At 56.6% G+C, this 223,733-nt stretch carries 230 protein-coding genes, 4 tRNA genes, 3 other RNA genes and 2 pseudogenes (1 of these 239 running past the window's edge); 137 read left to right on the top strand and 102 right to left on the bottom strand.

The genetic code is table 11. The features are described 5' to 3' along the window. On the bottom strand, nt 1-960 hold the 5' portion of the coding sequence (locus ACOI7D_RS03785) for a YcbX family protein (RefSeq protein WP_109546485.1). 150 nt of this gene lie to the left of the window's left edge; only the first 960 of its 1,110 coding nucleotides appear in the window; it begins with the start codon at nt 958-960; the stop codon falls past the left edge of the window. Between the two features lie 99 nt (nt 961-1,059). Here ACOI7D_RS03785 and rlmKL point away from each other — a divergent pair, with 99 nt between their 5' ends. The 6 genes from rlmKL to rmf all read left to right on the top strand — a co-directional run bounded on the left by rlmKL (nt 1,060) and on the right by rmf (nt 8,978). Beyond that, on the top strand, nt 1,060-3,165 hold the full coding sequence (gene rlmKL, locus ACOI7D_RS03780) for a bifunctional 23S rRNA (guanine(2069)-N(7))-methyltransferase RlmK/23S rRNA (guanine(2445)-N(2))-methyltransferase RlmL (protein ID WP_023289045.1): 2,106 nt from the start codon (nt 1,060-1,062) through the stop codon (nt 3,163-3,165). 12 nt (nt 3,166-3,177) lie between these two features. After that, nucleotides 3,178-5,085, top strand: coding sequence for an ABC transporter ATP-binding protein (locus ACOI7D_RS03775; protein WP_023289046.1), 1,908 nt, complete (start codon nt 3,178-3,180; stop codon nt 5,083-5,085). Nucleotides 5,086-5,099: 14 nt separating this feature from the next. Beyond that, nucleotides 5,100-6,368 (top strand): membrane integrity-associated transporter subunit PqiA, encoded by a 1,269-nt coding sequence (gene pqiA / locus ACOI7D_RS03770; RefSeq protein ID WP_023289047.1) that lies wholly within the window; start codon nt 5,100-5,102, stop codon nt 6,366-6,368. Further along, complete coding sequence (gene pqiB / locus ACOI7D_RS03765) at nt 6,358-7,995, top strand: intermembrane transport protein PqiB (RefSeq protein ID WP_032455284.1); 1,638 nt, start codon at nt 6,358-6,360, stop codon at nt 7,993-7,995. The genes pqiA and pqiB overlap by 11 nt, the downstream gene beginning before the upstream one ends. After that, complete coding sequence (gene pqiC, locus ACOI7D_RS03760) at nt 7,995-8,558, top strand: membrane integrity-associated transporter subunit PqiC (RefSeq protein ID WP_032455285.1); 564 nt, start codon at nt 7,995-7,997, stop codon at nt 8,556-8,558. Before pqiB ends, pqiC begins: the two co-directional genes overlap by 1 nt. Before the next feature lie 252 nt (nt 8,559-8,810). Beyond that, nucleotides 8,811-8,978, top strand: a complete 168-nt coding sequence (rmf, locus tag ACOI7D_RS03755; protein ID WP_002898396.1) for a ribosome modulation factor — start codon at nt 8,811-8,813, stop codon at nt 8,976-8,978. A gap of 68 nt (nt 8,979-9,046) precedes the next feature. Here rmf and fabA read toward each other — a convergent pair whose 3' ends face one another. Continuing rightward, nucleotides 9,047-9,565 (bottom strand): bifunctional 3-hydroxydecanoyl-ACP dehydratase/trans-2-decenoyl-ACP isomerase, encoded by a 519-nt coding sequence (gene fabA / locus ACOI7D_RS03750; protein ID WP_004201428.1) that lies wholly within the window; start codon nt 9,563-9,565, stop codon nt 9,047-9,049. 69 nt (nt 9,566-9,634) lie between these two features. Further along, on the bottom strand, nt 9,635-11,392 hold the full coding sequence (locus ACOI7D_RS03745) for an AAA family ATPase (protein WP_060592378.1): 1,758 nt from the start codon (nt 11,390-11,392) through the stop codon (nt 9,635-9,637). A 185-nt stretch (nt 11,393-11,577) separates the two neighbouring features. Between ACOI7D_RS03745 and matP the strand changes: the two genes are divergently transcribed. After that, the gene (gene matP, locus ACOI7D_RS03740; RefSeq protein WP_002898404.1) at nt 11,578-12,030 is read left to right on the top strand and encodes a macrodomain Ter protein MatP; all 453 of its coding nucleotides are present in this window, start codon (nt 11,578-11,580) and stop codon (nt 12,028-12,030) included. 146 nt (nt 12,031-12,176) lie between these two features. Here the strand turns inward: matP and ompA are convergent, their stop codons facing one another. Together ompA and sulA are read right to left on the bottom strand one after the other, a co-directional pair. Further along, the gene (gene ompA / locus ACOI7D_RS03735) at nt 12,177-13,247 is read right to left on the bottom strand and encodes a porin OmpA (RefSeq protein ID WP_023289051.1); all 1,071 of its coding nucleotides are present in this window, start codon (nt 13,245-13,247) and stop codon (nt 12,177-12,179) included. Nucleotides 13,248-13,599: 352 nt separating this feature from the next. Beyond that, nucleotides 13,600-14,109, bottom strand: a complete 510-nt coding sequence (gene sulA / locus ACOI7D_RS03730) for an SOS-induced cell division inhibitor SulA (RefSeq protein WP_023289052.1) — start codon at nt 14,107-14,109, stop codon at nt 13,600-13,602. A 25-nt stretch (nt 14,110-14,134) separates the two neighbouring features. Here sulA and ACOI7D_RS03725 point away from each other — a divergent pair, with 25 nt between their 5' ends. Further along, a complete protein-coding gene (locus tag ACOI7D_RS03725) occupies nt 14,135-14,440 on the top strand; it encodes a hypothetical protein (protein WP_156835198.1) in 306 nt (101 codons plus the stop codon). 17 nt (nt 14,441-14,457) lie between these two features. Next, entirely contained in the window at nt 14,458-15,054 is a 597-nt protein-coding gene (locus ACOI7D_RS03720; protein ID WP_023289053.1) for a TfoX/Sxy family DNA transformation protein, read from the top strand. A 10-nt stretch (nt 15,055-15,064) separates the two neighbouring features. On the opposite strand, the gene yccS is transcribed toward ACOI7D_RS03720, so the two are convergent. Further along, nucleotides 15,065-17,200 (bottom strand): YccS family putative transporter, encoded by a 2,136-nt coding sequence (gene yccS / locus ACOI7D_RS03715; protein ID WP_023289054.1) that lies wholly within the window; start codon nt 17,198-17,200, stop codon nt 15,065-15,067. Nucleotides 17,201-17,217: 17 nt separating this feature from the next. Then, nucleotides 17,218-17,664: a YccF domain-containing protein gene (locus tag ACOI7D_RS03710; RefSeq protein ID WP_004201437.1), complete on the bottom strand. Its 447-nt coding sequence runs from the start codon at nt 17,662-17,664 to the stop codon at nt 17,218-17,220. Between the two features lie 124 nt (nt 17,665-17,788). Between ACOI7D_RS03710 and helD the strand changes: the two genes are divergently transcribed. Next, complete coding sequence (helD, locus tag ACOI7D_RS03705; RefSeq protein WP_109546484.1) at nt 17,789-19,843, top strand: DNA helicase IV; 2,055 nt, start codon at nt 17,789-17,791, stop codon at nt 19,841-19,843. An 11-nt stretch (nt 19,844-19,854) separates the two neighbouring features. On the opposite strand, the gene mgsA is transcribed toward helD, so the two are convergent. Beyond that, nucleotides 19,855-20,313, bottom strand: a complete 459-nt coding sequence (gene mgsA / locus ACOI7D_RS03700) for a methylglyoxal synthase (RefSeq protein WP_004201439.1) — start codon at nt 20,311-20,313, stop codon at nt 19,855-19,857. Between the two features lie 154 nt (nt 20,314-20,467). On the opposite strand from mgsA, the gene ACOI7D_RS03695 reads away from it, so the two are divergent. Beyond that, the gene (locus ACOI7D_RS03695; RefSeq protein ID WP_023289057.1) at nt 20,468-20,881 is read left to right on the top strand and encodes a CoA-binding protein; all 414 of its coding nucleotides are present in this window, start codon (nt 20,468-20,470) and stop codon (nt 20,879-20,881) included. A 28-nt stretch (nt 20,882-20,909) separates the two neighbouring features. Here ACOI7D_RS03695 and hspQ read toward each other — a convergent pair whose 3' ends face one another. Together hspQ and rlmI are read right to left on the bottom strand one after the other, a co-directional pair. After that, entirely contained in the window at nt 20,910-21,227 is a 318-nt protein-coding gene (hspQ, locus tag ACOI7D_RS03690; protein ID WP_023289058.1) for a heat shock protein HspQ, read from the bottom strand. Nucleotides 21,228-21,286: 59 nt separating this feature from the next. Next, on the bottom strand, nt 21,287-22,489 hold the full coding sequence (gene rlmI, locus ACOI7D_RS03685; RefSeq protein WP_023289059.1) for a 23S rRNA (cytosine(1962)-C(5))-methyltransferase RlmI: 1,203 nt from the start codon (nt 22,487-22,489) through the stop codon (nt 21,287-21,289). A gap of 190 nt (nt 22,490-22,679) precedes the next feature. On the opposite strand from rlmI, the gene ACOI7D_RS03680 reads away from it, so the two are divergent. From ACOI7D_RS03680 to yccX, 3 genes are read left to right on the top strand one after another with little or no spacing between them, the layout of a single operon-like run. After that, nucleotides 22,680-23,234: a YbhB/YbcL family Raf kinase inhibitor-like protein gene (locus ACOI7D_RS03680; protein ID WP_109546483.1), complete on the top strand. Its 555-nt coding sequence runs from the start codon at nt 22,680-22,682 to the stop codon at nt 23,232-23,234. Nucleotides 23,235-23,251: 17 nt separating this feature from the next. Then, nucleotides 23,252-24,040 carry an AraC family transcriptional regulator gene (locus ACOI7D_RS03675; RefSeq protein ID WP_109546482.1) on the top strand — a complete coding sequence of 263 codons (789 nt, stop codon included), beginning with the start codon at nt 23,252-23,254 and terminating at the stop codon, nt 24,038-24,040. 48 nt (nt 24,041-24,088) lie between these two features. Beyond that, the gene (yccX, locus tag ACOI7D_RS03670; RefSeq protein ID WP_004201446.1) at nt 24,089-24,370 is read left to right on the top strand and encodes an acylphosphatase; all 282 of its coding nucleotides are present in this window, start codon (nt 24,089-24,091) and stop codon (nt 24,368-24,370) included. On the opposite strand, the gene tusE is transcribed toward yccX, so the two are convergent. Further along, complete coding sequence (gene tusE / locus ACOI7D_RS03665; RefSeq protein ID WP_050532900.1) at nt 24,367-24,696, bottom strand: sulfurtransferase TusE; 330 nt, start codon at nt 24,694-24,696, stop codon at nt 24,367-24,369. The genes yccX and tusE overlap by 4 nt on opposite strands. Nucleotides 24,697-24,783: 87 nt before the next feature. Further along, nucleotides 24,784-25,443, bottom strand: coding sequence for an FtsH protease modulator YccA (gene yccA / locus ACOI7D_RS03660; RefSeq protein WP_002898458.1), 660 nt, complete (start codon nt 25,441-25,443; stop codon nt 24,784-24,786). A 268-nt stretch (nt 25,444-25,711) separates the two neighbouring features. Between yccA and ACOI7D_RS03655 the strand changes: the two genes are divergently transcribed. Both ACOI7D_RS03655 and ACOI7D_RS03650 read left to right on the top strand, forming a co-directional pair. Continuing rightward, nucleotides 25,712-27,364, top strand: coding sequence for an ABC transporter substrate-binding protein (locus ACOI7D_RS03655; protein WP_117140814.1), 1,653 nt, complete (start codon nt 25,712-25,714; stop codon nt 27,362-27,364). 119 nt (nt 27,365-27,483) lie between these two features. Further along, nucleotides 27,484-27,571, top strand: a tRNA-Ser gene (locus tag ACOI7D_RS03650). Between the two features lie 68 nt (nt 27,572-27,639). Here the strand turns inward: ACOI7D_RS03650 and ACOI7D_RS03645 are convergent. The 8 genes from ACOI7D_RS03645 to ACOI7D_RS03610 all read right to left on the bottom strand — a co-directional run bounded on the left by ACOI7D_RS03645 (nt 27,640) and on the right by ACOI7D_RS03610 (nt 33,826). Further along, nucleotides 27,640-28,668: a tyrosine-type recombinase/integrase gene (locus tag ACOI7D_RS03645; protein ID WP_024623106.1), complete on the bottom strand. Its 1,029-nt coding sequence runs from the start codon at nt 28,666-28,668 to the stop codon at nt 27,640-27,642. 3 nt (nt 28,669-28,671) lie between these two features. Beyond that, nucleotides 28,672-28,896 (bottom strand): DUF4224 domain-containing protein, encoded by a 225-nt coding sequence (locus tag ACOI7D_RS03640; protein ID WP_004199480.1) that lies wholly within the window; start codon nt 28,894-28,896, stop codon nt 28,672-28,674. 209 nt (nt 28,897-29,105) lie between these two features. After that, nucleotides 29,106-29,291, bottom strand: coding sequence for a hypothetical protein (locus ACOI7D_RS03635; RefSeq protein WP_004141609.1), 186 nt, complete (start codon nt 29,289-29,291; stop codon nt 29,106-29,108). Between the two features lies 1 nt (nt 29,292). Next, nucleotides 29,293-29,859 (bottom strand): siphovirus Gp157 family protein, encoded by a 567-nt coding sequence (locus ACOI7D_RS03630; protein ID WP_022644592.1) that lies wholly within the window; start codon nt 29,857-29,859, stop codon nt 29,293-29,295. Then, a complete protein-coding gene (locus tag ACOI7D_RS03625; protein ID WP_117090044.1) occupies nt 29,859-31,988 on the bottom strand; it encodes a hypothetical protein in 2,130 nt (709 codons plus the stop codon). The genes ACOI7D_RS03630 and ACOI7D_RS03625 overlap by 1 nt, the downstream gene beginning before the upstream one ends. A 29-nt stretch (nt 31,989-32,017) precedes the next feature. Next, the gene (locus ACOI7D_RS03620) at nt 32,018-32,263 is read right to left on the bottom strand and encodes a hypothetical protein (RefSeq protein WP_022644594.1); all 246 of its coding nucleotides are present in this window, start codon (nt 32,261-32,263) and stop codon (nt 32,018-32,020) included. Nucleotides 32,264-32,270: 7 nt separating this feature from the next. Beyond that, the gene (locus ACOI7D_RS03615; RefSeq protein ID WP_259655190.1) at nt 32,271-32,594 is read right to left on the bottom strand and encodes a hypothetical protein; all 324 of its coding nucleotides are present in this window, start codon (nt 32,592-32,594) and stop codon (nt 32,271-32,273) included. Between the two features lie 851 nt (nt 32,595-33,445). Continuing rightward, a complete protein-coding gene (locus ACOI7D_RS03610) occupies nt 33,446-33,826 on the bottom strand; it encodes a helix-turn-helix domain-containing protein (RefSeq protein WP_004191081.1) in 381 nt (126 codons plus the stop codon). Nucleotides 33,827-33,912: 86 nt separating this feature from the next. Between ACOI7D_RS03610 and ACOI7D_RS03605 the strand changes: the two genes are divergently transcribed. The 36 genes from ACOI7D_RS03605 (at nt 33,913) to ACOI7D_RS03430 (ending at nt 61,776) form a co-directional block, all read left to right on the top strand. Continuing rightward, on the top strand, nt 33,913-34,107 hold the full coding sequence (locus ACOI7D_RS03605) for a Cro/CI family transcriptional regulator (protein WP_022644596.1): 195 nt from the start codon (nt 33,913-33,915) through the stop codon (nt 34,105-34,107). 60 nt (nt 34,108-34,167) lie between these two features. Next, nucleotides 34,168-34,614 carry a toxin YdaT family protein gene (locus ACOI7D_RS03600; RefSeq protein ID WP_022644597.1) on the top strand — a complete coding sequence of 149 codons (447 nt, stop codon included), beginning with the start codon at nt 34,168-34,170 and terminating at the stop codon, nt 34,612-34,614. Nucleotides 34,615-34,634: 20 nt separating this feature from the next. Further along, on the top strand, nt 34,635-34,856 hold the full coding sequence (locus ACOI7D_RS03595; RefSeq protein ID WP_004141593.1) for a hypothetical protein: 222 nt from the start codon (nt 34,635-34,637) through the stop codon (nt 34,854-34,856). 2 nt (nt 34,857-34,858) lie between these two features. Then, nucleotides 34,859-35,842, top strand: a complete 984-nt coding sequence (locus ACOI7D_RS03590; RefSeq protein ID WP_004191078.1) for a helix-turn-helix domain-containing protein — start codon at nt 34,859-34,861, stop codon at nt 35,840-35,842. Next, the gene (locus ACOI7D_RS03585; protein WP_087760699.1) at nt 35,839-37,227 is read left to right on the top strand and encodes a replicative DNA helicase; all 1,389 of its coding nucleotides are present in this window, start codon (nt 35,839-35,841) and stop codon (nt 37,225-37,227) included. Before ACOI7D_RS03590 ends, ACOI7D_RS03585 begins: the two co-directional genes overlap by 4 nt. 38 nt (nt 37,228-37,265) lie before the next feature. After that, nucleotides 37,266-37,916 carry a hypothetical protein gene (locus tag ACOI7D_RS03580; RefSeq protein ID WP_064172711.1) on the top strand — a complete coding sequence of 217 codons (651 nt, stop codon included), beginning with the start codon at nt 37,266-37,268 and terminating at the stop codon, nt 37,914-37,916. Nucleotides 37,917-37,919: 3 nt separating this feature from the next. Further along, nucleotides 37,920-38,153 carry a hypothetical protein gene (locus ACOI7D_RS03575; RefSeq protein ID WP_064172712.1) on the top strand — a complete coding sequence of 78 codons (234 nt, stop codon included), beginning with the start codon at nt 37,920-37,922 and terminating at the stop codon, nt 38,151-38,153. Between the two features lie 39 nt (nt 38,154-38,192). Then, nucleotides 38,193-38,978 (top strand): ParB/RepB/Spo0J family partition protein, encoded by a 786-nt coding sequence (locus ACOI7D_RS03570; protein ID WP_117090048.1) that lies wholly within the window; start codon nt 38,193-38,195, stop codon nt 38,976-38,978. Nucleotides 38,979-39,105: 127 nt separating this feature from the next. Next, nucleotides 39,106-39,696, top strand: coding sequence for an MT-A70 family methyltransferase (locus tag ACOI7D_RS03565; RefSeq protein WP_009308336.1), 591 nt, complete (start codon nt 39,106-39,108; stop codon nt 39,694-39,696). A gap of 2 nt (nt 39,697-39,698) precedes the next feature. Continuing rightward, a complete protein-coding gene (locus tag ACOI7D_RS03560) occupies nt 39,699-39,929 on the top strand; it encodes a hypothetical protein (protein WP_009308338.1) in 231 nt (76 codons plus the stop codon). Then, nucleotides 39,926-40,543, top strand: coding sequence for an HNH endonuclease (locus ACOI7D_RS03555; RefSeq protein ID WP_064172714.1), 618 nt, complete (start codon nt 39,926-39,928; stop codon nt 40,541-40,543). Before ACOI7D_RS03560 ends, ACOI7D_RS03555 begins: the two co-directional genes overlap by 4 nt. A gap of 12 nt (nt 40,544-40,555) precedes the next feature. Beyond that, nucleotides 40,556-40,894: a hypothetical protein gene (locus tag ACOI7D_RS03550; RefSeq protein WP_004141579.1), complete on the top strand. Its 339-nt coding sequence runs from the start codon at nt 40,556-40,558 to the stop codon at nt 40,892-40,894. A 180-nt stretch (nt 40,895-41,074) separates the two neighbouring features. Beyond that, nucleotides 41,075-41,266 carry a hypothetical protein gene (locus ACOI7D_RS03545; RefSeq protein WP_029499143.1) on the top strand — a complete coding sequence of 64 codons (192 nt, stop codon included), beginning with the start codon at nt 41,075-41,077 and terminating at the stop codon, nt 41,264-41,266. Between the two features lie 68 nt (nt 41,267-41,334). Then, nucleotides 41,335-41,928, top strand: a complete 594-nt coding sequence (locus tag ACOI7D_RS03540; RefSeq protein ID WP_221014689.1) for a DUF1367 family protein — start codon at nt 41,335-41,337, stop codon at nt 41,926-41,928. 10 nt (nt 41,929-41,938) lie between these two features. Continuing rightward, entirely contained in the window at nt 41,939-42,241 is a 303-nt protein-coding gene (locus tag ACOI7D_RS03535; protein WP_009308344.1) for a Ref family recombination enhancement nuclease, read from the top strand. Further along, nucleotides 42,229-42,585 (top strand): helix-turn-helix domain-containing protein, encoded by a 357-nt coding sequence (locus ACOI7D_RS03530; RefSeq protein WP_023316634.1) that lies wholly within the window; start codon nt 42,229-42,231, stop codon nt 42,583-42,585. Before ACOI7D_RS03535 ends, ACOI7D_RS03530 begins: the two co-directional genes overlap by 13 nt. Further along, on the top strand, nt 42,582-42,875 hold the full coding sequence (locus tag ACOI7D_RS03525) for a DUF7681 family protein (RefSeq protein WP_064186982.1): 294 nt from the start codon (nt 42,582-42,584) through the stop codon (nt 42,873-42,875). The genes ACOI7D_RS03530 and ACOI7D_RS03525 overlap by 4 nt, the downstream gene beginning before the upstream one ends. A 68-nt stretch (nt 42,876-42,943) precedes the next feature. Next, the gene (locus tag ACOI7D_RS03520; protein ID WP_048256716.1) at nt 42,944-43,177 is read left to right on the top strand and encodes a hypothetical protein; all 234 of its coding nucleotides are present in this window, start codon (nt 42,944-42,946) and stop codon (nt 43,175-43,177) included. Beyond that, a complete protein-coding gene (locus ACOI7D_RS03515; protein ID WP_009308351.1) occupies nt 43,161-43,421 on the top strand; it encodes a hypothetical protein in 261 nt (86 codons plus the stop codon). Before ACOI7D_RS03520 ends, ACOI7D_RS03515 begins: the two co-directional genes overlap by 17 nt. A gap of 6 nt (nt 43,422-43,427) precedes the next feature. Continuing rightward, on the top strand, nt 43,428-43,880 hold the full coding sequence (locus ACOI7D_RS03510; RefSeq protein WP_020947865.1) for a DNA-packaging protein: 453 nt from the start codon (nt 43,428-43,430) through the stop codon (nt 43,878-43,880). Nucleotides 43,881-43,964: 84 nt separating this feature from the next. Beyond that, nucleotides 43,965-45,359, top strand: a complete 1,395-nt coding sequence (locus tag ACOI7D_RS03505; RefSeq protein WP_064172717.1) for a hypothetical protein — start codon at nt 43,965-43,967, stop codon at nt 45,357-45,359. Further along, nucleotides 45,359-47,023 (top strand): portal protein, encoded by a 1,665-nt coding sequence (locus ACOI7D_RS03500; protein WP_024623096.1) that lies wholly within the window; start codon nt 45,359-45,361, stop codon nt 47,021-47,023. The genes ACOI7D_RS03505 and ACOI7D_RS03500 overlap by 1 nt, the downstream gene beginning before the upstream one ends. Nucleotides 47,024-47,025: 2 nt before the next feature. Further along, complete coding sequence (locus ACOI7D_RS03495) at nt 47,026-47,349, top strand: hypothetical protein (RefSeq protein ID WP_024623095.1); 324 nt, start codon at nt 47,026-47,028, stop codon at nt 47,347-47,349. Next, entirely contained in the window at nt 47,336-48,061 is a 726-nt protein-coding gene (locus ACOI7D_RS03490; protein WP_024623094.1) for a hypothetical protein, read from the top strand. The genes ACOI7D_RS03495 and ACOI7D_RS03490 overlap by 14 nt, the downstream gene beginning before the upstream one ends. Nucleotides 48,062-48,071: 10 nt before the next feature. Beyond that, entirely contained in the window at nt 48,072-49,067 is a 996-nt protein-coding gene (locus tag ACOI7D_RS03485) for a major capsid protein (RefSeq protein ID WP_024623093.1), read from the top strand. A 38-nt stretch (nt 49,068-49,105) separates the two neighbouring features. After that, nucleotides 49,106-49,579 carry a Bbp16 family capsid cement protein gene (locus ACOI7D_RS03480; RefSeq protein WP_004191050.1) on the top strand — a complete coding sequence of 158 codons (474 nt, stop codon included), beginning with the start codon at nt 49,106-49,108 and terminating at the stop codon, nt 49,577-49,579. A gap of 61 nt (nt 49,580-49,640) precedes the next feature. Then, nucleotides 49,641-50,246 carry a hypothetical protein gene (locus ACOI7D_RS03475; RefSeq protein ID WP_221014692.1) on the top strand — a complete coding sequence of 202 codons (606 nt, stop codon included), beginning with the start codon at nt 49,641-49,643 and terminating at the stop codon, nt 50,244-50,246. Continuing rightward, nucleotides 50,246-52,522 (top strand): hypothetical protein, encoded by a 2,277-nt coding sequence (locus tag ACOI7D_RS03470; protein ID WP_024623092.1) that lies wholly within the window; start codon nt 50,246-50,248, stop codon nt 52,520-52,522. The genes ACOI7D_RS03475 and ACOI7D_RS03470 overlap by 1 nt, the downstream gene beginning before the upstream one ends. Then, nucleotides 52,515-52,916, top strand: a complete 402-nt coding sequence (locus ACOI7D_RS03465) for a hypothetical protein (RefSeq protein ID WP_004199486.1) — start codon at nt 52,515-52,517, stop codon at nt 52,914-52,916. The genes ACOI7D_RS03470 and ACOI7D_RS03465 overlap by 8 nt, the downstream gene beginning before the upstream one ends. Nucleotides 52,917-52,918: 2 nt before the next feature. After that, the gene (locus ACOI7D_RS03460; protein ID WP_016197572.1) at nt 52,919-53,200 is read left to right on the top strand and encodes a hypothetical protein; all 282 of its coding nucleotides are present in this window, start codon (nt 52,919-52,921) and stop codon (nt 53,198-53,200) included. Beyond that, nucleotides 53,200-53,631: a hypothetical protein gene (locus ACOI7D_RS03455; protein ID WP_004199505.1), complete on the top strand. Its 432-nt coding sequence runs from the start codon at nt 53,200-53,202 to the stop codon at nt 53,629-53,631. The genes ACOI7D_RS03460 and ACOI7D_RS03455 overlap by 1 nt, the downstream gene beginning before the upstream one ends. Before the next feature lie 3 nt (nt 53,632-53,634). After that, nucleotides 53,635-54,129, top strand: coding sequence for a hypothetical protein (locus ACOI7D_RS03450; protein WP_117245799.1), 495 nt, complete (start codon nt 53,635-53,637; stop codon nt 54,127-54,129). A 9-nt stretch (nt 54,130-54,138) separates the two neighbouring features. Continuing rightward, on the top strand, nt 54,139-56,853 hold the full coding sequence (locus ACOI7D_RS03445; RefSeq protein WP_004199529.1) for a lytic transglycosylase domain-containing protein: 2,715 nt from the start codon (nt 54,139-54,141) through the stop codon (nt 56,851-56,853). After that, the gene (locus ACOI7D_RS03440) at nt 56,837-58,543 is read left to right on the top strand and encodes a hypothetical protein (RefSeq protein ID WP_223882076.1); all 1,707 of its coding nucleotides are present in this window, start codon (nt 56,837-56,839) and stop codon (nt 58,541-58,543) included. Before ACOI7D_RS03445 ends, ACOI7D_RS03440 begins: the two co-directional genes overlap by 17 nt. Then, nucleotides 58,543-61,467 (top strand): hypothetical protein, encoded by a 2,925-nt coding sequence (locus ACOI7D_RS03435; protein ID WP_221014690.1) that lies wholly within the window; start codon nt 58,543-58,545, stop codon nt 61,465-61,467. Before ACOI7D_RS03440 ends, ACOI7D_RS03435 begins: the two co-directional genes overlap by 1 nt. Nucleotides 61,468-61,488: 21 nt before the next feature. After that, on the top strand, nt 61,489-61,776 hold the full coding sequence (locus ACOI7D_RS03430) for a hypothetical protein (RefSeq protein WP_130239206.1): 288 nt from the start codon (nt 61,489-61,491) through the stop codon (nt 61,774-61,776). 447 nt (nt 61,777-62,223) lie between these two features. Here the strand turns inward: ACOI7D_RS03430 and ACOI7D_RS03425 are convergent, their stop codons facing one another. Then, a complete protein-coding gene (locus ACOI7D_RS03425; protein ID WP_022644619.1) occupies nt 62,224-63,474 on the bottom strand; it encodes a hypothetical protein in 1,251 nt (416 codons plus the stop codon). 212 nt (nt 63,475-63,686) lie between these two features. Between ACOI7D_RS03425 and ACOI7D_RS03420 the strand changes: the two genes are divergently transcribed. The 6 genes from ACOI7D_RS03420 to ACOI7D_RS03395 all read left to right on the top strand — a co-directional run bounded on the left by ACOI7D_RS03420 (nt 63,687) and on the right by ACOI7D_RS03395 (nt 67,829). Continuing rightward, nucleotides 63,687-63,902, top strand: coding sequence for a phage holin (locus tag ACOI7D_RS03420; RefSeq protein ID WP_029670479.1), 216 nt, complete (start codon nt 63,687-63,689; stop codon nt 63,900-63,902). Nucleotide 63,903: 1 nt separating this feature from the next. After that, nucleotides 63,904-64,443, top strand: coding sequence for a lysozyme (locus tag ACOI7D_RS03415; protein ID WP_087846632.1), 540 nt, complete (start codon nt 63,904-63,906; stop codon nt 64,441-64,443). Further along, nucleotides 64,440-64,970, top strand: a complete 531-nt coding sequence (locus ACOI7D_RS03410; RefSeq protein WP_024623087.1) for a hypothetical protein — start codon at nt 64,440-64,442, stop codon at nt 64,968-64,970. The genes ACOI7D_RS03415 and ACOI7D_RS03410 overlap by 4 nt, the downstream gene beginning before the upstream one ends. After that, nucleotides 64,967-65,119 (top strand): DUF1378 family protein, encoded by a 153-nt coding sequence (locus ACOI7D_RS03405; protein ID WP_072025665.1) that lies wholly within the window; start codon nt 64,967-64,969, stop codon nt 65,117-65,119. Before ACOI7D_RS03410 ends, ACOI7D_RS03405 begins: the two co-directional genes overlap by 4 nt. Nucleotides 65,120-65,210: 91 nt before the next feature. Then, complete coding sequence (locus tag ACOI7D_RS03400; protein WP_420667930.1) at nt 65,211-67,628, top strand: phage tail fiber protein; 2,418 nt, start codon at nt 65,211-65,213, stop codon at nt 67,626-67,628. A 9-nt stretch (nt 67,629-67,637) separates the two neighbouring features. Continuing rightward, a complete protein-coding gene (locus ACOI7D_RS03395; protein WP_032445141.1) occupies nt 67,638-67,829 on the top strand; it encodes a hypothetical protein in 192 nt (63 codons plus the stop codon). Between the two features lie 173 nt (nt 67,830-68,002). On the opposite strand, the gene ACOI7D_RS03390 is transcribed toward ACOI7D_RS03395, so the two are convergent. The 3 genes from ACOI7D_RS03390 to ACOI7D_RS03380 all read right to left on the bottom strand — a co-directional run bounded on the left by ACOI7D_RS03390 (nt 68,003) and on the right by ACOI7D_RS03380 (nt 70,163). Then, entirely contained in the window at nt 68,003-68,200 is a 198-nt protein-coding gene (locus ACOI7D_RS03390) for a hypothetical protein (protein WP_032445142.1), read from the bottom strand. Between the two features lie 93 nt (nt 68,201-68,293). Continuing rightward, nucleotides 68,294-68,536: a hypothetical protein gene (locus ACOI7D_RS03385; RefSeq protein WP_032445143.1), complete on the bottom strand. Its 243-nt coding sequence runs from the start codon at nt 68,534-68,536 to the stop codon at nt 68,294-68,296. 7 nt (nt 68,537-68,543) lie between these two features. Continuing rightward, nucleotides 68,544-70,163: a phage tail protein gene (locus tag ACOI7D_RS03380; protein WP_135729054.1), complete on the bottom strand. Its 1,620-nt coding sequence runs from the start codon at nt 70,161-70,163 to the stop codon at nt 68,544-68,546. Nucleotides 70,164-70,307: 144 nt separating this feature from the next. On the opposite strand from ACOI7D_RS03380, the gene ACOI7D_RS03375 reads away from it, so the two are divergent. Further along, nucleotides 70,308-70,877 (top strand): recombinase family protein, encoded by a 570-nt coding sequence (locus tag ACOI7D_RS03375; RefSeq protein WP_221014723.1) that lies wholly within the window; start codon nt 70,308-70,310, stop codon nt 70,875-70,877. Here the strand turns inward: ACOI7D_RS03375 and ACOI7D_RS03370 are convergent. Next, the gene (locus ACOI7D_RS03370) at nt 70,851-71,126 is read right to left on the bottom strand and encodes a hypothetical protein (RefSeq protein ID WP_221014724.1); all 276 of its coding nucleotides are present in this window, start codon (nt 71,124-71,126) and stop codon (nt 70,851-70,853) included. The genes ACOI7D_RS03375 and ACOI7D_RS03370 overlap by 27 nt on opposite strands. 574 nt (nt 71,127-71,700) lie before the next feature. On the opposite strand from ACOI7D_RS03370, the gene ACOI7D_RS03365 reads away from it, so the two are divergent. Next, nucleotides 71,701-74,127 carry a glycogen/starch/alpha-glucan phosphorylase gene (locus ACOI7D_RS03365; protein WP_109546480.1) on the top strand — a complete coding sequence of 809 codons (2,427 nt, stop codon included), beginning with the start codon at nt 71,701-71,703 and terminating at the stop codon, nt 74,125-74,127. Between the two features lie 63 nt (nt 74,128-74,190). Beyond that, nucleotides 74,191-74,532, top strand: a complete 342-nt coding sequence (locus tag ACOI7D_RS03360) for an STAS domain-containing protein (RefSeq protein ID WP_023289065.1) — start codon at nt 74,191-74,193, stop codon at nt 74,530-74,532. 44 nt (nt 74,533-74,576) lie between these two features. On the opposite strand, the pseudogene ACOI7D_RS03355 reads toward ACOI7D_RS03360, so the two are convergent. Both ACOI7D_RS03355 and ACOI7D_RS03350 read right to left on the bottom strand, forming a co-directional pair. Continuing rightward, a pseudogene (locus tag ACOI7D_RS03355) lies at nt 74,577-75,338 on the bottom strand (EAL domain-containing protein); the annotation flags it as partial. Between the two features lie 159 nt (nt 75,339-75,497). Further along, a pseudogene (locus tag ACOI7D_RS03350) lies at nt 75,498-76,112 on the bottom strand (CSS-motif domain-containing protein); the annotation flags it as partial. A gap of 402 nt (nt 76,113-76,514) precedes the next feature. On the opposite strand from ACOI7D_RS03350, the gene ACOI7D_RS03345 reads away from it, so the two are divergent. The 4 genes from ACOI7D_RS03345 to ACOI7D_RS03330 all read left to right on the top strand — a co-directional run bounded on the left by ACOI7D_RS03345 (nt 76,515) and on the right by ACOI7D_RS03330 (nt 81,301). Beyond that, nucleotides 76,515-77,531, top strand: a complete 1,017-nt coding sequence (locus tag ACOI7D_RS03345; RefSeq protein ID WP_032455292.1) for an iron ABC transporter substrate-binding protein — start codon at nt 76,515-76,517, stop codon at nt 77,529-77,531. Nucleotides 77,532-77,552: 21 nt separating this feature from the next. Further along, a complete protein-coding gene (locus tag ACOI7D_RS03340) occupies nt 77,553-79,127 on the top strand; it encodes an ABC transporter permease (RefSeq protein ID WP_044521979.1) in 1,575 nt (524 codons plus the stop codon). Nucleotide 79,128: 1 nt separating this feature from the next. Further along, complete coding sequence (locus ACOI7D_RS03335) at nt 79,129-80,157, top strand: ABC transporter ATP-binding protein (RefSeq protein ID WP_023289069.1); 1,029 nt, start codon at nt 79,129-79,131, stop codon at nt 80,155-80,157. Nucleotides 80,158-80,401: 244 nt separating this feature from the next. Then, the gene (locus tag ACOI7D_RS03330) at nt 80,402-81,301 is read left to right on the top strand and encodes a GGDEF domain-containing protein (RefSeq protein ID WP_085550664.1); all 900 of its coding nucleotides are present in this window, start codon (nt 80,402-80,404) and stop codon (nt 81,299-81,301) included. 17 nt (nt 81,302-81,318) lie between these two features. Here ACOI7D_RS03330 and ACOI7D_RS03325 read toward each other — a convergent pair whose 3' ends face one another. Next, nucleotides 81,319-82,152, bottom strand: coding sequence for a helix-turn-helix transcriptional regulator (locus ACOI7D_RS03325; protein ID WP_023289071.1), 834 nt, complete (start codon nt 82,150-82,152; stop codon nt 81,319-81,321). Nucleotides 82,153-82,413: 261 nt separating this feature from the next. Between ACOI7D_RS03325 and ACOI7D_RS03320 the strand changes: the two genes are divergently transcribed. After that, complete coding sequence (locus ACOI7D_RS03320) at nt 82,414-83,181, top strand: phytanoyl-CoA dioxygenase family protein (protein ID WP_109546478.1); 768 nt, start codon at nt 82,414-82,416, stop codon at nt 83,179-83,181. Between the two features lie 13 nt (nt 83,182-83,194). On the opposite strand, the gene ACOI7D_RS03315 is transcribed toward ACOI7D_RS03320, so the two are convergent. From ACOI7D_RS03315 to ACOI7D_RS03295, 5 genes are read right to left on the bottom strand one after another with little or no spacing between them, the layout of a single operon-like run. Next, entirely contained in the window at nt 83,195-83,536 is a 342-nt protein-coding gene (locus ACOI7D_RS03315) for a PTS fructose-like transporter subunit IIB (RefSeq protein WP_109546477.1), read from the bottom strand. 15 nt (nt 83,537-83,551) lie between these two features. Further along, nucleotides 83,552-84,427 (bottom strand): [formate-C-acetyltransferase]-activating enzyme, encoded by an 876-nt coding sequence (locus ACOI7D_RS03310; protein WP_109546476.1) that lies wholly within the window; start codon nt 84,425-84,427, stop codon nt 83,552-83,554. Then, the gene (locus ACOI7D_RS03305) at nt 84,393-86,690 is read right to left on the bottom strand and encodes a formate C-acetyltransferase (protein WP_109546475.1); all 2,298 of its coding nucleotides are present in this window, start codon (nt 86,688-86,690) and stop codon (nt 84,393-84,395) included. The genes ACOI7D_RS03310 and ACOI7D_RS03305 overlap by 35 nt, the downstream gene beginning before the upstream one ends. A gap of 50 nt (nt 86,691-86,740) precedes the next feature. Further along, complete coding sequence (locus tag ACOI7D_RS03300) at nt 86,741-87,061, bottom strand: PTS fructose-like transporter subunit IIB (RefSeq protein WP_023289076.1); 321 nt, start codon at nt 87,059-87,061, stop codon at nt 86,741-86,743. A gap of 20 nt (nt 87,062-87,081) precedes the next feature. After that, nucleotides 87,082-88,158 carry a PTS fructose transporter subunit EIIC gene (locus tag ACOI7D_RS03295; RefSeq protein ID WP_023289077.1) on the bottom strand — a complete coding sequence of 359 codons (1,077 nt, stop codon included), beginning with the start codon at nt 88,156-88,158 and terminating at the stop codon, nt 87,082-87,084. A 309-nt stretch (nt 88,159-88,467) separates the two neighbouring features. On the opposite strand from ACOI7D_RS03295, the gene ptsP reads away from it, so the two are divergent. Further along, nucleotides 88,468-90,969, top strand: a complete 2,502-nt coding sequence (ptsP, locus tag ACOI7D_RS03290; RefSeq protein WP_109546474.1) for a phosphoenolpyruvate--protein phosphotransferase — start codon at nt 88,468-88,470, stop codon at nt 90,967-90,969. A gap of 373 nt (nt 90,970-91,342) precedes the next feature. On the opposite strand, the gene ACOI7D_RS03285 is transcribed toward ptsP, so the two are convergent. Next, entirely contained in the window at nt 91,343-92,428 is a 1,086-nt protein-coding gene (locus ACOI7D_RS03285) for a tartrate dehydrogenase (protein ID WP_048297201.1), read from the bottom strand. Nucleotides 92,429-92,510: 82 nt separating this feature from the next. Between ACOI7D_RS03285 and ACOI7D_RS03280 the strand changes: the two genes are divergently transcribed. After that, nucleotides 92,511-93,473: a LysR substrate-binding domain-containing protein gene (locus tag ACOI7D_RS03280; RefSeq protein ID WP_162543084.1), complete on the top strand. Its 963-nt coding sequence runs from the start codon at nt 92,511-92,513 to the stop codon at nt 93,471-93,473. Here ACOI7D_RS03280 and ACOI7D_RS03275 read toward each other — a convergent pair. The 4 genes from ACOI7D_RS03275 to puuD all read right to left on the bottom strand — a co-directional run bounded on the left by ACOI7D_RS03275 (nt 93,470) and on the right by puuD (nt 97,896). Continuing rightward, nucleotides 93,470-94,750 (bottom strand): NAD(P)/FAD-dependent oxidoreductase, encoded by a 1,281-nt coding sequence (locus ACOI7D_RS03275; RefSeq protein ID WP_023289085.1) that lies wholly within the window; start codon nt 94,748-94,750, stop codon nt 93,470-93,472. The genes ACOI7D_RS03280 and ACOI7D_RS03275 overlap by 4 nt on opposite strands. A gap of 2 nt (nt 94,751-94,752) precedes the next feature. Continuing rightward, on the bottom strand, nt 94,753-96,240 hold the full coding sequence (puuC, locus tag ACOI7D_RS03270; protein WP_109546471.1) for an aldehyde dehydrogenase PuuC: 1,488 nt from the start codon (nt 96,238-96,240) through the stop codon (nt 94,753-94,755). Nucleotides 96,241-96,560: 320 nt separating this feature from the next. Further along, entirely contained in the window at nt 96,561-97,118 is a 558-nt protein-coding gene (puuR, locus tag ACOI7D_RS03265; RefSeq protein WP_002898590.1) for an HTH-type transcriptional regulator PuuR, read from the bottom strand. A 25-nt stretch (nt 97,119-97,143) separates the two neighbouring features. Next, nucleotides 97,144-97,896: a gamma-glutamyl-gamma-aminobutyrate hydrolase gene (puuD, locus tag ACOI7D_RS03260; protein WP_072199196.1), complete on the bottom strand. Its 753-nt coding sequence runs from the start codon at nt 97,894-97,896 to the stop codon at nt 97,144-97,146. A 225-nt stretch (nt 97,897-98,121) separates the two neighbouring features. Here puuD and ACOI7D_RS03255 point away from each other — a divergent pair, with 225 nt between their 5' ends. The 3 genes from ACOI7D_RS03255 to ACOI7D_RS03245 all read left to right on the top strand — a co-directional run bounded on the left by ACOI7D_RS03255 (nt 98,122) and on the right by ACOI7D_RS03245 (nt 101,288). Then, nucleotides 98,122-99,543 carry a glutamine synthetase family protein gene (locus tag ACOI7D_RS03255; RefSeq protein WP_002898595.1) on the top strand — a complete coding sequence of 474 codons (1,422 nt, stop codon included), beginning with the start codon at nt 98,122-98,124 and terminating at the stop codon, nt 99,541-99,543. Between the two features lie 172 nt (nt 99,544-99,715). Next, on the top strand, nt 99,716-99,907 hold the full coding sequence (locus tag ACOI7D_RS03250) for a hypothetical protein (RefSeq protein WP_071787205.1): 192 nt from the start codon (nt 99,716-99,718) through the stop codon (nt 99,905-99,907). Continuing rightward, complete coding sequence (locus tag ACOI7D_RS03245; protein WP_023289089.1) at nt 99,897-101,288, top strand: APC family permease; 1,392 nt, start codon at nt 99,897-99,899, stop codon at nt 101,286-101,288. Before ACOI7D_RS03250 ends, ACOI7D_RS03245 begins: the two co-directional genes overlap by 11 nt. A 118-nt stretch (nt 101,289-101,406) precedes the next feature. Here the strand turns inward: ACOI7D_RS03245 and ACOI7D_RS03240 are convergent, their stop codons facing one another. Further along, nucleotides 101,407-101,529: a small membrane protein gene (locus tag ACOI7D_RS03240; protein ID WP_002898600.1), complete on the bottom strand. Its 123-nt coding sequence runs from the start codon at nt 101,527-101,529 to the stop codon at nt 101,407-101,409. A gap of 255 nt (nt 101,530-101,784) precedes the next feature. Between ACOI7D_RS03240 and ACOI7D_RS03235 the strand changes: the two genes are divergently transcribed. Further along, nucleotides 101,785-102,006, top strand: coding sequence for a hypothetical protein (locus ACOI7D_RS03235; protein ID WP_023289090.1), 222 nt, complete (start codon nt 101,785-101,787; stop codon nt 102,004-102,006). 1 nt (nt 102,007) lies between these two features. Here ACOI7D_RS03235 and ACOI7D_RS03230 read toward each other — a convergent pair whose 3' ends face one another. Beyond that, nucleotides 102,008-102,796, bottom strand: a complete 789-nt coding sequence (locus ACOI7D_RS03230; protein ID WP_044522002.1) for an SDR family NAD(P)-dependent oxidoreductase — start codon at nt 102,794-102,796, stop codon at nt 102,008-102,010. A gap of 115 nt (nt 102,797-102,911) precedes the next feature. Next, nucleotides 102,912-103,361, bottom strand: a complete 450-nt coding sequence (locus tag ACOI7D_RS03225; protein ID WP_050532884.1) for a winged helix-turn-helix transcriptional regulator — start codon at nt 103,359-103,361, stop codon at nt 102,912-102,914. Between the two features lie 152 nt (nt 103,362-103,513). Here ACOI7D_RS03225 and agp point away from each other — a divergent pair, with 152 nt between their 5' ends. After that, nucleotides 103,514-104,761 carry a bifunctional glucose-1-phosphatase/inositol phosphatase gene (gene agp / locus ACOI7D_RS03220; RefSeq protein WP_048334649.1) on the top strand — a complete coding sequence of 416 codons (1,248 nt, stop codon included), beginning with the start codon at nt 103,514-103,516 and terminating at the stop codon, nt 104,759-104,761. 66 nt (nt 104,762-104,827) lie between these two features. Here agp and ACOI7D_RS03215 read toward each other — a convergent pair whose 3' ends face one another. Together ACOI7D_RS03215 and wrbA are read right to left on the bottom strand one after the other, a co-directional pair. Continuing rightward, a complete protein-coding gene (locus ACOI7D_RS03215; RefSeq protein WP_008805934.1) occupies nt 104,828-105,055 on the bottom strand; it encodes a YccJ family protein in 228 nt (75 codons plus the stop codon). A gap of 20 nt (nt 105,056-105,075) precedes the next feature. Next, complete coding sequence (wrbA, locus tag ACOI7D_RS03210) at nt 105,076-105,672, bottom strand: NAD(P)H:quinone oxidoreductase (protein WP_281166436.1); 597 nt, start codon at nt 105,670-105,672, stop codon at nt 105,076-105,078. A gap of 435 nt (nt 105,673-106,107) precedes the next feature. On the opposite strand from wrbA, the gene ACOI7D_RS03205 reads away from it, so the two are divergent. Together ACOI7D_RS03205 and ACOI7D_RS03200 are read left to right on the top strand one after the other, a co-directional pair. Further along, a complete protein-coding gene (locus ACOI7D_RS03205; RefSeq protein ID WP_002898708.1) occupies nt 106,108-106,281 on the top strand; it encodes a general stress protein in 174 nt (57 codons plus the stop codon). Between the two features lie 164 nt (nt 106,282-106,445). Then, nucleotides 106,446-107,384 (top strand): DMT family transporter, encoded by a 939-nt coding sequence (locus tag ACOI7D_RS03200; RefSeq protein WP_087824692.1) that lies wholly within the window; start codon nt 106,446-106,448, stop codon nt 107,382-107,384. Between the two features lie 1,284 nt (nt 107,385-108,668). Here the strand turns inward: ACOI7D_RS03200 and rutG are convergent. From rutG to rutA, 7 genes are read right to left on the bottom strand one after another with little or no spacing between them, the layout of a single operon-like run. Then, a complete protein-coding gene (gene rutG, locus ACOI7D_RS03195) occupies nt 108,669-109,991 on the bottom strand; it encodes a pyrimidine utilization transport protein G (protein ID WP_008805937.1) in 1,323 nt (440 codons plus the stop codon). 21 nt (nt 109,992-110,012) lie between these two features. Further along, on the bottom strand, nt 110,013-110,507 hold the full coding sequence (gene rutF, locus ACOI7D_RS03190; protein ID WP_109547554.1) for an NADH-dependent FMN reductase RutF: 495 nt from the start codon (nt 110,505-110,507) through the stop codon (nt 110,013-110,015). A gap of 10 nt (nt 110,508-110,517) precedes the next feature. Then, nucleotides 110,518-111,108 (bottom strand): malonic semialdehyde reductase, encoded by a 591-nt coding sequence (locus tag ACOI7D_RS03185; RefSeq protein WP_109547553.1) that lies wholly within the window; start codon nt 111,106-111,108, stop codon nt 110,518-110,520. Further along, a complete protein-coding gene (gene rutD / locus ACOI7D_RS03180) occupies nt 111,105-111,908 on the bottom strand; it encodes a pyrimidine utilization protein D (RefSeq protein WP_044522016.1) in 804 nt (267 codons plus the stop codon). The genes ACOI7D_RS03185 and rutD overlap by 4 nt, the downstream gene beginning before the upstream one ends. Continuing rightward, complete coding sequence (gene rutC, locus ACOI7D_RS03175; protein ID WP_032455320.1) at nt 111,905-112,297, bottom strand: pyrimidine utilization protein C; 393 nt, start codon at nt 112,295-112,297, stop codon at nt 111,905-111,907. Before rutC ends, rutD begins: the two co-directional genes overlap by 4 nt. After that, nucleotides 112,290-113,000, bottom strand: a complete 711-nt coding sequence (rutB, locus tag ACOI7D_RS03170; protein WP_044522018.1) for a pyrimidine utilization protein B — start codon at nt 112,998-113,000, stop codon at nt 112,290-112,292. The genes rutC and rutB overlap by 8 nt, the downstream gene beginning before the upstream one ends. Further along, complete coding sequence (rutA, locus tag ACOI7D_RS03165; RefSeq protein WP_109547552.1) at nt 113,000-114,091, bottom strand: pyrimidine utilization protein A; 1,092 nt, start codon at nt 114,089-114,091, stop codon at nt 113,000-113,002. The genes rutB and rutA overlap by 1 nt, the downstream gene beginning before the upstream one ends. Nucleotides 114,092-114,375: 284 nt before the next feature. On the opposite strand from rutA, the gene rutR reads away from it, so the two are divergent. Further along, complete coding sequence (gene rutR, locus ACOI7D_RS03160; RefSeq protein WP_004204508.1) at nt 114,376-115,014, top strand: HTH-type transcriptional regulator RutR; 639 nt, start codon at nt 114,376-114,378, stop codon at nt 115,012-115,014. On the opposite strand, the gene ACOI7D_RS03155 is transcribed toward rutR, so the two are convergent. Together ACOI7D_RS03155 and putA are read right to left on the bottom strand one after the other, a co-directional pair. After that, nucleotides 115,011-115,406 carry a lysozyme inhibitor LprI family protein gene (locus ACOI7D_RS03155; protein ID WP_023289101.1) on the bottom strand — a complete coding sequence of 132 codons (396 nt, stop codon included), beginning with the start codon at nt 115,404-115,406 and terminating at the stop codon, nt 115,011-115,013. The genes rutR and ACOI7D_RS03155 overlap by 4 nt on opposite strands. Before the next feature lie 129 nt (nt 115,407-115,535). Next, on the bottom strand, nt 115,536-119,498 hold the full coding sequence (putA, locus tag ACOI7D_RS03150) for a trifunctional transcriptional regulator/proline dehydrogenase/L-glutamate gamma-semialdehyde dehydrogenase (RefSeq protein WP_023289102.1): 3,963 nt from the start codon (nt 119,496-119,498) through the stop codon (nt 115,536-115,538). Between the two features lie 421 nt (nt 119,499-119,919). Between putA and putP the strand changes: the two genes are divergently transcribed. Both putP and ACOI7D_RS03140 read left to right on the top strand, forming a co-directional pair. Continuing rightward, on the top strand, nt 119,920-121,428 hold the full coding sequence (gene putP, locus ACOI7D_RS03145; RefSeq protein WP_049013716.1) for a sodium/proline symporter PutP: 1,509 nt from the start codon (nt 119,920-119,922) through the stop codon (nt 121,426-121,428). Between the two features lie 133 nt (nt 121,429-121,561). Next, nucleotides 121,562-121,996, top strand: coding sequence for a DUF3574 domain-containing protein (locus tag ACOI7D_RS03140; protein ID WP_109547551.1), 435 nt, complete (start codon nt 121,562-121,564; stop codon nt 121,994-121,996). 31 nt (nt 121,997-122,027) lie between these two features. Here ACOI7D_RS03140 and ACOI7D_RS03135 read toward each other — a convergent pair whose 3' ends face one another. Further along, the gene (locus ACOI7D_RS03135) at nt 122,028-123,212 is read right to left on the bottom strand and encodes a NupC/NupG family nucleoside CNT transporter (protein WP_002898911.1); all 1,185 of its coding nucleotides are present in this window, start codon (nt 123,210-123,212) and stop codon (nt 122,028-122,030) included. Between the two features lie 270 nt (nt 123,213-123,482). On the opposite strand from ACOI7D_RS03135, the gene efeU reads away from it, so the two are divergent. From efeU to ACOI7D_RS03110, 5 genes are all read left to right on the top strand, one after another. Next, nucleotides 123,483-124,313 carry an iron uptake transporter permease EfeU gene (gene efeU / locus ACOI7D_RS03130; RefSeq protein ID WP_032452417.1) on the top strand — a complete coding sequence of 277 codons (831 nt, stop codon included), beginning with the start codon at nt 123,483-123,485 and terminating at the stop codon, nt 124,311-124,313. Between the two features lie 51 nt (nt 124,314-124,364). After that, nucleotides 124,365-125,492: an iron uptake system protein EfeO gene (efeO, locus tag ACOI7D_RS03125; RefSeq protein ID WP_023289107.1), complete on the top strand. Its 1,128-nt coding sequence runs from the start codon at nt 124,365-124,367 to the stop codon at nt 125,490-125,492. A 4-nt stretch (nt 125,493-125,496) separates the two neighbouring features. After that, complete coding sequence (gene efeB, locus ACOI7D_RS03120; RefSeq protein ID WP_023289108.1) at nt 125,497-126,780, top strand: iron uptake transporter deferrochelatase/peroxidase subunit; 1,284 nt, start codon at nt 125,497-125,499, stop codon at nt 126,778-126,780. 504 nt (nt 126,781-127,284) lie between these two features. Next, nucleotides 127,285-128,073: a phosphate starvation-inducible protein PhoH gene (gene phoH, locus ACOI7D_RS03115; RefSeq protein WP_002898923.1), complete on the top strand. Its 789-nt coding sequence runs from the start codon at nt 127,285-127,287 to the stop codon at nt 128,071-128,073. A gap of 236 nt (nt 128,074-128,309) precedes the next feature. After that, nucleotides 128,310-128,954: a DsbA family protein gene (locus ACOI7D_RS03110; protein ID WP_023289109.1), complete on the top strand. Its 645-nt coding sequence runs from the start codon at nt 128,310-128,312 to the stop codon at nt 128,952-128,954. 153 nt (nt 128,955-129,107) lie between these two features. Here ACOI7D_RS03110 and ACOI7D_RS03105 read toward each other — a convergent pair. From ACOI7D_RS03105 to ACOI7D_RS03080, 6 genes are all read right to left on the bottom strand, one after another. Continuing rightward, nucleotides 129,108-129,245, bottom strand: a non-coding RNA gene (locus ACOI7D_RS03105) — RtT sRNA. A 43-nt stretch (nt 129,246-129,288) separates the two neighbouring features. After that, nucleotides 129,289-129,426: non-coding RNA, RtT sRNA (locus tag ACOI7D_RS03100), on the bottom strand. Between the two features lie 44 nt (nt 129,427-129,470). Beyond that, a non-coding RNA gene (locus ACOI7D_RS03095) (RtT sRNA) lies at nt 129,471-129,608 on the bottom strand. 43 nt (nt 129,609-129,651) lie between these two features. Next, nucleotides 129,652-129,739, bottom strand: a tRNA-Ser gene (locus tag ACOI7D_RS03090). A gap of 145 nt (nt 129,740-129,884) precedes the next feature. Further along, nucleotides 129,885-130,562, bottom strand: coding sequence for an isochorismatase family protein (locus ACOI7D_RS03085; RefSeq protein ID WP_002898927.1), 678 nt, complete (start codon nt 130,560-130,562; stop codon nt 129,885-129,887). An 18-nt stretch (nt 130,563-130,580) separates the two neighbouring features. Further along, the gene (locus ACOI7D_RS03080; protein ID WP_023289110.1) at nt 130,581-131,441 is read right to left on the bottom strand and encodes a pirin family protein; all 861 of its coding nucleotides are present in this window, start codon (nt 131,439-131,441) and stop codon (nt 130,581-130,583) included. Between the two features lie 114 nt (nt 131,442-131,555). On the opposite strand from ACOI7D_RS03080, the gene ACOI7D_RS03075 reads away from it, so the two are divergent. Beyond that, a complete protein-coding gene (locus tag ACOI7D_RS03075) occupies nt 131,556-132,461 on the top strand; it encodes a LysR family transcriptional regulator (protein WP_109547550.1) in 906 nt (301 codons plus the stop codon). A gap of 275 nt (nt 132,462-132,736) precedes the next feature. Here ACOI7D_RS03075 and ACOI7D_RS03070 read toward each other — a convergent pair. Continuing rightward, nucleotides 132,737-132,824 (bottom strand) — tRNA-Ser (locus ACOI7D_RS03070). Nucleotides 132,825-133,092: 268 nt separating this feature from the next. Between ACOI7D_RS03070 and ghrA the strand changes: the two genes are divergently transcribed. The 6 genes from ghrA (at nt 133,093) to ACOI7D_RS03040 (ending at nt 137,359) form a co-directional block, all read left to right on the top strand. Beyond that, nucleotides 133,093-134,031: a glyoxylate/hydroxypyruvate reductase GhrA gene (gene ghrA / locus ACOI7D_RS03065; RefSeq protein ID WP_109547549.1), complete on the top strand. Its 939-nt coding sequence runs from the start codon at nt 133,093-133,095 to the stop codon at nt 134,029-134,031. A gap of 88 nt (nt 134,032-134,119) precedes the next feature. Beyond that, a complete protein-coding gene (locus ACOI7D_RS03060) occupies nt 134,120-134,857 on the top strand; it encodes a phosphatase (RefSeq protein ID WP_048334661.1) in 738 nt (245 codons plus the stop codon). A 22-nt stretch (nt 134,858-134,879) separates the two neighbouring features. Then, nucleotides 134,880-135,434, top strand: coding sequence for a TorD/DmsD family molecular chaperone (locus ACOI7D_RS03055; protein ID WP_023289113.1), 555 nt, complete (start codon nt 134,880-134,882; stop codon nt 135,432-135,434). A gap of 103 nt (nt 135,435-135,537) precedes the next feature. Further along, on the top strand, nt 135,538-136,020 hold the full coding sequence (locus ACOI7D_RS03050; RefSeq protein WP_044522057.1) for a DUF1097 domain-containing protein: 483 nt from the start codon (nt 135,538-135,540) through the stop codon (nt 136,018-136,020). 152 nt (nt 136,021-136,172) lie between these two features. Beyond that, nucleotides 136,173-136,700 carry an O-acetyl-ADP-ribose deacetylase gene (ymdB, locus tag ACOI7D_RS03045; RefSeq protein ID WP_023289115.1) on the top strand — a complete coding sequence of 176 codons (528 nt, stop codon included), beginning with the start codon at nt 136,173-136,175 and terminating at the stop codon, nt 136,698-136,700. A gap of 65 nt (nt 136,701-136,765) precedes the next feature. Beyond that, the gene (locus tag ACOI7D_RS03040) at nt 136,766-137,359 is read left to right on the top strand and encodes a TetR/AcrR family transcriptional regulator (RefSeq protein ID WP_044522059.1); all 594 of its coding nucleotides are present in this window, start codon (nt 136,766-136,768) and stop codon (nt 137,357-137,359) included. 34 nt (nt 137,360-137,393) lie between these two features. Here the strand turns inward: ACOI7D_RS03040 and mdoC are convergent, their stop codons facing one another. After that, nucleotides 137,394-138,554 carry a glucans biosynthesis protein MdoC gene (gene mdoC / locus ACOI7D_RS03035; protein ID WP_023289117.1) on the bottom strand — a complete coding sequence of 387 codons (1,161 nt, stop codon included), beginning with the start codon at nt 138,552-138,554 and terminating at the stop codon, nt 137,394-137,396. A gap of 251 nt (nt 138,555-138,805) precedes the next feature. Between mdoC and mdoG the strand changes: the two genes are divergently transcribed. The 3 genes from mdoG to ACOI7D_RS03020 all read left to right on the top strand — a co-directional run bounded on the left by mdoG (nt 138,806) and on the right by ACOI7D_RS03020 (nt 143,174). Beyond that, nucleotides 138,806-140,359, top strand: a complete 1,554-nt coding sequence (gene mdoG, locus ACOI7D_RS03030) for a glucans biosynthesis protein MdoG (RefSeq protein WP_004140751.1) — start codon at nt 138,806-138,808, stop codon at nt 140,357-140,359. Next, nucleotides 140,352-142,880 (top strand): glucans biosynthesis glucosyltransferase MdoH, encoded by a 2,529-nt coding sequence (gene mdoH, locus ACOI7D_RS03025; protein WP_032452426.1) that lies wholly within the window; start codon nt 140,352-140,354, stop codon nt 142,878-142,880. Before mdoG ends, mdoH begins: the two co-directional genes overlap by 8 nt. A 66-nt stretch (nt 142,881-142,946) precedes the next feature. Further along, nucleotides 142,947-143,174, top strand: coding sequence for a YceK/YidQ family lipoprotein (locus tag ACOI7D_RS03020; protein WP_004204534.1), 228 nt, complete (start codon nt 142,947-142,949; stop codon nt 143,172-143,174). On the opposite strand, the gene ACOI7D_RS03015 is transcribed toward ACOI7D_RS03020, so the two are convergent. The 3 genes from ACOI7D_RS03015 to ACOI7D_RS03005 form a co-directional block, all read right to left on the bottom strand. Beyond that, entirely contained in the window at nt 143,175-143,561 is a 387-nt protein-coding gene (locus tag ACOI7D_RS03015) for a MysB family protein (protein ID WP_002898981.1), read from the bottom strand. Between the two features lie 91 nt (nt 143,562-143,652). Next, nucleotides 143,653-144,891, bottom strand: a complete 1,239-nt coding sequence (gene mdtG, locus ACOI7D_RS03010) for a multidrug efflux MFS transporter MdtG (RefSeq protein ID WP_244341707.1) — start codon at nt 144,889-144,891, stop codon at nt 143,653-143,655. A gap of 171 nt (nt 144,892-145,062) precedes the next feature. Continuing rightward, a complete protein-coding gene (locus ACOI7D_RS03005; RefSeq protein ID WP_044522065.1) occupies nt 145,063-145,983 on the bottom strand; it encodes a Kdo(2)-lipid IV(A) acyltransferase in 921 nt (306 codons plus the stop codon). 204 nt (nt 145,984-146,187) lie between these two features. On the opposite strand from ACOI7D_RS03005, the gene ACOI7D_RS03000 reads away from it, so the two are divergent. Beyond that, entirely contained in the window at nt 146,188-147,252 is a 1,065-nt protein-coding gene (locus ACOI7D_RS03000; protein WP_023289122.1) for a rhodanese-related sulfurtransferase, read from the top strand. Here the strand turns inward: ACOI7D_RS03000 and ACOI7D_RS02995 are convergent. The 7 genes from ACOI7D_RS02995 to mdtH form a co-directional block, all read right to left on the bottom strand. Then, on the bottom strand, nt 147,238-147,351 hold the full coding sequence (locus ACOI7D_RS02995; RefSeq protein ID WP_004204539.1) for a DUF2770 family protein: 114 nt from the start codon (nt 147,349-147,351) through the stop codon (nt 147,238-147,240). The two genes, ACOI7D_RS03000 and ACOI7D_RS02995, sit on opposite strands and share 15 nt — an antisense overlap. A gap of 71 nt (nt 147,352-147,422) precedes the next feature. Further along, entirely contained in the window at nt 147,423-148,541 is a 1,119-nt protein-coding gene (solA, locus tag ACOI7D_RS02990) for an N-methyl-L-tryptophan oxidase (RefSeq protein ID WP_109547547.1), read from the bottom strand. A gap of 126 nt (nt 148,542-148,667) precedes the next feature. Next, nucleotides 148,668-148,922, bottom strand: coding sequence for a biofilm formation regulator BssS (gene bssS, locus ACOI7D_RS02985; protein ID WP_023289124.1), 255 nt, complete (start codon nt 148,920-148,922; stop codon nt 148,668-148,670). A 303-nt stretch (nt 148,923-149,225) separates the two neighbouring features. Continuing rightward, entirely contained in the window at nt 149,226-149,477 is a 252-nt protein-coding gene (gene dinI / locus ACOI7D_RS02980) for a DNA damage-inducible protein I (protein WP_023289125.1), read from the bottom strand. A 73-nt stretch (nt 149,478-149,550) separates the two neighbouring features. Then, entirely contained in the window at nt 149,551-150,597 is a 1,047-nt protein-coding gene (pyrC, locus tag ACOI7D_RS02975) for a dihydroorotase (RefSeq protein WP_117140851.1), read from the bottom strand. A gap of 125 nt (nt 150,598-150,722) precedes the next feature. Continuing rightward, on the bottom strand, nt 150,723-151,283 hold the full coding sequence (locus ACOI7D_RS02970; RefSeq protein WP_004204546.1) for a lipoprotein: 561 nt from the start codon (nt 151,281-151,283) through the stop codon (nt 150,723-150,725). 113 nt (nt 151,284-151,396) lie between these two features. Further along, nucleotides 151,397-152,605 (bottom strand): multidrug efflux MFS transporter MdtH, encoded by a 1,209-nt coding sequence (gene mdtH / locus ACOI7D_RS02965; protein WP_023289127.1) that lies wholly within the window; start codon nt 152,603-152,605, stop codon nt 151,397-151,399. Between the two features lie 228 nt (nt 152,606-152,833). On the opposite strand from mdtH, the gene rimJ reads away from it, so the two are divergent. The 4 genes from rimJ (at nt 152,834) to murJ (ending at nt 156,655) form a co-directional block, all read left to right on the top strand. Continuing rightward, nucleotides 152,834-153,418, top strand: a complete 585-nt coding sequence (gene rimJ / locus ACOI7D_RS02960; RefSeq protein WP_017900738.1) for a ribosomal protein S5-alanine N-acetyltransferase — start codon at nt 152,834-152,836, stop codon at nt 153,416-153,418. A gap of 9 nt (nt 153,419-153,427) precedes the next feature. Next, nucleotides 153,428-154,081 carry a YceH family protein gene (locus ACOI7D_RS02955; protein WP_023289129.1) on the top strand — a complete coding sequence of 218 codons (654 nt, stop codon included), beginning with the start codon at nt 153,428-153,430 and terminating at the stop codon, nt 154,079-154,081. A gap of 15 nt (nt 154,082-154,096) precedes the next feature. Beyond that, the gene (locus tag ACOI7D_RS02950; RefSeq protein ID WP_072096704.1) at nt 154,097-155,008 is read left to right on the top strand and encodes a Gfo/Idh/MocA family protein; all 912 of its coding nucleotides are present in this window, start codon (nt 154,097-154,099) and stop codon (nt 155,006-155,008) included. A gap of 111 nt (nt 155,009-155,119) precedes the next feature. Then, nucleotides 155,120-156,655: a murein biosynthesis integral membrane protein MurJ gene (murJ, locus tag ACOI7D_RS02945; protein WP_023289131.1), complete on the top strand. Its 1,536-nt coding sequence runs from the start codon at nt 155,120-155,122 to the stop codon at nt 156,653-156,655. A 54-nt stretch (nt 156,656-156,709) separates the two neighbouring features. On the opposite strand, the gene ACOI7D_RS02940 is transcribed toward murJ, so the two are convergent. After that, nucleotides 156,710-157,924, bottom strand: coding sequence for an MFS transporter (locus ACOI7D_RS02940; protein WP_109547545.1), 1,215 nt, complete (start codon nt 157,922-157,924; stop codon nt 156,710-156,712). Nucleotides 157,925-157,940: 16 nt separating this feature from the next. Between ACOI7D_RS02940 and ACOI7D_RS02935 the strand changes: the two genes are divergently transcribed. Next, entirely contained in the window at nt 157,941-158,969 is a 1,029-nt protein-coding gene (locus tag ACOI7D_RS02935; RefSeq protein ID WP_072096710.1) for a LysR family transcriptional regulator, read from the top strand. A gap of 40 nt (nt 158,970-159,009) precedes the next feature. Here ACOI7D_RS02935 and rne read toward each other — a convergent pair whose 3' ends face one another. Next, nucleotides 159,010-162,252: a ribonuclease E gene (gene rne / locus ACOI7D_RS02930; RefSeq protein WP_109547544.1), complete on the bottom strand. Its 3,243-nt coding sequence runs from the start codon at nt 162,250-162,252 to the stop codon at nt 159,010-159,012. 699 nt (nt 162,253-162,951) lie between these two features. On the opposite strand from rne, the gene rluC reads away from it, so the two are divergent. Further along, a complete protein-coding gene (rluC, locus tag ACOI7D_RS02925) occupies nt 162,952-163,905 on the top strand; it encodes a 23S rRNA pseudouridine(955/2504/2580) synthase RluC (RefSeq protein ID WP_012542245.1) in 954 nt (317 codons plus the stop codon). Between the two features lie 37 nt (nt 163,906-163,942). On the opposite strand, the gene ACOI7D_RS02920 is transcribed toward rluC, so the two are convergent. After that, a complete protein-coding gene (locus ACOI7D_RS02920) occupies nt 163,943-164,527 on the bottom strand; it encodes a Maf family protein (protein ID WP_023289135.1) in 585 nt (194 codons plus the stop codon). Between the two features lie 141 nt (nt 164,528-164,668). On the opposite strand from ACOI7D_RS02920, the gene yceD reads away from it, so the two are divergent. The 22 genes from yceD to ACOI7D_RS02810 all read left to right on the top strand — a co-directional run bounded on the left by yceD (nt 164,669) and on the right by ACOI7D_RS02810 (nt 183,644). Further along, nucleotides 164,669-165,190 (top strand): 23S rRNA accumulation protein YceD, encoded by a 522-nt coding sequence (gene yceD / locus ACOI7D_RS02915; RefSeq protein WP_017900733.1) that lies wholly within the window; start codon nt 164,669-164,671, stop codon nt 165,188-165,190. 16 nt (nt 165,191-165,206) lie between these two features. Beyond that, nucleotides 165,207-165,380 (top strand): 50S ribosomal protein L32, encoded by a 174-nt coding sequence (gene rpmF, locus ACOI7D_RS02910; RefSeq protein WP_000290724.1) that lies wholly within the window; start codon nt 165,207-165,209, stop codon nt 165,378-165,380. A gap of 203 nt (nt 165,381-165,583) precedes the next feature. Next, entirely contained in the window at nt 165,584-166,681 is a 1,098-nt protein-coding gene (plsX, locus tag ACOI7D_RS02905; protein ID WP_201785712.1) for a phosphate acyltransferase PlsX, read from the top strand. A gap of 53 nt (nt 166,682-166,734) precedes the next feature. Further along, nucleotides 166,735-167,688, top strand: a complete 954-nt coding sequence (locus ACOI7D_RS02900; RefSeq protein ID WP_002899288.1) for a beta-ketoacyl-ACP synthase III — start codon at nt 166,735-166,737, stop codon at nt 167,686-167,688. 15 nt (nt 167,689-167,703) lie between these two features. Further along, on the top strand, nt 167,704-168,633 hold the full coding sequence (gene fabD, locus ACOI7D_RS02895) for an ACP S-malonyltransferase (RefSeq protein ID WP_032452435.1): 930 nt from the start codon (nt 167,704-167,706) through the stop codon (nt 168,631-168,633). 12 nt (nt 168,634-168,645) lie between these two features. Further along, nucleotides 168,646-169,380 carry a 3-oxoacyl-ACP reductase FabG gene (gene fabG / locus ACOI7D_RS02890; RefSeq protein WP_002899294.1) on the top strand — a complete coding sequence of 245 codons (735 nt, stop codon included), beginning with the start codon at nt 168,646-168,648 and terminating at the stop codon, nt 169,378-169,380. Nucleotides 169,381-169,590: 210 nt separating this feature from the next. Then, nucleotides 169,591-169,827 carry an acyl carrier protein gene (gene acpP / locus ACOI7D_RS02885; RefSeq protein ID WP_000103754.1) on the top strand — a complete coding sequence of 79 codons (237 nt, stop codon included), beginning with the start codon at nt 169,591-169,593 and terminating at the stop codon, nt 169,825-169,827. Between the two features lie 89 nt (nt 169,828-169,916). After that, complete coding sequence (gene fabF, locus ACOI7D_RS02880; RefSeq protein ID WP_002900666.1) at nt 169,917-171,158, top strand: beta-ketoacyl-ACP synthase II; 1,242 nt, start codon at nt 169,917-169,919, stop codon at nt 171,156-171,158. 125 nt (nt 171,159-171,283) lie between these two features. Next, nucleotides 171,284-172,093: an aminodeoxychorismate lyase gene (gene pabC / locus ACOI7D_RS02875; RefSeq protein WP_032452437.1), complete on the top strand. Its 810-nt coding sequence runs from the start codon at nt 171,284-171,286 to the stop codon at nt 172,091-172,093. Nucleotide 172,094: 1 nt separating this feature from the next. Next, nucleotides 172,095-173,117 carry a cell division protein YceG gene (gene yceG / locus ACOI7D_RS02870; protein WP_023289140.1) on the top strand — a complete coding sequence of 341 codons (1,023 nt, stop codon included), beginning with the start codon at nt 172,095-172,097 and terminating at the stop codon, nt 173,115-173,117. Continuing rightward, on the top strand, nt 173,107-173,748 hold the full coding sequence (gene tmk, locus ACOI7D_RS02865; RefSeq protein WP_023289141.1) for a dTMP kinase: 642 nt from the start codon (nt 173,107-173,109) through the stop codon (nt 173,746-173,748). Before yceG ends, tmk begins: the two co-directional genes overlap by 11 nt. Next, entirely contained in the window at nt 173,745-174,749 is a 1,005-nt protein-coding gene (gene holB, locus ACOI7D_RS02860; RefSeq protein ID WP_048297234.1) for a DNA polymerase III subunit delta', read from the top strand. The genes tmk and holB overlap by 4 nt, the downstream gene beginning before the upstream one ends. 10 nt (nt 174,750-174,759) lie before the next feature. Beyond that, complete coding sequence (locus ACOI7D_RS02855) at nt 174,760-175,554, top strand: metal-dependent hydrolase (RefSeq protein WP_109547543.1); 795 nt, start codon at nt 174,760-174,762, stop codon at nt 175,552-175,554. Nucleotides 175,555-175,850: 296 nt separating this feature from the next. Then, on the top strand, nt 175,851-177,284 hold the full coding sequence (gene ptsG, locus ACOI7D_RS02850) for a PTS glucose transporter subunit IIBC (RefSeq protein WP_002900680.1): 1,434 nt from the start codon (nt 175,851-175,853) through the stop codon (nt 177,282-177,284). 261 nt (nt 177,285-177,545) lie between these two features. Beyond that, complete coding sequence (hinT, locus tag ACOI7D_RS02845) at nt 177,546-177,902, top strand: purine nucleoside phosphoramidase (protein WP_032452442.1); 357 nt, start codon at nt 177,546-177,548, stop codon at nt 177,900-177,902. 4 nt (nt 177,903-177,906) lie between these two features. Then, on the top strand, nt 177,907-178,281 hold the full coding sequence (locus ACOI7D_RS02840) for a YcfL family protein (RefSeq protein ID WP_004204572.1): 375 nt from the start codon (nt 177,907-177,909) through the stop codon (nt 178,279-178,281). Between the two features lie 21 nt (nt 178,282-178,302). Beyond that, nucleotides 178,303-178,941 (top strand): penicillin-binding protein activator LpoB, encoded by a 639-nt coding sequence (gene lpoB, locus ACOI7D_RS02835; protein ID WP_072096711.1) that lies wholly within the window; start codon nt 178,303-178,305, stop codon nt 178,939-178,941. Then, on the top strand, nt 178,922-179,749 hold the full coding sequence (gene thiK, locus ACOI7D_RS02830; RefSeq protein ID WP_049014604.1) for a thiamine kinase: 828 nt from the start codon (nt 178,922-178,924) through the stop codon (nt 179,747-179,749). The genes lpoB and thiK overlap by 20 nt, the downstream gene beginning before the upstream one ends. 23 nt (nt 179,750-179,772) lie before the next feature. Beyond that, complete coding sequence (gene nagZ, locus ACOI7D_RS02825) at nt 179,773-180,783, top strand: beta-N-acetylhexosaminidase (protein ID WP_072199202.1); 1,011 nt, start codon at nt 179,773-179,775, stop codon at nt 180,781-180,783. 35 nt (nt 180,784-180,818) lie between these two features. Next, nucleotides 180,819-181,361 (top strand): alpha/beta hydrolase YcfP, encoded by a 543-nt coding sequence (gene ycfP / locus ACOI7D_RS02820; protein ID WP_002900775.1) that lies wholly within the window; start codon nt 180,819-180,821, stop codon nt 181,359-181,361. Nucleotides 181,362-181,606: 245 nt separating this feature from the next. Then, nucleotides 181,607-182,911, top strand: a complete 1,305-nt coding sequence (locus ACOI7D_RS02815; RefSeq protein ID WP_008805997.1) for an NAD(P)/FAD-dependent oxidoreductase — start codon at nt 181,607-181,609, stop codon at nt 182,909-182,911. A gap of 193 nt (nt 182,912-183,104) precedes the next feature. After that, complete coding sequence (locus ACOI7D_RS02810; protein WP_002900781.1) at nt 183,105-183,644, top strand: glycine zipper 2TM domain-containing protein; 540 nt, start codon at nt 183,105-183,107, stop codon at nt 183,642-183,644. Nucleotides 183,645-183,701: 57 nt separating this feature from the next. Here ACOI7D_RS02810 and ACOI7D_RS02805 read toward each other — a convergent pair whose 3' ends face one another. Next, complete coding sequence (locus tag ACOI7D_RS02805; protein WP_048297236.1) at nt 183,702-185,891, bottom strand: TonB-dependent siderophore receptor; 2,190 nt, start codon at nt 185,889-185,891, stop codon at nt 183,702-183,704. Between the two features lie 68 nt (nt 185,892-185,959). Between ACOI7D_RS02805 and ACOI7D_RS02800 the strand changes: the two genes are divergently transcribed. Continuing rightward, nucleotides 185,960-186,082, top strand: coding sequence for a hypothetical protein (locus ACOI7D_RS02800; RefSeq protein WP_004140642.1), 123 nt, complete (start codon nt 185,960-185,962; stop codon nt 186,080-186,082). Nucleotides 186,083-186,134: 52 nt separating this feature from the next. Here ACOI7D_RS02800 and ACOI7D_RS02795 read toward each other — a convergent pair whose 3' ends face one another. Continuing rightward, complete coding sequence (locus ACOI7D_RS02795; protein WP_023289148.1) at nt 186,135-186,770, bottom strand: TetR/AcrR family transcriptional regulator; 636 nt, start codon at nt 186,768-186,770, stop codon at nt 186,135-186,137. Beyond that, nucleotides 186,767-186,886, bottom strand: a complete 120-nt coding sequence (locus tag ACOI7D_RS02790; RefSeq protein ID WP_162543133.1) for a hypothetical protein — start codon at nt 186,884-186,886, stop codon at nt 186,767-186,769. Before ACOI7D_RS02790 ends, ACOI7D_RS02795 begins: the two co-directional genes overlap by 4 nt. 133 nt (nt 186,887-187,019) lie before the next feature. Here ACOI7D_RS02790 and bhsA point away from each other — a divergent pair, with 133 nt between their 5' ends. After that, nucleotides 187,020-187,277, top strand: a complete 258-nt coding sequence (gene bhsA / locus ACOI7D_RS02785; RefSeq protein ID WP_002900788.1) for a multiple stress resistance protein BhsA — start codon at nt 187,020-187,022, stop codon at nt 187,275-187,277. 128 nt (nt 187,278-187,405) lie between these two features. On the opposite strand, the gene ldtC is transcribed toward bhsA, so the two are convergent. Continuing rightward, complete coding sequence (gene ldtC / locus ACOI7D_RS02780; RefSeq protein ID WP_023289149.1) at nt 187,406-188,359, bottom strand: L,D-transpeptidase LdtC; 954 nt, start codon at nt 188,357-188,359, stop codon at nt 187,406-187,408. A 164-nt stretch (nt 188,360-188,523) separates the two neighbouring features. Continuing rightward, nucleotides 188,524-191,970, bottom strand: coding sequence for a transcription-repair coupling factor (gene mfd / locus ACOI7D_RS02775; protein ID WP_032452446.1), 3,447 nt, complete (start codon nt 191,968-191,970; stop codon nt 188,524-188,526). A 39-nt stretch (nt 191,971-192,009) separates the two neighbouring features. On the opposite strand from mfd, the gene ACOI7D_RS02770 reads away from it, so the two are divergent. From ACOI7D_RS02770 to ACOI7D_RS02730, 9 genes are all read left to right on the top strand, one after another. Then, complete coding sequence (locus tag ACOI7D_RS02770) at nt 192,010-192,141, top strand: hypothetical protein (protein WP_032428740.1); 132 nt, start codon at nt 192,010-192,012, stop codon at nt 192,139-192,141. A gap of 133 nt (nt 192,142-192,274) precedes the next feature. Next, nucleotides 192,275-193,474: a lipoprotein-releasing ABC transporter permease subunit LolC gene (lolC, locus tag ACOI7D_RS02765; protein WP_023289151.1), complete on the top strand. Its 1,200-nt coding sequence runs from the start codon at nt 192,275-192,277 to the stop codon at nt 193,472-193,474. Continuing rightward, a complete protein-coding gene (lolD, locus tag ACOI7D_RS02760) occupies nt 193,467-194,168 on the top strand; it encodes a lipoprotein-releasing ABC transporter ATP-binding protein LolD (RefSeq protein ID WP_032452447.1) in 702 nt (233 codons plus the stop codon). Before lolC ends, lolD begins: the two co-directional genes overlap by 8 nt. Beyond that, a complete protein-coding gene (gene lolE / locus ACOI7D_RS02755) occupies nt 194,168-195,412 on the top strand; it encodes a lipoprotein-releasing ABC transporter permease subunit LolE (RefSeq protein WP_023289152.1) in 1,245 nt (414 codons plus the stop codon). The genes lolD and lolE overlap by 1 nt, the downstream gene beginning before the upstream one ends. Nucleotides 195,413-195,460: 48 nt before the next feature. Then, nucleotides 195,461-196,372 carry an N-acetylglucosamine kinase gene (gene nagK / locus ACOI7D_RS02750; RefSeq protein ID WP_044522096.1) on the top strand — a complete coding sequence of 304 codons (912 nt, stop codon included), beginning with the start codon at nt 195,461-195,463 and terminating at the stop codon, nt 196,370-196,372. A 14-nt stretch (nt 196,373-196,386) separates the two neighbouring features. After that, nucleotides 196,387-197,217 carry a Sir2 family NAD+-dependent deacetylase gene (gene cobB / locus ACOI7D_RS02745; protein WP_017898959.1) on the top strand — a complete coding sequence of 277 codons (831 nt, stop codon included), beginning with the start codon at nt 196,387-196,389 and terminating at the stop codon, nt 197,215-197,217. A 90-nt stretch (nt 197,218-197,307) separates the two neighbouring features. Beyond that, entirely contained in the window at nt 197,308-197,652 is a 345-nt protein-coding gene (locus ACOI7D_RS02740) for a hypothetical protein (protein WP_050534260.1), read from the top strand. 283 nt (nt 197,653-197,935) lie between these two features. Continuing rightward, on the top strand, nt 197,936-199,564 hold the full coding sequence (locus tag ACOI7D_RS02735; protein WP_109547542.1) for a long-chain fatty acid--CoA ligase: 1,629 nt from the start codon (nt 197,936-197,938) through the stop codon (nt 199,562-199,564). Further along, nucleotides 199,561-201,285, top strand: coding sequence for an aldehyde dehydrogenase family protein (locus ACOI7D_RS02730; RefSeq protein WP_109547541.1), 1,725 nt, complete (start codon nt 199,561-199,563; stop codon nt 201,283-201,285). The genes ACOI7D_RS02735 and ACOI7D_RS02730 overlap by 4 nt, the downstream gene beginning before the upstream one ends. A gap of 45 nt (nt 201,286-201,330) precedes the next feature. Here the strand turns inward: ACOI7D_RS02730 and potD are convergent, their stop codons facing one another. Genes potD through potA form a run of 4 tightly spaced genes read right to left on the bottom strand, consistent with a single transcriptional unit; the run spans nt 201,331 to nt 205,133 of the window. Beyond that, the gene (potD, locus tag ACOI7D_RS02725; protein WP_023289157.1) at nt 201,331-202,377 is read right to left on the bottom strand and encodes a spermidine/putrescine ABC transporter substrate-binding protein PotD; all 1,047 of its coding nucleotides are present in this window, start codon (nt 202,375-202,377) and stop codon (nt 201,331-201,333) included. After that, nucleotides 202,374-203,159 carry a spermidine/putrescine ABC transporter permease PotC gene (gene potC / locus ACOI7D_RS02720; RefSeq protein ID WP_004150813.1) on the bottom strand — a complete coding sequence of 262 codons (786 nt, stop codon included), beginning with the start codon at nt 203,157-203,159 and terminating at the stop codon, nt 202,374-202,376. The genes potD and potC overlap by 4 nt, the downstream gene beginning before the upstream one ends. After that, nucleotides 203,156-204,013 (bottom strand): spermidine/putrescine ABC transporter permease PotB, encoded by an 858-nt coding sequence (gene potB / locus ACOI7D_RS02715; protein WP_004150812.1) that lies wholly within the window; start codon nt 204,011-204,013, stop codon nt 203,156-203,158. Before potB ends, potC begins: the two co-directional genes overlap by 4 nt. Next, a complete protein-coding gene (potA, locus tag ACOI7D_RS02710; RefSeq protein ID WP_032452454.1) occupies nt 203,997-205,133 on the bottom strand; it encodes a spermidine/putrescine ABC transporter ATP-binding protein PotA in 1,137 nt (378 codons plus the stop codon). The genes potB and potA overlap by 17 nt, the downstream gene beginning before the upstream one ends. Before the next feature lie 257 nt (nt 205,134-205,390). Here potA and pepT point away from each other — a divergent pair, with 257 nt between their 5' ends. Next, a complete protein-coding gene (gene pepT / locus ACOI7D_RS02705) occupies nt 205,391-206,623 on the top strand; it encodes a peptidase T (protein WP_023289160.1) in 1,233 nt (410 codons plus the stop codon). A 139-nt stretch (nt 206,624-206,762) separates the two neighbouring features. Here the strand turns inward: pepT and ACOI7D_RS02700 are convergent, their stop codons facing one another. The 3 genes from ACOI7D_RS02700 to phoP form a co-directional block, all read right to left on the bottom strand. Continuing rightward, nucleotides 206,763-207,884, bottom strand: a complete 1,122-nt coding sequence (locus tag ACOI7D_RS02700) for a cupin domain-containing protein (protein WP_004206634.1) — start codon at nt 207,882-207,884, stop codon at nt 206,763-206,765. Between the two features lie 85 nt (nt 207,885-207,969). After that, entirely contained in the window at nt 207,970-209,436 is a 1,467-nt protein-coding gene (gene phoQ, locus ACOI7D_RS02695; protein ID WP_004206635.1) for a two-component system sensor histidine kinase PhoQ, read from the bottom strand. Continuing rightward, nucleotides 209,436-210,107 carry a two-component system response regulator PhoP gene (gene phoP, locus ACOI7D_RS02690; protein WP_004206636.1) on the bottom strand — a complete coding sequence of 224 codons (672 nt, stop codon included), beginning with the start codon at nt 210,105-210,107 and terminating at the stop codon, nt 209,436-209,438. The genes phoQ and phoP overlap by 1 nt, the downstream gene beginning before the upstream one ends. Before the next feature lie 281 nt (nt 210,108-210,388). On the opposite strand from phoP, the gene ACOI7D_RS02685 reads away from it, so the two are divergent. Together ACOI7D_RS02685 and ACOI7D_RS02680 are read left to right on the top strand one after the other, a co-directional pair. After that, on the top strand, nt 210,389-211,195 hold the full coding sequence (locus ACOI7D_RS02685) for an AraC family transcriptional regulator (protein ID WP_109547540.1): 807 nt from the start codon (nt 210,389-210,391) through the stop codon (nt 211,193-211,195). Nucleotides 211,196-211,278: 83 nt separating this feature from the next. Then, nucleotides 211,279-211,641, top strand: coding sequence for a cupin domain-containing protein (locus ACOI7D_RS02680; RefSeq protein ID WP_109547539.1), 363 nt, complete (start codon nt 211,279-211,281; stop codon nt 211,639-211,641). A gap of 54 nt (nt 211,642-211,695) precedes the next feature. Here the strand turns inward: ACOI7D_RS02680 and purB are convergent, their stop codons facing one another. From purB to rluE, 5 genes are read right to left on the bottom strand one after another with little or no spacing between them, the layout of a single operon-like run. Further along, the gene (gene purB / locus ACOI7D_RS02675) at nt 211,696-213,066 is read right to left on the bottom strand and encodes an adenylosuccinate lyase (protein WP_048334714.1); all 1,371 of its coding nucleotides are present in this window, start codon (nt 213,064-213,066) and stop codon (nt 211,696-211,698) included. A 3-nt stretch (nt 213,067-213,069) separates the two neighbouring features. Continuing rightward, on the bottom strand, nt 213,070-213,711 hold the full coding sequence (gene hflD / locus ACOI7D_RS02670) for a high frequency lysogenization protein HflD (protein WP_004140557.1): 642 nt from the start codon (nt 213,709-213,711) through the stop codon (nt 213,070-213,072). 54 nt (nt 213,712-213,765) lie between these two features. Next, nucleotides 213,766-214,872 carry a tRNA 2-thiouridine(34) synthase MnmA gene (mnmA, locus tag ACOI7D_RS02665; RefSeq protein WP_012542211.1) on the bottom strand — a complete coding sequence of 369 codons (1,107 nt, stop codon included), beginning with the start codon at nt 214,870-214,872 and terminating at the stop codon, nt 213,766-213,768. A gap of 56 nt (nt 214,873-214,928) precedes the next feature. Further along, on the bottom strand, nt 214,929-215,387 hold the full coding sequence (locus ACOI7D_RS02660; RefSeq protein WP_004150802.1) for an NUDIX hydrolase: 459 nt from the start codon (nt 215,385-215,387) through the stop codon (nt 214,929-214,931). A gap of 16 nt (nt 215,388-215,403) precedes the next feature. Beyond that, nucleotides 215,404-216,054 (bottom strand): 23S rRNA pseudouridine(2457) synthase RluE, encoded by a 651-nt coding sequence (rluE, locus tag ACOI7D_RS02655; RefSeq protein ID WP_032452457.1) that lies wholly within the window; start codon nt 216,052-216,054, stop codon nt 215,404-215,406. A gap of 240 nt (nt 216,055-216,294) precedes the next feature. Between rluE and icd the strand changes: the two genes are divergently transcribed. Further along, nucleotides 216,295-217,545, top strand: coding sequence for an NADP-dependent isocitrate dehydrogenase (gene icd, locus ACOI7D_RS02650; RefSeq protein ID WP_023289166.1), 1,251 nt, complete (start codon nt 216,295-216,297; stop codon nt 217,543-217,545). 112 nt (nt 217,546-217,657) lie between these two features. Here icd and ACOI7D_RS02645 read toward each other — a convergent pair whose 3' ends face one another. From ACOI7D_RS02645 to ACOI7D_RS02595, 11 genes are all read right to left on the bottom strand, one after another. Beyond that, nucleotides 217,658-218,800 (bottom strand): phage integrase Arm DNA-binding domain-containing protein, encoded by a 1,143-nt coding sequence (locus tag ACOI7D_RS02645; RefSeq protein WP_109547538.1) that lies wholly within the window; start codon nt 218,798-218,800, stop codon nt 217,658-217,660. Next, nucleotides 218,790-219,026 (bottom strand): excisionase, encoded by a 237-nt coding sequence (locus ACOI7D_RS02640; RefSeq protein WP_008806034.1) that lies wholly within the window; start codon nt 219,024-219,026, stop codon nt 218,790-218,792. Before ACOI7D_RS02640 ends, ACOI7D_RS02645 begins: the two co-directional genes overlap by 11 nt. A gap of 406 nt (nt 219,027-219,432) precedes the next feature. Beyond that, nucleotides 219,433-219,702, bottom strand: coding sequence for a hypothetical protein (locus tag ACOI7D_RS02635; protein WP_008806035.1), 270 nt, complete (start codon nt 219,700-219,702; stop codon nt 219,433-219,435). After that, on the bottom strand, nt 219,699-220,163 hold the full coding sequence (locus ACOI7D_RS02630) for a hypothetical protein (RefSeq protein WP_032701050.1): 465 nt from the start codon (nt 220,161-220,163) through the stop codon (nt 219,699-219,701). The genes ACOI7D_RS02635 and ACOI7D_RS02630 overlap by 4 nt, the downstream gene beginning before the upstream one ends. After that, on the bottom strand, nt 220,160-220,294 hold the full coding sequence (locus ACOI7D_RS02625) for a hypothetical protein (RefSeq protein ID WP_023322331.1): 135 nt from the start codon (nt 220,292-220,294) through the stop codon (nt 220,160-220,162). The genes ACOI7D_RS02630 and ACOI7D_RS02625 overlap by 4 nt, the downstream gene beginning before the upstream one ends. Further along, nucleotides 220,291-221,076: a ParB/RepB/Spo0J family partition protein gene (locus ACOI7D_RS02620; RefSeq protein WP_008806037.1), complete on the bottom strand. Its 786-nt coding sequence runs from the start codon at nt 221,074-221,076 to the stop codon at nt 220,291-220,293. Before ACOI7D_RS02620 ends, ACOI7D_RS02625 begins: the two co-directional genes overlap by 4 nt. Continuing rightward, nucleotides 221,069-221,269, bottom strand: a complete 201-nt coding sequence (locus ACOI7D_RS02615; protein WP_244341709.1) for a hypothetical protein — start codon at nt 221,267-221,269, stop codon at nt 221,069-221,071. Before ACOI7D_RS02615 ends, ACOI7D_RS02620 begins: the two co-directional genes overlap by 8 nt. After that, nucleotides 221,269-221,796 carry a hypothetical protein gene (locus ACOI7D_RS02610; RefSeq protein ID WP_023322334.1) on the bottom strand — a complete coding sequence of 176 codons (528 nt, stop codon included), beginning with the start codon at nt 221,794-221,796 and terminating at the stop codon, nt 221,269-221,271. Before ACOI7D_RS02610 ends, ACOI7D_RS02615 begins: the two co-directional genes overlap by 1 nt. A gap of 135 nt (nt 221,797-221,931) precedes the next feature. Further along, complete coding sequence (locus tag ACOI7D_RS02605) at nt 221,932-222,762, bottom strand: YfdQ family protein (RefSeq protein ID WP_108443340.1); 831 nt, start codon at nt 222,760-222,762, stop codon at nt 221,932-221,934. Nucleotides 222,763-222,814: 52 nt separating this feature from the next. Next, nucleotides 222,815-223,186 carry a hypothetical protein gene (locus ACOI7D_RS02600; protein WP_064279081.1) on the bottom strand — a complete coding sequence of 124 codons (372 nt, stop codon included), beginning with the start codon at nt 223,184-223,186 and terminating at the stop codon, nt 222,815-222,817. A 236-nt stretch (nt 223,187-223,422) separates the two neighbouring features. Beyond that, a tRNA-His gene (locus ACOI7D_RS02595) sits at nt 223,423-223,556 on the bottom strand. Nucleotides 223,557-223,733 lie beyond the last annotated feature (177 nt).

Here is a 223,733-nt window from a genome sequence, read left to right as displayed (position 1 = left end):
GGGTACGCGAATGCCCTGTTGCTCCAGTTGTTCCAGCAGCACCTGCTGGTTATTGCCGGTAAATTGTTGACCCTGCCATTCAATGGCAACCGTGGCCTGCTGCTGCGCCTCGGGAGCCGGGGTATCGTCGCTTTCGCCGGCGCCGTAGGCTTTCGCCGGGCCGCGGGCGAGGATTTCCACTTCATCCCCCACCCGGATCACGCCGCTGTTACGGGCAATCAGGTTCTGACCAAAGTCGACATCGCCATTATCCTGCGCGGTGCGGAAGCACTTTAAGGTTTCCAGCGGCTCTCCGCTGGGATGCTTCTGCCCGCGCTCCGGACTGACGGTGGTAAAAATGCAGCGGCTGCACGGCTTGGCGACGTCAAATACCACCTCGCCGACGCGGATCACTTTCCAGCTGTCTTCATCCCAGGCCGCCGCGCCGGTGACCACGAGATTAGGGCGAAACTGTTCTATGCTTACGCTTGCCGGGCAGCGCTGCTGCAGGTCGCGCAGCGAGGCCTCGTTAGCCAGCAGGTAAGGGTAGCCGTCGGCGAAGGAGAGCGGTACCGCATCGTGGCGCTTCACCCGGCGGGTTAACTGTGGCCCCAGCCAGCGCAGCTGGACATCGCGATTGAAAAAGCCGCTGAGCCACTGATTAACGGCGGCGGGCGCGATAAGGGCGGTAAAATGGTTGCCCCAGACTTCTGTCGGCTCGGCCTGAGGGGCGAAATCGTTAAAACGCACCACGGCGCTGCTGCCGTCCGGTGCGGTCAGGTGAAGGCCATCATGCAGCGGCGCCGGAATAAATTTCACCATTTGCGGAAACTGACGGGCGGTAATAAAGGTGCCGTCGGTTTCGGTGACCATAAACAGGCGATCGAAGGCCAGGCCGCTGATATCGGCAAAGGCGTGGGTCAGGCCCATGCCGCGCATGGATTTAACGGGATGAATAAAAAGACGCGAGAGCGTTACCATACGCTGCCTCCGGGTTCCAAAAATAAGCCTATAACTTTATGACATAGGGCACATATTGGCTATAATGCGCACCAATTTTCTTTAAGTAAAAGTGACGATATGAATTCTCTGTTTGCCAGTACGGCTCGTGGGCTGGAAGAGCTGTTAAAAACTGAACTGGAAGGGCTTGGCGCGACGGACTGCCAGGTAGTCCAGGGCGGGGTCCATTTTCAGGGGGATACGCGCCTGCTGTATCAAAGCCTGATGTGGAGCCGGCTGGCTTCGCGCATCATGCTGCCGCTGGGCGAGTGTCGCGTATACAGCGATCTGGATCTGTACCTAGGCGTACAGGCCATTCCGTGGACGGAGATGTTCAACCCTGGCGCCACCTTCGCCGTGCATTTTAGCGGTCTCAATGAGGAGATCCGCAACAGCCAGTACGGTGCGCTGAAGGTCAAAGACGCCATTGTCGACAGCTTCACCCGTAAGAACCTGCCGCGCCCGAACGTCGATCGTGAGTCGCCCGATCTGCGGATCAACGTCTGGCTGAACAAAGAGACGGCGCACATCTCGCTGGATCTGAGCGGCGAAGGCCTGCACCTGCGCGGCTACCGCGATGGCACCGGTATGGCGCCGATCAAAGAAAACCTCGCGGCGGCGATCGTGATGCGCTCCGGCTGGGTGCCGGGCACCCCGCTGCTCGATCCGATGTGCGGCTCCGGTACCCTGCTGATTGAGGCGGCGATGCTGGCGACCGACCGCGCGCCGGGTCTGCACCGCGGCCACTGGGGCTTTGGCGGCTGGGCGCAGCACGACGACGCCATCTGGAAAGAAGTGAAAGCGGAAGCGCAAACGCGCGCCCGTCAGGGGCTGGCGGCATATGGGTCACGCTTCTATGGCTCTGATGTCGACGAACGCGTCATTGACCGCGCCCGTCGCAACGCCCGTCGGGCCGGCATCGGCGAGCTGATCGATTTTGAAGTCAAAGACGTCGCCCAGCTGAATAATCCGCTACCGAAAGGCCCGTACGGCACCGTGATCAGCAACCCGCCGTACGGCGAGCGTCTGGAAAGCGAGCCGGCGCTGATCGCTCTGCACAGCCTGCTGGGCCGGATCATGAAAAGTCAGTTTGGCGGCTGGAACCTGTCGGTGTTCAGCGCCTCGCCGGAGCTGTTAAGCTGCCTGCAGCTGCGCGCCGACAAACAGTTTAAAGCCAAGAACGGCCCGCTGGACTGCGTACAGAAGAATTATCACCTGGCGGAGAGCGAAGGCGGCAAGCCGGCGATGCTGGCGGAAGATTTTGCTAACCGTCTGCGTAAGAACCTGAAGAAGTTTGAAAAATGGGCCCGTCAGGAAGGCATTGAATGCTATCGCCTGTACGATGCTGACCTGCCGGAATACAACGTGGCCATCGACCGCTACGCCGACTGGGTGGTGGTCCAGGAATATGCCCCGCCGAAAACCGTCGATGCGCACAAAGCGCGCCAGCGCCTGTTCGATATTATCGCCGCGACCATCGCCGTACTGGACATGGCGCCTAACAAGCTGGTGCTGAAGACCCGCGAGCGGCAGAAGGGGAAAAACCAGTACCAGAAGATGGCGGAGAAGGGCGACTTTATCGAGGTGCAGGAGTACAACGCGCGCCTGTGGGTCAACCTCACCGACTACCTGGATACCGGTCTGTTCCTCGACCACCGTATCGCCCGCCGTATGCTCGGCCAGATGAGCAAAGGCAAGGACTTCCTGAACCTGTTCTCCTATACCGGCAGCGCCAGCGTCCACGCCGGTCTCGGCGGCGCGCGCTCCACCACCACGGTGGATATGTCGCGCACCTATCTGGAGTGGGCGGAACGCAACCTGCGTCTCAATGGCCTGACCGGCCGCGCGCATCGCCTGATGCAGGCGGACGTGCTGGGCTGGCTGCGGGAGAGCACCGAGCAGTTCGATCTGATCTTTATCGATCCGCCGACCTTCTCCAACTCCAAACGAATGGAAGATGCTTTCGACGTCCAGCGCGATCACATTCGCCTGATGACCGATCTGAAACGTCTGCTGCGTAAAGGCGGCACCATTATGTTCTCGAATAACAAACGCGGTTTCCGTATGGATCATGACGGGCTGGCGGCGCTTGGCCTGAAGGCGCAAGAAATTTCGCAAAAAACGCTGTCGCAGGATTTTGCCCGCAACCGTCAGATCCACAACTGCTGGCTGATTACCGCAGCCTGAAAGGAATAAAGAATGTCACTGATTAGTATGCACGGCGCCTGGCTTTCCTTCAGCGATGCGCCGCTGCTGGATAATGCCGAGCTGCATATCGAAGATAACGAGCGCGTCTGCCTCGTCGGACGCAACGGCGCCGGTAAATCGACCCTGATGAAGATCCTCAACCGCGAGCAGGGGCTGGATGACGGGCGCATTATTTATGAACAGGATCTGATTGTGGCGCGTCTGCAGCAGGATCCGCCGCGCAATGTCGCCGGTACGGTGTACGATTTTGTCGCGGAAGGCATCGCCGAGCAGGCGGCCTACCTGAAGGCCTATCATGACGTGTCGCATCAGGTCATGACCGATCCGAGTGACAAAAATTTAAATGAACTGGCGCGCCTGCAGGAGCAGCTCGATAACCTGGGGCTGTGGCAGCTGGACAGCCGCATTAACGAAGTGATTGAGCAGCTTGGTCTCGACGCCAACGCGCAGCTGGCATCCCTGTCCGGCGGCTGGCTGCGTAAAGCGGCGCTGGGCCGCGCGCTGGTCAGCGGGCCGCGCGTGCTGCTGCTCGATGAACCCACCAACCACCTGGATATCGAAACCATCGACTGGCTGGAAGGGTTCCTCAAAACCTTTAAAGGCACCATTATCTTTATTTCGCACGACCGCTCCTTTATACGCAATATGGCGACGCGCATTGTCGACCTCGATCGCGGCAAGCTGGTGACCTACCCGGGCGATTACGATCAGTATCTGCTGGATAAAGAGGAAGCCCTGCGGGTTGAAGAGCTGCAGAATGCGGAATTCGACCGCAAGCTGGCCCAGGAAGAGGTATGGATCCGCCAGGGGATCAAAGCGCGCCGCACGCGTAACGAAGGCCGCGTTCGCGCCCTGAAGGCGATGCGTCGCGAGCGCGGGGAGCGCCGGGAAGTGATGGGCAGCGCCAGAATGCAGGTTGAAGAAGCTTCGCGCTCCGGCAAAATCGTGTTCGAAATGGAGAACGTCAACTACCAGGTTGATGGCAAAGTGCTGGTGAAAGATTTCTCCGCGCAGATCCAGCGTGGCGACAAGATTGCCCTGATTGGCCCCAACGGCTGTGGGAAAACCACGCTGCTGAAGCTGATGCTTGGCCAGCTGCAGGCCGACAGCGGGCGGATCCACGTCGGTACTAAACTGGAAGTCGCCTACTTCGACCAGCACCGCGCAGAGCTGGATCCGGATCGGACGGTGATGGATAACCTCGCGGAAGGTAAGCAAGAGGTGATGGTTAACGGTAAGCCGCGCCATGTGCTGGGCTACCTGCAGGACTTCCTGTTCCATCCAAAACGGGCGATGACCCCGGTGCGCGCGCTCTCCGGCGGGGAACGTAACCGCCTGCTGCTGGCGCGTCTGTTCCTGAAACCCAGCAACTTATTGATTCTCGATGAACCGACAAACGACCTGGATGTCGAAACGCTGGAGCTGCTGGAAGAGCTGATCGATGGCTATCAGGGCACCGTGATGCTGGTAAGCCACGATCGTCAGTTCGTGGATAACACCGTAACCGAATGCTGGATCTTCGAAGGCGGCGGTCGCATCGGCCAGTACATCGGCGGCTATCACGATGCCCGCGGCCAGCAGGCCCAGTCGTTGGCGCAGAAGCAGCCGGCAGCGAAAAAAACGATGGAAGTCGCTCAGCCAAAAGCAGAAACTGTCAAACGCGGTGGGAACAAACTAAGCTATAACCTGCAGCGCGAGCTGGAACAGCTGCCGCAGAAGCTGGAAGCTCTCGAGGCCGAACTGCAGACGCTGCAGGAACAGGTTGCCGATCCCGACTTCTTTGGACAACCGCACGATCGCACGCAGCAGGTGCTGGCTAAGCTGGCCGAAGCGGAACAGGCGCTGGAAGCAGCCTTTGAACGCTGGGAATATCTCGAAGGATTAAAGAACGGCGCCTGAGCCGAGGAGTTGTCATGTGCGATCATCATCATGCTGCGCGACATATTTTATGTCCCCAATGTGATTTGCTGGTGGCTTTGCCGCAGCTGGAGCATCGCCAGAAAGCCGCTTGCCCGCGCTGCGGTACAACGTTAACCACCACGTGGGACGCGCCTCGCCAGCGTCCCACGGCTTACGCGTTGGTCGCGCTGTTTATGCTGCTGTTGGCCAACCTGTTTCCATTTATCTACATGAAAGTGGGCGGGATCAGCAGCGAAATAGAGCTGTTGGAAATTCCCAATGTGTTATTTACCGAGGATTACGCCAGCCTCGGCACCTTCTTTTTACTCTTTGTGCAACTGGTACCGGCCTTTTGCCTGGTCACCATTCTGCTGTTGGTCAATCGGGTCAGGATGCCCGCTGGCCTGAAAGCGTTTCTGGCGCGAATTCTGTTTCACCTGAAGACGTGGGGAATGGCGGAGATCTTTCTTGCCGGCGTGCTGGTGAGCTTCGTTAAGCTGATGGCCTATGGCGATATCGGTATCGGTCTGAGCTTTGTTCCGTGGTGCATGTTTTGTCTGCTGCAGTTACGCACTTTCCAGTGCGTCGACCGCCGCTGGCTGTGGGATGATATTGCCCCCATGCCAGCCATTAGCCAACCGCTGAAGGTCGGAGTGGCCGGCATCCGCCAGGGGCTGCGCTCCTGCGCCTGCTGCACGGCGGTGTTACCCGTCGACCAGACGGTCTGCCCGCGCTGTCATAGTAAAGGAACGGCGCGGCGTAAAAACAGCCTGCAGTGGACGCTGGCCCTGCTGGTGACCTCATTTATCCTCTATCTCCCCGCCAATATTATGCCGATCATGATCACCGATCTGCTGGGCGATAAAATGCCGTCAACCATCATGGCCGGGGTAATTTTACTGTGGAGCGAGGGGTCTTATCCGGTGGCGCTGGTGATTTTTATCGCCAGTATTATGGTGCCGACGCTAAAGATGATCGCTATCGCCTGGCTGTGCTGGAATGCCAATGGCAACGGTGCGCGCGATTCGGAACGCATGCATCTGATCTATGAAGTGGTGGAATTTGTTGGCCGCTGGTCAATGATTGATGTTTTTGTCATCGCCGTACTCTCTGCGCTGGTGCGCATGGGAGGGTTGATGAATATCTATCCCGCCATCGGCGCGGTTATGTTTGCGCTGGTGGTGGTGATGACCATGTTTTCAGCCATGACGTTTGATCCCCGTTTACTGTGGGATCGTGAGCCAGATTCAAGCCATGAGGAAAGACAACAACATGGAAAATAAGAGCGGAGAAGCGAAAGTGCAGAAGGTGAAGAACTGGTCACCGGTGTGGATCTTCCCTATCGTCACTGCGCTGATCGGGGCGTGGATCCTGTTTTATCATTACAGCCATCAGGGACCTGAGGTCACGCTGATCACCACGAATGCGGAGGGGATTGAAGGGGGAAAAACCCGTATCAAGAGCCGTAGCGTGGACGTTGGGGTGGTGGAGAGCGCCACGCTGACCGACGATTTAACCCACGTGGAAATCAAAGCCCGCCTCAATTCCGGGATGCAGAAATTACTGCACAACGATTCCGTCTTCTGGGTGGTGAAACCGCAGGTAGGGCGCGAGGGGATCAGTGGCCTGGGAACATTATTGTCCGGGGCCTATATTGAACTGCAGCCGGGGTCGAAAGGTACGGTGCCGGAGCAGTATCCGCTGCTTGATTCTCCGCCGCTGGCCTCGCCGGACGCCAAGGGGATCCGTATTCTGCTGGAGAGCAGCAAGGCGGGCCAGCTGTCGCCAGGCGATCCGGTGCTGTTCCGCGGCTATCGCGTGGGGTCGGTGGAAACCAGCACCTTCGACACCCAGAAACGTCGTATCACTTATCAGTTGTTCATCAATGCGCCCAATGACCGCCTGGTGACCACCAATGTCCGCTTCTGGAAGGACAGTGGGATCGCTGTCGATTTGACCTCGGCGGGGATGCGCGTCGAGATGGGCTCGCTGTCGACGCTGTTTGGCGGCGGCGTGAGCTTCGATATTCCGGAAGGACTGGATCTCGGCGAGCCGGTGGCGAATAAAACGGAATACCATCTGTTTGACGATCAGAAGAGCATCCAGGATTCGGTCTTTACCGAACATATTGACTATGTGATGTTCTTCAAAGACTCAGTTCGCGGCCTGCAGCCCGGCGCGCCGGTGGAGTTCCGCGGCATCCGTCTGGGAACCGTCGGCAAAGTGCCATTCTTCATCCCCGGTCTGAAGCAGCGTTTGAACGACGACTATCGCATTCCGGTGGAAGTGCGGGTTGAACCGCAACGTCTGATTAACCAGCTGGGCGGCGATCCGAATATTCGCGCCCACATTGACGATCTGATCAACCGCGGACTGCGCGGCTCGCTGAAAACCGGCAATCTGGTGACCGGCGCGCTGTATATCGATCTCGACTTCTATCCGAAGGCGCCGCCGCGCGGGAAAATGCAGGAGTTTAACGGCTATCCGATTATCCCGACCATCAGCGGTGGTCTGGCGCAGATCCAGCAGCGTCTGATGGATGCGCTGGATAAGATTAATAACCTGCCGCTCAATCCGTTGCTGGAGCAGGCGACGAGCACCCTGGCGCAGAGCGAGAAGACCATGCAGCACGTGCAGACCACGCTGGATAGTCTGAATAAGATCACCTCCAGCCAGTCGATGCAGCAGTTGCCTGCCGATATGCAGACGACGCTGCGCGAGCTGAACCGCAGCATGCAGGGCTTCCAGCCGGGCTCCGCGGCCTACAATAAGATGGTGGCCGATATGCAGCGTCTGGATCAGGTGCTGCGCGAGCTGCAGCCGGTCCTGAAAACGCTCAATGATAAGAGCAATGCGCTGGTATTTGAGGCGAAGGATAAAAAAGACCCACAGCCGAAGGGAGCGAAATAATGAAAAAATGGTTACTCGCGGCAACCGTATGCGTGCTGACGGCATGCAGTAGCGGCGGCGAAAGCAAAACGTATTACCAGCTGCCGGTGGCGCAGGGCGGCGCACAGCGCGCCGCCAGCCAGGGGGCACGTCTGCTGTGGGTTGAGCAGGTCAGCATCCCGGATTATCTGGCGGGTAACGGGGTGGTCTACCAGACCACCGACGTACAGTATGTGATCGCCAATAATAATCTGTGGGCCAGCCCGCTGGACCAGCAGCTACGCACCACGCTGGTGGCGAACCTGAGCCAACAGCTGCCGGGCTGGGTGGTGTCATCCCAGCCGCTGGGTAGCGAACAGGATACGCTCAACGTCGCGGTCAACGGCTTTCACGGACGCTACGACGGGCGGGTTATCGTCAGCGGTGAGTGGCTGCTGAAGCATCAGGGGCAGCTGATCAAGCGCCCGTTTAACATCGTGCTTAAGCAGGATCAGGATGGATATGATGCGATGGTCAAGACCCTGGCGCAGGCGTGGAGCCAGGAGGCGGCAGCCATTGCCAGCGAGCTTAACCGTCTGCCATAAGTAAAATTCATCACGCTGATCTGCCGCGCGGTTCATCTGAGCCGCGCGGCTTTTTTTTGTCAGGTCAGTTCGTTACCGGCCGGTGTGCCGGGTGAACAAAAAATGAACTCTTATATAGGTCACAAATATGACAATGGCGTGAATTTTGCGCATTGACGTCGCCTTCATTTCGCGGTATTCGTTACCCGTGGCTGCACAATTTGCGACCACTGTTTTCTTTTCCACCAGATCAAAGAATGAGGGAAACGAGGCATGAAGAGACAAAAACGAGATCGCCTGGAACGGGCACATCAACGCGGATATCAGGCGGGTATCGCAGGAAGATCGAAAGAAATGTGTCCATACCAGAGCTTGAATCAACGCTCATGGTGGCTGGGAGGCTGGCGAGAAGCCATGGAGGACAGGGTACTAACGGCCTGACACTGTCTCTTTAAAAAAGAAGCCTCCGCATAGCGGGGGCTTCGCCTTTTAATCGCTGCTGAACGTTATCAGAAAGCGGAAGTATCCTGGAACAGACCCACTTTCAGATCGCTTGCGGTGTAGATCAGACGATCGTCAACCAGCACTTCTCCATCCGCAAGGCCCATAATCAGACGACGGTTAACGATGCGTTTGAAGTGGATGCGGTAGGTCACTTTTTTCGCGGTCGGCAGAACCTGCCCCGTGAATTTCACTTCGCCAACGCCCAACGCACGACCTTTGCCTTCGCCGCCGAGCCAGCCGAGATAGAAACCTACCAGCTGCCACATGGCATCCAGGCCCAGGCAGCCCGGCATCACCGGATCGCCGATAAAGTGGCAACCGAAGAACCACAGGTCCGGGTTGATGTCGAGTTCGGCCTCAACATAACCTTTGTCGTAGTTACCACCGGTTTCGGTCATTTTGATGACGCGGTCCATCATCAGCATGTTTGGCGCCGGCAACTGCGGGCCTTTCGCGCCGAACAGTTCACCACGACCAGAGGCAAGAAGATCTTCTTTTGTATAGGATTCGCGTTTATCTACCATGTTTTCAGTAAGCCTTATTTTAAGTTCGGGACGCAGGATAGCTAACACGTGTAAGCTGAACAAGTCCGATCAGTTAGAACTTGTCCCACCTAACCAGCGTAGCGGCCACGGAAAACGATGGCGAGTCTCCTGCTGGGTCGCCTGCGCTATCCGCTCCTGAATGGTTTGTCGCAGCGTCTGTCCTTCACCGTCCCACATCAGCTGGGTCAACATTGGCAGCGCTTCGGTAATATCGTCTATTGCCCAGATAGCAAACTGATTGTCGGCAACGGCCTGACGCAGCTCGTGGGTCAGACTAAGATGGCGAACGTTGGCGGCAGGGATAATCACGCCCTGTTTTCCGGTGAGACCGCGCTGCTGACAGATTGTGAAGAAACCTTCAATTTTTTCATTCAGTCCGCCTACCGGCTGCACACGACCAAACTGGTCGACAGAGCCGGTGATCGCGATGCTCTGATTAATCGGCACGTTGGCCAGCGCGCTGATTAAGGCGCAGAGTTCCGCCATGGAGGCGCTGTCGCCATCCACTTCACTGTAGGACTGTTCAAAGGTCAGCGAAGCGGAGAAGGGGAGTTGTTGCTCCAGCTCCAGCTCGGACATCAGAAAAGCCTGCATGATCATCATGCCTTTCGCATGGATGTTGCCGCCCAGCTCGGCTTTGCGTTCGACGTCGATAAACTCGCCGTCGCCAATGTGCACGACGCAGCTGATGCGCGAAGGTTCGCCGAAGGCGCGTGGATGACCGGGGAATTCAATGACCGAGAGGGCGTTGATCTGCCCGACGCATTCGCCTTCGGTTTCAATCAGGATCTGTTCCTGCAGGATTTCATCCTGCATACGCTCCGCCAGGTAGCCTTCACGCCACTCCCGGCGCGCCAGCATCGTCTGCATCGCTTCGCCGGTAATCTCTTCGCCTTCGCAGAGGGCGGCAGACTCACGCAGCTGGCGGGCTATCCATAGCGGGCTGAGCGGCAGGGTCTCCTGGTCGCCGGTGTAGCGCGTCCCTTCATCGATCAGCAGTGGCCAGGCATCGCTCGCCGGGCCCGGTAGCTCCAGCTGCTGCGCATTCTGCCATACCCACTGGCACCAGGCCTTCAGTGTATCGGCGTCCGCAAACTGCAGGGTATCTTCATACTCGCTATAGATAGCCTGGGCAGAGAGCTCTGGCTCCATTTCCTGGAAATCGGCCAGCGATTCGCGTTCGCCCACCAGCATGACTTTCAGGCTCAGCGGCATGGAAGGGATGCTGACCGGCAACGGCCGTGATTCATCAATGGAGAGCCAGTCAAAGCGCTGACGGGTCACCATATTTTTCAGGCGCATCCACAGCAGCGGTTGCGCCAGTAATGCGCGTAGTGAGAGCACCAGCACGCCGCCGTTGGCCTGATGGACCAGGCCAGGCTGGAGTGTGATTTCACCATTAAACTGGCGTACGCAGCCAAACAGCTGTTCCGCCTCCAGCCAATCGGCCGCCACGACCGGAGCGGTACTGGCAAAATTATCTTCAGCGCGTTGCGCCGGCGTGAGCGTCACATGAGCGCCGTTAACCTCATAGCGAACTCCGTGAAGCGGTGCGGCAGGCTCGTGCAGCGTGCGAGTTTCAGCCGCCAGCCATTGCAGATATTCCGGCTCCTCAGGGGCTTTCACCAACATGAAGGAGGAGACTGCCGGGGTGTACAGCAGCTGCTCAAGCGCATAGAACAACCGCGGCTGCAGATCGCCCGAGAGGGAGGGGGCCGGATGAGAGAGTTCAGCTTGAGCAAACAGCGCCTGGTAAGGTTCCAGATCAGGCGCAAGGTCGGTTCGGGTCAGTTTCGTAATGGTCAAAGTCGCTGTTTTTTAGTTAGATGTAAAGCGCGCAATTATACCTGATGCCGCGTCTGAGCACACGGAGGATTATGGCTACCCCGATGATTACCCGGCCATCCACATCACGAATAATGATTTATATTCAGCACATCAGGAAAAAACTGATATCCTGAAATGAGTTACACGGTCACATTGAGATCGCAATGAAATATCAACAACTGGAAAATCTTGAAAGCGGCTGGAAATGGAAATATCTGGTAAAGAAGCACCGGGAAGGTGAGCTGATTACCCGCTACATTGAGGCCAGCGCTGCGCAAGCTGCGGTAGATGACTTGCTGACGCTCGAGAATGAACCTGTGCTGGTGCATGCCTGGATTGAGCAGCATATGAATCCGGCGCTGATGAACCGCATGAAACAGACCATCCGTGCGCGACGGAAACGCCATTTTAACGCCGAGCATCAGCATACGCGTAAGAAGTCGATCGACCTTGAGTTTGTCGTCTGGCAGCGCCTTGCCGGTCTGGCGCAGAGGCGAGGGAAAACCTTGTCCGAAACCATCGTCCAGCTGATTGAGGATGCTGAGCATAAAGAGAAGTATGCCAGCAAAATGTCGAGCCTGAAGCACGATCTGCAGGTTCTGTTAGGTAAGGAGTAGCGGGCTGCCCGTTCAGTGGTGACTAAGGCGCAGGTCGCGCCACACAGGCTGCCATCCGCCTCTAACGGCCTTCAGTCTTTAGCCGCTAAAGCGAGCGAGAAGACATAAAAAAACCCGCCGAAGCGGGTTTTTTCATCAGTTATAACTTAAGCCGCAGGCTGAGTTACAACTTCTTTGTAGCCTTTAACTTCGATCTCTACACGACGATCCGGAGCCAGGCAGTCGATCAGGGCAGCGCGAGCTTTCACGTTGTCACAGGTGTTGCCAGTAACCGGGTTGGATTCACCCATGCCGCGAGCGGAGATTTTGCCAGCCGGGATGCCTTTAGCAACCAGGTAGTCAACAACGGACTGAGCACGTTTCTCAGACAGCTGCTGGTTGTAAGCTTCGGAACCGATGCGGTCGGTGTAGCCCAGAACAACAGCGGAACCGTCTTTCGGATCCATGTTGCTCAGCTGGGTGTACAGCTGATCCAGAGCCTGCTGACCTTCCGGTTTCAGGGTTGCTTTGTTGAAGTTGAACAGTACGTCAGACTTCAGGGTGAAGTGCTTGGTCGCCACTTCCGGAGCCGGAGCCGGAGCCGGAGCTACAACCGGTGCAGCATCTTCCTGACCGAAACGGTAGGAAACGCCCAGGCTCAGCATGCCGTTATCAGGACGGGTACCCACAGTGCCCGCGTCGCCGATGTTGTTAACCCACTGGTATTCCAGACGGGTAGCGATGTCACGAGTAACAGCCCACTCTACGCCGCCAGCAAATACTGGGGAAACGCCAGTGTCGTGTTCGCTACGGGAAACGCCGTTAGAAGCGTAGTTGCCTTTGGAGTCAGCGCGCCAAACCATGCCGCCCAGACGGGTGTAGATGTCCAGATCGTCAGTGATCGGGTAACCCAGTTTAGCGGTCAGCTGAACGCCCTGAGCTTTGAAAGCACCGTTGTCAACGCTGCCTTTATATGCCATACGGCCCAGCCAGTCGTAACCCATTTCGAAACCGAGGTACGGGTTAACCTGGTAACCACCGAACGCACCAGCACCGAGCTGATCGTTACGGGTCGGACCATTGTTGCCCTGGAAACCGTTACCGTAGAAACCGGTGTCGTGATACTGGGACCAACCCAGTTTACCACCTGCATACCAGGTGTTATCTTTCGGAGCGGCCTGCGCTACGGTAGCGAAGCCAGCCAGTGCCACTGCAATCGCGATAGCTGTCTTTTTCATTTTTTGCGCCTCATTATCATCCAAAATTCGCCATGAAGTTACAAAAGACCTCACGGTTAAATCCTTCACCGGGGGCGTGACTTGTTGTTAACTATGCTGATACATGCAGCGTAAGCCGATCACCCCTGGCGATGTAAAGTCTACAACTTAGTTCGAAACTTACAAGTGTGAACTCTGTCAGGCATATGAAAAAAAAGGGTTGTGTACACAATATTTAACAAATATGGTTGATTTTCGTACACGAAAAAAAGGCACAAATGCCCGTGTGACAGGCATTCCGCGAAAAAGACCTTAAAAAACGCTGTGCCATTACTACCGGTAAAAAAAATTCCAGGAATAATCCTAATTTCACTCAATGATACAAATTTGAGTGAATTTTTAGCCCGCTGAGTTGTCTGCCGAGCGTGCCCTGATTTCGGACCGGGCGCATGATGAATCCCATCGCGCAGCCTTCCTGGGCTGCATGCACCAGACGCTCATGTTCGTCAGCGGTTAACTCCTCCGCCAGCCAGCAGATAACCACACTATAGTTACCGGTACGCAGGGCGCGGATCATCGAGTCTAAAGTGTGACTGGGGGAGAGCTGGCTAATTTGCATGACCTTAGACAGCGGCAGACCGGCGGACTGAACCCACTCGCGGCTAAGCTTTTGTTGCGGCGTAAGCCACAGCTGCCAGCGAGACTGTTGACCCAACTGCTGTAATAAAGGTAGCAACAACAACTGTGTCATCATGGGTTGATCTTCACGATAGACAATTTCACTGATCAGCCCATTGGCGGCCTGTTCGCCAGAACGATGAGCGTAGTGGGCTGCCGGAGCAGAGGCCTGTGCTGAACGGTTTGCATGAGCTGAAGTAAACATAGTCTATCCCGCCTGTAGTTACTGTATGCATATACAGTATATCCACCAGGGGAAAAGATCAACCGCAATTTGTCATTTTGCTGGTGGAAATTTAATCGCTTTCAGCCATCCTGACGGTACAGGTTTGCGGCTACTCGCAACACCATCCTTAACACCGGCTAATCCTTTTTCTCCTGTCTGCCAGTTGCAGCAACAGCTGCAATTTTCTGAAAGCGTCTCGCAAAACCGCATTCTGGTGGAAAAGCAGGCAAAAATCATCTTGCTGCTGTCAGGGAAGTCCCTTATGTTTTCCCTTAGCGGATCCGTTAACAACTTAAGTTTAATTACATGATTCACAAAGGAATGATCATGAGAAAACTCGTATGTCCGCGGCTCCCGCAATTTCAGGCCTGCGTCTCTCCGCTGGGTCAACTTCACTCTCGCCCCCTGTTTGGCGGCTACAGCCTGGCTATCGAAGATACCGTGTTTGCGATGGTGGCAGAGGGGAATATTTATCTAAAGGCCTGCGAGCAGAGCGCTGCCTATCGGGTAGAACACCATAATCCTTTATTGATGCTGCGCCGACACGGGCGCATCGTGCCGCTAAAGTATTATCAAATCGACGATGCCTTGTGGCGCGATGAGAAACAGCTTTTCCGCTTGTCACTGATGTCGTGGCAGAGCGCCCAGCGTGAAAAATATCGCCGCCGGTCGTCGGGACGCCTGAAGGATTTACCCAATATCAGTTTTCATATGGAATTGCAGCTGATTCACTCGGGCATACCAGACGTGTTAGCACTACGGGAGGTGGGCGCCCGCCAGGCCTGGCTAAAGCTGCGCGAGAACAATGCTTCCCTATCGCACAACGTCTTGCTGGCGCTGGAGGGGGCTATCGTTGGCGTTCATGCCGCCGCGCTCCCGACGCCACGGCGTCAGGAGCTTCTGGAATGGGCGTCTGCGCGCTAATGGACAACGGTTATTCCGTTTGAGCGTGTACCCGCTGCTGCAGGCGGCAGATTTCAGGCAACAGCGCCAGCAGCAGGCCAATCTGCTGTAGCACCAGGGGCTCTTTACTGTCCGCGCGAGGCTCCAGATGGTGGATCCGGCTTTGCAGGCTGGTCAACGCCTTCTGCACTCGCTGTTCATCCGCTGGGGTATGATGCAGGGCATCATCGACATAGCAGACCGCATCATCGAGCAGGGCGAGGATGTCCGGCGTGGACAGTTTTTCCCGATGCGCGCCGAGAGCGGAAATGTAGCTGGTGAAGGTATGATTGAGACACAGCAGGCGAAAGGCGGTCTCGCGCTGGGCGGCATCCGCCCGTGGTTCCGTCGACAAGTTCGAGACGACGGAAGCCAGCTCAGCATCGCGGTTGTAGGCGTCACGGCGTGCGACACGGTAGGCCAGCCGGTTGTCGCGGCCCTGGTGGTACTGCTCCAGGATGGCATCCAGATAACGGCAGTTCGCGTTTAGCGCCCGGTCCAGCGCCCGCGGCAGGTTGCGGAATTTCCAGTCCGGCCAGATGAAGCTGACCGCCGCCCAGGCGATGGCGCAGCCGATCAGCGTATCAATGATGCGCGGCAGCGCGACTTCAAAACCTTCGCCAAGCAGGTTAAAGCACAGCAGCACCAGCAGCGTAATAAACATGGTGGCATGGGCGTACTGCACGTTACGAAAGGCGAAGAACAGCACGCCGGTGAGGACGATCAGCAGCAGCTGCCCTTCAACCGACGGTACCAGCAGGAGGACCGGCAGGCCGATCGCCACCCCGACCAGCGTGCCGATGATCCGCAACGCCAGACGATGGCGGGTGGCGTTATAGTTCGGCTGACAGACGAACAAACTGGTCAGCAGGATCCAGTAGCCGTGCTGAAGCCCGGTAAACTGGATAAAGGCATAGCCGGCGCAGAGCACCAGCGACATACGCACCGCGTGGCGAAAGAGGGCTGACTCTGGTGACATATTGCGCTGCAGGCGCAGCCAGATATCGTTCAGTCCGCCTAGCCTGTCGTCGGCCAGCAGCGTCTCTGTATTACTCCCGGCGGGCGCGGTGGTTTGCACCGATTCAATCGTGGCCAGCTGAGCATCAATGGCGCGCAGGTTATTGAGTAAATAGCCAAGGGCGTTGAGCTGCTCATCGGATGCGCCGCTGGCGCGTACGCGCTCAAGTGCCGCATCGAGATGCATAAACGCCCGTTCGAAATGGGCATCATGCTGATAGGGTTCGCGCAGCAGAATCGCCCGCGAGAGTTTCTGGCAGGCCTGCGCCTGCATCGAAAGCATGCGCTGGAAACGGAACATCACATCGCTGTAGCGGAACTGGTCGCGCAGGGTCTGGTACTGAATATGCGATGAGCTGGCGCGTTCATGAATATCCTGGGCCACAAAGTAATACTGCAGCGTACGACGAGTACCACGCTGTCCCCGGTCGCCTCGTAGTCGGGTCAACAGTGAGACCTTGGTTTGGTTAAGGGTCGCCACCAGTTGGCCGTTGGCGAGGGCCAGATCGTACAGCGGCGCCTGGCTCTCATCCTCAAGGTCTGGATCAAACAGCCGGGATTTGAGCTCCAGATAGCGGGCCAGTTGCTCATAGCTACGCGCCAGGTTGTCCTGCAGTGGACGAATTGGAAAAATCAGATGGCCGGACAACGTCAGCAGGTTGTACCACACGGCTCCCGCCAGCAGGAACAACGGCTGCAGATACCAGTGATCGTACAGCGTGACGCCGAGCATGGTGTAGATGGCGATAAGCAGGGCGCCGAAGGCAATGGTCGCATAGCGCTGTCCGAGGCCGCCAAGCAAAATAAAGCCGATGGTAGACACGGTCAGACCAAGGGCAAACAGCGGCGGCCACGGAAACAGCAGCTCCACGGAGGCGGAGGCGATAAAAAAGCAAACCAGAGTAATGGCGAGGTTGCGCAGACGGCCCGCCAGACGGTCATCAAGGTCGGTCAGCGCCGCGGCCACGACGCCGAGGGTGAGGGGGATGGTCAGTTTGACTTCGCCGATCCACCAGGGAAACAACGTCGTGCCGCAGAGCGCAATAAAAATGCGTACGTTATAAAGCCAGGCGCTGTTCCAGGTGTAGCGGCGTAGCAGGGGGCTAATCATGTCCGTGTTCCGTTCGGTTACTGAAAGCGACGACGCGCATTGGCTTCGCGCGCGGCGCGCGCGGTTTCCACAGAGACGACCCGGCGACCCACCGGCCAGAGGGCGATGGCGGCGATTTTAAAATTAGCGATCCCCACCGGGATGCCAATGATAGTCAGGCATTGGGCGATGCCGCTGAAAATATGCATCAGGCACAACCACCAGCCGAAAAAAATGAACCACAGAATGTTCAGGATGGTGCCGCCGGCGTTCAGCAGGCTGTTTTGGCGACCTGGCTCGAGCTCATCAACATGAATCGCCTCGTTACCATAGGGAAATAACGAAAGGCGAGTGATTTCCCAGCAGGAACGAGTCAGCGGCAGCGTGACGATCAGCATAATGCTGACCAGGGTGGCGAGCAGCCAGCCTAAAGTGGTGGCGAAACCGCCAAGGATAAAGTTCAAAATATTCAGAATGGTACGCATAAAGCCTCGGTTTTGCCCTGTGGATAATAAGACCTGACAATTGTAACGTTTTTTTGCGCTGGAGCACCTGGTCCGGGGCGGTTAAACTGAAAAACAATCCACCCTGATTGAAAATCGACATTATATGGAACTTAAAGCGACAACATTGGGCAAACGCATGGCTCAGCATCCTTATGACAGGGTGCAGTTACTGAATGCCGGGGTAAAGGTTTCCGGCGATCGTCATGAGTATCTTATCCCTTTCAATCAGTTATTGTCAGTGCATTGTAAGCGCGGTCTGGTCTGGGGCGAACTGGAGTTTGTGCTGCCGGACGATAAAGTCGTGCGTTTGCACGGTACCGAATGGAGCGAAACGCAGCGCTTTTATCACCATTTACACACGCTCTGGCAGCAGTGGAGCACGGAAATGAGCGATATCGCCGCCGGGGTGCTGAAGCAGCAGCTGACAGCCATCGAACGCACCCGGGCAGAAGGGAAGTGGCTGACGCGTCAGCAGGTGGCGGATGTTCAGGATAATATTCGCCATGCGTTAACCGGGCTGCCGATGCCCACCAGCCGGCTTGACGCCTTTGATAACTGCCGGGAGCTGTGGCGGGAATGTCAGCGCTGGTTAGGGGATATTGAAGCGGCGCGTCAGGCCCATAACCAGGCCTTTACCGAGGCGATGCTGGAACAGTATCGCGGCTTTTTTGACGGCGTAGAATCCTCCCCGCTCAATCCGTCGCAGGCGCGAGCGGTGGTGAACGGCGAGCACTCCCTGCTGGTGCTGGCGGGAGCGGGCAGTGGTAAAACCTCGGTGCTGGTGGCTCGAGCGGGCTGGCTGCTGGCGCGGGGAGAAGCGGCGGCAGAGCAAATTCTGCTGCTGGCATTTGGCCGCCAGGCGGCGCAGGAGATGGATGAGCGGATCCGCGAGCGTCTGGCATCAGACGATATTACCGCCCGCACCTTCCACTCGCTGGCGCTGCATATTATCCAGCAGGGCAGCAAAAAAGTGCCCACCATCAGTAAGCTGGAAAGCGATACTGCGGCCCGCCACGCATTGCTGCTGAAAAGCTGGCAAAAGCAGTGCCAGGAGAAAAAAGCGCAGGCGAAAGGCTGGCGCCTGTGGCTGGAAGAGGAGATGGGCTGGCAACTGCCGGAGGGAGACTTCTGGCAGGATAAAAAGGTGCAGCGGCGGATGGCCAGCCGGCTTGACCGCTGGGTCAGCCTGATGCGCATGCACGGCGGCTCCCAGGCAGAGATGATCGCCGGCGCGCCGGATGCGGTACGCGATCTGTTCAGTAAACGGGTGAAGTTGATGTCGCCCCTGCTGAAAGAGTGGAAGGCGGCGCTGAAGGCGGAGAATGCGGTCGATTTTTCCGGTCTGATCCATCAGGCGGTCAATATTCTCGATAAAGGCCGCTTCGTTAGCCCGTGGAAACACATTCTGGTGGATGAATTTCAGGATATTTCGCCGCAGCGAGCCTCGCTGCTGGCCGCGTTACGCCGGCAAAATAGCCAAACCACGCTCTTTGCCGTTGGCGATGACTGGCAGGCGATTTACCGGTTCAGCGGGGCGCAGCTCTCCCTGACCACCGCGTTCAACCACTACTTTGGCGAAGGGGACTGCTGTGCGCTGGATACCACCTATCGCTTTAACGGGCGTATCGGCGAAATAGCCAATGGTTTTATCCAGCAGAATCCGCATCAGTTAAGCAAACCGCTGAACAGCCTGACCGCGGGAGATAAAAAGGCCGTCACGCTGTTAGCCGACGATAAGCTGGACGATCTTCTGGATAAATTGAGCGGTTACGTTAAGCCCGAGCAGCGGATCCTTCTGCTTGCCCGCTACCATCATCTGAAGCCCGAGGCGCTTGATAAAGCGGCGACGCGCTGGCCGCACCTCCAGCTTGATTTTATGACTATTCACGCCAGCAAAGGTCAGCAGGCCGACTATGTCATTGTGCTGGGACTGCAGGAGGGAGTGGATGCGTTTCCGGCCCCAGCGCGCGAGTCGATCATAGAGGAGGCGCTCCTGCCGCAACCGGAAGATTTTCCGGATGCGGAGGAACGTCGACTGCTGTACGTGGCCATAACCCGTGCCCGTCACCGGGTGTGGCTGTTATTTAACAAGGCGCAACCGTCGCCGTTTGTCGAGATCCTGCAGGCGCTGGATGTGCCTGTGGCCAGAAAGCCGTGATCGCGGTTCGATTATTTCAGGCGCTCGGCAAGATATCGCGGATAATCCGGGATCAGAATATCGAGCGGTTGAGCGAAGTGCGGCGACTGGATAATAAAGTCAGCGGTGGAGACGTTAGTGGCGACCGGAATGTTCCAGACCGTGGCCAGACGCAGCAAGGCTTTGACATCCGGGTCGTGGGGAACGGCGTTCAGCGGATCCCAGAAGAAGATCAGCACGTCGATTTTCCCTTCTGAAATGAGGGCACCCACCTGCTGGTCGCCGCCCATCGGGCCGCTCAGCATGGCATTGACCTCCAGCCCGGTAGCCCGGGAGACCAGGTTGCCGGTAGTGCCGGTGGCGTACAAAACATGTTGCGCCAGCAGCGCCTGATGGCGAGCAACCCATTTCATCAGCATATCTTTACAGTGATCGTGAGCCACCAGCGCGATATGTTTTTGCGCAGGCAGGGTACGTGTTGTCAGTTCCATATTTTCATTCCGCATTTTGACCTGCTGACAGATTACTGAATGTGGCTGTCGCTGCAAGCATCAGGGATGAAAATTTTGCTGAATCTGCGGGTTAGCCTGGATGGCCCCCTGCTGCGGATTAGCATACACTTAGGTGAAATAGCAGGAGGAAACCATGAAAGAGAACGATATTGCCGAAATCCTGACCTCGACACGGACGATTGCGCTGGTCGGTGCCAGCGACAAACCTGACCGTCCTAGCTACCGGGTCATGAAGTATCTGCTGGATCAGGGGTATCACGTTATCCCGGTTTCGCCGAAGGTGGCAGGCAAGACGCTGTTGGGGCAGCAGGGCTATGGAACGCTTGCCGATGTTCCGGAAAAGGTCGACATGGTTGATGTCTTCCGTAATTCAGAAGCGGCATGGGGCGTGGCGCAGGAGGCGATTGCTATCGGCGCGAAAACGCTGTGGCTGCAGCTGGGGGTGATCAATGAACAGGCCGCGGTGCTGGCCAGAGAAGCCGGGTTAAACGTGGTGATGGATCGTTGTCCGGCCATTGAGCTACCGCGACTGGGATTAGCAAAATAACAAAAAACCCCGCCTGGCGGGGTTTTGTTTAATTGCGAAGGCGCGGCGCCTGCAACTGCTGACGAATTGTTTTGGCCAGCTCGTCGAGGGACGGCTGCTCCGGATGTTCGTCGCGGGGTTCGCTGCTCAGCTGCGCTTCTGCCAGATAGGTGTGGATGGGTTGGCCATCATCATCTTCCATCACTACATGGTACCAGGGGGCCGCGCGCAGTTCGTCATTGGCGGCAATCTCATCCTCTTCCGGTTCCGCGAGCGAGTACTCGGGATCGACATCGACGATGACGCCCAGGTAGCCCAAGAGCGTATGGCGGACCTGTTGGCCGATACCGAATTTGCTGGCTATCATAGGCACCTCCAGGGAAACATGAATACTCCCTATATGAGGCTCATGTTTCGTTTTTCAAGTTACATGACGCGACAGGCAAACCCCTTCAGATACAGCCCTTCCGGATAGGTTGCGATCACCGGATGGTCGGCAGCCTGACGGAACTGTTCTATAAATTGTACATCACGTCCGGCATCAATTGCGGAATCCGCGATGATTTTCTGAAATAAATCGGTGGTCATCAGGCCGGAGCAGGAGAAGGTCAGCAGCACGCCGCCGGGGTTCAGCAGCTGGATCGCCAGCATATTGATATCTTTATAGCCACGGCAGGCGCCCATCAACTGGCTTTTATTTTCTACGAATTTCGGCGGATCCATCACGATGACGTCGAATTTCTCCCCTTGATCGCGGTATTTACGCAGCAGTTTGAACACGTCGTCGCGCACAAACTCCGCTTTGGACAGATCCAGTCCGTTGAGCTCCACGTTCTGGCGCGCAACGTCGAGCGCTTCCTGCGAGGTATCCACGCTGGTGACCTGGCGGCAGCCGCCCATCAGCGCTGACACCGCAAAGCCGCCGGTATAAGAGAAGCAGTTCAGCACCCGTTTGTCCGCCACGTAGCGACGGGTCGCCAGGCGGCTGTCGCGCTGGTCGAGGTAATAGCCGGTTTTGTGCCCGCCCTGGATATCGACCAACAGCTTCATGCCATGCTCAGCGATCGGCAGCAGCGCTGGCGGCAGTTCGCCCACTACCGGCCCCTGGGCCAGCTCCAGCCCCTCTTTTTTACGCACCGCGACATCGCTGCGATCGTAAATGGCGCAGTCCGGGAACAGGCTCTGCAGGGCGCTGATGATGGCGGCGCGCTGGTATTCGGCGCCTGCGCTGAGGAGCTGCAGCACGAAAAAGTTGCCAAAGCGGTCGATTGTCACGCCCGGCAGCCCATCGGACTCGCCGGCGATCAGACGGTAGCTGTCGAGGCCATCGCGCTCGGCCAGCCAGGCACGCCAGGTTTGCGCCTGCTGCAGGCGGCGTTCAAAGAAGGCGTTATCAATGGCTTCGTTGCGATCGAAGGTCCACACGCGGGCGCGGATCTGCGACGACGGCGAGTAAGCGCCGCGGGCCAGCCATTTTCCCTGATGGTCAACGATATCGATGGTTTCACCGCTGCGGGCTTTACCTTCCATGCGGGCGACGCCGCCGGAGAAAATCCACGGATGGCGACGCAGCAGGGATTTCTCGCGTCCTTTGGCTAACACTAAGCGGGGGAATAGGGAATCTGTCATGGAGCTACCTTTAAGCAACGGGAATGTCGGCACCGAAAAATGGCGCGTAGATTAGCACACCTGGCGCATACAAGCATCTTTCCCCCGCCAGGCGCGGTTGAGCGTTTCGGCACAAAATGCAGGCGCTTCAGCACATTCACCTTGCGCGGCGTTTCATACTCTGTCTTCTCACCCCCAGGAGGAGAAGACGATGAAAACAGGTATGCGGATAGTTGTGGCGATGGTTGCGGCAGTGAGCAGTGGCGCGATGGCTGCGCCGTTTAGCGTGAGCAGCAATGATATGCGTGACGGGCAGCCGCTGGCCCAGAAGCACTGGTTTACCGGTTTCGGCTGCACAGGAGGCAATGTCTCTCCACAGCTGACATGGAAAAACGCCCCGGCAGGCACGCGCAGTTTCGCGGTCACCGTCCGGGATCCTGATGCGCCTACCGGCAGCGGCTGGTGGCACTGGACGTTAGTCAACATTGCCAGCAGCGTCTCTTCTCTGCCCGCTGGCGCGGGAGATAAAAACAGCGCTACACTGCCGAACGGAGCGGTACAGGGCCGCAACGATTTTGGCTATGCCGGCTTCGGCGGCGCCTGCCCGCCGGCGGGAGATAAACCGCATCGCTACCGTTTTACGGTGTGGGCGCTGGATATCCCCACGCTGCCGGTGAACGCCGATGCCAGCGGGGCGCTGGTCGGGTATCTGTTACACAGCCATGCTCTCGCCAGCGCCCAGTTGACGGCGACGGCCGGGCGCTAAAATAAAAGGTTGGTCGGATGGAGAGTATTCATTTTCAGCATAACGCCCTGACCGCCGCGGAGATCACCACCCGACGGCTATGCAGGCTGCATCGGGTGCGTCTGTTCGCCCCGGCGCTCTGTCGGGTAAAGCGCGGCAGCAAGGTGATTGTGCAAGGGGAGAGCCGGGTGCTGGCGACCCCGCAACAGCTGATTGTTTTGCCGGCTGACGTTGAGCTGGAGGTGATTAACCAGCCGGAGAATGGCCTCTTTTGCTCCGATCTGCTGTCGCTGACGCCCGAGCTGTTGACGGCGTTCAAGACCCGCTATGTCAGTGAACCACCGCCCGGGCGTCTGACCTCGCTCTGCGCCCCGGTGACGACTGAGCTGGCGTTTATGTGGCAAAGCGTTCTGCAGGCGGTGCGGGAAGGCTTGTCCCCCTCTCTGCAGCAGCATCAGACCATGGGCCTGCTGCTGGCCTTGCACGAGGCGGGTTATGCCGGCCCGCTGCTCGTCGAGCGGCAGCAGGATCTGTCGGCGCAGGTTCGACAACTGGTCATGCTGTCGCCAGCGCAAGCGTGGAGCGTGTCGCGGGTGGCGAAAATGCTCTTTCTCGGCGAGTCCACGCTGCGCCGTCGGCTGCAGCAGGAATCGCAGAGTTTTCGCCAGATTGTCGAGGAGGTGCGGATGGCCCATGCCCTGGGGCAGCTGCAGACCACTTTGCGGCCCATCGGGGAAATTGCGCAGAACAGCGGATATCAGTCGGGATCGCGCTTTACCGCGCGCTTCCGTCAGCACTATGGTTTACTGCCAAAGCACGTACGCTGAATGAATTTGCTATCCTCAGCGTAAAGGGTGAGCGAAAAGGAGACGATGATGGCCAGTATCTGCACGATGGCATGGGTTTACGGTTCGGTTCAGGGCGTAGGGTTTCGTTATTCGACACAGCGGGAAGCGCTGCAGCTGGGATTGACCGGCTATGCCCGTAATCTGGACGACGGCGGCGTGGAAGTGCTTGCCTGCGGCGAGGCGGAGCAGGTGGAGAAACTCATCGCCTGGCTGAAAGCCGGTGGGCCGCGCAGCGCGCGGGTTGACCGAGTGTTGACTGAACCCCATCAACCCACCCGCAGCTGGGACAAGTTCGCGATCCTCTATTAGATGCACTTCACCGGCTTCGGCAGACCGGCGATTTTGGTCGCTTGTTTGGCGGGGCCTTTCGGAAACAGGCGATAGAGATAGCGGCTGTTGCCTTTCTCTTCGCCAAACTTGTTGGCCATCGCCTTTACCAGCATGCGGATCGCTGGTGAGGTGTTGAATTCAAGGTAAAACTCGCGCACAAAGCGCACCACTTCCCAGTGCTCAACGGTGAGCGTTATCCCTTCCTGCGCGGCGATGACGTCGGCCATCGCCTCGCTCCACTGGGTGGTATCTTTCAGATAGCCTTCGCTATCCGTCTCAATTTCGTTGCCTTCAAAAATAAACATAATTTTTCACATACCGCCTGAAACTGGCCGCAGTGTAGCAAAAAAAAAGGCCCCGCATAAGCGAGGCCTTTGTTAGCAGGGGAACGGTTAGTCCCGGCTGGCGAAGCCCAGGATGCTCAGCAGGCTGACAAAGATGTTGTACAGCGAGACATACAGGCTGACCGTGGCGCGAATGTAGTTGGTTTCACCACCGCGGATGATGTTGCTGGTCTCGAACAGGATGGCGCCCGAAGAGATCAGGATGAACACCGCGCTAATCGCCAGGTGCAGCGCCGGCAGCTGCAGGAACAGGTTAGCGACCATACCAATCAGCACCACGACCACGCCGGCCATCAGCATCCCGCCGAGGAAAGACATATCTTTGCGCGTCGTCAGCACGTAGGCCGAGCAGCAGAAGAAGACCAGCGCCGTACCGCCCAGCGCCAGGCCGATCAAATCGCCCATGCCGGCAGAAAGGTACGCGTTCAGCATCGGTCCAAGGATATAGCCGAGGAACCCGGTGAAGGCGAAGGCGGAAATAATCCCGGTGGGCTTATTCGCCGTTTTATAGGTCAGGAACATCAGACCGTACATCCCCACGAGGGTCAAAATCAGCCCCGGGGAAGGAAGCATCAGCACCGTGCTGGCGGTAGCGGTGATGGCGGAAAACGCCAGCGTCAGGCTGAGCAGGAAGTAGGTGTTACGCAGAACCTTGTGCGTGCTGAGCAGCGAGGAACGGTCACGCGATGATGTAATTATGCGATCCATGAGTCACTCTCTTATGACAGATGTAATTAGGTATAAAGAATAAGAAAAACAAGCGTGAAGCCCTAATGCTTTTACCCATCTTTACTTAGCTTTTGCCGCTTTTGACTAGCATATAATTCTGCATGGATTGGAAAAAGCGATATGTTTTCGCGTTTCGCTTCGGTGAGCCGATCGAAATCTTATAGGTTACTGAAAAATATTGCTTTATTGAAATTCTGCGACTAAGTGTGGAAGGGGGAATAACTCCGTACGTTAAAGGCAAAGGGAAATGACATTACATCAAAACAATCACATCACGCGAACGCTGCTGGCAGTCAGTATGATAGCAATGATCGGCGGGGCGCAGGCGGCGCAGGTGCCGCCGGGCACCCAGCTGGCGGAAAAGCAGGAGCTGGTCAGAAATAACGGCAGTGAACCAGCCTCGCTCGATCCGCACAAAGTCGAGAGCGACGTTGAAAATAATATTATTAGCGATCTCTTCGAAGGTCTGGTCAGCGTATCGCCTGCGGGGGCGATCGAGCCCCGGCTGGCGGAACGCTGGGAAAACAAGGACAACCAGCTGTGGACCTTCCATTTACGTCCCGGCCTGACCTGGTCCGACGGCACGGCCATCACGGCGCAGGATATCGTCTGGAGCTGGCAACGGCTGGTCTCGCCGGCCACCGCCTCCCCCTATGCAAGCTACCCCGGCAATATGCATATCACCAACGCCCGAGAGATTGCCCTGGGGCAAAAGGGCCCCGAGACGCTGGGGGTGAAAGCCCTAAACGACACCACGCTGCAGGTCACCCTGACTCAGCCGAATGCTGCCTTCCTGGCGATGCTGGCGCACCCCGCGCTGGTGCCGATCGACAAAGTGCTGGTGGAGCGTTTTGCCGATAAATGGACCCGGCCAGAGCATATCGTCACCAGCGGGCCCTATAAGCTGACCCAATGGGTGGTGAATGAACGGCTGGTGGCTGAACGTAATGTGAAGTACTGGGACAATGCGAACACGGTTATCAATAAAGTCACTTACCTGCCAGTCTCTTCCGAGGCCGCCGATGTTAATCGCTACAAAGCGGGGGAGATCGATATTGTTTACACGGTGCCGATCAATCAGTTTGCGCAGTTGCAGAAAACCATGGGCGACCAGCTGGACGTTTCGCCACAGTTGGCGACCTATTACTACGAGTTCAATACCACCCGGCCGCCGTTTAACGACGCGCGCGTGCGTCGGGCGCTGAATATGGCGCTTGATAAAGATATCATTGCCGGAAAAGTACTCGGCCAGGGCCAGCGCCCGGCCTGGGTGATCAGTCAGCCGGATATTGGCGGCGTGACGCTACACAACCCGGACTATGCCAGCTGGCCGCGCGAGAAGCGGATTGCCGAGGCGAAAAAACTGCTGGCGCAGGCAGGGTACGATGAGCGGCACCCACTGGTCTTTACCCTGCTATATAACACCTACGAGTCACATCAGCGCATCGCCATCGCCGCCAGCTCTATGTGGAAGAAAAACCTCGGCGTCGAGGTGAAGCTGCAGAACCAGGAGTGGAAGACGATGCTGGATACGATGCATACGCATAATTTTGACGCCGTCCGCTACGCGTGGATTGCCGACTACGACGATGCCGCCTCCTTCCTCAATACCTTCCGCACCGGGGATAGCGAGAACACCAGTCAGTACAGCAACCCGGCTTACGATGAGGCGCTGCACAACGCGGCGAAAGCCACCGACGTGGCGACCCGCGGCAAATACTATCAGCAGGCGGAAGATCTGCTGGCGCAGGATGTTCCCGCCATTCCGGTCTATCACTATGTGCGTACCCATTTAGTGAAGCCCTGGGTGGGCGGCTTCACGCCGGACAAACTGGGGTACTACTACACCAAAGATATGTATATAAAGAAACTGCCGTCCGCGAGCGGCGATGGGCGCTGATTTTCTGTGCGAACTGCCTGAAATTCAGACGAATAACACAGATTTGTTTGTTTTTAAGGCAGTTGAACAAAATGGTGCTTTACAGCATCCGCCGAGGTGTTTATAGTGCGCCTCACACCGGAAGTGTGGCCGAGCGGTTGAAGGCACCGGTCTTGAAAACCGGCGACCCGAAAGGGTTCCAGAGTTCGAATCTCTGCGCTTCCGCCATATAAAAGAAGGGGTTACCGAAAGGTAACCCCTTTTTGCTTTGGTGTCTTAGAATGGACTTAGAATATTCACTTAGAATTTCTGGTCTCAATTGGCGGCTTGTCGAGGGTGGGTGACACCTTCGTTTTACGATCATAAATCAGTACCTGGCTTTCTGTTTTATGTCCGCTGAACAGTTGTTTATCCCGGCTGCTCCCTTCGTAATCAGAAATACCTTTTGCCTTCAAATCGTGGAACGTACAGTCGAGAACGTACCCTAATTTTACAGAAGCTTTATGCCTTGCCTCCTCCCATCGGTGGCTGAATCCTCTTTTACTGAACCCGCTACCATGTGAGCCCATCAGGACGAAGGATCCTGGATTGCCGGAATTAGAGAATGTTTTTGCGAGTTCGAAAGCCTGTTGAAGCCGGTCTGTCCACTGCTTGATCTGGCTAACATTATTTTTACCCTGCTGAATGAAGATGCCTTCCGGTGTTACCTGTCGCCACTGCATGCCGAGTACATCAGCCAGACGGGCAGCGCAAAGATAGGCAATTTCCATTGCTGTACGAACGACATCATCAGCCTCCTTATAGATGGCCTCATATTCCGCATCGGTAATGTACCTCCCGCGGGCGACAGCTTTAAATTTACTGACGCCCTGGCAAGGATTCCCTTTAACCATACCCCGTTCAAAACCCCATCTGAAAACACGAGACATGCTACTCATTTCATGATTTGCCTGTGTTTTACTTTGCAAGCCTCGCCTATCCATAAACATCCTGATATCTTCAGTTTTAATTTTATCTGCCGTAATCTTCCCAAATACAGCAAGTAGCTTTTTCTGGTGTTGCAGATAATCTTTCTGCGTCCTTGGTTTCAATTCAAGATAATAGGCACTCTTAAGAAATAACCCCCATAATTTACTGAATGTCATTACGTTGGCCTGTTCGTTAATTAATGCCTCATATCTTGCCCATAACTGAGACAAGGGCATTGATACGGGGCCAATTGTGATGCATTCTTTTGAGGTTGGTTTGTAATAGTAACTGTACTTATTTGAATAAACGCGGTGAGGAAGTTTGTTATCCTCCTGGTTTTTTCTTTTTCTTCCCATAATTTAAATAGCATCAAAGTTTGGTTTTTCTTCTTCGTCAGCAACTATTTTTCTGTCTCCGAATAGTGCTGCATTCACATGTGTCCATGTCACGCGAGGCCGGCCGTCCCGACGTTTAACAAACGAAATACCGGATTTAGCTAAAGCCGAGCACTGCTTAGAAGGAAATCGGTATCCGGTCAATTCTATCAGTTCATCGTCGGTCAGGAGATCGTTTTCTCTGGTCATGGTCTTTCCTCATAAGCCGGGCTATTGCGTTGTCAGCTGTATCACAAGCGATATGGATATCGGACTGGGTCAGAGTCCTTTTTCTAACGCTGGCTGATAGCCTGCCAATTTTGATATCGAATTCAGAAAGTAAAACTACACCTGGTTGCCAACGTAGCATTGTGATCTCCGGTTTATTGGTAGATCACAATGCTAGCGGTAGTGATGGGCTATTTCTGATTATGCTTAATCAGGTTTTGTTTCGGTTGGAATGCACCATCCTCACGCGTTATCTTGATATTGCGGGGGAAGTGCATACCGAGTTCACACCGGGCCAACGCTTCGATAATTGCGTTAGTCCCATCTGGTAACACGATATGAACCGCATCACCTTTTTTCAGAGATAGTCTCAGCATATCAGCGCACCTGCAGTGAACGTTCGCCAATCTCAAGGTGAGCGCCCGGCACTGGATTTAACAGTTCTTCCGGTATCTCTCCGCCATCAGCAGTAATCTGTGCAGCCGCCGCCTGCGAGGATTCGATAGCCTCTTTGATTGCCTTTTTATCTGGCGTAACCACGGTCTCAACGGTTACCAAATCATCCGGGAGTAAATCAACGTTATCGATCACCACATTGATTGCACCTTTACGGGCGGTGAAGGTGTTCTTTGCAGTTTTAACGGTATCCTGCCCCGCGGCCAGCAGGCACTGAAGAACATAATTCTTCAGGTTGGTGATCTTACCTTCGAATGATTTTTTACGGGCGGCCAGGCGTTTGGCTTCTTCGTCGCAGGTTTTCGCCAGACCTTCAAGGTTGCGAACATGGACGAATACCGCGTCGAGTTTGTCGCCGAGCTGCAGCTCGAGCCCCTCCATTGTATCGGCGATCATTTCAGCTGACAGACCAGAACCGTCTTCATTTTCCAGAAGCGCCTGGAGTTTAGACATATCAGCAGCAATAGCAATTGCAGTTGTGGAAGTCATTATGCTTTCTCCTCGGCTTTATTCAGTTCTTTGAGACGACCATCTTTAATGGCAATCAGGCGGCGCAGGCGGCCAGAAAGATAGCGTTCATGTTGCTTGTCGCCGTTGGCCTGTGCGGCCTTAATGTGAACATCGATTTCACGTGCGATAGGGGAGAACACGCCGTTTATTTCGTTCACTGTTACGCCATGTGCCAGTGTATTGGCGACGCGGGTTAGTTTGTCGTCGAACTCCTGACGCAACCGCGCTGCATCTTCGGCGGTTTCGCTGGCATTCTTGAGGTCAAACTCTGCTTTGTTTTTCTGGCGATATTCTGGATTGTCATAGAGGCCCATAAAGATATCGCCGCTGAATCCGAGGCCGGATAACGCCTTTTTGGTGGCGTCAGTTAGTGATTTTTTAGTAGCTTCGCCGTCGCAGATAGGGCCGTATTTACTTCCGTAAATGTAGGGAGTGCAGCCGTAGGCGTATTCTTCACCACGAACACCGTTTACCAGGTACCACAGCCTAATTTTTATCACATGGTGTTTTTCAGTGAGGAAACCACCATTACCATCAGGGAGCAGTTCCCATGTATTATTACCGTCAGCTCCTTTTACTGTACGTGTAATAGGTGCGCCATTATCAAAGCGTTCTTCCAGAATATCGACGCCCCAACCGCTCCCTTTCAAGCCAAACTCACGCGTTGCTACCATCGTTAAGTACGTGCCATTGATCGAGGTGCCTCCGCCGTTCTGCGTAAAGGCTTTAGTAAACCGTTCATCAGTTTTGAAAACTCGTTTCCATAGCTCCAGATTGTCACGTTCTGTCCCCTGCATTTCGTTAATGCTCTGGACGACTTCGGAAGCTTTCGGCAGGTTCTCTTCTCGGTTAATTCGTTCAACAAGCTGATCAACGTCCTGAACGATAGTTTTTACTTTTGCACTCAACTTCTCTTCTGGCTCTGCTCCTTCACCAGAGGCATATACGCCATAGCCCATATCGTTGAGCGTCTCACGCGCCTGTTTGGCCTGGGTATCGGTTACAATCGGCGGCGGCACTTCCTCTTTTTTGACCACGTTTGAGGCGGTATTTTGCTCCGATGTCGGTTGTCTTTGTGATGAGCCTTCGTCTTCTTCAAAGCGGCCGTTAGCTTCAAGCCATGAAGTAATATGGCGGCGCAGACTTTCCGGAAAATGGTAAGTATCTTTCGCCGGAACGTTCTGCACTACGCCGAAAATGCTGGCACGGTCATATTTGAGTATGTTCGGTGTGACATGCAGTGATGCAGACCAACGTTTAAAATCCTCACGATCGTCTGCAATGATTTTCTCCGCGTCGCGAAGGTTGCCTGATAATACTGGCGCGTCGGGAGAGATAGGGAGCAGCGCAACAGCGATCTCCTGATCCAGTGTTGCATAGGTATGTTTATAACCACGCTTTGGCGCGATTATAACGTTGTTATCAGTGCTGGGGGTATAATTTTGGCCTGGTACCATTTCTTCGCGTTTACCTGGATTTTCAAGCCAGCGTTTTACAAATTGAGAAATAGCCGCTTTACCCGGCATCTGGTTTTCAAAATGGGAGAAGATGCCATGGATCAGATTGTTCAGACCTTCCACGTGCATATGTTTCACTGGTTCGTTATTGTGCAGGGCGCAAAGCACATTGAAATTAAAACGGTCATCCTCTTCTAGGGATTCGTCGTGGTTATCCAGATCATCAAGATAATCTACAACCTGCGAATAGAGCTGGCCGTTTATCTCTAATTTGCTGAAGAGTAATACAGCAGCAAAACGCTCCCTGGGGGATACCGTCATCAGATCGATAACTTCATCGCCTGCCGGCAACTCGGTGGCGCCGTCATCCTCGCTGTTAGCCACCCATTTTTCACCGTCAAAGGTGTTTTTCTGGGCGAACTGCTCATCGAACTGGCCGACTGCCGGCACTGGCTGGCCTTCAATGTGTTCCCACAGCTTAGGTTTGAAATAGTTGTCTCCGTTCGCCGGGTAAGACTCCCAGAGTTTTCCGGTCATAATACTTTCAGCGACTTTCTTGTTAGGTGCTTCGACGGCGATCGCCAGCTGCACGGCGCCGCAGTCCTTAATAGCCGATTTTTTTGGCTCAAATAAGCCGTTGTAGATGGTCATTGGTCTTTCCTCTTGGTTGCAGGCGCAGGTCAGGCGCCGGATTTAGCTAGACGGATAGCAACATTAATCCCGGCTTTTTTCTGCTTGAATGCCGGGAATTTCCCCTTTTCAGCATTGGCGTAAACGGTGCCGGTGGTAGGGTAGAACTCGACACGACGAACACCGCCGATAATGGTGATATGCATCGTTCCTGAACCAAAGTCGCTATTATTTTCGTGCTCAAATACTGATAAGCCAGCATCAATTATTTTTTCGATGAATGGGTTATTTGTCATAGGAACCTCAAAAAGGTACGTCGCTTTCTTCGATCGGAGAGTGGTCGATGCACAGCAGTTGCTGGATCTGGTCTTCAATAACATTTAGCTGCATATCTGCTTCAACTGAGATTTGTTCTTTCCTTGCGCGCAAGGCATTAACCTGCATCCCGATGATGTCGATAGGCTCTAACGGTGGAATGGGAATCTTCAGCGTTTTGGTCGAAACGAGAACGTATATACCGGGAAACTTCTGTGACATGTCACAAGTCGATGCATGATAAGAGGTTGGTAAAAAAGGATTAGTTGTTGCCAGAACGTAGATTGTTACTGGGATGGTAAGCGCTTCCATAGCGACTCCTTGTTGATGTATACTCAGAGCCGATCAGTGTTGATTCTGTCGGCATTGGTCTTTCCTCGCTACGGGGTTGGTCCCCTGTAGCATTCCGGGCGGTTTGGTCACTGTCCCGGGTAAATTAGCCCACTTCGGTGGGCTTTTTTACGCCTGCTGGTTGCCGGTCTTTCCTGGCAGTCAGGGCTGGTCAGGCCCGTTGGTCATTGGTCTTTCCCCCGGTCTTTCCCGTCGTCAGAGCTGGTCATGCTCACTGGTCTTTCCTCGCCACTTCCCTCTCTTGGAGGGCTTCAGTTTTCACTGAAGGGTCACAAAACCGTGCTGTTAAAAAAATTGCCCGCCGCAAAGCGGGCAAAGACTACACACAGCAGTTTTCCTCTGGTGCCACGCTGGCTACGTGATTCTTTACAACTGGGAGCGCACTCCGCCTTTTGATTTAACAACATCGCCATAACTGATAAAAATGAAGTGCGCTCTCATGTTGTATCCCGGACTCTTCCCGGGAGTCACACCGTACCGCCACGATGGTGAATCGCCTGTCGTGCCTGGACACCTGGCTTGCACATTCCGGCTACCCGCTGGGCCATGTACCAAGGAACCCCCGGACCGCTTCGACGCATGTGCCATACGCCGGTTGCAGTCTTTCCCGCATGTCATCGTACTTTCGGCGACCCGAAGAATTCGCGCCCGTCTTTCCGGGCTGTCAGAACTGTTTCTGAACAACTGCCGCGTGGTTAGTGCGTCGTTGATGTGATGTAATTTAGGTAAATCTAACAATATCGTCAATGATAAAATTAGAAAAAACGAACAATATAGGCGTAAAAAATCACATCTATATGATTATGAAGGAGTTATTTTTGTTTGCGAGCTTGCAGCAACTCTTCAAATAAACGATTGAAACCGTCCACTTTTTCGCGAAGTTCCTTTAAATGCCGCTCTTTTTCAGACTCAGGGAGTGAGGAAAAGAGTTTTAAAAGCTCCGCTTCACGTTCATCTAACGGTTTTGGGGTGTCTACCGGAGTTCCCGGGGTGGCAGCTTCGTCGCCGTAAAGTATCCACGTAGGGCTGCATTGAAGTGCGTTACTTAACGAGAATAGGTTTTTCCCGCCAGGCTCACTATCACCGGTTTCCCACTGAGAAATAGTGACGTGCGCGACGTTAACCAGCTTCGCTAAAGCGCGCTGAGTTAGTTTGAGATCTTTTCTACGCGCTCTGATGCGCTCACCTGGCATTGTCATAGTTAGATAATTCTAAATTTCCTTGACTTCGTTATCTCGAACACCTAATTTGTTAGAAAAATCTAACAGGAGGGTGTTTCATGTTAACAACTGATGCAATCAAATATTTTGGTAGTAAGAAAAAACTGGCTGAGGCCGCTGGCGTAAAAGCTCCAACTGTCTACGCGTGGGGGCGTTTGGTTCCTGAAGGTAAAGCAGCTCGTTTATCTCTGATGACTGATGGGGAACTTGTTTATGACCCGAAGGCTTACCAACTGTCAGCCAAATCAGCTTAACCATTGGCGTCATCGAAATCTGATTACGCTTAATCAATTTTCAGCGACAGGAGACGCGAAGTGGAAAACATCGAGGAACTGAAGCGAGAGATATTCAGCTGGGCGGCAGAAAGTGGGCAGGAGCTGGTTGCCATCGAGATAAGCCGTATGTGGTTTCGTCTCGGTGGTAACACCGGCGTGCTGAAACTGCACCAGATTGAAGACGCAGATGGAAAAGCAGACTGGCGAGCCATCAACAACAACCGCCAGCAGATTTTTCGCTGGCTGCGTGGAGAAACTAAAGCGGCCAGAACCAAAACCCAAGCGCTGGCCAAGGCGATGGAAGCGGCACTGCCGGCGGAACGTTACGCACGCCTGGACATGTCAACACAGTATTTGATCTGTGTTGCCATACGCGAGTTTGCGGCGGCCATTATCGCGTTATTGCTCGAAGCCAGAGACGGCCCGCAGCAAGTTGCGAAGGCATTGCAAGCTATGAGAGAAACACAGCGCCTGACCAGCGTTTAACCTGTACCGAGGAAAGACCAATGAGAACACAAGACCGCATCACCTGGCGGAACGGGTTTCGCCGGAACGGGGTGCAAGTCCCGATGGAAGATATCGAATCGATTTTCGAGGAACGTCGCGCTGCTGCGCTGACGATCTGGGAACGCTACGAGCTGCGAAAGGCAGAACTGCAGGAATTAGGTCTGACCCAGAAAGAATATGAAATAGCCTGCCGCCAGTTGGCCGATACGCTGGGGATCTGACTATGAGTATGACACTTATGGCCAAAGCAATGGCCATCAAAACCGGTAACCCGATACGAAAACTAGTGCTGATCAAACTGGCGGATAACGCCAATGATTCCGGCGAATGCTGGCCGTCTTATAAGCATATTGCCGATCACTGCGAATGCAGCAAAAGCGCAGTTCGTGATCATATCGATGCATTAATTTCTATGGGTCTGCTGGTCAAAGAAAACCGCCCGGGGGTAAAAAACGGAAAGGGAAACGCATCGAATCTGTATTGTATGAATCTCGATAACCCTATGCCGCCAAAAAGCATAGCCCCTATGCCGCCAGAAAGCACAGGTATGCCGCCAAAAAGCATAGCCCCTATGCCGTGTGGCGGCACCAGAACCAGTCACTCTTTTGAACCAGTCATAGAACCTACTGATCCCCCTAACCCCCAAACGGGGGAAGGCGAGGAAAGAATTAATTCTAATGCTAAAAAAGCGCTGGAATTTTACAACGAGAAAACGGGCACCCGCTGCCGAGACCTGAAACCGTTTGTGATGATGCTGACTCCTACCACCACTCGGGAAGGGTACACCCTGGACGAACTGCAGTTGGTTATCCGCTGGGTGCTGGCCACATGGCGCCGCCGCGGCGATAGCCTGCCGAAGCCTGCGAACATCTGCCGGATAAACCGCTTTGATGGCTATCTTGCCGACGCTGAGGCATGGGCTGTTTTGGAGGCGAATATCGACCCGGAAGCCGTCATGAACGGCTACAACGAAATTTTCGCTGACGTTCTGCCTGCTGCTGAACTGGATGCCGACCGCCGCCGGATGATCACCCGCCTGGCTGCTCACATGAAAAATAAAACTACCGGTGCATTCCTGGGGTACTTCGAAAAATTCCGCGCTGATGCTCCTGATTTTTATTTCGGTACAGATGGCGGATGGCGAGCCAGCTTTGACTACCTGATGAAACCAGAAACGTTACGCAATACCCGGGAAGGTTCGTTATGACTCCGCAGGAACTGGAAGCTTGTGTGCTGGCTGGCCTGCTAAATGGCGGCGCCAGTCCGGACGCATTCGATGTGATCGCCTCTACGCCTGAAGAATCTTTCAGTATCGGGTTTCACCGTCGCGCGTTCTCCGAAATTAAAAAACAGGCGCTGGCGAACGGCCTGATCGACATGCTGTTTGTCAGTGAAGCGCTGGGCGGTAGTAGTCTGGCTGATTTATCAGAAATTACACGTATGCCTGCCACGGTACCGAACCTGAAGGGTTACGCCGGCAAAATGGTTAAGGCGTGGCGCAGCCGCCGTATGGCCGAATTACTGCAGCAGGGCGCTGATGGCATCCGGCAGGCAAACAACCAGGAACAGCGCGATCAGGTTGTTGAAACTGCCGTGGCGCAGCTGCTGGACATGACCGGCGACACTGGCGACGTGCAGCCGGTACACATGAGCGAATTATTGCCTGTGTACATGGAAACCATGCAGAAACGCATGGACGGCGAAGAGGGCACCCGAAATTTAAAGACCGGGATCGACGAACTGGACGATGCCACTGGCGGTATTAACCTGCAGGATTTGATTGTTGTCGCTGGCCGTCCTGGCATGGGTAAAACGGAATTTGCGCTGAAGATTGTCGATGGCGTTACTGCTGCCGGCGGTGGCGCGTTGATATTCAGCATGGAAATGGCTGCTGCGCAAATCGTAGAACGCTCTCTGGCGGGCTCTGGCAACATGTCGGTTTCACGCCTGCGTAATCCCCTCGATATGCAGGATGAGGACTGGGCGCGCTTTACAGCGGCCATGGAGACCATGAACGGGCGCGATATCTGGATCGTCGATGCTACCGATCTGACGATTGAACAAATCCGGGCTGTTGCAGAGACGCATAAGCGCCGCTATCCGCATCTGGCGATGATCGTTGTTGATTACCTTGGCCTGATTAAAAAACCAAAGGCAGAACGTAACGACCTGGCGATCGCCCACATTTCCCGAAACCTTAAAACTATGGCTATGCGCCTGCATACGCCGACGTTCGCGCTTAGCCAGCTTTCGCGCGCCGTGGATTCCCGTCCTGCGGGCCAGCGTCGACCGGTTATGTCAGACCTCCGCGACTCCGGTTCTATCGAGCAGGACGCCGACAGCATCATGTTCCTGTACCGCGATGAAGTCTACAACCCTGAAAGCCCGGCGGCGGGGATCGCCGAAATCATCCTGGGGAAAAGTCGATTCAGTGCTGCTGGTGCCGTTATCTATCAGGAGTTTAAAAACGGTCACTTCCTGCACGTTGATCAGCATGTCGGCAAAGAGAAAACACGCATTCAGTTGGAGGCAGCAAAACCACGAAAACAACCGCGTAGATATTCAGAGAAGTACAACACCGATGCATTTTAACTGCGCCTGACCAGCGCTATAAAACCGAGGAAAGACCTATGACCACGAATTTGAATTACCCAAAACCAGTAAATCCAGATGATGGCTGTAACTGGATCCCCGTGATTCTGTGGCGCATGAACGCCGGCGCCCGGGCGCGTAGCCGTTCTGTGTTCGTCGCTGCTCCACGGCCAGAACCAGTTCCGGGGATTACCCCGAAAAAGCCGGTAAAACGTGAAACTGCTACGGTCGCGGTATCCGGCCGCCGTCGTAAAACACATGTCGGCACCGTGATTTATTACAAGGGTGAAAAAACTGTACGGCTCAGCGAGGGTGCTACCGTCTGGTCAGCTGGACCTAATGAGCATTTCGATAAAAAAACTGGTCAGCGTGTCGGCAGTATTGGCCGGCATCGCCTGCTGCTGGAGAGTATTAAACCACTGAATAGCACCATCGATGAAGTTTCCGCCCAACAGCTGGTTGCGCTGATGAAGGGTAAAACACTGTCGTATCAGAACATTCTTTCAGCCATCAAAAAACATCATCCTGATGCTGAGATCACCTTACGTGATCTGCAAAAACGTATCTCGACGATGCTCGCATCGAATCACGTCGGAATTATTCGGCATGACGACATGCCAGTGCCGCATTTCACACTGACCAGCGTGGATCCCCGCTATTACGCCAACTCAGAAAAAACGAGGGCATGAGGCATGGTCGGGCAATCAGATTATCTGCCGCCCGGCTTACCGCTCAATCGTGCCAAATGGCCGCAGGAGTGCCAGCTCAAAGAGCACTACGACATGCGGGCTGCGGCACTCATACGTCAGCTGTTCGAGAAGAAAGTTACTCGTCAGTTCATCGTTGAGTCGATTGCAGCGACGCCGGAAAGCTACCGGGAGTTTTTCAAAGAGAGATTAAATTTTTGGCGGGAGAAGAGAGCATGAAACAGTTTCTAAACAGCGGTTTGATTGGAGTTCAAAAAAATGGCTAAAAACTCGATCGACGCGTATGGCGCCAGCGGAAAAACCAACGTTCTGATGTTCGAACCGGAAAAGCTGCATCTGGTTACCGACAAAACGCACCCGCTTTACGATGAGCGTATCCACCTGCCTATCAGCGAGGCAATGGTGCTGAACATCATGGACCAGGGTGTTCTTGAGCCGATTATCGTCTGGAAGGACCCCGAAAGCGGGCTGGTCTGTGTGGTGGATGGTCGTCAGCGTGTGCGTCATACCCTGGAGGCTAATAAGCGCCTGGTTAAACAGGGTGATTCTCCATTGCTGGTTCCTGCGGTAACTAAACGCGGTTCTGCCGCTCGAATGGCTCAGGCAATGGTCAGCGCAAACGAAATCCGGCAGGCTGATACGCCGCTGGGTCGAGCCAAAAAGATGGCTGATGCGCTGGAGCGGGGGCATGACGAAGAAGACCTCGCGCTGATGTTCGGCGTCAGCGTCCCCACTGTACGCGCAACCCTATCACTGCTGGATGCCACTCAGGCAGTCAAAGACGCGGTAGAGTCCGGCACAGTGACCGTTACCCAGGCGCGTCAACTTGCATCACTAAAACCCGAAGAACAGCGGGAAAAGGTAGCCGAAATTAAAGCGGCGACCGCTGGCACAACCGGCCATGAAAAAGCCCGACGTCAGCGTCAGATCCTCGGTGAGGCAAAGCCGCGCCTGAAAACCCGCAAAGAAATCACAAAAGCCCTCGAAGATGCCAGCGGCGAATATGCCGAGGCTCTGCGCTGGGTGCTTGGGGAGGCGCAATGAACGTTGAACCTGAAAGTTATAGCCAGCATGCCCTGCTCGGGTTCGCAGCTGTGGTCGACATTGCATGTTGGGTCGCTGTGATCGTCGTGACCTGGGGGATCTGCAAACTGATTGAGTGGTGGACGGCATGAACGAAAAATACACTTTGATTTATGCAGATCCGCCCTGGACCTACCGCGACAAAGCCAAAGATGGAGAACGTGGCGCCGGGCATAAATACCAGACAATGACTGTGCTCGATATCTGCCGCCTCCCGGTCTGGGAGCTGGCCGCTGAAAACTGCCTGCTGGCTATGTGGTGGGTTCCGACTCAGCCGCTGGAGGCGTTGCGGGTAGTCGAGGCGTGGGGATTCCGCCTGATGACCATGAAAGGCTTTACGTGGAACAAATGCTACAGCCGGCAGACCAACAAAATGGCCCTGGGAATGGGCCATTTAACCAGGGCTAACAGCGAGGATTGTCTTTTCGCTGTGCAGGGGAAATTACCCGCCCGGTTGGATGCAGGGATCGTTCAGTCATTTACAGCCCCGCGTCTGGAGCATTCGCGCAAACCAGATATCGTGCGCGAAAAGCTGGTGCAGCTGCTGGGCGATGTACCGCGTATTGAGTTATTCGCCCGCCAGTCTTCGCATGGTTTCGATGTGTGGGGCAATCAGTGTGAATCGCCAGCGGTGGCGCTGCTGCCGGGCATTGCCGAATATATCGGAGAGGTTGCTTAGCCATGAAAAACACAATTCAGGACTTAATGAATCACCAGTTCGCCATGCTGGAAACCGTCACCGATCCCAACATCAAAGGCGAACTGCTTCAGGAAGAGTTATCGAGGGCTAAAGCGGTAGTGGAAATCGTTGGGGTGATGGTGGGCACTTATCGCGTCGCCCTCGATGCTCAGAAGGCTATTTATGACGGCACAGCGGGGAATGTGCCTAAGATTATGGGGATCGAAAAATGATAGAAAAATACTCTCCAGCCCAAGAATTGTTTATAAAGCGGCATATTAAAAGTTCTACTGCGCGTGAATTAACTGAAATGTTTAACGCTCAATTTGGTACAAATAAGAGCGTGGGCGCTATCCGTATCTGGTGCAAATCTCATGGGTTAGGAAAGCAGTTTTTAATTGAGCCGCGCTATACCGATGAGCAGCTGACGTTCATTTATGCCAATAGGAATCTAACGAATGCTGAACTTACAGAGAGGTTTAACAGGCGATTCGGTACCGATAAAAAACCTGACAATATCAAGGGTGTAAAGATAGCTCGCGGATGGACTCGCGAACCTAAAGGCCGGAAACGCATTCTTCCCCAGTACATCACTGTTAATAAAGAGAAAATCAGACTCGATGTATACGTATATGAATGCGTACATGGAAAATTACCGACCGGTTATTCGGTTATACATCTGGATAATGATCTTAATAATAACAATATCGATAATCTGCGCGCTGCCCCTAAAGAAATTCGCCGCCTGTTTTCTGGCGCGGGCTACTCTAAAATGCCGCAGGTGCTTGCTCCGGCGCTATATGCACAAGTTATGCTCCGCCATGCAATCAAACGATTGTCCAGCTAACTGGGGTGGTTAATGGCTAAATCATCCGCAGAACGTAAAGCCGCGCAGAGGGCGCGGCAATCTGCCGCCGGCAACCGGAAAATTGAGCTGGTTCTCGATGCGCAGGAACTGGACATGCTGGCGCGTAACTGCGCCGCCCGGCGACCTGGTCGTGATCCGTACGAAATGGCGGAGTACATAGCGCTGCTGATCCGCCAGGATGATGCTCGGCTTAGTGGCCACATCAAATCGATCAGCAAACGCCTGTGTGGAAAGTGCGGTGAGTCGCTGCCGATCACCTCGTGCCCGTGCGTTGGTGATTCGCAATGCTGGGTAACGCGAGGTTGGCACGAAACCAAACTGTCAGCATAGCGAACAACCATACCAGATAAAACAGAGCCGTCAGAAATGGCGGTTTTCTTTTGAATTCAATCGGATATTTTGATGTTTATTGTTGATTTTTAACGATTAGTGCTCTTAAAAATTTGCGCTCACTGTCAGTTGGTAGTATATATACTGTAAATTTATACAGTATTTGTTGAGGGAGAGGTAGTGGTTGATAAGAAAGACGCAGGAGACCTTCTCCCCGACGATGGCGATGTACTGATAACGTGTGAAAATGGGAAGATCAAGAAGACCAGAATAGTCCACTCTGATGAGCATGTGGCGACACTTAACGCGTTGTTTGAGTTAGCTAAATTGACTGGTTACACGATTATCAAACCAGACGGTACTATGCTATAATTACCCTGTTGGCCTGAACACCCAACACAATGTAATTCTGAACAATTGCTGCGCTAAAGGGGAACCCAATGGCGCAGTATTCATTTATCAAATCAGCAGGCGATGTATTAATCCCTGCATCTCCAGACGCCCGCGAGTTTGTGAAGAAAATTCGCCTGGGGGCAGTCCTTTACTCTGATTTTAAGCAGGCAAGAAACCCGGCATTTCACCGCAAATTTTTTGCCCTCCTGAATCTGGGATTTGATTACTGGCAACCTTCCGGCGGTACAATATCGCCAGCCGATAAAAAACTGGTTCGTGGTTACGTGCAGCTGGTGGCCCACTATGCCGGGCACGGCGACACATTGCAGGAACTGGCGGATCAATATCTTCGCGATGAGGCGGAAAAACGCGCCGGGAATATCAGCGCTGTTAAATCATTCGAGGCGTTTCGTGCTTGGGTAACCATCGAAGCTGGTTTTTATAACGAATATCAGATGCCTGATGGCACCATCCGCAAAGAGCCAAAGTCCATATCGTTCGCCAAAATGGACGACCTTGAATTCTCCCAGCTTTATAAGTCAGTCCTCGACGTTCTCTGGAACTTCATTCTGTTCCGCACCTTCCCAACGCAGCAGGCAGCAGAAAACGCAGCCTCTCAGCTTTTCAGTTATGCGGCCTGAGGTCACCACCATGACTAAAGACGATAAAGACTGGCTGTCAGACGTAGCCGAATTGGGTTGCATTGTCTGTCGCAATCTCGGTTTCGGTTCCACTCCGGCAGAAATTCACCACATCCGAACCGGGCAGGGCGCCGGCCAGCGCGCAAATCACAAAAGAACCTTGCCTCTTTGCCCTGCACATCACCGCACTGGCGGTTTTGGCGTGGCAATTCATGCCGGACAAAAGACATGGGAGGGCAAATACGGTACCGAACTGGAGTTGCTCGATCAGGTGACGACTGAAGTGAAGGTATTGCGCCTATGTCGGGTTTAACCAGAAAAAAAATTGCGGTGCTTGAGCTTATTCGCACCTGTTCGGAAGGGGTAACGTCTGCCGAAGTGATGTATTCGCTCGGTATGTCACGCAGCACTGTATTTTTTATTTTGGACAGTCTGCTTAAAGACAATCTTATATTCCGCGCCCACAACGAAACAGGACGAAATTCACGTCGCATTTATTTCCCAACGGCAGAGCTGGCGGAGAAGTTTTCCGGAAACAAAATCCCTATGAGCAAACGTGAAAGCTTTTTCGACTCCTGCCGGCGCCACAGCAAAAACTACATGATCACTCTGCTCCTGCGGAGTGCACGACAACCACCGAAAGAGGAAAACCAATGAGTGAAGCTAAACCGCAGGACGGCAGCACTGTAAAAGGCTACCGCACATTAACCGCTAGCGACATAGAGCGCATGAACCGCCTTAAAGGCGTCAGCCGCCACTTCTGTAGTTTGCTTGATACTGAGCGAGGTGAATTGTTGGCTGTCCGTAATGGTCCGGCAATGTTAAGCGCTGAGCAGGCTCGGGAGATTGATGAAGCTATGCGCAGCCTGGCAATCGCCCGCACCAAAATGCAGGAAGCCTGTATGTGGGCATGCCGTGCAGTCGCCCGCCCTGATGCAGACTGCTAACAAATCCGGAGATCAAGAGGCCATTTCAGTTGGTGGCCTCACTGCAAGCAGCATGAACGGAGAAACCAATGATCACCCTTAATGACGAAGAAGCCGAAAAGCTCCTGGAGCTGATGAAAGCCCGCTTTCTTAAAGCCCACCTGAATACAGCCATGTACGGCGCAGCCGCTTACGCGAACGGCAATTCTGACCGTGTGATTTTACGCGCAGTAAAAAATGGTGACGCCCCTGAACTGAAAATCCTGATGGCCGCTATGGGCCTCATCCCTGAAGAGGAAGATAACAGTGAAAAAACTGCATGAGTTAGACACCAGTATTCAGGTGGAGATCGTCAAAAGTGCTGGCGCCGTTCTGGCTAAAAATTTTGGCTGGCCCGGCGGTTCGGACGGAACGCAGGCAGCTAAAGACATCGTCACATCTGTCGTGGATGCATTCCTGTCGCTTTACCCGGAAGAAAAACCACACGATGAAAAAATTGAAGAGCCAAAAAGCGATCCCGAAGAAATTCAGCAGAAGCGGAAATACACCCGTCGTAACACGGAGTAATGAGATATGGCAGCGCCAAAGGGCAATAAATTCTGGCTGGCACGCAGCAAGCACGGGAGAAACCCAAAGTTCTCTGATCCTGAAAAGCTGTGGGATGCCTGCTGTGAATATTTCGACTGGGTGGAAAAACATCCTCTGTGGGAAACCAAAGCATTCAGTTTTCAGGGGCAAATCACTAAAGCCAGACTCCCGAAAATGCGTGCTATGACGCTTAGCGGCTTGTTTCTGTTCCTCGATATCGACCGGAAGACGTGGGAAGCATACGCGAAGAAAAAAGATTTACTCCCGATCACTACGCGAGTGGAAAGCCTCATCTATGAGCAGAAATTTTCCGGCGCTGCCGCTGATCTGCTTAACGCCAACATCATTGCCCGCGAGCTTGGGCTGGTGGAGAAAAAATCTGTTGAGGGTGATCTGGAAATGACCGTCAAGGTAAAGCACTTCAACGAAAAAGAATAGCCAGGCGTTTCAATTGCCTGGTTAATCGATTGAATGAGAAAAACCCCGGCATTTTATCCAGTATAGTGAATAGGAAGTGAATAAATGGCAGAAATTATTCTCCCGGCGAACAACTGGACTCCACGCCCACATCAGCGAAGGGCATGGGTTGAAATTCAGGGTGGAAAAAAAAGAGCGGCGCTTTGCTGGCCTCGCCGTTACGGGAAAGACGATTTCAGCCTGCACATGACAGCATGTAAGGCATTCGAGCGTGTCGGGAACTATGCCCACTGCCTGCCGCAGGCGAACCAGGTAAGAAAGGCTATCTGGAAGGCGGTTAACCCGAGAACTGGGCGTCTGCGTATCGATGAGGCTTTTCCTCATGAACTGAGAAGAAAAACGCTCGATAACGAGATGATGATCGAGTTCATCAACGGTTCCACCTGGCAGGCCGTCGGCAGCGACAACTATGGCGCGCTAATTGGTTCCGGTCATGTCGGGATTGTGTTCTCAGAATGGGCGCTAAGTAACCCCTCTGCGTGGGCATTTTTGCGACCGATACTGGCTGATAACGGCGGCTGGGCTTTTTTTGTCTCCACGCCACGCGGGAAAAACCACTTCTACAAAATGTTCCAGGGTGGGTTAAAGGATCCTGACAACTGGTTTTGTGATCATTTAAGCGCCGATATTACGCTGCACATCCCACCGGAAACACTCGCTCAGGAGTTGCGCGAGATGCAGGCAGAGCGCGGGGAGGAAGAGGGGCAAGCTCTGTTCAATCAGGAATACATGTGTGACTGGAACGCTGCAATACCCGGCGCCTATTACTCATCGATTTTGGTTGGTCTGGAGAAGGCCGGGCAAATAGGGAATGTGCCGTGGGATCCCCAGTATGAGGTTTACACGTCATGGGACCTGGGCATTGGCGACGCAACGGCTATCTGGTTTTATCAGTTTATCGGCAAAGAGGTACGCGTCATTGATTATTACGAATCGTCCGGCGTTGGCCTGGAGCACTACGTAAAAATATTGCGCGAGAAACCGTATACCTATGCTGAGCGTCATTTCTTCCCGCACGATGTCCGCGCCCGAGAACTGAGCACCGGAGCATCACGCGAAGAGACGCTGGGCAAGCTGGGGATACGCTGCAAGGTACTGCCGGCCACATCGGTTGATGATGGTATCAGCGAGGTGCGTATGATGCTGCGATCCTGTTGGTTCGACAAAACCAAATGCGAAAAAGGCCTGGAGGCTCTGGGACAGTATCAAAAAGAGTGGGACGACACTCGAAAAATGTATAAGCCAACCCCTCTGCATAACTGGACGTCTCACGGCGCAGACTCATTCCGTTATGGTGCAGTAGGCAGTAAGTCTTTGCGTAGCGGCAACCGCCACACAACCCAGCAATTTGCCCAGTCCAATTACGATCCTTATAACCCTCCTGGACATAGCCAGCAGTTTTACACTGATTCCGACTGGGATCTGTATGGGGACAACTGATGTCAGACCAAAAAACACAAGAAAATGAATCAGAGCGTATCGGCCGGATACTGCGTGAGCAAAAAAGCATGGAAACCGATCGTTCCGTATTCGAGCAGCACTGGCAGGAAATAGCAGAGCGCATTCTACCGCGCAGTGCCGAGTTCAAAGGGACCAGGCAGAAGGGCGGTAAACGTACCGAGAAAGCGATAGATGCTACCGGCGCGCTGGCGTTGCAAAAATTCGGAGCGGCCATCGAATCAGTTATCACCCCGAGAACACAGAAATGGCACACTCTCAGCAATGAGCGATTCGCTAATGATGAAGAGGTGCAGCGTTATTTCCAGGAGGTTCGCGATATTCTCTTCCGCCTCCGTTATGCACCGTGGGCTAATTTCGCCTCGCAATCTCATGAGCATTATATTTCCTCGGGTGCATTTGGGACCGGCTGCACGTTCGTTGATAACGTGATCGGAAAAGGCCCGCGTTATTGCACTTATCACCTGCGAGAAATTTATTTCACTGAGAATTTCCAGGGGATGATCGATGTTGTCCACCGTAAATATTGCATGACCGCCCGTCAGGCTATTCAGCAATTTGGCGAAGAAAATCTCCCTCAACAGGTAAGAACGACCGCGAAGAGCGACCCGTCAAAGCAATTTAACTTCCTGCACCGCGTCGAACCTAATGATAAACGTGACATGTCACGGCAGGACAAAGAGGGCATGCCATTCCGGTCTGTGCATATTTGCATGGAGGGAAGCAAGATTGTGCAGGAGGGCGGCTACTGGTCACAGCCCTATGCAATCAGCCGCTATTACACCGCGCCGGGTGAGGTATATGGACGCTCACCTGCAATGGTTGTTCTACCGGATATCAAGCTGCTGAACGAAATTAACCGTGCCATTATCGAAGGGGCGCAAATGGCCGTTCGCCCGCCGATGTTGTTACCGGAAGACGGCATTCTGCAACCGTTCAAAATGATGCCTGGCGCGCTGAACTTCGGCGGAATGAACCGGGACGGTAAACCACTTGCCTTGCCTCTGAATACTGCGACTGATTTTAGCGTGGCGATGACGCTGGCAGAGCAGAAACGACAGACAATCAACGACGGTTTTTTTATCACGCTCTTCCAGATCCTCGTTGACAACCCGCAAATGACTGCAACAGAAGCGATGCTGCGTGCTCAGGAAAAAGGTCAGCTGCTGGCGCCGACTGCCGGGCGTATTCAGGCCGAGTTTCTGGGGACTCTTATCCTGCGGGAAATTGACATTGCTTATCAGAACGGACTGCTGCCCGAACCGCCCGAACAACTGAAAGAAATTGGTGGCGAATACGATATCGAATACACCAGCCCGCTGGTGCGCCTGCAGATGAGTGAAGAAGCGAGCGGGATTATGAACGTCGTTAATGCTGCCGGCACTATCGGACAATTTGATCAGAATATCGCCCGCACCCTGAATGGCGATGCCGCATTGCGCTTTATTGCTAAAGCCAGTGGTGCACCGCTGCAGGTGGTTAAAACCGAAGCTGAAATGGCTGCGCAGGATGCTGCAGATCAGCAGCAGCTGCAACTACAGCAGTTGCTTGCCGCAGCGCCGGTGGCTGCAACCGCAGCTAAAGATTTCGCCCAGGCCAATCAGATTGCGCAGACACCTGCGCCGTCGCCAGCGTTACAGGGATAATGATGAACCGTATAAAAAGTCTGTGGCTCACGCTGAACCGTGCGCGGGCTTTCCAGTCAGTCTTTGGCACCCCGGGGAACATGACGCCGGAACAGAAAGTTGTTATCCGACTCTTGGCAAAACTTTGTCACGTCAATTCTTCCAGTGTCGCTATTTCCCCAACGACCCAGCAAACCGACCCATACGCCGTATTTGTTTCGGAGGGCCGCAGGGAAGTTTTCCTGCACATAAACCACTATCTCGGCCTTTCGCAGGCGGATATCGCCGCCATGATCGCCGAAGAAATGAACGAACTAAACGAGGAAGACAACAATGAATCTGTTTGAACGTTTGATGCTGCGCCGTCTTATGAATGTTGCGGGTGAAGGTGGAGAGGGTGGTGCCCCGTCAGCAGCCGCAACAGAAGAACAACAACAGGAGCAGCAGCCCGGCCTTCTTAATCCCGGTGAACCAGCAGGGCAGCAACCGGGCCAACAAACTCAGCAGCAGGAACAACAACAGGCGCCCGCGGCGTTTATTGAAAAATTGCCTGACGATGGCGACGAAAAAGGCTGGCAGGATCTTTATGCGAAGTTGGGGCGCCCGGAAAAAATTGAAGACTACGGTATTAAGCCACCGGAAGGCAGCGACGGGACATTTTTAAATACGGCCTTGAGCTGGATGCATGAAAGCGGGCTCAATAAAAAACAGGCTGAAACCGTAATTCATAAATTCAACGAATATGCAGCCGAACAACAAAAAAGTGCCCAGGAAAATATTGCTAATCAAAATGCTGCTAACCGGGAAAAGGTTATCAAGTCCTGGGGAAGTGAAGTTGAGGCAAATACAGCGATTCTTCAGAACGCCGTGCAACGATTTTTCCCCGATGCAGTGATTGAAAAATTCAACACTGCGGGATTACTCAATGACCCAGACCTTGTGAATGCAGTCCTGGCGATCGGTAAAGCGCTAGGTGAAGACAAAACAGTTACAGTCGCAGCGCCGGGTAATGCAGCAGAAAAAGATATTGCCCATCGCATGTGGCCGAACATGCAATAAGGAGTTTTAAATGCCAACACTTACCGGCTTACCGACTCTCTGGGACGCAGCGAAATTGCTTGATCCGGATGGCACTTCTGCGAATGTCGCCGAGGTTCTGGATCAGGACAACGAAATGCTGTGGGATTGCCCGTTTTATGAAGGCAACCTGCCGACCGGAACGCGCATCACAACCCGTACTGGTTTACCTGATGTGTACTGGCGCAAGCTGAACAAAGGTATTCCGGAAAGCAAGGCAACTACCGCGCAGGTAGATGAGACTACCGGTCTTCTTGAAGCCCGCTCTCAGGTTGATGTTCGGGTTGCTGCGCTGAATGGTAATACGGCAGGTTTTCGCTTCAACCAGTCTAAACCGTTCATGGAAGCGATGAACCAGAAGGCTCAATTCCAGATGCTTAACGGTACGCTTGTTGGGCAACCGGAGGCATTCCTGGGCATTGCTCCACGCTTCAGCGATTTGTCTGCGCCTAATGCCGACAACATCATCGACGCCGGCGGTACTGGTGCGAATCTCACCTCGATTTATCTCATCGGATGGGCGCCTGACAAGGTCTACGGAATTTTCCCGAAAGGTTCAAAAGCCGGTCTGACTCATCGTGATTTGGGCGAGGGCGACGCCTTTGATGATGATGGCAACCGCTTCCGGGCGCTGATGGACCTCTATACCTGGGATCTCGGTATTGCGCTGCACGACTGGCGCTACGTCGTACGCATCGCCAACATTGATGTTACCGCTCTGCGTACTAACGCTAATGCGGGTGCAAACCTCATCAAACTGATGGCTATCGCGGAAGAGCGTATCCAGTCACTGGTCGGTGTAAGCCCGGCTTATTACATGAACCGCACACTGCGCGCGATGCTGCGTCTGCAGCTGGTTGATGCCGTGAAAAACTCAACCCTGACAATGGAAATGGCTGGCGGACGTCGTGTGATGTTCTTTGGCGAAGTTCCGGTGCGCCGGGTTGACCAGTTAAAAATCGGGGAAGCTCAGGTCGTCGCCTCTTAATGGGGCGATTTTCCGGTTTACTTTTTCAGGAGATAACCATGTTTGTTGATGCCCAGCTTGAATTTTCTGACTCTCAGGCGATCACCGCCTCAGCGGCCAGCACGAACATCATCGATTTTAACCCGGCATTCGATTACAACACTGTGATCGATGCTGGCGCTGGCGAGCCGACTTTTCTGGTTGTGACTCCGTCGGTGACATTCGCGGCCGCAGGGGCGGCTACGCTTGCGATTGAGTTACGCGCTTATGCCAACGAGGACAAAAGCGATACACCAACCGTTATTTTTTCTACTCCAGCGAAAGCGCTGGGCAGTCTCGTCGCAGGTAAACCGGTTGTCGTGGTGGCGCTGCCTTCGGCCAATTATAAACGCTTTTTAAGCCTGCAATATACGGTCGCTACAGGCCCGTTCACCGCTGGCGCATTAGATGCCTTCATAACGAAAGATGCACAGACGTGGCGCTCTTACGCTAATAACGTTGAGTTCGCCGCGCTTAATCTCAGCATTGCTTAATTTGGGTGGAGTGAGTGCGTTTTCAGGGGCTGCGGCCCCTGCTTTTTTATGAGGTATTATGATGACCGGTCAGACAGATATCATGAATCTGGCGCTGGTTTCCTTCCTGGGATCCGACCATCTCATGGATCGTGATGAGCAGGATAAAAACACGCGCGTGATGAACCTGATTTACAACCCTATCCTCGAAAAGCTACAGCGCGAATATGCCTGGAATTTTTGCGCCCGCAGCGTCCAGCTCACCCCGTTAAACAAAACGCCTGTCATCGACTATCAATACGCTTACCAGCTGCCCGTTGATTTAATGGTACTGGTATCGGTGGGGGACAGATATTACGGGTGTGATTTCTCTGAATACGATCCCCGCCTGGTCACGGCTGAATATCGCATCGAGGGGCGGGAATTGCTGACGGATCTACAGCCACCGCTTAGCTTGCGCTATCGGGCCAGAGTAACCGATGTATCACAATTCGACTCCACCTTTGTTGATGCGCTGGCTTGTATGCTGGCAGTTCGCTCCTGTAAAGCGGTGACCGGCAAGGATACGCTGGTTGAATCGCTGTTGCAGCAGTTCCAGATGATCATCGCAGGAGCCATTCGCGTAAACGCTATAGAAAAGCCCAGTGAGAAATTCCCACCTTCAACCTGGATGGAGGCTCGTTTGTAATGGCAAAAATCCGCCCTATAAAGCGCAGCTTTAATGCTGGAATACTTTCGCCTGTGATGTATGGGCAAGTAGATTTTGATAAGTGGGCCAGCGCCGTCAAGTACATGAAAAACTTCATACCGCTTCCGCAGGGGCCCGCACGTCGCCGCGGCGGGACGCAATATGCCGGTTCAGTGAAAAACAGCAACGACCGAGTCTGGTTAGCATCATTTCAGTTTAGTACGACGGAGGCTTTTATCCTGGAGTTTGGCCCTGGATATATCCGTTTCTGGTACAACCATGCGCAACTGCTGGATGGCGATAACAACATTCTTGAAATTGAAACGCCGTGGGGATCTGATGATCTGACCCGTAACGGGAAATTTGGCCTGTCTCTGCAGCAGTCAGCAGACGTGATTTACATAACCTGCACAAATGGAAATTACCCTGTTTATAAGCTGACGCGAAACACTAATACCAACTGGAGCCTGGCAGAGGCCAGTTTTTCCGGTGGCCCATTCGCTGATATTAATTCTGACAAATCCAGCGTCGTTTACACCGACCAGTTCAGGATCTGGTCTGAGGATGGAAACGATTTGCCTGATGGCACCCCAACCACCACAAGCCTGTGTAACATCACTGCCAACACAGATATTTTTCAGACTGCACATGTAGGGTGTCTTTTTTACATCGAAGCCAGCACTGATGCAGTGGATGATGATACCGGTCATAGCGGTTACATACCCGCCTGGGCTGCTGGCACATCAGAAACTTTCTCCGCCGGTGTTTTCTGCCGTTCAGATGGGAAATATTACGAAGACATGGACGGCACCAAGACCGGTAATACGCAGCCTACATGGACGGCTGGCGCCCATAGGGATGGAAGTGGTGGTGATGCGTCACTCTGGCGATATTCAGGCGGTGGCTGGGGGATCATTGAGATAACAGCGGTCAATAGTGCCACATCCGCAACCGGTAAGATCGTCACTGAACTACCACCCAGCGTCAGAAACACAGTTGGGAAAACGTATAAATACGCTTTCGGTGACTGGTCTGATGTTCTCCGCTACCCCCAGTTTGCGGCATTTTTCCGGGGACGTCTGGTCTTCGCTGGCCGACAAAAAATATGGTCCAGCGTCGCTGGTGATCTGCAGAACTTCAGCCCAATGACAAATGGCTATGAGGCAGAAAGCGATGATTCGATTAATGATCGCATTGATGATACTCAGGACACCATGCAATGGCTGGTCGCCTCCGCAGGGAAAATATTTATCGGGACTGCCGGGTATGAATTCTCCTATGGCGAGCAAAGCCTGACTTCCGTTTTTGGCGCGGGTAATACAAAGGTTGAGCTGAACAGTACGATCGGCAGCAACGAAGTGCAGGCAGAGCGCCTTTTTGATCGAGTTGCGTTTGTGCAGCGTGCTGGGCGCAAGGTGATGATTGCCGCCTATGATTCGGGCAGTGACTCGTTTTCAGCATCCAATTCATGCATTCTGGCCCCCCATCTTTTTACGTCTGAAATCATTGCACTGGCGTATCAGCAGGAGCCCAACCGGATCCTTTGGGTGTTGCTGGAAGAAGGCAAACTGCTGGGACTGACCTATGACGCAGAGCAAAACATCACCGGCTGGCATGAGCATGATACCGGCGGTGCGGTGGAAAGTATCAAGGTCATTCCGGATATCGATGGCGGACGCGATGAGCTGTGGATGGTTGTTAGACGAACCATAAACGGCACAACGGTGCGCTATCTGGAATATATGCTGCAGGAATATGACAGCGCGTTTATCACCCAGGAATGGGCGCGAGTGCTGGATTGTATGGCGACATACAACGGTGTTGCGACAACGGTCATTTCCGGGCTGGGGTTTCTGGAAGGGCAGACGGTGGCAGTCGTGACCGACGGCGCCACGCACGCATCGCGAACGGTAAGCGGAGGCAGCATCACGCTGGACTGGCCATCATCTGTTGTTCACGTCGGAATCAATAATGCGGCTGAAATTATCACCTTGCCTCTGGAAGGGGGTATTAAACGCTTTGCCAAAGCACGACTGCGTTTTATCGATACGCTAGGCGGTAAGTTCGGCGATGAGGGCGGAAAATATCTGGATAAGCTTCGCGCGCGAGACTACTCAGACAATATGGATGAGGCGCCGCCTCTGTTTAATGGCGTAGTTACCGTTCCGTGGCCTGGCGAGTTTAATGAGAATGGAAGCATCCGTATCGTGCAGGACCTGCCGCAGCCAATGACCATTGTCAGCATCGATCCAGTAGGAGAAATGGAAGATGACTGAGCCTGTAATCGTCCATCTTGAGGAGTTCCACCTTAATGAAATATTCCCGGACTCATTACCGCCGGAGGCTGTTGCGTCGCTGGTATCTTTCCCATCGTTTGCGATGGAATACGGGGAAAAAACACTTGCCGCTGGTGGCGCCATTCAGTTAGCCCCGGGCCGGGTCAGACTCTGGTTACATACCGTACCAGATGCAGAACAGTTCCCTGTTCATATTTTCCGTGCTGCACTGCGGTTTACCGAAATAGCGTTATCCGAAAATTATCGAGTGGAATGTATCTGCGCCGATAACCTGTCTGCCCGCGTTGCAAAAATGCTCAGTTACCAGCAGGACGCTATTATCCGCAATTATCAGCCTGGCTGTGACGCCAGATTATTTTCAATCGTGAGGTGATCATGCTGTTTAAACGCAAATTCACACTGGAAACTGACCCGGCATCATGGGCTGCTGGTGCCGCTGTTCTGTCGGCTGGTGCAGGAACTTATTCAGCCATCTCCAGCGCAAATAAAAAAGGAAGCGTCATAAAGCCATCGGCGCAGGTTACGCAGGATGCTTCAGTTGCTGAATCCGATGACCTGCTGCGCCGCCGGCAGCGGCAGGGGAACCAAAGCAACGTAACGGGAGCTTCGGGAACCGCCGCTAATACTTCAGGCCAGAAGACGTTGCTGGGTGGCTGATGGTCGTTCCGTTTGAGCCCTGGCACCTGGTAGCCATTACGCCGCAACCACATCAGGTCAGCAGTATCAGGACTGAACAGCACGCCGTGAACATCGCCAGTGTCGGCGCGTTTACCTGTCTGCACAATGACCAGCCTGTGGCTATAGGCGGCATCGTACCCGCGGAAAAGTACGGACTGGTATTTGACTCCGGCATAGGGTACGCCTGGATGATGATTTCGGCCGGGATTACTCACCTCTGGCCGGAGATATTCAGGGCAACGCGCCGGGAATTACACCGGGCGCTGGCGAACTATCACCGCATCGAGGCCAGCACCACATTCCCGGAAGGCGAAAGAATGCTGGCGATGCTGGGTATGCGATGTGAGGGGCATCTGAAGAAATTTAACCACAGGGGAGAGGATTCTTCCCTGTGGGCGATAACGAGGTGATCTATGGATTCTGTAAACTGGCAGACGGTCGGCGACAGTTTCAAAAATAATGCAGTACCAATAGCGCAAACCTCAAGCTCTGCGTTAAATGCATTCTCATCATTAAGTAGCACGCGTCAGCAATCCAGTAACCTGAACACCAACGCGCAGCTGCTCGACCAGCAAGCAAACCAGACTATTTTAAACACAGGCCAGCAGTCGGCGCTCATTCGCCGTCGTGGCGCCCAGTTCCAGGGAGAGCAGGATGCGCGTATTGCTGCGAGCGGTACCGGCTTTGGCGGCACTAATGCGCTGCTGCGCCGGCAGACCGCGCTTAACATCCAGGAGGATGCGAACGCGGTAGCTAACGAGGGCATTCTCCAGTCTGATGCACTGAAGAATGAGGCTGGTGCCATGCGTCAACAGTCTAAAGCTGCTCGACCGGGTTTGCTGGGGTTCTTGGGCGCGAGCGCGCAGATTGGTAGCACGTTCCTTGGCGCAAAATACGGACAGAAATAGGACGCAAAAATGCCTAACTTACCTTTTTACGATCGTCAGGTGACGACACAAGGGATTGGCGCCGGGCCGGTAGACTTACCCAATAACACAACCGATCAGCAAATGCTGAATGCTGGTGCGGATGCCGCCGCCAGAGCAACAGCGTCTATTACGCGACAGGTTTCAGACACGGCTTTACAGGACGGCGCACTGAAACTGGACACCATCAAATACAACCTTTTTAACCAGGTTCGCCAGAAGCAAGGGCAAAATGCTATTGGCTCTTCTGATGATGCCCTACAGCAATTTGATCAGGCCGCCGGCACACTGGGGCAGACCATACCAGAAGGCAGGAGAGATGACTGGAACAGGCAGGTAGCGGCAACACGCCTGCAGCTGCAGAGTTCTGCCGATTCGCATGAATATCAGCAATTTCAGGACTACAGCCGCGGGCAACTGGATGGACGTCTACAGATGGCTGTGAATGATGCCGAAACTTATCGCAGCGACCCGGGAAACTATGCCGTTACCAGGGCAAAGGCAATTGATGCTATCCGGACCTACGGTGCCGCAAACGGACAATCTGATGATGAAGTAAACGGCCGGATAGCCAGACTTGATCAGCAGATGTCTCAGAACGCCATGCAGGCATATATTGCAGACTGGCGGACAAAACAACTTACCTCTCCAACGACTTTTACCCCTGGCGACCTTTCATCTGACAAAGTTTTCTCAGCGATGATTCCAGCGGAATCTGGCGGCCGGCAGTTTAATGGCAATGGTCAGACGCTTACCTCGCCGGCTGGCGCCATGGGGATAGCGCAGGTCCTCCCAGCAACGGCTGAAGAAACGGCCAAAAAACATGGCATGCAGTGGGACCCACAACGCTTTATGTCTGACGCCAGTTACAACATGCAGATAGGTCAGCTATATCACCAGGATCTTACCAAAAAATACGGGGGTAACCAGGCACTCGCGGTAGCTGCATATAACGCCGGGCCGGGTGCGGTAGATGACTGGATTAACGGTACGAATAAAGCCGGAAAAAATCCGGCACTCCTTCGTTTAGGGGATCCCAATAAAGGGGATATTTCCAGCGATCAGTTTATTGCCGGGATACCTTTTAGCGAAACCCGTAATTACACCATGAATGTTTTAAGCCGTGCTCAGTCTTTGCCGCCGGAAGCTGAGATATCGCAGATCCAGAAAATTCCCTGGTATCAGAATGCGAGTCCGGAGCAGAAGAGCCAGTTTTTAGGTCAGGTATCCGCTGAAGTAAACCGGCAGCGCGCATACGGCATGCAGAACCTGCAGGACACCATGCAAAATAATATGGCTCAGATGCAGAACGGGATCATGCCCACACGTGACGTCACTCGCCAGGAATATCTCTCATATCTGCCGCAGGGAGCAACAGCGCCGCAGCTTGAACAATTCAACCGCCAGTATGATGAGTATGAAGCAACAAAAGCGCTGGTGCCGACATATAACACGATTATGACCCAACCCGTCGCGATGGCGCAGCAGAGCGTTCAGGCGCTTTACCCGCAACCTAACGACCCTGACTTTGATCGCAAGTTGTCTTTATACCAGAAAGCTACCGCCCAGTTGCAGCAGGTAACTCAACAGCGCAAAAGTGATCCCGGCGCGTGGTTTATGAAAAACTCGCCACTTGTGCAGCAGGCATATAACTCATGGCAACAAAACCCCGCCGATCCTGCTATGGCACAGTCATTTATTGCTTCGGTGCAGTCAGAGAAAAGTCGATTCGGTATCAGCAGTCAGAAGGTGCTTCCTGACTCGATAGCGCAGGCTATGGCTGAAGGATTTAACAACAACAAAGAAACAACAGTTGAATCCATCAGGCAGCAGCTGAACGCGTTTGGGCCATATTCGCAGGCGGTCGGCCGACAGATTATGGGGCAAAGTAAAAATGGTCCTCTGGTTGGTGCATTATCAGCTGGAAATCCGCGGGCAAGTGTACCGTTGTGGCAGGAAAGAAACACGCCAACATCAGCCCTGAAAGAGTCAGTCGTTGCAAAAAATGGAAAGGGGGCAGACACCTCCGTTATGCAAGAATGGGCCGATGCGTCTGCAGATTTCCGTCAGACGATGCTTGTGCAGCCCGGCGGTGCAGGAAGCTGGTCAACGCTTGACGAACAGGGGCAGCGGCTGACGATGATCAACGTATTACGTGGAATGGATGCAGGCGCTGCGGCAAAGCAGGCTGCTGCCGATATGTTCACCAGTCAATACACTGTCAACGATACATATCGCGTTCCAACTTATCTTGGCTATCAACCGGATTACATCGCCCGCGGTGCCAGTCTGTTTAAAGATAAGCTGACAGCAGATCAGCTTCAGCCTCTTAATTTCGGGAGTAAAACGCCCGACGAATTCACCAAATCACAAACGCTTTATGAGGTGAAAAATAACGCCCACTGGGTAAATAACTCGGATGATACCGGTCTGGTGCTGTATCTGGGCAATAACGTACAGAATGACGCCAGTGGAAATCCTATTACCGTTAGCTTTGCGGATCTCGACAAAATGGCGAAAGCTGACCCATCCTGGTGGCAGAGCGTTAAAAAATTCGCATCCCGGGAGACGACGTATACTCCAGGGACTGAAAGAGATGCGCGAGCGCAGAACCTTCAGGGATTACGTGAAACGTACGGCGGCCAGTCGCAAAGCGGCCCATCCTTTTCTGAAGGAATGAGGGACACCAATGCCAATATTCGTTGATGATGGTGACGCAGGTTCAGGCCTGCAGCAGCCAGGTAGCAACTTTGAAAGCGGATTTGGTCAGGCTTTGGGGGCTGCTTTTTCTGAAGGAATGCGCTCAGGACCAGCCAACGCTGGAAGTCGGTTTTTTGAATCCGAGGCCTATGCTAATGATCCTACATCTCCTTTAGTAGATCAGCAGACGGCTCAGCAAAAGTTTGACTCTCTGGGCATCAAAAATATCAAAGTACCAGAACAGGGTGTAACACAAGCGTATCTGGACCATGTAACCGAGACAAGCCGGGCGACACAGGAGCGGCGAGCAATATTGCAGTCCGCGCCTTCCGGCGTAGCAACACCTCTTATTTTTACCGCGGGGCTGGCTGGCGCAATGACGGATCCGGGTAACCTTGCTCTGGGGTTCGTTCCAGGTCTTGGGGAGGTGAGAGCGGCCAGCGTTGCAGGTCGATTTGCACAGCGATTTGTACAGGGTGCCAGCGCCGGTGCCGTCCAGTCTCTGGTTGCTGAACCTATTAATGCCTTGGCATCAGCATCTGAAGGTGATGATTACACCCTCGGCCAGGCAGTGGAAAATTTCTTCATGAACACGATAGCCGGCGGTGGACTGCATGCCTTTGGCGGTGCCGTTCGTGATTCAATAGCCGCCAGGCGTCAGCAGCGTTTACAGCAGGATAACCCGCAGGCGGTTTCTGACGCTGCGCCAGCAGGGCAGGCGGATATCGTTAATGCCGCTGGGCTCACCCCGGACAACACCCCTGTATTGCGTGACAGTTTTGCCGACGCACAGACTGACCTGGCCCGAACCATTAACACTAGCCTTGATGATTATGCTTGGCAGCGTGCATGGAACGAAACTATTCAGCCCTATCGTGATTCTCTCACCTGGCAGCTTGACGGTCAGTCGCCCCGCATTGCCGACATCAACCGGCAGATTGCCGAAAATGAAGTCTCGTTGCAGCAGTCAGATCAGCAATTCCGTGACCTGGCAAAACAGTATCAGGGCCAGCGCATGAGCCGCAAACAGGCGGAAGCCCGTGCGCGAAAAGATATTGAGCAAATCCGCCAGAACACTGAGGAATCGACAGCACGGTTACGCGAAGAAATTTCTGCCAACCGGGATGCGGAAATCTCGCGCGGCAAATTACACCAGCTTGAACGTGGGGAAATTCCGGATGATCTGGCAAATATGATTGAAGTCAGGGCCGGGCAGATCAAACAAGGGTTGCAGGTTTCTCCGCTGGCTGGCGGCGTAAGAACCGCATCTGAGCGTTTCAGCGATGCGAATATCTTTGTTCGCCAGAATGCACTGAGGTCTGCGATTCGCCAGGCAGTAGACGGTTACAATCCTGATATTGAGGATTTTTTCCGCCTTGCAGATCCGGCGGAACGTAGCGCTGCACTGAATCGCCTGAAGATGCAGGCTGATAACCAGCGGCATTCTGATGCGGCCGCACGTGCAGCCAGCACAGATGCAGAACAAACCATCCAGCAGCGCGGAGACGACGAACTGCGGGCAGCGCAGGAAGATCTGCAGTCTGAAATGGAACTGGCCCAGGCGCATTTTAATGGACTGGAAAATCAGGCAGAAATAAACGCCCACCTTGCCGAGATTCAGGCTGGGGCCGGGGATATGAGTTTTGCTCAGGCTGCGCGCGCATTTGCTGCCTGTATGTTGAGGAGAGCTATCTAATGGCACAGGGTGAATTTCTGACAGCCTGCGAGCAGGCAGTAAACACGGCGGCCGGGCGCCAGCTCGGTGAGGATGAGATGCAGGATCTGGTTACCCGTATGGAATCTACTGTCGCGCGTATACGGGCTGAAAATCAGGGGTTATCCCTGGAGGAAGCCGCTCTCCGTGCTGCTGATGAAGTGGCGCGTGATGATGCGCTGGCGAAGCACATCGAAGCGCGAAATCGGGTTATCAATCTGCGCCTGATGCATGAGAACCTTCAGCGTATTGATGCCTTCGGTGGACGCCCTGATCTCGCCTTGTCCGCTATCATGGTGGGGCGCAATGAGGCTGTGGCCGGTTCCCGCGACAGCGCGTTTAATAACATGCGCCAGCTGCGCGATCACTACATTTCCGGTCTTGCCAATGATCTGGAAGCGCAGGGCGTTTTACCTGTTTTTGCTAACGGCTCACTGGATCAGAATATTGCTGATGCTATGTGGCGGTTAGGTAATAACCTTGATGTGGGGCATATCCCGGAAGACGCAATCAAAATTGCCCGCGTTCTGGAGAAGTGGCAGGAAAAAGCCCGCATCGATGCAAACCGTGCTGGCGCGTCGATTGGCAAATTGCCCGGTTATATTGCCCGTCAATCTCACGATATCCATAAAATTCGAACCGCAGGCTTTGAGGCCTGGCGTGATGCCATACTTCCGGAGCTGGATCCTCGTACTTTCGAAGGTCTGGACGTTAATGGTCAAAACGGCGTTACCGTTCGAAAAGCGGCGGTGATGACGGAAGACCAGATTTACGGGCGTGCCCGCCCGGCCAAACCACTGAAACCTGAAAATGTAGGAGCGCTGGCGCAGCGTGCTGATGGACGTTTTTATATCAAAGGTATTATCAGCGAAAATGTCGATCTCATGCGCGGTAACGGGCAGGTAGTGCGGGCGAATTTCCGCAATGGTGATTTGCTGGCTAACGGGCAGGATATCGATCTCGGTGATATCGTTGGTTTCCGGAATGACGGCGGCGAGTGGGTGAGCGTCGCCGGGCGGACCCCGCGTTTTGATCCGGTAGCGCCAGGCGGACTATCGCCATCACAGGCGGTCATCGACGATTTTTTGCATAACGTTTACGTGGGGCTGTCTTCCGGCGTCCATTTACGTACTGATCGCCCGGACTGGATGACAGGGTTTAAAGGCGGTAGCACCAACGTTGCGCGCCGAGCGAGCCAGGAACGCGTATTGCATTTCAAAGACGGTCTGTCGTGGTACCGCTACAACGATAAATTTGGCGTGGGTAACTTGCGTGAAGCCGTGGGGAGCGGTCTTATTCATTCAGCTGAAACTACTGGACTGATGCGGCGTATGGGTACCAATCCGGAAAACATGTTTAATGAGCTTGCCGACCGGATTGAACAGCGCTACAAGGATGCGAAAGACGACAATGCGCTGAATAAATTCCGGCAGAAGCGGAACACATCTTTGACAAACCAGTTAAAGGAAATCACAGGCCAGACCAATATCCCCGGTAATGCCGGGCTGGCACGCATCGCCGCAACCGCCCGCGCTATGGAAATTATGATGAAACTGGGTGGTTCAATGATTTCTTCTTTCAACGATATCGCTACCCAGGCAATGGAGATGCGCTATCAGGGGCGCGGCATGCTCGGCGCCGTGTGGGAAGCAACCAGCAATAAAGTCCAGTTGACGCGATGGAAAGGTGCTGAACGCCAGCAGGTTCTGAAATCGATAGGGCTGCATGCTGACGCTATGAAAGATGAACTGATATACCGCTTCAGCGCCGACCATTCGATGCCTGGCAGGATGAACCGTGCGATGCGGCATTACTTCCGGTTGAATCTGCAAAACTGGTGGACGAACAGCAGTCGCTACAGCACTGGCATGATGGTTGCTGAGTGGCTGGGCACACACGCCGGAAAATCATTTGGTGATGTGCCGGAAGAACTGCGCCGGGTTCTCTCGATGCATGGCATTGAAGAAAATGAGTGGGCAGCGCTCAGTAAAATGAAGCTGCGCGCAGCGGACGGTAACGCCTACATGACTCCTGACGGAGTAGCAGATATACCACAAACAGATATTGAGAATTATCTCACCAACCGCGGGATAAAAATCAATGATCGTTCAGTGGAATATGCTCGTGAGCTTCTCTCCGATAAGGTGCGCGGTTATATACTCGATCGCGTTGGTGTAGCTCTGAACGAACCGGATGCACGCACAATGTCGATCATGAAGCAGGGAATGCAGCGAGGCACCGCCTATGGCGAAATGCTACGATTTGCATGGCAGTTTAAATCTTTTACAGCCAGCTTTATGCAGAACGCGATCGGTAGAGAGCTCTACGGACGCGGTTATGATTTTGGTTCACTAAGCCAGAATGTTACCTTTCGCAATAACGCCCTAATCCGGGCTATGCGTAATGGAAACGGTGAGCTGATGGGCGTTGCTCAGCTTTTCCTGTGGGCGACGGCATTCGGTTACCTCTCCATGCAGACGAAGCTGATGCTTAGGGGCCAGACTCCGCGCCCGGCCGATAATGTCAGTACATGGACAGCAGCCATGGCGCAGGGCGGCGGGCTGGGTATTCTGGGGGATTTCCTCTTTGGGGAGTACAACCGGTTCGGAAATACCCCGGCGACGTCGCTGGCTGGTCCGTTTGCATCAGATGCAGCACAACTGGTTAATCTTTTTGGACTGACGAAACAGGGGGATGCAAAAGCCGCTGATTACTTCAACTTTGCGATAAACCACACGCCGTACATGAACCTGCATGTGGTGCGCCCGGTAATGGACTTCCTGATCCTGAACCAGATGCGGGAATGGATGTCGCCTGGCTCTTTGCAACGCTACCAGCAGCGCGTGAAGGAAGAACAGGGAAATGACTTTATCATTCCTCCGTCTCAGTTTATGCTTGGGCGATAACTGTTCGGATGGGGAAAATAAATGAGATATATATTAAAGATTGGGATTGCTGCATCGTTGTGTTGCCTGTCTTTCTGTATTTATGCGGTTTTTAATGGCGGTTATTATGGGCCAAGACATGGTGACCTTGAGAATGTTTTTTATGTAGCGCTGGTTACTTCAATCGCATCTTTGGTTTGTTTTATCTTGCTGCTTTTAAATAAAAGATCGCTAGAGAATGAAATCTCAAATGACATTGTTTCATTATGGATAAAAAGGCGACGTCTTGAAGAGCAGCAGCGGATCCGTGATTTAGAGAGCAAGAACTAGCCCACTCAGGCAGATTAGTACCAAAGCGAAGGATTCCCTATGGCTAAAAAACAATACGGCATCATGCCCCCGTTTCCGCACTTGGTAGCCATGTTGCGAGGTTCCAAGTACCGTCACTTTGTTTTTGGGATCGACTGGTAGCACAGACACATCATAGTTTTGCGTGATGGCAAACCTGAACTGGTGCCGATTGAGGACGTAAAGTTTGTCGAGCCAATGGAAGAGGAAATCAAGATGTTGAGTAAAATGTAAGGAAAGCCCACCATATGGTGGGCTGTTGCATTCCAGCAATCTGTTTAGGAATTCTTATTTGAAGAGAAACTAGCATTAGCTGTAAGGTTTTGAGGAGCAGAATCTTTCCTCTCGAATCGCTTTTGATTTGCCAGAACTCTCAATTTTTTCATATGGTTAGCTAAAGACATAATGACACCCTTCATAATTTATTGGTTAATTATTGTTAAGATTTTTATCAAAGTAAAGCTTTCTTTTTATCCATACAAAACCGTCGGTTTTTGAAATTATTGCAACATCAATTGGACCCCCGACGGTCTCGTAAGAGTCTGAAATCTTTAACTTAAATGCGCTGAGGTTTACAAGCGATTCAGCCATGTAAGAAAGATCTTTTTTTGATAAAGAAGTTAGCATGTTTGTTACTTTTTGTGTGAAATTTTCATCACAATATCGTTGCACTCTGTCTATGATATCATCTTTTAATGATATTAATTTTTGCTCTGATATTTCATCATTTACGCCTCTTTCCCTCAAATTTTCAAGTATTACATTCGATAATTGAGATACTGTATTACCCATGAAATTAATAATTGAATTGTTAAAACCTCTAACGAAGGTGAACACTTCATCTTCCGATGCAAATGGTATTATTACTGAGTTGTCAGGGTCTGATTTTGAGCATTTACCATGAATTATTTTATACATTACTTTATTGTTAAAGCTTCCATAAATTTGTATTGTAATGATAGATGCATAGTATTCATCAGAACCGAAGCCAGCAAAAACAAGACCGCTATATAATGATGTGACATTCTCTTTGCAGATTATGAAAGTGAAGAAATTTATGAGCTGTGTTTTAAGATGTTCTGGCAGGTCCCCATTATTGGGGAAAATATCTAACGCTATTTGTAGATAGTTATTAATGACAAACTCTCTGGCATTAATAACATCTGATTCATCAAACCCTTCAAAAAAAGGGTTTCTTTCTAAAAACTCATTTTCAGAAGCATAAAAGTTAGCTAATCTTTGATGGATAATATTAAGTGCTTCTTCATCTGATTCAGGTAAAGCAACATGAAGTGTTTTTTGACTTAGATCATCATAGTTTAATTTTAGGTATCTCCTGAATATTTCTTTTAGCTTAGCTTCTCTTTTAGCAATCGAAGTAATGTTATAAGTAGAGTTCAAGAAGCTTAGGAATGAGTTTAAATAATCTCTTATTGTACTATGCTCTTCATGTCCATGTAGTTTTCTAAAGCTTCTAATAGAAAGTTCCCAAGGGGTTCCGCAAAAGTCTGCATTGTTATAAACCATTAAACCTACTGGGTAGTGCTTTGATAGCTGATATATTTTTTCTGCGTTGTTAAATATTTTAACTGTGCCGCTATTTCCACCTGTCATTGTCATTGCTGAGTCTGCAGCTAACGCACAAGCCACAGGATTTTTTACAATGATTTCTGCTGTCATGTTTACACTCCCAATATTCACAAAATTTGTGAAAACCTGATTAAATCAGAAAGCACTAAGTCCACTGCGCCGGATTAGTCCAAAACTGACTATAGCAGAGTGTTCTGAGGTAAACCCAGACTGATACTCAACTTTTGCCCAGTTATACCATCCTAATCACAATCGGACCTGCCTGTTTTAACTCAGCCATCCCGGCCGGGAGGTAAGGAACGATGAAAATGACACACAGAGTTTCCGAGGTCATAACCTACGGGACGTCAACGGCCAGCGCTACGTATTGGTTTTCGCAGCTGCTTGATTCATACACCCCCGGCCAGTGGGCAGCTATTGGCGTCATTGGCAGCTTGGTGTTCACCGCTTTGACCTTTCTCGTAAATATCTACTTCAAATGGCTCGCGTATCGCCGCGGCAAGTTCTCGGAAGAATAATATGGCTTCGACCAAAGCAAAGCTCAGTGCAGCCATGCTGGCGCTAATTGCCGCCGGTGCATCCGCGCCAACGCTCATGGATCAGTTCCTGAACGAGAAAGAGGGCAACAGTCTAACTGCATACATTGACGGCTCAGGTTTCTGGACGATATGTCGTGGAGCGACCCGGGTAGATGGAAGGCCTGTAACCCAAGGGATGAAGTTAACCCAGGCTAAATGCGACCAGGTGAATGCCGTCGAGCGCAATAAGGCGCTGGCATGGGTAGATCAGAATATGCGTGTTCGTCTGACACCTCCTCAAAAGGTCGGGATTGCCAGTTTCTGCCCCTATAACATCGGGCCAGGTAAATGCTTTCCTTCCACCTTCTACCGCAAGCTGAATGCCGGTGACCGGAAAGGCGCCTGCGCTGAAATTCGTCGTTGGATCTTTGATGGTGGCCGTGACTGCCGCCTCACCAAAGGCCAGAAGAAAGGTTGCTACGGTCAGGTTGAGCGACGTGACCAAGAAAGCGCCTTGACGTGTTGGGGGATCGATAAGTGAAACCAGAATCCATCGCCGCGGCAGTTATTATGCTTCTTCTTATCATCGGGCTCACAATCGCCGCAGGGCTGGGCTATCGATATAGCTCAGCATCCAGCAGAGCTGAAACGGCTGAAAGTCAGGTGACGCTGCAGGCAAGGGTTATCCAAATACAGGCGGATAATATCGCTGCTTTTCAAACTATAAGCGGCGATGTCCAGGAAAAAAACAGGGCGGTAGATGCCGGTACAGAGGAAAAAACCATTGAATATCGAACGATTCTCAAGCGCGAAAAAACGTGTGATATGCCTGTCCCTGCTGATGTTTCTGGTGGGCTGCTCGAATACACGAACAGTTTACGTTCCAGCGCATTGCACGCCAATACCGACGGATCTGACAAGCCCAGTACTGGCACCATTACCGCCGGCGAACTGACATATTGCCAGGCTGTTTTATGGATAACCCCATTACTTGCTGCTATTGAAAAAGCAAATAACCAGCTGGCTGGTATTCGCCAGATTGAACAGAAAAGACAGGAGACAAAATGACGAACGTGCAAACGGGCTTACTTTACTTCAGCGCAGTGGTATCGGCTCTATATCTGGTAGCGGGCGGTTACAAGTCAATCCGGGCCTACTTCCAGAAAAAATTTGATGATGCTGTCGCAGCCAAAGCATCGGAAAACACCGAGAAATAACCCCTCAAGGCCGCATATTGCGGCCTTACTTTTGCCCAGCTTCAAAACGATTCTGACAATGCCACCATGTCGAACTGTTTTGGAGTAGATGATGGTCGAGAACGACACTTCATCGGTTGAGTATCAGCTATCAACCAGCACTGGCCCTTTTAGCATCCCTTTCTACTTCATTGAAAACGGGCATATTGTCGCGGAACTGTATACACAGAACGGTGACGACTTTAACAAAACTACGCTGACAATTGACGTTGATTATTATCTGAACGGCGCCGGCGATAAGAATGGCGGTCAGCTGACTTTGCTCTCCGCACACAGTGGCGCTACGCTACTGATTTATCGTGATCCCGATGCGACCCAGTTAACCAGTTATCTGGCGACCGGTAAGTTTCCTGCGACAAGCCATGAACGCGCGCTTGATAAGCTGACTATGCTTATCCAAAAATTCGGTTGGTGGTGGGACTCTTTGGCTCTGAAAAAGCCAAATATCTTCGCTAACTATTATGACGCGCTCAATAACCGTATTCGTAACCTGCGTGATCCTTCACTGGCGCAGGATGCCGCAACAAAAAGCTACGTCGATAGTAGTGATATCGATCTGCAGCAGCAGATAACCAGCAACTTTAATCGTTCGCTGCGTGTCAATGACTCCTATATAAGCCAGCTACCATCGGCCCAAGACCGCGCCTGGAAGGGGTTGGGTTTTGACGGTGCTGGTCAGCCTAAATTGCAGGACCCTGCAGGAACGGGGCTATGGGGATACGTTCCGGCCATAGGTTCGTTTGAGCAGGGATCGCTACTCACTCAACGTTTTGAGGTTCTTCTGTGGGAATCCACGGACGAATACTGGCGCTGGGATGGCGTAATGCCTAAGGTCGTTTTACCTGGTAGCACGCCGGCGACGGCTGGCGGTACAGGAAAGGGTAAGTGGATCGACGTTACCGATGCGACTCTTCGCTCAAACCTGGGTTCAGGCGAAGCTGATTTAGGCGGTGCTTTGGTGAGCATCGATAACGCCACCGTGAGGGAGTTAGCAGAGAATAACATCTTCAGGAAAATGACCCGTGCGGATATTAACACGATGCTAAACACCCCTGGTGCCGAGGTCGATGTTGAATACGCTTTACAGGCCCTTATCGATGAGGGTCACAAATCAATACTCTTTCCGCATGATGTTAAGGGCATTTATATTCTTGCTGGAAATGTCACCGTACCCGCCCCTGTAACGTTGATTTCATTTTCTCCTTGCGTTAAGCCATACACAATTACGGACGATTCGTCGTTTCTCAATAAAGGCGCTGTCATTCGAAAAGCGGCAGGCGCTGATTATATTTTTGGGCCGGGAACCGTCCCTCGCTTCTACGGCCTGCTTCTCGATGGCAGAGACAGCAGCAGACCGCTGTTTAATCAGGACAATCAGCAGCGCGGAGGTATGCTGTTTAACTGCGGTATTTATCGTTTTCTGTACGGCATTGGTAGTTATTCCTATACCTCTGTTCAGGTGGGAATGTCTTCCATATGCGCCAACCAGGACGGAGTTTATAACCTGATTGATTCTCGCCTGATTAACTGCACCATTAACGCGAATACCCGGCATGGTGTTTATCTCCGCAATGGTGCTAATAACAACCTTTTCCAGAATATCCGAAATGAATGGAATGGAGGGGTGGGATATTTATCTGATGGCTCCGTCGGCAACATTATTAATGGTGAGCTGGTTGACCGTAATGGCTCGGCAAATTTCGCGGTGCTTAATGGCGGAGGTTTTCTCATTGGGGATGTATTCTCCCAGCGACCTGGCCGAACCTCGGCGGCAGGCTCCTCCTATAATACCCATTTTTACATGGAGGGCGCTGGCAGCTATATCATGCTCAGCAATGTCGTGACACGAACTGGCGTTGATGATGATGGCCAGGGAACATTGACGCCAGAAAGGGTACTGACAACCGGTGGCGGCTCCACGGACATGACTTTTATGGCCAATGGTTGTGATTTGTCCGGGTATACCATTTCTGCGCTTCGGCAGATTACCACTGCCGAGAAAATGATCCTCAGGGGAAATAAAGGCACAACTGACCTGATAACTACTGGTCTGTATCAGTTCCAGAACGGCCGGGGTAATGTTGGCGGGGCGAAGAGTAACCAGGTTCTGACGTCCGGCGTCGGTTCGGTGCTGACGCTCAGTTTCCAGGAGACAGGATTAGCCGATCCCGCGACAGCACAGGCAACAGTTCCGTTATGCAGAACGCTTCTGATTGAGTCGCTAACATCAGGCGGGGTATCAGGAAAATTCAAACTACCGTTTCAGATAAGGCGCGTGGTACAGGCCGCTAATGTTGACCTGTATACCTCCGAAGCCCGTTCATCGCCCACGGGAGCCTACGCTGTCACTGGCGCGACAGGTGTCAATGTATCTCTGGCAGTTAATGCTGATGCCACACTGACAACCGTCACGCTCACCAGTGTTGACGGTATCGGGCGGTTCCTGCGCGTGACAATTCTGGGCAACTAAGGGGGCATTATGAGTGATACGTTTTTTTCAGAGTTAACCGAGAGGGGCGATATTCCCGCTATGTCGCCATTTGATATCTGGTATGAGGAATTATGTGCTTATGTGCTCGAACATGGTAGACGTGCCCCTTACAAAATGGCGTATCTGGAATTTTTCGAGCAAGGATTAACGGTAGAGGAGGCGGTTGAAAAATTTAACTAATGAAATACCGCCAGTGCAAGACTGGCGGTTATTGATATGAAGAAATTATTGTAAATGTATTCGATGACATCAAAATCGGTATAGTTCACATTCTCTACCATACCTGTCATATTATTATTCCGTTTAAGGATGATACCTGATGATAGATATAACTGGCATTAGGATGTCCTAAATCAAAAAATATCTTCTGTAATGTGACAACAGATTACCCATGCTATCTTAGGCCATGCGATAACAAACAGCAGCAGGAAGGCGATGTTATTGAATACCCCCGATGTTCCGTCCGCCCTGGTCACCTGGGCGAAAGTCCATAAAAAGAAACCTACCCCAGTATACCAGATGACAATTGTATCAAAACCAATATAATCCATAATCTCCACCTAGCCTGATGACAATCTGGCGAATTCATAGTGAGAGCTATACAAGCCAGAATTGACAGGAATAGCCATTTGAAAAATAAGTATTCAGATGAGAGCGAAATCTGCTTCAAAAATATCCTTATCAATAAAGCTTTCAAACCCCTCCCCATTCAGCATGTAGTACCCGCCTGGCCTTGGCTTCTCCCGTAACACATAATCTGATGAAACAACCAGATCACTACCATTCGCATCTGTTATGGTAGCCGTATAATCCTGGTTGATGACAATACTGTTAATCAACATTGCCTGAACAGTTTTAGTGGAGCGATATGTAATTAATGTAGACATAAATACCTCAGCTGATACCTGAATCAAAACGTATAGCCAGCGTAACTGATGCGCTGCGACGGTTTTCTAAAACGATATACTGCCCACTCTGGTAAATACAGAGTTTGTTTGTTACTGATGAGTCAGGCTGCGCCTGAGAAAGGTTAACCCCATCACCAATAATTCCTGTGGGCTTTGGCGCTTTGTTAGGCACGTTAAAGAAAGAGCCGAAAAGCGTATTATCATCTTCGAGCCCAGTAATTTTGTACTCGCCTCGACGGTTGTTTACTCCGGCTCCGACGATATGCGTATATGTCGCCCCGGCAGCTATTGTCACCGTTGGTGATACATATCCTTTATTATAAAGATACCCTTCGCTATACAATCGCATTATTTCTGTTGGTGCGGTTGACGGGTCTGCAGTGTTTCCCATTAAGAACTTCAGTACAGTACCGGTATCAGTAGTCCCAGCTATAGAGTACTGTTCAGCCAAGGCTGAAACAGTTCTTTGTATGTTAGCCATTACAGACAGGCGCATCATGTTTCGGACGCTTGAGAAAGATGTAAACGAACCAACCGGGGCACCATCGAAATATACTTCACGTGATGCGTTGGGGCTGTTGCTTAAGTCAATGCCACCCGCAAAATTCGCAACCGACGCTCTCCCTGTATCAATGTAACCATTGAATCTGATATCTTTTACAATGCCCTCAATCTTGATAATCGGAGCTATATCATCCGCTCTTGGCCCAATGTGCGTTATTTGTCCGCCATTGAAATGGACGCCAACGCTGGAAATGATATGAATCGCCGGCGCAATATTGGCATTTGCCACAAGCGAATTCCCATTCTCATCAACGAGGCTGTTATTGCGGTTTACGCTAGGCGCATCGACCGTAACTCCAACGCAGTTACTGATATAGAAATGCTGGCAATTCCAGTTTCTTGGTTCAATATGAGGCTGAATTAAACGAATGCTATGATGTTTATTGTTTGCAGTAGTACCGCCCATACAAACAAAACCACGGCAGGTATCTCCGCCATTATATTCAGTCGGTTCCTGATGAAGGTGAATGAATGTCAGGTTGTTGGTGTTATCATTTGTACGCTCCTGGATATAGACAGAGTTTCGCCCCCAATTCTGAACATGTAAGTTCAAAAATGTTGAATCCCACGCATGACCTACTACGAATGGGTTACTAAACCAACCTACTTTCACATCCTCGACGTAAGACAGCCTCACCGCGCTGATTGTCGTGGACTCTCCGAGTTTTATACCCATATAGGCATTTAAACCAGGGCCTGAAAGTGACCACCCTTTCCACATAATACGGCAAGTGCGGAATTCCATTACCGGAACGTCATCCGTATCAGAATAAAATCGTGTCTGGTTAGCTCCATCCCCAACCAGTGCATATACACTCATTAATGATTCTGCACCTGACGTATCTAAATTTGTTAGTATCTCTCCAAGCTTTGATATGTAATACCCTCCATCAAGGCCTGGCGCATATACTACTTTTCTATTTCTAGCTCCATCCTTTAATGCTTTTAGTAATGCTGGACCCCAGTCCAATGTTGTCGGGTCGCCAACCTTTGACACGCAAAGGTTTTTATACTCCCATAGATTTATTTTCTGGGCAGACATAAACACTGCAACACTGGCTGCTACCTCACAGGAATAGTTTCTCGCCCATGCGACTAAATACGCGCCCTCGCCATGTTCGCTTGAACCCAGGTTTACGCGAACAATATCGGCAATTTACAATCAGCCATTTCAAAGGGTTACAACATGCTGATTGGCTACGCGCGGGTGTCTACCGGCGATCAAAACCTCGATTTGCAGAAAAACGCGCTGGCTCGCGCAGAATGTGAGCAGATTTTCGAAGATACAGCGAGCGGGAAAAACGCCAGACGCCCTGGGCTGAGGCGTGCTATTCGTCGTTTAAAACCAGGCGATTCTCTTGTGGTCTGGAAGCTGGATCGCCTTGGGCGTAGTGTTCGTGACCTCATAACTCTGGTCTCAGAGTTGCAGGATAGAGGTATTCACTTTCGTAGCCTGACCGACAGCATTGATACCAGTACGCCAGCAGGCCGGTTTTTCTTCCACGTCATGAGCGCCCTGGCAGAGATGGAACGCGAGTTGATAGTGGAGCGTACCCGAGCCGGTTTAGCCGCTGCGAGGGAGCAGGGGAGAATAGGCGGCCGCCGCCGGATTATGACCACTGAGGTAGTGGAACGCTGCCGCCAGATGCTGGTGAACGGAGCCAGCCGGCAGCAGGTTTCCGCGGTGATTGGTGTCGATGTGAAAACCATCTATCGCTATTGCCCCGCATCAGAGGTCATCGTCGATAAGAAATAGCGAGGGCGAATCCATCCCGGCATCCAGATAATCGATCGCTCTCTGGAGTTGATGGAGCAAGGTTTCCGCCCTATCCCTGGAGATACAACAAAACAGGTCAGGAAACTCTTTCAGTGGCCAGTGAGGTACAGACGCCATATTGTCAGTAAAAGTAGCATAGAGGAACACCTGACGGGTTAAAGCCGAATGGCTGACATTAAAGCCAGTCAGTTCTGGAATGCTCGATGCGTTGGATTCTCTGTTGATCATTTTGGTTATCTGTACTGTTTTTATGTACAGTATTTTTACTCTTGAAACTGTGAGGGAGTCAAGGGAGAACCCTTAAAAGTTGAAAGAATAAAGCCCATGCATTAACTGTAACTGATTGATTTATAGTTGTGTAAAAAAACGACTTTATTCTATGAATGCACCATAACATTCTGATTATAAAGTCATTTGATTTGGTCTTGAAAACCGGCGACCCGAAAGGGTTCCAGAGTTCGAATCTCTGCGCTTCCGCCATATAAAAGAAGGGGTTACCGAAAGGTAACCCCTTCTTGCTTTTCCCTTTGACCATCCCAACCGCGCTTCATCCTGACCTTCGACTTCGCAAACCCGCCATGCGAAATCTCGTTGACTCTGTCAGCGCCGCAGCGTAATCAGCTGGCGAAAATAAAACCACCAATCCGTTTAAAAGGAGGAATGTTAATTGTTCCGAAGCACGATATAAGCGAATTGATGCTCAGGAATAAAAAACTTTCCGCAAAAAAACTTCGTCTATACTTGGAAAAATGATGATTTACCTGCCACGGTTTTACGCAGAAAAGAGACCAGTGAGGTCAGCATGCCTGTCATTAATCCGCAAGATATCAAAGAATTACGGGCGTTGGTTGAAGAGCAATTAAAATACACGCTGTGTGTCAGCTTAAATAAAGCCACGCAAGGCGATATTTTTAACGCGGTGGCGCTGGCCATCCGTCATTTTCAGCAGGACCATTTTCTGTCGAGCCAGGCGCGGCAGCGCGAAGCGCGAAAAAAGCGAGTTTACTACCTGTCGATGGAGTTTTTACTCGGCCAGTCGCTGCGTAATAACCTGGTGAATATGAATTTACTGTCGGAGATGCGCCAGGTGGTCAATGACCTGGGGTTTGATCTTGAACGCCTCCTTGACGAGGAGCCTGACGCCGCGCTGGGTAACGGCGGATTAGGGCGCTTAGCCGCTTGCTTTATCGACTCGATGGCCACCCTTGACATTGCAGCGTCCGGGCATGGCATCAAATACGAATATGGCCTTTTTCGCCAGTCCTTTCAAAACGATCAGCAGATCGAACATCCTGATGACTGGCACTCCATGCATTCCCCATGGCTGGTGGAGCATCACGCCCAGCACATTCTGATCCCGCTGGGGGGGTATATCGAGCATAGCGAAGATATTGATGGTAATTACAACCCGATGTGGCTCGGCTGGAAAACTATCGTTGGTATTCCCCATGACTATTTTGTTTCCGGCTACCGGGATACGACCACCAACAAGCTGCGTCTCTACAGCGCGGTAGCCTCTGACTCCTTTAATATCCATATTTTTAATCGCGGCGATTATATCAAGGCGGTGAGTGAAAAAATCGCCTCGGAGAATATTTCAAAAATACTCTATCCTTCCGATGAGGTGCTGACCGGAAAAGAGCTGCGGCTGACCCAAGAATATTTTCTGGTGGCCTGTACGCTGCGGGATATATTTCGTGACTACGCTGAGGTTAATGACGACATTACTTTGCTGGCGCAGCATGTGGCTATTCAGCTTAATGACACCCATCCGGCATTGGCGGTGGTGGAGCTGATGCGGATCCTCGTGGACGAATACCGACTGCCCTGGGAGCAGGCGTGGGAGATAACGCAAAATACCTGCGCCTACACCAATCATACGCTGATGCCGGAAGCGCTGGAGACCTGGCCGGTGTCGTTGTTTGAGAAACTTCTGCCGCGTCACTTGCAGATTATATTTGAGATTAACCACCGTTTTCTCGAAGCGGTGGCCCGGCGCTGGCCGGATAAAAATCATCTGTTATCTTCGCTGTCTTTAATTGACGAACATCATGATAAGCAAATCCGCATGGCTAATCTGGCCATTGTCGGTAGCCATCGCGTGAATGGGGTGGCGTGGCTGCACTCAGAATTGGTCAAAAAACAGCTGGTGCCTGATTTCTATTTTATCACCCCGGAGAAATTCATTAATCAGACCAACGGCGTCACACCGCGTCGTTGGGTGCAGCAGGCTAACCCTGGGCTGGCAGAGTTTTTGCACCAACAATTGGGGGAGGGGTGGCCAACCGATTTACCCCAGCTCTCCCGTCTGGAAAACCTGGTCGACGATCCGGCCGTTATTGACAATATCCGGGCCATAAAATTTGCTAACAAAACCGCGCTCAGCCAGCTGGTGGCGCAACGCTACGGCATCCCGCTGGATCCGCTGGCCATGTTTGACTGTCAGGTCAAACGTATTCACGAATACAAACGACAGTTACTCAATATTCTTCACGTGATCGCGCTGTACCTGGATATCAAAGAGGCAGGGAGAACGATTGCGTCTAAGGTCCATTTGTTTGCGGGTAAAGCGGCGCCGGGCTACCGGATGGCGAAGCTGATTATTCAGTTGATTAATACCGTTGCCCGAAAAATTAACAGTGACCCGCAGGTCGCCGGGCAGCTTAAAGTGGTTTTCCTCGAAGATTATAAAGTTTCGCTGGCGGAAAAAATTATTCCCGCCACGGATCTCTCTGAGCAAATTTCCACCGCCGGGACCGAGGCGTCCGGCACCAGCAATATGAAGTTTGCCATGAACGGCGCGTTAACTATCGGCACCTATGATGGGGCGAATATCGAAATCCGCGAGGCAGTGGGGATCGATAATTTTTATCTGTTTGGCGCGGTGGCGGAAGAGATTGAAGAGAGCCGACGCCTCGGGCGTCACCATGCGTTCTATCATCAGAATCCGGCTATCGCGCGAGTGGTCGATAGCCTGGTGTCCGGGCAGTTTACCGCCGATCGCGAACGGTTTGCGCCGCTGCATCAGATGCTGACGGGGGCCGATCATTACTGCCATCTGCTGGATTTCGACAGTTATTGTCAGGTGCAACAGCAGGCGATGGCTGATTTTGAACAACCGGATCGCTGGCACCGCCGGGCCTTGCTCAACATTTGCCGGATGGGGGAGTTTTCCAGCGACAGAACCATCCGCGGCTACGCCAGGGATATCTGGGGCATCACCCGCTAAAAAAGCACACGCCAAACAGAACTGAGTCGCGTTGACAGGTGTCAGCCAACATTGAGGATAAAGATGAACGTTGAATTACATACTGAGCAGGGCGTCAAAATTATCGTGCCCCTGGTGCGTCGACTGGATGCTTCCGTTGTCTCGGCGTTTAAGCAGCAGGTCCTCGAGGCCATCGACGGGGAGACGAAAAACGTACTGCTGGATCTGAGCCATGTCGAGTTTATCGACAGCAGTTGCCTGGGTGCCCTGGTATCCATACTCAAGAGCGTCAGTGGGCAGGGAGAGCTGGTGCTGTGTTCGCTCAACGGGACGATCCAGAACCTGTTCAAGCTTACCCGTATGGATCGTATCTTTTCTATTAAAGAGAACCGTCAGGAGGCGCTGAACCTGTTTGCTCAGGGATGAGGTTTGTGCAGGGCAGGATTGCCGCCGGGTTACTGACCGCCCGCTTATTCTTCGATAATCCGTGCCTTCGGTTTACTCAGCAGGAGCATCACCAGCGCGACGTAGGGCATCGGCTTCCAGAAGAAGTAGCCCTGCAGCAGAGGAATATTCTGGCGATTGAGATAATCCAGCTGGGCCTGGGTTTCAACGCCCTCGGCAATGATGCGCAGTGAAAGCGTTCGGGCCATCTCTATCACGCAGTCCAGCAGCTTGCTTGACGGCGTCTCTCCGGTCACGCGACCGACAAAGCTCTGATCGATTTTAATGTAATCAAACACCAGTTCGTGCAGATAGGAAAGCCCGGAATAGCCGGTACCAAAGTCGTCCAGCGCGATGGAAAACCCGCAGTTGTGTAACCTGTTGAGCTTGTCGACCACCGCCCCATTGAGTAACAGCGGTTCCTGCTCGGTGATCTCCAGCATCAGCTTTACCGCTTTACCCTCAAAGCCGCGCTGAAAGTGCAGACAATCATCGATAAACGTCGGCGAGTTAATATGCGACGCGCTGATGTTGAGGCCGATATGAAACCCATCCGGTAGTTTATTAAAGAGCGGTCTCATCTGGGCGGTTACCTGCGCCATCAGGCTGCGGGTCAGCGGAATAATTAAGCCGGTACGCTCGGCCAGCGGTATAAATTCAGCAGGTGAACGCGAGGGCGTGGCGGTGTTTTGCCAGCGTGCCAGTATTTCCACACCGTATATTTCGCCGGTTTTCCCGTTCACCAAAGGCTGGTAGTAGGGAACGATATAGCCCTGGGCGATGGCGTAGCGCAACTTTTCCTCTTCAGAGGTGTAAACATTGAGAAATTTACGCATCAGAAAATAAAACAGCAGCGAAACAGAGAAAATAAAAATCAGCAAACCGGCGCCATTATTCACCAGGCGGCCGGGGCTTAAAAAAGATGACTCGGGATAGGCAATGCGAAACGGATAGGCCGGCGAGGTAAAAACGCTCCGGCTTGGATCAGCAGCCTGTGGCTGGACATCGCCATGCCTGGTAATCATTTGATCCTGAACCCATAGGGCCAGCCCATTGCTATCCGAATCGCTATATAGCGCATCGCGCAGATGGACGTCGCTGATAGTGACAATTACCCGGATCTGCTCTGAGTGCGTCTGATAGATCAGCACCGGACGCTTATTGACCATCATTCTGGCCGGGAGCAGCATCAGAGGTTCGTCAGATAAAGAAACAGGGCTGAGCGTCAGGACCCGGTTACCGGGCAGGGACGAGCACCACACCTGGCCCTCTTTTATCAGCATAATGGTGCGCAGATGCGGCTGCAGGGCGGCCTCCGTTCCGAGCTGAAACTGACCCTGTTCCGAGCACCCGCTGCGGCTAACGTTCATCGCCGTCACCGTTGCTGCGCGGGCCTCATCCAGAATAACGGCGATTTTCGTCGCCGCCTGGCGGGCGGCGGCGACATGGGCGGCCTGGTCGGAATGCCACAGTTGCCAGTTAATGACGAACACGCCAGCCAGAAATACCACCAGCGCCAGGGAAAAGGCAATCCATGCGTTTCGCCGCTTTATCTCTTTCATTTATCGTGCGTGCCAGGGTGAGTGTGCATAAAGTTAACCATCCCTCTGACGGTAAAGGCTTTTTAATGATCGTAGAAGGGGGATATCTTTCGCGATGACGGCGCATATTAAAAACATGATCAGTATCACAATACCCGCCGGCAAAGACCGCAGATAACGTGCAGAGGCGGCTGCTCTGTCACGAAGGCAATAAAATAATCGCAGCTTAATGTTTTCTTAATCTAAATTTCGGGAACGGATGGTTTTAAGCATTTTCTAATCCCTAATAACAGACCGGCGCTATTTTTTGCTTTTTTAAGTTTATGATAATTGTTTTCATTATCATTCTTTTTTTGCTGTGATTTAATCCTCTCCGCTCAGGCTATTTACCATTAATTGCCCTATTTCATTAAGGATGCGTTCATGAAATCTCGCTTATCGCCCCTCCGCACGGCAGCGCTGGTTGCCGCTTCTCTGTTTCTGGCGCCGCAAGGGATGGCGGCTGACGGTCAGGACGGGATTGTGGTCTACAACGCCCAACACGAAAATCTGGTGAAGTCGTGGGTGGATGGATTTACGAAAGAGACCGGTATTAAAGTCACGCTGCGCAATGGTGATGACAGCGAGCTGGGTAATCAGCTGGTTCAGGAAGGCGCCGCGTCGCCAGCCGATGTGTTTCTGACCGAGAACTCGCCGTCGATGGTGCTGGTTGATAATGCCAAACTTTTCGCCCCGCTGGATGCGGCAACCCTGCAGCAGGTTCCGGCGCAGTACCGCCCTCAGCACGGTCGCTGGATCGGCATCGCCGCGCGCAGCACCGTCTTCGTCTATAACCCGGCGAAAATCAGCGAGGCGCAGCTGCCGCACTCGCTGATGGATCTGGCAAAACCGGAGTGGAAGGGCCGCTGGGCGGCTTCGCCATCGGGGGCGGATTTCCAGGCTATCGTCAGCGCGATGCTGGCGCTGAAAGGCGAGCAGGCGACCCTCGACTGGCTGAAGGCGATGAAAACCAACTTTGTCGCCTATAAAGGCAACAGCACGGTGATGAAAGCGGTCAACGCCGGGCAGATCGACGGCGGGGTGATCTACCATTACTATCGCTTCGTTGACCAGTCAAAAACCGGCGAGAACAGCAAAAACACCCAACTGTATTACTTCAAACACCAGGATCCAGGGGCCTTCGTCAGCATTTCCGGCGGCGGCGTGCTGGCCTCCAGCAAACATAAAGCGCAGGCGCAGGCTTTTATTAAATGGATCACTGGTAAGCAGGGACAGGATGCGCTGCGCACCAATAACGCCTTCGAATATGCGGTGGGGGTAGACGCGGCCTCTAACCCGAAACTGACCCCGCTGAAAGATCTGGACGCCCCGAAGGTAGAACCTTCCTCGCTGAACAGTAAAAAGGTCATTGAACTGATGACGCAGGCTGGCCTGCTCTGATCCTGAGGAAGTGATGTTGCTATGTCTGTTCTGAGTCTGTCGCTCGGAAAGAAAACAGGACGCCTGCCCGAGCGCAGGCGTCCTGCATTTCCGATGGTTGCCTTAGCGCTCCTGTTTTCATTGCTGGCGCTGTTGCCGTTAGGGTTTGTGGTGGCGGTCGGATTCGATACCGGCTGGCCGACAATCAAAGCGCTGGTCTTTCGCCCGCGGGTAGGCGAGCTGCTCAGCAATACCCTGTGGCTGACGGTGCTGGCGGTCCCCATCAGCATTGTGCTTGGCGTGACGCTGGCCTGGCTGACGGAACGTACCGCGCTGGCCGGGCGGCAGCTGTGGTCGGCGCTGGCGGTGGCCCCGCTGGCCATTCCAGCCTTTGTTCAGAGCTACGCGTGGGTCAGCGCTGCGCCCTCGCTGCATGGCCTGGGCGCCGGGGTGTTTCTTTCCGTGCTGGCCTACTATCCGTTTATCTATATGCCAGTGGCGGCCGTGCTGCGCCGACTCGATCCCACGCTTGAAGATGTCGCCGCATCGCTGGGCACTCCGCCGTGGAAAGTGTTCTTTCGGGTAGTCCTCCCGCAGCTGCGGCTGGCTATCTGCGGCGGTGCGCTGCTGGTGGCCCTGCATCTGCTGGCGGAATATGGTCTGTATGTGATGATCCGCTTCGATACTTTCACTACCGCCATTTACGATCAGTTCCAGTCGACCTTCAGCGGTCCGGCCGCCAATATGCTGGCGGGCGTGCTGGCTCTGTGCTGTCTGGCGATCCTGCTGCTGGAGAGCGCTTCGCGCGGTAAAGCGCGCTATGCGCGTATCGGCGCCGGGGCGGCGCGCGAGCAGAAGCGCCTGGTGCTGGGTAAAGGGGCCGCTTTCGGCGCGCAGCTGCTGCTTCTGTTGCTGGTGTTGCTGGCGATGGGGGTGCCGTTGCTGGTCCTGGGACGCTGGCTGTGGCTGGGCGGTATCGACAACTGGCTGCATGCCGATCTGTGGCATTCCCTGCGTCAAACGCTGCTGCTGGGGGCGGGCGGGGCGCTGCTGACGACGGTCTGCGCGATCCCCATCGCCTGGCTCGGCGTGCGCTATCCGCGTCCGCTGTTCCGCCTGTTGGAGGGGTGTAATTACATCACCAGCTCGCTGCCCGGCATCGTGACCGCGCTGGCGCTGGTCACCGTCACCATCCACTATGCCCGTCCGGTGTACCAGACCGAAGTGACGCTGTTTCTGGCCTATTTGCTGATGTTTATGCCGCGGGCGCTGATTAACCTGCGCGCCGGTATCGCCCAGGCGCCGGTGGAGCTGGAAAACGTCGCCCGCAGTCTCGGACGCAGCCCGGCCCGCGCCCTGTGGAGTATCACCATGCGGCTTGCCGCCCCGGGGGCGGCCGCCGGCGCCGCGCTGGTGTTCCTCGGCGTCAGCAATGAGCTGACCGCCACGCTGCTGCTCTCGCCGTTAGGCACCCGCACGTTGTCAACCGGATTCTGGGCGTTAACCAGCGAGATCGACTACGTGGCGGCGGCGCCCTACGCGCTGTTGATGATCGTCATTTCGCTGCCGCTGACGGCGGTTCTCTATATGCAGTCGAAAAAAATGGCAGGGTTGTAACATGCTGGAATTGTCTTCTGTTTCGAAATCCTTCGCCGACGCGCAGGTCCTCGATAATATTCATCTTCAGGTGGCGCCGGGTAGCCGGACGGCTATAGTGGGTCCGTCGGGTTCGGGAAAAACCACGCTGCTGCGCATTCTTGCCGGTTTCGAAACGCCCGACAGCGGGCGGATCGTGATGCACGGCGCGCCGCTGTTTGCCGAGGGCGTGTTTGTTCCTGCCCACCAGCGACGGATCGGCTACGTTCCGCAGGAGGGGGCGCTGTTTCCTCACCTCAATGTGGCGGACAATATCGCCTGGGGTCTGGACGCCAGCCGCGAGGAAAAACGTCGCCGGGTGGGCGCGCTGATGGAGATGGTGGCCCTCGACCACAGCCTGGCGCGCCACTGGCCGCATGAGATCTCCGGGGGCCAGCAGCAGCGTGTGGCTCTGGCTCGCGCCCTGGCCCAGCAGCCGGCGCTGATGCTGCTCGATGAACCCTTTTCTGCCCTGGACACCGGACTGCGCGCCAGCACGCGCAAAGCGACCGCCGATCTGCTGGCGGAGACCGGCATCGCCTCGATTCTGGTGACCCATGACCAGACCGAAGCGCTGTCGTTCGCCACACAGGTGGCGGTGATGCGCCAGGGGCGTTTCGCCCAGGTGGGGACCCCGCTGGCGGTTTACGCGCAGCCGGTGGATGAAGAGACGGCGCTGTTTCTCGGCGATGCCCTGATCCTCCCCGCACGGCTGAGCCCCGGGCGGGCCAGCTGCGCGCTGGGCGACCTGGCGACAGACGCAGGACATCCTGCTGGTGAAGGTAAGGTGATGTTGCGTCCGGAACAGCTGAGCGTCAGCGTGAGCGGGCCGCAGGAAAGTACCGCCACCATCCGCGATGTTGATTTCTCCGGCCAGCTCTCCACGCTGACGCTGTCGATGTCCGGGCACGATCGGCCGATTGTCCTGCGAACCGTAAGCCAGCCGGCGTGGCAGCCCGGCGCGACGGTGCGACTGACGGTCAGCGGCAAGGCGCGAGTGTTCAGCGGCTAATCTCTGAGCAGGCGCCGCCGGTTATCGGTGGCGCCGCACGGAAAGCTAATCAGCTGATGGATTTAGCCGATAGTATCCGCGCCACTGACCTCGTCGCCATGGAGTGGTAGTACGTTGGAACAATTCCGCGGGGTCAGTCTACCTCACCGCCGTTTTGTCGGCGCGTCGCTTTTTCATTCGTCCCGCTGCGCTTAACTGCTATCCTGTCCCGCGATCGGCCCTGTGGTTACCATGAGACATCGCTATGCCTGAATGCCTTATTCCTGCGAAACGCCCCATTCCGTCCGCTTTGGCGCGGGGTACGCTACTGCCTGCGCTGCTGGTTATCGTCGCCGTCGCTGTCGGCTGTGCGCTGGTGTCGCCGCCCATCGGCTCGTGGCGAGAAATCCTGGCCAACCCCGGACTCTATATCGATTTGCTGGCGCTGCTGTTTCTGGTGTTTATGCTGTGGAGCTCAGCGAAGGTGCGGATGAGCCATATTGCCGTCAACTGGGTGCGCTATGGGCTGCTGCTGTGGATTGCCGGCGGCACGTTCGATGTGATGGATGAGATGGTGGTTCAGCCGCGCTGGATGGGCTACTACTGCGAAGATCTGCTGCGCCTCTCCGGGATGCTGCTGACCGTGGTGGGCGTCTACAAAATTATTGAGCGCATCAACCTGCTGTACGTTGACGCGCGCTCGCAATCTCTAAAAGATGAGCTCACTCAGTTGCCCAACCGCCGCTTTTTTATCGATACCATTCGCGAAAAGTCCGGACATGCGTTGGGGCTCATGATCCTGGATATCGATTTTTTTAAGAAAATCAACGATACCTGGGGCCACCTGGTGGGGGATGAAGTGTTATTTTCCCTGGGGAAACAGCTGGCGAAACTGACCAGCGAGCAGGTCCTGCCGGCGCGTATCGGTGGGGAAGAGTTTGCCATTATCGTCGATGGCCTGTCGGAGCCTGAGCTGCACGATCTGGCGCAGGCGATCCTCGACAATGCCCGCACCATCCTGATCAATCATCAAACACCGCTGTCGATCAGCATTGGCGTTGGAACCTGGCGGCCGGGCGAAGCGCAGGAGACGTTTATCCGCAAAGTCGACGAGGCGTTGTACAAGGCCAAGCACAACGGGCGCGGGCGCGTGGAGTGGGCGTAATATTCCGACACGGCAGGTTAGGCCTGCTGCGCGCTGCGGCAGTGTCGCCGATACTCTGACGGCGAACGCTCGGTGTAGCGTTTGAAGACCCGGCAAAAATAGTTGCTGTCGACAAAGCCGCAGTTATGGGCGATCTCTTTCACCTTCAGGTCATAGCCGCGCAGCAGCTGTTTTGCCTTTTCAAGACGCACCCGGGTCAGATATTCGTTAAATCCCACCGAGCCTGATTTCTGAAAAATATGCGAAAGATAGTTGGGCGTGATGTGAAAACGTCTGGCCACTGATTCCCGCGTCAGCGGCAGGCTCAGATTTTCCTCGAGATAGTCCTGAACGGCAAGAAACAGATCCCGGCTGCGACTGACGCGCATTTCCAGCCCAACCAGCTGTTCGCGACAGTGGCTCAGTAGCGCGGCGACCACCAGCCGGGCGGTCAGCGGATCGGGCTGCAGGCTGACTTCATTCAGGCTCAGCAGCAGGTAAGAGCCCACGCGCGGCCCGAGGCGGGCAACGCTTTGCTTCTCCGTGTGCAGGCTTTTCCCGTCCCAGCGCTGAATACTGAATCCCAGTTTCTGCCGGCCAAACAGGATACTCAGGGTAGTGGCCGGGCCGGTCCACTGCGGCAGCGTCCACTTTCCCGCCTGCACGTAGAGTACCTGCAGCGCGGTTAACGTCGAAGCGGCTAGCGGCAGCCCCTGTTCATTAAGCTGACCCTCCAGCACAATTTCCAGACGTGGAAACGGTACGTTGAAGGCAAGGGCAGGCACGGAGATATCCGGCTCAGGAAATCTCACCTGTAAGCGATCTTTTTGACCGATTAACCGATGCAGTATATCCGGCAGATCTTCAATCATTCTTTGCCCTCAGCATGCGCATTATCCTGTTGATGATAATCTATTTTTTCCTCCCCGGCAGCGTTTGTTAAGCCATTTTGCGCGGTGGATTCCCGGTCAGCTACAGCACAGGCATCGCCGAAAACGTGATTGTTGACGCCCATCACACTTTGTTGGCTCGCGTACGTATGTCCAGTTTTTCGTAGCGCTCGCCTCCTGTCATGCCGCGGATGGACCAGTAGAGTTTGTTTGTGTTATCGGAACGTTAAAAAGGAACGCAACATGAACTCATCATCAGCTAGCTTTCTCGATGCGTTAGGCGCCAGCCTGGCGCTCAGCGCGCAAATGAAACACGAGCTCGACACCCTCGGCTACACCGTTGTGCATAACGTCGTTGACGCCCAGTGGCTGAGCGAAATGCGACGGCTAATTGATACCCTGGTCGAGCGCGAAGGCGACAATCTGGCGATGGAACATCATCAGGAAGCGACCGCGACGCGGATCGCCAACCTGGTGAATAAGGGGGTTATCTGGGAGAAAGTCTGGGCTCATCCGCTGATCCTCTCCGCCTGCCGCTATATCTTCAACGGCGATTTTAAAGTCTCCAGCCTGAACGCGCGCGAGGCGTTATATAACGGCGGCCAGCAGCCGCTGCACGCCGACTGGAAAAAGCCGCGCCCGGATTTTCCCAAAGTCCACCTGGTGAATACCATCTGGGCGATAGACGATTTGAGCGCCGCCAATGGCGCGCCGCGGATAATCCCCGGTACCCACCTGCGTCCTGAGCTCCCGGAAGAGGTACTGGCCGACCCGGAGCAGGCCCACCCTGATGAAATCGTGTTTGCTGCGCCGGCCGGGAGCGTGATGATTTACAACGCTCACGCCTGGCACGGCGGCACGCGTAATCGTGAGGGCAGCAGACGACGGGTGCTGCATGGGTTATACATCGATCGCGCGGATACGCCGCAGCAGGACCAGCGGCGCTGGCTGACGCCCGAGACGGCCAGCCGCCTGACGCCAGCGCAAAAGTGGTTGCTGGATGTAGAGTAAGGCCCGTCGCCGGTCAGGGAAGTTCAACATAGACGACCGGCTTTTTCATGATGCTTTTCACGGCCTCGACGATCTGCTGCGGCTGCAGCAGGAAGCTCTTGATGCTGGTTTTAATCGTCCGCAGGCCGCGAAAGCGCTGGGCGTCGTCAATTTCGATATCCGTCACCAGCAGCACCACTTCGGCGCGGGCGATATCTTCTGCGGTAATGCGATTTTCAACGCCGAGCGCGCCCTGAGTTTCCACCTTAAGATGCCATTTTTCATGATGACCGACCTTTTCCAGCCGTTCGGCAGCCACATAGGTGTGCGCCACTCCGCTGACGCAGGCGGTGACGGCGATAATATTGAAGTCCATAACATCCTCCTGGCGTTAACCGCCGATAGTGACGTGGAATCCGGCCGCTTCGGCCATTACCCGATAAGGTTGAATGTCCGCTTCGTCAGGCGCTTTCACCCTGGCCAGCGCCCAGGGTTTGCCCAGCAGACGGTATTTGGGCTCGCCGTATTGATGAAATGGCAGCAGGTGCAATTCTGTAAGATTAAAAGGTGCGAGAAAGTTCAGAATCTGGCGAAAATTATCGACGCTCATGGTATAGCCCGGGATCAGCGGCACGCGTGGGATGAGGTTGATCTCTCTAGCCGCCAGCTGGCGAAAATTATCCAGTACCCGCGGCTGATTGATTCGCAGTAGCGACAGTGCCCGCTCAGGTTCCATGATTTTAAAATCAAATAACACCTCGTCGCAGGCTTCAGCCACCGGTAAAAAACGGTTGAAGGGCCCGTCGCCAGCGGTTTCGATGGCGGTGCGGATCCCCCACTGGCGCAGGCGCTGGAGAAAGCGGGCGGCAAATTCGGCCTGCATGAGCACTTCACCGCCGGAGAGGGTGACACCGCCGCCGGAGGCGCGGAAGAAGACTTCATCCTTCAGCACCTCATGAAGGAGGTTATCCAGCGTCATGTCGCGACCAATCTGCTCCCATGCCCCGGAGGGACACTCGGCGACATCCTGCTGGCAGCGGGCGCAACCCAGGCATTTACTCTGCCGGCGCAGGGTCTGGATCCTGGGTGACATTGACTCCGGGTTGGCGCACCACGGGCAGGTGTGGGGGCAGCCTTTGAAAAAGACCACCGTGCGGATCCCCTGGCCATCGTTGAGCGAGTAGCGCTGCAGATTAAAAATGCGCGCCCGGTCGGCGCGCGTCTCCATCACCTCACAGCTGATGCGCGGTGCGGCGGATAATGTCATCCTGAATCTCCTTCGACAGCTCAACAAAGAAGGCGCTGTAGCCCGCGACGCGCACCACCAGGCCGGCAAAGTCCTGCGGCCGTTGCTGCGCTTCACGCAGGGTGTCGGCATTGACCACGTTAAACTGAATATGCTGCAGCTTGAGCTTGCAGAAAGCCTGTAAAAAGTCTGCCAGCTTGTTTAGCCCGCCGTCGCCGGCCAGCGTCGCCGGGGTGAATTTAACGTTGAGCAGCGTACCGTTCGACAGCAGATAGTTATCCAGCTTGCTGACTGATTTCAGCACCGCCGTCGGCCCCTGGGCATCCTGGCCGACCATTGGCGACAGGCCGCCGTCCGCTAACTGTTCGCCAGCCAGCCGCCCGTCCGGGGTAGCCCCCACCACCGAGCCCAGCGGCACGTGCGCCGAGACGGTATAGGAGCCGGGCGTAAAACGCCCGCCGCGCGGATTCAGATATTGTTCCACCTCTTTGCAGTAAAAGCGCAGCAGATCGGCGCTGATATTATCGACGTCGTCGATATCGTTGCCGTATTTTTCAAAACGGTTGATCAACCGGGCGCGGATTTTCTCTCCCTCTGGCGTCTGGAAGTTGGCTTTCAGTACCGCCATCAGTTGGTCAAAGGTAAGGCGCTGCTGGTCAAAGACCATCCCCTTCAGGGCATAAAGCGAATCGCTCAGGTTGGCGATCCCGATGCCCTGGACGCCGGAGAAGTTATAGCGCGCTCCGCCGGCGGTGATGTCTTTACCGTGCTGCACGCAATCTTTAATGAACGAGGAGAGGAGAGGCACTGGCGCCCAGTCGCGATGGCCGATATCGCAGATATTGCTGCCCTCGACCATCAGCTTGATGTAATAGCGAATTTTGTCGCGCATCTGGCGGATAAGCCCTTCCCAGCTGACCTCCGGTTGTCCTTCATTTTCCTGCAGGACAAGTTCCATGACCTTCAGCAGGTTGAACATGGCGATATCATGCAGGCCGTAGGTGCGGCCGGGGATCGACAACTCGACGCAGCCGACCACCGCGTAGTCGCGGGCGTCTTCCAGCGACACGCCGCGATTGAGGAAGGCGGGGACCACCACCTCGTCGTTGAAAATCTGTGGAATGCCGGTGCCCAGGCGGATGGTTTCGGCGGTTTTACGCAGGAACGGGCGGTCAATCAGCTCGTTCACCCGCACGCCAAGATTCGGCTGCGGCAATTGCACGTTTTGATAGGCATCGAGGCATAAAAATGACAGCACGTTGACCGCGCTGCGCCCGGTTTCCGTTAGCCCACCGAGCAGGGCGGTATACCCGGTGGGAAAACCGGCGAAATAGCGTGCGCTACTGGAGGAGCGCAGCAGGACGATGTCGTTGCATTTTACCCAAAGCGACTCCAGCAGCTCCTTGAGCGACGCCGGATCCTGTCCTTGATTCAGCGACGCCTGATAAAACGGCAGCATGTACTGGTCAAAACGGCCGAGCGAAATGGAGCTGGCATTGGATTCGTACTGCAGAATGATGTTCATATACCAGAACAGCTGGCAGGCCTGGGGGAAGTCCGTTGGCCGGTGCTGCGCATTGTGGCGCGAAATCGCGGCGATGGTTAACAGCTCCCGCTGACGCTGCGGATCCTGACAGTGTCCAGCCATCTCCTCGGCCAGCGCGGCGTAGCGCAGAATATGGCGCTGAGAGGCCTCCAGCAGGATCAATACCGCCTGATAAAAAGGGTTATCAGGCTGCCGGTCGCAGTGTGATTGCATCTCCGCAACCAGCGCGTCCAGGCCATTATTCAACAGGTGCGGATAGTCGATAATGATATGGCCCTGGCCTTTATCGGTCTGGTTCACGCTGAATATTTGGGTGCTGACGGCGGCTTTGACCTCGTCGGTCATCTGGCCGTTGATGAAATCTTTCATTGAGCGCTTTTCCCAGTAGGGGAACAGCGTTTCCCGATAGACGCGCTTATCTTCTTCGCTTATCGCGAAGCGGTCCTGCGGTCGGGTCGGGAAGGTGTCGAGCTCGTTAAGCAGCCAGTAGGGATCCATCTCCGGCGACATAATGCCGGCCCGCGGTTTGATGGTACGGTTGCCGGCAATCAGTTCATCATCACGAATCGAAATGTCTACCTTATCGAGGATCCAGGCGGTGGCCTTCGCCCGGCGAATAATCACCGGCTCGCCCTCCGTTTGCCGATGGCTGGCGGTATAGAGCAGGGCGCGTTCAAGAGATATTTCGCGCGGTTGGGCGAACAGGCTGGCTTTCAGGCGTTGAGTACGATTCGTCATGACAAACTCCATGTTGTGGCGAAGGGCGCGCGGGCGCCCCTTTTAAGGCTTCAGGCTCGTTGGGAAAGGTGGCTGTCTATCTTGTTCATGATCGCGTCGGCGCGTTTGACCGCATCGCTGATATTGACGCGTACGATAGTTTTCCCGGCAAAACGCTCTTCGAATTTGATACCGATATCTTTGGTCAGAATGACCATATCGGCGGCGGCGATCTCTTCCGCGGTCAGCTCGTTTTCAATGCCGATAGAGCCCTGGGTTTCAACTTTGACCTGCCAGCCTTTGGCCTTAGCGGCGCTTTCTAACGATTCGGCGGCCATATAGGTGTGAGCCACACCCGACGGGCAGGCGGTGACAGCGATAATGTGGGTCATAATCTGTTCCTTCCAGTCTGTTAGTTAATTTCAAAATCAAGGTCTAATTCGTCGTCGGCTTTGGCGTCAGACGATTTCTTTTTAGCCAGCGCTTTCAGCACAATGACGCAGGCGGCGCTGACGCAAGCGCCGACCAGCAGCGCGGCGATAAAGCCGAGTTTGCCCTGGACCACCGGCAGCACGATGAGCCCGCCCCAGCCGGCGTAACACTGGGCGCCCAACAGCGCCGCGGTGACGCAGCCGCTGGCCGCGCCAATCATATTGGCCGGAATAACGCGCAGCGGGTCGGCAGCGGCAAAGGGAATCGCCCCTTCGGTGACCCCGACGCAGCCCATCACCAGCGCCGCTTTGCCGGTTTCCCTCTCTTCGGCGGTGAAATATTTGCGGCCGATCAGCGTCGCCAGTCCCATCCCCAGCGGCGGTACGGCGATGCCGACGGCGGCGATAGCCACTACGCTGTAGACCCCCTGTGAAACGCAGATCAGCATGAAGGCGTAGGCCACTTTGTTCACCGGGCCGCCCATATCAAACGCCAGCATCAGGCCCATAATGATGGCCAGCACCACGATGCTGCCTTCGCGCATGCCCTGCAGCCAGTTGGTCAGGTTTGCCGTGAGCGCGCCTACCGGTTCGCCGAGCCCCCACATCATGATCCCGGCAGTAATAAAGGTGCCGATGATGGGAATAATGAAAATCGGCATCACCGAGCGCAGCACCTTGTGGACCGGTATTTTTTTCAGGTAATAGACCACCAGACCGCCGATCATCCCAGCGATCAGCGCGCCAAAGAAGCCGGCGCCGAAGCTGTTACCTACCCAGGCGCCGATGGCGCAGGGGGCCAGCGCGGCGCGGTCGGCGATGGAGTAGCCAATGTAGGCGGCGAGAAAAGGGACCATCAGCGTCAGGCCGGCGACGCCAATATCAAACAGTTTCTTCAGGTTGGGATCGGTGGCGGCATCCGGAACCGCACCTTTGCCATACAACATGACGGACACCGCCAGCAGGATCCCGCCGGAGACCACGAAGGGGATCATATGTGACACGCCGGTCATCAGATGCTGGCGAGTATTTTTTAGTATTTGCACCAGTTCGTTCATTGCTTGCTCCTGAGCGCTGTAGGGTCCGTGACAGTATTGATGGCTCAACATTAGAAAAAGGGCGCCGCATAAAACAGTAGAGAAAAAGTGCATTTACTGGATATTTGTAAGGTTAGAAAAGAATTGCGATCCACCTCAAATCTTAGTGATGACAGGAGGAGTGAGCGCTAAAAGGGTGGAATTGTGATGGCGGGCATAAAAAAGTATCGTGTGTACAATAGTCCAGTAATTGCCAGTTTTGTCACCTAGTCCACTTGACCATCTTTCATTACCTTTTGGGGAATTAATGGATTACTCAGGAGGAAGGCGATGGCTCTGGTCATTGAATTTACATGTGATTTGCCCAACGGCGTGCATGCGCGTCCGGCCAGTCTGGTCGAAACGCTGTGTAACCGTTTTTCATCGGCAATTGAGTGGCGGAACCTGCGCTGCGATACCGGTGGCAATGCCAAAAGCGCGTTGGCGGTCATCGGCACGAACACCCTGAAGGGCGACACCTGCCAGCTGCTTATCAGCGGCGAAGATGAAGCCGAGGCTCACGCCGCGTTAACGGCCTTTCTGCGTGATGAATTTCCTCACTGCGACACGCCGCTGCCTACGGCACAAGCGCTGGACGTCCAGCCGGTGCCGGAGTCACTCTCACGCCTGAACCCGACGCTGTTCCATGCCAGTCCGGTCTGCGCCGGCAGCGCGGGGGGCAGGCTCATTCATCTAAAATCCCGCGATTTGCACGAGCTTGGCGCACTGCCCGTCGCCAGCAGTCCTGAACAGGAGCAGGCGGCACTGGATAACGGCCTGCGCCTGCTGGTGAAAGATATCGAACTGCGGCTGCTGGACAATGACGGCACCGCCAGCGCGATACTGGAAGCTCACCGTTCGCTGGCGACGGATGCCTCGCTGCGCCAGCATCTGCTCGGCGGGATCCTCACCGGTCTCAGCTGCGCCCAGGCGATCGTCGCCACCAGCGACCACTTCTGCGCCCAGTTCCGCGATTCCGGCAGCAGCTATCTGCAGGAGCGGGTGCTGGATGTGCGCGATGTCTGCTTCCAGCTGTTGCAGCATATCTACGGCGAAGCCCGTTTCCCGGCGCCGGGTCAACTGCGGGAAGCCGCCATTTGCCTTGCCGACGAACTCACCCCCAGCCAGTTCCTCGAACTGGATAAAACGCATCTCAAAGGGCTGCTGCTGCGCAGCGGCGGCACTACGTCGCACACCGTGATCCTTGCCCGCTCATTCAATATCCCGACCCTGGTGGGGGTTGACCTCGACGCACTGTTGCCCTGGGAGGATACTCAGGTGCAGATCGACGGCAACGCCGGGCTGCTGGTGGTCGACCTGAGTCCGGCGGTGGCGCGCTACTATCAGCAGGAGTCGTGGGTTCAGGCGCAGATCCAGCAACAGCAGCAGGTATGGCTGGATAAGGCGGGGCAGACGGAAGACGGTATCCGCGTCGAGATCGCGGCGAACATCGCCCATTCGGTAGAGGCGGTGGCGGCCTTCAACAACGGCGCGCAGTCGGTTGGCCTGTTCCGCACGGAGATGCTCTATATGGACCGGCCCGGCGCGCCATCGGAAGACGAACTCTACAACATTTTCTGCCAGGCGCTGGAGCCTGCCGCCGGGCGCAGCATTATCGTGCGGACTATGGATATCGGCGGTGATAAGCCGGTGGCCTACCTCAACATTCCGGCGGAAAATAACCCCTTCCTCGGCTACCGCGCGGTGCGCATCTATGAAGAGTACCAGGCGCTGTTTCATACTCAGCTGCGGGCGATTCTACGCGCTTCGGCGCACGGCTCGCTGAGGATCATGATCCCGATGATTTCCTCAATGGAAGAGATCCTGTGGGTGAAAGAGCGGTTGGCGGAGGCCAAACAGTCGCTGCGCGTCGAACAGATCCCGTTTGATGAAAAAATCCCGCTGGGCATCATGCTGGAGGTGCCGTCGGTGATGTTCATCATCGATCAGTGCTGCGAAGAGGTGGACTTCTTTAGCATCGGCAGCAATGACTTAACGCAATATCTGCTGGCGGTCGACCGCGATAATGCGAAAGTGACGCGCCATTACAACAGTCTCAACCCGGCCTTCCTGCGTGCGCTGGACTATGCCGTGCAGGCGGCGCACCGGCAGGGGAAATGGATCGGCCTGTGCGGCGAGCTGGGGGCCAAAGGTTCGGTGTTGCCGCTGCTGGTCGGCCTCGGCCTGGATGAACTGAGCATGAGCGCGCCGACGATCCCGGCGACCAAAGCGCGTCTGGCGCAGCTGGACAGCCGCGCCTGCCGTCAGCTGCTGAATCAGGCGATGCAGTGCCGTACCTCGCTGGAAGTGGAGCATCTGTTGGCCCAGTTCCGCATGCGCCAGCAGGATGTGCCGTTGATTAGCCGCCAGTGCATCACCCTCAACAGTGACTGGCGCAGCAAGGAGGAGGTGCTGAAGGGGATGACGGATAACCTGCTGCTGGCCGGGCGCTGCCGCTATCCGCGCAAGCTGGAGGCCGATCTCTGGGCCCGCGAGGCGGTGTTCTCCACCGGGCTGGGCTTCAGTTTTGCCATTCCGCACAGTAAATCCGAGCATATTGAGCAGTCGACCATTAGCGTCGCCCGCCTGGCGCAGCCGGTGAAGTGGGGTGATGAAGAAGCGCAGTTTGTGATTATGCTGACGCTAAACAAGCATTCGGCGGGCGACCAGCATATGCGCATCTTCTCGCGCCTGGCGCGGCGCATTATGCACGCCGAGTTCCGCCAGGCGCTGGTATCCGCAGAGAGCAGCGAGGCTATCGCGCAACTGCTGCGCCGCGAGCTGGAGTTGTGATCGGTTATCCGGCCCGCGCCGCTGGCCTGAGCCCGTGGATGCTGGTGGAGGTGGCGACGGGCCTCTCCCTATGTGCTCCCGGTGCCAGGAGAGACTTAACGCAGAAGACATATCGGGAGCGCCATCTGCCCGGACATAACACAGAACAACCGTTTTTCCGGGGCGAAACCGTTGCAAACTGATAACTGTATCGATTAATCCGGCTCTGACCGTCAGTCGGCCCGCGCAAGCGCCGCACCGCCGGGCGATGGCATCAGGCGCGGAGACGATGTTGTGCCGGGTGGCGGCTGCGCTTTCCCGGCCTACTCACTCCATTATCGTGCCTTTTGTAGCCCAGGTCAGCCGTAGCGCGACCTGGGAGCGGCCGGGATAATTACGCCAAAATAGCTTTGCAGACGGCGTCGCTGACCTGCTGCGTTGACGCGCTGCCCTGCATATCCGGCGTCTTCGGCCCGCTGGCGATCGTCTGCTCAATTGCCGCCAGGATGCCGTTGTGCGCAGCGTGATAGCGCGCATCGCCGTTCCCGAGAAAATCAAGCATCATCGCCCCGGCCCATATGGTGGCGATCGGATTGGCGATATTTTTACCGTAGATATCCGGCGCTGAACCGTGGACCGGTTCGAACAGCGACGGGAAGGTGCGCTCCGGGTTGAGATTGGCCGATGGCGCAATACCAATGGTACCGGTGCAGGCCGGGCCGAGATCGGAGAGAATATCACCGAACAGATTGGAGCCGACGACCACGTCAAACCGCTCCGGCTGCAGCACGAAGCGGGCGCAGAGAATATCGATATGCTGCTTGTCCCAGCGGATCTCGGGATAGTTTTTGGCCATCTCCACCACCCGCTCATCCCAGTAGGGCATGCTGATGGCCAGCCCGTTGGATTTCGTCGCCGAGGTCAGCGTTTTGCGTGGGCGGCTTTGCGCCAGCTCGAAGGCGTAGCGCAGGATACGGTCAACGCCCCGGCGGGTAAAGATCGACTCCTGAATCACCACTTCATGCTCGGTGCCTTCATTGGCGCGCCCGCCCAGAGCGGAATATTCGCCTTCGGTGTTCTCGCGCACCACGTAGAAATCGATATCCCCAGCCTTTTTCCCCGCCAGCGGGCAGGGGACGCCGGGAAACAGGCGCACCGGGCGCAGGTTGACGTACTGATCGAACTCGCGGCGGAACTTCAGCAGCGACCCCCACAGCGAGATATGATCAGGGACGGTATCCGGCCAGCCGACGGCGCCAAAGTAGATGGCGTCGAACCCCTGTAACTGCTCGCGCCAGTCGTCCGGCATCATCTTACCGTGATGAGCATAATATTCGCAGCTTGCCCACTCCATCTGCTCGAAGCTCAGCGCCAGATCCCACCGCTGCGCGGCGGCTTTCAGTACGCGGATCCCTTCAGGCAGGACTTCTTTGCCAATTCCGTCACCCGGGATGGCGGCAATACGACAGGTTTTTTTCATTCCGGTTCTCACTTTTTAGCGATGATGTTTGACCACCTGCTTATCCTATAATTGACTGATTCATAATTAATCACGCTAACTGGTGAAACATAAAACACAGATCATGAATAATCTGCCGCTGCTGAATGATTTACGCGTCTTTATGCTGGTCGCCCGCCGGGCCGGGTTTGCCGCCGCCGCTGAGGAGCTGGGCGTATCGCCGGCTTTCGTCAGCAAGCGGGTTTCGCTGCTGGAGCAAACCCTTAATGTGATGTTGCTGCATCGGACCACCCGCCGGGTCACCATTACCGAAGAGGGAGAGCGGATCTACGAGTGGGCGCAGCGCATTCTGCAGGATGTCGATGAGATGATGGACGAGCTCTCCGACGTGCGTCAGGTGCCGCAGGGAACGCTGCGGATTATCAGCAGCTTCGGCTTTGGCCGCCGGGTGGTGGCCCCCGCGCTGTCGGCGCTGGCGCTTCAGTACCCGCAGCTGGAGCTGCGTTTTGATGTTCAGGACCGTCTGGTGGATTTAGTCAATGAAGGGGTGGATCTCGATATTCGCCTCGGCGACGATATCGCGCCGAATCTGATTGCCCGCCAGCTGGCGCGCAATCACCGCGTGCTCTGCGCGTCGCCGCAGTTCCTCGCCCGCCATGCGCCGCTGAAACAGCTGAGCGATCTGGCGGCTCTGCCGTGCCTGGTGATTAAAGAGCGGGATCATCCGTTCGGCGTCTGGCAGCTGCATAGCAAAGAGGGCCAGCACGCCATCAAAGTGACCGGGCCGCTGTCGTCCAACCATGGCGAAATTGTTCATCAGTGGTGTCTGGACGGGCAGGGGATTGCGCTCCGTTCGTGGTGGGACGTCAGGGAGAATATCGCCAGCGGGCATCTGGTGCAGGTGCTGCCGGACTACTGGCAACCGGCCAACGTCTGGGCGGTTTACGTCTCCCGCCTGGCGACGTCGGCTAAAATTCGCACCACCGTGGAGTTTCTGCGCCACTATTTCCAGCAACACTATCCGCAGCATGAGCCGACGGCCAGGGCCGTCGGCAAAGACGATTAAACCCCAAGGCGGTCGCGCAGGCTGTAGTAGGCGGCGCCCATCGCGGTAAAGGGGATACGCAGGCTGCGGCCGCCCGGGAACGGGTAGTGCGGCAGTTTGGCAAAGGCGTCGAAACGCTCGGCGTCGCCGCGCAGCAGTTCCGAAATCAATCGTCCGGCGAGGTGGGTACAGGTGACCCCATGCCCGCTGTAGCCCTGCATGTAGTAGATGTTGCTATCCAGGCGACCAAACTGCGGCATCCGCGACAAGGTCAGCAGGAAGTTGCCCGTCCAGCGGTAGTCAATCTTCACCCCCTGCAGCTGTGGGAAGGTTTTCAGCAGCTTTGGCATAATCAGCCGCTCCACATCGTCCGGGTCGCGGGCGCCGTAGACCACGCCGCCGCCGTACAGCAGGCGGTTATCGCCGGTCAGACGGTAGTAGTCCAGCAGGTAGTTACAGTCTTCCACACAGTAGTTTTTCGGGATCAGCGAGCGGGCGACCTCCTCCGACAGCGGCGCGGTGGTGACCACCTGGGTGCCGCACGGCATGCTGCGCTTCGCCAGCTCCGGCTCCAGTTTGTCACCGAGATAGGCGTTGCCGGCGACGATCACATAGCGGGCAGTGACCTGGCCGCGGGCGGTGCTGACCACTGCCGGGCTGGTGTGCTGGATGCGGGTGACCGGCGACTGCTCATACACCCGGCCGCCGTTCAGGCGAATAGCGTCCGCTTCGCCGATGGCGAGGTTGAGCGGGTGAATATGGCCGCCGCTGTGGTCGAGCAGGGCGCCGACGTAGCGGTCGCTGTCCACTTCGCGACGAATCGCCTCTCTGTCCAGCAGCTCCAGCTGCGTGTTGCCGTAGCGCTCCCAGTTGGCTTTCTGTTCTTCCAGCGTCTCCAGCTGTTTATGGTTCATCGCCACGAACAGGCCGCCCGGTCGGTAATCGCACTGGATCTGATAGCGCTGGATGCGTTCGCGGATAATATCGCCGCCTTCGAACATCATGCTGCCGAGCATTTTCGCCGCATCCGGGCCGTAGTTTTTTTCAATCACGTCGATATCGCGGCTGTAGGAGTTAACCAGCTGACCGCCGTTGCGGCCGCTGGCGCCGAAGCCGATGCGCGCCCCTTCCAGCACCACCACGTCGTAGCCCATTTCGGCAAGATGCAGGGCAGATGAGAGGCCGGTGTAGCCGCCGCCGACGACGCAGACGTCGCAGCTTATCGATTCGTCCAGCGTCGGAAAGGGTTCATATTTGTTGGCGCTGGCGGCGTAATAGCTGGTGGTATGTTCGGTCATGATTAAGACTCCAGGGCAATCCAGATGGTTTTCAGTTCGGTGAATTTTTCCAGGGCGTGCAGCGACTTATCGCGCCCGTTGCCGCTCTGTTTGTAACCGCCGAAGGGGACGGTCATATCACCATCGTTATAGTTGTTGACGAAGACCGAACCGGCCTTCAGGCGGCGGCTCATGCGGTGGGCGCGTGAGAGATCGCGAGTCCATACCGCGGCGCCGAGGCCGTAGTCGCTGTCGTTGGCAAGCCGCAGCGCCTCGTCTTCGCTTTTGAATCGCGTTACCACCAGCACCGGGCCGAAGATCTCTTCCCGGCTGAGGGTGGAAGCCGGGTCGACGTCAATGAAAATGGTCGGGCCGACGGCGGCAGGCCATGGATTTTTCCGCCCGTCGAGGAACAGGGTGCTTTTACTTTCGCCGCCGCGAATAAAACTGTGCACGCTGTCGGCATGGGTGTTGTCAATCAGCATGCCCATGGTGGTGTTTGGGTCGAGCGGGTTGCCCGGCTGCCAGTGTTGCGCTTCGGTTTTCAGTCGCGCCAGGAACTCGTCGGCGATGCTCTCCTCCAGCAGCAGGCGGGTGCCGGCGATGCACACCTGGCCCTGGTTGTAGAAGATGCCGCCGGCGGTGGCGCTGACCGCTTTTTGCAGATCCGGGCAGTCGGCGAAGACGATGTTGGCGCTCTTGCCGCCCGCTTCCAGCCACACGCGCTTCATATTGCTGTCGCCGGCGTCTTTCAGCAGCTGCTTGCCGGTGCGGGTGGAGCCGGTAAAAGTAATGACCTCCACGTCAGGATGCAGGGCGAGCGCCTGTCCGGCCTCGTGACCAAAGCCGCTGACCACGTTCAGCACGCCGTCCGGCAGGCCGGCCTCTTTCGCCAGCCCGGCGAGGCGCAGGGCGGTGAGCGGCGATTTTTCCGACGGCTTAAGGATCACGCTGTTGCCTGCCGCCAGCGCCGGACCGAGCTTCCAGCAGGCCAGCAGCAGCGGGAAGTTCCATGGCACCACCGCGGCGATGACGCCAATCGGTTCGCGGACGATCATCGCCAGCTCGTTGCTGCCGGTGGGGGCCACTTCGCCATAGACTTTATCCAGCGCTTCGGCATACCAGCGGATGGCGCGGGCGGCGCCGGGAATATCGTCGCGCAGGCTGTGGCGAATCGGTTTGCCGGTATCCAGCGTTTCCAGCAGCGCCAGCTCTTCGCGGTGGGCCTCCATCAGGTCGGCGAAGCGTGTGAGAACCGCTTTACGCTGCGCGGGGACGGCCTGTGACCAGTCGCCGTTATCAAAGACCCGGCGCGCGGCCTTCACCGCCAGCTTGACGTCGGCTTTTTTGCCGCGGGCGACATGGGCTAACGTTTGCTGCGCGGCAGGGTCAATGGTTTCAAAGGTGGTATTATCGACCGCGGCGCAATATTCGCCGTTAATAAATAATCGTGTTTCAATGGCCAGGCTTTTCGCTTTTTCCTGCCAGTAAGCCAGGTGCTGAAAATTCATCATGACTCCTTAAAAACATTATCGGCAAATTAATCATTTCGGCGTTTTCAGGCTGCACGGGGGTGCTGCGCCAGGCGCAGGGCATCGTGAATCCCCGGAGTTGAATACCGTTTTATTGCCCTAAATTTCGGCAGGTTGTCTGCATGCCGAATAATTCAGGGACGAGTCGCCATTCACGGCGTTAATTATTTCAGGGCCAGCAGGAAATAGGATTCCCTTCCGGCACAAACGTTATGACGGCGAGTTTTTCGCGGCGACGAAAATAAAATTTCCGCCGTCGCAGGTCTGAAGAAAGCCTGAACCTCGTTCAGGCTAACTATTCAGAATGTGGTGGGGGTGTGGGCACTGATGATGCGGCAGATGCCTGCCGAGGTGTTGCTGAAGCTGTGCGGGATGCCGGTGTTAATGGCATAGCTCTGTCCAGCCACCAGGTGGTACGACTGACCGTTAATGGTCAGCACGATCTCCCCCTCCAGTATGGTGCCTATCTCCTCACCCTGATGCTTAATCCTCTCCCCGGTCGTGGTTCCAGGCTGGTAAGTTTCAAAAATCATCGCCAGCGTACGGTTCGGATTTCCGTTATGAACCAGCTTCATGGAAACGCCCTGACTGCCCATTTCGATAAGGTCATCCTGATTAATGACCACCTGGGGTTCGTCCGGCTTTTCGGGTTCAGAAAAGAATTCCGAGAGCGACAGCCCATAGACTTTCAGCAGCTTTTGCAGCGTACTGATGGCGGGACTGACTTTGTCCTGCTCTATGGTGCTGATGGCACTATGTGTTAACCCAGACAGTTCGGCGGCACGACGCTGCGAGAGACCCAGCTGTTGGCGGATCTCTGACAGACGTTTCCCTGGCGCCAGTCCGTCATCGCTCATATTTGCATTTCCTTAACGGTAGTGGTCAGCGCCGCCGCTTTTCAGCATGATGGCCCTGACAGGCGGTGATAAAACCATCAAACAACATACGCGACAGGGCGTATTCGCTACTGTTCCATTCAGGATGCCACTGTACGCCCAGCGCGAAAGGGTGATCGTTCACGCTGACCGCTTCCACCAGTCCATCCGGCGCTCGCGCCTCCACGCGCAGCTGCGGACTCAGGGTTTTTGCCCCTTGTCCGTGTAGCGAGTTTACCCAAAACGTGTTGCAGCCCGGTATCAATTGCGACAGCAATCCTCCTTCCTGAACCTCAACCTGATGGGACGGGGCATACTGCTGCTCGACGGGCAGTTCAGGATCTTCGCGATGCTCCAGCAGCTCAGGCTGCTCGAACAGACGACGATACAGAGTCCCACCGGTGGCGACAACCAGTTCCTGCAGTCCACGACAGATGGCGAAAATGGGGATGCGCCTTTCGAGTGCGGCGTTAATCAGCGCCATGCTCAGAAGATCACGCCCGGGGTCGGCGTCAGGCTCATCGCCGTTTTCACCATAAAGGTGCGGCTGCACGTTACTGGGGCTGCCTGGCAGGTATATCCCGTCCAGTTTATCGACTAACGCGTTCAGCAGCTCCGGCTCCGCCAGCGCATGCGGCAGGGCGATCGGCAGTCCGCCGGCGTTAACAATTGCATTCAGGTACTTTTCTTGCAAGGTCTGGGTCTGGTGACCCTTAAGCCTGTTTCTACACATCACGACGCCAATAACTGGCTTGTACATTATATTTTCCATGATCGCCCTCACAAAGTGGACTAAATTATGACCGCTATAGCGGGTTTAACGGCCATATCGTTCAATATTTTCTCAATCTAGCAGTGGAAATAGCCCTTTGCAAACTTAATTTAACATTTGACAAACAATTTATTTGCATACACAGTCGATGGGGTGGACATTATATTTAACGGTCTGAGTGCAGGACCGAAACCAAACCAACGGCGGTGAATCATGGAAACCAATATCGTAGAAGTTGAGAATTTTGTTCAGCAAACGGAAGAGAGACGGGTCAGCGCGTTCGCGAAAGAAGTGAAGCGCTACCTCGAAACCTACCCTGATACCCAATATGTCGATGTCCTCCTCACTGATCTGAACGGCTGCTTCCGCGGCAAGCGCATCCCCGTTGCCGGCCTGAGCAAGCTGGAGAAAGGCTGTTATTTTCCGGCCTCGGTGTTTGCGATGGATATTCTCGGCAACGTCGTGGAAGAGGCCGGTCTGGGCCAGGAGATGGGCGAGCCGGATCGCAGTTGCATCCCGGTGCCCGGTACCTTAACGCCTTCAGCGGCCGATCCGCAGTCGATAGCCCAGGTACAGCTGACCATGGTTGATGAAGATGGCGCTCCCTTTGACGTTGAGCCGCGGAACGTACTCAACCGCCTCTGGCAGCAGCTGCGCCAGCGCGGGCTGTTCCCCGTGGTAGCGGTAGAGCTGGAGTTCTATTTACTGGACCGCAAACGCGATGCCGAAGGCTACCTGCAGCCGCCGTGCGCGCCGGGCACCGACGATCGCAACACCCAAAGCCAGGTCTACTCGGTCGATAACCTGAACCACTTTGCCGACGTGCTCAACGACATCGACGAGCTGGCGAAACTGCAGCTGATCCCCGCCGACGGCGCGGTGGCCGAAGCCTCGCCGGGCCAGTTTGAAATCAATCTCCACCATACCGATAACGTGCTGGACGCCTGCGATGATGCGCTGGCGTTAAAACGTCTCGTGCGTTTAATGGCGGAGAAGCATAAGATGCACGCCACTTTTATGGCCAAGCCTTATGAAGAGCATGCGGGCAGCGGGATGCATATCCACATCAGCATGCTGAACAATAAAGGGGAAAACGTGCTGGTGGACGGCGACGGGGAAGACTCCGCGCTGCTCAAACGCGCGCTGGCCGGGATGATCGATCTGATGCCGGCCTCGATGGCGCTGCTGGCGCCGAACGTGAACTCGTATCGCCGCTTCCAGCCGGGGATGTATGTCCCGACGCAGGCTTCCTGGGGCCATAACAACCGTACCGTGGCGCTGCGGATCCCGTGCGGAGAACGGCAGAACCACCGCGTGGAGTATCGCGTGGCGGGAGCGGACGCCAACCCGTATCTGGTGATGGCGGCGATTTTCGCCGGTATCCTGCACGGGCTGGATAACCCTCAGCTGCCTTTGCAGGAAGAGGTGGAAGGTAACGGCCTGGAACAAGAAGGGCTGCCGTTCCCGATCCGTCAGAGCGACGCGCTGTGGGAATTTATGCAGAACGATCACCTGCGTGAGCGTCTCGGCGAGCGTTTCTGCCACGTTTTCCATGCCTGCAAGCATGATGAATTATTGCAGTTTGAGCGTCTTATCACAGAAACTGAAATTGAGTGGATGTTGAAAAACGCCTGATGGTCGCCCCGCGAGGGGCGCATGAGTTGAGTCATGAGTAGCATCATACGGCCTGAGCGGAGCCTGGTCGTCCTTTTTGCTGGGAGCCCAGCCATTTCCCGGATGTCGCGTTAAGGAGCGCAGGCGGCAACGGGGCTTCAGTTAACGACACAGTGTGTGACGAGGAAATGAGATGATGCAGATGTTCAAATATCCGCAGGGAGAGGGAGGCCGCTCAGGCCGCATTGGATGCCAGCCAGCAACCGCTCACCGGTCCGTCTTACCCTTTTATTTATGCCTTACCCCCTTGCTAAGCAGGTTTGTCACGCGAACGTTGTGCCCGCAAACTGTTATCCGCAAGGGGGGAATGGTCGATGGCAATTAATCTTCCTGCGCATAACGCCGCTCAGGCGGGCAGACCGCGTCTGCGTAAATCCCTCAAACTCTGGCAAGTGGTGATGATGGGGCTCGCCTATCTGACGCCGATGACGGTGTTTGATACCTTCGGCATTGTCTCCGGCATCAGTAACGGCCACGTCCCGGCGTCGTATTTGCTGGCGCTGGCTGGCGTGCTGTTCACCGCCATCAGCTACGGCAAACTGGTGCGCCAGTTCCCGGAAGCCGGCTCTGCCTACACCTACGCGCAAAAATCCATCAGCCCGCACGTCGGCTTTATGGTCGGCTGGTCGTCGCTGCTGGATTATCTGTTCCTGCCGATGATCAACGTCCTGCTGGCGAAGATCTATCTCTCGGCGCTGTTCCCGGAAGTGCCGCCATGGGTGTGGGTGGTGACCTTTGTCGCCATTCTGACCGCCGCGAACCTGAAAAGCGTTAACCTGGTGGCCAACTTCAACACCCTGTTCGTGCTGGTGCAGATCTCGATTATGGTGGTGTTTGTCATTCTGGTGGTCCAGGGGCTGCACAAAGGCGAGGGGGTAGGGACCGTCTGGTCGCTGCAGCCGTTTATCAGCCAGAATGCGCATCTGATCCCGATTATTACCGGGGCGACCATCGTCTGCTTTTCGTTTCTCGGCTTCGACGCGGTGACCACGCTGTCGGAAGAGACGCCTGACGCCGCGCGGGTGATCCCGAAGGCGATTTTTCTCACCGCGATGTACGGCGGCATTATTTTCATCGTCGCGTCGTTCTTTATGCAGCTGTTTTTCCCGGATATTCATCGCTTTAAAGACCCGGACGCCGCGCTGCCGGAGATTGCGCTGTACGTGGGCGGCAAGCTGTTCCAGTCAATTTTCCTCTGCACCACCTTTGTTAACACCCTGGCGTCCGGCCTGGCGTCCCATGCCAGCGTCTCCCGTCTGCTGTACGTGATGGGCCGGGATAACGTCTTCCCGGAGCGCATTTTCGGCTATGTGCATCCGAAATGGCGCACCCCGGCGTTGAACGTGATTATGGTGGGTATTGTCGCGCTGTCGGCGCTGTTCTTCGACCTGGTGACCGCCACCGCGTTGATTAACTTCGGCGCGCTGGTGGCCTTCACCTTCGTTAACCTGTCGGTGTTCAACCACTTCTGGCGGCGCAAAGGGTACAACAAAACCTGGAAGGATCGACTGCACTATCTGCTACTGCCGATGGTCGGGGCGTTGACGGTAGGGGTGCTGTGGATCAACCTCGAGGCCACTTCCCTGACGCTCGGTCTGGTGTGGGCGGCGCTTGGTCTGCTGTATCTGGCTTATCTGACCCGTCGCTTCCGTAAACCGCCGCCGCAGTTCGATGCCGCCAAGGCGGAGCAGGCCTGGGAGTCCTAGAGCCTGACGCAGAAACCGAACAAAGGCAGGCCCGCAGGCCTGCCTTTGTTATGGCATCGGTAAGGGACAGTACAAGATGGTAAAGAAATCAGCAGAAAACGGCGGAGAACGGAAGGTATTATTTCTTCTTTTTATGGACAGGTAACTGACTGGCGCGCCGCTCTTTGAGGTACGACACCAGACTGTAGATGGCGACGCCCAGCAGCGCCACCGCGACGATAAAGAGAATAAGACCCGACATAGACCAACCTAAAATTCTGTTTAGAAAGGGAAAAAGATACAGGGCTCAGTTGAAGATAACATCGGGATATGTCTGAAAGATGACGCCTCATCGCGGGAATATCCGCCGCAGGGGTTGTGATAAAATATTTCCCGCAGGAATGTGACAGCCTGGGTTTCAGCTGAAAGGGCGTAACACTCCGTTAAGTGATTTTACAGAAGTGCGGCCAGCAGCGGGTTACGCTGAACGCGAATTAGAATGATCTGAGAGCAAGACATGTATAAGAAAACCCTCAGCCTGCTGGGCGTGGCGCTGGCGCTGACGGCCTTCGCCAGTCAGGCTGAAAATGAACGTCAGGCGATCCGCGAGCGGATCGTGGAGCAGGTCCTGAAACCGTGTGAAGGTAAAAAAGCGGGCGATAAGGTGGTGATCACCGATCGCCGCGGCGGCGAGCACGAGGCGATCTGTACCCTGGCGGCGGTTCCACTGCCGGAGTGAGTTAGCGATATCGCGGCGCCGGTTGCCCGGTTCGCGCGCTGGTAAACAGCGCCAGTCGCGTCTGCTCGAAAGCCTCCCACAATCCCAGGTCATGCACGGGCGGTAAGGTGACCTTTTCCCCCATCTCCAGTCCTCTGAGGGCGGCGTCAACCAGATCCTCGGTGGTCATGACCGTACCGGTGGGCAGGGCGTCCAGCGCCACGCCGGAGGTCGGCCACAGATCGGTGGCGGTCGCCGCCGGCAATACCGCCTGAATACGCACGCCGCTGTCGGCAAACTCATCCTGCAGGCCACGGGTAAAGCTCAACACCCACGCTTTGCTGGCGCTGTAGACCGCGCTGCCCGGCAGCGTATGCAGCGCGAGAATAGAGGCAATATTGATCAGCGTTCCGCGGCCCCGGGGAGCGAAAGCGGCCAGCGCGGCATAGCTCAGGCGCAGGAGCGCGGTGGTGTTGAGCGTATGAATCGCCTGGTGCTCGCGCGGCGTACTGGCGAGAAAGCCCGCCATTTTTGCCGTGCCGGCGTTGTTGATGAACAGGTCAATGGCGGGATCGTGCTGCAGACGCTGCTCCACGGCTTCAATGCCTTGCTCCTCGCTCAGGTCGGCCTTGACGATGCTGGCCCGGATGGCGTAGCGCGCCTGCAGCTGCCCGGCGAGCGCCTGCAGCCGATCTTCACGGCGGGCGGCGAGGATCAGATCGTAGCCGCGAGCGGCGAGTCGTTCGGCATAGATCGCGCCGATACCTGAGGAAGCGCCGGTGATAAAAGCAGTGTGCGATGACTGGGACATGAGTATTGCCTCTTAAAAGGTTGCATTATTAAACCAAATTCAGCATGAGATACTTGGTTTAATAATGCAACCATTTTGCCGGGCTTTTTTTATTTTTGCCTGCCGCGGGCAGCGATTAGTCGTTCAGCGGAACGGCGATGGTGATATCCGCTGGGGCCAGCTCACGGCCATCCGCCGCCTGCAGGACCAGTTTACGCAGGGGCTGGCGCTGCTGGCGGTCAATGAGCCGGGTTGCCGGTTCGTCAGGATCGAACAGAAAGTCATCCGCCCACTGGGAAAGGGCGACCAGCACGGTCTGCAGGGCGCGGCCCTTATCCGTCAGGACGTACTCCTGCCAGGCGCTGCCGTCGGAGGCCGGCTGCAGACGCAGGATGCCTTCATCCACCAGCATTTTCAGGCGTCCGGCGAGCATATTTTTGGCAATGCCGAGGTTTTTCTGGAATTCACTAAAACGGCACGCCCCGCGCAGGGCATCGCGGACGATAAGCAGCGACCACCAGTCACCGATAACGTCGAGGGAGCGGGCGACAGGACAGCAGCTGTTTTCAAGACGGGTACGTTTCACGAAAGCCTCCGGGTTAGTTGTTTCATTATAAAACTATTTGGTCGGCAGAGGAAATTTTCGGCGGCGGTCTGAGTTTGCGAGCGAATGCCAGGAAAAATGGCATAAATCCGTCACAATTAACCCGATGATAATAAATGACTAAGGATGAAGGGATGAAAAAACGTCTACTCGCCGCCGCCGTAGCCGGCGCGGTCATGTTATCCGCCGGCGCTCTGGCGCAGGACACGGCCGCCCCGGAGGGGTATCAGCTGCAGCAGGTGCTGATCATGAGTCGTCACAACCTGCGCGCGCCGCTGGCCAATAACGGTAGCGTGCTGGAGCAGTCCACCGCCAAAGCCTGGCCGCAATGGGATGTGCCGGGCGGCCAGCTGACCACCAAGGGTGGCGTGCTGGAGGTGTATATGGGCCACTATATGCGCGAATGGCTGGCGCAGCAGAAGCTGGTGACCAGCGGCGAGTGCCCGCCGGAAAACGCTGTTTATGCCTACGCTAACAGCCTGCAACGCACCGTCGCCACCGCGCAGTTCTTTATCACCGGCGCGTTCCCGGGCTGCGGCATTGCGGTGCATCATCAGCCGCAGATGGGCACCATGGACCCGACCTTCAACCCGGTTATCACCGACGACTCCCCGGCGTTTCGTGAGAAAGCGCTGCAGGCGATGGAAAAAGAGCGCCAGGGGTTGCAGTTGACCGAGAGTTACAAGCTGCTGGAGACGATGATCGATTACCGCAACTCGCCCTCCTGCAAAGAGAAGCAGGTCTGTTCCCTGAGCGAGGGTAAAGATACTTTTAGCGCCGGTTATCAGCAGGAGCCGGGGGTGTCCGGGCCGCTGAAGGTGGGTAACTCGCTGGTGGACGCCTTCACCCTGCAGTATTATGAAGGCTTCCCCAAAGACCAGGTGGCGTGGGGGGAGATCGCCAGCGATAAGCAGTGGCAGGTGCTGTCGAAGCTGAAAAACGGCTATCAGGATAGTCTGTTTACTTCGGTGGCGGTGGCGCAAAACGTGGCCAAGCCGCTGGTCAACTATATCGATAACGCGCTGGTGGGCGAGGGGGCCAGCAAGGCGAAAGTCACGCTGCTGGTGGGACACGACTCGAATATTGCCTCGCTGCTGACGGCGCTGGACTTTAAGCCCTATCAACTGCCCGGCCAGTATGAGCGCACGCCTATCGGCGGCAAACTGCTGTTTCAACGCTGGCACGACAGCGGCAGCAACCGCGATCTGATGAAGATTGAGTATGTCTACCAGAGCACCGAGCAGCTGCGTAACGCCGACCCATTGACGTTGCAGACCCCGCCGCAGCGGGTCACGCTGGCGCTTAACGGCTGCCCGGTCGATGACCAGGGTTTCTGTCCGCTGGAGACCTTTAAAAAGGTGATCAACGAGGCGGCGAAATAACGAAAAAACCCGGAGCAATCCGGGTTTTTTAGCAGGTTAGGGTGAGACTCGGCAGGGATAAACGTCCTAGACGTTTTTACGCTCAATCGTCTGTTCACCCCAGAACAGCGCATCTTTATCGGTTTTGGCAAAGGCCAGCGCCAGCACTTCGTCGCTGCCTTCCTCCCAGATTTGCTCCGCCAGTTTTTCATCATAGTGGGCGACTTCGAAAATCGCCTCGGCGATCTCCGGCGAGGTGTTACGTAAACTTGCCCATTCGCCGACGCGATGTGCTTTTGCTTCTTGAGTTGGCATAGTGCTCCTCCTGCGGAAGATTAGCCGTGCAGTTTAACGGCCAGTTTGGCGACATGTTCACCCTGATAGCGGGCGATGGCTAACTCTTCCTCGCTTGGCTGACGCGAGCCGTCGCCGCCGGCAATGGTGGTGGCGCCATAAGGCGTCCCGCCGCGGACCTGGGAGATATCGAACAGCTCCTGGGCGCCGTAGCCGATCGGCACGATGATCATGCCGTGGTGGGCCAGCGTCGTCCAGGTGGAGGTAATGGTTTGTTCCTGGCCGCCGCCGGTGCCGGTTGAGCTGAATACGCTGGCGATCTTGCCATACAGCGCGCCGGATGCCCACAGGCCGCCGGTCTGATCGAGGAAGGTGCGCATTTGTCCGGACATATTGCCGAAACGAGTCGGGGTACCAAAGATGATGGCGTCATACTCAGCCAGTTCCTGCGGCGTAGCGACAGGCGCGTTTTGCGTTTTACCGCCTGCTTTGGCAAACGCTTCTGCCTGCATGGTTTCCGGCACGCGCTTCACAACCACCTCAACGCAGTCCACCCGGTTCGCCCCATCGGCGACGGCATGAGCCATGGTTTCAATGTGTCCATACATGGAATAATAAAGCACCAGAATTTTAGCCATTTCCATCACTCCTCGGTTGCATTATAAGCCAGCCAAATAGCTGGTACCTTTAAAGATAAAGCCTCTGCCGAAGAGTGCAAATCCAACGGGCATTTATTTGATTTATAACAAAATGACAAAGCATTATTTACTTTTCCTTGCGCAGCGCGGCCTGAGCGGCGGAGAAGCGGGAAGCGATGCCTCCGCCATTCTGGCCGGTGCGGCGAGGATGTAGCATCAGGATACATTTTCGCTAACTATTTTTTCTTCGTCAGCAGAGGAAGTTAGCGCCATCCCGCGGCGCGAGGGGATTTTTTTCGCCAGCCTTTGTTTCTGAATGTGACATTTGCCATCGTCAGCGGCAGTCATTCACTAACCTTATAGATACGCGGCAGGACAGCGGCGTCGCCGCTCCCGCGTAATGCACTATGATGTCTAACCTAATGGAGGTCAGTAATGGCAAACCATCGTGGCGGTTCTGGCAACTTTGCTGAAGACCGTGAAAGAGCATCAGAAGCAGGACGTAAAGGTGGCCAGCATAGCGGGGGGAATTTTAAAAATGACCCTCAGCGCGCCTCAGAGGCTGGTAAAAAAGGGGGTAAAAACAGTCACGGTAGTCGTGAGAGTTAACGCGCGACTCGCACTGTTCTCTTTGATGCGGTGTTAATCTCCCCGACCCAAGCGCATCGCCCTCGCCGCCGGCATCAGCCGGCGGTTTTTTTTTAGCTGTCGGAGGTTGCGCTCCCGCCGGGCCGATTGCACACTGGTCGCCCGTTAATCGTCATGGCTGTTTTATGTCTTCGTTAAAATTCTCCGTTAGCCGCCAGGAAGCGCTCCTTATCTTGATCACCATGTTCTGGGGAGGGACCTTCCTTGCCGTGCAGTATGCGGTCAGCCTCAGCGGGCCGCTGTTTTTTGTCGGCCTGCGTTTCGCGACCGCCGCGCTGGCGGTGGGTCTGCTCTCGCTGCGCACCCTGCGCGGTATGACATGGCTGGAGGTGAAGGCGGGGGTGGCGATTGGCGTGGCGATTGCGCTGGGGTATGGGCTGCAGACCTGGGGACTGCAGTCGATCTCCAGCAGTAAGTCTGCCTTTATCACGGCGATGTATGTGCCGCTGGTGCCGCTGCTGCAGTGGCTGTGCCTGGGTCGTATGCCGGGGGTGATGTCCTGCGTGGGGATTGTGCTGGCCTTTATCGGTTTGATCCTGCTGGCCGGGCCGGAAAACAATCTGCTGGCGCTTGGCGTGGGGGAGATGATCACGCTGGCGAGCGCGCTGGCGATTGCCGCGGAGATTATCCTTATCAGCGCCTGGGCCGGGAAAGTGGATGTTCGGCGGGTGACGGTGGTGCAGCTGGCGACCGCGTCGCTGGTGGCTTTCGCCGCCATGAAGCCGGCCGGTGAGTCAGTGCCGCCGTTGACGCCGGCGCTGCTCGGCGTGGCGCTGGGGCTGGGCATTTTCAGCGCGATCATTCAGGTGACCATGAACTGGGCGCAGCGCAGCGTCTCGCCGACGCGGGCCACGCTGATCTATACCGGCGAACCGGTGTGGGCCGGTATTTTTGGCCGGTTGGCCGGTGAGCGTCTGCCGCTGCTGGCCCTCCTCGGCTGCGTCTTTATCCTCGCGGGCGTGCTGGTGAGCGAGCTGAAGTGGAAGCGCAAACCGCCGCCGCAGATGTCAACGAATAACGATGCGCAGCCGCTCCCGGACCTGGCCGATCGTCGCGAGCCGTAATCTTTCTTTCTGTCCCGGCAGCGGCGCTTATTCTGCCAGGCAAATGGCGAGGTTCCATCAGGCCATATCCCTCAGCCGTCGTACCCGTCCTGGTGCCGGATGGCGGTATAAATGCCTTATCCGGCCTACATAACCATCTCTATATCAGATGGTTAACTCTCATCGTAGGCCCGCGCAAGCGCAGCGCCGCCGGGCGATGGCATCAGGCACGGCGTCGCTTTTATGCCGGGTGGCGGTTGCACCTTACCCGGCCTACGTTCGTACGACCTGCCGTTAATTTATTCACCATTGTTGCTGAAACTGCCGGTGCTGACGGCCTCAAAATCGCTGAGACGTTCCCGGCAGGCCGGGGCAGCCCGCATGGATGCGGGCTGAGGGCCGTGTTTTGCACGGACGCTGCCTCGGCCCGACCCGAAGCCTGCAGGTATAAGTCGAAGGCACCACGCAGTGGCGATTTTGCTGGCCGGAGCCCGGGGGTACAGGGGGCGGCGGCGACTGGCCGCCCCCTGTGCGCTCCCTGCGCCAGGAGAGGCATAACGCAGAAGACCTATCGGGAGCGCCATCTGCCCGGAAATAACACAGAACAACCGTTTTGCCGGGGCGAAACCGTTGCAAACCGATAACCGTATCAAATTATCCAGCCCTGATGGTCAGTCGGCCCACGCCAGCGCAGCGCCGCCGTGAGGTCAGGCTCAGTACCCGTGGCGATGCCGGATGGCGGCATAACTGCCTTATCCGGCCTACAGGCACACATCACCCAGGCCCGCGCAAGCGCAGCGCCGCCGGGCGATGGCATCAGGCACGGCGTCGCTTTTATGCCGGGTGGCGGTTGCGCCTTACCCGGCCTACGTTCGTACGACCTGCCGTTAATTTATTCACCATTGTTGCTGAAACTGCCGGTGCTGACGGCCTCAAAATCGCTGAGACGTTCCCGGAAGGCCGGGGCAGCCCGCATGGATGCGGGCTGAGGGCCGTGTTTTGCATGGACGCTGCCTCGGCCCGACCCGAAGCCTGCAGGGATAAGTCGAAGGGACCGCGTAGCGGCGATTTTGCTGGCCGGAGCCCGGGGGTACAGGGGGTGGCGGCGACTGGCCGCCCCCTGTGCGCTCCCGGCGCCATGAGAGACATAACGCAGAAGACATATCGGGAGCGCCATCTGCCTGGATATAACCCAGAACAGCCGTTTTTCCGGGGCGAAACCGTTGCAAACCGATAACTGTATCCACTTATCCGGCCCCCACCGCTCCCTGCGCCAACGCTGCGCCAACGCTGCGCTAATGTGGCTTAAACCGGCGTTACCCTGGCCTCCTTCGCCTCACGCGTCCCGCGATGAAGCAGCGCGTGCAGCAGGATCGCCCCGAAGGTGGCGGTACCAATCCCGCCCAGCGTAAAGCCGCCCAGCGACAGCGCGAAATCGCCGGCGCCCAGCACCAGGGTCACAGACACCATGATCAGATTGCTGTTCTGGCTGAGGTCGACGCGGTTTTGCACCCAGATCCGCGCCCCGGCGACGGCGATCAGGCCAAAGACCACGATCGAGGCGCCGCCGATCACCGGCCCGGGAATGGTGTGGATTAATGCGCCGAATTTCGGCGAGAAGCCCAGCAGCATGGCAATCAGCGCCGCGGCGACAAACACCAGCGTCGAGTAGACCTTGGTCACCGCCATGACGCCGATGTTCTCCGCATAGGTCGTGACCCCGCTGCCGCCCACCGAGCCGGAGAGCATGGTCGCCAGACCATCGCCGACGAAGGCGCGCCCCATGTACGGATCCATATTGCGCCCGGTCATCCCGGCGACGGCCTTCAGGTGCCCGAGGTTCTCGGCCACCAGGATCACCGCGACCGGGGCAATCAACATCATCGCCTGGCCGTTAAAGGATGGGGTGGTAAAGTGCGGCAGCCCGAACCACGCCGCCTGGGCGAGGGGAGAGAAGTCCAGCGGTTTGCCGAGGCCAAAGCCGTTAGCCAGCAGGGCGTACAGCGCGCAGGCGACGATCAGGCCGACCAGGATCAGCAGACGCTGCAGCATCCCGCGGGTAAAGACCGCGACTATGCCGATACAGAGCACGGTTAACACCGCCATCCAGCTGTCGAAGGCGCTGGCGGAGACGCTGCGCACGGCAATCGGCGCCAGGTTCAGGCCGATAGCCATCACCACCGCCCCGGTCACCACCGGCGGCATCAGGCGCTCGATCCAGCGGGTGCCGATCTTCATCACCACCAGACCGATCAGGGTATAGACCAGCCCGCAGGCGATGATCCCGCCAAGGGCGACGCTGAGGTGAGGGTTGAGTCCCTGGCCGTTAAAGCCGGTAATGGCGATCACCACCCCGACAAAGGCGGCGCTGGAGCCGAGATAGCTCGGTACCCGTCCGCCGGTGACGACAAAGAACAGCAGGGTGCCGACCCCCGACATCAGTATGGACAGGTTTGGGTCGAGCCCCATCAACAACGGCATCAGCACCGTCGCGCCGAACATCGCAACGGCGTGCTGCACGCCCATCACCAGCGTTTGCCCGGCCGATAAGCGTTCATCGGGCGCGACAACGCCGGATTCGGCGGCGGGGGAGGTCAGCTTCCAGCGAGGAAAATCGAAGAGTGCCATGATGATATCCCGGGTTAAAGGTTAACAAGCGGGTCGCATAAGCGTGTGATAGCCGCGGTCAAACCACATCAGACCCCGGGGTTCCGGGTGACGGGTAATGGCCACGACGTGACAAAACAGAATGTCGTGCGTGCCGACGCTGACGCGCTGGTCGATGCGGCAGTCAAAGCTGACCAGCGCCGCCTCCAGCCGCGGGCAGCCGGTGGCGCCGGTCTGCCAGTCGGCGGCGGCAAAGCGCTCGTCCATCGCCGTTTTACCGCCAAACAGCGTTGACAGCGCCTCCTGTCCCGCCGCCAGGGTATTGACGCACAGCATGTGGTGTTCGCTGAACACCGGCCACACGGAGGCTGAGCGGTTCAGACAGACCAACAGGGTCGGCGGGGTGTCGGTCACGCTGCAGACCGCGCTGGCGGTAAAGCCCGCCCGGCCCGCCGGGCCATCGGTGGTAATAATGTTAACCGCGGCGCCGACGCGGGCCATGGCGTCACGAAAACTCGCTTTGTCCGCTAACTTCATCGCCAACTCCTTATGCCAGCAGGCAGGCTTCATCAAAGGACAGACGCGGCAGGCGGCCATACAGTTTGCCGGGGTCGCCATAGCCGATGTTCACCAGCAGGTTGCTTTTCCAGCCGTTGTCGGCGAAAAACGCTGCATCGACTTTTTCCCGATCGAAACCGGACATCGGCCCGGTGTCGAGTCCCAGCGCCCGGCAGGCGAAAATCAGATACGCCGCCTGCAGGGAGCTATTGCGAAATGCGGTCTCTTCCGCCAGCTGCGGGCTGGAGGTGAACCAGCTGCGGGCATCGCCGTGGGGAAACAGGGTCGGTAGCCGGTCGTAAAAGGCGCTGTCCCACGCCACGATGGCGGTCACCGGCGCCTGCATGGTTTTCTGCAGATTGCCGCTGGAGAGCGTCGGGCGGAGCTTCTCTTTGCCTTCCGCGCTGCGCACGAACACGATGCGCGCCGGCGAACAGTTGGCGGAAGTCGGCCCCATTTTCATCAGGTCCCAGACTGCCTGCAGCTGCGCATCGCTCACTGGCTTATCCAGCCAGCCGCTGTGGGTCCGGGCCTGGGTAAACAGCGTCTCGCAGGCCGTCTGGTTTATCGCGTCGTTCATCGGGTCTCCCTGGCGACCGGCAGCATAGCGGCCAGCCCGTCGCGTAAAATGGTATTAAAGGTATCGGCGTCGGTGACGTTGCAGGCATGCCCGCCCCACGGCATTTCCACGCGCTGGCTGCCGGGGATCGCCGTCTGCAGCACGCGGGAGCAGGAGGCCGGGACCAGCAGGTCGTCAGCGGCGCTAACCATCAGCGTCGGGCAGGCGATGGCAGCCGCGCGACGGGAAAAATCAGCCTGCTTCAGGGCCTGCAGCCGCTTCAGCAGGTTCTCCTTGCCCTGAAAATGGCTGATGGCAAGCGCATCTTCGGCTTCGAGGCGCGGCAGGCGCGCGGCCATCCATTCCGCCGGGTAGAGAAACAGCGGCTGCGCTTCGACCCACGCCTGCGCGCCGCCGGCATGCAGCAGACGCTCGCGCACCAGGAAGCAGCGGCGGGTGTGCGGCGACAGCGACAGCCAGCCGTTGACCAGCACCAGGGCGCTCACCGCCTCGGGGCGATCGAGCGCCAGCTGCAGGCCAATCAGCGCCCCCAGCGCGTGGCCCACCAGCGCGAAGCGGGCGATCCCCGCCGCCTGCAGAGCGCTGAACAGCTCCCCGGCCATCGTCGCCATGCTGTAGTCGGCGGGCAGCGGACCGGCGTTCTCCCCGGTCCCGTTATGGTCATAACTTACCAGCTGATACTGTTCCTCCAGCGCCGCGCGCTGCGCCAGCCAGTAGCCGCCGCCGCCGCCCAGACCTGCGCTGAGGACCACCACCGGCGCGCCGGGCCATGGGGCCGGAGCAATATTGAGCCTCATCATGTCGGGGTTCCGATATGGGCGACGCTGGCGATTTCCACCAGCGCATCAGGCTTCACCAGCCCGCACTGAATGCAGAAGCGCGCGGGTTTATCGCCGGGGAAGAACTCGGCGTAAACCTCGTTAATCGCGGCGTAATTTGTCCAGTCGGTGATAAAGATGCTGTTGAAAGTCACATCCGCCATACTCCCGCCCGCCGTTTCGATAACGCACTTGATGGTCTCCAGCACGTGGCGGGTTTGCGCCTTTGGGTCGCCGATGTGCACCACATTGTTTTGCTTATCAAACGGCAGAGTGCCGGAGACGTAGATCACGCCATCGGCGAGCGTCCCCGGAACAAAGGGGGCAATCGGCGTGGTGGTGCCTGGCGGAATAATCACCTGTTTAGGCATAACGTTTCTCCTGGGCTAAAGACAGCGGGGTGGCAGGGGACAGCGCGCGGCAGAAGCTCTCGACGTCGCTGACCCAGCCGAAAAAGGTTTCTATATTGAACAGCGCCGCCTGCTGGGCGAAGGCCGGTCCGGCCTGATGGGTAGCATCCTCCAGCACCACGCCGAAGTATTCGAGGAAGAAACCATCGCGCAGCGTCGATTCGACGCAGACGTTGGTGGCGATCCCGGTGAACACCAGATGACGGATGCCGCGGCTGCGCAAAATGCTGTCGAGCGGAGTGTTAAAGAAGCCGCTGTAGCGCGGTTTCGGCAACACGATGTCGCCTTCCTGCGGCGTCAGCTCGTCCACCAGCTGATAATCCCAGCCGCCTTTCGCCAGCAGCTTGCCCTGCAGTTCCGGGCGCTGACGCATCGTTTTCAGCGCGTTGGACTTATGGTAGTTCGGCGAGCCCGGGCCGCCGGCTTCAACATACTGGTCATCCCAGCCGTTCTGGAACCAGATAATCAGCATGCCCGCGGCGCGGGCGGCGGCGACGGCGGTATTAATATTGTCGATAACCGGCCGGGTGGCGGAGACGTCAAATCCGGCGAGATCCAGATAACCGCCCAGGCTGGCGTAGGCGTTCTGCATATCGACAACAATCAGCGCGCTCTGCTGCGGCGCGAAGGTCAGGGATTCCGGGCGAGCGGGAAGGGTAATCATCAGGCCACCTCACGGGTAACAGGAGCAATATGGTCCCGGCAGCGCATCAGCGGCTGAATGCGTTCGCCAAAGGCGTCGATGCCGGCAAGAAAATCATCAAAGGTCAGCAGCACGCCGTCGGTGCCGGGCACGCTCGCGACTTCATCAAGCATACGGGCGACGCTGGCATAGGATCCGACAAGGGTGCCCATGTTGATATTGACCGCCGAGGTGGGGTCGGCCATCTGGCGCACGTTGGTATCGCTGCCGGAGCGGGTGTCTTTCTGACTCTGCTCGGTGAGCCACGCCAGCGCTTCTTCATCGGCGCCCGCTTTGTAGTGCTCCCATTTGGCGCGCGCCGCTTCGTCGGTTTCGTCAGCGATCACCATGAACAGCACATAGGAGCCTACGTCACGGCCGGTTTTTTCCGCCGCCTGCATCATACGCGCCGCGGTCGGCGCGAAGGCCGTTGGCGTGTTGACCCCTTTGCCAAAGCAGAAGTTATAGTCGGCGTGCTGGGCGGAGAAGGCCATGCCGGCGTCGCTCTGCCCGGCGCAGATCACCTTCATCGGCTGCGAAGGGCGCGGGCTGACCCGGCAGTCGTCCATGGTGAAGTAGTCGCCTTTGAAATCGCTGCGCCCGGTGCCCCACAGGTCGCGGAGCACCTGAACGTATTCGGTGAGATAGTCATAGCGGCTGGCGAAATAGTCATCCCCTGGCCAGATGCCCATCTGGTCATATTCCGGTTTTTGCCAGCCGGTCACCAGATTGACGCCAAATCGGCCGCCGGAGATGGAGTCGATGGTGGAGGCCATCCGGGCGACGATCGCCGGCGGCAGCGTGAGGGTGGCGGCGGTGGCGTAGATCTGGATCTTCGAGGTCACCGCGGCCAGGCCGGCCATCAGGGTGAAGGACTCCAGGTTGTGATCCCAGAATTCGGTTTTCCCGCCGAAGCCGCGCAGCTTGATCATGGAGAGCGCGAAGTCGAAATGGTAGTGCTCGGCTTTCTGCACGATAGCCTTATTCAGTTCGAAGGTCGGCATATACTGCGGGGCATGGGTGGAGATCAGCCAGCCGTTGTTGCCAATGGGAACGAAAACACCAATTTTCATACCTACCTCTCTACAGTCATGGAAGATGGGTTGCGGTGGCGCGGCATCCTGCCTCTCCCTGGACCACCTCGCAGAAGAGGTAAAGCAAACGCAATGCCAGTTTTATAAATGCTAATGTTATTAATGTGTTGCTATTGGGTTGCTAAAAAGGACGATAAAAAAGTGGACTGGATGGTCAAAATCAGTGCACGAAAAAACGGCAGTCATGCGCAATCAGGGTGCATGGGGTCGTGTCGGCGAAGGGCTTTTGCTATGCTGGTGGCGTCAACTGAAGGAGAGGATGTATGGCACAGGGCGCGGTGAAGAAAAACGGCAAACGTTCACAAGCGGTCAGCGCCAAAAAGGAGGCCATCCTGGCCGCCGCGCTGGAGGCATTTTCGCAATTTGGTATTCACGGTACGCGGCTGGAGCAGGTGGCTGAGCGCGCCGGGGTGTCGAAAACCAATCTGCTCTATTACTACCCTTCGAAAGAGGCGCTGTACGTGGCCGTTCTGCAGCAGATCCTCGCCATCTGGCTGGCGCCGCTGAAGGCCTTTCGCGAGGATATTAGCCCGCTGGTGGCGATCCGCGAGTATATTCGTCTGAAGCTGGAGGTGTCCCGCGATCACCCCCAGGCCTCGAAGCTCTTCTGCCTTGAGATGTTGCAGGGCGCGCCGCTGCTGATGGGCGAACTGACCGGGGATCTGAAAGCGCTGGTCGATGAGAAATCGGCGATTGTTTCCGGCTGGATCGACCGCGGCAAGCTGGCGCCGGTCGATCCGCAGCATTTAATCTTTATGATCTGGGCCACTACCCAGCATTACGCCGACTTCGCCACCCAGGTGGAGGCGGTCACCGGCGCCACGCTGCAGGACGCGGCCTTTTTTGAGCAAACGGTCGATAATGTCCAGCGGATGATTATCGAAGGCATTCGCGTCCGTTAATTGGCCGGCGGCAGCGGGCAGCTTTGATCGCCGTCCTCGCACTGCAGCAGCGAGGCGAGGAAAGATTCCCGCTCCACGCTCTTATCGGTCATGCACTGGCTCACCAGCATCGGCTGCATGCTGCCGCCTTCGGCTCCGGACGCGAGGAAAGCGCAGTCGGCGTCGCGCAGGGCGATCCATGCCTGCTGGGCCTGCTTCAGTAATGTCTGCTGTTTACCCACCGCACGCTGCAGAGCCTGCTGCCAGGTGTCGTTCAGCTTTTTGTCGGCTGCCTGATACTGCGCGGCCGCGCACTGATTCATTTCGGTTTGGGTGTTGGCGTTGCTGCACTCGTCCGCCAGCGCCGCGCCGCTGGCCAGCAAGACCGCCGCGGCAAATAACATGCGTTTCATTGTTCTGCTCCCATAAAAAAGGCTCCCGTCCGGGAGCCTTAATTAAGCACAGCTGACGTCGGCTGTCATTAGCTGATCGCATCGCCGATTTCCCGGATGGCGGCGCACAGCGCCACCGGGGAGCCCGTCTTAGCCGATGGTCATCAGGCTGGCGTTACCGCCTGCCGCCGCGGTGTTGACGCTCAGCGAACGCTCGATGTACAACCGCTCCAGCAGCAGATTGGTTTCGCCGCGGGCGAAGCCCTGCACGGAGACAATCGCCCCGTCGCGCGCCGCCACCTGCTCGCACAGCTCGCGCAGCTGGTCGGAGTCGCCGTGATAGATAACCGCGTCGAAGGCCTGGCCAGGCAACTGATCCGCTTTGGCGAAACGGATCCGCTCGCTGACGTCCCGCGGGAGTTTCTTCGCCAGATCGCGCTGCAGGGCGCTGTCCGGCCACAGCACTTCACAACCGACCGCCAGCACGGCCGCCAGCTGGATCAGCGCATCCTGCTCATTATCCGCCACGCACAGCACGCGCTCGCGAGGCATCAGCGTCAGGGTGTTGCGCTCGCCGGTGGGCCCCGGAAGCAGGCGTTGGGTGCCGCTTTGCGCCTGCTCGCTGTACTGCTGGCACAGCGCCTGCAGCTCAGGACGGCCCGCCGCCCACTGCTGCAGCGCCTGCAGCGGTTTTTCCAGCAGCGTTTTCAGCTGGGCGTCCAGCGGACGCTCTGCATCCTGGCGGGCGAAGGTCACGCCAACCGCGCCCTGCGGACGGCTGGAGAGCAGGCGGTAAAGGTACAGCGGACCGCCTGCTTTTGGACCGGTACCGGACAACCCTTCGCCGCCGAACGGCTGCACGCCGACCACCGCGCCAACCATATTGCGGTTGACGTACAGGTTGCCCACCTTCGCGCTGCCGGTGACCTGGGCGATGGTCTCGTCGATACGGGTATGTACGCCGAGGGTCAGGCCGTAGCCGGAAGCGTTAATCTGCTCCACCAGTTTGTCCAGCTCGTTACGGTTATAGCGCACCACGTGCAGCACCGGGCCGAAGACCTCTTTTTTCAGTTCGTCGAAGCTGTCGAGTTCGATAAGCGTCGGCGGCACAAAGGTCCCGTGGTTCCATTCGCGGGCGTCTTCGCTATTCTCGCGCACCGCCTGATAGACGGTGCGGCCTTTGGCGCGCATCGTCTGAATATGGCGTTCGATATTCTCTTTCGCTTCCGCATCGATAACCGGGCCGATATCGGTGGTCAGGCGGCCGGGATTGCCCATCCGGCACTCGCTCATCGCGCCGCGCAGCATGGTTAAGGTGTGGTCGGCTACCTCTTCCTGCAGGCAGAGGACGCGCAGGGCGGAGCAGCGCTGACCGGCGCTGTCGAACGCGGAAGCCAGGACGTCGATCACCACCTGCTCGGTAAGCGCCGACGAGTCGACGATCATCGCGTTCATCCCGCCGGTTTCGGCGATCAGCGGCGTTGGGCGTCCCTGAGCGTCGAGGCGGCTGGCGATATTGCGTTGCAGCAGGGTGGCCACTTCGGTGGAGCCGGTGAACATCACGCCGCGCACGCGCTCATCGGATGTCAGCGCGGCGCCGACGGTTTCCCCGCGGCCCGGCAGCAGCTGGATCACCCCTGGCGGCACGCCGGCTTCCAGCAGGATCGCCACGCCCTGGGCGGCGATAAGCGGCGTCTGCTCGGCCGGTTTCGCCAGCACGCTGTTGCCGGCCGCCAGCGCGGCGGCAATCTGCCCGGTGAAGATCGCCAGCGGGAAGTTCCATGGGCTGATGCAGACCACCGGACCCAGCGGACGGTGGGTTTCATTATCGAAATCGTCGCGCACCTGACCGGCGTAGTAGTGGAGGAAGTCAACGGCTTCGCGCACTTCGGCGATGGCGTTGCTGAAGGTTTTACCCGCTTCGCGCACCAGGATCCCCATCAGGGTCGGCATCTGGCTTTCCATCAGCACCGCGGCGCGCTCAAGAATGGCGGCGCGCTCCTGCGGCGGGGTGGCGAACCAGATGGGCGCGTTATTGATAGCGCTGGTGAGCGCCTGCTGCACTTCGTCATCGCTGGCTTCGCGGACGTAACCGACGATATCCTTCGGCTCCGCCGGGTTGACCACCGGCTGCATCTCGCCTTCGGCCACCGGCTGCTCCAGCATCGGCAATGCCTGCCATTTATGCAGGGCGCTGTTGAGCAGGGAAGAGGAGAGGGAGGCCAGACGATGCTCGTTAGCCAGATCCAGACCGGCGGAGTTGCTCCGGCCGCTGCCGTAGAGATCGCGCGGCAGCGGAATTTTCGGGTGCGGCAGACCGGCCTGGCCTTCCTGCTGCGCCAGTTTTTCCACCGCACTGACCGGGTCGGCCACCAGCTCGTCCAGCGGCAGGGTATTGTCCGCGATACGGTTGACGAAGGAGGTATTGGCGCCATTCTCCAGCAGACGACGCACCAGATACGCCAGCAGCGTCTCGTGGGTGCCCACCGGGGCGTAGATCCGGCACGGCCGGTTCAGTTTGCCGTCGGCGACTTTGCCCACCACCTGCTCGTACAGCGGTTCGCCCATGCCGTGCAGGCACTGGAACTCATACTGGCCAGGGTAGTAGTTCTGGCCCGCCAGCTGGTAGATAGCCGCCAGAGTATGGGCGTTGTGAGTGGCGAACTGCGGATAAATCAGGTTCGGCACCGCCAGCAGCTTTTTCGCGCAGGCGAGATAGGAGACGTCGGTGTAAACCTTGCGGGTGTAGACCGGGTAGCCTTCGAGACCTTCCATTTGCGCGCGTTTGATTTCGCTGTCCCAGTAGGCGCCTTTCACCAGACGGATCATCAGGCGACGACGGCTGCGGGTGGCGAGATCGATCAGCGCGTCGATGACGAACGGGCAGCGCTTCTGGTAGGCCTGAATAACAAAACCGATGCCGTTCCAGCCCGCCAGCTCCGGCTCGAAGCACAGTTTTTCCAGCAGGTCGAGGGAGATCTCGAGACGGTCGGCCTCTTCAGCATCGATGTTAATGCCGATGTCATACTGGCGCGCCAGCAGGGTCAGCGATTTCAGACGCGGATAGAGCTCTTCCATCACCCGGTCATACTGGGCGCGGCTGTAGCGCGGGTGCAGAGCCGAGAGCTTAATGGAGATGCCCGGGCCTTCATAAATGCCGCGGCCGTTGGAAGCTTTGCCGATGGCATGGATCGCCTGCTGATAAGAGACCATATAGGCCTGGGCGTCGGCGGCGGTCAGGGCCGCTTCGCCGAGCATATCGTAGGAGTAGCGGAAACCTTTATCTTCCAGCTTGCGGGCGTTAGCCAGCGCTTCGGCGATGGTTTCCCCGGTGACGAACTGCTCGCCCATCAGGCGCATCGCCATATCCACGCCCTTACGGATCAGCGGTTCGCCGCTCTTGCCAATGATGCGGTTCAGCGAGCGTGAGAGGCTGGTTTCGTTGTGGGTGGAGACCAGTTTGCCGGTGAACAGCAGCCCCCAGGTGGCGGCATTGACGAACAGCGACGGGCTGCGGCCGATGTGCGACTGCCAGTTGCCGTTGCTGATTTTGTCGCGGATCAGCGCATCGCGGGTGGCTTTATCCGGAATACGCAGCAGGGCTTCCGCCAGGCACATCAGCGCCACCCCTTCCTGTGAGGAGAGGGAGAACTCCTGCAGCAGACTCTGCACCATGCCGGCGCGGCCGCTGGCGGTCTTCTGGTTGCGCAGTTTTTCCGCCAGCTGATACGCCAGCTTATGCGCCTGCTCGCCCAGCGGCTGCGGCAGTCGGGCCTGCTCCAGCAGCATCGGCACCGCGTCGGTTTCCGGGCGACGCCAGGCGGCGGTGATCGCCGCGCGGCTAACCGACTGCGGCAGGATCTGCTCGGCGAATTCGAGGAACGGCTGATACGGCTCTTCCGCCGGGGAACCCGCTTCATCGCTTTCATTGGCGGCCCCGGAGAGCAGCGCCGGCAGTTCGGGCAGCGTTTCGTCGTTCTCCAGCTTTTCCAGATAGTTGAAGATGGCCTGCTTAATCAGCCAGTGCGGCGTGCGGTCAATGCGGCTCGCGGCGGACTTAATGCGCTCGCGGGTTGCGTCGTCAAGCTTAACACCCATGGTGGTGGTGCCCATGCTCAAAACTCCTGTCATTTATCGTTAGGCTTATGCGGTTGCCTGGAAATATCCACTATGTTGCAACTTTGTGCAACCTTGTTAATTGAGGCGTGTGACGAAAGCCGTGAAATGGCTGATTTGTTAAAAATAGTGCCTAAAATAGCAGAATTTTAACCCCGGGCTCATAGGGTATTTGTATGCGTGAGTTAACACTTTTGTTTGGTGCAACCTTTAAAAACGTGAGAGAGTGCAACCTCTCGCAAATTGACGTTTTGCGCCGTCGGTTTTTCGTGTAAATGCTGTGTTAAATCGTTTGTGAAAAACCGAAGCTTCCGTCAGGATACGGTCGCCCAATTAAACAATGCGCCATTACCCCGTTCCGGTAGTGGAAAAAAACGACGAAGTTGGACGCTGTCGATAAAAATTCTGGAGACTTTGCATGGCTATTAGCACACCGATGCTGGTGACATTTATTATTTATATTTTTGGTATGGTATTAATAGGGTTTATTGCCTGGCGTTCGACCAAAAACTTTGATGATTATATTCTCGGGGGACGCAGTCTGGGGCCATTTGTGACCGCGCTTTCCGCCGGCGCCTCGGACATGAGCGGCTGGCTGCTGATGGGCCTGCCGGGCGCCATTTTCCTCTCCGGGATTTCCGAAAGCTGGATCGCCATCGGCTTAACGCTGGGGGCGTGGGTTAACTGGAAGCTGGTAGCCGGGCGCCTGCGCGTGCATACCGAGGTGAATAATAACGCCCTGACGCTGCCCGATTATTTTACCGGCCGTTTTGAAGATAAAAGCCGGGTGCTGAGAATTATTTCAGCGCTGGTTATTCTGCTGTTCTTTACCATCTATTGCGCCTCGGGAATTGTGGCGGGGGCGCGTCTGTTTGAAAGCACCTTCGGCATGAGTTATGAAACCGCGCTGTGGGCCGGCGCGGCGGCGACGATTATCTATACCTTTGTCGGCGGCTTCCTCGCCGTCAGCTGGACGGATACCGTGCAGGCCAGCCTGATGATTTTCGCGCTGATCCTCACCCCAGTGATCGTGATTATTTCCGTCGGCGGCTTTGGCGATTCGCTGGAAGTCATTAAGCAAAAGAGCATCGAAAATATCGACATGCTGAAAGGGCTGAATTTTGTGGCGATTATTTCGCTGATGGGCTGGGGGCTGGGTTATTTCGGTCAGCCGCATATTCTGGCGCGCTTTATGGCGGCAGATTCGCACCACAGCATCGTCCACGCGCGTCGCATTAGTATGACCTGGATGATCCTCTGCCTCGCCGGGGCGGTGGCCGTCGGCTTCTTTGGTATCGCCTACTTCAATAGCAACCCGAGCCTGGCGGGCGCGGTTAACCAGAACGCCGAGCGCGTGTTTATCGAACTGGCGCAAATCCTGTTTAACCCATGGATTGCCGGGATCCTGCTGTCGGCGATTCTGGCGGCGGTGATGTCCACTCTGAGCTGTCAGCTGCTGGTCTGCTCCAGCGCGATTACCGAAGACCTGTATAAAGCCTTCCTGCGTAAAAACGCCGGTCAGAAAGAGCTGGTGTGGGTGGGCCGGATGATGGTGCTGGTGGTTGCCCTGGTGGCGATTGCCCTGGCGGCCAATCCGGAAAACCGCGTGCTGGGTCTGGTGAGCTATGCCTGGGCCGGCTTCGGCGCCGCCTTTGGTCCGGTGGTGCTGTTCTCGGTGATGTGGTCGCGCATGACCCGTAACGGCGCGCTGGCCGGGATGGTGATTGGCGCCCTGACCGTGATCGTCTGGAAGCAGTTTGGCTGGCTGGGCCTGTATGAAATTATTCCGGGCTTTGTCTTCGGCAGCATCGGGATCGTGGTCTTTAGCCTGCTGGATAAAGCGCCGTCGGCCAGCATGCAGCAGCGCTTCGCCGAAGCGGATGCCCACTACCATACGCCGCCGCCGGTACGCGCCACGGCTGAGTAAGATCAACTGATGTTCACGAGCCCGCCGCTGGCGGGCTTTTTTTGCCTGTTGCCGGACCGGAATATTATAACCCTTGCTAATTATTTGAAAATCCGCTGATATTTCCTGACTAATAACAATGAGGATAGCAAAGATGACGTTCAGACAGGGTGCAATGGCGCTGGTGCTGGCAGGGTTACTCAGCGGCTGCGCGGCGGGTGGAAGTTCGTCGACCAGCGCGCCGAAGCCCGGCGCCTGCCCGGCGGATAAGTCCATGGTGCAAACCACGCTTTACTTCGGCCTGAGCCGCCCGGCGGGGAAAGACATCACCCCTGATGAGTGGCAACAGTTTGTCGACCGTGACGTCACGCCGCGCTTTCGCGACGGGCTGACGGTGTTTGACGCTCGCGGCCAGTGGCTGGGCCAGGATGGACAGGTGGTGCGGGAGCAGAGTAAGGCGCTGATGGTGATCCATGGCAACGACGCGCAGAGCGAGGCCGGTATTGAGGCGCTGCGCCAGGGCTATAAATCACGGTTCGCGCAGGAGTCGGTGATGCGTGTCGACCAGCCGGTCTGCGTACAGTTCTGAGTTAACGGCGGGGGCAGCCCCGCCGTTTGTCTTACAGCACCAGCCCGGCGAAGCTGGCCGAAAGCAGGCTCACCAGCGTGGCGCTATACACCAGCCGCAGGCCGAAGCGGGAGACAATATTGCCCTGCGGTTCATTCAGGCCTTTGATCGCCCCGGCGATAATGCCGATCGAGGCAAAGTTGGCAAACGATACCAGAAAGACCGAGAGAATGCCGAGCCCGCGCGGCGTCATGCTAGCGGCAATCTTTTGCAGCTCAATCATCGCCACAAATTCGTTCGCGACCAGCTTGGTGGCCATGATGCTGCCGGCGTTCAGCGCATCGCTCAGCGGAATGCCGATAAGCCAGGCCAGCGGATAGAAGACGTAGCCGAGGATCTGCTGGAAGCTGAGGCCAAACAGGGTAGCGAACAGCGCGTTAATGGCGCTGATCAGCGCGATAAAGCCGATCAGCATCGCCAGAATAATCATCGCCACCTTAAAGCCGGCCAGAATATATTCCCCGAGCATTTCAAAGAAACTCTGCGATTCATGCAGCTTCTCCAGCTTTATTTCCTGCTCGCTGCCCGGCCGCGTCGGGTTAATCACCGACAGCACGATAAAGGTGCTGAACATATTCAGGATCAGCGCCGCGACGACGTATTTGGCGTCCAGCATGGTCATATAGGCGCCGACGATCGACAGCGATACGGTCGACATGGCCGTCGCCGCCATGGTGAACAGACGCCGCGAGGAGAGGTCGCCCAGCACGCCTTTGTAGGCGATGAAGTTTTCTGACTGGCCGAGGATCAGTGAGCTGACGGCGTTAAAAGATTCCAGCTTACCCATGCCGTTGACCTTCGACAGCAGGGTGCCAATGACGCGAATAAAAATCGGCAGGATCCGCCAGTGCTGGAGAATACCAATCAGCGCGGAAATAAACACAATCGGACACAGGACGCCAAGGAAAATAAAGGCTAAGCCTTTTTCGCTCATGCCGCCAAAGACGAAATTGGTCCCTTCGGCGGCAAAGCCTAATAGCGAAGCAAAAAAGCCGGAGATATTTTTCACCAGCCACAGGCCGCTTTCGGCGTGCAGGAAAAAGAAAGCGAGCGCTATTTCGATAATAATCAACTGGAGAATATAACGAATACGAATTTTTTGTCTGTCATAGCTGACAAGCCAGGCCAGGGCGAGGATCACCGCCAGCGCCAGCAGGAAATGAAAAAATGCAGTCATGTTGTTCTTTTCGAAGGTCAATAAGGCCGCCATTTAGCCATAGCCGCTGCGACGGGTAAATATCTGACGTAAAAAATCCTTTGCTTATTCTTTTCCCTCATAACAGGCGAATATTTTCATAAGTCATTATTTGCCAGCGATTTATTTACAACTGATCATCATTCTCTGCACATTTTGCTTGTGTTTCTGAGTATTGTAATGATAATCACTATCATAAATATTACCTGTTTTTGCATTCATTGACGGTGCTTTACATTTAAGGGTATTGGCATGTTTGTCCCATTTCTCATTATGTTACGCGAAGGCCTGGAGGCGGCGCTGATTGTCAGCCTGATCGCCAGCTATCTGAAACGCACCCAGCGCGGCAACTGGATTGGCGTGATGTGGATTGGCGTGATCCTCGCGGCGGCGCTGTGTCTTGGCTTAGGCATTTTTATCAACGAAACCACCGGTGAATTTCCTCAGCGTGAACAGGAGCTGTTCGAAGGGATTGTCGCGGTCATCGCGGTGGTGATCCTGACGTGGATGGTCTTCTGGATGCGCAATGTCTCACGCAACGTCAAGCAGCAGCTGGAGCAGGCCGTGGACAAGGCGCTACAGCGCGGCAATCACCATGGCTGGGCGCTGGTGATGATGGTCTTTTTCGCGGTCGCCCGTGAGGGGCTGGAGTCGGTCTTCTTTCTGCTGGCGGCATTCCAGCAGGATGTCGGCATCTGGCCGCCGCTGGGGGCGCTACTGGGGCTGGCCACGGCTATCGTACTGGGCTTCCTGCTCTACTGGGGCGGTATCCGCCTCAACCTCGGCGTGTTCTTCAAATGGACCAGCCTGTTTATCCTGCTGGTGGCCGCTGGCCTGGCCGCGGGGGCGATCCGCGCCTTCCACGAGGCGGGCCTGTGGAACCTGTTCCAGGAGACCGCCTTCGATCTGAGCGCTGTGCTGTCGACGCATACGCTGTTCGGCACGCTGCTGGAAGGGATCTTCGGCTACCAGGAGACGCCAAGCGTCAGCGAAGTGGCTGTTTATCTGCTTTATCTGATCCCGGCGCTGGTGCTGTTTGCGCTGCCGCCGCGAAATAATACGACTGCCTCGCGGGCTGCCTGACCGGGCGCTGCGAGCTTATAAGCGACACTCTACTTACCGAAAGGGATGATCATGATGATTCATTTTCGCCGTAATGCGCTGCGGGTGACCGTGGCCGCGCTGCTCTGCTCTGCATTCGGTGCTCAGGCTGCGGATATCCCGCAGGTCAAAGTCACCGTCAACGATAAACAGTGCGAGCCGATGCAGGTGACCGTTAACGCGGGTAAAACCCAGTTTATTATTCAGAACCACAGCCAGAAAGCGCTGGAGTGGGAGATTCTGAAAGGGGTAATGGTGGTGGAAGAGCGTGAGAACATCGCGCCGGGCTTTACCCAGAAGCTCACCGCGAACCTGCAGCCGGGCGAATATGACATGACCTGCGGCCTGCTCACCAACCCGAAAGGCAAACTGATCGTCACCGGCGCCGCCACCAAAGACGCGGCGAAAGCCGATGCGGTGCTGAGCCTCGGCGAAGCGATCACCGCTTACAAAGCCTATGTGACGGCGGAAACCGCGCAGCTGGTCAGCGGCACCAAAGCCTTTACCGACGCGGTGAAAGCGGGCGATATCGAAAAAGCGAAAGCGCTGTACGCCCCGACGCGCCAGCATTACGAGCGCATCGAGCCGATCGCCGAGCTGTTCTCTGACCTTGACGGCAGCATCGACGCCCGCGAAGACGATTTCGAGAAAAAAGCGGAAGATCCGAAATTCACCGGTTTCCACCGTCTGGAAAAGGCGCTGTTTGGCGATAACAGCGTCAAGGGCATGGAAAAATATGCCGATCAGCTGAACAGCGATGTGCTGGAGCTGCAAAAACGCATCAGCGAGCTGGCGTTCCCGCCGTCAAAAGTCGTGGGCGGTGCGGCAGGATTAATTGAAGAAGTCGCGGCCAGCAAGATCAGCGGTGAAGAAGATCGCTACAGCCATACCGACCTGTGGGACTTCCAGGCCAATATTGACGGTGCCCAGAAAATTGTCGACCTGCTGCGCCCGCAGCTGCAAAAAGAGAACAGCGCGCTGCTGGCGAAAGTGGACGCCAACTTTAAGAAAGTGGACAGTATCCTCAGCAAATACCGCACCAAAGACGGTTTCGAAACTTACGATAAGCTGACCACCGCTGACCGTAATGCGCTGAAAGGGCCGATCACCACCCTGGCGGAAGATCTGGCTCAGCTGCGCGGGATCCTGGGTCTGGACTAAGTCGATGGCACAACAGAAACCACACGACGTGAACGAGCCGTCACGTCGTCGCTTACTGAAAGGGATCGGCGCGCTTGGCGGCGCGCTGGCCATCACCGGCGGTTGCCCGGTGGCGCATGCGGCAAAAGCGGAAAGCTCCCCCGGGACGCTCGCACCCGACGCGCGTCAGGAAAAACAGCCATTCTACGGCCGGCATCAGGCGGGCATTCTGACGCCGCAGCAGGCCTCGATGATGCTGGTGGCGTTCGACGTGCTGGCGTCAGATAAAGCCGACCTCGAGCGTCTGTTCCGGCTGCTGACCCAGCGTATCGCCTTTTTAACCCACGGCGGCCCGGCGCCCGATACGCCTAATCCCCGGCTGCCGCCGATGGATTCCGGCATCTTAGGGCCGTGGATTGCCCCGGATAACCTGACCATCACCGTCTCGGTCGGCCATTCGCTGTTTGATGAGCGCTTTGGTCTCGCGGATAAAGTGCCGAGAAAACTGCAGCCGATGACTCGCTTCCCCAATGATTCGCTGGATGCCGCCCTGTGCCATGGCGACCTGCTGCTGCAGATCTGCGCCAATACTCAGGATACGGTGATCCACGCCCTGCGCGATGTCATCAAACATACGCCGGATTTGCTCAGCGTGCGCTGGAAGCGGGAAGGGTTTATCTCCGATAGCGCGGCGCGCAGCAAAGGCAAAGAGACCCCCATCAACCTGCTGGGTTTCAAAGACGGCACCGCTAATCCGGCGAGCCATGACAGCGCGCTGATGGATCAGGTCGTGTGGGTAACGGCGGATCAGGACGAGCCGGCCTGGGCCGTGGGCGGCAGCTATCAGGCGGCGCGCATCATCCAGTTTCACGTCGAGTTCTGGGACCGGACGCCGCTGAAAGAGCAGCAGACGATCTTTGGCCGCGACAAACACACCGGAGCGCCGCTGGGGATGAAAAACGAGCACGATACCCCGGATTACAGCAACGATCCTGGCGGCGAGACGATCGCGCTGGATAGCCATATTCGTCTGGCCAATCCTCGCACGCCGGAAACCCAGTCCAGCCTGATGATGCGCCGCGGCTACAGCTATTCGCTGGGCGTCACTAACGCCGGGCAACTGGATATGGGGCTGTTGTTCGTTTGCTATCAGCACGATCTGGAAAAGGGTTTTCTGACGGTGCAGAAACGGCTTAACGGCGAGGCGCTGGAGGAGTACGTCAAACCCATTGGCGGGGGCTACTTCTTTGTTTTACCCGGCGTAGTGGATGACAAGCACTACCTGGGACAGACGCTGCTGCAGGCCTGATACCGACCCTGTCCGCAAGGGCAGGGCGTTTTCTGCTGTTTTTCTCATTTTTCTTATATTTCCTGCCATGTGTTATATTTCTGTAATACAAATGACCGATAGTCTCCTACACTTGCTTAAGAACTATTTGTTGCGTCATTGTGAAAAATAAGTTGCATTAAGAATCTTTTTTGATGTACTTATTACATACGCGGTAGTTCCCGGCAGTGTGACGTTTCACTATGGAGATCGCGAATGGTAAGGTCCCGTACCGGACAACGTAAAACCACAGACCGTACTCTTCAGCACGGAAGCCCCGCTTCCGGCAGCGATTTTCTCACTCTTTCTCCCTCCGCTTCGAATTATTATCACCTTGGCAGGGTACGCGGTGCGCGTAGCCGCGACTCGTTGTCAGTTCTACCGGCAAGCAATGGCTTACAAGGAAGCCAAACCTCAATCGTTCGTGCGCATAGTCGCGTCGATGTTGACGCGTGTGATGTAAACCTACAACGCAAGGTGCTATCCATGGGAAGACAAAAAGCAGTGATCAAAGCTCGTCGTGAAGCAAAACGTGTGCTGAGACGGGATTCACGCAGTCATAAGCAGCGTGAAGAAGAATCGGTCACATCGCTTGTGCAAATGAGTGGCGTAGAAGCAATTGGCATGGCGCGGGACAGCCGTGATACTTCCCCAATTGAGGCGCGCAATGAGGCTCAGGCGCATTATCTGAATGCCATCGACAATAAACAGCTGATTTTCGCCACCGGCGAAGCCGGATGCGGCAAGACCTGGATTAGTGCGGCGAAGGCAGCGGAAGCGCTGATCCATAAGGATGTGGACAGAATTATTGTTACCCGTCCCGTTCTGCAGGCCGACGAAGATCTCGGCTTCTTACCGGGAGATATCGCCGAGAAGTTCGCGCCCTATTTCCGACCGGTTTATGACGTGCTGGTGAAAAGGTTGGGGGCTTCCTTTATGCAGTACTGCCTGCGTCCGGAAATCGGCAAGGTGGAAATCGCGCCGTTCGCCTATATGCGCGGACGTACCTTTGAAAATGCGGTGGTGATTCTGGACGAGGCCCAGAACGTGACCGCAGCGCAAATGAAGATGTTTTTAACCCGCCTCGGGGAGAACGTGACGGTCATCGTCAATGGCGATATCACCCAGTGCGACTTGCCCTCTGGTGTGAGATCTGGCCTAAGTGATGCGCTGGCGCGTTTTGAGGAAGACGAGATGATCGGCATCGTGCGTTTCACCACCGATGACTGCGTGCGCTCGGCCCTCTGCCAGCGGACGCTGAAAGCCTATTATTGATCGTCATACTGTGAGCAAGGCCCGGGCTAGCCCGGGCTTTGTTGTTTTATCTTTGCGACAGTCTGAAGTGCGGATAAAATTTCTGTTTTGAGGGATCCATCGCTGTAGGTGATAGAATTTCTTCTCTGTAATACAAGAATATCTGCTTTGCTATACATAAGCGCCTTTCTAATAATTTCTTTCGTCTTACGCCGTTTTACTCATTTAATTGTATGGATACTTGTAAGGGAAGCACTATGGTCGTACATGGGAAAGTTATCAAGTTATTAATTACTATTTTGATGGTGGGGTTGTCATCTGCTGCTTATAGTAAAGATTATCAGGCAGGGAAAAACTTCACTGTCATTAATTCTACTGTTAAGCAACCGCCGCAACTGGTTGAGTTTTTTTCCTTCTACTGCGGACCTTGTTATGCGTTTGCAGAGCGCATCAATGTTGATACAGCTATCAGAAAGCGCCTGCCCGCCGATATGAAACTGGAAAAATACCATGTCAGCCAGATGGGACCTTTAGGACCAGCATTAACAGAAGCATGGGCCGTAGCACAATATGCTGGGGTAGATGGCAAGGTGGAAAAGTTATTGTTTGAAGGCTTACAGGTTAAGCGTGATATTAAAACGACAGCTGATATTGTTAAGGTATTTAATCAACTTGGCATTACGTCCGAGAAATATGCCGAAATGCAAAGTAATTTTATGGTAAAAGCTTTAATTGCCAGACAGGACAATCTGGTCGAAAAAATGAAAGTAAGTGGTACGCCTTCTTTTTATGTTTCAGGGAAATATCATATTAACAATGCATCACTCGCGCAAGATGACTATGATACCTATGCAGAGGATATGGCGAATCTGGTTTTATTTTTGCTTAACAAATCCCAGTGACGTGAAGTGAGATAGTTTCATTCGGATTGTCTTTTTCGTTCTGTCCAGGTGGTTGCGCCAGTTGTCGAACCCCGGTCGGGGGTTCTCATCCCCCCCGGCGGAGAATATAAAAGAAAAGAGCCCGTACTTACGTACAGGCTCTCATCTTGAATATGGCGGTGAGGGGGGGATTGACTCGCTTCGCTCGCCCCTGCGGGGCAGCCCGCTCGCAGGCTCACGGTCTGTCCAACTGGCGTTGCCAGTTGTCGAACCCCGGTCGGGGGTTCTCATCCCCCCCGGCGGAGAATATAAAAGAAAAGAGCCCGTACTTACGTACAGGCTCTCATCTCGAATATGGCGGTGAGGGGGGGATTGACTCGCTTCGCTCGCCCCTGCGGGGCAGCCCGCTCGTAGGCTCGCGGTCTGTCCAACTGGCGTTGCCAGTTGTCGAACCCCGGTCGGGGGTTCTCATCCCCCCCCAGCGGAGAATATAAAAGAAAAGAGCCCGTACTTGCGTACAGGCTCTCATCTTGAATATGGCGGTGAGGGGGGGATTGACTCGCTTCGCTCGCCCCTGCGGGGCAGCCCGCTCGCGGGCTCGCGGTCTGTCCAACTGGCTGCGCCAGTTGTCGAACCCCGGTCGGGGGTTCTCATCCCCCCCGGCGGAGAATATAAAAGAAAAGAGCCCGTACTTGCGTACAGGCTCTCATCTTGAATATGGCGGTGAGGGGGGGATTCGAACCCCCGATACGTTGCCGTATACACACTTTCCAGGCGTGCTCCTTCAGCCACTCGGACACCTCACCATATTGTCTTGCTGCTCACCTTGGGTGGGCAACGGGGCGCTACTATAGGGAGTTGCGTTTAAACGGTCAAGCATAATTTCTTCTTTCTTTACCGACCGCTCACGCAATGAACAACGCCCCGCTGCGACGTAGCGGGGCAGGCGTTTTAGCGCTGGGAATCAAGCTGTTCGTTATTCTTCACGACGTCCTGCGCTTTGCTATAGCTTTCGATCAGCAGCTGGTAGGCCGGGAAGACTTTGGTGTACACCTCCGCCCATTCTGCGGCGTCCGGGCGATTCCAGGTACGCTGCAGCTCAGAGGCGACGGCGGCGGTATCCATCGGCACTACGCCGGCCTGTACCACGCGAGCCAGGGTGATCTCCTGCGCCATTTTGCTGTAGGTGCCGGAAGCGTCAATCACGGCAAACACTTTATAACCGTCGGCGACGGCGGCAATCGCCGGGAAGGCCATGCAGACGCTGGTGATGGTCCCGGCGATAATCAGCGTTTTGCGACCGGTCGCTTTCACCGCGGCGACGAATTCCGGGTTATCCCAGGCGTTGATCTCGCCTTTACGGGCGATGTATTTCGCATGCGGCGCGTTCTCATGAATCTCCGGGATCAGCGGACCGTTCGGCCCCTGCGGCACGGAAGCGGTGGTGATCACCGGGATCCCGGCAAGCGAGGCCATCTTCGCCAGCGCGGCGGCGCGAGCGCGCAGCTCTGGCATCGGCATATCGCCGACGGTCTGGAACAGGCCGCTCTGGTGGTCAATCAACAGCATGGCGGTATCGTTGACATCAATCACCGGACGAGCACCGTTAAAGTTAGCGGGAGTAGACATAGTATTCACCTCAATGAGTTAGATTTGGCCAAAGCGGCCGCTGTTAAAATCGCGAACGGCTTCTGCGATCTGTGTTTTGTTATTCATGACAAAGGGGCCATAGCCCACAATCGGCTCCTGCAGCGGTTCGCCGGCCATCAGCAGAACTTTTGCCTGGGTTGTTGCCTCCAGGTGCAGTGCGTCTCCTGCCTGGCTCAGGACGGCGAGCTGGCCTTCGCGGGCGGATTCTGAACCGTTGATGATCACTTCCCCTTCCAGTACCACCAGCGCAGTACTCCAGCCTTCCGGCTGGCGAAGCGTGAGGTCGTGCCCCTGATTCAGCTGCAGATCCCACACGTTAAGCGGTGAAAAGGTATGGGCCGGGCCGCTGACGTCGTCATACTGGCCGGCAATAACCCGAACCTGTCCGGCGCCATTCGCCAGCGCGGCGGTGGGGATTGTCCCGGCGGTAATGCTCTGGTAGCCGGGGGCCGTCATTTTGTCTTTGGCGGGCAGGTTGACCCACAGCTGGATCATCTTCAGCTCGCCGCCGCTGCGGGTGAAGGCCTCCGAGTGGAACTCTTCGTGCAGGATCCCGGCGCCGGCCGTCATCCATTGCACGTCGCCTGGGCCGATCACCCCGCCGCGTCCGGTGGAGTCACGATGCTCTACTTCACCGGCGTAGACGATAGTGACGGTTTCGAATCCGCGATGCGGATGCTCACCGACGCCGCGTTTATCGCTGCCTGCCGGGAAGGTGTACGGCCCGGCATAGTCGAGCAGTAAGAAGGGGCTCAACTGCTGGCCGTGCGTCTGATAGGAAAACATCGAACGAACCGGGAAGCCGTCGCCTACCCAATGCTGTGCAGGCGCGGTGTAGACTCCTGTAATCTGTTTCATGGCTTTCTCCTGTGTATCGGTATCTGATGTGAATAAGCTTATATCCGGGACGACGTGTGCGGTAGTAAGCAAAAATGACCTATACTGTTCCAAAAATGGAACAATGGAGGAAGGATGCAGGATCTCAATGACTTCGCCTGGTTTGTCCAGGTCGTGGATCATGGCGGTTTCGCCGCGGCGGGGCGAGCGCTTGACCAGCCGAAATCCAAGCTCAGCCGCCGTATTGCGCAACTCGAGGAGCGGTTGGGCGTGCGTTTGATTCAGCGAACCACTCGCCAGTTCGCGGTCACCGAGGTCGGGCAGACCTTTTACCAGCATTGCAAAGCGATGCTGATTGAGGCCGAGGCGGCGCAGCAGGCGGTCGACACGCTGCGCGCCGAGCCGCGCGGCAGCGTCAGGATCACCTGTCCGGTCACCTTGCTGCATGTCCATATCGGACCGATGCTGGCGCGATTTATGGCGCGCTATCCCGGGGTAACATTGCATCTTGAGGCGACCAACCGCCGGGTGGATGTGGTCGGTGAGGGCATTGATGTGGCGATCCGCGTCCGTCCCCGGCCAATCGAGGACAGCGACCTGGTGATGCGCGTGCTGGCGGACCGCGGGCACCGTCTGGTGGCCAGTTCGCAGCTGATTTCCCGGCTCGGACGCCCGCAGGCGCCGTCTGAGCTGAGCGACTGGCCGGGGCTCAGCCTGGGGGCGAACAAGCATCAGCATAAATGGCAGCTTACCGGGCCTGAAGGGGCAAGGGCGGAGGTGTATTTCACGCCGCGAATGGTGACCACCGATATGCTGGCGCTGCGCGAGGCGGCGATAGCCGGCGTGGGGGTGGTGCAGCTTCCTTTATTGATGGTGCGCGATCAGCTGGCGTCAGGGGAGTTAGAGGTGGTACTGGATGAGTGGCAGCCGCGGCGGGAAGTGATCCATGCGGTATTTGCCTCCCGGCGCGGGCTGCTGCCCTCCGTTAGAGCGCTGGTGGATTACCTCATCGAAGAGTATCAGCGAATGGAGGAGGATTAGCTTCGGGATTCGCTTTTCCCGGGGGGCGTCCCCCCAGCGGAGAATATAAAAGAAAAGAGCCCGTACTTGCGTACAGGCTCTCATCTCGAATATGGCGGTGAGGGGGGATTGACTCGCTTCGCTCGCCCCTGCGGGGCAGCCCGCTCGCAGGCTCGCGGTCTGTCCAGGTGGCTGCGCCAGTTGTCGAACCCCGGTCGGGGGTTCTCATCCCCCCCCAAGGGGGTGCCACATGCGAAAAAAAAGCCCGAACTTGCGTACGAGCTCTTCTTAAAATATGGCGGTGAGGGGGGGATTCGAACCCCCGATACGTTGCCGTATACACACTTTCCAGGCGTGCTCCTTCAGCCACTCGGACACCTCACCATATTGTCTTTCCCGTTGTTGTCGGGAACGGGCGCTAATGTAGGGAAATACGTATCGCCCGTCAATCAACTTTTTGCAAAATCAGCGCGTTTAGACAAACTTCGAACAACTTGCTCCTTAAACGTGCGAAATCCGTTTTTTTTGTCGCCACTCCCTTTTCACTTTGCGACAAGGGGAAATTTGCTATGCTGGCAAACCAATAGAAAACAATGAGTAAAATAAGACGCCAGCATTAACCTGCCCCGGGCGTTTGCTATCAGGAGCCCCTATGGAGATTATTTTTTACCATCCGACCTTTGATACCCAATACTGGATCCGAGAGCTGGAAAAGCAGTTACCCGGCGCGCGAGTGCGCGAATGGAAAGCGGGCGATAACCAGCCGGCGGACTATGCCCTGGTCTGGCATCCACCGGTAGAGATGCTGCAGGGCAGGGCGCTGAAGGCCGTGTTCGCCCTTGGGGCGGGGGTGGATTCGATCCTCAGTAAGCTGCGCGATCATCCGGATATGCTGCCCCTGTCGATCCCGCTGTTTCGTCTTGAAGATACCGGCATGGGACGGCAGATGCAGGAGTATGCGGTGAGCCAGGTTCTGCACTGGTTCCGCCGGTTCGATGACTATCAGGCGCAGAAGCTGGCGTCCCGCTGGCAGCCGTTGCCTGAGTATCTTGCCGACGATTTCACCGTCGGGATTATGGGCGCCGGCGTGCTGGGAGCGAAGGTGGCGGAAAGCCTGCAACCCTGGGGATTCCCGCTTCGCGTCTGGAGCCGTAGCCGCAAATCCTGGCCGCAGGTGCAGAGCTTTGCCGGCCAGGCCGAGCTGGGCACATTCCTGCAGGGGACCCGCGTGCTGATCAACCTGCTGCCGAACACCGCTGAAACCGTCGGCATTATTAACCAGACGCTGCTGGCGCAACTGCCGGATGAGAGCTATGTCCTAAACCTTGCCCGCGGCGTGCATGTCGTTGAAGAAGATCTGCTGGCGGCGCTGAACAGCGGTAAGCTCAAAGGGGCAATGCTCGATGTCTTCAGTCGCGAACCGTTGCCCCAGGAGAGCCCGCTTTGGGCGCACCCGCGGGTGGCTATGACTCCCCACGTGGCGGCAGTCACCCGCCCGATGGAGGCCATTGCCTACATCGCCGGGACCATTAGCCGCCTGGAGCGAGGGGAACCGGTTAGCGGTCAGGTCGATCGTCAGCGCGGTTATTAAGGTAAGCAAACCCCGCCACGGCGGGGTTTTTGCTAATCAAGCGCCCGGATTCCTGCTATTCTTGCGGCAAACAGAAGAGGAGAATGTGATGTATCCCGTTGACCTGCACATGCATACCGTCGCCAGCACCCACGCCTACAGCACCCTGCACGATTATATTGCGGAAGCAAAGCGTAAAGGGATCAAACTCTTCGCCATTACCGATCACGGCCCGGACATGGCGGATGCTCCGCACTACTGGCATTTCGTTAATATGCGCATCTGGCCCCGTCTGGTGGACGGTGTGGGGATCCTGCGCGGAATTGAGTCGAATATTAAAAATATCGAAGGCGAGATCGACTGTTCCGGGCCGATGTTGACGTCGCTCGATCTGATCATCGCCGGATTCCACGAGCCGGTGTTTCCGCCGCAGGATAGCGCCACCCATACGCAGGCGATGATTGCCGCGATGGCCAGCGGTAAAGTGCATATGATTAGCCATCCGGGTAATCCGAAATTCCCGGTGGATATCCCGGCCATTGCCGAAGCGGCGGCCCATTACCAGGTGGCGCTGGAGATCAATAACTCCTCTTTCGTTTCATCGCGCGTGGGCAGTGAAGATAACTGCCGGGCCATCGCCGCCGCGGTGCGCGACGCCGGAGGGTGGGTGGCGCTGGGCTCGGACTCTCACACTGCGTTTACCCTCGGAGAGTTTACCGAATGCCGCAAGATCCTCGATGCTGTCGATTTCCCGGAGGAGAGGATCCTCAACGTTTCTCCGCGTCGCCTGCTCGACTTCCTCGAGTCGCGTGGTATGCCGGCGATCCCGGAATTTGCTGACCTTTAATTTGTATAACTGGAATAACTGAATGAACGAGTTTTCAATCCTCTGCCGCGTGCTGGGTTCGCTGTATTACCGTCAACCGCAGGACCCGCTGCTGGTGCCGCTGTTTACCCTGATCCGCGAGGGCAAACTGGCCGCCAGCTGGCCGCTGGAACAGGACGAGCTGCTGGCGCGTCTGCAGAAAAGCTGTGAAATGCAGTCCCTGGCGACGGACTATAATGCGCTGTTCGTCGGTGAAGCCTGCAGCGTCCCGCCGTACCGTAGCGCGTGGGTGGAGGGTTCCTCGGAAGCGGAGGTCCGGGCTTTTCTGAGCGAGCATGGCATCCCGACGGGAGAAGGTCCGGCGGATCATCTCGGATCGCTGCTGCTGGCCGCCTCCTGGCTGGAGGATCATGCCACAGAAGAGCAGAGCGAGACGCTGGAGCGCCTGTTTGCCGACTATATCCTGCCGTGGTGCGGGACAATGCTGGGGAAAGTCGAAGCGCATGCGCACACAGCGTTCTGGCGCACGATGGCGCCGTTGACCCGCGACGCCATCGCCGCGATGTGGGATGAGCTTCAGGAAGAAGATGAGCAATAAAGTGTGATTTAAGTCACCATTTGAATGTAACTGAAATTAGGTTCATTCATTTAGTGTGTTTTAGATCGCATTCTTCCGGCGCGTATCTGCTAGGATACGCGCCATGAACATACTCTTCGCAATCGCATTAACGACGGGCATTCTCTCCGGGATTTGGGGATGGGTGGCGGTCGCCCTCGGCCTGCTGAGCTGGGCCGGTTTCCTCGGCTGTACCGCCTATTTCGCCTGCCCGCAGGGCGGTCTGAAAGGTCTGGCCATCTCCTCCTGTACGGTAATGAGCGGCGTGGTCTGGGCGTTGGTGATTATCCACGGTAGCGCGCTGGCCCCGCAGCTGCAGATCCTCAGCTATATGATGACCGGCGTCGTGGCCTTTCTGATGTGCATCCAGGCGCGACAGACGTTGCTGTCGTTTGTCCCCGGCACCTTTATCGGCGCCTGCGCGACCTTCGCGGCAGACGGCGACTGGCGTCTGGTTATCCCTTCTCTGGCGCTGGGCCTGGTCTTTGGCTATGCCATGAAAAATAGTGGCCTGTGGCTGGCGGCCCGTGCGGATAAGCATAAATCGTTCGCCAATGACAACGCCTGAGCGGCGGGACGATAATAGCAACAGGACCCTCAGGGTCCTGTTTTTTTTACCTTCTTGTCGCCGGCGCGGCGGGATAATCTTGCTCCCGGGGGCGGGTATGCCCTAGTATCGGCAGAAAGCCGTATCTACGCGCTATGCCGACAGGAGGAGAAATGGCTGTTCAACCTGAAGTAATTCTCGGCGATATTACGACGCTTGATGTCGATGTGATTGTGAATGCGGCAAACCCCTCGCTGCTGGGCGGCGGCGGGGTGGATGGCGCGATCCACCGGGCGGCCGGTCCCGCGCTGCTGGCGGCCTGCAAGCAAGTGTTGCAGCAGCAGGGCGAATGTCCCCCTGGTCATGCGGTGATCACGATGGCGGGCGATCTTCCCGCCAGCGCGGTGATCCACACCGTGGGCCCGGTCTGGCACGGCGGCGACCGCATGGAGGCGCAAACCCTGGCCGATGCCTACAAAAACAGCCTGCAGCTGGCGGCGGCAAACAATTATCGCTCCATTGCGTTTCCGGCGATCAGCACCGGCGTGTATGGCTATCCGAAAGAGGAAGCGGCGGCGATCGCCGTGCGCACTGTGACCGCGTTTCTCACCCGCTATAACCCGCTTGAACGGGTCCTGTTCGTCTGTTTCGACGAGGAAACGGCGGCTATCTATCGTCGCCTGCTGGCGGCATACCCCTGATTCCGCAGAATAGGCTATGATAACCGCCGGTATTGACAGGAATGATGGATTGCAGGAGGGAGCAGGTGTCGGAAGGAAAAGTACAGCAGAAGCAGCAGGCGCGCCGCGCGGAGATCGTTGCCGCTGCGCAAAGATGTTTTGCGACAAAGGGATTGCATGGCGCCTCTGTCGCTGATATCGCCCGCGAGGCGGGCCTGAGCGTCGGTCAGCTGTATCGCATTTTTGCCAGCAAGGAAGCGATCATCGAAGCGATTGTCAGCGAAATCGTCAACGCCAGGGTCGGGGAGATGATCGATGAGAACCACAATCTGGCGCGCAAAGCGGCGGTGCTGGCCGGCAGGATCCCGACTTCGGCAGCCACCAAAAGCGACAATTATCTGTTGATGGAAATCAACGCCGAAGCCTCGCGTAACCCACGCTTGCGCGAAATCCTGGTGCAGGCCGATCGGAGGTTGAAAGAGGAGGGCGGCCGTTTGTCGCAGCGCTATCATCCCGGTCTCAGCGATGCGCGACGCAATGCTGCTTCAGAGCTCATCGCCGTTCTGACGGAGGGGGCAGCCTACCGCTGTGAGCTGAGCGCCTCCACTCCGGTCGATAAAGCGGATTTAGAAGCCCTGTATAATATGATCTTCGATCGGCTGTTTGATGAGCAAGCGTAGCGCGGCACGCCTGGCGTGCCGCAAAGGCTAAAGGTTAGCTGGCCGAGGCCGGGGTTTTTGCCGGTTTGCTCATGGGTTTACCGGAGAACAGGAAACGCAGCAGCGGAATACGCAGATGAATTTCATACAGGATCAGGGCAATCCCCACCACAAAAACCAACCCGCCAATAAAGCCTAAGGTATTCGACTTAATGGCCGGGGTGATCCACGCCCCGTACAGCAGCGTCAGCGGATGGTGCACCAGGTAAATGAACAGCGAAGCATTGACGAAGTAGGTCACCCGCGCCGACTGGAAATTCAGCAGGCGATGGCCGAGCGAGAAGATCACATTTACCATCCACAGCCCCAGCACCATGGTGATCACCGATTCCGTTTCATACATCCAACCGTCGCCAGATCCATACTGCTGGTTCAGGCGGTAAGCGATGAATCCCAGCAGTGACGCCACGCAACACCATGGCGACGGGGTGGTGAACATCGCCTTTAAGCGCGGGTTAATAAAGGTCTGCGCCCCCAGCACAAAGAAGGGCAGATAGAACAGCGTCTGCATGACCACAAAGTTAAACAGACCATTGCTCAGCAGGGGCGGGTAGATCACGAACAATGACCGACGGATCAGCGCGTAAAGCACCCCCAGCGCGAGGAAAATCATCGTCAGCTGGCCCATGGTGACAGTGTCACCGAATGCGTGAGCGCCCGGAGCCGGGCGGCGCGTCAGCCATTTAAACAGCACCACCCCCAGCGAGGTCAGCACCACCAGGACCAGCAAAAACCAAAGGTGGGAAATGAGCTCCCACGCCAGGGTGTTGAATTTGTCGTACCCCGAAAGGGTGTGCCAGTTTTCCGCCTTGCCGTTGACGTACTGCAGCATAATAAACTGCGGCAGCGTCAGCAGCGGGATGGCGGTGAGCATCGGAATACCGACCCGTTCGACGCGCACTTTCCACCACTTTTTCAGCGGGTAGCGCAGGAACAGCATGTAGGAGAAATAGCCGGAGATCACGAAGAAGACCTGCATGCGGAAGGCATGAATGAAATCATTAAACAGCGTCAGCCACCACGAGGGCTCTGCGCTGTTGACATGCCAGCTATGGCTGGAATAAATCAGCGAAATGTGAAAAGGGATCCCCAGCAGCATCAGCCAGGCGCGGATGCTGTCGAAAAAATATTCACGTTGTACCGGAGTATTATTCATACGATTCACGACAATCTCAGATAATTCGTCTTATCACTCAAGATGATAACGCTTACATTATCAGCAACCCTACATGAACTCGGGGTACCTGTCTCCAGGATAAGCACGCAAAGTGCAAACGGGACTGCGAACTGTTTATTCCCTGCGCCGCTACGCTGAACAAAGCAGGGATTATGTTGTCGGATTGCCTGAGTTTCCATTAAAATAGATCGGATCGATTTAAGCACACAAAGGGGGAAGTGCTTACTTATATGAAACATAAACCACAGATGATGAAAATGCGTTGGTTAAGCGCAGCCGTAATGTTGTCCCTGTGTACTTCATCTGCATGGGCATTTAGCATTGATGACGTTGCAAAAGAGGCCAAAACGTTAGCCGGGAAAGGCTATGAAGCGCCAAAGAGTAACCTGCCCTCCGCTTTCCGCGACATGAAATACGCGGACTACCAGCAAATTCAGTTTAATCACGATAAAGCTTACTGGAATAACCAGAAAACCCCATTCAAGCTTGAATTTTACCATCAGGGTATGTACTTCGACACGCCGGTCACCATCAATGAAGTGACGGCCACCAGCGTGCGCAAAATTAAATATAGCCCGGACTATTTTAACTTTGGTAACGTTCAGCACGATAAAGACACGGTGAAAGACCTTGGTTTCGCCGGCTTCAAAGTACTGTATCCGATCAACAGCAAAGATAAGAACGATGAAATCGTCAGCATGCTCGGTGCCAGCTACTTCCGCGTGCTGGGTCAGGGTCAGGTATACGGTCTGTCCGCGCGCGGTCTGGCTATCGATACCGCGCTGCCTTCCGGCGAAGAGTTCCCGCGTTTTCGTGAGTTCTGGATCGAGCGTCCTAAAGCTACCGACAAGCGTCTGACTATCTATGCGCTGCTGGATTCGCCGCGGGCAACCGGCGCTTATCGCTTTGTGATCATGCCGGGACGCGATACCGTGGTGGATGTCCAGTCCAAAGTTTACCTGCGTGACAAAGTGGGCAAACTGGGCGTGGCGCCGCTCACCAGTATGTTCCTGTTTGGTTCCAACCAGCCTTCTCCGGCGCTGAACTATCGTCCGGCGCTGCACGACTCCAATGGTCTGTCGATCCTGGCGGGCAACGGCGAGTGGATCTGGCGTCCGCTGAACAACCCGAAACACCTGGCCGTCAGCAGCTATGCGATGGAAAACCCGCAAGGGTTCGGCCTGCTGCAGCGCGGCCGTCAGTTCTCGCGCTTCGAGGACCTTGACGATCGTTATGACCTGCGCCCGAGCGCCTGGATCACCCCGAAAGGGGAGTGGGGCAAAGGGAAAATCGAACTGGTCGAAATCCCGACCAACGATGAAACCAACGATAACATCGTGACTTACTGGACGCCGGATCAGCTGCCGGAGCCGGGAAAGGAGATGAACTTCAAGTACACCATCACCTTCAGCCGCGATGAAGACAAGCTGCATGCGCCGGATAACGCGTACGTTATGCAGACCCGCCGCTCTACCGGCGATGTGAAGCAGTCGAACCTGATCCGCCAGCCGGACGGCACCATTGCTTTCATTGTCGACTTCACCGGCGCCGATATGAAAAAACTGCCGGCGGATACCCCGGTCGCCGCCCAGGCGAGCACCGGCGATAACGCTGAAATCGTTGAAAATACCGTGCGTTACAATCCGGTGACCAAAGGCTGGCGAATGATCCTGCGTTTGAAGGTGAAAGATCCGAAGAAAACGACGGAAATGCGCGCCGCACTGGTTAACGGCGATGACACGTTGAGCGAAACCTGGAGCTATCAGCTGCCTGCCAATGAATAAGATAACGAAGTACATTGACGCATTGCCGCTGTCGGACGCCGAGAAATCGGCGCTGCCGGACACCAGCCTGCAGGCCGTTCATCAGGCCCTGGATGACGAACATCAGACCTTCGCCCGTGAAGACGACTCCCCGCTGGGGTCGGTCAAGGCGCGGCTGGCGCACAGCTGGCCGGATTCGCTGTCTGGCGATCAGCTGGTGAAGGATGATGAAGGCCGCACCCAGCTGCATGCGATGCCGAAAGCCAAGCGCTCCTCGATGATCCCCGACCCGTGGCGTACCAACCCGGTTGGCCGCTTCTGGGACCGTCTGCGCGGACGCGATGTCACGCCGCGCTATCTCTCCCGCCTGACGCAAGAAGAACGCGAGAGCGAGCAAAAATGGCGTACCGTCGGCACCATTCGTCGCTACATCCTGTTGCTGCTGACGCTGTCGCAGACCGTGGTGGCGACCTGGTACATGAAAACCATTCTGCCTTATCAGGGCTGGGCGCTGATCAACCCGGCCGATATGGTGGGGCAGAACCTGTGGGTCTCGTTCATGCAGCTGCTGCCGTACGTGTTGCAGAGCGGCATTCTGATCCTCTTCGCGGTGCTGTTCTGCTGGGTTTCCGCCGGCTTCTGGACCGCGTTAATGGGCTTCCTGCAGCTGTTGATCGGTCGCGATAAGTACAGTATTTCCGCCTCGACGGTCGGTGACGAACCGTTGAATCCGGCGCACCGTACGGCGCTTATTATGCCGATCTGTAACGAAGACGTTGACCGCGTGTTCGCCGGGCTGCGGGCGACCTGGGAGTCGGTGAAAGCCACCGGCAACGCCGCCCATTTCGACGTCTATATCCTCAGCGACAGCTATAACCCCGATATCTGTGTCGCTGAGCAAAAGGCGTGGATGGAGCTGATTGCCGAAGTACAGGGCGAAGGGCAGATCTTCTACCGTCGTCGTCGTCGTCGCGTGAAGCGTAAGAGCGGCAACATCGATGATTTCTGCCGCCGCTGGGGCAGCCAGTATAGCTACATGGTGGTGCTGGATGCTGACTCGGTGATGACCGGAGAGTGTCTGAGCAGCCTGGTGCGCCTGATGGAAGCGAACCCGAACGCCGGGATCATCCAGTCATCCCCGCGCGCCTCGGGCATGGACACGCTGTATGCGCGTTGCCAGCAGTTTGCCACCCGGGTGTATGGTCCGTTGTTTACGGCGGGTCTGCACTTCTGGCAGCTGGGGGAGTCCCACTACTGGGGACACAACGCCATCATCCGCGTGAAGCCGTTCATTGAGCACTGCGCGCTGGCGCCGCTGCCGGGCGAGGGCAACTTTGCCGGGTCGATTCTGTCGCACGACTTCGTTGAAGCCGCGCTGATGCGCCGCGCCGGCTGGGGCGTGTGGATTGCCTACGATCTGCCGGGCTCCTATGAAGAGCTGCCGCCGAACCTGCTGGACGAGCTGAAACGCGACCGCCGCTGGTGCCAGGGCAACCTGATGAACTTCCGCCTGTTCCTCGTGAGAGGGATGCACCCGGTTCACCGGGCGGTGTTCCTTACCGGCGTGATGTCCTACCTGTCGGCGCCGCTGTGGTTTATGTTCCTTGCCCTGTCGACAGCGTTGCAGGTGGTGCATGCCCTGACCGAGCCGCAGTACTTCCTGCAGCCGCGTCAGCTGTTCCCGGTATGGCCGCAGTGGCGTCCGGAGCTGGCTATTGCGCTGTTCGCCTCGACCATGGTGCTGCTGTTCCTGCCGAAGCTGCTGAGTATCATCCTGGTGTGGTGTAAGGGGCCGAAGGAGTACGGTGGATTTATCCGCGTGACGCTTTCCCTGCTGCTGGAGGTCCTGTTCTCGGTCCTGCTGGCGCCGGTGCGCATGCTGTTCCACACCGTCTTCGTGGTCAGCGCCTTCCTCGGCTGGGAAGTGGTGTGGAATTCGCCGCAGCGTGATGATGACTCCACGCCATGGGGAGAAGCCTTTATGCGTCACGGCTCGCAGCTGCTGCTGGGGCTGGTATGGGCGGTCGGAATGGCATGGCTGGATCTGCGCTTCCTGTTCTGGCTGGCGCCGATTGTCGTATCGCTGATCCTGTCGCCGTTCGTGTCGGCGATCTCCAGCCGGGCGACCGTGGGCCTGCGTACCAAGCGCTGGAAGCTGTTCCTGATCCCGGAAGAGTATTCGCCGCCGCAGGTGCTCAAGGATACCGATGCGTACCTGACGCTGAACCGTCAGCGTTCGCTGGATGATGGCTTTATGCACGCGGTGTTTAACCCGTCGTTTAACGCCCTCGCGACCGCGATGGCCACCGCGCGCCACCGTCAGGGTCATATCCTGGAGATCGCCCGCGAGCGCCATGTCGAGCAGGCGCTGAATGAAACGCCGGATAAGCTGAACCGCGATCGTCGACTGGTGCTGTTGAGCGACCCGGTAACCATGTCGCGTCTGCACTATCGCGTATGGGCCGCGCCGGAGAAATACTCCTCGTGGGTGAACGCCTATCAGCAGCTGGCGCTTAACCCGCTGGCGCTGAAAACGAAATAAGCCGTACGTTAAGGAAAATACCGGCAGCGATGCCGGTATTTTTTTATCTGAAACACGAGGTTGTGGATGCGAATACTACCTATCATTGCCATGGCGCTGCTGCTTAGCGGCTGCGGCAGCATTATTAGCCGGACGGTGCCCGGGCAGGGGCATGGCAATCAATATTACCCGGGCGTGCAGTGGGACGTTCGCGATTCAGGATGGCGCTATCTCACCATTCTGGACCTGCCGTTCTCGCTGGTTTTCGATACGCTGCTGCTGCCGCTGGACGCCAGCCACGGGCCCTATAACTGATTAACGCTCGTCCCACTCGTCGGCCGCCGTCTGTCCCTCTTCGGTGTCCAGCGAGGGCTCGAGCTGGAATTCACCTTCATCCCACTCATGAAGCGTATTTTCCTCCAGCCACTCCTGACGCAGCTCTATCTCATCATAATCCCCATCAAAGACGCTCTGCGCGGCTTCGCCGCTGAGCATTGGTAAGCATTCGCCTTGTTCCTCTTCGTCAGCAAAAAATTCGGCCTGCCAGGCGATATCGCCATCCTGCAGCACATACTTTTGAATATTGAGCTGCTCAACGTTAGCGCTCTCTTCATCGCTGTCAGGGTTGTTGGCGAGAAATTCTTCACGTGCTGCATCAATAGCTTCTTCGAGCGTAGCATAGAACATCGAATCCTTTGGCATAGCGAATCTCCTGAGAAGAATATGAATTGAACACGATTCAATCTATAGAAGGCGCCAGGCAAGGCGTCAAGGGGCTGAGCCCCTCTGGACGTTAATTTAGTGAATGGCGGTCGTTCTGCGAGGCGTCCGCGGCTGGCCGGCGCAGGCTGAGGGTCGAATAGATCGCGTTAAACAACACCACTCCTGCGGTGACAAGGAAGACGGCGCGAAAGCCGTAGTTGGCGGAAACTGAGGCGCCGATCAGGGGGCCGGTGACGTTGCCAATATCACGAAATGACTGGTTATAGCTGAAGATCCGCCCGGAGATCTGGCTGGTGGAGTTATACACCAGCAGGGTTTGCACCGCCGGCAGCAGCGCGCCGTCCGCGGCGCCGAGCAGGAATCGCAGGATACCTAACTGCAGCGGGGTCTGGACGAACGACATCGGGATCAGCAACAGCACCGAGATAATCAGCGCCACGATGAGGATTTTTTCCGGTCCGATACGATCCCCCAGTTTGCCCAGACGAGGGGCGCTCATCAGGGCGGCAATGCCCGGCACCGAGGCGATCATCCCGCTGATAAAGGCGATATTGCTGACGTTACCCGCCAGATCGCGCACGTAAAGCGTCAGGATCGGCGCAATGGAGCCGGTGGCGACCTGGATGATCAGCGAGGTGACAAACAGACTGAGCACCAGTTTCGGATTCTGCAGCGAGGAGAACACCGCCTTCGCGCTGAGCATCTCTTTTTTGGCGATCGGGACAAAATTTTCACGGATTAAAAACAGGGTAAACAGGAAGCAGATAAACAGCACCGCCGCGGTTATAAAGAAGACAGTACGCAGGCCCCAGTGGTCGGCCAGGAAGCCACCCGCCAGCGGGCCGAGCAGGGCGCCGCTTACCGCGCCGGTTGACAGCGTGCCCAGCGCCCAGCCGCTTTTATGGCGCGGGATCTGGGTGGCAATCAGGGCGTTGGCATTGGGAATAAAGCCCCCCAGCAGGCCGAGCAGCGCGCGCAGTAGCAGAAACTGCCAGATATTCTGCGCCATCCCCATCAACATCATGACGATGGCCATCCCGAGGGCTGAACGCAGCAGCATGATTTTACGTCCCTTGCGGTCAGCAAGTCCGCCCCAGAACGGCGAGGCGATGGCGGAGAAGAGAAAAGTGATGCTAAAGACCAGCCCGGACCACATGTTGAGGGCGCTATGCCCGGTGACGCCGAGTTGTTCGACGTAGAGCGGCAGAAAGGGCATGACCAGGCTGAAGGCGGCGCCGGTTAAAAAGCAGCCAAGCCAGGTGACGGTCAGGTTTCGTTTCCAGTTAATGGGGGTATCAGCAGACGACATAGGGTTCCACTGGCCTGCGCGGCAGGTCAAATTAAGAGAAAATATGAGCCTGCTAATTATGCGCCTGGGAAATAAATGCCGCAATGGAGGAGAGCTTTTAAAGCTAAAGCAGAGCGTAAAGCCTGAGCGCTGGGGATTCCCGGCCGGGAGGCGCGCGGCCGGGAAAGAGGTTCAGTAGCGGGAGGGCATCCCCTCGGGGCGGGTTTTAAAGCGGCGATGGAGCCACATATATTGTTCCGGGGCCATCATAATGCACTGCTCTACGATCTTATTCATCCACGCAGCGGTGGTTTCCGCGTCGTCCAGCGGCGGGGAGCACTCTGGCGGCAGGATAATCAGTTCATAACCTTTACCGTCCGGTTTACGGCGTGGAACAAAGGGCACGATGCAGGCTTTGGACATTTTCGCCAGCATCCAGGTGCCGGAGGTGGTCGCCGCCTGGTCTACGGCAAACAGTGGGGCGAAGACGCTGGCGGTCGGGCCGTAATCATGATCTGGCGCGTACCACACCACGTCGCCTTTTTTCAGCGCGCGGATCATACCTTTCAGATCCTTGCGGTCGATCATGTCCTTGTTGGAGCGCAGTCGGCCCCAGGTCTGCAGCCAGTCGATGACCGGGTTATCGTTGGGACGATAGACGCCAATCCCCGGCTCGTTCATACCGAACATCCGCGCGCCCATTTCCAGTGTCAGGAAATGAATGCCGATCAGCAGAATGCCGCGCTGCTGCGCCTGCACATCGCGAATATGCTCAAAGCCGATGGTGTCGGTCCAGCGGGCGATACGGCGAACCGGCCAGAACCAGGCCATACCGGTCTCCATCAGCCCCATACCCACCGATTCAAAGTTCATCACCACCATCCGGTGACGTTCCTGCTCGCTTTTCTCGGGGAAGCAGAGCTCAAGGTTGCGATAGGCGATCTTCGCCCGGCGCTTCATAAATCGCATGGCCAGCCGGCCGATGGCGTTCCCGAGGCGGTAGATCAGCGGGTAGGGCAGTTGGACAACCAGCCACAGCAGGCCGATACCCAGCCACAGCAGCCAATAGCGCGGATGCAGCAGCGCCGGAGAAAATTTAGGCAAATGAGTCATTTCATACCCGTATCAGTGAGCAACATCTTATATTATCGCATTTTTTTACCGGCCAGCCAAAGGCGGCGACAGCCACATCGTTTTGTTAAGTGGGGGGCGACCGGTGAGAAAAATGTAGCGTAAAATGTAGGGATGTAAATTAATAAGCTTTGCTATATCATGCCCGCCGTTTATTTCCTCATTTCTATGTCGAGCAGGTACACCATGCCAGTGTTACACAACCGCATTTCAAATGAGACGTTAAAGGCGCAAATGCTGGCTGAAACCGAGCCGCGCACGACGATCTCATTCTATAAATATTTCACCATTGTCGATCCGCAAGCGACCCGCGATGCGCTGTGGGTTGCCTTAACCCAGTTGAAAGTCTTTGGCCGCATCTATCTGGCCCGGGAAGGGATCAACGCGCAAATCAGCGTGCCGGAAAGCAACGTTGAAGCCCTGCGTGAGTTTCTCAATGGCTTCGATCCGGCGCTGGCGGGGCTGCGTTTCAATATCGCTCTCGAGGACGACGGTAAATCGTTCTGGGTGCTACGTCTGAAAGTGCGCGACCGCATCGTTGCCGACGGCATCGACGATCCCTCTTTCGACGCCTCCAACGTCGGAGACTATCTCAAGGCGGCGGAGGTCAACGCGATGCTTGACGATCCGGATGCCGTGTTTATCGATATGCGCAACCACTATGAATATGAGGTGGGCCATTTCGAAAACGCGCTGGAGATCCCAGCGGATACCTTCCGCGACCAGTTGCCGAAAGCCGTTGAAATGATGCAGGACCATAAAGACAAGAAAATTGTCATGTATTGCACCGGCGGTATTCGCTGTGAAAAAGCCAGCGCCTGGATGAAGCATAACGGCTTCAATAAGGTCTGGCACATCGAGGGTGGCATCATTGAGTACGCCCGCCGCGCCCGTGAGCAGGGGCTGCCGGTGCGTTTCATTGGCAAAAACTTTGTCTTTGATGAACGGATGGGCGAGCGGATCTCCAATGACGTTATCGCGCACTGTCATCAGTGCGGCGCGCCGTGCGACACCCATACCAACTGCCTGAATGATGGCTGCCATCTGTTGTTTATCCAGTGCCCGAGCTGTGCCGAGAAGTTTGCCGGCTGCTGTAGCGAAGCCTGCATGGAAGAGCATAAGCTGCCGGAAGAGGAGCAGCGTCAGCTGCGCGCCGGGCGTGAAAACGGCAATAAAATCTTTAATAAATCCCGTGGCCGGCTGAACACCAAACTCGGGATCCTCGATCCTGAGCCGTCAGAAAAACCATAACCAGACAAGATCGATGATCGCCAGCAGCAGCCAGAGCGCCAGGTAGATCATAAAGTGCTCGCGGACGTTATTGACCAGCAAATTAAACAGGCGACGCATAACCGCTCTCAATCACTAACGGCCTCGACAGAGGCCGTTTTTTTGCCCGACGGCAAAAGTGCCGCATTCCATTACGCGTTAAAGCGCGCCAGCGAGAAGGGCGCCAGGTTGAAGCTCGAAGCTTCGCCCTGAGCAAACTGACTGGCAATTTCCCCCAGCACCGGGGCAAACTTAAAGCCGTGCCCGCTCAGACCGGTGATGAGCAGCGTGTCTGGTCTGCCGGGTAACGTATCGATAATAAAGTCTTCATCGACGGTATTATCGTAGGTACAGGAGGCGCCGTGCAGGCAGCCGCCGATCCCGGGCAGGACGTTACGCAAAAACGGAAACGATTCGGAGCCATCGCTGGCGACAGCGCCAAACGCCACTCGCTCCTGCGGCATGGAGATCGGCTGACCGCCGTTATGCTTGCCAATCTTCAGCTCGTTATCTTCCGCCGGGAAACCGTAGTATTGATCGCCGTTGGGCAACTCGCCGGTGAAGGCCGGGAAGTGATTCTTGCTGCTGTAACGGCCATCGGCCTGGTACCAGGCGAACACCTTGCGTACCGGCTGGATGGGGAGGTCCGGAAGCAGGCGGGTGACCCAGGTCCCGGCGCTGACCAGCAGCTTTTTACCATGATATTCACCGTCGATAGTATCGATGGTGACCCCATCTGCATGGTGATGAATAGCCGAGACCGGGCAGTTGAATAGCTGCGCGCAGCCTGCTTCCCGCGCCAGACGGATCCAGGTTTCCACGGCCAGTTCGCTGCGCAGTACGCCGGAAGCGGGTTCAAAAATCGCCCGATAGTCATCGGGGAGGCGTATCTCCGGCCAGCGCTGCATCACGGCCTGGGCATCCAGCTCTTCCACCTCAAGCTGGAACGCACGGGCGCTGGCGGCAACGTTGGCGAGGAAAGGGGAGCTGGCGGGGCCGAGGTTTATGACGCCGGTGCGTTCAAACACGGCTTCGCCACTGATCTCGGCCAGTTCATCCCACAGCTGCTGGGCGCGCAGCACCAGCGGAACATATTTTTCACCTTCGCCATAGGCGTGACGGATAAGACGGCTGCTGCCGTGATGGCTGCCTTCCTGGTGAGGAGGCTGATGGGCATCGGTCATCAGAACATTGAGTCCGGCACGACGCGCATAATAGCCAGCGGCGGCGCCGACGGAGCCGCTGCCGATAATGATAAGATCGTATTGCATGGTGAGTTCCGGGTAATTGCCTTGTTAGCAGGGTAATTAACTCCCTGTGCTTATACAAGCCCGAAAATAATTCAGGCACCCGCAGGTGCCTGTTAAGCTTATTGTTAAGTCATTCCGCGTGCCGCGTTAATGTCTGCGGTACTCGTTTTCCTGGTATTCGCCAGATTCAATTTTCGCAATGCCTGCTTCCAGGATTGAAATAAACTGACGTGCGACGTCCGTCGTTAGCCATAGCGTCTGGCCTATCTCAGCATCATGACTGTTTTCTTGAGCGGGGTTCTGGTAGTGCAGGCGCAACATCAGCGCATCGTAGCTATCAACGGTGCTGATGTCCCATCCGACGAGGGGATGGGTCTGAATGACTTCATTATTTTTTTCCATCATAACCCCTTATTCATATGTTAAAAGACAACAATTCTCGAGGTTTAATGCATGTTTTTTGAAGCAAGTTAATTATATCAGGGATCAAGAATAAACTCGAGAAATTAAATGAAAGGCAGCATGATTTTCTTGTTTTGCCGCTTTTTTGCTCAAGATAAGCGTGCAAAATGGCCATTTTAGTCGATATTAAGCAGAATAATCAGGAATATTCTGAACATGAGAAGAGGATAAAAAAGCCGGGGCGACCCGGCAAAGAAAAGCACAATGAGGGAGCAAACCAGAGTAACTGGATCCCGCCATGCTTCAGGAGAGATCGTGGACAAACCAGTCGTCCGCGCTTTCCCAGGTTTCTTGCAGGATTTCGCTTATCCGGTCTTTATCTTCTTTCAGGCCGCCGAACACCGAGAGCTGATTGCCCGTGGCGTAGCGGACGCTCACCTGGCTGTCGATGGCCGGGAACTGTTCGGCGATACGGCGAGAGAGTTCGTTATTCAGCGCTTCCAGCGCGCCGTTGGGTAAGGCGGTCGTTTTGGCGATAGAGACTTCAATGCGCATAATTGCCCCCTGTGTTTGATACTGGTTATTTATACAGTATCTGGTGAGCATTGACAACAGGGGGCCGCGTTTTTTATCGCTTCATGGTCCAGCGGACGGTTTCACCTGCCAGGAACGGCACCAGGGTGTCATTGGGCAACGCAATACTGTCGACGACGGTCGTCTCTTCACGCACCAGTTCAACATAGCTTTCATTGACCGGCAGACCGTAAAAGCGCGGGCCGTTCAGCGAGCAGAAGGCCTCAAAGTGCTGCAGAGCGTTCATTTCTTCAAATACGGTGGCGTAGCTGCCGAGGGCGGTCGGGGCGTTGAAGCAGCCGGCGCAGCCGCAGCTGGCTTCCTTACGATGGCGGGCATGCGGCGCGGAATCGGTGCCAAGGAAGACGCGGCTAAAGCCGCTGGCGACCAGTTCGCGCAGTGCCTGCTGATGAATATTGCGTTTGAGTACCGGCAGGCAGTACAAGTGAGGACGAATACCGCCGACCAGCATATGGTTACGGTTGAACATCAGATGCTGCGGGGTGATAGTGGCCGCCAGCAGTTCATTGCCGTCACGCACATACTCGGCGGCATCTTTGGTGGTGATATGCTCAAAGACCACCTTCAGGCCGGACAGGCGCTGGCGCAGCGGCTCCATCACGGTTTCAATAAAGCGCGCTTCGCGGTCGAAAATATCAATCTCGGCGTGGGTGACTTCGCCATGTACCAGCAGCGGCATCCCCAGTTTTTCCATCCGCTCCAGCACCGGCATAATGGCGTCGGTGCTGGTGACGCCGTGGCTGGAGTTGGTGGTGGCATTGGCCGGGTAAAGCTTGGCGGCGGTGAACACGCCTTCGTTAAAGCCGCGCTCCAGCTCCGCCGGGTCGAGGGAGTCTGTCAGATAGCAGGTCATCAGCGGGGTAAAATCGTGCCCGGCCGGGACGGCGTCCATAATGCGCTGGCGATAGGCGATAGCCGCCGCGACGGTGGTGACAGGCGGCACCAGATTCGGCATCACGATCGCCCGGCCATAAAACTCACTGGTATAAGGCACGACGGTTTTCAGCATATCGTCATCACGCAGATGGATATGCCAGTCGTCTGGGCGGCGGATTTTCAATACCTGGGATTGTGCTGTCATGGAAGGCTCCGGCTAATAGGTTCAGTCATCAGGGCTGTTTTTTGCCGGGCACTAAGGATAAGCGTAAACGTTTTCCTTTGCACTCATTTCCGTAAAAAAATGAGGGCGCCGCGGCGCCCTGGAGATTAATTGGTAAAGGGGATGACAATCTCGCCCGGCTTCACCTCTATGCCTTTGGCGTATTTCTTCGCCAGCGCTTCACCGGTGCTGGCGTCCTCACGCAGGACATAGGCAGGCTGCTGGCTGAAGTAACTGCGCAGCGACTGATTCAGATAGGGTAGCAGGGCCTGAATGACCGACTGCAGTTTCTCGGGCGCCACTTTGGCATCCACCACCTCCATTTCCTGCAGGAAGATGGCGCCTTTCTCTCTGTCAAAGGTTGGCAGCGCTTTGAGTTTCAGATCGATCGTCGCTTTCTGCGTGCCGAACAGGGAGTTCAGGTCGACGTTAGCGATCCCGGTCAGCGTGACTTTGCCCGGCTCCTCGCGCCCGATGGCGCTGGTGAGGTTCTGCAGTTCGATATGGGCGTCGGCAACGCCTTTCAGACCAATATCTTTGGCAAAATGGTTTCGCTTCTGCAGGGCCTGGTTAATCTCCTGCTCGCTTACTGTGTATTGGGTCAGCTGATTACAGCCGCTCAGCAGGCCGCTGACAATCAGCGCGGCGGCGATCAAAATCTTTTTCATGGGGGTCCTCTGGCTCATATCTTCATTCATCCTGACACAAAGCATCATGACCTGTCAGCACCCTCGATACCAGCAGAATAGGCTGAAAGCAGGAGAAACCGCCGCCGCGCGCATCAGGTCCGCGGCTCCAGCATGCCGGAGGCAGAGCGTTTCGGACTAAACTGCCACCACAGCGCCAGGAAGGTGATAACCCCGATGGCCCCGAGCATCAGCCACGGCAGCTCGGGCTGACCCGCGGCCTTACCGGCATCGAACAGCCAGCCGCCGCCCGCATATCCCAGCGCGCCGCCAAAGGCGAGCCCCAGGCGGCTGAAGCCCATATAGCTGCCGCGCGCCCGGGCGTCCGCCAGCGAGGCGCCCAGCGTCTCCCGGGCGGGTTCGGCAATGATGGATCCGATGTAAAACAGGCAGATCAGGGTAAACAGCTGTTGCAAACTGCTGGTCATGCCGATGGGGAGCATGGCCAGAGTCATCACCAGCAGACCGGCCATCAGCCGGTGCTCAAGGCGAAAACGTTTTTCGCTCCAGCGGGCAATGGGATAGAGCAGGGTCAGCGAAATGGTGGCTTCGATGGCGTACATCCACTTCACGGCGGCCGGCGAGCCGGCGATGTCATTCACCATGATCGGCAGCATCAGCATCACCTGCACCGCCAGCATGTAATAGCCCGTCAGCGTCAGGACATAGGTGACGAAGCGCTTGTCCCGCAGCACCCGGCCCAGCCCCTCGCGGATCGGCGTTTTCACCGTCGAGAGCTTCCATGCCGGCAAATACCAAGCGTTAAATGCCGCGCAGGCGATAAACAGCGCGGCGCCGGCGCTGCACACCAGGCGGAAATCATACTGCAGCAGCCAGCTGCCCAGCAGCGCGCCAATCACCGCGCCGGCGCTATCCTGCATCATCAGGATGGAGAAAAAGCGGCCGCGCTGATGCGGGCGCACCAGCTTAACCACCAGCGCCGCCCGCGGCGGATCGAACAGCGTGCCGCCGAGCCCGGAAAGTATGCACGAGAACCACAGCACCCACGGCTCATGGGCGACGGCCATCGCCGCGAAGCCGCCGGCGCGCATCAGCATACCGGTGACGATCATCGGTTTGGCGCCGAAGCGGTCGGCGATAGCGCCGCCAAAGATACCTAATCCCTGCTGCACCAACTGGCGCAGGCCGAGCGCGATGCCGACCATCAGCGCCGCCCAGCCCATCTGATCGACAAAGCGGATGGAAATCAGCGGGAAGACGACAAAAAAGCCTAACACGACCAGCATGTTATCGACTAACAGGAAATATTTACCCAGGCTCCTTGCCTGCGAGACGCGGGACATTTCCCCTCCAGGGAAAAATAGAGATAAGCGTGGATATTCTGCGGGCAATCTGCTGCTTTTCCCAGCGCCCTTGCGACAATATTTTTTTATCAAAATGCAAGTTCGATTGAGGCTATTCATCGAAAAGAGGAGATGGCGCAGAAAATGGTATGTTGCTGTTTTCACACCGTCGCGCAGGAAAGGTATAGTGAAGGCAGCAAGAATGAAGTCAGGGGGACTGAAAAGGAAATGTTTGGCTATCGCAGTAACGTGCCGAAGGTGCGTTTGACGACGGACCGGCTGGTGGTGCGCCTGGTTCACGATCGTGACGCCTGGCGTCTGGCCGATTATTACGCCGAGAATAAGGCGTTCTTAAAACCCTGGGAGCCGGTTCGTGACGACAGCCACTGCTATCCTTCCGGATGGCAGGCGCGTCTGTCGATGATCGCCGAGTTTCATAAACAGGGGTCTGCTTTTTATTTCGCGCTGCTCGATCCGGAGGAAAAGGAGATCGTCGGCGTGGCGAACTTTTCCAACGTGGTGCGTGGATCATTCCATGCCTGCTATCTCGGCTACTCTATTGGCGAGAAGTGGCAGGGGCAGGGGCTGATGTTTGAAGCGCTGACGTCGGCGATTCGCTATATGCAGCGTACGCAGCATATTCATCGCATTATGGCCAACTATATGCCGCATAATCAGCGCAGCGGCGCGCTGCTGGCGCGGTTGGGGTTTGAAAAAGAGGGTTACGCCAAAGATTACCTGCTGATCGACGGGCAGTGGCGTGACCATGTATTGACGGCGCTAACGACGCCGGACTGGTCAGCGGGACGTTAAGGAGAGAGGATGAAATATCAGTTAACCGCGCATGAAGCGCGCGTCATTGGCTGTCTGCTGGAAAAGCAGGTCACCACGCCCGAGCAGTATCCGCTGTCGGTGAACGCCGTCGTGACCGCCTGCAATCAGAAAACCAACCGCGAGCCGGTGATGTCGCTGAGCGAAGGCGAGGTCCAGACGCTGCTGGATACCCTGGTGAAACGCCACTATCTGCGCACGGTCAGCGGATTCGGCAATCGGGTAACCAAGTATGAGCAGCGCTTTTGCAACTCCGAATTTGGCGATCTGAAGCTCAGCGCCGGCGAGGTGGCGGTGGTGACGACGCTGCTGCTGCGCGGCGCGCAGACGCCGGGTGAATTACGCAGCCGGGCGCAGCGGATGCATGAGTTCAGCGATATGGCGGAAGTGGAAAGCGTGCTGGAAGGGCTGGCGACCCGCGAAGATGGTCCCTTCGTTGCCCGTCTGCCCCGGGAGCCGGGAAAACGGGAAAGCCGCTATATGCATCTGTTTTGCGACGAGATGGACACGCTGATCACGACGGTGGAAGCACTCGCGCCGCTGGAAGAGGATGACGATCTGCGAGCCAGGGTTGAAGCGCTGGAAGGCGAGGTGGCGGAGCTGAAAGCGCGCCTCGATTCGCTGTTACACCATCTGGGGGACTAAAACGTGGGGACAAGATTGCGCATCGGAGTGGTTGGCTTAGGCGGCATTGCGCAGAAAGCGTGGCTGCCGGTGCTGGGGGCGGCGGAAAGCTGGACGCTGCAGGCGGCCTGGTCGCCGGGAAAAGAGAAGGCGCTGCGGGTCTGCGAAACCTGGCGGATCCCCTACGCTGAATCACTGGATGCTCTGGCGGCGCAGTGCGATGCGGTTTTTGTCCATACGTCGACGGCTTCACATTATGAAGTGGTGAATCATTTGCTGAATGCCGGGGTTCATGTTTGCGTGGATAAACCGCTGGCGGACAAGCTGAGTGAGGCGGAGATGCTGGTCGAGCTGGCGGCGCGGCGGCGTCTGACGCTGATGGTCGGTTTCAATCGCCGCTTCGCACCGCTCTATCGGGAGCTGAAGGGACGGCTGGGCGAGGCGGCCTCGCTGCGGATGGATAAGCACCGCAGCGATAGCGTGGGCAACGATCTGCGCTTTACCCTGCTTGATGACTATCTACACGTGGTGGATACCGCGCTATGGCTAGCCGACGGTCAGGCGCGTCTGCGCGGTGGCGCGCTACAGATCACTCCGCAGGGCGAGATGCTCTATGCCGAACACCAGTTCAGTTCGCCCCGGCTGCAGGTCACCACCAGCATGCACCGCCGCGCAGGCAGCCAGCGCGAGTGGGTGCAGGCGGTGACGGATGGCGGGCTATATGCCGTCAGCGAGATGCGCGAATGGCAGGAGGAGTGCGGTCACGGCGTGGTCCAGCGCCCGGTCGCCGGCTGGCAAACCACCCTGGAGCAGCGCGGCTTTGTCGGCTGCGCGCGCCATTTTATCGAATGCGTGCAAAATCAGACCGTTCCTGAAACTGCAGGCGAACAGGCGCTGCTGGCTCAGCGGGTGGTCGACAAACTCTGGCGCGACGCCATCAGCGAATAATCCGTTGTAACAACTGACAGTAGTAATTCATGTTGAACCCGGTAGACTATCGCCACTTTCCAGCGCCCGCATTTGCGGGCGTTTTACTCCAGGGTTTGGAATAACAGCGTAATGAACCTTTTAAAATCACTGGCGGCCGTCAGTTCGATGACCATGTTTTCGCGTGTGCTGGGCTTTGCCCGCGATGCGATTGTGGCGCGCATTTTTGGCGCCGGGATGGCGACCGACGCCTTTTTCGTCGCCTTCAAACTGCCTAATCTGCTGCGACGTATTTTTGCCGAAGGCGCCTTCTCGCAGGCGTTTGTGCCGATCCTTGCCGAATATAAAAGCAAGCAGGGCGAAGATGCCACCCGGGTGTTTGTCTCGTATGTCTCCGGATTGCTGACCCTGGCCCTGGCGATCGTCACCGTTATCGGGATGCTGGCGGCGCCGTGGGTGATCACCATCACCGCCCCCGGGTTTGCTGATACCGCCGATAAATTTGCGCTGACCACCCAATTGCTGCGCATTACCTTCCCCTATATTTTGCTGATCTCCCTGGCCTCGCTGGTGGGGGCGATCCTCAATACCTGGAACCGCTTCTCGGTGCCGGCCTTTGCGCCGACGTTCCTTAACGTCAGCATGATTGGCTTTGCGCTGTTTGCCGCGCCGTACTTCCATCCGCCGGTGCTGGCGCTGGCCTGGGCTGTCACGGTCGGCGGCGTGCTGCAGCTGGCCTACCAGCTGCCGCACCTGAAGAAGATTGGCATGCTGGTCCTGCCGCGCATCAATCTGAAAGATGCCGGCGCGATGCGGGTGGTGAAGCAGATGGGCCCGGCGATCCTCGGCGTGTCGGTAAGCCAGATCTCCCTTATCATCAATACCATCTTCGCTTCGTTTCTCGTGTCGGGATCGGTGTCGTGGATGTACTATGCTGACCGCCTGATGGAGTTTCCGTCCGGTGTTCTGGGGGTGGCGCTCGGCACGATCCTGCTGCCCTCGCTGTCAAAAAGCTTCGCCAGCGGTAATCATGACGAGTATTGCCGGCTGATGGACTGGGGGCTGCGTCTTTGCTTCCTGCTGGCGCTGCCGAGCGCGGTGGCGCTGGGGATCCTCGCTAAACCGCTGACCGTGGCCCTGTTCCAGTACGGCAAATTTAGCGCCTTTGATGCGGCGATGACCCAGCGCGCGCTGGTGGCTTATTCCGTGGGGCTCATGGGGCTTATCGTGGTGAAGGTGCTGGCGCCGGGTTTCTATTCCCGTCAGGACATCAAGACCCCGGTCAAGATTGCCATTGTCACCCTGATTATGACCCAGGTGATGAACCTGGCGTTTATCGGCCCGCTGAAGCATGCGGGTCTGTCGCTGTCCATCGGTCTGGCGGCCTGCCTGAACGCTGCGCTGCTTTACTGGCAGTTGCGTAAACAGAAAATTTTTACCCCCCAACCGGGCTGGCTGGCGTTCCTGCTGCGTCTGATTGCTGCGGTGCTGGTCATGGCCGCGGCGCTGCTGGGCGTCATGCATCTCATGCCGGAGTGGTCGCTGGGGACGATGCCGTTCCGTCTGATGCGTCTGCTGGTGGTGGTGATCGCCGGAGTGGTGGCTTATTTCGCCACGCTGCTGCTGCTGGGCTTCCGCGTGAAAGAGTTTGCCCGTCGTACAGCGTAAGCGCTTGAATGGGAATTGATGAACCCGCTTCGCCTCAGGCGAAGCGGGTTTTTTTTATGATGCGCGGCGTTCGGCTGCAACGATACGGGCATTCTCCAGCAAGCGGATCGCCAGGGCGATCGCCCCGCTGACCACCGCCAGGGTAATCACCCCGTTCCAGCCGGCCAGTACGTAAAGCTTGCTGCCCAGCACCGACCCCAGCGACATCCCAATGAAGACCACGGTAAACAGCAGAGCGTTCAGGCGGCCGCGGGCCTGTGGCTCAAGGCCATACACCAGGTTCTGATGCGCCACCAGGCTTGACTGCAGGCCAAGGTCGAAGCCAATCGCCGACAGGGCAATCAGCGCCAGCTGGCCGTGCAGTGGCAGCAGCGGCAGTATAAACATCAGGGCGAAGGAGACGGTGACCAGCGCCGCCCCCATTTGCGTCACTTTACCGGCGCCAAATTTATCGGCCAGTCCGCCGGCCAGCGGCGCGGCCAGCGCCCCGGCGGCCCCGGCGATACCAAAGCCGCCCGCTACCGCGCTGCCCATGTGATAGTGTTCGGAGAGCATCACCGCCAGCGTCGACCAGAAGGCGCTGAAGGCGACAGAGAGCGCCCCCTGAGCCAGCGCAGCGCGGCGTAGCGCCGGGTAACGCTGCCACAGATGCGCCATCGAGGCCATCAGCTGCGGATAGCTCAGCGTCGAGTGAATGGCGAAGCGCGGCAGCACCCGCCACATCACCAGGCCAATCAGCGCCACGCTGACCGCCGCCGCCTGATACATCACCCGCCAGCCGAACACTGCGCCCACCACGCCGCTGACCGTCCGGGAAAGCAGGATCCCCAGCAGCAGCCCGGTCATCACCGTGCCCACCATTTTTCCCTGCTTGCCCGCCGGGGCGAGGATCGCCGCCGCCGGGACGATATCCTGCGCCATGGTTGCCGCCATACCGATCAGCAGACTAACCACCAGCAGTGAGCTGAGCTGGCCGGTGAGGCTGCACAGCAGCAGCAGGAGCGCCAGCAGCGCGCTTTTCACCAGGATCAGCCGGCGGCGATCGTGGCGGTCGCCGAGCGGAAGCAGGAACAGAATGCCGAGCGCATAACCCGCCTGCGTCAGGGTAGGGACCAGACCCATACCTTCTACCGTCAGGTGGAGATTGGCGCCCATCAACGGCAGCAGCGGCTGCGCGTAGTAGATAGAGGCGACGCTAAAGCCAGCGCCGAGCGCGAGAATGAAGATAATCCAGCCTGCGTCGCGGGCGGAAAGAGAAGTCGGTGTCATGTTCAGTGCCTCGTGTATGCGATGGGGCTATTTTTCCCTGAACGCGGCTGGCGCGGTAGCCGGGCTGGTGGTAAAACGGTTATACGTAGCACGTATAGGCAAAAGAAGAATGAAAAGACAGGAGCGTATAGACCGCATTGAGCTGATGCGCACTTATATCCGCATTGTGGAGACCGGATCGCTCTCCGCCGCGGCGGGGCAGATGGATACCACTCAGGCGACCGTCAGCCGCCGCCTGCAGTCCCTTGAAGGGCTGCTGGGGGTCAAGCTGATCCTGCGTACCACCCATGCGATGAAGCTCACTGACGATGGCGAACGCTGCTACCGTCACGCTCGCCAGCTGGTGGATGCCTGGCTGGCGCTGGAAGATGACCTGCGTATTGCCGACGATCGGCCGGTAGGGGTGCTGCGGGTGAGGGCACCGCACGCTTTTGGCCAGCAGCAGCTGCTGGGGCCGCTGGTCGCCTTTCTCCAGCGTCATCCGCAGCTGTCGGTGGAGTGGATGCTGAATGATAATACTGTCGACTTTCTCAGCGATAATATCGACTGCGCCATCCGCGTGGGGGCGGAGGTGGATCCGGCCACGGTCTCCGTGCTGCTGGCGGAAGTGCCGCGCTGCGTGGTGGCCTCTCCTGAACTGCTGGCGAAGTACCCGCCGTTAACCTCGCTGGAGGCGTTATCCGGCCTGCCGTGGATCGCCATTAACACCTTTTATCAGCATGAGGTACGGCTCCGACATCAGGTAAGCGGGCAGATCGTCTCCACGGCGATTACCCCCTGTCTGAGCACCGACAGCCTGTACGTCGCGCGCAATACCGCGCTGGCGGGTCTGGGGGTGGCGATGGTGTCCAGCTGGACGGTGGCGGAGGATCTTGCCGCTGGAAGGTTGACAGAGCTGTTCCCGCAGTGGCGTCCCGCCTCGCTGCCGGTCCATCTGGTCTATCCCTGGGCGCGCTATTATCCGACGCGGCTGCGTAAGTTCCTCGACCTGATGCGGGAGATCATGCCGGACCTCGCCGGCATGCAGCCTCCGCAAAGCGCATAAAAAAAACCGGCCAGGAGGCCGGTTTTTTTATTTAGCACGCTTACTCGACGGGCTGTGGGCGGGTCGGTTCAGCGGTGGCTTTATGGGTCGCGCTATGACCGCCGGCGGCGCCTTTACCTTCAAAGGCGAATGGCGGCCGCACCCAGGTGCTGTGGCGCGGTGCTTCCGGGACATAGTCCGGCGCTGGCGCACGGGTCATTGGCGCGGTGGCATGGCGATGACTCGCCACCACTACCGGCTTGCTCACCGGTGGCTCGGCTTTGACCGGCTCGACAGGCGCTGCTTCGACAACCGGTGCTTCAACCACAGTTTCCGGCGCCGGGGCGATGGTTTCCACTGGCGCTTCAACGACAGGCGCCGTTTCCACCACTTCAGGTTCTACCACCACCGGCTCGGCGTCGATCGTCACTGGCGCGATAGCCTGAGGCGCTTCGACAGCCGGCGCTTCGGTGACCAGCTCCTGCGGCGCAGGCTCGACGGCTGCTGGCGCGACAACTTCCGCAGCATCAACGACCACCGGCTCGGCGGCCGCGACCGGCTCGACGACCACAGGCTCAGCGGTAACCGGCTCCATGGTTGCCGGCTCGACTGTGACCGGCGCAGCGGTAACGGTTTCAACGACGGCAACCGGGGCCGCGACGGCCGCGACGGTTTCCACGACGTTGTCGTCCTGAACCTGAACCTCTTCCGGCTGCTGGTCCTGCGGACGAACCACCGGGTAGCGGATCCAGACTTTACCGGAAGCCATCTCCGGCGATGCGCAGGCCACGGTCAGCGGCATTGGCGACTGGGTCGGATAGCGTTCGTCACGATAGCGACGACGACGCTGACCGCTGACGCGCAGGTGACGCGGGGAACGACGTGAACGACGCGGCATACCGTTCGCTTCACGGGATTCGCCATTTTCGTCCTGGTCCGCCACGCTCTCCACGACTGCTGGCAGCTCGGCTTTCACCGGCTCGCTGCGCGGAGCGATAACTTCCGCCACTACGGCTTCTGGCACGATCTCGGCAACCTGCTCAACGACAGCGGACTCGACGCGTACTTTCTGTGCCAGCTGGCGCGGTTTACGACGCGGCAGGGTCTGCACACGCTCTTCCTGCTCCGTCTCCTGCACTACCGGCTCTTCGCGTGTCTGCGCTTTGGCTTCCTGCTGCGCCTGACGTTTGTCGTCATTGCGGCGGCGGGTGCGTTCGCGGCGCGGCTGCTGCTCGTCACGAGATTTCGCTTTTTCCGCGTCGTCACCTGAGGTCTGGCGAACATCACGGGCTTCCACGTTCTGCGACGGCTTCTCGCGACGGTTGCGACGGTTCTCTTCACGCGATTCGCGCGGTTCACGGCCTTCGTTATTCTCGGCACGCGCGTCGCGGTTATCACGGTTGTCGCGGTTGTCGCGATTATCACGATTGTCGCGATTGTCACGACGGTCGTTGCGATCGCGGCGGTTGTTGGCGCGCGGTTTACGGCGCTCCTGCTGACGCTCTGGTTTTTCTTCCGCTTTCTTCTCGACCTGAACTTCAGCCGGTTTGGCCTCTTCGGCGCCAGAGAAGATATTCTTCAGCGCGCTGAAGAAGCGCGAGAGCAGGCCAGGCTGCGCCGGTGCGGCGGCCGCGACCGGGGTCGCTGCGGCGACAGGCGCGGCGGCTGGCTCTTCGAGCATCGGGGCCGGCGGCGCGTCAGGCATGACAAAAGCGGCGAGGGCCGGTTGTTCCGGACGTTTCCGTTCTGCCGGCTCATCGTCGCCCGGCAGCGCCATCTCTTCTTCATGCAGCTTCGGCAGCAGGTAGCTCAGCGTTGAAGTCTCTTCACCTTTGCGCACGCGCAGGACGGAGTAGTGCGGCGTCTGCATTTCGTCGTTTGGCACGATGATCACGCGCACATCGCCCTGACGAGATTCGATAGCGCTCACCGCGGCACGTTTTTCGTTCAGCAGATAGGAGGCGATCGGTACCGGAACGATGGCATGAACTTCTTTGGTGTTCTCTTTCAGCGCTTCTTCTTCAATCAGACGCAGAATAGAGAGCGACAGCGATTCGTTATCACGCACGGTGCCGGTGCCGGAGCAGCGCGGGCAGACGTGGTGGCTGGATTCGCCCAGCGACGGACTCAGGCGCTGGCGGGACATCTCCAGCAGGCCGAAGCGCGAGATATGGCTGATCTGAATGCGCGCCCGGTCCTGACGGACGGCTTCGCGCAGACGGTTCTCCACGGCGCGCTGGTGGCGAACCGGAGTCATATCAATAAAGTCGATAACGATCAGGCCGCCGAGGTCGCGCAGACGCAGCTGGCGGGCAATCTCGTCAGCCGCTTCGAGGTTGGTGTTGAACGCCGTCTCTTCGATATCGCCGCCGCGGGTGGCGCGGGCGGAGTTGATATCGATAGCGGTCAGCGCTTCAGTGCTGTCGATGACGATAGAACCACCGGACGGCAGACGGACTTCACGCTGGAAGGCGGATTCAATCTGGGATTCGATCTGGTAATGGCTGAACAGCGGGATTTCACCGGTGTACAGTTTGATTTTGCTGCTGAAATCCGGACGACCCAGCGCGGCGATATGCTGGCGCGCCAGCTCAAGCACTTTCGGGTTATCGATCAGGATTTCGCCGATATCCTGGCGCAGGTAGTCACGGAAGGCGCGGACAATGACGTTGCTTTCCTGGTGGATCAGGAACGGCGCCGGACGGCTTTCCGCGGCTTTCTGAATCGCTTCCCAGTGTTTCAGACGGAAGCTCAGGTCCCACTGCAGGGCTTCGGCGGATTTGCCGACGCCAGCGGTGCGAACGATAAGGCCCATGCCGTCCGGAAGCTCCAGGCTCGCCAGCGCTTCTTTCAGTTCGGTACGGTCGTCGCCCTCGATACGGCGGGAAATTCCCCCCGCGCGCGGGTTGTTCGGCATCAGTACCAGATAGCTGCCCGCCAGGCTGATAAAGGTGGTGAGCGCAGCGCCTTTGTTGCCGCGTTCTTCTTTATCAATCTGCACGATAACTTCCTGACCTTCACGCAGTACGTCTTTGATATTAGGACGACCATGCGCATTGTAGTTGGCGGGGAAGTATTCGCGGGCGATTTCTTTGAGGGGGAGGAAACCATGACGCTCGGCGCCGTAATCAACAAACGCGGCTTCAAGGCTGGGTTCAATGCGGGTGATTTTGCCTTTGTAGATGTTCGCTTTTTTCTGTTCGTGCCCGGGGCTTTCGATATCCAGGTCGTACAGGCGCTGCCCATCAACAAGGGCGACGCGCAACTCTTCCTGCTGAGTTGCGTTGATTAACATTCTTTTCATCGTAACTTACTCATTATTCTTACATTGACGACTAAGCTGCGGGCAGAGTAATGCCTTTCCGGGGGAAAACCGATGGCCTCGTGTCTGGTTCACGTCGCCAACCTCACGGTTGTCGCGCGCTTAAGAGGCGCAGAGTGTCGGTCGCCTGTGTTTCAAACGGAAACACAGCGCAATTATTCAGGGGAACAGCCTGGGATGTATCACCAGAGAATATTCCATTTATACTCGTCGTCTTTCGCGTTGCAGGCATGATGGCTTAACCTGCTCACCTCGATCGGCTGATCCAGATGAGCTCCCGGGAGTCCCGGAGTTGACGCCTTCCTGCGACTTGAAATCCATAGAGCCTGTACCGGTAAGGACTGCAACCCGCAGCCCGCTAACTGTCTGAAAGATCACAACGTCTTACGCCATTGCTGCGTGGGCGATCGGTCAGACAAAATTGGTCATTCCGCTAATGTCTTGTTCTAACAAGATGCAATACGGAAAACGGTCTCATTATTCCATTGCTAACCTTGTTATAGCAAGTTGACTTTCACCTTTTATCACCCGGTTACTCACAGTTTTATCACCTGCCCATACAGATTGTTCTAATAACAAACAATATGGCGGTCAGGCAAACCGTGAAAACAGGATAATGATAAATATAAGCATATAAAAATGAGTGGCGCTAATGCGTCCGGCTATTTAGAATCGCGCACCATGAAAACTGAGACCCCAACCGTAAAAATGGTTGCCATTGCTGCTGATGAAGCGGGGCAACGTATCGACAACTTTTTGCGTACGCAATTGAAAGGCGTACCGAAGAGCATGATTTATCGCATCCTGCGTAAAGGCGAGGTGCGGGTGAATAAAAAACGCGTGAAGCCGGAGTATAAGCTGGAAGCGGGCGATGAAGTCCGTATCCCGCCGGTGCGCGTGGCAGAGCGTGAAGAAGAGGCGGTATCGCCGCATCTGCAGAAAGTCGCGGCGCTCTCTGAGGTGATCCTCTATGAAGACGATCATATTCTGGTCCTCAATAAGCCTTCCGGCACTGCGGTACATGGCGGCAGCGGCCTGAGCTTCGGGGTGATTGAAGGGTTGCGCGCCCTGCGCCCGGAGGCGCGCTTCCTTGAGCTGGTGCATCGACTCGACCGCGATACTTCAGGCGTGCTGCTGGTGGCGAAAAAGCGCTCGGCGCTGCGTTCGCTGCACGAGCAGCTGCGCGATAAAGGCATGCAGAAAGACTATCTGGCGCTGGTGCGCGGCCAGTGGCAGTCGCATACCAAAGTAGTGCAGGCCCCGCTGTTGAAGAACATTCTGCAGAGCGGGGAGCGAATTGTCCGCGTGAGTCAGGAAGGCAAGCCGTCAGAGACGCGCTTTAAAGTGGAAGAGCGTTATGAATTCGCCACGCTGGTGCGCTGCAGTCCGGTCACCGGGCGCACCCATCAGATTCGCGTTCATACCCAGTATGCCGGACATCCTATCGCCTTTGACGACCGCTATGGCGACCGCGAATTTGATAAGCAACTCTCTGGTACCGGCTTAAACCGCCTGTTCCTCCACGCTGCTGCGCTGAAGTTTACCCACCCGGGGAGCGGGGAGGTGATGCGCGTTGAGGCGCCGCTGGATAACCAGCTGAAGCACTGTTTACAGGTGCTACGGAAGAGCAAATAAGCGCAACGGCGGAATCAGTTCCGCCGTTTTTTTTGCCTTAGCCTAACAGTGGGTTGTCGTTTTCGCGGCGCAGCATCTGACACAGCGCGATTAAGGGTAACCCGACCAGCGTATTCGGGTCGCGGCCTTCCAGCCGTTCGAACAGCGTAATGCCTAACCCCTCGCTCTTGAAACTCCCGGCGCACTGCAGCGGGTTCTCTTTGCGCACATAGCCTTCGATCTCTTTATCGCTGAGATGGCGGAAGTGGACGTCAAAGGGCTCGCATTCGGTTTGCAGATGACCGCTGGCGGAGTTATACAGCGCCAGGCCGGTATAAAAGGTGACGATTGACCCGCTGGCCTTTCTCAACTGCCTGCGGGCATTTTCCTCGGTGTGCGGTTTACCGGTGATCTCACCGTCCAGTACGCAAACCTGATCGGAGCCTATAATAAGGTGATTGGGGTAGCGCGAGGCCAGGCTCTGCGCTTTGGCCTGCGCCAGCCGGGTGACAAGCTGACGCGCGGATTCTTCAGGACGGGGCGTTTCGTCGACGTCAGGCGCCGCGCATTCAAACGGTAATCCCAGTTTTTCCAGCAGCATGCGCCGCCAGGGAGAGGTTGACGCCAGGATAAGTTCAGACATATTTTTTCATCCACATATAGCGCTTCGCAGAGCATCATCTTAAACTATGCGCCGCAATGTGTGCGAATAAATGGCAAAAGGCAACCTGAGGCTGCCTTTTTCTTTGACTCTATGACATTACAAAGTTAATATGCGCGCCCTATGCAAAAGGTAAAATTACCCCTGACTCTTGATCCGGTACGCACGGCTCAAAAACGCCTTGATTACGAAGGCATCTATGCCCGCGATCAGGTTGAACGTGTAGCCGATTCTGTAGTCAGCGTGGACAGCGATGTGGAATGCAGCATGTCGTTCGCTATCGATAACCAGCGTCTCGCCGTCATTACAGGCGATGCGAAGGTAACGGTAACCCTCGAATGCCAGCGTTGCGGGAAACCGTTCTCCCATCACGTCCACACCACGTATTGTTTTAGCCCCGTCAGAAATGACGAACAGGCCGAAGCACTACCGGAAGCGTATGAGCCGATTGAGGTTAACGAATTCGGTGAAATCGACCTGCAGGCAATGGTCGAGGATGAAATTATCCTCTCCCTGCCCGTAGTTCCGGTGCATGATTCTGAACACTGTGAAGTGTCCGACGCGGACATGGTCTTTGGCGAACTGCCTGAAGAGGCACAAAAACCAAACCCATTTGCCGTATTAGCCAGCTTAAAGCGTAAGTAATTGAGGAGTAAGGTCCATGGCCGTACAACAGAATAAACCAACCCGTTCCAAACGTGGCATGCGTCGTTCCCATGACGCGCTGACCGCAGTCACCAGCCTGTCTGTAGACAAAACTTCTGGTGAGAAACACCTGCGTCACCACATCACTGCCGACGGTTTCTACCGCGGTCGCAAGGTTATCGCTAAGTAATCACGCGATACTCGCAGGATTTCCCGTTGCAGGCCATGGCGGGCGTGTGCGTACCTGGACACTCGGTTAACCCGGTAACCAGAAGCGTCAATGCCCGGATTGTTGCGTCTGCAGCGTGAAAATTCGCGGGTGCCAGCGTGATGAAGCTTAGTGAGGACTCCCCGGGCAACTGGGGAATCACCGAACCGGGCAGCGACGATACCTTGACACGTCTAACCCTGGCGTTAGATGTCATGGGGGGCGATTTCGGCCCATCCGTGACAGTGCCTGCAGCACTGCAGGCACTGAACTCTAATTCGCAACTCACACTTCTTTTAGTCGGCGATCCCGACGCCATCACGCCATTACTCGCCAAAGCTGACTTCGAACAACGTTCGCGTCTGCAGATTATTCCTGCGCAGTCAGTTATTGCCAGTGATGCGCGACCCGCACAGGCTATCCGCAGCAGTCGCGGAAGCTCAATGCGCGTGGCGCTGGAGCTTGTGAAAGAAGGGCGGGCGGAAGCCTGCGTTAGCGCCGGCAACACCGGCGCGCTGATGGGCCTGGCGAAACTGCTGCTCAAACCGATTGAAGGTATTGAGCGGCCGGCGCTGGTGACGGTTTTGCCGCACCAGCAGAAGGGCAAAACCGTGGTGTTGGATCTCGGCGCCAACGTCGACTGCGACAGCACGATGCTGGTGCAGTTCGCGGTGATGGGCGCGGTGCTGGCGGAAGAGGTGGTCGGCATTGCCAATCCACGCGTCGCCTTGCTGAACATCGGCGAAGAAGAGATGAAAGGCCTCAGCAGCATCCGCGATGCTGCCGCAGTGCTCAAAACGCTGCCTTCCCTCAACTACATCGGCTATCTTGAAGCCAATGAACTGTTGACCGGAAAAACCGATGTGCTGGTTTGTGACGGATTCACGGGCAACGTCACATTAAAAACCATGGAAGGTGTTGTCAGAATGTTCCTTTCACTGCTGAAATCTCAGGGAGAGGGCAAAAAACGGTCGTGGTGGCTGCTGTTACTAAAACGTTGGTTACAAAAAAGCCTGGCGAGGCGATTCAGTCACCTCAACCCCGACCAGTATAATGGCGCCTGTCTGTTAGGATTGCGCGGTTCCGTGATCAAGAGTCATGGTGCTGCCAATCAGCGCGCCTTTAGCGTCGCGATAGAGCAGGCAGTGCAGGCGGTGCAGCGGCAAATTCCTCAACGGATCGCCGCGCGCCTGGAATCTTTATACCCAGCTGGTTTCGAGCTGCCGGAAAGCGACAGTGACGTGAACGCCCGACAGCAAAGCGGGACGAATGGACACCACTGACGCCGCGGCGGTTGAACGAGGCGGGTATATTACCCAAGAGTGACTGAGCGTACATGTATACGAAGATTATTGGTACCGGCAGCTATCTGCCCGAGCAAGTGCGTACAAACGCCGACCTGGAAAAAATGGTAGAGACCTCTGACGAGTGGATTGTCACCCGCACAGGTATCCGTGAGCGTCGTATTGCCGCAGCGCATGAAACAGTTGCTACGATGGGCTTTGAAGCCGCAAAGCAGGCGCTGGCGATGGCGGGCGTGTCCGCGGAGCAAATTGGTCTGATCATCGTTGCGACCACCTCCGGCACGCACGCGTTTCCAAGTTCGGCTTGCCAGATTCAGTCTATGCTGGGCGTCAAAGGCTGCCCGGCGTTTGACGTCGCGGCCGCCTGCGCCGGTTTCACCTATGCGCTGAGCGTCGCCGATCAGTATGTGAAAAACGGCGCGGTGGATTATGCGCTGGTCGTTGGCGCTGATGTGCTGGCGCGCACCTGCGATCCGGCCGATCGCGGGACGATTATTATTTTCGGCGATGGCGCCGGCGCGGTGGTGCTGGGCGCCTCCGAAGAGCCTGGCATTATCTCGACGCATCTGCATGCTGACGGTAGCTATGGCGAACTGCTGACCCTGCCGAACGCCGATCGCGTCGATCCGGAAAATCCGATCTATCTGACGATGGCCGGTAATGAAGTCTTCAAAGTGGCGGTCACCGAGTTAGCGCATATCGTTGATGAGACGCTGGCCGCGAACAATCTTGAACGTTCAGCGCTGGACTGGCTGGTGCCGCATCAGGCAAACCTGCGGATCATCAGCGCGACGGCGAAGAAACTGGGCATGTCGATGGATAACGTCGTAGTGACCCTCGACCGCCATGGCAACACCTCCGCGGCGTCAGTCCCTTGCGCGCTGGATGAGGCCGTCCGCGATGGCCGCATTCAACGTGGGCAGCTGATTTTGCTGGAAGCCTTTGGTGGCGGTTTCACCTGGGGTTCCGCGCTGGTTCGTTTTTAGTATAAGGATTTAAACATGACGCAATTTGCTTTTGTGTTCCCGGGACAGGGCTCTCAGGCCGTAGGCATGCTGGCCGATATGGCGGCGACCTGGCCGGTCATTGAAGAGACCTTCGGTGAAGCTTCCGCAGCGTTGGGTTACGATCTGTGGGCGCTGACGCAACAGGGCCCGGCAGAAGAACTGAATAAGACCTGGCAGACCCAGCCGGCGCTGCTGACCGCCTCCGTGGCGCTGTACCGCGTCTGGCAGCAGCAGGGCGGCAAAGCGCCGGCGCTGTTGGCAGGCCACAGCCTTGGCGAATACTCCGCGCTGGTTTGCGCGGGCGTTATCGCTTTCGCTGACGCCGTTCGCCTGGTTGAACTGCGCGGCAAATTCATGCAGGAAGCCGTACCGGAAGGTACCGGCGCCATGTCAGCGATTATCGGTCTGGACGACGCGGCTATCGCCAAAGCCTGTGAAGACTCGGCCGAAGGGCAGGTCGTCTCTCCGGTGAACTACAATTCCCCGGGACAGGTGGTTATCGCCGGTCACAAAGAGGCCGTCGAACGCGCAGGCGTCGCCTGTAAAGCCGCGGGCGCTAAACGCGCGCTGCCGCTGCCGGTGAGCGTGCCCTCCCACTGTGCGCTGATGAAGCCCGCTGCGGAAAAACTGGCGCTTGAGCTGCAGAACATCACCTTCAACGCGCCGACGATTCCGGTGGTAAATAACGTCGACGTGAAGTGCGAAACCGCGCCGGACGCCATTCGCGATGCGCTGGTACGCCAGCTGTATAGCCCGGTTCAGTGGACCAAAACCGTTGAGTTTATGGCTGCTCAGGGCGTCACGCATCTGTATGAGGTTGGCCCGGGTAAAGTCCTCACCGGCCTGACCAAACGTATTGTTGACACCCTGACCGCTTCCGCGCTTAACGAGCCGGCGGCGATGTCTGCGGCGCTTGAGCAATAAAAGAGGAAAACCATGAGTTTTGAAGGAAAAATCGCGCTGGTTACCGGTGCAAGCCGCGGTATTGGCCGCGCCATCGCTGAAACGCTCGTCGCCCGCGGCGCGAAAGTTATCGGTACTGCGACCAGCGAAAGCGGCGCGCAGGCGATCAGCGACTATTTAGGCGCCAACGGTAAAGGTCTGATGTTGAATGTGACCGACCCGGCATCTATTGAATCTGTTCTGGAAAATGTGCGCGCAGAGTTTGGCGAAGTGGATATCCTGGTGAATAATGCCGGGATCACTCGCGACAACCTGTTAATGCGCATGAAAGATGACGAGTGGAACGATATTATCGAAACCAACCTGTCATCGGTTTTCCGTCTGTCAAAAGCGGTAATGCGCGCTATGATGAAAAAGCGTCATGGACGTATTATCACTATCGGTTCTGTGGTTGGTACCATGGGAAATGCGGGTCAGGCCAACTACGCTGCGGCGAAAGCGGGTCTGATCGGCTTCAGTAAATCACTGGCGCGTGAAGTTGCGTCACGCGGTATTACTGTAAACGTTGTTGCTCCGGGCTTTATTGAAACGGACATGACGCGTGCGCTGACCGATGAGCAGCGTGCGGGTACGCTGGCGGCAGTTCCTGCGGGGCGCCTTGGCACCCCAAATGAAATCGCCAGCGCGGTGGCATTTTTAGCCTCTGACGAAGCAAGTTACATCACTGGTGAAACCCTGCACGTCAACGGCGGAATGTACATGGTCTGACCGAGATTTGTGCAAAACGTTCAGGAACCGCGCACTTCGCACGGTTCTGTGTGCGGTTTTGTGCGAAAAGATTTGCGTTCTTAGGGCAAACGGCCTCAAAATAGCGCAAAATCGTGGTAAGACCTGCCGGGATTTAGTTGCAAATTTTTCAACATTTTATACACTACGAAAACCATCGCGAAAGCGAGTTTTGATAGGAAATTTAAGAGTATGAGCACTATCGAAGAACGCGTTAAGAAAATTATCGGCGAGCAGCTGGGCGTTAAGCAGGAAGAAGTTACCAACAATGCTTCCTTCGTTGAAGACCTGGGCGCTGATTCTCTTGACACCGTTGAGCTGGTAATGGCTCTGGAAGAAGAGTTTGATACTGAGATTCCGGACGAAGAAGCTGAGAAAATCACCACCGTTCAGGCTGCCATTGATTACATCAACGGCCACCAGGCGTAAGTGAACATCTCCAGGCGGTCATTCGACCGCCTGAGTTTTATCTTTTTTTTGTCCCACAAGAATCTATTTTCCCTCCCTGGAGGACAAACGTGTCTAAGCGTCGTGTAGTTGTGACCGGACTGGGCATGTTGTCTCCTGTCGGCAATACCGTAGAGTCTACCTGGAAAGCTCTCCTTGCCGGTCAGAGTGGCATCAGCCTGATCGACCATTTCGATACTAGCGCCTATGCAACGAAATTTGCTGGCTTAGTAAAGGATTTTAACTGTGATGACATCATCTCGCGCAAAGAGCAGCGCAAGATGGATGCCTTCATTCAATATGGAATTGTCGCTGGCGTTCAGGCCATGCAGGATTCTGGCCTTGAAGTGACGGAAGAGAATGCTACCCGTATTGGCGCCGCGATCGGCTCCGGTATTGGCGGCCTCGGCTTGATCGAAGAAAACCACAGTTCGCTGGTCAACGGCGGACCGCGTAAGATCAGCCCATTCTTCGTTCCCTCCACAATTGTTAACATGGTGGCCGGGCATCTGACCATCATGTTTGGTCTGCGTGGACCAAGTATCTCCATCGCGACCGCCTGTACTTCAGGCGTGCACAACATCGGTCAGGCTGCGCGCATCATCGCCTATGGCGACGCCGATGCGATGGTGGCAGGCGGTGCGGAAAAAGCCAGTACCCCGCTTGGCGTGGGCGGCTTTGGCGCAGCGCGGGCGCTCTCCACGCGCAATGACAACCCGCAGGCGGCAAGCCGTCCGTGGGATAAAGATCGCGACGGCTTCGTGCTGGGCGACGGCGCGGGCATGGTGGTGCTGGAAGAGTACGAGCATGCGAAAAAACGCGGCGCGAAAATCTACGCCGAGATCGTCGGCTTCGGCATGAGCAGCGATGCTTACCACATGACGTCACCGCCGGAAGATGGCGCGGGCGCCGCGCTGGCGATGGTGAATGCCATTCGCGATGCGGGCATCGAACCGGGCCAGATCGGCTACGTCAATGCCCACGGCACCTCGACGCCGGCTGGCGATAAAGCGGAAGCGCAGGCGGTTAAGTCTGTCTTCGGCGATGCGGCGAGCCGCGTACTGGTGAGCTCCACCAAATCCATGACCGGGCATCTGCTGGGCGCGGCAGGGGCGGTAGAGTCGATTTACTCTATCCTGGCGCTGCGCGATCAGGCGGTTCCGCCGACGATCAACCTCGACAACCCGGATGAGGGCTGCGACCTCGACTTCGTTCCGCACGAAGCGCGTCAGGTTTCCGGTATGGAGTACACCCTGTGCAACTCCTTCGGCTTCGGCGGCACTAACGGTTCGCTGATCTTCAAAAAAGTGTGACAGGGCTTGCCCCGGTACTGCTTTAACAAAAGGCCCGTTCGTCGGGCCTTTTTTATTCGGCTTTCTCCGCTTGTCCTCTGCTCCGTGTCCTGAGACACTCACCGACCTGTGAAAAGGAGTCCTTTATGTTCTTGATAAATGGCGTTGAACAGGACACGCTGGCGGCGAACGATCGCGCCGTCCAGTTTGGCGACGGTTGTTTTACCACCGCCCGTATACAGCACGGGCAGGTTGCGTTACTGGACGCCCATCTGCAGCGTTTGCAGACGACCTGCGAAAAATTACGCATCCCATTTGACGACTGGCTGACGTTGAGCGACGAGATGCAGCGTCTGGCTCGGCCGCACGCCCAGGGTGTGCTTAAGGTGGTCCTCACCCGCGGCGTCGGGGGGAGGGGATACAGCACGGCGGGCTGCACGTCGCCCACCCGCATTCTGAGCGTCTCTTCGCTTCCGGCGCACTACGCGCGCTGGCGGGAGGAGGGCATTACCCTGACCCGGAGCCCGGTGACCCTGGGGCGCAACCCGTGGCTGGCCGGTCTGAAGCATCTTAATCGTCTGGAGCAGGTGCTGATCCGCTCTCATCTTGAACAGACGGACGCCGATGAGGCGCTGGTCCTTGACAGTGACGGGTGGCTTACGGAATGCTGTGCCGCGAATTTATTCTGGCGTCAGGGACGGGATGTCTTTACTCCGCGACTCGATTATGCCGGGGTCAACGGCATAATGCGGCAGCGTTGTATCGCGCAGCTGGCACCATCGACGTTTCGCGTTGTCGAAGTGACAGCGCGTCCCGAGACGTTGCGGGAGGCCGATGAAGTGCTGATCTGCAATGCGCTTATGCCGCTGGTGCCGGTTCGTCGCTGGGAGGAGACCGTCTGGTCCTCTCGCGAGCTTTACCATTTTTTAGCCCCTTTGTGTGAGCTGTCTGGTTAGTATGAAGAAAATGTTACGTTTTATCCTGTTGCTGGTCGTGCTGTTGGGCATCGCCGCGGCGGCAGGAATGTGGAAGGTACGCCAGCTGGCGGACAGCAAGCTGCTGATTAAAGAAGAGACCATCTTTACCCTCGAAGCCGGCACCGGCCGGCTGGCGCTGGGGCAGGATCTCTATCGCGAGAAGGTGATCAATCGTCCGCGCGTGTTCCAGTGGCTGCTGCGGATGGAGCCTGAGCTGTCTCACTTCAAAGCCGGGACCTATCGCTTCACGCCGCAAATGACGGTACGCGAAATGCTGCAGCTGCTGGCCAGCGGCAAAGAGGCGCAGTTTCCGCTGCGCTTTGTCGAAGGCATGCGCGTCAGCGACTACCTTCGTCAGCTGCGCGATGCCCCCTACGTGAAGCACACGCTTGAAGACGATAGCTACGCGACGGTGGCTAAGGCTTTAGGTCTTGACCACGCCGACTGGGTGGAAGGTTGGTTCTGGCCGGATACCTGGATGTACACCGCCAATACCAGCGACATCGCCATCCTCAAGCGCGCGCATCAGAAAATGGTCACCGAAGTGGCGAAGGTCTGGGAAGGACGGATGGATAATCTGCCCTATGACGATCAGAATCAGCTGTTGACCATGGCCTCGATTATTGAGAAAGAGACCGCGGTGGCGGAAGAGCGCGATCGCGTCGCGTCGGTGTTTATCAACCGCCTGCGCATCGGCATGCGTTTACAGACTGATCCAACGGTGATCTACGGGATGGGAGAAGGGTATAATGGTAAGTTAACGCGTAAGGATCTGGAGACGCCGACCGCGTACAATACTTATACCATCAGCGGCCTGCCGCCAGGCCCTATTGCGGTGCCGGGCGAAGCGTCGCTGAAGGCGGCCGCCCATCCGGCGAAAACGCCATACCTCTATTTTGTCGCCGACGGGAAAGGGGGCCATACGTTTACCACAAACCTGGTCAGCCATAACCGCGCGGTGCAGGACTATCTGAAAGTACTTAAGGAAAAAAATGCGCAGTAACTATATCGTCATCGAGGGGCTGGAGGGCGCCGGGAAGACCACCGCACGTCAACTGGTGGTGGAGACGCTGCAGTCGGCAGGTATTCACGATATGGTGTTTACCCGTGAGCCGGGGGGCACAATCCTTGCCGAAAAACTGCGTAGCCTGGTGCTGGATATCCAGTCCACGGGCGATGAAGTGATTAACGATAAAGCGGAAGTGCTGATGTTTTACGCGGCGCGCGTCCAGCTGGTGGAGACCGTGATTAAGCCTGCTCTGGCTCGCGGCCAGTGGGTGATCGGCGATCGTCACGATCTCTCCACTCAGGCCTATCAGGGCGGCGGCAGGGGGATTGACCGCACGATGCTGGCGACGCTGCGTGACGCCGTTCTCGGCGATTTTCGACCTAATTTGACGCTGTACCTCGACGTCACGCCGGAAGTGGGCCTGCGGCGCGCCCGCGCCCGCGGCGAACTGGATCGCATTGAGCAGGAGTCCATGAACTTCTTCAATCGTACCCGCGCGCGCTACCTTGAGCTGGCCGCGGCGGATCCTTCTATCCGCACGGTGGACGCGACGCAGCCGCTGGATGCCGTCGCGCGCGATATTCGCGCCACGATCGTCCAGTGGATGGCGGAGCAACCGGCATGAAATGGTATCCGTGGCTGCGCCCCTCGTTCGAGCAACTGGTCGGTAGCTATCAGGCCGGACGAGGCCACCACGCCTTACTGTTACAATCCCTGAGCGGGATGGGCGGCGAGGCGTTGATGTATGCGCTGTGCCGCTTCCTGATGTGCCGCCAGCCCGAAGGGCATAAAAGCTGCGGTCACTGCCACAGTTGCCAGCTGATGCAGGCCGGTACGCACCCCGATTACTACCCGCTGAGCCCCGAGAAAGGCAAGAGCGCGCTGGGTATTGACGCGGTGCGCGATGTCAACGACAAGCTCTATGAGCGCGCGCGCCTCGGTGGGGCGAAGGTGGTATGGATTAGCGATGCCGCCTTGCTGACCGATGCCGCCGCCAACGCGTTGCTGAAAACGCTGGAGGAGCCGCCGGAAAATACCTGGTTCTTCCTCGCCTGCGAGGAGCCGGCGCGTCTGCTGACCACTCTGCGCAGTCGCTGCCGCCTGCACCACCTGTCGCCGCCGACGGAATCTTATGCCCTGGCCTGGCTGGAGCGTGAGGTGAACCTGCCGCAGGAGGCGCTGCTGACCGCGTTACGTCTGTGCGCCAGCGCGCCGGCCGCCGCGCTTGAGCTGCTTAAGGAGCCGCAGTGGACGGCGCGACAGCAGCTGTGTCAGGCGCTGGCGACCACGCTGGCGAGCGGTGACTGGCTGGCGCTGCTGCCGATACTCAATCATGAACAGGCGGCGGTTCGCCTGCACTGGCTGGCATCGCTGCTGGTCGATGCGCAAAAACGACAGCAGGGAATTGCCCTGGTGAGTAATCCGGATGTCTGGCCGCTGCTGGAGCAGCTGGCGCATAGTCTGCCCGCCTCCCGGCTGCAGGCGATTGCCCATGACGTCTGTACCTGCCGCGAGCAATTGCTGAACGTCGTCGGCGTCAACCGCGAACTGCTGCTCACCGAGCGCCTGCTGCGCTGGGAACATTACCTGCAACCCGGGACGGTTTTACCCGTCTCCCACCTCTGAGTGAGACATTATGTTTTTAGTCGACTCCCACTGCCATCTTGATGGTCTGGATTATCAAACTCTGCACAAAAACGTCGATGAAGTGCTGGCAAAAGCGGCCGCGCGCGATGTGAAATTTTGCCTGGCGGTCGCCACGACGCTGCCTGGCTACCGCAGCATGCGCGAGCTGGTAGGGAGGCGTGACAATGTCGTTTTCTCCTGTGGCGTGCACCCGTTAAACCAGGACGAGCCCTACGAGGTGGATACGCTGCGCACGCTGGCGGCGGAAGAGGGCGTCGTCGCGATGGGAGAGACCGGGTTGGATTATTTTTATACCCCGGAAACCAAAGCCCAGCAGCAAACCTCATTCCGTGACCATATCCGCATCGGCCGGGAGTTGAATAAGCCAGTGATCGTGCATACCCGTGACGCTCGCGCCGATACCCTGGCCATTTTACGTGAAGAAAAGGTGACGGATTGCGGAGGCGTACTACACTGTTTCACTGAGGACAGGGAGACGGCGGGTAAGCTGCTCGACATGGGGTTCTATATCTCGTTTTCCGGTATCGTCACTTTCCGTAACGCCGAGCAACTGCGCGATGCGGCGCGCTATGTTCCGCTGGATCGTCTGCTGGTGGAGACCGATTCGCCGTACCTGGCGCCGGTACCCCATCGCGGCAAAGAGAACCAGCCGGCGATGGTTCGTGACGTTGCTGAATACATGGCGGTACTGAAGGGTGTGTCGCTGGAGCAACTGGCTCAGCAGACCACCGACAATTTTGCCACGCTGTTCCACATTGACCCCGCCCGCTTGCAACCTGCTTGATCTGCTTATTATTTTAAGGCTCGTAATTAATAGCCAAAGCGAGTAAAGTTCACCGCCACAAAAGTGGCGGTGAAGGTTTTTTGGCAACATCTGGATACAACTTATGTAAGCTGATGTAAATTTTTACCGGAAGGCTGATTGAAACGTGATAGCCGTCAAACAATCATCCCGTTAATTATTTTACTCTGTGTAATAAATAAAGGGCGCTTAGATGTCCTGTCCACGGCGCGGTTCTCCCCCCGGGCCAATGCGTGAAAACGTAAAAAAGTACCAAATACTCAGGAGCACTCTCAATTATGTTTAAGAATGCATTTGCTAACCTGCAGAAGGTCGGTAAATCGCTGATGCTGCCGGTATCCGTACTGCCTATCGCAGGTATCCTGCTGGGCGTCGGTTCCGCAAACTTCAGCTGGCTGCCAGCCGTGGTCTCCCACGTCATGGCAGAAGCAGGCGGTTCTGTTTTCGCCAACATGCCGCTGATCTTCGCTATCGGTGTGGCCCTCGGCTTCACCAATAACGACGGTGTATCCGCACTGGCTGCAGTCGTAGCTTACGGCATCATGGTGAAAACCATGGCGGTGGTTGCGCCGCTGGTGCTGCATTTACCTGCTGACGAGATTGCGGCAAAACACCTGGCTGATACCGGCGTGCTTGGCGGTATTATCTCCGGTGCTATCGCCGCGTACATGTTCAACCGCTTCTATCGCATCAAGCTGCCAGAATATCTCGGCTTCTTTGCGGGCAAGCGCTTTGTACCGATTATCTCTGGTCTGGCCGCTATCTTCACTGGCGTGATCCTCTCCTTCATTTGGCCGCCGATCGGTTCCGCGATCCAGACCTTCTCCCAGTGGGCTGCTTATCAGAACCCGGTGGTGGCGTTTGGTATCTACGGTTTCATCGAGCGTTGCCTGGTGCCGTTTGGTCTGCACCACATCTGGAACGTTCCTTTCCAGATGCAGATCGGCGAATACACCAACGCGGCGGGTCAGGTATTCCACGGCGATATCCCGCGCTACATGGCAGGCGACCCGACTGCGGGCAAACTGTCTGGCGGCTTCCTGTTCAAAATGTACGGTCTGCCGGCAGCGGCTATCGCGATTTGGCACTCTGCTAAACCGGAAAACCGCGCCAAAGTAGGCGGTATCATGATCTCCGCCGCGCTGACCTCGTTCCTGACCGGTATCACCGAGCCGATCGAGTTCTCGTTCATGTTCGTGGCGCCGATCCTGTACGTTATCCATGCCATCCTGGCGGGTCTGGCGTTCCCGATCTGTATCCTGCTGGGTATGCGTGACGGTACCTCGTTCTCTCACGGCCTGATCGACTTTATCGTGCTGTCCGGTAACAGCAGCAAGCTGTGGCTGTTCCCGATCGTCGGTATCTGCTATGCGATCGTGTACTACGTCATTTTCCGCGTGCTGATTAAAGCCCTGGATCTGAAAACCCCGGGTCGTGAAGATACCACCGAAGAGAGCAAAGCTGGCGCAACCAGCGAGATGGCTCCGGCTCTGGTCGCCGCTTTCGGCGGTAAAGAGAACATCACCAACCTCGACGCATGTATTACTCGTCTGCGTGTTAGCGTGGCGGATGTAGCGAAAGTTGACCAGGCTGGCCTGAAAAAACTGGGCGCCGCTGGCGTGGTAGTGGCAGGTTCTGGCGTACAGGCCATCTTCGGTACCAAGTCCGATAACCTGAAAACTGAAATGGATGAGTACATCCGTAACAGTTAAGACGTAGTATCGGGGAGACTAAGGCAGCCAACTGGCTGCCTTTTTTACGTCACCAGATCGGCCTTCCAGAGGCGATAACCCCGCAAACTGTCCGCCAAATGCTTATTCCCTCAGCAGCTAAGTCTATAGTTGAATAAGAAAAAGAGCTTTCAGGTTGAAAGAGAGGGAGGATGTCGCTCATACTCTTACCGTAACCTGTGCGTCCGCGTTTATCTGCAGAAGCAGGCCAGCGTACGGGATAAAACTAATAAGGAATCAGTCATGGCAGAAGAAACGATTTTCAGCAAAATCATTCGCCGGGAGATCCCGTCGGATATGGTTTATCAGGATGAGCTTGTGACCGCTTTTCGCGACATCTCCCCGCAGGCGCCCACCCACATTCTGATTGTCCCGAACGTTCTGATTCCTACCGTAAATGACGTTACCACTGAACATGAACTGGCCCTGGGCCGGATGATGACCGTCGCGGCGAAGATTGCCCGCGATGAAGGCCTCGCCGACGATGGCTACCGGTTGATCGTCAACTGCAACCGTCACGGCGGCCAGGAAGTTTACCATATCCATATGCATCTGCTGGGCGGTCGTCCGCTGGGTCCGATGCTGGCGCACAAAGGCTAACGTCATGCTCAGGACCCTTTTGGGCGCGTGTCTGGCGGCGGGGCTGCTAGCCGGATGTAGTTCACATCCGGAGATCCCGGTTTCTGACCAGCAGGCGCTGGTGATGGAGTCGAGCGTGCTGGCCGCCGGGATCAGCGCCAGCGAGCCTGTCGTCGTGGCGACGGAGATCCAGGCCACCGCCTCCTCTACGCTGTATAACGAGCGCCAACAGCCGGTCACCGTGCATTATCGTTTTTTCTGGTATGACGCCCGAGGGCTGGAGATGCACCCTCTGGAGGCGCCGCGCACCATCGTGGTTCCGGCTCGCTCCTCGGTGACGTTGTATGGCAGCGCCAATATCCTGGGGGCGCATAAGGCCCGCCTTTATCTTTATCTGTAAGGGGTAATTATAATGATGAAAATGTGTCGCTATGCGTTAATCACAGCACTGGCGATATTCCTCGCAGGCTGTGCGGGGCTGCGTGAGCAGCCCGCGCCGGTAGAAGAGGCCAAACCGCAGCCGCAGCAGCCTGCGCAGCCGCAGCCCACGGTGCCGACGGTACCGGCGGTGCCATCCGTCCCGTCACAGCCAGGACCGATTGAGCATCAGGATCAGCAGTCGGGTCAGCCGGCGCCGCGCGTGCGTCATTATGACTGGAACGGCGCGGTGCAGCCGATGGTGGGACAGATGCTGCAGGCGGGCGGGGTCAATGCCGGCAGTATTCTGCTGGTTGACAGCGTGAACAACCGCACCAACGGTTCGCTGAATGCCGGAGAAGCTACCACCGCGTTACGCAACGCGCTGGCGGGCAACGGCAAATTTACCCTTGTTTCACCGCAGCAGCTGGCGGTCGCCAAGCAGCAGCTGGGCCTGTCGCCGCAGGACAGCCTCGGCAGCCGCAGCAAAGCCATGGGCATCGCCCGCAATGTGGGCGCGCAGTATGTGCTTTACTCCAATGCCACCGGCAACGTCAACGCGCCTGAGCTGAAGATGCAGTTGATGCTGGTGCAAACCGGCGAGATTATCTGGTCAGGTAAAGGTGCTGTTCAGCAACAATAAGCTAACGCGCGACGAGCTCTTGTCGCGCTTCTTTCCCCACTATCATCCTGTCGCCTCGCTGAGCCAGACCGGCCTCAGCGGCGGCAGTGTGATTATCAGCGACGGCGAACGGCGACGAGTGCTGCGTCAGCCGCACGACCCGTCTGCCGCTGCCTGTTATTTTCGCCGTCAGTATCGCGCGCTGCGCCGGCTGCCTGCCAGGCTGGCGCCCAACCCCCTGTTTTACTCGCCCTGCTGGATGGTGGTGGAGTATTGCGCGGGTGAGGTGAAAAGCGAGTTACCTGACTGCCCGCAGCTGTCTGCCTTATTGTATGATTTGCATCAGCAACCGCGGTTTGGCTGGCGTGTTAGTCTCGGGCCGCTGCTGGCGCAGTACTGGCAAAGGAGCGATCCGGCCCGGCGTACGCCGCGCTGGCTACGCTGGCATCAGCGGCTGTGCCGCCGGGGCGAGCCTCGTCCTCTGCGCCTGGCGCCGCTGCATATGGACGTCCATGCCGGCAATATTATCCACAGCGACGCCGGTCTGAAGCTGATCGACTGGGAATATGCCGGCGATGGCGATATCGCGCTGGAGCTGGCCGCCGTATGGATCGCCCCGGGCGAGCGCCGCCAGCTGGTGACGGCGTATGCCCGGCGGGCGGCCATCGACCCGCAGCAGCTATGGCGGCAGGTGGCGCGCTGGCGTCCGTGGGTACTGCTGCTGATGGCGGGCTGGTATGAAATGCGCTGGCGGCAGAGCGGGGATCGGCAATTTATCACGCTGGCAGATGAAACATGGTGTCAGTTAGACAACGAACGCAAAGGATAAGAGAGGTCAGTGTGGGCCCAGTGATGTTGGATGTTGAAGGGTATGAACTGGATGCGGAAGAGCGAGAGATTCTGGCGCATCCGCTGGTGGGAGGGTTGATCCTCTTCACCCGAAATTATCACGATCCGGCGCAGCTGCGGGAGCTGGTGCGCCAGATCCGCGAAGCCTCCCGTAACCATCTGGTGGTGGCGGTCGATCAGGAAGGGGGACGCGTTCAGCGTTTCCGCGAAGGCTTTACCCGTTTACCGGCGGCCCAGTCTTTCGCCGCGCTGCTGGGGATGGAAGAGGGGGGCAAACTGGCCGCCGAGGCCGGCTGGCTGATGGCCAGCGAAATGATCGCCATGGACATCGATATTAGCTTTGCGCCGGTGCTGGACGTCGGCCATATCAGCGCCGCGATCGGCGAACGTTCTTATCATGAAGATCCGCAGAAAGCGCTGACGATGGCGCGTCACTTCATTGACGGCATGCACGCTGCGGGCATGAAAACCACCGGCAAACACTTCCCGGGACACGGGGCGGTGACTGCCGATTCGCACAAAGAAACCCCGTTCGATCCGCGTCCGGCATCGGTCATCCGCGACCACGATATGGCGATATTCAAAAGCCTTATCGCCGAGCAGCGTCTGGATGCCATTATGCCGGCGCATGTGATTTATCCGGAGCTCGATCCGCGCCCGGCCAGCGGTTCAGCGTACTGGCTGAAGACGGTGTTGCGCGGCGAGCTGGGCTTCGACGGGGTGATTTTCTCCGACGATCTGTCGATGGAAGGGGCGGCGATCATGGGCAGCTATGCCGAACGCGGCCAGGCATCGCTCGACGCCGGTTGCGATATGATACTGGTCTGCAATAATCGTAAGGGCGCGGTCAGTGTGCTGGATAACCTGTCGCCGATCAAAGCAGAGCGTGTTACGAAATTGTATCATAAAGGTTCCTTTTCCCGTCAGGAGTTAAGGGATTCAGCCCGTTGGAAAACGGTGAGTGCCCAGCTGGAGCAGCTTCATGCGCGCTGGCAAGAGGCGAAGTCCGCGTAACGCTCTGCGGGGCGTTGTTGTCTGGTGAGGATGCGATGATTATCTATTTACACGGTTTTGACTCGAACAGCCCCGGTAACCACGAAAAGGTGATGCAGTTGCAGTTTATTGACCCTGACGTGCGGTTGATAAGCTACAGCACGCGCCACCCCAAGCACGACATGCAGCATTTGCTGAAAGAGGTCGATAAAATGCTGCAGCTTACCGCCGATGACCGGCCGCTGATCTGCGGCGTTGGACTCGGCGGTTACTGGGCTGAGCGGATTGGTTTCCTGTGCGATATTCGTCAGGCGGTGTTCAATCCGAACCTGTTTCCGCATGAGAATATGGAAGGCAAAATCGACCGACCGGAAGAGTATGCTGACATCGCCACCAAGTGCGTGACCAACTTTCGCGAGAAGAACCGCGATCGCTGCCTGGTGGTGCTTTCCCGGCAGGACGAAGCGCTGGACAGCCAGCGTTCCGCCGACCTTTTGCACCACTATTATGAAATTATCTGGGATGAAGAGCAGACCCATAAGTTTAAAAACATCTCGCCGCACCTGCAGCGGCTGAAAGCGTTTAAAACCCTCGGTTAAGCCTTTTTCCCCTGTATCCAAACCCGCGCCGGGTTCACCGCGCGGGTTTTTTCATGTCTACACTTATTGGTTTCGCTGAAAAAATACGCGACAAAACTTGATGCACATCAATTTTGGTATGACCAATGCACCGTTCATGGTATTCTCGACAGTGCTGAATGGTTTCATTGACGTAACTTGTTGTTAAATAAAGGCTATTTTAATAACTTTTATTTAACAATTGGTTAATAATTTTAGGGGTACACATGACTACGCCATTGAAAAAAATCGTAATTGTGGGTGGCGGCGCAGGCGGACTGGAACTGGCAACTCAGCTGGGGAAAAAGTTAGGGCGCCATAAGAAAGCGAAAATCACCCTGGTGGACCGTAACCACAGCCATCTGTGGAAGCCGCTGCTGCACGAAGTGGCCACCGGTTCTCTGGATGAAGGCGTTGATGCGCTGAGCTATCTGGCCCATGCCCGCAACCACGGCTTCCAGTTCCAGCTGGGATCGGTGGTCGATATCAATCGCGAAGGGAAGACCATCACCCTCGGCGAACTGCGCAATGAAAAAGGCGAGCTGCTGGTGGCTGAGCGTAAACTGCCGTACGACACGCTGGTGATGGCGCTGGGCAGTACCTCGAATGACTTTAACACCCCTGGGGTGAAAGAGAACTGCATTTTCCTCGACAACCCGCATCAGGCGCGTCGTTTCCATCAGGAGATGCTCAACCTGTTCCTTAAGTACTCCGCGAACCTTGGCGCTAACGGTAAAGTGAACATTGCCATCGTCGGCGGCGGCGCCACCGGCGTGGAACTCTCCGCTGAGTTGCATAATGCCGTGAAACAGCTGCACAGCTACGGTTACAAAGGGCTGACCAACGAAGCGCTGAACGTCACGCTGGTCGAAGCGGGCGAACGCATTCTGCCTGCGCTGCCGCCGCGCATTTCTGGCGCGGCGCACAATGAGCTGACCAAGCTGGGCGTACGGGTGCTGACGCAGACCATGGTCACCAGCGCCGATGCGGGCGGCCTGCACACTAAAGATGGCGAATATATTGAAGCGGATCTGATGGTCTGGGCGGCCGGGATCAAAGCGCCAGATTTCATGAAAGAGATCGGCGGCCTGGAAACCAACCGTATCAATCAGCTGGTGGTTGAGCCGACGCTGCAGACCACCCGCGACGCGGATATTTTCGCCATCGGCGATTGCGCCTCCTGCGCCCGTCCGGAAGGCGGGTTTGTGCCACCGCGTGCTCAGGCGGCGCACCAGATGGCCACCTGCGCGCTGAATAACATCCTCGCGCAGATGAAAGGCAAACCGCTGAAGGCGTATACCTATAAAGACCATGGCTCGCTGGTGTCGCTGTCCAATTACTCCACCGTCGGCAGCCTGATGGGCAACCTGATGCGCGGCTCGATGATGGTGGAAGGGCGCATTGCGCGCTTCGTGTACATCTCCCTGTACCGTATGCACCAGATCGCCCTGCACGGCTATTTCAAAACCGGCCTGATGATGCTGGTTGGGCGCATCAACCGCATCATTCGCCCGCGTCTCAAGCTGCACTAATCGCTATCGCGACCCGGAGCGCGCCCTGGCGGCGCCTCCGGGCTCTTCTGCTGAACCGGCGGGGATCCCGCTCGGAATCCTCTGAATCCCTTTGATTTGCAGCGAATTCTCGCACTTTTCATCCGCTATCTGATTTGCGCCTTCCCGGGTCCGGTTGCAAAATTGTATCAACAGCAACAAAGGAGGATCTCCCGTGAATAAATCTATGTTGGCGGGTATAGGGATAGGCGTGGCTGCCGCGCTGGGCGTTGCAGCTGTCGCTGGTCTCAACGTGTTAGATCGCGGCCCGCAGTATGCGCAAGTGGTCTCCAGTACACCGATTAAAGAAACCGTGAAGACGCCGCGCCAGGAATGCCGCAATGTCACCGTGACCCATCGTCGTCCGGTACAGGATGAAAACCGCATCGCCGGTTCCGTGCTGGGCGCGGTGGCGGGCGGGGTGATTGGCCACCAGTTCGGCGGCGGTCACGGACGCAGCGTGGCGACGGTGGTGGGCGCGCTGGGCGGCGGCTATGCCGGTAACCAGATCCAGGGCGCGATGCAGGATAACGACACCTACACCACCACGCAGCAGCGCTGCAAAACGGTGTATGACAAATCCGACAAAATGCTGGGCTACGATGTGACCTATAAGATAGGCGATCAGCAGGGGAAAATCCGTATGGATCACGATCCTGGCAGCCAGATCCCGCTGGACAACAACGGCCAGCTGGTCCTGAACAACAAAATCTAAAAACAGATGTGTGTAATGATTAGCCCCTCAATCGCTCAGGCTGAGGGGCTTTTTTTGTCAGAAAGTTAACGCGTAATTCAGACCGAAGGTACGGCCACGGCCTTTATATTCATACAGCGACGAGCTGCCGTAGGTTGGGCTGTAGAGCAGCGGCGCGCGCTGGCCCCAGATGGTGACATAATCTTCGTTAAGCAGGTTTTCGATACTGAAGGTCAGTTTCCCCACCGGCAGCGCGTAACTGCCGATAAAATCGACGGTATTATAGCCTTCCAGCTTGTTGCCGGCGGCGTCGCTGAGGTCAAACACCTGCTGGCTCTGCACGCGCAGGCTCCACGGATCCGGCGCCCAGCCTACCCAGGCGGTGGCTTTGGACGGCGAGGCGAGGGTGACGTCCCATTTTTGCCAGCGGCCATCGGTCTGCACCTGTGATTTCAGCACGTTGAAGTTGCCGCCGACGCTCCAGTCGCTGTCCGGAATAAAGTAATCGACCGCTCCCTCAACGCCGTAAATACGCCGCTTGTCGGACTGAACATCGATGGTCATGTCGGTACGGTTGACCACGATGGTCTTATCCGAAGTCGAGTAATACGCCGCCAGCTGGGTGCGCAGGTTATCGCCGGTGTAGCGCCAGCCCAGCTCATACGAGTTAACTTTGATCCCCTGCAGCGGCGAGTCATCGACGTTGACGCTGGAGAGCAGCGGCAGATGACCATTGACCGCGGCGCCGTATTTCCCGATGCCATAGTATTTACCCGGATCCGGCAGCTCAACGCCCTGCGAGAAGTTAAACCAGGTCTGTTGACGCTCGGTCAGATGGGCGACGATCCCGGCGTTAAACAGGAAGTTGTCATAATCGGTTTTGCCGCCTTTGATGGCGTCGGCGGAGCGCGCTTTGCCGTTGGCGATATCCTGTTGCTGGGCGTAGCCGACAAAGTCGTCAACCCGGTTTTCGGTCCACTGGTAGCGAACCCCGCCGCTAATGGTAAAGATATCGTTCAGATCGTAGCTTGACTGCAGGAACGGCGCGACGTTGGAGATGCTGTATCCTGGGTAGCGGCCGGTGGTATAGATCGATTCGTTGTGCAGCCCACCGGAAGCCAGCGATTGTTGCAGATCGAAGAACATCTGATTGGCATTGAAGGTCTCATGATCGGCGTCGAGACCCCAGGTGAGATCCCAGCCCGCCAGCGGCTGACTGTTCAGGGTCAGCTTTGCCCCATACTGATCGGTATCCTGCTGCGACGAGGAGAAACTGCTGACCTGGCCTTTGCTGAGCGTCGGGAACGGATAGAAGGTGAGGGATTCATCGCGATAGTACACCTGGCTCACCAGATTCTGACCGAAGAAGTCGGCATCGGAGTACTGGAGGCTGATCAGATGGCGCTCGGTGCCGGGGATACGATCGGAATTGAGCCCATCGGTGGTGTACGCTTTGCCGCCGCTGGTCACCGCGGACATATTCTTTCCGAGCCACAGGCCATAGTCATCATCGCCCTGGCTTTTATAATACTGGGTGACCAGCTGCAGCTGGCGGTTGTCGTCGATCTCGATCGTCCCCGTTCCCATGACGTCCAGACGGTCGGAGTGCTGGAGCCCCGTTTGGGTGTTATCGAGGAGCAGCGCATCGTTGTTGCCATCGTACCAGCCGCCGAAACGCTGATAGGCTACCGATAAACGCCCGGACGCGTGGTCTGTCCCGCCGCTGACGGCCGCCGCGACGCGCTCATCATGATCGTTGCTGTTGGCAAACCCGCTCTTGCTGCCCACCTCAAGATCGACCTGCCGATCCTGCTGCCCTTTTTTGGTGACGATGTTGATAAGTCCGCCGGTACTGCCGCCGCCGTACAGTGAGGTCGCCCCGGAGATCACTTCGATATGTTCGATGTTGAACGGATCGATGGCGTCGAGCTGGCGACTGTCGGTGCGTGAGGAGTTGAGCCGGACGCCGTCAATCAGCACGACGATGGCGCGCCCGCGCATGTTCATCCCGTAATTGGTGCGCCCCTGGCTGCTGACATCGATGCCCGGGATCAGCTGCGCCAGCACGTCTTTGAACTCTTTCCCGCCCTGGACCTGCTGCTCAATCTCCTGGCCCTCAATGACCCAGGTGGTTTGGGCCATCTCGGCCACGGTGCGGTGGGTGCGGTTCGCGCTAACGATGATGCTGTCTTCATCAGACTGAGCCGCCAGCGCAGGCAGCGCGCTGGCCAGCAGCAGAGGGTGGAGCACCCAGAGGCGCTTTTTCATATCCATTCCTTTTATGAGCAAGTTGCTTTGTCGTTGTTATGGGCCGGCGTCGGCCGGTATTCGTTACAATGCGAAACATCTGGAAAAACTCAAAAAAGGATTTTGCACATAATGAATATCGCAATCAATATCATTTGCGTTTATCTTGCGCGAGAAAAGGTAATAAAAATCAATCTATTTTGTGGGGGTAAAGCGAAACGGCGGGCGGTTCCGGCGGCAGAATACCGCCGGAAGCGGGGCGCATCAGGACTCGAGGACCAGCGGCCAGAGACGGAGAGTGGTGTCAGTGATTTGCATCAGTTTGTCGAAATCGGCGCCTTCCCGTGCGCTGATGGACATCCCCTGCAGGACACAGTTGAGAAACTGCGCGAGCTGCGCCACGTCGCGGCCCGCGGGCAGTTCGCCCTGCGCTTGCCGCTGCTGTAGAAACTGGGTTAGCGCCTGCTCCTGCATCGCATGGCGGGATTTGATGGTGTTGGCGATATCCGTCGAGGAGGCGGCCAGCGCGGCGGAGGTATTGATGATAAAGCAGCCGGCCGGCGTCTCTTTGCTGGTAAAGCAGGTGGCGACCGCGGTGAAGTAGTCGCGCAACGCCCGATCGACGGTTTTTCCCTCAGCAAACAGCACGGCTTCGTGCTTCGCGGCAAAGCGCGAAATGTAACGATCCAATACTGCGCGGAACAGTCCTTCTTTATTCACAAATTCCGCATACAGGGTGGGGGCTTTTGCTCCTGTCGCCTCGACCAGATCGGCGAGCGAGGTCGCCTCATAGCCGTGCTGCCAGAAGAGTGTCATGGCTTTGTCCAGCGCCGCATCCCTGTCGAACACCTTCGGTCGGCCACGGCTTTTTTTGGCGCAACTTTGAACGTCAGTTGTCATGATGCCGTTGTACCTATGTTGGTTTGGTGAATGGCCATTATAAAAATAAACGATCGCCGGGGCCAGCGCTGTTGGCTCAAAAATAAATAATTCATATGCGTATGAAAATTAAGCATTTTATAAATAGTTAAACGATCGTTATAAAAATGCGTTGACGTGTGACTTAGATCACATTATTATTTACCTATCGATCGTTAAGTTAATGCTTACGACCCTACTATAAAATTCATCTGCATAGGTATAATAATCATGAAAACCGTTAATACTCTGGCTATTGCCGCCGTGCTTAGCTCCCTCTCTTTCGCCAGCTTTGCCGCTGTTGAGGTGCAGTCCACCCCAGCCGGCCAGCATAAAGTGGGCACCATCTCTGCGTCCGCAGGGACTAACCTGGGGTCGCTGGAAGACCAGCTGGCGCAGAAAGCGGATGAAATGGGCGCCACCTCATACCGTATTACTTCGGTAACCGGCCCGAATACTCTTCACGGTACCGCGGTTATCTACAAGTAAACCCGATGCGTCGCTGCCCGGCCCCCTTCACCGGTCAGCGATGAGTAAGACCCTGTTGTACCCCTGTTTGACCCTTGCCAACAAAAAACCCGCCGTCAGGCGGGTTTTTTGTTTTCTGCAGCGTGAGGTTACAGCGACTGCGGACCAGGGTCGGCATGACGGGTAACGTCAATGGGCATGCCCGAGCGGTAATTCATCGCGCGCTCCATTACCGTACCGTCGGTCTGCGGCGCCTGTTTGAACGCCTTCATGGCCGCGTTAAGCGTAATAGGCAGCGTCTGCGGGTCGTCATCGATATGCTCAGACAGCGGCTGGTGGATTTCGACCAGACGGCGGCCGTCCGGCTCCACCGACGCCTTAATCGGCGTGTTGATAATATTCACCTTCGTGCCCGGCGAGATCGCGTTGTACAGCGCCTTGATATCGTTGTCGCGCAGACGAATACAGCCGGAGCTGACGCGCATGCCGATGCCGAAATCGGCATTGGTGCCGTGCAGGAGATAGACTCCGCCATAGGCGGCAAGGCGGATAGCGTGATGGCCCATCGGGTTGTCAGGACCGGCAGGCACCACCGCCGGCAGCTCAATCCCCATCGCTTTGTAGCGCGCGCGAATGTTAGCGGTTGGCGTCCAGGTCGGATTAGCCCGCTTGTCGGACACGGTGGTGACCATCGTCGGTGTGATGGTGGTTCCGCCCAGTTGGCCGATGCCGATCGGGTAGACGGTCACTTCATTCTTGCCCGGCGGGTAATAGTAGAGGCGCAGTTCGGCAAGGTTGATCACCAGCCCTTCGCGCGGCGCATCGGGCAGCAGCGTTTGCAGGGGGATAGTCAGCACGCTGCCGGCGCGCGGAACATAGGGGTCTACCCCGGGATTGGCCTGCAGCAGGGCCAGAAAGCCGACATTGTACTTTTTGGCAATCGCCTCCAGCGAACCGCCGTTATCCTGTACCACATGGAACTGATTCTGCCCCACCAGCCGGCTGCCCGGCGGGGGAAGGGGCCAGGTGTTAGCGCGCGCAGGCAGCGCCAGCGCGGCAACCAGCGCGACCAGCGCCAGCGCCAGGGGGAAACGGTTTCTCATTACCATAACTCCAAAATATATAACTGGTTATTTTTATATGAAAAAGGAGATGAGATTATGGCGTGAGTCTGTGTGGGGAAATCCAGGCGGATTGCAAAATGTTTGTAAAGATTGCCAGATATGTGAAAAGGGAGATACGGCGTACCGGCCGTATCTCCCTGCGATCAGGCGACGGCGTTCTCTTCCAGCTGGCGCATGAACTGGCGAACCCAATCCATCCGCGTCTTTCGCTCCTCGAGATCCTGCATGAACTTCAGGCGCGTCGGCCCGTCCAGGCGGAAGTGCTGCGGCTGCTTCTGCAGCAGGCCGATCAACCACACCGGATTGACGTTGTTTTTCTCGTTAAATTCGATCACGCCGCCTTTTTCATTGCTCTCCAGCTTACGGATCCCCAGCTTCTGCGCTTGCTGACGCAGACGGGCGATATCCAGCAGATTGCGGGCGGCGTCGGGCAGGCGGCCAAAACGATCGATCAGCTCGACTTTGATCTCCTCCAGATCCTGTTCGTTTTTGGCGCTGGCAATGCGCTTATAGAACGATAGACGAGTATTGACGTCGGGGATGAAATCATCAGGCAGCAGGGAAGGCATGCGCAGTTCGACTTCCGTCTGCTGGCTGGTGAGATCTTCCAGCGACGGCTCGCGCCCGGCTTTCAGGGCATCTACCGCATTCTCCAGCAGCTCCATATACAGGGAGAAGCCGATGGTCTCCATCTGACCGCTCTGATCTTCGCCCAGCAGCTCCCCGGCGCCGCGGATCTCCAGATCGTGGGTCGCCAGCGCAAAGCCGGCGCCAAGATCTTCCAGCGAGGCAATGGCTTCGAGGCGCTTTTGCGCATCGGTGGTCATCGCCTTCGGATGCGGCGTCAGCAGCCAGGCATAGGCCTGGTGATGGGAGCGGCCAACGCGGCCGCGCAGCTGGTGCAGCTGGGCGAGGCCAAAGTGGTCGGCGCGTTCGATAATGATGGTGTTGGCGGTGGGAATGTCGATCCCGGTTTCGATGATGGTGGTGCACACCAGCACATTGAAGCGCTGGTGATGGAAGTCATTCATCACCCGCTCCAGCTCGCGCTCCCGCATCTGACCGTGGCCGATGGCGATCCGCGCCTCAGGCACCAGCTCCGCCAGCTTGTCGGCGGCTTTCTGGATGTTCTCGACGTCATTAAACAAGTAGTAAACCTGACCGCCGCGCAGCGTTTCACGCAGGATCGCCTCGCGCACGACCAGCGCATCGTATTCGCGAACGAAGGTCTTTACCGCCAGGCGGCGCGCCGGCGGCGTGGCGATGATCGACAGATCCCGCATCCCGCTCATCGCCATGTTCAGCGTTCGCGGGATCGGCGTGGCGGTGAGGGTCAGGATATCGACATCGGCGCGCATCGCTTTGATGCGCTCTTTATGCCGCACGCCAAACCGGTGCTCTTCGTCGACGATCAGCAGCCCCAGATCGCGCAGCTTCACCTCGCTCTGCAGCAGCTTATGGGTGCCGATCAAGATATCGATTTTGCCTTCCGCGGCCTGCTCGAGGATCTGCGCCTGCTCTTTAGCGCTGCGGAAGCGGGAGAGCATTTCGATGCGTACCGGCCAGTTGGCGAAACGATCGCGGAAGTTGTCATAGTGCTGCTGAGCCAGCAGGGTGGTCGGCACCAGTACCGCCACCTGTTTGTGGTTCTCCACGGCGAGGAAGGCGGCGCGCATGGCCACTTCGGTCTTGCCGAAGCCCACATCGCCACACACCAGGCGGTCCATGGCCAGCGGCTGGCACATATCGCTGAGGACGGCGTTGATCGCCTGTGCCTGATCCGGCGTGGTTTCAAACGGGAAACCGTCGCAGAACAGCTGATACTGTTCGCGGTCGTGTTTAAAGGCAAACCCGGCTTTCGCCGCGCGCTGGGCGTAGATATCCAGCAGTTCGGCCGCTACGTCGCGTACCTTCTCGGCCGCTTTTTGCCGCGCCCGGGTCCAGGCATCGCCGCCCAGCTTGTGCAGGGGCGCGTTCTCTTCCGCTCCGCCGGCGTAGCGACTAATAAGATGCAGCGAGGAGACCGGAACGTATAATTTGGCATCGTTGGCGTAGGTCAGCATCAGGTATTCGCCGGTGATGCCGCCCGCCTCCAGGGTGGTCATCCCCGCATAGCGGCCCACGCCGTGTTCCAGGTGAACGACCGGCTGGCCGATATGCAGTTCGGCAAGGTTGCGAATTAGCGTGTCAGGGTTAATGGTGCGACGGGAATCCTGACGACGGCGCGCTACGCGCTCGCCGAGCAGGTCGCTCTCGCAAATCAGCGCCAGGCCGCGCTGGCTGTCGATAAACCCGTGCTCGGCGGCGCCAATCATCAGATAGCGCCCGTTGCCGGTGGCTTCCTCCAGGCGCAGCAGGTGTTTCGGCGCAATTTTGATCCGCGCCAGCATTTCGCTCAGCGCTTCCCGGCGACCCTCGCTTTCAACGGAGAAGATCACCGGACCGGCAAACGCGTCGAGGAAGCGGCGCAGATTATCCAGCGGCGCTTTGTTTTGCGCCTGGACGGCGAGGTCCGGCAGCGTCTGGTAGCCCAGGTTGGTATTCGCTGCTTTTTCGGCCAGGCGCTCGGTTTTCAGCTGAACGCGCGGCCACTTTTTCAGTTCGCTGAACAGCTCATCGCTGCGCAGCCACAGCAGTTCCGGCGGCAGGAGCGGGCGCATCGGATCGACGCCGCGGTTTTCAAAGCGGGCGCGGGCTTCATTCTGGAAACGCTCCGCGCTGGCCTCGAGATCGCCGGTGTTGACGATCAGCGTGCTGGCCGGGAAATAGCTAAATAACGGCGGCAGCGGCTCGCTGAAGAACAGCGGCTGCCAGTATTCGATACCGGCAGGCAGCGTCCCTTTACTGACCTGCTGATAGATATGCTCGGCGTCGCGCTTCACCTCAAAGCGGTCGCGCCACTGACTGCGGAACAGCTCGATGGCGGTCTGGTCGGTGGGGAATTCGTGCGCCGGCAGCAGGTTAATGGCCGCCACTTCCTCCAGCGTGCGCTGGCTGTCGACGTCGAACAGGCGCAGGCTGTCGATTTCATCGTCAAAAAAATCGAGGCGGTAGGGCTGGTCGCTGCCCATCGGGAACAGGTCGAGCAGCGCGCCGCGGGTGGCGTATTCGCCATGCTCCATCACCTGATCGACATGGCGGTAGCCGGCCCCCTCGAGCTGGTCGCGCAGCGCATCGCGCGACAGGCGCTGACCCTTTTTCATCACCAGCGCGTGGCCGTGAAGGAAGCTGTGCGGACAGACGCGCTGCATCAGCGTGCTGACCGGGACGATCAGCACGCCGCGCTGCATAGTGGGTAACTGGTAAAGGGTGGCAAGACGGGAGGAGATAATGTCCTGATGCGGCGAGAAGCTGTCGTAAGGGAGCGTTTCCCAGTCCGCCAGCCCCATCACCAGGCTGTCGGTGAACTGCCTGATCTCGTCGTTCAGACGCAGCGCGTTTTGCATGTCAGGCGCCACCAGCACCACCGGGCCCTTGTGGCGTTCGGCCATCTCCGCCACCAGGGTGGCGCAGGCTGCGCCGGTCAACTCGCCAAGCTGGCGCTGGTCACCGGCTTTCACCGGCAATGAGTATCGATATTGTTCAGGCATAGACGGTTTCATGGTCTCTTAGGGATTCGCTCTGCCGATATGGAGGGCAACTCGCTGATATTCAATAGTGAGATTATCCGCGATTGGTCTGGATTCGCCAACCCGAATTGCCATCGCGTGTTGAGTGAAGAAAGGTCAGCGCTGTCGATAAGCGTAAAGATTAATAAGTAAGTACTTATCTATCCGTTTGTATTTGCTTGATTTTTAGGATTATTGCTAATAAAGTCGTCAGGTATCAGTCATTTACGCTGCCCCTAATCGCTTATATACTCGGGAATCGGCTATCAGCAACCAGATGGATGACATGTACCAACCTGCCGCACTCTTTATCGGCCTGCGCTATATGCGCGGGCGCGCAGCCGACCGCTTCGGTCGTTTCGTCTCCTGGCTTTCCACCATCGGTATTACCCTCGGCGTCATGGCGCTGGTGACGGTCCTGTCGGTGATGAACGGCTTTGAACGCGAACTGCAAAACAACATCCTGGGGCTGATGCCCCAGGCCATTCTTAGCGCCAAACAGGGTTCGGTGAATCCCCAACAGCTGCCGGAGCGCGAGGCGAAACTCCAGGGCGTCACCCGCGTGGCGCCGATCACCACCGGCGACGTGGTGCTGCAGAGCGCGCGCAGCGTGGCGGTCGGCGTGATGCTGGGCATCGACCCGGCGCAGAACGATCCCCTGACACCGTACCTGGTGAACGTCAAACAGAGCGATCTGCAGGCGGGCAAATATAACGTGATTCTCGGCGAGCAGCTGGCGGGCCAGCTGGGGGTGAATCGCGGCGATAAAATTCGCGTGATGGTCCCCTCCGCCAGCCAGTTTACGCCGATGGGGCGCGTGCCGAGCCAGCGTCTGTTTACAGTCATCGGCACCTTCGCCGCCAACAGCGAAGTCGATGGTTATCAGATGCTGACCAACATCGACGATGCTTCCCGTTTGATGCGCTATCCGCTGGGGAATATCACCGGCTGGCGCCTGTGGCTGGATAAACCGCTGCAAGTGGATACCCTCAGCCAGCAGACGCTGCCGTCGGGCACCCAGTGGCAGGACTGGCGCGAGCGCAAGGGCGAACTGTTCCAGGCGGTGCGTATGGAGAAAAATATGATGGGCCTGCTGCTCAGCCTGATCGTCGCCGTCGCGGCCTTCAATATTATTACCTCGCTGGGGATGATGGTGATGGAGAAGCAGGGCGAAGTGGCGATCCTGCAGACCCAGGGGCTGACGCCGCGACAGATTATGGCCGTCTTTATGGTGCAGGGCGCCAGCGCCGGGATCGTCGGCGCGCTGCTGGGAGCCGTGCTTGGCGCGCTGCTGGCCAGCCAGTTGAATAATTTAATGCCGATCATCGGCGCCTTCCTTGACGGCGCGGCGCTGCCGGTGGCGATTGAGCCGCTGCAGGTCGTCGTGATCGCCCTGGTGGCGATGGCGCTGGCATTGTTGTCTACGTTGTACCCTTCCTGGCGCGCTGCCGCCACTCAACCCGCTGAGGCTTTACGTTATGAATAAGATCCTGCTGCAATGCGACAACCTGTGCAAACGCTATCAGGAAGGCAATGTGCAAACCGATGTCCTGCACAATGTCAGCTTCAGCATTGATGAAGGCGAGATGATGGCCATCGTCGGCACCTCCGGCTCCGGTAAAAGTACCCTGCTGCATCTGCTGGGCGGCCTCGATACGCCCACCTCTGGCGACGTGATTTTCTCCGGCCAGCCGATGAGCAAGCTCTCTACCGCCGCGCGCGCCGACCTGCGCAACCGCGAGCTGGGCTTTATCTATCAGTTCCACCATCTGCTGCCGGACTTTAGCGCGCTGGAAAACGTGGCGATGCCGCTGCTGATTGGCAAAAAGAAGCCGGCGGACATTGAACGTCAGGCGAAAGCGATGCTGCATGCGGTCGGGCTTGAACACCGCAGCCATCACCGTCCGTCGGAGCTCTCCGGCGGCGAACGCCAGCGGGTGGCGATTGCCCGCGCGCTGGTGAACAAGCCGCGGCTGGTATTGGCGGATGAGCCGACCGGTAACCTCGACGCCCGCAACGCCGACAGCATCTTCCAGCTGCTGGGCGAACTGAACCTCGCGCAGCGCACCGCGTTTCTGGTGGTGACCCACGACCTGCAGCTGGCGAAGCGGATGAGCCGCCAGCTGGAGATGCGCGATGGCCGCCTGACCGCCGATCTGACCCTGATGGGGGCCGAGTAATGGCCTCTCCGTTATCGTTATTAATTGCATTGCGTTTCAGCCGCGGCCGGCGGCGCGGCGGCATGGTGTCGCTGATCTCGGTGATCTCCACCATCGGTATTGCGCTGGGGGTGGCGGTGCTGATCGTCGGTCTCAGCGCGATGAACGGCTTTGAGCGCGAGCTGAACCACCGCGTGCTGGCGGTGGTGCCGCACGGTGAAATCGAACCCGTGAACCAGCCGTGGAATAACTGGCAGGAGGCGCTGGCGAAGGTGCAGAAGGTGAAGGGGATTGTCGCGGCGGCGCCCTATATTAACTTCACCGGCCTGGTGGAGAGCGGCAGCAATATGCGCGCCATCCAGGTGAAAGGGGTCGACCCGCAGCAGGAAACCCGGCTCAGCGCGCTGCCCACCTTTGTGCAGAATAACGCGTGGGCCGGCTTCAAGGCCGGCGAACAGCAGGTGATTCTGGGTAAAGGCGTCGCCGATGCCCTGCACGTGAAGCAGGGGGACTGGGTGTCGATCATGATCCCTAACGCCGACGCCGACCATCAACTGCTGCAGCCGAAACGCGTCAGGCTGCATGTGACCGGTATTTTACAGCTGAGCGGCCAGCTCGATCATAGTTTTGCCATGATCCCGATGCAGGATGCGCAGCAGTACCTGGAGATGGGCGGCAGCGTGACCGGCATCGCCATCAAGGTCACCGACGTTTTCCATGCTAACAAGCTGGTGCGCGACGCCGGCGAGGTGACCAACAGCTACGTCTACATCAAGAGCTGGATTGGCACCTACGGCTATATGTATCGCGATATCCAGATGATCCGCGCCATTATGTACCTGGCGATGGTACTGGTGATCGGCGTGGCCTGCTTCAACATCGTCTCGACGCTGGTGATGGCGGTCAAAGACAAAAGCGGCGATATTGCGGTGCTGCGCACGCTTGGCGCAAAAGACGGCTTAATTCGCGCGATTTTCGTGTGGTATGGTTTATTAGCCGGATCGGTAGGCAGCCTGTTCGGGGTGGTGATCGGCGTGATCTGCGCGTTGAATCTGACGTCAATCATCAACGGCATCGAATACCTGATTGGGCATAAATTCCTCTCCGGCGACATCTATTTTATTGACTTCCTGCCGTCTGAACTGCACTGGCTGGACGTCTTTTATGTGCTGGTGACAGCACTGTTGCTGAGTTTGCTGGCCAGCTGGTATCCCGCCCGCCGCGCCAGCCGTATCGACCCGGCGAGGGTGCTGAGTGGCCAGTAATTTATCGTCATCGTCGGCCTGGCTGACGACACAAGAGGAATTGCTGAAATGTACTATGGATTTGACATTGGCGGCAGCAAGATAGCGCTGGGTGTATTTAATCAGGAGCGGCGGCTGCAGTGGGAAAAACGCGTCGCCACGCCGAAAAGCAGTTATGAGGATTTTCTCCAGGCGGTGGAGGCGCTGGTCCGCGAGGCCGATGCGCGCTTCGACCGGCAGGGGACGGTTGGGATCGGTATCCCGGGGATGCCGGAAACGGCGGACGGCACGCTGTATGCCGCTAACGTGCCTGCCGCCAGCGGCCGGCCGCTGCGCGCCGACCTCAGCGCGCGGCTGGGGCGCGATGTGCGCCTCGATAATGACGCCAATTGCTTCGCGCTGTCGGAAGCGTGGGACGATGAGTTTACGCAATACCCGCTGGTGATGGGGCTGATCCTCGGCACCGGCGTGGGCGGCGGCCTGGTGTTGAACGGTAAATCGATTACCGGACATAGCTATATCACCGGCGAGTTTGGTCATATTCGTCTGCCGGTGGATGCCCTGGAGGTGGTCGGGCGTGATTTTCCGCTGCTTCGCTGCGGCTGCGGCCAGCTGGGCTGCATTGAAAATTATCTCTCCGGCCGCGGTTTCGCCTGGCTGTATGAACATTTTTATCAGCAACCGCTTACCTCGCCGGAGATTGTGGCGCAGTGGCAGCAGCACGATCCGCGCGCCCAGGCGCATGTAGAGCGCTATCTCGATCTGCTGGCGGTGTGTCTGGGAAATATACTGACCATTGTCGACCCGGATTTGCTGGTGCTCGGCGGTGGATTATCTAACTTTACGGCCATTAGCGAAGGGCTGGCGCAGCGATTGCCGCGCCATCTTCTGCCGGTCGCCAGGGTACCGCGCATTGAGCGCGCGCGCCACGGCGATGCCGGGGGAATGCGCGGTGCGGCCTTCCTTCATCTGAGCCATTAACCACAGAGGTAGCTATGCAGTCGCGCCGTTTACATCGATTGAGCCGTTTTCGTCGCAATAAACGTCAGTTGCGTGACCGTCTGCGTCAGCGGATTTTCTTTAGGGAGGACAGGATGAAGCCTGAAGCGATGGCCAAACCGAGAGTGGTGGTGTTAACCGGCGCGGGCATATCGGCGGAGTCGGGGATCAAAACTTTCCGCGCGGCCGATGGCCTGTGGGAAGAGCATCGGGTGGAAGATGTGGCGACGCCGGAAGGCTTCGCCCGCGACCCGGCGCTGGTGCAGGCGTTCTACAACGCCCGCCGTCGTCAGCTGCAGAGTCCGGAGATCGCGCCGAACGCGGCGCATCTGGCGCTGGCGCGTCTGGAGGATCTGCTGGGCGACCATTTTCTGCTGGTCACCCAGAATATCGATAATCTGCACGAACGCGCCGGCAACCGCCGGGTGATCCATATGCACGGCGAGCTGCTGAAGGTGCGCTGTTCGTGGAGCGGCCAGGTGCTGGAGTGGACCGGGGACGTCACCGCAGAGGACAAATGCCACTGCTGCCAGTTCCCGGCGGCGCTGCGTCCGCACGTGGTCTGGTTTGGCGAAATGCCGCTGGGGATGGACGAGATCTACAGCGCGCTGGCCGAAGCGGATATCTTTATCGCCATCGGCACCTCCGGCCACGTCTATCCGGCGGCCGGCTTTGTGCACGAGGCGCGACTGCACGGCGCCCATACCGTTGAACTGAACCTCGAGCCCAGCCAGGTGGGCAGCGAGTTTGCCGAAAAGCACTACGGGCTGGCAAGCGAAGTGGTACCCGCCTTTATCGATAAGCTGCTGCAGGAAAACGCGCTGTAAACTGAATCAGCCTGCCGGGGGGCAGGGCGACGCCCACCGCTTCCGGCAGCGCTGTTGACAAGGATGTCACGTCATGACAGGAGTCAGACCATGCATCATCCCCTGGTCATTGCATCGATCGCCTTGATCGCGTCCATTATCGTCGGCATCTGGAGCCAGCGTGCGCTACCTGAATACGCCGATAGCCGACCGATCCTCTTCCTGCTGTGCCTGTTGATCGGCACCGGCAGCGCGTTGTGCCTGCTGCTGGATGGCTTAGCCCTGCTGTTTACCGGTCAGGTCGCGACGGGCGGTGTGCGGGTATACGGCCCCATGCTGCTGCTGGTGGTGCTGTGGAAACCCCTCAACGGGCTCTTCGGCATCATTGAAGATTTTGTGCAACGGCGAGCCGAAAAAGGGAAGGACAAAGGCCAGCCCGACGATGGGCGACGCTGAGCCGCTTTCCTCTGAAGCGCGCATCACGTACTCCAGGCTATCGTCAGTCCCCGGCAGTCGCTCTGGCGATATCGCCCGGACCGGCGCCGGGCAATGCCCTTCATCATATCATTCTCGGCTTCTCCTTTCTGAGCGATTACCCGCGATAATTTTGTGCGTGACCGCTGATTTCCGTACGTTTTTTTGTGCAGACCGGCAAATGTAGACCAGATTCAATAGGCGTCCGCACGTTCGCGCCGCGACCCTGTTCCCCCGCCCGGAAGTCTGTAAAGGAGACCCCGCCATGCCGTCACCGATGATTTATCAGGATCTCACTACCACCGCGCTGCTCAGCCATGCGGCGCAATACCACAGCGAGACGGAGATCGTCTCGGTGGGCGCCGGCGGTGAGAAGGAGCGCAGCAGCTGGGGGGAAATGGCCAGCCGCGCTCAGCGGCTGGCATCGGCGCTGGCGTCGCTGGGGCTGCCGCTGGGCGCCCGCTGCGCCACCCTCGCATGGAACAATCGCCGCCACCTGGAGATCTATTTTGCCGTCGCCTCCGGCGGCTGGGTGACGCACACCGTCAATCCGCGGCTGTCGGTTGACCATCTGCGGTATATCCTCAACGACGCTGCCGACGAGGTGCTGTTCTTTGACCAGACCTTTTTGCCGCTGGTGGCGCAGCTCCTGCCGCAGCTGCCGACGGTGAAACACGTCGTGCTGATGGCGCCCCGCAGCGAAGCGGCGCTCAGCCAGCTGCCCTCATTGCTGTTTTTTGACGAACTGTTGCAGCAGGGGATGGCAGACTATCGCTGGCCGCCGCTCAATGAACTGACGCCGGCCTCGCTCTGCTACACCTCGGGGACCACCGGCCGACCGAAAGGGGTGTTGAATACCCATCGTTCGCTGGTCCTGCATGCCCTGAGCGGCAATCAGCCGGACGCCGCCGGGATCTCGGCCAGGGATAGCCTGTTGCCGGTGGTGCCGATGTTCCATGTCAACGCGTGGGGGACGCCGTTTATCGCCGCCATGGTCGGCGCGCGGCTGGTGCTGCCGGGGCCGCACCTCGATGGCGACAGCCTGCTGCAGCTGCTGGCCGCCGAGAAGGTGACGGTGGCGTTCGGCGTGCCGGTGATCTGGGCCGGTCTGTTGGCGGCGATGCGGCGGTCGGACATGCGGCTGCCTGATTTTAAACGTGCGTTTGTCGGGGGCTCCGCGCTGCCGCCGTCGATGATGGAGGCCTTTCAGCACGATTACGGCATTACGCTGATCCACGCCTGGGGAATGACCGAAACATCGCCCATCGGCACCATTAACACGCTGTTGAGCAAACATGACGCACTCCCGGCGCCGGAGCAGCAAAAACAGCGTACCGGTCAGGGGCGGCCTATTTTTGGCATCGAGCTACAGGTGGTGGATGTCGAGGGCGACCCACTGCCCATGGACGGTCAAAGTCAGGGATATCTGCAGGTCAGAGGGCACTGGGTGGTGGAGCAGTACTATGGTCAGGACGAAAGCGCCCTGACCGCGGCAGGCTGGTTTGATACCGGCGATATCGGTACGCTCGACGCCAATGGTTATCTGGTGATCAGCGATCGGGCAAAGGATATCATCAAGTCCGGCGGCGAGTGGATCTCCACCGTTGAGCTGGAGAATATCGCCATCGCGCATCAGGCGGTGCGCAGCGCGGCGGCCATCGCCGCCCGCCACCCGCGCTGGGACGAGCGGCCGGTGCTGCTGTGCGTTCGCGTGGAAGGGGGCGAAGTGGAAGAGAGCGATCTGCTGGCCTGGTTTGAGAAACGGGTGCCCAAATGGCAGATCCCGGACCGGGTGATATTTGTCGATGCGCTACCGGTCAGCGCCACGGGCAAGATGCTCAAGAATCAGCTGCGCCAGGCCTATGGAGAGATTTTAATGAGTGAGGGAAAATGAGCCACGCGCGACCCGGTCTGACGACCTGCTCTCAGTATGACGCAGCGCTGCACGCCTTGTCGGCGGCGCGCCAGCGCTGGGCGGAGACTTCAGTGAATCGTCGTCTGGCGCTCCTGCGCCAGATCAAGGATGCCCTGGCTTCAATTGCTCCTGCGTGGGTGGAGGCGGCGGCGAGGGCCAAAGGACTACCGCCAGGCGATCCGCTGACGGGCGAAGAGTGGCTGGCAGGCCCCTGCGCGCTGATGGTCGGCTGCAACGGGCTTATCGCCACCCTGGAGCAGCTGGAGGAGAAAACCTTTCTCCGGCGGATCCCGCTGCGGACGCTGGCGGACGGCCGTCTGGCGCTGCGGGTAGTGCCCGGCACGCTCTGGGATCGACTGTTGCTGTCTGGTGTTCGCGCTGAAATTTGGATGCAGCCGGGGGTCACCCGGGCCAATCTCGATCGCTGCGCGGCAGCCGCATACGATATCCCGCCGGCCGCGCGGCAGGGCAAGCTGGCGCTGGTGCTCGGCGCCGGGAATGTGGCCGCTATCGCGCCGCTGGACGTATTACACAAACTGTTTATTGAAAATCAGGTCTGCCTGCTGAAGCTCAACCCGGTGAATGATTATCTGCACGATCTGCTGGCTCAGGCTCTGGCGCCGCTGATCGCCATGGATGCGCTCCGCATCGTCACCGGCGACGCCCAGGCGGGGGCGTGGCTGACCACCCATCCCGCTGTCGATGAGATCCATATCACCGGCTCGCGGGAGAGCCATGACGCTATCGTCTGGGGCGATGGTGAGGCGGCTCGCCAGCGTCGGGCCGCCGGGACGCCGCTGAACCCGCGTCGGGTGACCTCGGAGCTGGGCGGCGTCAGCCCTACCATTATCGTCCCCGGTCCGTGGAGCGAGGCGGATATCGCTTTTCAGGCGCAGCAGCTGGCGACGCAGAAGATGAACAATGGCGGGTTTAACTGCGTGGCCAGCCAGGTGCTGATCCTGCAGCAGGGCTGGGAGCCGGCGTCGGCCCTGCTTAGTCAGCTGTACCGGCTGATCGCCGCCAATACCCGTCCGGACTATTACCCCGGCGCGGAAAACCGGCTGACTGACTTTCGCCTGCGCGCCCGTCAGCCGCTGGAGATAGCCCGCGGCGACGCGCTGCCGTTGATTGTGGCGAACACCGAGGATGATCCGGACTTCTGCCAGCAGGAGGTCTTTGGCCCGGGGCTGTCGATCACCCGCCTTGAGGCCGACAGCGCGGAAAGCTTTTTGCGCCAGGCGATCGGCTATGCCAATCAGCGGCTGCAGGGCACGCTGGGGGCCAATATTGTGATCCACCCGCGCACCCGCAAGGCGATTGGGCGTAAGCGTTTTAACGCGCTGATCGCCGAGCTGCGCTATGGCACGGTGGCGATCAACTGCTGGAGCGGGGTGGCCTTCCTGTTAGCTCCCTGCCCGTGGGGGGCGTTTCCCGGCCACAGGCTCGACGATATTCAGAGCGGGCAGGGCAAGGTGCATAACAGCTTTATGCTGGAGAAAACCGAGCGCACGGTGATTGAGGCGCCGTTTCGGCCGTTTCCGCGCAGTCTGTGGCATGGCGAACTGACGCTGATGCCCCTGCCGCCCTGGTTTATTACTCACCGGGGGCAGGAAGCGGTGGCGCAGCGGCTAGTGGATTTTTACCATCGGCCGCGCTGGCGCAAGCTGCCGGCGATCCTCTGGCGCGCGCTGAGGGGCTAAAGTGAGGACAAAAAAAGGGCGGAACCGCGGTTCCGCCCGGCGGGATTAGCGGCCCGCTTTCAGCTTCTGGTAATACTCTTCATAAATAGCGCTGGCGCTGCCGACGTCATTTTGCCATTCGCCTTTCTCGATGGTGGCGGCGTCCGGATAGAGCGATTTATCGTTGGCCACGGCCGGGCTGAGCATTTTGCGCGCCGCCAGGTTTGGCGTGGGGTAGCCGATGGTTTCCGCGACCTGCTTGGCGACATCCGGGCGTAGCAGGAAGTTAATCAGCTTCAGCGCGCCGTCGACGTTTTTCGCATTTGCCGGGATCGACAGGCTGTCCATCCAGAAGATGCCGCCTTCTTTCGGCCAGATCACTTCCAGCGGCGTACCGGCCTGGCGGGCGACGTAAGCCGAACCGTTCCATACCATGCCGAGGTTCACTTCGCCTTCCATATACGGGTTCGCCGGGTTATCGGAGTTAAACGCCGCGACGTTGGGCATCAGTTTTTTCAGCTCGTTATAGGCGGCTTCAATCTCTTTCGGGTCGGTCGTGTTGCCGGAATAGCCCAGCTTACGCAGCGCTATCTGGAACACTTCGCGCGCGTCGTCGGTCAGCAGCAGGCTGCTTTTGTATTCCGGCTTCCACAGGTCGGCCCAGCTGGTGACGGTTTTCGGATCGATAGCGTCGCTGTTGACGCCGATGGCCGTCGCCCCCCAGATGTAGGGGATGGAGTAGTCGTTATTCGGGTCGAACGGTTTGTTCAGCATCTGCGGATCGAGGTTGCTGAAGTTAGTCAGCTTGCTCTTATCGATCTTCTGCAGCATGCCTTCTTTACGCATCTTGTCGACGAAGTAGGTCGACGGGACGACCAGGTCGTACGCCCCGTCTTTATAGGTCTTGAGCTTGGCGTACATGGTTTCGTTCGACTCGTAGGTCGAGTAGATAACCTTGATGCCGGTCTCTTTGGTGAACTGCTCCAGCAGGCCCGGCGGCACATATTCGGTCCAGTTGTAGAAGTAGAGCGTTTTGCTGTCGTCCGCGTGGGCGGCGCTCATGCCGATTGCCAGAGCGCCCGCCGCGAGCAGGTGGCGTGACCATTTTTTCATTTTAACGTCCCCTGAGTTTTATCACGTGCAATTAACTGACTGGCGATGACCATCACCAGCGACAGAACCAACAGTATCGTTGCCAGAGCGTTCACCTCTGGCGAAACGCCGACCTTGACCATCGAATAGATCTTCAGCGGCAGGATTTCATACCCCGGACCGGTGACGAACGAGGAGACCACCACGTCATCCATCGATAGCGTGAAGCTCAGCAGCCACCCGGCCGCCACCGCCGGCAGGGCCAGCGGCAGGATGATTTTGCGCAGGATGGTCATCTCGCTGGCGCCCAGATCTTTCGCCGCCTCCAGCATCCGCACATCGAAGCCTTTCAGCCGGGAGTAAACGGTGACCACCACAAACGGCAGGCAAAAGGTGATATGCGAAAACAGCAGCGACCAGAAGCCAAGCTGGACGCCAATCAGCATAAACAGCACCAGCAGGGAGATGGCCATGACAATATCGGGCGACATCATCACCACAAACAGCATGCCGCTAACGAACGGTTTGCCGCGAAAACGGTAGCGGTACAGCGCCACGGCGGTTAGCGAGCCGATAAGGGTGGCGAAGGTCGCCGACAGCACCGCCATGGTCAGCGAGTGCTGGGCGGCCTGCAGCAGGCTATCGTTGTTCATCAGCAGACTATACCAGTCGGTGGTGAACCCCTGCCAGTTGATGCCGAAACGCGACCGGTTAAACGAGTTAACGATCAGAATAATAATAGGGATGTAGAGATACGCGTAGATGGCGGTCATAAAGCCGCCGCGCAGCAGTCGACCGATCATTCCAGCTCCACCTTTTTATTCAGCAGGCGCGCCGCGCGCCAGTAAATCAACAGCATCAGGCCCATCACCAGGGTTAAGGTAATGCTGGTTGCCGCGCCGAACGGCCAGTCGCGAATATTGAGGAACTGGCTCTTGATCACATTGCCGATCAGCAGGTTCTTGGCGCCGCCCATCAGGTCGGAAACGTAGAACAGCCCCATCGCCGGCAACATGACCAGCAGGCAGCCGGCGATGATCCCCGGCATGGTCAGCGGAATGATGATGCGGATAAACGTCTGCAGCTTGCTGGCGCCGAGATCTTTCGCCGCTTCCAGCAGCGGCCGATCCAGTTTCTCAATGCTGGAGTAGAGCGGCATCACCATAAACGGCAGCAGGATGTACACCAGGCCGATAATCACCGCCGACGGGGTGAACATAATGCGTATCGGCGTGTCGATCACTCCCAGCCACAGGAGAAACTCGTTCAGGTAGCCTTTGGTGCTGAGGAAAATCTTCAGCCCGTAGATGCGGATCAATGAGTTGGTCCAGAAGGGAACGATCAGCAGGAACAGCAGCAGGGGCCGCACCTTCTGCGGCAGCCGGGCAAGGAACCACGCAAACGGGTAGCCCAGCGCCAGGCAGGCGAGGGTCGCCAGCAGCGCCATGTTCAGCGAATGCAGCAGCACGTCGTAATAGAGCGGATCCAGCAGCCGCGAGTAGTTGTCCAGCGTGAAGACCAGCTTGACGAAGTTAGCGTCGTCGCGGGTCAGGAAGCTGGTGGCGATGATCATCAGGTTGGGCAGAAAGACAAACAGCACCAGCCAACCGACGATGGTGGCGATCACCACATTCTGGAATTTACTGGTGTTCTTCATCGGCCAGCACCACCTCCCAGCTCTCCACCCAATTGATAGACATTTTCTGGTCAAGAGAGTGGTCGAAATCCGGGTCGTCTTCGTTAAAGAATTCGCTGACCATCACCATTTTGCCGTTTTCCAGCTCCACCACCGACTCGAGGGTCATGCCCTTATAGTTGCGCTCGCGCACATAGCCAATCAGGCCGTCGGCGTCGCTGTTGTGGTGGATCTCATCGACGCGCAGATCTTCCGGGCGCAGCAGGACATGCAGACGCTGGCCGGCCTCCACCGCAAAATTGACGGTGATATTGCATTCACGCCCTTCCACGCTGGCCCGCACGCGCTGTTCGTCGAGGCGTTCAATGACCGTGGCGTCGAAGATATTGATCTCGCCGATAAAGCTGGCGACGAACAGGTTTTTTGGCTCTTCGTAGATCTCGCGCGGGGTGCCGTCCTGTTCGATTTTGCCATCACGCATCACCACGATGCGATCGGACATGGTCAGGGCCTCTTCCTGGTCGTGAGTGACGAAGACGAAGGTGATGCCGAGCTTACGCTGCAGCGCTTTCAGTTCGTTCTGCATCTGCTTGCGCAGCTTGTAATCCAGCGCCGAAAGGGATTCATCGAGCAGCAGCAGGCGCGGTTTGTTGACCACCGCGCGGGCGATGGCCACGCGCTGCTGCTGGCCGCCGGAGAGCTGGTGCGGTTTGCGCTGGGCAAACGTCTCCAGCTGCACCATCTTTAAGGCATCCATCACCCGCGGAGTGATTTCCGCCGCCGGGGTTTTCTGCATCCGCAGGCCGAAGGCGACGTTCTCGAACACCGTCATATGCGGAAACAGGGCGTAGCTTTGGAATACGGTATTAACGTGGCGGTTTTCCGCCGGAACATGAGTGATATCGTGATCTTCGAGATGGATCCGTCCGCTGTCGACGTTTTCCAGGCCGGCGATAAGGCGCAGAACGGTGGTTTTACCGCAGCCAGAGGGGCCAAGCAGGGTGAGAAACTCACCATTGTTGATGGTCAGGTTAAGGTTATCGATGACCGTTTTACCATCAAAGCTTTTGCGAATTCCCGCCAGTTGCACCAGCGGCGAACGCGAACGCGGTTGTATATTCAATTTTTGACTCTGTCCCATGTAGACGCAACGGAAACTTCCGACCGCTGCGGGGTTTGTGATTAACCACCTTTGGGGTTGCACGTTTTTAATAAGGGCCAGCATTCTACGGCAAACGAGGGTAATCGCCAATCCTTGATACGCCTGCATAGTCTACCTTTACACCATAACGTCGGTTCCGTTATTAAATTTCGCTTTACGGGCTAAGAATGACCTGACGCAATATTTGTCTTTTCTGGCTTATCAATAATGTTGTCACAAAAGAAGAGGGTGGCTACATGGATAAATTGCTTGAGCGTTTTTTGCAGTACGTTTCTTTGGACACGCAGTCGAAGCCTGGCGTTCGTCAGGTCCCCAGCACGGAAGGGCAGTGGAAGCTGTTACGCCTGTTGCAGGCGCAGCTGGAAGAAATGGGACTGGTCAAGGTAACGCTGAGTGAAAAAGGGACGGTAATGGGAACCCTGCCCGCCAACGTCGAGGGCGATATCCCGGCCATCGGCTTTATCTCTCACGTTGACACCTCCCCGGATTTCAGCGGCAAAAACGTTAACCCGCAGATTGTCGAAAACTATCGCGGCGGCGATATTGCGCTGGGTATCGGCGATGAGGTGCTCTCCCCGGTGATGTTCCCGGTTCTCCATCAGCTTTTGGGGCAGACGCTGATCACCACCGACGGGAAAACGCTGCTGGGGGCGGACGATAAGGCCGGCATCGCCGAGATCATGACCGCGCTGGCGACCCTGCAGGCGAAAAATATCCCCCACGGCGATATCCGCGTGGCCTTCACCCCCGATGAAGAGGTCGGAAAAGGGGCGAAACATTTCGACGTCGAGGCCTTTGACGCCCGCTGGGCCTATACCGTTGACGGCGGCGGGGTCGGCGAACTGGAGTTTGAAAACTTCAATGCCGCCTCGGTGACCATTAAGATCGTCGGCAACAACGTGCACCCCGGCACTGCGAAAGGGGTGATGGTCAACGCGCTGTCGCTGGCCGCGCGGATTCATGCCGAAGTGCCGGCCGACGAGGCGCCGGAGACTACCGAAGGCTATGAAGGCTTTTATCATCTCACCAGTATCAAAGGCAGCGTCGATCGGGCCGAGATGCACTACATCATCCGCGATTTTGACCGTAAGCACTTCGAGGCGCGCAAGCGCAAGATGATGGAGATCGCCAAAAAGGTGGGCAAGGGGCTGCACCCGGACTGCTATATTGAGCTGGTGATCGAGGACAGTTATTACAACATGCATGAGCAGGTGATCGCCCATCCGCACGTGGTCGATATTGCCCGCCAGGCCATGGTGGACTGCGATATCGAACCGCAGATGAAGCCGATCCGCGGCGGTACCGACGGCGCGCAGCTCTCGTTTATGGGACTGCCATGCCCGAACCTGTTTACCGGCGGCTACAACTATCACGGCAAACATGAGTTTGTCACCCTGGAAGGGATGGAGAAAGCGGTGCAGGTGATCGTGCGTATCGCCGAGCTGACGGCGGCACGAAAAGGGCATTAATCTTCTCAGGCAGCCCGGTAGGGCCGCGAGTCGGACAAGACGCCGGATGGCGGCTAACGCCTTATCCGGCCTACAGTCCAACCGGTGACTGCGGAACCCGTAGGCCCGGCAAGCGCAGCGCCGCCGGGCAGGATGGCACTCAGTCGCCAAAGAACCAGTAGCCGCTGTTGACCAGCGCCGCCAGCATGGCGAGGAAAGAGGGATCTTCCAGCGCATCGCCAAAATGGTCGGCGCGCAGCGTCAGGTGGGTGGCTAAGGCGTCCAGCGCCGGGCGGTGCGGAGAGTTGATCTTCTCGCCATTGACGAACACCTCGCCGTCAATGCGCAGCACCCGCAGGCCGCCCAAGCGTTCCAGGGTATCGCCCTGCTGCAGGGCATCGTAAATTTCATCGGGCTGATACGGCGGCTCCGGCGGCGCGACGTCGAGCTCATGACGCGACTGAGTGATAAACTCGCCGAACCACTGCTTAAAGTGCTCCGGTTGGTTAATCAGCCCCAGCATCATCTCGCGCAGGCGGTCGAGTTCGGCCGGTAAAATATCCGCCGGATGGTCGCGGGAGGGCACGTCCGGATCGGCGTAGCGCTGGCTGCCCAGTTCGCGCTGGAGAACGTAGTCGGCAAAGCCGCTGAACAGCTCGCGGGCATTCGGCGCGCGATAGCCGACCGAATAGTTCAGCGAATTTTCCAGCGAATATCCCTCATGCGGGAATCCTGGCGGAATATAGAGAATATCGCCCGGCTCCATCTCTTCATCGATGATCGCCTCGAAGGGGTCAACCTGCAGCAGGTCCGGATGCGGGCAGTGCTGTTTCATCGGCACTTTTTCCCCGACGCGCCAGCGCCGACGGCCAGTGCCCTGGATGATAAACACATCATACTGATCCAGATGCGGGCCGACGCCGCCGCCCGGTACGGAGAAGGAGATCATCAGGTCGTCGATACGCCAGTCCGGCAGGGCGCGGAACGGGTGCATCAGCGCCGCCGACGGCTCATGCCAGTGGTTAACCGCCTGTACCAGCAGGGACCAGTTGTTTTCGCTCAGGTGATCGTAGCTTTCGAAGGGACCGTGACTGACCTGCCATTTTCCATCCTGATGGCTGACAAGGCGGCTATCGACCTCGCTCTCCATGGCCAGTCCAGCCAGTTCGTCCGGGCTCAGCGGGTCGATAAAATTGGCGAAGCCGCGCTTCAATACCACCGGCCGTTTTTGCCAGTAGCGTTCGATAAAGTCGGGCCAGTTAAGCGTTAATTGATAATCCATATTGATATTCCACTGCAGGTGTCTGATAGGGATTATAACGGATGCGGCGCCCCGGCGATGCAGGCGCCGTGAAAAAACTCAACGATTAACTCTCTTTGTCTTCCATCAGCTGGCGGCCAAACACCACCTCCATGCAGGCGCCGCCGAGCAGGCTCTCGCCGGCGATGATCTCCCCGTCATATTGTTCGACGATTTCCCGGGCGACGGAGAGCCCCACCCCCTGGCCGGGACGCAGAGTATCCGCCCGCTGACCGCGGTCGAAGACCGCGCGGCGCTGGCTCGGCGGGATCCCCGGCCCATCGTCTTCCACCAGAATGTGCAGATGGCTGTCGGTGGTCTGGCGCACGGAAACCTCCACGAACTCCAGACAGTACTTACAGGCGTTATCGAGAACGTTACCCATCACTTCCATAAAATCGTTCTGCTCGCCGACAAAACTGATCTCCGGCGAGATGTCGAGCGAGATATTGACCCCCTTGCGCTGATAAACCTTATTGAGGGCGGAGGTCAGGCTGTCGAGCAGGGGGGCGATCGGGTGCAGCTCCCGGCTCAGCAAGGTGCCGCCGCTGCGCATGCTGGCGCGATGCAGATAGTAACCAATCTGCTGCGAAATACGGCTGATCTGCTCCAGCATCACCGGCTCCGCCTCGTCGACGCTGATCTTCTCGCCGCGCAGCGAGCGCAACGTGCTCTGCATCACCGCCAGCGGCGTTTTCAGGCTGTGGGTGAGATCGGTGAGGGTGGTACGGTATTTGTCATAGCGTTCACGCTCACTGCGAACCAGCCGGTTAAGGTTGCTGACCAGCCGGGTCAGCTCGCGGGTGGTGTTGGGATTGAGCTTCTCGCGGTGATGTTCCTCCAGCTCGCGCACCTCTTTGGCCAGCGACTCGATGGGGCGCAGGCTCCACCAGGCGGCGACCCACAGGAGGGGGATCACCAGCAACAGGTTGGCGGCCAGCACGTAGATAAACCAGCTCCACACCATATAGCTGCGCTTGAGCTCCACCGGGATGGTGTCGACCACCACGATACTGAGCTGGGGCATTTTGCTGGTGGCCGGGTAGAAGTTGATCGCCACCGAGTGGGTCATCTCCGAATCGTCGCCCTGTTCGCGGATGGCGTCCAGCTGTTCCTGAACCTCATGGTTATTGCGCAACAGCATACTGCTGCTGTCGACATCGGCTTCAATTTCATGGAAGCCATTGCGTTTCAGCCAATCCGGTTGAATGCGTTTTGTCAGCCAGGGGACATCGCGCTGCGCCCACAGCAGTTTGCCCTTCTCATCGTAAATAAGGGTCACCGTCGGGCTTTCCATATTCAGATTTTCCGGGATATCGACGTCAATGGCGCCGTTCTCCCATTTGGCCAGCATATAAAAGAGATTGCTCTCGCCGCGCAGCAGACGGAAGGTGGTTTTATCGAAGCTGACGCTGTAGCCCACCAGCGCCACCATGCCATAAGCCAGGGAGAGCACCAGCACCACCCCGGCGGTCGCCAGCAGGAAGCGAACCCGTAACGACAGCGGGAAAATATGCCGCAACAGTCCCTTCATCAGCGCAGTTCGAACAGATAGCCCTGGCCGCGCACCGTGGTGATGACGTCCTGCGGGTATTCAGCCTGAATTTTCTTACGCAGCCGGCCCATCAGCACGTCGATGGTATGGCTTTCACGCAGTTCGGCATCCGGGTAAAGCTGGAGCATCAGCGAATCCTTACTGACCACTTTGCCGCGATTGCGGATCAGGGTTTCCATAATGGTGTACTCAAAAGCCGTCAGCTTGATCGGCTGGTCGTTCACCGACAGCTCGCGCCGGGAGAGGTCGACCTGGAACGGCGGCAGAGAGATCACCTGCGAGGCCAGGCCGCTATTGCGGCGCAGCAGCGCCTGCATGCGGGCGGCAACCTCTTCAATATGGAAAGGCTTGGTGACGTAATCATCCGCCCCGGCGCTCAGCACTTCGACTTTATCCTGCCAACCTTCGCGGGCGGTCAGCACCAGCACCGGCAGTGACACGTCGTGGCTGCGCCAGCGGCGGATCAACGATAATCCATCTTCGTCCGGCAGACCGAGATCGACGATGGCGATATCCGGGAGATGTTCGCCCAGATAGTAATCCGCTTCCTTGGCATCCTCTGCGGCATCGACCTGATGGCCCAGCTCCTGTAGCTGAACTTTGAGGTGGTGACGCAGCAGGGCATTATCCTCAACCACGAGTACGCGCATGGCTGTTCTCCCTTGCAATTTCGAAAGTAGTCTGACGCTTATTATATACGCAAAATATAAACAGCTGTTAAATAAAGCTTTTTATACAAACGGCATGCAGCATCGCCGGGCAGGTCGGCGTTGGGCGGCGCCTTTTGCGCACGGGCATGGAACTCCTTCATTCTATGCGTATTTTCAGCAAACGCCCAGCGGCAGGGCGCGGGCAGCGGCGGGTTGGTGATGTTAATTTTTTGTGTAATAGTGCTGGAATTATCCCTCAATGACGCCGCAGGTTATCCATTATGTCTCAGCAGCAGAGCGCGGACTGGGTCAGGCTGGCGCAGTCGCCCAGTCGGACGGAGCGCATCGAAGCCTTCTTCGGCGGCCACGGCTATGAGCCGCACCGGCATGACACCTACGCCATCGGCCAGACGATCGCCGGCGTGCAGAGCTTTCACTATCGCGGCGGGCTACAGCACAGTCTGCCCGGCGGGACGATGGTCCTTCACCCGGACGAAATACACGATGGCGAGGCGGGCACTGAGGCGGGGTTTCACTACCGCATGGCCTATATCGAACCCGCTCAGATCCAGAAGATACTCGGCGGCAGGCCATTGCCGTTTATCCCCGGCGGCCTGTCGGCGGATCCACGGCTACGTCGCGCCGCGCAACCGCTGTTGAAAGCGGTCACGGCTACCTTCGAGCCGCTGGAGGAAGAGGACGCCCTGTACGACCTGGCGCAGACCCTGGCCGTGGTCGGCGGGCAGCGTTCCCGTCGCCAGGCGTTTGATTATCAGGCGGCGGAGAGGGCCCGGGAGTATATCCATGCCTGTTTTATGCAGGATATGACCCTCGACATCCTGTCGCAGGTCAGCGGCCGGGACCGCTGGAGCCTGAGCCGCGATTTCAGAACGCTGTACGGCACCAGTCCGTGGCGATACGTCATGATGCGCCGGCTCGATTTTTGTCGCCAGCGGATGCGCGCCGGGGAGCGTCTGGTGGATATTGCCGCCGAGGCGGGCTTTGCCGACCAGAGCCACATGACGCGCCAGTTTATCAGCCGCTTTGGCCTCTCTCCGGGGCGCTGGCTGCGGGCGATCCGCGGCTAAGGCGGCGCAGGTTGCACAATCGTTCAAGCGTGACCGCGGCGCGGCGAACTATGCTGACTGCCTTTATCACAAGGAGACAGCCTATGTATCAACTCGTTAATCTTGCTCATAAATTTTCCCTGTTCAGCGAACAATGGCAGCCCAAAGTGGTGGCCGAAATGAACGACTATCAGTTCAAGATCGTGCGCATCGCCGGCGACTTTATCTGGCACAGCCATCCGGAAACCGATGAGACGCTGATGGTGGTGGAGGGGGTATTGCGCGTGGACTTCCGCGACGGACATGTGCTGGTGAAGGCCGGGGAGATGATCGTCGTGCCGCGCGGGGTGGAACATAAGACCTCGGCGGAGATGGAAGCGAAGCTGCTGCTGATTGAACCGCGCGGGGTGCTGAATACCGGCCACGAGGGCGGCGAGCGGACGGCGGTGAACGACGGCTGGATCTGATCGCCTTCCGGCGATAAAACGCCCCTCTTTCCGGCGGAAAGAGGGGCAGGGCGATTACTTCAGCTCGTCAACCATGGTGGTTGCCCGACCGATATAGTTGGCCGGGGTCATCGCTTTGAGACGCACTTTTTCCTCTTCCGGCAGGGCGAGGCCGTCAATAAACTGCTTCATCCCTTCCGCGTCAACGCGTTTGCCGCGGGTCAGCTCTTTCAGCTTCTCGTACGGTTTTTCGATACCGTAACGACGCATCACGGTCTGGATCGGCTCAGCCAGTACTTCCCAGTTGTGATCCAGTTCGTCCAGCAGGCGATCCTGGTTCAGCTCCAGCTTGCTGATCCCTTTGAGGGTGGACTGATAGGCGATCAGCGCATAGCCGATGCCCACGCCGAGGTTACGCAGGACGGTGGAGTCGGTCAGGTCGCGCTGCCAGCGGGAAACCGGCAGTTTGCTGGCCAGGTGCTGCATGACCGCATTGGCCAGGCCGAGGTTGCCTTCGGAGTTTTCGAAGTCAATCGGGTTCACCTTGTGCGGCATGGTGGAGGAGCCGATTTCCCCGGCGATGGTCTTCTGTTTGAAGTGGTTGAGCGCGATGTAGCCCCACACGTCGCGATCGAAGTCGATCAGAATGGTGTTGAAGCGCGCGATGCAGTCAAACAGCTCAGCGATATAGTCATGCGGCTCGATCTGCGTGGTGTACGGGTTCCACTGAATGCCCAGCGAAGTGACAAACTCTTCGCTGAACTGATGCCAGTCGACTTCCGGGTAGGCGGCGATGTGGGCGTTGTAGTTACCCACCGCGCCGTTGATTTTACCGAGGATTTCCACCTGGTTCAGCTGACGGTACTGGCGCTCCATACGGTAGGCGACGTTCGCCATCTCTTTACCCATGGTGGACGGCGTCGCCGGCTGGCCGTGGGTACGGGAGAGCAGCGGTACATCGCGGTACTGGGTCGCCAGATCTTTTACCGCGTCAATCAGCTTGCGCCAGTAAGGCAGAACCACTTCGTCGCGGGCGGTTTTCAGCATCAGCGCGTGGGAGAGGTTATTGATATCTTCGGACGTACAGGCGAAGTGAATAAACTCCGACACGGCGTGCAGTTCGGCGACGTCAGCGACTTTCTCTTTCAGAAAGTACTCTACCGCTTTCACGTCGTGGTTAGTGGTGCGCTCGATGGTTTTGATGCGCTCGGCGTCTTCGACGCTGAAATCGGCGACGATTTTGTCAAGGAAACCGTTTGCGTCGGCAGCAAAAGCAGGAACTTCCTTGATCGCTGCGTGGGCGGCCAGTTTTTGCAGCCAACGTACTTCCACCTGAACGCGGAATTTCAGCAAACCGAATTCGCTGAAGATACCGCGCAGCGCGCTGACTTTATCGCCGTAGCGGCCGTCTACAGGGGAAACGGCGGTCAGTGAGGATAATTCCATAGATCACAACTCCGGGGTTAAATGAGCAAGAATTTGCTTTGCCTGGTTAACCAGACGATTACGGGAAAACATAAGCTGCAGACGTCCGCCGCCCACCTGATGCCAGAGCACCGCGGCGCGAATCCCCGCCAGCAGCGCTGAGCGAACTTTCGCCTGCACCTGCGGGCTTTGCAGCACGGCAGGGGAGCCGGTCACCTGAATACGCGGGCCCAGCGGGCTTATCACATCGACATAGATGCCCGCCATGGCGCTGAGCAGTGTTTCGGACTGAAGGTCAAAGTGCTCCAGCTGACGGTGCAGGCCGGCGATGCGGTTGCCGAGCGTGTCCATCGCCCCTTTACTGGCGGCGAGCTTGCGCTCCAGCACCATCAGGCTCAGGGTATAGCGGGTGAGTTCCGCATTGAGGCCCTGACGGCTGCTGGTATTGAGCACCCCGAGCAGCGTTTCAAGGCCGAGGCGAAGATTGGCTTCACTGCCACCGAACACCGCCAGCGTCGACTCGGGATCGAGGTCGATGATGCTGTTCAGCGACACATGCAGGGCATCGCTGTCGCAATGTCCCTGATGCGCCAGTTGCTGAACCAGTCGCGCCGCCTGGCAAACGCCAGCCAGCGCCAGGGTGATGTCATAGTAATTCTTCGCCACACATACTCCTTGTCAGCCGCCGGGGCGGTTCGTCCCGGCGGAAATAACGCGCGTTCAGGACTGCAGAGGCAGTCGTTGTTCAATAATTCCGCCGCCGAGGCACACTTCACCCAAATAGAACACGGCGGACTGGCCCGGGGTCACCGCCGCGACCGGCTCATCGAAGCGGACTTCGATACGGTCTTCATCCAGCGCGGTAACGGTGCAGGGGATATCGGTCTGGCGATAGCGGGTTTTCACCGTGCAGCGCAGGGTGCCCTGCAGCGGTTCACGGTCAACCCAGTGCAGCTGTTGGGCAATCAGGCCGACGGACATCAGGCGCGGGTGGTCATGGCCCTGGGCGACGATAAGAATATTATTCTCAACGTCTTTATCGACCACGTACCATGGGTCTTCGCTACCCTCTTTGGTGCCGCCGATACCCAGTCCTTTACGCTGGCCCAGGGTATGGTACATCAGCCCCTGATGGGTGCCGATCTCCTCGCCGTCGACGGTGAGGATTTTGCCCGGCTGCGCCGGCAGATAGCGGCCAAGGAAATCGCGGAATTTACGCTCGCCGATAAAGCAGATGCCGGTGGAATCTTTTTTCTTCGCGGTGATCAGATCCAGCTCTTCGGCGATCTTACGCACCTGCGGTTTTTCCAGCTCACCCACCGGGAACAGGCTCTGGGCAATCTGTTCGTGGCTGAGGGTATAAAGGAAGTAGCTCTGATCTTTGTTGCCGTCGAGACCGCGCAGCAGCTGGCTTTTACCATCGACATCGGCGCGGCGCACATAGTGCCCGGTGGCGATGTAGTCGGCGCCGAGGTCTTCGGCGGCAAACTCGAGGAAGGCTTTAAATTTGATCTCTTTATTGCACAGAATATCCGGGTTCGGCGTGCGGCCGGCTTTGTACTCTTCCAGGAAGAGCTCAAAGACGTTATCCCAATATTCGGCGGCAAAGTTAACGGTGTGCAGTTCAATGCCCAGCTTATCGCAGACCGCTTGCGCATCGGCAAGGTCGGCGGCGGCGGTGCAGTATTCCTCGCCGTCGTCTTCCTCCCAGTTCTTCATGAACAGGCCTTCCACCTTATACCCTTGCTGCAGCAGCAGGTACGCGGAGACCGAGGAGTCGACGCCGCCGGACATGCCGACGATCACTTTTTTCTGGCTTTCTGACATGGAAATACTCGCTACATTGAACTTCGAGGCGGCGTATTCTAGCACGCGCTCACCGTTCATTCACCCCCTGTGAACGGCCAGTTAAATGCGCCAATCAGCGACAGCGGCTGGCGCGGGTCCTGCAGGTAGCAGCGAATGCTTTCGGCAACCAGCGGCGAGCGCAGGTTTGGCGCGTTAAGAATTTCCTCAGCACTGAGCCACAGGCAGCGATCGATATCGCTGTCGTGCGGTTCAGTGGCGCACAGATCGCTAAGTTCGATGGCGAACAGGAAGCGCAGAAACGGGGTGTTATCGGGCGCCAGCCACTGATGCATGCGGATGAAGTGCTGCGGCGTGGCGCGAATGCCGGTCTCTTCCCACAGTTCACGTTCGGCGGCCTGCAGCAGCGTTTCATTGGCCTCGAGATGGCCCGCCGGCTGGTTCCACAATGCTTTGCCGTTAATGGTCTCTTCGACGATGAGAAATTTATCCTGGGCGTGAACCACGCAGGCAACAGTGACATGAGGTTTAAACATCGCTTTTCCTTTTCGGTTATTCGGCTTTGCGCCAGTCGCCGTTGGCCAGCCCGTCGAGGGTGTAGCCGCCCATGGCGTAGCGGATCAGCCGCAGGGTAGGGAAGCCGACGTGGGCGGTCATCCGGCGCACCTGACGGTTGCGTCCCTCGTAGAGCGTGATCTTCAGCCAGCGGGTGGGGATCGATTTGCGCTCACGAATCGGCGGGTTGCGCGGCCACAGCCAGGCGGGCTCCTCCACAAGTTCTACGCCGGCAGGCAGGGTGGGGCCATCGTTGAGGGTGACGCCGTCGCGCAAAGCGGCCAGCGCCTCGGGCGTGGGTTCGCCTTCCACCTGGACGTAGTAGATCTTGCCGGTGCGTTTACCCGGCTGGGTCAGCTTCGCCTGCAGCGCGCCATCGTTGGTCAGCACCAGCAGCCCTTCGCTGTCGCGGTCAAGACGACCTGCGGCGTAGACGCCCGCCACGGGAATAAAATCTTTCAGCGTGCTGCGCCCGGCCTCGTCGGTAAATTGCGGCAACACATCATAGGGTTTATTGAACAAGATCACAGTTTTTGGCTGGCGTTCTTTACGTTGTCTGGTGACTTGTTGTGTGCTGAATCGCTCAACGCGATGTTTTCTAAATGAAGTTTTCTGCATGGTATTTTCAGGCTCTATCAATTGCCGCATTATAGCCTAATTACGAATGCCTTTCATGGACGCAAACATTCAGGTAGTATTGACATGCTCATTACAAATTATTAACAAAAAATTGCTCAAACCGATTCGCAACACAGGCAGGAAGGCGACACGGACGCGATAGCTCCGGTTAGCGGGAAGACCCGGTACTCCGAAGCTGGCCGACTCAGCCAACACCAGGCTCGCGTGAAGAGGGAAGAGCAGAACCAGAAGCGCTCGAAGGAGAGGTTAATGGAAAGCAAAGTAGTAGTTCCGGCGGAAGGTCAAAAAATCACCCTGCAAAACGGCAAACTGAACGTCCCTCATAATCCGATTATCCCGTTCATTGAAGGTGACGGTATCGGCGTTGACGTTACCCCAGCGATGCTGAAAGTGGTTGATGCCGCCGTTGAGAAAGCCTATAAGGGCGAGCGTAAAATTTCCTGGATGGAAGTTTACACCGGTGAGAAATCGACCCACGTCTATGGCCAGGATGTCTGGCTGCCAGCTGAAACCCTCGATCTGATTCGTGACTACCGCGTTGCTATCAAAGGTCCTCTGACTACCCCAGTCGGCGGCGGCATTCGTTCCCTGAACGTGGCGCTGCGTCAGGAGCTGGATCTCTACGTTTGCCTGCGTCCGGTACGTTACTACCAGGGCACCCCGAGCCCGGTTAAGCACCCGGAACTGACCGACATGGTTATCTTCCGTGAAAACTCCGAAGATATCTATGCCGGCATCGAGTGGAAAGCCGACTCTGCTGAAGCAGACAAAGTGATCAAATTCCTGCGCGATGAGATGGGCGTGAAGAAAATTCGCTTCCCGGAACATTGCGGCATCGGCATCAAGCCGTGCTCTGAAGAAGGCACCAAACGCCTGGTTCGTGCAGCCATTGAGTATGCGATCACCAACGATCGTGACTCTGTGACCATCGTTCACAAAGGCAACATCATGAAGTTCACCGAAGGCGCGTTCAAAGACTGGGGCTACCAGCTGGCTCGCGAAGAGTTCGGCGGCGAGCTGATCGACGGCGGCCCGTGGGTGAAAATCAAGAACCCGAACACCGGCAAAGAGATCGTGGTAAAAGACGTGATCGCCGATGCCTTCCTGCAGCAGATCCTGCTGCGTCCGGCGGAATACGACGTTATCGCCTGTATGAACCTCAACGGCGACTACATCTCTGACGCGCTGGCGGCACAGGTTGGCGGTATCGGTATCGCCCCGGGCGCCAACATCGGCGACGAATGCGCGCTGTTCGAAGCGACTCACGGTACTGCGCCGAAGTATGCAGGCCAGGACAAAGTGAACCCGGGCTCCATCATCCTGTCCGCAGAAATGATGCTGCGCCACATGCAGTGGTTCGAAGCCGCAGACCTGATCGTCAAAGGCATGGAAGGCGCTATCGCCGCCAAGACCGTGACCTATGACTTCGAACGTCTGATGGAAGGCGCTAAACTGCTGAAATGTTCAGAGTTTGGCGACGCGATTATCGCGAACATGTAATCCCGTTGGTGGATTAAGTAAGAGCGGGAGCCGATGGGCTCCCGTTTTTTTTGAAGTTTGCGGATGCTTCCCCAAAACTTTCCCAAAATTCTTCCCCAAAACTGATTGAAGATCATACTGCTTTTTTACCAACAACGATCCACTCTTTGCCGCGGTCATCATTGTATCTGTCAGTCATTTTCATTGTTTTGTGGCCCAATAGTTTCTGAGTGTCTATTCCTTGCTCACGATACAAGCGCTCTGAAAGAGACCTCTGTTCATGGAAAGTCGGTGCTGTTCCTTCTTCCCAGGTAAGACCGCTTTTATCCCGTGCTTTCTTGAACGTTGAAGTAAGTGTTTTGGCTGACACTTGGTCACCACGACTAGCCTGTGAGGTGCTATGGCGAAAATGAACAAGATATTTACTCACCACAGCATCTCTACATTTTGAAATAACATCACTCAGAGTAATATTTAACGCTTCATTTCTGAGAGAAAGGGGAATGGCTAAACGAGTTCCTGTTTTCTCCTGCTCAATATGCAGCATATCATCCCATACATCCGAAAACATCATATTGCAAATATCCCCAAGGCGTTGCCCTGTTACAATGGCAAGCAACATTCCACATTGCAAATAATGTTGTTGTTGTTCGGCGGATGTATAAATAGCCTCCCATTCCTCCAGAGATAGCCTTTGTCTGCTTATCTTATTTCGTGGCTGTTTCGTTGCTTGGGCAGGGTTGTATCCTGGAGGAACGTGACCAGCATGTTGAGCCTCTTTAAAAACATCTATTAGTACCATGCGTACAACTTGAGCCATCCTGTTATGACCCTCAGCCTTAACAGCATCTGTTATTTCGGAAATATCAAGTGCTGTTATATCTTTTAGATATTGCATACCACAATGCTCACGAAAAAGACGGATTGGTTTAGCTTTCTGTCGAAAAGAGTTTGGGCGCAGTTCGTTGTGTTTCAATCTTTCCTCCTGCACCAATTCATATTTGTCGAGCCATGAAGAAACTGTAATATCCGTGCGGTTTCCTTTCATGCGAGCCAGACGCTCGTTAATACCAAGGATCTGCCTGGTGCGCTGCTCTGCAATAATCGTATTTGCTTCACTTGCCACCTGCTTTGCTTCAGCTTCGTCCGTGCCGAGGCTATGAAAACGACCAGAGATAGGGTGTTTGTATTGCCAGTAAACCTTTCCGGTACGTTTATCAAGTTTGCAATATAGGTTTGGAATAGTGATTTTATGGGTACGCGGTCTAGCTGCCATCGCTAATTATCCGTCTCAGTTTTGGGTTAACATGTATTGGAAGTTGAGGTTCAGCAACTACACCTATAAAACGAGCTTCTTTGTCAACCATCCAGCGCCGCCCGACTCTCATCGGTGGTGGTGCTATCATCTGACCTTTAGCGTATTTTTTTAATACTCGCTCGCTAGGGGCTTCACTGCCGAATTCATCTTTCGCCCATTCGAGTAAAGAGACCATACGTGACATTTCTTCTCCATATACCGGCTGCACCCGGTTATCGAACCTTATAAGCACATGACGAGCAACCACCACGGATCCCGTCATTACATCTTCTGCATAGCTGGTGGTCTCGATCATCCTTATCTGTTTCGTAAATCTTCAGTTTGGCAATCACCGTTTTAGATACTGGGAGAATCTGTTTGCGAAGGTTTGCAACTTCATCGGCTAATTCCATAAGACGGCAATGAAGGTCCTTTGCTTCATCCTTATACCAGGCTAAATCATCCCGCATACGCCTCCATCGCCGGCGCTTTAATTTACTTGGCATCAGTCATCATCCTCATCTTCGTCGTCATCGCAGGATGCGAGCAATGGATTCATTCGCCGCCCTCTGCAGTAGTCTTCATACGCTGCGCCAGTTCGGTGATATCAGTCATTCTGTATCCTCCGGACTAATTAGCTCGGCAATCTGTGCCAGCGTGTCTTCGCTTTCACCAACCGGCTTATCCATCCAGTCAAACGAAATCAATTTGCCGCCCTCGATAACTCCGATGTTGAAATCGTCGCTTTCACGCAGCTTAAATCCGTGCCTGATAGCCTTATCGCGCTTATCAAATTTGACGCAGTCAGAGGTGTATTCAATGCCTCCGCCAGTTTCGTTGCACCACAGGTATTGCAGAATCACTATGTATGACTTGCTCATTTGTCGGCCCCCTCGCGCATCTGGTGGCGAATATAGGCCGCGTAGCTTTCGGCTCGTTCTGCGGTGAGGTTGTAGCTGCATTTCATGTTTACAGAGCAGCCATCCTTATTGGCAAAACCGCGGTAAGTTGACGCCATTTCCTCCACCCCATCAGCCTTAATCCCGGCATAGATGCGATCGGTGGCTGGGACCGGGTTTTCAGCATTAACATCGCGGGAAACGTACATGTTGATTTCTGAAACATAATCCAGCGGCACACCCGCGAACATGGTTCCTTCGCCTTCAGAGAAGTATTCAACGTGGTTGTCGCTTATGTCGGTCAACAAGCGAATCATCGACATGTTCTCCGCAGCCAGCTGCACATATGCTTTAGCCAGCTTCAGGAACTTCTGCTCTCTGATCGACAGCTCGCCTGCCGACTCCAGGGAAGCGATGAGCTCGTTTACTGTTTCGATGTTCATGCTGTCACCCATTCAATAACCATGCAGATCCCCCAGGTCACGACGAAAACAGCGACCCAACCGGCAATTTCGATCACAGCTGCGAACCAGAGCAGGGCGCGCCGGCTGTAATTTTCAGGTTCAAAGTTCATTGCGCCTCCCCAAGCACCCAGCGCAGAGCCTCGGCATATTCGCCGCTGGCATCTTCGAGGGCTTTTGCAATTTCCTTGCGCGATTTGATACGCGGCTTTGCTTCACCGAGTATCTGACGTTGCCGACGGGCTTTTTCGTGGCCTTTGGTACCAGCGGTCGCCAGCTCGATTTCTGCCACTTTTGTCCGCTGTTCTTCAGGTGGGAGCGCACCAAGCTGACGCGCCTGGGTAACGGTGACAGTTCCGGACTCCACTGCATCCCGAACAGCCTGGGTGGCATCCAGCAATGACAACGTTGCGCGTACGGTCTGGACACTCACGCCAAACATCAGCGCTAAATCGTCCTCGTCGTGGCCGCGCTCCAGCGCATCAGCCATTTTCTTTGCTCGGCCCAGCGGTGTATCTGCCTGGCGGATTTCGTTAGCACTTACCATCGCCTGCGCCATGCGAATGGCGGAGCCACGTTTAGCGACTGCCGGAACCAGTAACGGTTCTTTGCCTTCTTTCGTCAGACGCTTGTTAGCTTCCAGTGTATGGCGCACACGCTGGCGGCCATCAACCACACAAGACAGCCCTGTCTCCGGGTCTTTCCAGACGATAATCGGCTCAAGAACGCCCTGGTCCATGATGTTCAGCACCATTGCCTCGCTGATAGGCAGGTGGATGCGCTCATCGTAAAGCGGGTGCGTTTTGTCGATAACCAAGTGCAGTTTTTCAGGTTCAAACGCTAAAACGTTCGTTTTGCCGCTGGCGCCGTATACAACCTTTGAGTCTTTAGCCATGGTTATTAACCCCATTCAGGCCTGCCAACACTGCAGCCTGTGCTGTGTTTTGGTCCATTGCTTCGGTAAGGGCGATGAACGTTACATCCAGCCGTGAAGCGATATTGCGCATTAACTCTGCTTTTTCCGGTGGTAGATCGGGTGCCGCAGCGTAAGCTGCAGCGACCAGTTCTTTAACTTTGATATGTGCCATTAGCGCCGCTCCATCAGCTGGTGGAAGCGGTTCATGAACATCCCGTAGGCCTGGCCTGGGCGAACCGGATTAATAACGAATTGATCCGTCGGAATAATGCCTTCGAGCATGGGCCAGACAGTGCCGTCGTCGATCTCAAAATCACGACGTTCGCTGGCCAACATCACCAGGTCGGCATATTTAACGGTCGGGTGCTGCTCAGCCGGCAGGCCGAATTTCTGACGTATTGCAGAATCAACCCGAATCTCCATTGCGCAATAGTCAGGTAAGAGGTGCTTAAGCGGAGCCGGAATATCCTGCAGATAAGCCTCGGCAGCATCGTGGAGAAGTGCCTCAAGTGCGAACTCCTGCGGTACGAGCAGGCTGGATAAAACGCTGTGCTGTCCAACGCTGTAGAACTCTGGCAGGTGGCCGGCAAATCGGCAGATATGCGAGAGGGCGGTTGCAATATCCTCTATCTCGATCGCGTCTTGCTGGATATCGAGATAATTAAAGTGTTTGCCTGAAAGGGTTTGAATAAAGCTCATTATTTTCTCCATACGTTACGCCTGCACAGCGCTGTTATTTGGGTGTAGAAATACCTCGCCATAAGGCGATAAATAAAAGGATTACGCTTCAATAAATCCCCGCAGCAGCGGAGATTTAAGGCTGAGCAATCAGGCTTAGGCTTTGAAAGTACCGATGAAGGCCTCGACCGGCTTACCGTCGAACTTACCGATCAACAGGTCGCGGAACTCATTGGCGATCGCTTCTTCCTGGGCTTCCAACTGGACGATACGCAGGACGAATACCGGATCATTACTTTTCAGCAGGCTGTTGCGCAGGCTGAATGCACGTTCTCCGAGTCCTTCATACGGCACACATTTGAACTCGAACGCCACCGGCATCACGTCTTTACTGCTGGCTTCGATACTCTGCATCAGCGACTTTTTGCCACTGAAATCACCATCTTCATGATCGGAGGCATTAGTTTGCTGGATGGTGATGCGGCGAACTGCCTGCGCGGCCTGGGCGATTTTCATCGTGTTACCGTCGGCATCGAATGCAATCAGGTAATCACTCCAGTCTTCCAGCCATTCGGCGATTTGCTTCTGGTTAAGGTGATCCCCGTTGATCGACAGCAGCGCGCGGAATGGGGCTGTTTTCTTCAGCTTGATCGAGGCGACGTTATCAGCGTGCCCGGGATTATCCAGCGTACCGATGTTGAAGATAGAGCGCGCCAGCATGTTATCGGCATCAATAAAGCAACGGGCTTTTTCGTTTTCTTTGGCGTAGCCTGAGGAATAACGCACAAAGTCATCGATGCTTGTGGTTTCCATCGCACCACGGAAACGAAAGCGCTCCGAGGAGAAGCGTTCGAGGCTTTCGATACCTGTGCCAGCTGGGAGGACAGCTGTTGGGCATGCCAGTCGCTGGATATCTTCCATGTAGTAACCGGAAAGCACCAGGTCCTGAACTTGCTTAATTGCGCTGCCATCTAATTGTTGAGACATAAAATTTCCTTAAAGAAAAATGTAGTTAAACTAAAAACGCATCAGTCACGGCCTATGGCCCCGTCCGCAGCTTTGCATCCGGATCGCCGCCCAGAGTAAACAGGTTGCCCTGGTCTTCCTGCAGGATGGTCAGCTTGCCGCCGCGGTTAACAAACATCGGCGTTTCTGTCGTGTCTTCTTCAGAAACTTTCCCGCGCGGGGTGGGGGTGATGTACTGCAGTTTGTGTTTGATCATGACTCGCTTTTCTTCGATCGAATTGCCCATGCGATCGATGTCGAAAGTCAGTACTACTTTGCCTTTGCTGCCATTGTTCAAAACGCCCAGTGCGGCGGTATTGAGCGCCCCGGCGATCTTGTTGATGAACACGCCAGCATCCAGTTCGCCAAGGAAATCTGGAACATTGGTCATGCGATCATTGCTCATAGCACTACCTCTTTGTTAGGGCGGCTGCCACCGCCGACGGTTTCTCCATACACAACACAGAAGAGCATCTGCGGTTGACGGCCGCCCGGGTGGATTGGGTTATGAGCCCGTCACCCGGTGATGCTCTTGTGTCTTATGTAAAAAGGGCGGTACCAGAAACAAAGGGAAACTGGCACCGCCAAAACTTCACACAGCTTTCGTTACAGGTACTACGGGTTACCACGCTGGCTACGTGATGGGGTTGTGGCGCCGGGACTCGAACCCGGATAACGTCTGGCCAGCCGCATGAGATACGCTAGGTTATGATCCTTGCGCAGTGCTCAACTCCTCCATCTGGAGGCACTCTAACCAATTGAGCTACATCCACAACGGTAAGAACACTGCCGCTACCCCTTACGGGATAATCCGTCTGTCTGCCTAGCGGTAGGGCGTTTCCTGGCATCTTCAGTGCTCTTTCCTGTTGTGTCCCGGGCTCTTCCCGGGCGTCACACCTTTTCGCCGCGCTGGTGGGGCGCACGTCGTGCCTGAAACACTTAGCTTGCACATT

Origin of the sequence: Klebsiella sp. C360 (assembly GCF_048822415.1) — a bacterium.
GTDB classification, from domain to species: Bacteria; Pseudomonadota; Gammaproteobacteria; order Enterobacterales; family Enterobacteriaceae; genus Klebsiella; species Klebsiella quasipneumoniae.
Note: the sequence above shows the minus strand (reverse complement) of the source record. Positions and strands in the feature narration are given on the sequence as shown.

Coding starts and splice junctions, on each gene's coding strand:
- ACOI7D_RS03110 (WP_023289109.1), top strand. CDS start 128,310: ATGGTCGTACATGGGAAAGTTATCAAGTTATTAATTACTATTTTGATG.
- ACOI7D_RS03015 (WP_002898981.1), bottom strand. CDS start 143,561: ATGCCAAAGGATTCGATGTTCTATGCTACGCTCGAAGAAGCTATTGAT.
- mdoC (WP_023289117.1), bottom strand. CDS start 138,554: ATGAATAATACTCCGGTACAACGTGAATATTTTTTCGACAGCATCCGC.
- ACOI7D_RS02625 (WP_023322331.1), bottom strand. CDS start 220,294: ATGAACTTTGAACCTGAAAATTACAGCCGGCGCGCCCTGCTCTGGTTC.
- pqiA (WP_023289047.1), top strand. CDS start 5,100: ATGTGCGATCATCATCATGCTGCGCGACATATTTTATGTCCCCAATGT.
- ptsP (WP_109546474.1), top strand. CDS start 88,468: ATGGCTCTGGTCATTGAATTTACATGTGATTTGCCCAACGGCGTGCAT.
- ACOI7D_RS02730 (WP_109547541.1), top strand. CDS start 199,561: ATGAGCCACGCGCGACCCGGTCTGACGACCTGCTCTCAGTATGACGCA.
- lolC (WP_023289151.1), top strand. CDS start 192,275: ATGTACCAACCTGCCGCACTCTTTATCGGCCTGCGCTATATGCGCGGG.
- ACOI7D_RS03315 (WP_109546477.1), bottom strand. CDS start 83,536: ATGGACTTCAATATTATCGCCGTCACCGCCTGCGTCAGCGGAGTGGCG.
- rluE (WP_032452457.1), bottom strand. CDS start 216,054: ATGCGGCAATTGATAGAGCCTGAAAATACCATGCAGAAAACTTCATTT.
- hspQ (WP_023289058.1), bottom strand. CDS start 21,227: ATGATAGCCAGCAAATTCGGTATCGGCCAACAGGTCCGCCATACGCTC.
- ACOI7D_RS02735 (WP_109547542.1), top strand. CDS start 197,936: ATGCCGTCACCGATGATTTATCAGGATCTCACTACCACCGCGCTGCTC.
- ACOI7D_RS02740 (WP_050534260.1), top strand. CDS start 197,308: ATGCATCATCCCCTGGTCATTGCATCGATCGCCTTGATCGCGTCCATT.
- ACOI7D_RS03075 (WP_109547550.1), top strand. CDS start 131,556: ATGCAGGATCTCAATGACTTCGCCTGGTTTGTCCAGGTCGTGGATCAT.
- ACOI7D_RS03475 (WP_221014692.1), top strand. CDS start 49,641: ATGACCGGTCAGACAGATATCATGAATCTGGCGCTGGTTTCCTTCCTG.
- puuC (WP_109546471.1), bottom strand. CDS start 96,240: ATGAATTTTCAGCACCTGGCTTACTGGCAGGAAAAAGCGAAAAGCCTG.
- ACOI7D_RS03450 (WP_117245799.1), top strand. CDS start 53,635: ATGGATTCTGTAAACTGGCAGACGGTCGGCGACAGTTTCAAAAATAAT.
- ACOI7D_RS03345 (WP_032455292.1), top strand. CDS start 76,515: ATGAAATCTCGCTTATCGCCCCTCCGCACGGCAGCGCTGGTTGCCGCT.
- ACOI7D_RS03340 (WP_044521979.1), top strand. CDS start 77,553: ATGTCTGTTCTGAGTCTGTCGCTCGGAAAGAAAACAGGACGCCTGCCC.
- ACOI7D_RS03610 (WP_004191081.1), bottom strand. CDS start 33,826: ATGCCAGGTGAGCGCATCAGAGCGCGTAGAAAAGATCTCAAACTAACT.
- potC (WP_004150813.1), bottom strand. CDS start 203,159: ATGATCGGTCGACTGCTGCGCGGCGGCTTTATGACCGCCATCTACGCG.
- ACOI7D_RS03375 (WP_221014723.1), top strand. CDS start 70,308: ATGCTGATTGGCTACGCGCGGGTGTCTACCGGCGATCAAAACCTCGAT.
- ACOI7D_RS02635 (WP_008806035.1), bottom strand. CDS start 219,702: ATGAGCAAGTCATACATAGTGATTCTGCAATACCTGTGGTGCAACGAA.
- ACOI7D_RS03240 (WP_002898600.1), bottom strand. CDS start 101,529: ATGTCGGGTCTTATTCTCTTTATCGTCGCGGTGGCGCTGCTGGGCGTC.
- murJ (WP_023289131.1), top strand. CDS start 155,120: ATGAACCTTTTAAAATCACTGGCGGCCGTCAGTTCGATGACCATGTTT.
- yccA (WP_002898458.1), bottom strand. CDS start 25,443: ATGGATCGCATAATTACATCATCGCGTGACCGTTCCTCGCTGCTCAGC.
- ACOI7D_RS03510 (WP_020947865.1), top strand. CDS start 43,428: ATGGCAGCGCCAAAGGGCAATAAATTCTGGCTGGCACGCAGCAAGCAC.
- puuD (WP_072199196.1), bottom strand. CDS start 97,896: ATGTACAAGCCAGTTATTGGCGTCGTGATGTGTAGAAACAGGCTTAAG.
- ACOI7D_RS03560 (WP_009308338.1), top strand. CDS start 39,699: ATGAAAAACACAATTCAGGACTTAATGAATCACCAGTTCGCCATGCTG.
- ACOI7D_RS03005 (WP_044522065.1), bottom strand. CDS start 145,983: ATGACTCATTTGCCTAAATTTTCTCCGGCGCTGCTGCATCCGCGCTAT.
- ACOI7D_RS02840 (WP_004204572.1), top strand. CDS start 177,907: ATGCTCAGGACCCTTTTGGGCGCGTGTCTGGCGGCGGGGCTGCTAGCC.
- rluC (WP_012542245.1), top strand. CDS start 162,952: ATGAAAACTGAGACCCCAACCGTAAAAATGGTTGCCATTGCTGCTGAT.
- ACOI7D_RS02600 (WP_064279081.1), bottom strand. CDS start 223,186: ATGAGCAATGATCGCATGACCAATGTTCCAGATTTCCTTGGCGAACTG.
- rutC (WP_032455320.1), bottom strand. CDS start 112,297: ATGCCTAAACAGGTGATTATTCCGCCAGGCACCACCACGCCGATTGCC.
- ACOI7D_RS03620 (WP_022644594.1), bottom strand. CDS start 32,263: ATGACAAATAACCCATTCATCGAAAAAATAATTGATGCTGGCTTATCA.
- ACOI7D_RS02940 (WP_109547545.1), bottom strand. CDS start 157,924: ATGACACCGACTTCTCTTTCCGCCCGCGACGCAGGCTGGATTATCTTC.
- potA (WP_032452454.1), bottom strand. CDS start 205,133: ATGGGACAGAGTCAAAAATTGAATATACAACCGCGTTCGCGTTCGCCG.
- ACOI7D_RS03445 (WP_004199529.1), top strand. CDS start 54,139: ATGCCTAACTTACCTTTTTACGATCGTCAGGTGACGACACAAGGGATT.
- ACOI7D_RS03385 (WP_032445143.1), bottom strand. CDS start 68,536: ATGTCTACATTAATTACATATCGCTCCACTAAAACTGTTCAGGCAATG.
- nagK (WP_044522096.1), top strand. CDS start 195,461: ATGTACTATGGATTTGACATTGGCGGCAGCAAGATAGCGCTGGGTGTA.
- ACOI7D_RS03455 (WP_004199505.1), top strand. CDS start 53,200: ATGGTCGTTCCGTTTGAGCCCTGGCACCTGGTAGCCATTACGCCGCAA.
- ACOI7D_RS03390 (WP_032445142.1), bottom strand. CDS start 68,200: ATGGATTATATTGGTTTTGATACAATTGTCATCTGGTATACTGGGGTA.
- mdtG (WP_244341707.1), bottom strand. CDS start 144,891: ATGTCGTCTGCTGATACCCCCATTAACTGGAAACGAAACCTGACCGTC.
- ACOI7D_RS02920 (WP_023289135.1), bottom strand. CDS start 164,527: ATGTCTGAACTTATCCTGGCGTCAACCTCTCCCTGGCGGCGCATGCTG.
- lolE (WP_023289152.1), top strand. CDS start 194,168: ATGGCCTCTCCGTTATCGTTATTAATTGCATTGCGTTTCAGCCGCGGC.
- ptsG (WP_002900680.1), top strand. CDS start 175,851: ATGTTTAAGAATGCATTTGCTAACCTGCAGAAGGTCGGTAAATCGCTG.
- lpoB (WP_072096711.1), top strand. CDS start 178,303: ATGTGTCGCTATGCGTTAATCACAGCACTGGCGATATTCCTCGCAGGC.
- lolD (WP_032452447.1), top strand. CDS start 193,467: ATGAATAAGATCCTGCTGCAATGCGACAACCTGTGCAAACGCTATCAG.
- ACOI7D_RS03500 (WP_024623096.1), top strand. CDS start 45,359: ATGTCAGACCAAAAAACACAAGAAAATGAATCAGAGCGTATCGGCCGG.
- matP (WP_002898404.1), top strand. CDS start 11,578: ATGAAATATCAACAACTGGAAAATCTTGAAAGCGGCTGGAAATGGAAA.
- ACOI7D_RS03565 (WP_009308336.1), top strand. CDS start 39,106: ATGAACGAAAAATACACTTTGATTTATGCAGATCCGCCCTGGACCTAC.
- rimJ (WP_017900738.1), top strand. CDS start 152,834: ATGTTTGGCTATCGCAGTAACGTGCCGAAGGTGCGTTTGACGACGGAC.
- ACOI7D_RS03305 (WP_109546475.1), bottom strand. CDS start 86,690: ATGACGAATCGTACTCAACGCCTGAAAGCCAGCCTGTTCGCCCAACCG.
- ACOI7D_RS02620 (WP_008806037.1), bottom strand. CDS start 221,076: ATGGCTAAAGACTCAAAGGTTGTATACGGCGCCAGCGGCAAAACGAAC.
- solA (WP_109547547.1), bottom strand. CDS start 148,541: ATGCAATACGATCTTATCATTATCGGCAGCGGCTCCGTCGGCGCCGCC.
- rne (WP_109547544.1), bottom strand. CDS start 162,252: ATGAAAAGAATGTTAATCAACGCAACTCAGCAGGAAGAGTTGCGCGTC.
- ACOI7D_RS03575 (WP_064172712.1), top strand. CDS start 37,920: ATGGTCGGGCAATCAGATTATCTGCCGCCCGGCTTACCGCTCAATCGT.
- ACOI7D_RS03370 (WP_221014724.1), bottom strand. CDS start 71,126: ATGATCAACAGAGAATCCAACGCATCGAGCATTCCAGAACTGACTGGC.
- sulA (WP_023289052.1), bottom strand. CDS start 14,109: ATGTTTACTTCAGCTCATGCAAACCGTTCAGCACAGGCCTCTGCTCCG.
- mfd (WP_032452446.1), bottom strand. CDS start 191,970: ATGCCTGAACAATATCGATACTCATTGCCGGTGAAAGCCGGTGACCAG.
- ACOI7D_RS03155 (WP_023289101.1), bottom strand. CDS start 115,406: ATGAAACGCATGTTATTTGCCGCGGCGGTCTTGCTGGCCAGCGGCGCG.
- ACOI7D_RS03505 (WP_064172717.1), top strand. CDS start 43,965: ATGGCAGAAATTATTCTCCCGGCGAACAACTGGACTCCACGCCCACAT.
- yccX (WP_004201446.1), top strand. CDS start 24,089: ATGGCCAGTATCTGCACGATGGCATGGGTTTACGGTTCGGTTCAGGGC.
- ACOI7D_RS03055 (WP_023289113.1), top strand. CDS start 134,880: ATGAACGAGTTTTCAATCCTCTGCCGCGTGCTGGGTTCGCTGTATTAC.
- ACOI7D_RS03080 (WP_023289110.1), bottom strand. CDS start 131,441: ATGAAACAGATTACAGGAGTCTACACCGCGCCTGCACAGCATTGGGTA.
- ACOI7D_RS03590 (WP_004191078.1), top strand. CDS start 34,859: ATGAGTATGACACTTATGGCCAAAGCAATGGCCATCAAAACCGGTAAC.
- nagZ (WP_072199202.1), top strand. CDS start 179,773: ATGTTGGATGTTGAAGGGTATGAACTGGATGCGGAAGAGCGAGAGATT.
- ACOI7D_RS03420 (WP_029670479.1), top strand. CDS start 63,687: ATGAAAATGACACACAGAGTTTCCGAGGTCATAACCTACGGGACGTCA.
- ACOI7D_RS03485 (WP_024623093.1), top strand. CDS start 48,072: ATGCCAACACTTACCGGCTTACCGACTCTCTGGGACGCAGCGAAATTG.
- ompA (WP_023289051.1), bottom strand. CDS start 13,247: ATGAAAAAGACAGCTATCGCGATTGCAGTGGCACTGGCTGGCTTCGCT.
- ACOI7D_RS03200 (WP_087824692.1), top strand. CDS start 106,446: ATGTCTTCGTTAAAATTCTCCGTTAGCCGCCAGGAAGCGCTCCTTATC.
- rutF (WP_109547554.1), bottom strand. CDS start 110,507: ATGAAGTTAGCGGACAAAGCGAGTTTTCGTGACGCCATGGCCCGCGTC.
- mdoG (WP_004140751.1), top strand. CDS start 138,806: ATGAAACATAAACCACAGATGATGAAAATGCGTTGGTTAAGCGCAGCC.
- ACOI7D_RS03330 (WP_085550664.1), top strand. CDS start 80,402: ATGCCTGAATGCCTTATTCCTGCGAAACGCCCCATTCCGTCCGCTTTG.
- ACOI7D_RS03550 (WP_004141579.1), top strand. CDS start 40,556: ATGGCTAAATCATCCGCAGAACGTAAAGCCGCGCAGAGGGCGCGGCAA.
- ycfP (WP_002900775.1), top strand. CDS start 180,819: ATGATTATCTATTTACACGGTTTTGACTCGAACAGCCCCGGTAACCAC.
- pabC (WP_032452437.1), top strand. CDS start 171,284: ATGTTCTTGATAAATGGCGTTGAACAGGACACGCTGGCGGCGAACGAT.
- helD (WP_109546484.1), top strand. CDS start 17,789: ATGGAACTTAAAGCGACAACATTGGGCAAACGCATGGCTCAGCATCCT.
- rmf (WP_002898396.1), top strand. CDS start 8,811: ATGAAGAGACAAAAACGAGATCGCCTGGAACGGGCACATCAACGCGGA.
- ACOI7D_RS03050 (WP_044522057.1), top strand. CDS start 135,538: ATGAACATACTCTTCGCAATCGCATTAACGACGGGCATTCTCTCCGGG.
- ACOI7D_RS02610 (WP_023322334.1), bottom strand. CDS start 221,796: ATGAGCTTTATTCAAACCCTTTCAGGCAAACACTTTAATTATCTCGAT.
- ACOI7D_RS03595 (WP_004141593.1), top strand. CDS start 34,635: ATGAGAACACAAGACCGCATCACCTGGCGGAACGGGTTTCGCCGGAAC.
- ACOI7D_RS03415 (WP_087846632.1), top strand. CDS start 63,904: ATGGCTTCGACCAAAGCAAAGCTCAGTGCAGCCATGCTGGCGCTAATT.
- ACOI7D_RS02615 (WP_244341709.1), bottom strand. CDS start 221,269: ATGGCACATATCAAAGTTAAAGAACTGGTCGCTGCAGCTTACGCTGCG.
- rutR (WP_004204508.1), top strand. CDS start 114,376: ATGGCACAGGGCGCGGTGAAGAAAAACGGCAAACGTTCACAAGCGGTC.
- ACOI7D_RS03060 (WP_048334661.1), top strand. CDS start 134,120: ATGTATCCCGTTGACCTGCACATGCATACCGTCGCCAGCACCCACGCC.
- rlmI (WP_023289059.1), bottom strand. CDS start 22,489: ATGACAGATTCCCTATTCCCCCGCTTAGTGTTAGCCAAAGGACGCGAG.
- ACOI7D_RS02790 (WP_162543133.1), bottom strand. CDS start 186,886: ATGCTTAATTTTCATACGCATATGAATTATTTATTTTTGAGCCAACAG.
- rutG (WP_008805937.1), bottom strand. CDS start 109,991: ATGGCACTCTTCGATTTTCCTCGCTGGAAGCTGACCTCCCCCGCCGCC.
- fabA (WP_004201428.1), bottom strand. CDS start 9,565: ATGGTAGATAAACGCGAATCCTATACAAAAGAAGATCTTCTTGCCTCT.
- mnmA (WP_012542211.1), bottom strand. CDS start 214,872: ATGTCAGAAAGCCAGAAAAAAGTGATCGTCGGCATGTCCGGCGGCGTC.
- ACOI7D_RS03140 (WP_109547551.1), top strand. CDS start 121,562: ATGACGTTCAGACAGGGTGCAATGGCGCTGGTGCTGGCAGGGTTACTC.
- ACOI7D_RS03380 (WP_135729054.1), bottom strand. CDS start 70,163: ATGTCTGCCCAGAAAATAAATCTATGGGAGTATAAAAACCTTTGCGTG.
- acpP (WP_000103754.1), top strand. CDS start 169,591: ATGAGCACTATCGAAGAACGCGTTAAGAAAATTATCGGCGAGCAGCTG.
- rutD (WP_044522016.1), bottom strand. CDS start 111,908: ATGATGAGGCTCAATATTGCTCCGGCCCCATGGCCCGGCGCGCCGGTG.
- potD (WP_023289157.1), bottom strand. CDS start 202,377: ATGAAAAAATGGTCACGCCACCTGCTCGCGGCGGGCGCTCTGGCAATC.
- ACOI7D_RS03605 (WP_022644596.1), top strand. CDS start 33,913: ATGTTAACAACTGATGCAATCAAATATTTTGGTAGTAAGAAAAAACTG.
- efeU (WP_032452417.1), top strand. CDS start 123,483: ATGTTTGTCCCATTTCTCATTATGTTACGCGAAGGCCTGGAGGCGGCG.
- ACOI7D_RS03460 (WP_016197572.1), top strand. CDS start 52,919: ATGCTGTTTAAACGCAAATTCACACTGGAAACTGACCCGGCATCATGG.
- ACOI7D_RS03440 (WP_223882076.1), top strand. CDS start 56,837: ATGCCAATATTCGTTGATGATGGTGACGCAGGTTCAGGCCTGCAGCAG.
- ACOI7D_RS03630 (WP_022644592.1), bottom strand. CDS start 29,859: ATGACTTCCACAACTGCAATTGCTATTGCTGCTGATATGTCTAAACTC.
- ACOI7D_RS03430 (WP_130239206.1), top strand. CDS start 61,489: ATGAGATATATATTAAAGATTGGGATTGCTGCATCGTTGTGTTGCCTG.
- ACOI7D_RS02680 (WP_109547539.1), top strand. CDS start 211,279: ATGTATCAACTCGTTAATCTTGCTCATAAATTTTCCCTGTTCAGCGAA.
- ACOI7D_RS02605 (WP_108443340.1), bottom strand. CDS start 222,762: ATGTCTCAACAATTAGATGGCAGCGCAATTAAGCAAGTTCAGGACCTG.
- ACOI7D_RS03085 (WP_002898927.1), bottom strand. CDS start 130,562: ATGTCTACTCCCGCTAACTTTAACGGTGCTCGTCCGGTGATTGATGTC.
- ACOI7D_RS02995 (WP_004204539.1), bottom strand. CDS start 147,351: ATGCGTCGCCTGTTTAATTTGCTGGTCAATAACGTCCGCGAGCACTTT.
- cobB (WP_017898959.1), top strand. CDS start 196,387: ATGCAGTCGCGCCGTTTACATCGATTGAGCCGTTTTCGTCGCAATAAA.
- pqiB (WP_032455284.1), top strand. CDS start 6,358: ATGGAAAATAAGAGCGGAGAAGCGAAAGTGCAGAAGGTGAAGAACTGG.
- dinI (WP_023289125.1), bottom strand. CDS start 149,477: ATGCGCATTGAAGTCTCTATCGCCAAAACGACCGCCTTACCCAACGGC.
- ACOI7D_RS02770 (WP_032428740.1), top strand. CDS start 192,010: ATGGAGGGCAACTCGCTGATATTCAATAGTGAGATTATCCGCGATTGG.
- ACOI7D_RS03230 (WP_044522002.1), bottom strand. CDS start 102,796: ATGTCCCAGTCATCGCACACTGCTTTTATCACCGGCGCTTCCTCAGGT.
- ACOI7D_RS02630 (WP_032701050.1), bottom strand. CDS start 220,163: ATGAACATCGAAACAGTAAACGAGCTCATCGCTTCCCTGGAGTCGGCA.
- ACOI7D_RS03365 (WP_109546480.1), top strand. CDS start 71,701: ATGCCTGTCATTAATCCGCAAGATATCAAAGAATTACGGGCGTTGGTT.
- rpmF (WP_000290724.1), top strand. CDS start 165,207: ATGGCCGTACAACAGAATAAACCAACCCGTTCCAAACGTGGCATGCGT.
- ACOI7D_RS03245 (WP_023289089.1), top strand. CDS start 99,897: ATGGCAATTAATCTTCCTGCGCATAACGCCGCTCAGGCGGGCAGACCG.
- ACOI7D_RS02805 (WP_048297236.1), bottom strand. CDS start 185,891: ATGAAAAAGCGCCTCTGGGTGCTCCACCCTCTGCTGCTGGCCAGCGCG.
- ACOI7D_RS02700 (WP_004206634.1), bottom strand. CDS start 207,884: ATGGATTATCAATTAACGCTTAACTGGCCCGACTTTATCGAACGCTAC.
- ACOI7D_RS03725 (WP_156835198.1), top strand. CDS start 14,135: ATGCATATACAGTATATCCACCAGGGGAAAAGATCAACCGCAATTTGT.
- ACOI7D_RS03275 (WP_023289085.1), bottom strand. CDS start 94,750: ATGACCGAACATACCACCAGCTATTACGCCGCCAGCGCCAACAAATAT.
- efeO (WP_023289107.1), top strand. CDS start 124,365: ATGATGATTCATTTTCGCCGTAATGCGCTGCGGGTGACCGTGGCCGCG.
- ACOI7D_RS03680 (WP_109546483.1), top strand. CDS start 22,680: ATGAAAACAGGTATGCGGATAGTTGTGGCGATGGTTGCGGCAGTGAGC.
- ACOI7D_RS03300 (WP_023289076.1), bottom strand. CDS start 87,061: ATGACCCACATTATCGCTGTCACCGCCTGCCCGTCGGGTGTGGCTCAC.
- ACOI7D_RS03720 (WP_023289053.1), top strand. CDS start 14,458: ATGAGAAAACTCGTATGTCCGCGGCTCCCGCAATTTCAGGCCTGCGTC.
- yceD (WP_017900733.1), top strand. CDS start 164,669: ATGCAAAAGGTAAAATTACCCCTGACTCTTGATCCGGTACGCACGGCT.
- pepT (WP_023289160.1), top strand. CDS start 205,391: ATGGATAAATTGCTTGAGCGTTTTTTGCAGTACGTTTCTTTGGACACG.
- ACOI7D_RS03255 (WP_002898595.1), top strand. CDS start 98,122: ATGGAAACCAATATCGTAGAAGTTGAGAATTTTGTTCAGCAAACGGAA.
- yccS (WP_023289054.1), bottom strand. CDS start 17,200: ATGATTAGCCCCCTGCTACGCCGCTACACCTGGAACAGCGCCTGGCTT.
- fabG (WP_002899294.1), top strand. CDS start 168,646: ATGAGTTTTGAAGGAAAAATCGCGCTGGTTACCGGTGCAAGCCGCGGT.
- phoQ (WP_004206635.1), bottom strand. CDS start 209,436: ATGAAGGGACTGTTGCGGCATATTTTCCCGCTGTCGTTACGGGTTCGC.
- ACOI7D_RS02815 (WP_008805997.1), top strand. CDS start 181,607: ATGACTACGCCATTGAAAAAAATCGTAATTGTGGGTGGCGGCGCAGGC.
- ACOI7D_RS03710 (WP_004201437.1), bottom strand. CDS start 17,664: ATGCGTACCATTCTGAATATTTTGAACTTTATCCTTGGCGGTTTCGCC.
- ACOI7D_RS03335 (WP_023289069.1), top strand. CDS start 79,129: ATGCTGGAATTGTCTTCTGTTTCGAAATCCTTCGCCGACGCGCAGGTC.
- ACOI7D_RS03250 (WP_071787205.1), top strand. CDS start 99,716: ATGATGCAGATGTTCAAATATCCGCAGGGAGAGGGAGGCCGCTCAGGC.
- ACOI7D_RS03135 (WP_002898911.1), bottom strand. CDS start 123,212: ATGACTGCATTTTTTCATTTCCTGCTGGCGCTGGCGGTGATCCTCGCC.
- ACOI7D_RS03525 (WP_064186982.1), top strand. CDS start 42,582: ATGAGTGAAGCTAAACCGCAGGACGGCAGCACTGTAAAAGGCTACCGC.
- ACOI7D_RS03235 (WP_023289090.1), top strand. CDS start 101,785: ATGTATAAGAAAACCCTCAGCCTGCTGGGCGTGGCGCTGGCGCTGACG.
- ACOI7D_RS02855 (WP_109547543.1), top strand. CDS start 174,760: ATGTTTTTAGTCGACTCCCACTGCCATCTTGATGGTCTGGATTATCAA.
- ACOI7D_RS03320 (WP_109546478.1), top strand. CDS start 82,414: ATGAACTCATCATCAGCTAGCTTTCTCGATGCGTTAGGCGCCAGCCTG.
- ACOI7D_RS02970 (WP_004204546.1), bottom strand. CDS start 151,283: ATGAAAAAGATTTTGATCGCCGCCGCGCTGATTGTCAGCGGCCTGCTG.
- ACOI7D_RS03020 (WP_004204534.1), top strand. CDS start 142,947: ATGCGAATACTACCTATCATTGCCATGGCGCTGCTGCTTAGCGGCTGC.
- ACOI7D_RS03655 (WP_117140814.1), top strand. CDS start 25,712: ATGACATTACATCAAAACAATCACATCACGCGAACGCTGCTGGCAGTC.
- ACOI7D_RS03530 (WP_023316634.1), top strand. CDS start 42,229: ATGTCGGGTTTAACCAGAAAAAAAATTGCGGTGCTTGAGCTTATTCGC.
- holB (WP_048297234.1), top strand. CDS start 173,745: ATGAAATGGTATCCGTGGCTGCGCCCCTCGTTCGAGCAACTGGTCGGT.
- ACOI7D_RS02955 (WP_023289129.1), top strand. CDS start 153,428: ATGAAATATCAGTTAACCGCGCATGAAGCGCGCGTCATTGGCTGTCTG.
- tmk (WP_023289141.1), top strand. CDS start 173,107: ATGCGCAGTAACTATATCGTCATCGAGGGGCTGGAGGGCGCCGGGAAG.
- hinT (WP_032452442.1), top strand. CDS start 177,546: ATGGCAGAAGAAACGATTTTCAGCAAAATCATTCGCCGGGAGATCCCG.
- fabD (WP_032452435.1), top strand. CDS start 167,704: ATGACGCAATTTGCTTTTGTGTTCCCGGGACAGGGCTCTCAGGCCGTA.
- rutA (WP_109547552.1), bottom strand. CDS start 114,091: ATGAAAATTGGTGTTTTCGTTCCCATTGGCAACAACGGCTGGCTGATC.
- ACOI7D_RS03185 (WP_109547553.1), bottom strand. CDS start 111,108: ATGAACGACGCGATAAACCAGACGGCCTGCGAGACGCTGTTTACCCAG.
- rlmKL (WP_023289045.1), top strand. CDS start 1,060: ATGAATTCTCTGTTTGCCAGTACGGCTCGTGGGCTGGAAGAGCTGTTA.
- ACOI7D_RS03205 (WP_002898708.1), top strand. CDS start 106,108: ATGGCAAACCATCGTGGCGGTTCTGGCAACTTTGCTGAAGACCGTGAA.
- purB (WP_048334714.1), bottom strand. CDS start 213,066: ATGGAATTATCCTCACTGACCGCCGTTTCCCCTGTAGACGGCCGCTAC.
- ACOI7D_RS03615 (WP_259655190.1), bottom strand. CDS start 32,594: ATGGAAGCGCTTACCATCCCAGTAACAATCTACGTTCTGGCAACAACT.
- puuR (WP_002898590.1), bottom strand. CDS start 97,118: ATGAGCGATGACGGACTGGCGCCAGGGAAACGTCTGTCAGAGATCCGC.
- ymdB (WP_023289115.1), top strand. CDS start 136,173: ATGGCTGTTCAACCTGAAGTAATTCTCGGCGATATTACGACGCTTGAT.
- ACOI7D_RS03520 (WP_048256716.1), top strand. CDS start 42,944: ATGATCACCCTTAATGACGAAGAAGCCGAAAAGCTCCTGGAGCTGATG.
- ACOI7D_RS03325 (WP_023289071.1), bottom strand. CDS start 82,152: ATGATTGAAGATCTGCCGGATATACTGCATCGGTTAATCGGTCAAAAA.
- pyrC (WP_117140851.1), bottom strand. CDS start 150,597: ATGACAGCACAATCCCAGGTATTGAAAATCCGCCGCCCAGACGACTGG.
- ACOI7D_RS03585 (WP_087760699.1), top strand. CDS start 35,839: ATGACTCCGCAGGAACTGGAAGCTTGTGTGCTGGCTGGCCTGCTAAAT.
- ACOI7D_RS03360 (WP_023289065.1), top strand. CDS start 74,191: ATGAACGTTGAATTACATACTGAGCAGGGCGTCAAAATTATCGTGCCC.
- ACOI7D_RS03310 (WP_109546476.1), bottom strand. CDS start 84,427: ATGACATTATCCGCCGCACCGCGCATCAGCTGTGAGGTGATGGAGACG.
- ACOI7D_RS03535 (WP_009308344.1), top strand. CDS start 41,939: ATGACTAAAGACGATAAAGACTGGCTGTCAGACGTAGCCGAATTGGGT.
- ACOI7D_RS03495 (WP_024623095.1), top strand. CDS start 47,026: ATGAACCGTATAAAAAGTCTGTGGCTCACGCTGAACCGTGCGCGGGCT.
- tusE (WP_050532900.1), bottom strand. CDS start 24,696: ATGTTTATTTTTGAAGGCAACGAAATTGAGACGGATAGCGAAGGCTAT.
- ACOI7D_RS03480 (WP_004191050.1), top strand. CDS start 49,106: ATGTTTGTTGATGCCCAGCTTGAATTTTCTGACTCTCAGGCGATCACC.
- efeB (WP_023289108.1), top strand. CDS start 125,497: ATGGCACAACAGAAACCACACGACGTGAACGAGCCGTCACGTCGTCGC.
- putA (WP_023289102.1), bottom strand. CDS start 119,498: ATGGGCACCACCACCATGGGTGTTAAGCTTGACGACGCAACCCGCGAG.
- ACOI7D_RS02900 (WP_002899288.1), top strand. CDS start 166,735: ATGTATACGAAGATTATTGGTACCGGCAGCTATCTGCCCGAGCAAGTG.
- agp (WP_048334649.1), top strand. CDS start 103,514: ATGAAAAAACGTCTACTCGCCGCCGCCGTAGCCGGCGCGGTCATGTTA.
- pqiC (WP_032455285.1), top strand. CDS start 7,995: ATGAAAAAATGGTTACTCGCGGCAACCGTATGCGTGCTGACGGCATGC.
- ACOI7D_RS02795 (WP_023289148.1), bottom strand. CDS start 186,770: ATGACAACTGACGTTCAAAGTTGCGCCAAAAAAAGCCGTGGCCGACCG.
- ACOI7D_RS02685 (WP_109547540.1), top strand. CDS start 210,389: ATGTCTCAGCAGCAGAGCGCGGACTGGGTCAGGCTGGCGCAGTCGCCC.
- ACOI7D_RS03625 (WP_117090044.1), bottom strand. CDS start 31,988: ATGACCATCTACAACGGCTTATTTGAGCCAAAAAAATCGGCTATTAAG.
- ACOI7D_RS03645 (WP_024623106.1), bottom strand. CDS start 28,668: ATGGGAAGAAAAAGAAAAAACCAGGAGGATAACAAACTTCCTCACCGC.
- ACOI7D_RS03295 (WP_023289077.1), bottom strand. CDS start 88,158: ATGAACGAACTGGTGCAAATACTAAAAAATACTCGCCAGCATCTGATG.
- mdtH (WP_023289127.1), bottom strand. CDS start 152,605: ATGTCCCGCGTCTCGCAGGCAAGGAGCCTGGGTAAATATTTCCTGTTA.
- ACOI7D_RS02800 (WP_004140642.1), top strand. CDS start 185,960: ATGCGAAACATCTGGAAAAACTCAAAAAAGGATTTTGCACATAATGAA.
- rutB (WP_044522018.1), bottom strand. CDS start 113,000: ATGATTACCCTTCCCGCTCGCCCGGAATCCCTGACCTTCGCGCCGCAG.
- ldtC (WP_023289149.1), bottom strand. CDS start 188,359: ATGAGAAACCGTTTCCCCCTGGCGCTGGCGCTGGTCGCGCTGGTTGCC.
- ACOI7D_RS02935 (WP_072096710.1), top strand. CDS start 157,941: ATGCGATGGGGCTATTTTTCCCTGAACGCGGCTGGCGCGGTAGCCGGG.
- yceG (WP_023289140.1), top strand. CDS start 172,095: ATGAAGAAAATGTTACGTTTTATCCTGTTGCTGGTCGTGCTGTTGGGC.
- ACOI7D_RS03540 (WP_221014689.1), top strand. CDS start 41,335: ATGGCGCAGTATTCATTTATCAAATCAGCAGGCGATGTATTAATCCCT.
- icd (WP_023289166.1), top strand. CDS start 216,295: ATGGAAAGCAAAGTAGTAGTTCCGGCGGAAGGTCAAAAAATCACCCTG.
- bhsA (WP_002900788.1), top strand. CDS start 187,020: ATGAAAACCGTTAATACTCTGGCTATTGCCGCCGTGCTTAGCTCCCTC.
- phoP (WP_004206636.1), bottom strand. CDS start 210,107: ATGCGCGTACTCGTGGTTGAGGATAATGCCCTGCTGCGTCACCACCTC.
- ACOI7D_RS03580 (WP_064172711.1), top strand. CDS start 37,266: ATGACCACGAATTTGAATTACCCAAAACCAGTAAATCCAGATGATGGC.
- wrbA (WP_281166436.1), bottom strand. CDS start 105,672: ATGGCTAAAATTCTGGTGCTTTATTATTCCATGTATGGACACATTGAA.
- ACOI7D_RS02645 (WP_109547538.1), bottom strand. CDS start 218,800: ATGGCAGCTAGACCGCGTACCCATAAAATCACTATTCCAAACCTATAT.
- ACOI7D_RS03425 (WP_022644619.1), bottom strand. CDS start 63,474: ATGACAGCAGAAATCATTGTAAAAAATCCTGTGGCTTGTGCGTTAGCT.
- ACOI7D_RS03555 (WP_064172714.1), top strand. CDS start 39,926: ATGATAGAAAAATACTCTCCAGCCCAAGAATTGTTTATAAAGCGGCAT.
- ACOI7D_RS03435 (WP_221014690.1), top strand. CDS start 58,543: ATGGCACAGGGTGAATTTCTGACAGCCTGCGAGCAGGCAGTAAACACG.
- ACOI7D_RS03395 (WP_032445141.1), top strand. CDS start 67,638: ATGAGTGATACGTTTTTTTCAGAGTTAACCGAGAGGGGCGATATTCCC.
- ACOI7D_RS03405 (WP_072025665.1), top strand. CDS start 64,967: ATGACGAACGTGCAAACGGGCTTACTTTACTTCAGCGCAGTGGTATCG.
- bssS (WP_023289124.1), bottom strand. CDS start 148,922: ATGGAAAAAAATAATGAAGTCATTCAGACCCATCCCCTCGTCGGATGG.
- phoH (WP_002898923.1), top strand. CDS start 127,285: ATGGGAAGACAAAAAGCAGTGATCAAAGCTCGTCGTGAAGCAAAACGT.
- ACOI7D_RS03470 (WP_024623092.1), top strand. CDS start 50,246: ATGGCAAAAATCCGCCCTATAAAGCGCAGCTTTAATGCTGGAATACTT.
- ACOI7D_RS03400 (WP_420667930.1), top strand. CDS start 65,211: ATGGTCGAGAACGACACTTCATCGGTTGAGTATCAGCTATCAACCAGC.
- putP (WP_049013716.1), top strand. CDS start 119,920: ATGGCTATTAGCACACCGATGCTGGTGACATTTATTATTTATATTTTT.
- ghrA (WP_109547549.1), top strand. CDS start 133,093: ATGGAGATTATTTTTTACCATCCGACCTTTGATACCCAATACTGGATC.
- ACOI7D_RS03285 (WP_048297201.1), bottom strand. CDS start 92,428: ATGAAAAAAACCTGTCGTATTGCCGCCATCCCGGGTGACGGAATTGGC.
- ACOI7D_RS02660 (WP_004150802.1), bottom strand. CDS start 215,387: ATGTTTAAACCTCATGTCACTGTTGCCTGCGTGGTTCACGCCCAGGAT.
- ACOI7D_RS03775 (WP_023289046.1), top strand. CDS start 3,178: ATGTCACTGATTAGTATGCACGGCGCCTGGCTTTCCTTCAGCGATGCG.
- potB (WP_004150812.1), bottom strand. CDS start 204,013: ATGAAGAACACCAGTAAATTCCAGAATGTGGTGATCGCCACCATCGTC.
- ACOI7D_RS03490 (WP_024623094.1), top strand. CDS start 47,336: ATGAATCTGTTTGAACGTTTGATGCTGCGCCGTCTTATGAATGTTGCG.
- ACOI7D_RS03695 (WP_023289057.1), top strand. CDS start 20,468: ATGAAAGAGAACGATATTGCCGAAATCCTGACCTCGACACGGACGATT.
- mgsA (WP_004201439.1), bottom strand. CDS start 20,313: ATGGAACTGACAACACGTACCCTGCCTGCGCAAAAACATATCGCGCTG.
- ACOI7D_RS03000 (WP_023289122.1), top strand. CDS start 146,188: ATGCCAGTGTTACACAACCGCATTTCAAATGAGACGTTAAAGGCGCAA.
- ACOI7D_RS03465 (WP_004199486.1), top strand. CDS start 52,515: ATGACTGAGCCTGTAATCGTCCATCTTGAGGAGTTCCACCTTAATGAA.
- mdoH (WP_032452426.1), top strand. CDS start 140,352: ATGAATAAGATAACGAAGTACATTGACGCATTGCCGCTGTCGGACGCC.
- ACOI7D_RS03635 (WP_004141609.1), bottom strand. CDS start 29,291: ATGCTGAGACTATCTCTGAAAAAAGGTGATGCGGTTCATATCGTGTTA.
- ACOI7D_RS03570 (WP_117090048.1), top strand. CDS start 38,193: ATGGCTAAAAACTCGATCGACGCGTATGGCGCCAGCGGAAAAACCAAC.
- ACOI7D_RS03640 (WP_004199480.1), bottom strand. CDS start 28,896: ATGACCAGAGAAAACGATCTCCTGACCGACGATGAACTGATAGAATTG.
- ACOI7D_RS03675 (WP_109546482.1), top strand. CDS start 23,252: ATGGAGAGTATTCATTTTCAGCATAACGCCCTGACCGCCGCGGAGATC.
- ACOI7D_RS03215 (WP_008805934.1), bottom strand. CDS start 105,055: ATGCCAACTCAAGAAGCAAAAGCACATCGCGTCGGCGAATGGGCAAGT.
- ACOI7D_RS02640 (WP_008806034.1), bottom strand. CDS start 219,026: ATGTCACGTATGGTCTCTTTACTCGAATGGGCGAAAGATGAATTCGGC.